Raw genomic sequence first — 184,853 nt, 5'->3', positions numbered from 1 at the left:
CGGATAATTCAACCGCCCCACAGCATTCTTCGACTTCGACACCACCCACACACCACCATCATTCAAATCCACCTCAGTGGTCCTGAACCCCGGATGGATGACAGCGCCAACGACCAGGGCGCCGAGCGCCAGCGACACGACGGAAGTGCTGAAAAAAGGGGACTGGAGGAACGGCTGACGGCGGGCCCCACCCTGTGCGGCGGCTTTTGCGCGCACGCGTCCGCGAAAGTTCATTGAAACGGTTCCCCCCGTTGGATCCGGCGATGGCCGGCGTCCGGCCTCCAGCAGCCGGGCACAACAAATATAGCCTGTCTAGCTATCAAATGGACAAAACCCCCGAATGACGCCAGGGTTGCTGTGCCTCAGTCCAGGACCAGGCCCTTGCCCAGGCCGCGGGTCAGCCGCACGGGCTTGATTTCGCCGAAGCCGCGGACGTTCTCAGGCGGCTGCGGAATCATGACGAACCGCTCGTCGTGCTCCAATGCGGAGGCGGTCATCGAGTCAACCAGCACGGTTCCGGGGTCGGCGAGCGTGGTCAGCCGCGCGGCCAGGTTGACCGTGGGGCCGTAGATGTCACCAAGCCTGGAGAGGATCCGGCCCCAGACCATCGCCACCCTGGCTTCGGGCAGGATCTCGTCCTCCGTGAATGCCTGGGCGAGGGCCAGGGAAATCTCCGCCCCCGCGGCCGGAGTCTCGGCGATGTAGAGGACTTCGTCGCCCACGGTCTTGACCAGCCGGCCGCCGCCCACCGAGATGATCTCCGCGCACTTGTTCTCAAACCGCTGCACCAGCCGCGCGAGGGTCTTTTCGTTCATGCGGCGGGAGAGGCTCGTGTAGGAGACAAGGTCTGCGAATCCGACCGCGCGGGCCAACGGCAGCGGGGCGTCATCCTCGTCGCCTTCGCGGCCTTCCTCGCTCGCCTGCAGCCCGGCTTCCGCCCGGACGGCCAACCGCTGGACTCCCGCGTTCAGCTGGCGCCGCCAGGAGTACACCAGCACTTCCTCCATCGCGTCCACCAAAGCCGGCAACTCGTTGACCAGCCGTTTGCGGGCCACGGCGTCGGTGACGCCCTGCTCGTGGACCATGTCCTCCACCAGGGCTTCGATTTGCCAGACCACCATGCGGTCCGTCATCTGGCCGATGGCCCGGGTCACGGAAATGGCTGCTTCCTCGGTCAGCTTTCCGGTGCGGACCAGGTCCACGACGGTGGACAGCGCCGACTGGTCGCGTTCGGTGAAGGCGACGTCCTCGTCGCCGAAGTTCGGGAAGCCGAGGGCGCGCCACAGCTTTCGGGCAGACAGCAGGGACAGCCCTGCGCCGGCGGCCACTTCACGACGGCGGAGCTTGCGTTCTCCGCCCAGGAGGCGCGCCTCGAGCGCCTTCATGGCGAGGCGCTCGGCGGACATGGCACCGGTAGGCGGGTGCGGGTCGGTGACCGGCGGCGGCGCGATGGGGTCCACGCGCTCCTGCTGGTCCTCATCGTTCATTCCGTCCACCTTCTTTCATATCCATCAGCGCTGCCCCGGGCAGGGTCGAACCCTGCGGCGCCCGGCGGGGCGGGGTCTTCCGGCAGTTCCCCGATCGCATCGAGGATGAAATCCCGGAACCTGGCGACCTCCGGCACATCCCGGAAGGTCACCACGCCGTCATGTCCGGTTTCCAAGGATATATTCCCGGAGCGCAGGAGCCGTTGCAGCACTGTCTCACGGACGGACAGGTTGCGGACCGATGCCAGCGCAACCTGCTGGTCGTGCCGCTTCATAAGTCCGGACCGGGCCACGATCCGGCGGCTGGTCAGGGTGTAGCGCGTTGCGTGCCAGCGCAACAGCCGGGGCAGGCAGTAGCCCAGCCACACCCAGGCCACGGCCGCGGCGCAGGCCGTGACCAGCCATGGAGTCCAGCGGGCTTCCAGCGCGGGAACCAGCCGCCGGGCTTCGCCCCGCACAATCCAGGCGGACGCGAAGGCGCCGATGGCAGGGGCGACGATGAAGGCGGCGGCGGGTCCGGCAAGCTTCCGGGGCTGGGGGCGGGTGGTGACAATGACCTGCTCGCCGGGAACGAGGTCCTTACGCATAACCGCCGTGGCCGGAATCCTTCGCCGCGGCAGCATCCGTGGAAGCACCCTGTTCCCCGGGGGCGGTCCACGGCCTGAGGTGGACCACGTCACCGGCGGTGACGACATGTTCCCGGGAGTCCTTGTCCACCACCAGCAGCGAGCCGTACTCGTCCAGCCGGGATGCATGGCCAATGATTTCGTGGTCCCCGGGCAGCTGGGCGCGCACCTGGCGGCCAAGGGTCACCATCGCGGCTTCGACGCGCTTGTGGAGGGAGGGGCCGCCAGCCATGCCCGCCGCGGGATCGCCGTCGGCGTTGCAGAAGCTCCGGTAGAGCGTGGCGAACTGGGAGAGGTAGCTCTTCAGGAGCACCGTCCGGTCGGCAGTGAGTGCGCCTTCGAGGAAGACGGACGTCGCGGTGGGAACCGGCAGCTCGTCCTCATGGAGGGTGACGTTCAGCCCGGTCCCCAGGACCACCGGCGGCACCGCCCCATCGGTCATGGGGCCCAGCTGCGCCAGTATGCCGGCAATCTTGCGTCCGCGGACCAGGACGTCGTTGGGCCACTTCAGGTCGGCCGGAATGCCGGCCGTTACGCGAAGGGTTTCGCGCAGCGCCAGCGCGGCAATCAGGGAGAGCCAGGAGTAGCTCTGCGTCGGCAGGGGCCGCCCTTCGGCATTGACGGGCCTGAGGACCAGCGAAACGGAGACCGAACTCAACGGCGGCGCCTCCCAGTGCCGGTCCAGCCGGCCCCGGGCGGCAGTCTGGTATTCGGCGGTCAGCACGGAAAGGTCCGGCCACGATTTGGGGTCCACGGTGACGGCGCGGAGGAGGTCCGCGTTCGTGGAGCCGGTGGAGTCCACCACGTCGAGCCGGGAAATGCCGGCAGCGGAGAGGAAACGCTGGTCTCCCAGCTCCGCCTTGTTCAACGGGGTTCCGGGGGTGTGCGCGTCAGCCATACCTAGATCCTACCGAGCCGCGCAGGGCCCGGCCGGTCCGGCGCCCGGGGCGTGCGCCGGAGGCACCGCTCCCTAGAGGAAGATGTCCGGAACCAGCCGGTGCTCGGGCGCGCCCAGGCTGTAGGGGCGGAAGTCGGCCACGCCGGCGGCGGCCAGCACCTGCTCATCGGTGTAGAAGTTACCGCTGGAGGATCCGCCTCCGGTCAGGTTCCCGCCGGTCAGGATGGCGTGGGCTGCGTCGGCCATGATCTGCGGACCGCGGGCAGCCTGGACCATGGCATCTCCGTGCGGCATGTTCCTGATGGCAGCGGTGTCGATCAGCGTGCACGGCCACAGGGAGTTGACGCTCACGCCGTCGTCCTTGAGTTCGTCGGCCAGCCCCAGGGTGGTCAGGCTCATGCCGTACTTGGCCATGGTGTACGCCAGGTGCTTTCCTGCCCAGCGGGGATCGAGGTTCAGGGGCGGCGACAGGGTGAGGATGTGGCCGCGCCCTGAAGCGCGGAGGGCGGGCAGTGCAAGTTTGGAGAGCAGGAACGTGCCGCGGACGTTGATGTCCTGCATCAGGTCGTACCGCTTCATGTCGATGTCCGCGGTGCTGGACAGATCGATCGCGGAGGCGTTGTTGATGACGACGTCGATGCCTCCGAAGCGGTCCACGGCAGCTTCCACGGCGCGGGCCACATCATCGTCATTGCGGACGTCCCCCACGAGGGGCAGCGCCGCTCCGCCGGCCTGGACGAGTTGCTCTGCCGCCGTGTGGACGGTGCCGGCAAGCTTGGGGTGCGGTTCCCCGGTCTTGGCCATCAGGACGATGTTGGCCCCGTCCGCTGCGGCCCGGCGTGCTATGGCGAGCCCGATTCCGCGGCTGCCGCCCGACATGAGGATGGTCCGGCCGGCGAGGGACCCGGTGGCTCTGTACGGGCCGGCAGCAGCAGTGGAAGCATCGTTGCTCGAAGTCATGGAAAACACTGTAACCCAGATAAGTTACTGATGAGTAACATTGCGGTTGCGGTGGTAGCAGCGCAGAAAATTGTAGGTTTTCTACAGCTGCTGGCGCCCAAACCGTCACTAGACTTGCCAGCAGGGTTCGTTTTTTGTGTGGAAGCTACTTAAGCGCCTCCAGAGCACAGCCCGTGAGCACAGTCAGCGACACTGACCCAATCTGCAACAGAGCCGGAGAAACTTGATGAGCCACGATCTGACAACGACAGCGGGAAAGATTGCCGATTTCCGCGACCGCCAGGCGCGCGCCGAACAGCCCTCCGGCCCCGAAGCCGTTGAAAAGCAGCACGCCCGCGGCAAGAACACCGCCCGCGAACGCATCACCATGCTCCTCGACGAGGACTCCTTCGTCGAGTTCGACGCCCTGGCCGTACACCGGTCCACCGCCTTCGGCATGGAGAAGAAGAAGCCCCTGGGCGACGGCCTGGTCTCAGGCTACGGAACCGTGGACGGCCGCCCCGTGGCCGTCTATAGCCAGGACTTCACTGTCTACGGCGGATCCCTGAGCCAGGTCAACGGCGAAAAGATCGTCAAGGTCCAGGAGTTCGCGCTGCGCAACGGCTGCCCCGTGGTGGGCATCCTGGACGGCGGCGGCGCACGCATCCAGGAGGGCGTGGCCTCACTGGCCATGTTTGCGGACATCTTCCGCAACAACGTGCACGCGTCCGGTGTTGTCCCGCAGATTTCCCTGATCATGGGCCCCTCCGCCGGCGGTGCCGCCTACTCCCCCGCCCTCACCGACTTCGTGGTGATGGTGGACAAGACGTCGCACATGTTCATTACCGGACCGGACGTCATCAAGACCGTCACCGGTGAGGATGTGGACATGGAAACCCTGGGCGGGGCCCGGCAGCACAACGCCACCACCGGTACCTCCACCTACCTTGCCTCGGACGAGGCCGACGCGATCGAGTTCGTCCGCGAACTCCTCGATTTCCTCCCCTCGAACAATTTGTCCGAGGCGCCTGTGCTGGACCACGGACAGGACCCCGAAATCAACGAGGACGACCTCGCCCTGGACGCCCTGATCCCCGACTCCGCCAACCAGCCGTACGACATGCGCGGCGTCATCGAGCAGATCGTCGATGACGGGCACTTCCTCGAAATGCAGGCACTGTACGCGCCCAACGTCATGATCGGTTACGGCCGCGTTGAGGGGCACACCGTGGGTATCGTGGCCAACCAGCCGCTGCAGTTCGCCGGCACGCTGGACATCGCCGCCTCCGAGAAGGCCGCACGCTTCGTGCGGCACTGCGACGCCTTCAACATCCCCATCATCACCCTGGTGGACGTCCCCGGCTTCCTGCCCGGCAAGGACCAGGAATTCCAGGGCATCATCCGCCGCGGCGCCAAGCTGCTGTACGCCTACGCCGAAGCAACGGTCCCCAAACTGACCGTCATCACCCGCAAGGCCTACGGCGGGGCGTACATCGTGATGGGCTCCAAGAAGCTGGGCGCAGACCTCAACCTGGCATGGCCCACCGCCCAGATCGGCGTGATGGGCGCCCAGGGTGCGGTCAACATCCTCTACCGCCGCGACCTTGCCGCCGTGGCCGAGGAAGGCGGCGACGTCGAGGCCCGCCGCGCGGAGGTCATCAGGCAATACGAGGAAGAACTCCTCAACCCGTACCAGGCCGCCGAACTCGGCTACGTCGACGCCGTCATCGCGCCGTCCGACACCCGGCTCAAGATTGTCCGCGGACTGCGCGCCCTGCGCGACAAGCGGGCCAGCCTGCCCGCCAAGAAGCATGGAAACATCCCGCTGTGAGTGACCAAGGAGGCCCCGTGGACCAGGCCGGCGAACCCGCACAGGAACCCCTGCTCTCCGTGGTTAAGGGCCAGCCCAGCGACGAGGAACTCGCCGCGCTGTCCGCCGTCGTCCTTTCCCTGGGCGGCCCGGAGCCGGCCAAGGCCGCCGCGCTGCCGGTCCGCCACTGGGTGCGGCGGCAGCGGCTGGGACTGGCGCCGGTTCCCGGGCCGGGCGCCTGGAAACGCAGCAAGGGCTGATCCCACGCATCCTTTGCGGGCGTGGCCGCGCGGGCTAGTCTCTGATGGTGACCAACGAGACTTCTCCCGCTGCACGCCCGCACACCCGGATCGACGCCGTCGCGGATGCCTACACCGACACCCTCGTCCGCTTGAACCCGTCCTTGGCCACCACGCTGGGACTGCCCGGGGCCGAGACGGAGTTCCAGGACTTCTCCCCCGCGGGCATCGCGGGGTTTGCTGAGGCCGCCCGCCATGCCCTGGCCGGGCTTCAGGGCCTGGAACCGGAGGACGACGTCGACGCCGTCACCCTGGACGCCATGCAGGAGAGGCTGGGGCTGCAGCTGCTGATCCACGCCTCCGGCTGGGAATACGCAGACCTGAACAACATTGCCTCGCCCGCGCAGGACATCCGCGCCATCTTCGACCTCATGCCAACCGCCACCAGCCAGGACTGGGAGCACATCGCAGGGCGCGCCCACAACGTCCCCGCCGCCTTGTCCGGGTATATCGAATCCCTTCGCCTGGCACGCGACTCAGGCCGGGTCGCGGCGGCCCGGCAGGTAAAGATCGTCATTGAGCAGACCACGAAGTACGCCGCCGAGGACGGCTTCTTCGCCAAGCTGGCAGCAGGTGCCGCCACCGCTGACGGCGCCCTTCCCGGCCCGGTGCAGGAGAAGCTCGACGCCGGTGCTGCCGCCGCCCGTGCCGCCTACGCGGACTTCGCCGGATTCCTGCGAACCGAGCTCTTGCCCGCGGCGCCGGAGAAGGACGCGGTGGGCAAGGCACGCTACGCCCTGGCGTCACGTTCGTTCCTGGGTGCTGCCGTGGACCTGGAAGAAACCTACGCATGGGGCGTCCAGGAACTGGACCGGTTGATCGCCGAACAGGAGAAGGTGGCCGGCACCATCAAGCCGGGCGCCACCATCGCCGAGGCGAAGGACATCCTGGACAACGACCCCGCACGCCGCATCAAGGGCACCGATTCCCTCAAAGCCTGGATGCAGGAACTGTCCGACAAAGCCATTGCAGACCTCGCCGGGGTGCACTTTGACATCCCGGACCCCATGAAGAAACTCGAATGCCTGATTGCCCCCACGGACGAGGGCGGCATCTACTACACCGGGCCGTCCGACGACTTCGCCCGCCCCGGACGTATGTGGTGGTCCGTGCCCGCCGGCGAAGACTCGTTCACCACGTGGGCCGAAACAACCACCGTCTATCATGAAGGCGTTCCGGGCCACCACCTCCAGGTGGCCACCGCCACCTACCGCCGCGAGCTGCTCAACAAATGGCGGCGGAACATCTGCTGGACGTCCGGCCACGGCGAAGGCTGGGCCCTGTACGCGGAAAAACTGATGCAGGAACTCGGCTACCTCGACGACCCGGGCGACCACATGGGCATGCTGGACATGCAGCGGATGCGTGCCGCCAGGGTGGTCTTCGACATCGGCGTCCACCTGGAGCTTGAGATGCCCGGCCGGTGGGGCTCCGGAACCTGGACCCCGGAGAAGGGCTACGGCTTCCTCCGGGAAAACCTGCCCATCAGCGAGGGGCAGCTGAACTTCGAGTTCACCCGCTACCTCGGCTGGCCCGGCCAGGCGCCCTCCTACAAAGTGGGGCAGCGGCTTTGGGAACAGATCCGCGCCGAACTTGAGTCACGGCCCGGGTTCGACCTCAAGGAGTTCCACACCAAGGCCCTCAACATCGGCTCGGTTGGACTCGATACCCTTCGGCGGGCGCTGCTGTCCTAGCTCGCCCCCGCTGGGCGGGCGGGCAACATCCTCGGCGTGCTGCTCGTTCCTCGCTTTGACGCACGCTGCCGGATGCCGCCCGCCCGCCCACTTTCGCGAGATGTTAAGCACACCGCCGCTGGGAATAAGTAACAAAAGCCTCATTCAGCCTTGCTTTTCCAGGGTTTTCAAGTTTCGGAAGCGTTGGTGGCCGCGTAATATTTCTCAATGTTCATTTCACGTGATATGGACTGCGGTCCTAGCGTATTCGGGTGAGCACTCAGACAAGCACCCCCTCCTCCGCAGGGAAGTCCGGCTTCCAGCTGCCCAAGTGGGCTGGATCGTTCGGCTTCCAGATTATCGCCGCCCTTATCGTGGGCCTTGGACTCGGCCTGCTGGCCAAGTACACCGGCAGCACCAAGACCAACCCGAACGGGCTCGGCGCAACGCTGCAGACCATCGGCTCGAGCTACGTCTCCCTGCTGCAGACCGCCGTCGTGCCGTTGATCTTCACCGCCGTAGTGAGCTCGATCTCCAACCTCCGGCAGGTCTCCAACGCCGCCAAGCTCGCGTGGAACACGCTGCTCTGGTTCGCCATCACGTCCCTGATAGCCGTGCTGATCGGCATCGGCCTGGGCGTCCTGCTCCAGCCCGGCGCCAACACCGGCATCACCGAGGAAGCCAAGTACTCCGGCAAGTCCGGCGACTGGTGGTCCTTCCTCATCGGCCTCTTCCCCAAGAACTTCCTTGGCCTGGGCGCCAGCTCCACGGTGGCCGATTCCGGCGCCGTCACCACGTCCGTCAGCTTCAACGTGCTGCAGATCCTGGTGATCGCCATCGCCGTCGGCGTCGCCGCCCTCAAGGTGGGCAAGGCCGCTGAGCCGTTCCTGAACCTCAACGCCTCCGCCCTCGCCGTGATCCAGAAGGTCCTCTGGTGGATCATCCGCATCGCTCCCCTGGGCACTGTGGGCCTGATCGGTAACGCCGTGGCCGTCTACGGCTGGGACACCATCGGATCATTGGGCAAGTTCACCGTGGCCATCTACGCCGGCCTGGTCCTGGTGCTGTTCGTGGTCTACCCCATCCTGGTCCGCACCCACGGGCTGTCCGTCAAGCAGTACTTCTCCGGCGTCTGGCCGGCAGTCCAGCTGGCCTTCGTCTCCCGCTCCTCAGTGGGCACCCTGCCCCTGACCCAGCGTGTGACCGAACGCAGCCTGGGCGTCCCCCGCGCCTACGCCTCCTTCGCCGTGCCGCTGGGCGCCACCACCAAGATGGACGGCTGCGCCGCGATCTACCCGGCCATCTCCGCCATCTTCGTGGCCCAGTTCTTCGGCATCCAGCTCGACTTCAGCCAGTACCTGCTGATCGCACTCGTCTCCGTTCTGGGGTCGGCCGCCACAGCCGGCACCACCGGCGCCGTGGTGATGCTCACCCTGACGCTCTCCACCCTGGGACTGCCGCTGGCCGGCGTCGGACTCCTGCTGGCCATCGACCCGATCCTGGACATGGGCCGCACCGCGGTGAACGTGGCCGGACAGGCGCTGGTTCCCACCCTTGTGGCCAAGCGCCAGGGCATCCTCGATGAGTCGCTGTACAACGCGCCACGCAACGGCACCCCGTTCGTTGACGAGGACACCGAGGTCAGCGGGTCCGCCACGGACGGCACAGCCGCAAGCACGGCTTCCCCCGAGCTGCAGGACGCCAAGGCCTGATCCACGGCCGGCCGCACCGCCGGCGGCACTGCGCCGACAGAGTGTCACACAGGAAGTCCCCGGGAAAGGTTTCCCGGGGACTTCCGTGGTTAAAGGCGCCACCCCGGTGCGGGCTGGCCCGTTCGGCAGCGGCGCGTCAGTGGCCGCCGCCTCCGATGACGCCGTTCTGCACCGCCTTGGTGACGGCGTCCGCCTCGGCCTGGGTGAGCTTCCCATCCGCAACGGCCTGGTCAAGCCTGGATTTCAGCCCGGCCGCGCGTTCAGCCTGTTCCTCGGTGCGGAGCTCCTCCAGCGCCGCCGTCACCTTTGCCTCGTCGATGCCCAAGGAGTCGGCGAGCGACTTCGCCAGCGCAGCGTCACGGGCTGATGAGTCCGGCTTCTGTCCGTCGGCGGGCGGCCCGCTGGGCTTGTTCGCGTCACGGAAAGCCTTGAGCGCATCGGCCACCTTCGACTCATCGATCCCCAGCTTCTCCGCCAGCGCCGACGCCTGAACACCTCCACGGGCACCGTGGCGTCCCATGCCGTCATGGCCCGTACCCGAGCCGGCGTCCGTGCCGGCGCTCGAACTGGGTGAGGGTGCAGGGGTTGTGGTGGTGGCAGACGCCATGCCGGCGACTCCGATGGCCGCACTGGCCGCGAGCGCTGCGGCCGAGAGGCCCAGCGCAACTCTTTTTCTGCGTGACATTTTCTTCTCCTGGCTTGTGTCCTGCTGCGCCGTCGGCGACGGCCGGTTCATGCACCCTCGAGGGGTATTGCCAAGCATTCACGCGCAGCTTCAGTAAGGGCTGTTGGGAAGCTTTCATTCTCCTGTGAAAATAACTTGCCCGGAGTGCAAAGTTGCACGTAGTGTAAGAGTGTGAATGTTCCACCGTCCCCGGCCTCGCCGACGTCCGCGCCGGCCCCGTCACGGCGTGAGCTTAATAAGGCGGCCACCCGCCAGGCCATCACGGACGCCGCCCTGTCGCTTCTTCGCTCCAAGGGGCCAGGCGGATTTACGGCCGAGGACATCGCGGAGGCTGCCGGCATTTCCCGGCGCACCTTCTTCAACTACTTCAGCAGTACCGACGCAGCCCTGGCCTCGGTCACGCACGGCTTCCTGGACATCGTCATCCGCCAGCTTGAGCTTCGGCCGGCGGAGGAGCCCCTGCTGGAGGCGGCGCAGGCGGCGCTGATGGCGCTGGCCGATCCGAAGACCGTGGAACCACTCGCTGAGCTGTTCGCCCTGACGCAGCACAGCCAGCTCATGGCGCACACCGACCTTGAGGCCTGGGACCACTGCCGGACGCAGGTGTTCGCTGTGGCACGGGACCGGGTGGCGCGGGCTCCGGACGGAGCTGACGAACTATACGTCCACGCCCTCGCGGGTTCGGTGATCTCCTGCGGCAAGGCCGCCATGGAAGTGTGGTTCAGCCGCCGCGGGACCGACCTCTCCCCCGAATCGCTTGCCGAGCTCCGGCAACTGCTCATCGACGCCATGGCCCTGCTGGGCTCCGGTTTCAGCCCGCCGGCAGCGGCCACCGCCGCGCCGGCACCATCAGCTCCCCGTTCCTCCTGATCAGATCGGTTCTTCCATGGCACTGCTGCTCTACCGTCTCGGCAAGTTCTCCTACCGCCGGCGCTGGCTGGTGATCTCCCTCTGGCTCGTGGCGCTCGTCGCCGTGGGCGGCTCCGCCGCGGCGTTCCACGGCACGCTGTCCAACAACTTCCAGATCCCGGGAACGGAAACCCAGCGGATCGCGGACAAGTTGAAGGAAGACCTCCCCTCGGCCTCGGGCGGAACGGCCACGATTGTCTTCGAAGCCCCGGACGGCGGTTTTACCGACACCAGCCGTGCTGCCGTCACCGACGCCCTCAAGAAGCTCGAAACGCTGCCGGATGTCCGGGGCACCGTGGATCCCTTCGCCACCCAGGCACAGGTAGACCAGGCGGGGCGGTCCATCACCACAGGCGAGCAGCAGCTGGCCGCGGGACAGGCCCAGCTGGAGGCATCCAAAGCCCAGCTGGACGCCGGCAAGGCCCAGCTGGACGCCGCAGAGCAGCAGCTCACTGCCGCCGGCGCCCCGGCCGCTGTCATCGAGGCGCAGCTCGGCCAGCAAAAGGCCGCCCTCGCCGAAGGACAGGCCAAGCTGGAGGCCGGCACCAAGGAACTGGAGGCCAACAAGGCCAAGCTCGAACTGGGCAAGCGGCAGGCCGAGGCCTCGTCCGCGATCCGCTTCGTGTCCGAGGACGGCCGGGCCGCCGTGGCCCAGGTCCAGTTCAACACCTCCATCAACGGCCTCAGCCCCGAGGTGCGCCAGCAGGTCCAGGACATCGCCCACGGGACGTCCTCCGCCGGGGTCACCGCCCTGGCCAGCAAGGAAATCACCGAGGACATCTCCGAACTGTTCGGCATCGCCGAAATTGTGGGCATCGCCGTCGCGGCCCTCGTCCTGATCACCATGCTCGGCACGCTGGTGGCCGCCGGACTTCCGCTCCTGATGGCCGTCATCGGCGTCGGCGTCGGCGTTGGAACCACCTTCGCCCTGTCCGGACTGTTCGACATGAGCTCCATTTCCCCCATGCTGGCGCTCATGCTCGGCCTGGCCGTCGGCATCGACTACTCCCTGTTCATCGTCAACCGCCACCGTACCCAGCTCCTGGCGGGCATGGACCCCGAGGAATCCGTGGCCCGTGCCACCGGCACCTCCGGCAACGCCGTGGTGTTCGCCGGCCTCACGGTGATTATCGCCCTCGCCGCCCTGGTGGTTCCCGGCCTGCCCTTCCTCGCCGTGATGGGCCTGGCCGCAGCCGGGACGGTGGCAGTGGCCGTCCTCGTGGCCATCACGCTCACGCCCGCCATGCTGTCCCTGATCGGCCGCCGCATCATCTCCCGGCGCGCCTGGGCGAAGGCCGAGGCCCACAACGCCCAGCCCGGCCACGAGGCGGCGGACGACGCCAAGGACAAGGAGCGCAGCACCCATGGCTGGGGCGGCCTCGTGACACGCCACCCCGTCCTGGCCATGCTCGCCGGCGTGGTCCTGCTGGGGACCCTTGCCCTGCCCGCCACCCAGCTGCAGCTCGCCCTTCCTGACGGCGGCTCCGAACCGGTGGAGTCCGAGGCCTACCAGGCCTACGACGTCACGGCCCGCAGCTTCGGCGAAGGCGTGACCGGTCCCATCGTGGCCGTCGGTGAATTCCCCGCCGGACTGGACGAGGCCGCAGCGGCCAACCTGCAGTACGACATCGCGGACAAGCTCCGCTCGGTGGACAACGTGGTGGCCGCCGTGCCTGTCGCCATCAGCGAAGACCGCCGCACCGCCGTCTTCCAGGTCATCCCCAAGGAGGGGCCCGCCAGCGCCAGCACCGTCAAGGTGGTCTCGGAACTCCGCGGCCTGAACGCAGAGATCAAGTCCGACTACGACGTCACCATGGGCCTGACCGGCCAAACCGCAGGCAACATCGACGTCTCCACGAAGCTTGGCGACGCCCTGCCGCCCTACCTGGCGATCGTCGTCGGACTTTCCCTGATCCTGCTGCTGCTGGTGTTCCGCTCCATCGTGGTGCCGCTGCTGGCCACCGGCGGCTTCCTGCTCTCGCTCGCGGCAGCGTTCGGCGCCGTGGTTGCCGTGTACCAGTGGGGCTGGCTGGGCACCGTGTTCGATGTCGCCAACCCGGGAGCCGTCCTCAGCTTCCTGCCCATCATCCTGATCGGCGTCCTGTTCGGCCTGGCCATGGACTACCAGGTGTTCATCGCCTCGGGAATGCGCGAGGCGTACATGCACGGTTCCTCCGCCAAGGAGGCCGTCCGTGTGGGCTTCCGGCACGCGGCAGCTGTGGTCACCGCAGCAGCCATCATCATGGTCAGCGTCTTTGCAGGCTTCATCTTCAGCCACCTGACCATGGTCCGCCCGCTGGGCTTCGCGATGGCGTTCGGTGTGCTGCTGGACGCTTTCGTGGTCCGCATGACGATCGTCCCCGCCGTGATGTACCTGCTGGGTGAAAAGTCGTGGTGGCTGCCGCGCTGGCTGGACCGCGTCCTGCCTGACGTGGACGTCGAGGGCGCCAAGCTCAGCCGGCCGGAAGCTGCGAAGGCATCCGCGGAGTTGGTCCACTAGGCTGAATCCGTGGTCCGCCTGATACTTGCCTCCCAGTCCCCCGCCCGCACCAAGCTCTTGGCCGAAGCCGGCATCCGGCACACGGTCCTCGTCTCCGACGTGGACGAGGACGCCGTGCAGGCACGCTACGGTGTCACGGACCCGCACGACACCGCCCTGCTCCTGGCCCGCGCCAAGGCCGAGGCCGTCGCTTCACTGCCGGAAGCGGAGGGTGCACTGGTGCTTGGCTGCGACTCGGTGTTCGAATTCGACGGCCAGGCGCACGGCAAGCCCTACACCGCCGAGGTGGCGCGGGAGCGCATGCTCCGGATGAGCGGAAACGCCGGAGTGCTGCACACGGGACACTGGCTGGTGGACTGCCGGGATACGGACACGGACGACGCCGGCACGGACGGTGCAGGATCCGGCGCCACCCTCGGCGCAGTTGCCTCAGCCGAGGTCGCCTTCCTGGACATGGAGGCTGAGGAAATCGACGCGTACATCGCCACCGGCGAGCCGTTGCACTGCGCCGGGTCCTTCACCATCGACGGTCTGGGCGGGGCCTTCATCCGGAAGGTCGACGGCGACCCGCATGCCGTCGTCGGCCTGTCCGTGTCCACGCTTCGGGGACTGCTGGCCGCCGCGAACGTGCGCATCACCGATCTCTGGCCCCGGGCCTGAAGCGGCGCGAATTCACCCGGTCTTGTAGGGTCCCTACAAAGCATGGCCGGTTTACACGCGGATTCCGCAAGTAATATCGGCGGAACCTCCAAAACCGCGCTAGGCTCCCTGAAGGAAAGAAGGAGACGCCTTGTCAGCAAATTTGGAGCAGTCCGCCGGTCCCATGCAGAAGAACCTCACCAAGGTGCTGATCGCAAACCGCGGTGAAATCGCTGTGCGCATCATCCGCGCCGCCCGCGACGAAGGCATCGCCTCCGTCGCCGTGTACGCCAACGCAGACCGCGACGCGCTGCACGTCCGCCTGGCTGACGAAGCATACGCCCTGGGCGGCAACACTGCCGCAGAGTCGTACCTGGTCATGGACAAGATCATCGACGCCGCGCTCCGGTCCGGCGCCGACGCCATCCACCCCGGTTACGGCTTCCTGGCCGAGAACGCCCAGTTCGCTGCCCGGGTCATCGAGGCCGGCATCACCTGGATCGGCCCCTCCCCCGAAGCCATCTCCGCCCTGGGCGACAAGGTCCAGGCCCGCCACATCGCCGAAAAGGTCGGTGCACCCCTGGTACCGGGCACCGCGGACCCGGTGGGTTCAGCGGACGAGGTCCTGGACTTCGTTGACCGCCACGGCCTCCCCGTAGCCATCAAGGCGGCCTTCGGCGGCGGCGGCCGCGGCATCAAGGTGGCCCGCACCCGCGAGGAAATCCCCGAACTCTACGAGTCCGCCGTCCGCGAAGCCACCGCAGCGTTCGGGCGGGGCGAATGCTTCATCGAGCGGTTCCTGGATGCCCCCCGGCACGTTGAAACCCAGTGCCTGGCGGACGCGTACGGCAACGTGGTGGTGGTATCCACCCGCGACTGCTCGCTGCAGCGCCGCAACCAGAAACTCGTGGAGGAAGCGCCCGCACCGTACCTCACCGAAGAACAGAACACGCGCCTCTACGAATCCTCCAAGGCCATCCTGAAGGAAGCCGGCTACCTGGGCGCCGGCACCTGCGAGTTCCTCGTGGGCCAGGACGGGACCATCTCCTTCCTTGAGGTGAACACCCGCCTCCAGGTGGAGCACTGCGTCTCCGAGGAAGTCACCGGCATCGACCTGGTCCGGGAACAGTTCCGGCTGGCCCGCGGCGAGGAGCTTGGCTACGGCGACCCGGAAGTCCGCGGACACTCCTTCGAATTCCGCATCACCGGCGAGGACCCGGGCCGCAACTTCATGCCCGCCCCCGGCACCATCCGCGTCCTGAAGAACCCCACCGGCCCCGGCGTCCGCGTCGACTCCGGTGTTGAGCAGGGCGATGTCATCAGCGGCAACTTCGACTCCATGCTTTCCAAGCTGGTGGTCACGGGCGCTACGCGGCAGCAGGCCCTGCAGCGGTCCAGGCGCGCCCTCGAGGAGATGGTGGTGGAAGGCATCCCCACCGTTATCCCGTTCGACCTGGCCGTTGTTTCCGACCCCGCGTTCGCCCCCGCCGAAGGCCCGTTCACGGTCCACACCCGCTGGATCGAAACCGAGTTCACCAACAACCTTGCCCCATGGACGCCCGACGGCGGCCTGGACGCCGCGGAGACGGAGGAACGCCAGCGCGTCGTGGTTGAGGTGGGCGGCAAGCGGCTTGAAGTGGTCCTGCCCGCATCGCTGGGTTCAGTGGGAACCGCAGCTGCCCCGGCCGCGAAATCCGGCAAGTCCAAGAAGCGCGCACGCTCCGGTGGAACTGCTGCAGCCACCGGCAACGCGCTGGCGTCCCCCATGCAGGGCACCATCGTGAAGGTGGCCGTGGCCGAAGGCGACGTCGTGGCCGAAGGCGACCTGGTGGTGGTCCTTGAGGCCATGAAGATGGAGCAGCCGCTCACGGCGCACCGTGCGGGAACCATCACTGGCCTGACCGCTGCCGCCGGCGAGACCGTGTCTGCCGGCGCCATCATCGCCACGATCGAAGACTGACCCGCCCGGAGGCACCCATGCTTGCTCCCAGCTTCCAGGAAGAAGTGGACCGCTACCATGAAGCGGTTCCGGAAATCACCCGCGGCAACACCGGGCCCATCAAGGACTTGTACTCCCGGCTCGACGACGTCACGCTTGCAAACCCGTTTGGCGGTGTCGCCAGGGGCTGGGCGCAGGTCGAGGCCCGCCTGGACCAGGCAGCCCGCCAGTTCCAGGACGGTGAGATGCTCGGTTTCGACACCATCACCTCGTACACGGCACGGGATACCGCCTACCTGGTGGAGACCGAGCATTTCCGCGCCCGGCTGGATGGGGCTGCTGCCACCGAGGAGTTCGCGCTCCGTGTAACCAGCATCTTCCGGCGGGAAGAGGGTTACTGGAAGCTGGTGCACCGGCATGCCGACCCGGCGGCCCGTCCGCAGTCACGTCGGTCCCTGTCGCAGGCCGCGGGCTGACCGCCGCCTGGCACCGCGACTGCAGCAGCCCGGAGCCACAGGCTCCGGGCTGCTGGCACATCACGGGCAACAACAGGCAGACTTAGCAGGTGCTGCCTTTCCTGCTCCTGGCATCCCGTGCCGAAGACGCCGCCGCCGATGACGAGTACGCCGCGTACCTGAGGTACGGGGGCTTGGAGGAGCGGGAGCTGCGGCGGATCCGGCTTGAAGCCGCTCCCCTGCCCGAGCTCGACCTGTCCCGTTACTCCGGCGTCATTGTGGGCGGCAGCCCGTTCACCTCCAGCGACCCCGAGGAAGGGAAAAGCCCCGTCCAGCACCGGGTGGAACGGGAGTTGTCAGGCCTGCTGGACCAGCTGGTTGCCCGGGATTTCCCGTTCCTCGGCGCCTGCTACGGGGTGGGGACGCTGGGCAGGCATCAGGGCGCGGTGATCGACCGGACGTTTGGCGAGCCGCTTGCTGCCGTGGAGATCAGCCTGACCGGCGCCGGCCTGCAGGACCCGCTGCTGCAGGGAATGCCGCCGGCGTTCACGGCTTTCGCCGGCCACAAGGAGGCGTGCAGCACCCTCCCTGGCCACGCCGTCCTGCTGGCGCGGTCCGCCGCCTGCCCGGTGCAGATGTTCAGGATCCGCAACAACCTCTACGCCACCCAGTTCCATCCTGAGCTGGATGCGGAGGGCCTGGTGACCCGAATCGATATCTACCGCCATGTCGGCTACTTTCCGCCGGAGTCCGCCGAGGAGCTGATGGCCGACGCCCGGAAGTTCACCGTGACCGAACCGATGAACATCCTGCGCAACTTCGTGGCCCGTTACGCTGCCTGAACCCGCGTACCTGGACCATCCGGCCCCAACTGGCCGCCCGCCGTCGTGCGCTCCCGCCCGGTTACCAGTGACCTGGAACGGCGAAGGCCCGGCGCCCGCCCCTGTACTGCGGGGCGCGCGCCGGGCCTTCCGGCAGTAACCGGGCGGGACCGTACGGGAGAGGTCAGGCGACGTTGTTCTCGTAGTCGAGGTCGCGGGTTTCCCGGCTCACGAAGAGGGCAACGAGGGTGAGCACGGCCATGGCGGTCAGGTAGATGCCCACCAGCACCGGGCTGCCGTCGGCAGCTTCCCAGAGGGCCACGGCGATGAACGGCGCAACGGCCGCACCCAGGATGCTGGAGAAGTTGTAGCTGACAGCCGAACCCGTGTAGCGCACGTTCGTGGGGAACAGCTCCGGCAGCAGCGCACCCATGGGGCCGAAGGTCAGGCCCATCAGTGAGAACCCGATGATCAGCAGGGCCATGGTGCCCACGAAGCCGCCGCTGAACAGCGGGACGAAAAGCAGGCCGAACACGAAGATCCCGGCCGTGACAGCGATGAGCATCTTGCGGCGGCCGTACTTTTCGGCCAAGGGTCCGGAGACCAGGGTGAAGATGCCGAAGAAGACGACGCCGGCAATCAGCATCCAGAGGAAGTCGTTGCGGGTGTAGCCCAGCCCCGGTACGAAGGCAGCCGCAGCCGCCTCGCTCATCGGTTTGCCTGCCTTCTCGGCGGCGGCCTTGGCGGCGTCCAGGCTGGCCGGACGGGTGCCGAATGTCAGGGTGAAGGTGGTCATCAGGTAGAACAGCACATAGGTGGCAAGCATGATGAACGTGCCCAGGATCAGCTGGCGCCAGCTGGTCTTGAAGACTCGGCCCAGGGGCAGCTTGGCCACCTCGTTGGACTCGATGACCTTGGTGAAGGCCGGCGTTTCAATCAGCTTGAGCCGGACCCACAGGCCGATGATCACCATGACGGCGCTGAGCAGGAACGGAACCCTCCAGCCCCAGGCGGTGAAGGCTGCCGGGGAGAGCGTGTAGCTGGCCACCAGGAAGATGACGTTGGCGATGATGAAGCCGATGGGTGCGCCCAGCTGCGGGAACGTGCCGTAGATGGCGCGTTTGTTGGCCGGGGCGTTTTCGGTGGCCAGCAGGGCTGCGCCGCTCCACTCGCCGCCCAGCGCCAGGCCCTGGGCGAAGCGCATCACGACCAGCAGCGCGGGCGCCCAGAATTCCCAGCCGGGAACCAGGGCCGTGGGCAGGCAGCCGATCAGGAAGGTGGCGATGCCCATGGTGAGCAGCGATGCCACCAGGGTGCCCTTGCGGCCGAACTTGTCGCCGAAGTGCCCGAAGACGATGGAGCCGAGGGGCCGGGCGATGAAGGCCACGCCAAAGACAGCGAAGGAGCTGAGCAGCTGCGTGGTCTCGTTGGCGCTCGGGAAGAAAAGCTGGGGGAAGACGAGCACGGCCGCTGTGGCGTAGACGTAGAAGTCGTAGAACTCAACCGTGGTGCCGATCAGGCTGGCGACGATCACGCGGCCGCGGGAGTTCACCGGCTTGGGCGAACCGGGCAGCGTGGAGGTGTCGGTGGAAGACATGTGCAAACGCTTTCGTGTGGAACCGGCCGGACACAGCGGGCTGCCCCGGCGCGAATTAGTTAGAGTTCAATATTAGTTCCCGCGGTCCAGTCAATGGACAAAAGGTCCACCATTTGGACCTGTGGCGTGTGTCTCACCCAGTGGGCGCCCTCCCAGCCTAACGGCCCCCGCAGGCGGCCGATAGGCAAATGTCACAGCGCGTTAACATCAGGCGTCGGTCCGCGAAACGCGCCATCCCTACCTTGGAGGAACAACATCCCCCCAAAGGAGGTAACCCGTGACTGTCGACCGCACCGCAGATGCCGGCACCGGCAATTCCCTGGACCTGGACGACGCATCGCCCCTGGGATCCGAAGCCGCATCCGCCAGCGCACAGCCCGGCACTGCCCGCACCGCCACAGCTCCCGCCCTCGAGTTCCGCCCCGGCCGCTGGATCGCCAACTGGGATGCGGAGAACAAGGAACAGTGGGAATCCGCAGGCCGCTCCATCGCCCGCCGCAACCTGAACTGGTCCATTTTTGCCGAATTCCTCGGCTTCGTCGTATGGCAGCTCTGGTCCATCGTGGTGGTCCAGCTGCCGGCCGCCGGCTTCACCTTCTCCACGTCCGAGATCTTCTGGCTGATCTCCATGCCCAGCCTGGTGGGCGCCACCCTCCGCATCCCCTACACGTTCATGGTTCCCCGCTTCGGCGGCAGGAACTGGACCATCGTGTCCGCCCTGCTGCTCCTGATCCCCTCCATCGGCCTGGCGCTGTGCGTCTCCAACCCGGAAACGCCGTTCGGCGTGATGCTCCTGGTGGCAGCCCTGGCAGGCTTCGGCGGTGGCAACTTCGCCAGCTCCATGGCCAACATCACCTTCTTCTACCCGGCCCGGGAAAAAGGCTGGGCGCTGGGGCTGAACGCCGCCGGCGGGAACCTGGGTGCCGCCGTCGCGCAGCTCGCCGTCCCCATTGTCATCACCCTCCTGGCCGCCGGCACCGTGAACCTGCCCATGGCCGGCCTGATGTGGGTCCCGTTCATCCTGCTCGCCGCCTTCGGCGCCTGGAAGTACATGAACAACCTCACCAACGCCAAGGGCGACGTGGCCGGCTCCGTGGCCGCCCTCAAGGAACCGCACCTGTGGATCATGGCCCTGCTGTACATCGGAACGTTCGGTTCCTTCATCGGCTTCGCCGGCGTGTTCCCCAAGCTCATCAAGGACTACTTCCCCGAATTCTCCACCATCGGGGTGGGAACCGTGGCGCTCTCCCTCGCCTTCCTGGGCCCGCTGGTGGGCTCGCTGGCCCGCCCTTACGGCGGCCGGATGGCAGACCGCATGGGCGGCGCCCGGATGACCGTCTCGGCCTTTGCATCCATGGCAGTGATCACGCTGACCATGATCTGGACGCTGCCGCTGAAGAACTTCTGGCTCTTCCTGGCGCTGTTCCTGATGCTGTTCACCGCCAGCGGTTTCGGCAACGGCGCAACGTACCGGATGATCCCGGTCATCTTCGCCACCAACAGCCGGGCAGCACGCAAGGGCGCCAGCTCCGTGGCCACCCAGCGCCTGGCATCCTCGGCACTGGGCCTGATCTCCGCGATCGGTGCTTACGGCGGCTTCCTCATCCCCCAGGTCCTGAACGCCTCCAACACCGCCAGCGGCTCCTACACACCGGCCTTCTACGGTTTCGTCGCCGCCTACGCCCTGATGCTGCTGGTCTGCTGGGCCTGCTACATCCGCAACGCCAACCGAAACGCGATGGGACACGTCTGACCATGACCTCAAGCGCCGACACGCACTGCCCCTACTGCGCCCTGCAGTGCGCCATGACGCTCACGTCCCCCACAGGACCGGCCCCGGCTGCACAGCCGGGGCCGGTCCCGGTGGCACTTTCCACCGCCCCGGGCGTTCCCCTCGACGTACAGGGCCGGGAGTTCCCCACCAACCGCGGCGGCCTCTGCCGCAAGGGCTGGACATCCGCCAGCCTCCTCAACCACCCGGGCAGGATCAACGAGCCCCTGCTCCGTGGCCCGGACGGGATCCACCGACCCATCGGCTGGGACCAGGCCCTGGACCTCGCCGCCACGGCCGTCCGCGACGCCCGTGCACGGTACGGCGCGGACGCGGTGGGCGTCTTCGGCGGCGGCGGGCTGACCAATGAGAAGGCCTACATGCTGGGCAAGTTCGCCCGGCTGGCCCTGGGAACCTCGCGGATCGACTACAACGGTCGGTTCTGCATGTCATCGGCGGCAGCCGCCGGGATGCGGGCCTTCGGTGTCGACCGCGGCCTGCCGTTCCCCGTCGAGGCCCTGGACTCGGCCGCCACCATCCTGATGCTCGGATCCAACGTGGCGGAGACCATGCCGCCGTTTGTCCAGCACCTCAAGGGCGCACGCGACGCCGGCGGGCTTGTCGTGGTGGACCCGCGCCGCTCCGCCACGGCAGCCTTCACGGCCGACGGCGGCGGCCTCCACCTCCAGCCGCTGCCGGGCACTGACCTCGCCCTGCTGCTGGGCATCTCCCACGTGGTCATCCACGAAAACCTGGTGGACACCGCCTACATCGAGGAGCGCACGTCGGGCTACGGCGCCGTGGTGCGCAGCGTCAACGCCTTCTGGCCCGAACGCGTCCAGACGATCACCGGCGTCCCGGCAGAGCTGATCCGGGAAACCGCCCGCAGGCTGGCCGCCGGGGCACGCGAGGGCGGCAGCTACATCCTCACCGGCCGCGGCGTGGAACAGCACGTGGACGGAACGGACACTGCCACCGCTGCGATCAACCTCAGCCTGCTCCTGGGCCTCCCCGGCTCCGCGCACAGCGGCTACGGCACCCTCACCGGCCAGGGCAATGGCCAGGGCGGCCGCGAGCACGGCCAGAAGGCGGACCAGCTGCCCGGCTACCGCAAGATCACAGACCCCGCCGCGCGCGCCCACGTGGCCGGCGTGTGGGGCGTCCCCGAGGAACTCATCCCGGGTCCCGGGCTGCCGGCCGTCCAGCTGTTGAAATCGCTGGGAAAGGACGACGGCGTGAGGTGCCTCTTCGTCCACGCCTCCAACATCGTGGTCGCCTCGCCGGACGCCACCGCCGTCATTGAGGGCCTGCGCAGCCTGGACTTCCTGGTGGTCTGCGACTTCTTCATGTCCGAGACGGCGGCCGAAGCGGACCTGATCCTTCCGGTGCTCCAATGGGCCGAGGAGGACGGAACCCTGACCAACCTTGAGGGTCGAGTCCTGCGCCGGCGCCCGGCGCTGACCCCGCCGCCCGGCGCCCGCAGCGAGCTGTGGATCATGGCCCGCCTGGCCGAACGGCTGGGGGCACCGTCCACGTACAGCGAGGACCCGGAAACGGTCTTCAACGAACTGCGCCGGGCTTCCGCCGGCGGCCTGGCGGACTACTCCGGCATCGACTACGCCATACTGGACCGCGGCGAGGCTGCGCACTGGCCCTTCCCCGCGGGCGGCACCGGAACGCCCCGGCTGTTCCGCGACCGCTTCGCCCACCCCGACGGCAAGGCCGTGCTCACCCCCGTGGTTCCCGGCCGCCGTCGCGCTTCCTCCGGTGCCCTGCCCGCTGCCGGTACCGCAGCGGAGGCACGGCCGTTCACGCTCATCACCGGTCGCCTCCTGGAGCACTACCAGTCCGGCTCCCAGACCCGCCGCGTCGCCGAGCTCCTGGCCGCCCGGCCGGAGGCGCGCCTGCAGATCCACCCGGCGGCAGCAGCCGCAATGGACATCACCGACGGCGCCCCGGTATCCGTGGCCAACGAACGCGGCGAGGTGGTGTGCCGGGCCGAACTGAGCACTGCCATCCGCGCCGAAACGGTGTTCCTGCCGTTCCACTTCCCCGAACTCGAAAGCGCCAACCGGCTCACCGAGGCGTCCACGGATCCCATCTCCGGGATGCCCGAGTTCAAGTCCAACAAGGTGTGGGTCCGGCCGGTGGCCGTGGCCCCCGCCGGCACCGTGCTTCAGACGATGGAGGCCTCATGAGCGAGCAGATTGTCATTGTGGGATTCGGCCCGGTGGCCGCCCGGCTGGTGGACGAGCTGCTGCCCGCCGTCCGCGCCGGCCATGCATCGCTGACCGTGGTGGGCCAGGAAACCGAGGCCGCCTACAACCGTGTCCTCGTGGCGGATCTCGGCGTGGGCCGCACCACCGCCGACGCCCTGGTCCTGTCCGACGCCGGCGCGCTGGCCGCGGACGGGGTGGATGTCCGGCTGGGAACCCGCGTCCGCCGCGTGGACCGCGCCCGCCAGCAGGTCCTCCTCTCCGAAGGCCCCCCGGTGCCTTACGACCGGCTGGTGTTCGCCACCGGTTCCCGTCCGGTGATCCCCAACCTCACCGGCATCAACCCGGATCCCGCCTCTCCTGTCCTGCCGGCGGGAGTGACGGCCCTCCGGGACCTGCGCGACGCCGACATCCTGCGGAAGGCAGTCGACGGCGGCAAGCGGGTGGTGGTCCTGGGCGGCGGCGTGCTGGGCCTGGAAACCGCGCTGGCCGCGGCGGAAGAGGGCGCCACCGTCACCGTGGTCCACAACGGCCCGCACCCGCTGGGCCGCAGCATCGACCGGGGTGGCGGAGCCGTCCTGGCGGCAGGGCTGCGGCGCTGCGGCGTCCGGATGGCCGGCAACGCCCGGTCCACGGGCGTGGAGCACAACGCGCCCGACGGCGGTTTCTCGGCGCTGCTGCTCGACGACGGTTCGGCGATTGACGGCGACCTCCTGGTCATCTCGTGCGGCGTCCGTCCCCGCACCGAACTTGCCGAAGGCTGTGGGCTCTCCACGGCCGCGGGCATCCTGGTGGACCACCGGCTGCGGGCACACCACGAGCCGCACATCTTCGCCATCGGTGACTGCGCCGAGGTGCGCTGCCCGGACCCCGGCTGCGCGGTGTGCCGCACGGCCTCCGGCCCCTCCGGCCTGGTGGGCCCGGGCTGGCGGCAGGCGGAATGGCTGGCCGAATACCTGGCCCTACTAGCGGCCGGCGCGGTTGAGGAAGCGGACCTGCTGCCGGACCTGCAGGCCGAACAGCCCGGCGTGATCGTCCTCAAGGCGCGCGGCCTGACCCTGGCCGTCGCCGGGGACAACGGCGCGGACCCGTGGGATGAGGAAGCCCTCACCGCCGGCGCCGTCAACGGCCGGCCCCGGCTCCAGGTGGCGCAGTGGGCCGACCCGGAACACGGCCGCTACGTCAAAATGACCACCCGCGGCGGAGTGCTGGAGGGGTTGGTGGCCGTGGGCATGCCACGCACGGCGGCCGAACTGGTGGGCCTCTTCGAGCGGAGGGCGGAGCTTCCGGCGGACCGGTCGCTCCTGCTGCGCCTCGACGGTCCGGACCAGCTGCCCGGCAGCGCCGCGGCTGATCCGGCCGGGACCGTGTGCCGCTGCGCCGGCGTCAGCGGCACGGCGATCAGGGGCGCCGTGGAAGACGGCTGCTCAACCGTCACCGAAGTATCCAAGGCCACCCGGGCCGGGACCGGCTGCGGGGGCTGCCATGAGGACATCAGGGGCCTGATCGAGCAGCATTTCTCCCCTGCCGTTCCCTGAACCGCGGGCAGGCTCCTACGCCGGGGCCTTCGGGATGATGATCCACAGGGCGATGTAGACCAGCTCGCCAATGCCCACCAGGCCGAAGACCACGAACCCCAGCCGCACCAGGAACGTGGGAAGTCCAAAACGGGCGGCGAGTGCTGCGCAGACACCGCCGATCAGTTTGCCGCGGCGCGGACGGACCAGCGCGCCGGACATCACTGCGGCGTCCCGTCCGGCCGGTCCCCGCCGTCCGCGGAAAGCTCCCCGCCTGCCACGGCCTCGGCGTACCGGGTCAGGTCGGGTCCGGGCTGGAAGTCCACGAACTGCGGCTGCAGCTTCTCGTAGAGGAATTTGTACACCTCGTCCTTGCCCGCTCCCGGCAGGGATGAGGCCGCCTCACGCACCGCGTCCCGAAGTGCGTTGTCGGCATCGAGCAGGATCTTCTCCCGCGCCTGCTCGTTCCACGTGACATCCTGCAGTTCCATGGTGTCTCCTCGCGTTCTCGCACGGATAAAGTCCGGTTGAAGCAGGGACGGCCGGGAAATCAATGGACAGAATTCCCGGCCGGGCCTTTGAGGAGTCTATGCAGGAGCCGGCGGCGGGGTCCAGAAGTTCCTTCCCCCGCCGCGGACCCTACATGTGCACGTGCAGGCGCCGGGCGGCCTCGGAGATGGAGCCGGTCAGGGACGGGTACACCGTGAAGGTGCTCGCGACGTCGTCCACGTGCAGCTTCTGCTTGACCGCAATGGCGATGGGGAAGATCAGCTCGGAGGCGTTGGGGCCGACCACCACGCCGCCGATCACCGTGCCGGAGCCCTTCCGCGCGAAGATCTTAACGAAGCCGTCCTTGGCGCTGCGCATCTTGGCCCGGGCGTTGCTGCGCATCGAGAGCTTGACGACGTCGCCCTGGTACTTTCCGGAGTCGATGTCGGCTTCCGAGACACCCACGTTGGCGATTTCCGGGGACGTGAAGATGTTGGAGGCCACCTGGTGCAGCTTCAGCGGGGTCACGACGTCGCCCATGAAGTGAGCCACGGCGATCCGGCCCTGCATGGCGGCCACGGAGGCCAGCGGCAGGACGCCGGTGCAGTCACCGGCGGCGTAGATGTTGGGTGCGCTGGTGCGGGACACGCCGTCCACCTTGATGTGGCCGCTTTCGCTGACGGCGACGCCGGCTTCCTCCAGGCCGATGCCGGCGGTGTTGGGAATGGAGCCAAGGCACAGCAGGCAGTGGCTGCCGGTGACCTGTGTGCCGTCGCTGAGGGTGACCACCACGCCGTTGTCCGTCCGCTCCACCGACTCGGCGCGGGACCGGGACAGCACGCGCACGCCGCGGCGTTCAAAGACTTCCTCCAGGACGACGGCGGCGTCCACATCGGATCCGGGCAGGACCCGGTCGCGGCTGGACACCAGGGTCACCCTGGAACCGAGGCCGTTGTAGGCGGAGGCGAACTCGGCGCCGGTGACGCCGGAGCCCACCACGATCAGTTCCTCCGGCAGCTCGTCCAGGTTGTAGAGCTGGGTCCAGTTCAAGATTCGTTCGCCGTCAGGGCGGGCGGTGGGCAGTTCGCGCGGGTGCGCGCCGACTGCCAGCAGGATGGTGTCGGCCTCCACCGTTTCGGTGCCGTCCGCGGTCAGGACCTCGATGGTGTGGTTGTCAACGAGCCGGCCGGACCCCGCAAGGATCCGCACGTTCTGGCTGGCCAGGGCGTCGTGGATGTCCTTGGACTGGCTGCGGGCCAGGTTGAGGAGCCGGTCGTTGATGTGCTTGAGGTCAGCCCGCATGACCGGGACGAAATCGCCGCCGTCGACGTCGAACTTCACGCCCAGCTCCCCCGCCTCGGCGACGCGGGTCATCAGGTCCGCCGTGGCGATCAGGGTCTTGGACGGCACGACGTCGGTCAGCACCGCAGATCCGCCCAGGCCGGCGCGCTCGATGATGGTGACCTGCGCTCCCAGCGAGGCAGCCACCATGGCGGCTTCGTATCCGCCCGGACCACCTCCCAGGATCGCGATCCGGGGTGAACTGAAATCAGGGTGCGTAGTCACAAACGACTATTCTCCCGCATCCGCGCCTGACCACCAAAGAAACCGCTCTCCGGGCGCCCGGCCGCCGGGGGTGGGCCCGGCGGAACCGGCAGGATACCTTGTACCAGTGAGTACAACAGACTTCCTGAACACGGATCCCTTCGCCGCCGCCCGCGCCGCGGCCGACTACATCGCCGAAGAGACAGGGGTGGACCGGCACGACGTCGCCCTGGTGCTCGGGTCCGGCTGGGGCGGCGCGGCCGACCTGATCGGCGAAACCACCGCGACGCTCTCCGCGGAGGAGGTGCCGGGCTTCCACGCCCCCGCCGTCGAAGGGCATGTGGGCACCATCCGCTCCATCCTGACGAAGGAGGGCAAGCGAGCCTTGGTTCTGGGCGCCCGCACGCACTATTACGAAGGTAAAGGCGTCCGTGCCGTGGTCCACGGGATCCGCACGGCCGCCGCAGCAGGCTGCGGGACCCTGGTCCTCACCAACGGCTGCGGCGGGCTCAACGAAGACTGGGCGCCCGGCACGCCGGTGCTCATCAAGGACCACATCAACCTCACCGCCGCGTCTCCCTTGGAGGGCGCCACGTTCGTGGACCTGACCGACCTCTACTCGGCCCGCATCCGCGGACTGGCCCGTGAAGTGGACCCCAGCCTGGACGAGGGCGTTTACGCCCAGTTCCCCGGCCCGCACTACGAGACCCCCGCGGAGGTCCAGTACGCCAAGCGCATCGGCGCGGACCTGATCGGCATGTCCACCGCACTGGAGGCCATCGCCGGGCGCCACGCCGGGATGGAGGTGTTCGGCATTTCGCTGGTCACCAACCTGGCCGCGGGCATCAGCCCCGAACCCCTCAGCCACCAGGAGGTCCTGGAGTCCGGGCAGGCGGCGGGTCCGAGGATTTCGGCCCTGCTGGCAGGCATCATCGCCCGGCTCTGACCCCCGCCGGGGCCCCTGCGGCGCACCGCCTTGCGGCACCGCAGGGGCCAATGACGATAGCGTTATGCCCATGACGTCTTCCGATGCCGATCTTCGCCTGTTCAACGACGCCCGCGCATGGGCAGCCCAAGACCCGGACCCGGCAACGGCCGCCGTCCTCCTTGAGCTCGTGGCTGCAGCCGAAAAGGGAGACGCCGCCGCCGGCCATGAACTGCAGGACAGCTTCCGCGGGACCCTCCAGTTCGGCACCGCAGGGCTCCGCGCGGCACTGGGCCCGGGACCGAACCGGATGAACCGCGTGGTGGTCCGCCGCGCCGCCGGCGGCCTCGCGGACTTCCTCACCGACACCGTAGGCAGGGCCGCCCCCGGAACCCGGCCGCGCGCCGTCGTCGGCTACGACGCCCGGCACAACTCGGACGTGTTTGCCGAAGATACCGCGGCCATCTTCACCGCCGCCGGCATCGAAACCTTCCTCATGCCCTCAGCGCTGCCCACCCCGCTGCTCGCGTATGCGGTCCGGGCCTTGGAATGCGACGGCGGCGTGATGGTCACGGCCAGCCACAACCCCCCGCAGGACAACGGCTACAAGGTGTACCTGGGCCGCCACGCCGTGGCGCCCAGCGGAAACGGCGCGCAGATCGTGGCGCCGTACGACGCCGACATCGCGGCGCGGATCAGTGCAGCCGCCGACAGGGCCATTGAGCTGGCGCCGGACGGCTGGACCGTGCTGGACGGCTCCCTCGCTGCCGGCTACCAGGCGGCCACCGCGGCCTTGGCCCTGCCGGACCACTTCCCGGCCCGCGACCTGAAGATCGTACTGACGCCCATGCACGGCGTTGGCGGGGACACCGCGGTGGGCGTGCTGAACGCCGCAGGTTTCCGGGATGTCACCCTGGTCCGGGAACAGGCATTGCCGGACCCCGACTTTCCCACCGTCAGCTTTCCCAATCCGGAGGAACCCGGCGCCCTGGACCTGGCACTGGAAACGGCGGACCGGCTGGACGCGGACATCGTCCTGGCCAACGATCCGGATGCCGACCGCGCGGCGGTCGCCGCCAAGGACCCCGACACCGGAACCTGGCGGATGCTCCGCGGCGACGAGGTGGGTGCCCTCCTGGGAGCCCACGTCGCTGCCCGGCACGCGGCCACGGCCGCCGGATCCGGGGACGCCGGAACGGCGGGGGTCTTCGCCAACTCGATAGTCTCCTCACGGCTCCTCGCCCGGATCGCCGCGGCGGCCGGGTTCGCGCACGAGGAGACCCTCACCGGATTCAAGTGGATTTCCCGCGTGCCGGGACTGGTCTACGGCTACGAGGAAGCGCTGGGCTACTGCGTCGCTCCGGACCTCGTCAGGGACAAGGACGGCATCTCCGCCGCGGTCCTCATCGCTGAACTCGCCGCTGCAGCCAAGGCCGACGGCAAGACCATCTTTGACACCCTGGACGAGCTGTACCTGCAGCACGGCCTGCACGCCAGCGACCAGCTGAGCATCAGGGTCGCGGACCTGGGCCTGCTGGACGCCATGATGAACCGGCTGCGGGTATCACCGCCCGAGTCCTTCGGAGCGTCCGGCGTGGAAGTGTTCACTGACTTGGCCGAGGGGTCCGGGCACCTGCCACCCACCGAAGGCCTGCTGTATGTCACCCGGGACCTGACCCGTGTGATCATCCGGCCCAGCGGGACCGAGCCCAAACTCAAGTGCTACCTCGAAGTGATCCACCAGGCAGGCTCAGCGGCCGAACTTCCGGCGGCGAGGCAGGCCGCCCGGGTCTCCCTGGACGAGGTCCTCCGCGACGTCAGCGAAGCCCTGGGGCTCTGACCCGCCCGGCCCTAACGGCAAAAGAGGGGCGCCTTGCGGCGCCCCTCTTTTGCGCGGTGTCCGCGGTGCAGCGGGCTAAAGCTGGACTTCGACGAACCCGTCGCTGACGCGGGTCCCGTAGGCGGCGATCCGCAGGCCGGGCGTGCTGAAGCACTCGCCGGTGACAAGGTCGTAGACCTCCTTGTGCAGGGGCGAGGAGATCGTGGGCCGGGCACCCCTGGACCCAAGGATTCCGCGGGCCATGACGTGGGAGCCGGTCGCCGGGTCCTGGTGTGCCACCGCGAAGACCTCCCCGGCGCCCGTGCGGAACAGCGCAACCTGGCGGCCGGCCACGAGCGCCGCTTCGCCCCAGGACGGTTCCAGGTCATCCAGCCTGCAGACCCGGTGCCAGCCCGCGGCCGTGTCCGCTGCTGCGTCGAGTGTTCCGGTTTCCAGTGTTGCCGTCATGTCCGGCTCCTCTCCCTGCGCTGATGTTCGGTGGTGCGGGTGGCGTGGCCGGAGGCTTCCCGGCCGTGTTCCACGCTAGGCGCGGGGTGTTTCGGCCGGGTGCAGCGAATGTGTCCGGGGCGTAAAAGAGACCTAACCCGGCCTGAAATGTGGCCGTGATGCAGAAGTTAAGTTGACGAAACAATTGGGAAACTGAGGCGAAACTGCCCCTCCCTAGTCTGGATGGACTGCTCGACAGAGAAAGCCGCGGAGCTCCGTCTGCGGCCCATGCGAAAGGCCCACAGTGACCGAACAGACTTCAACCCCTGAGACTCCGCGCCGCATCGTCGTCGCCGGCGGCGGCCCTGCGGCCCACCGTTTTGCGGACGCCATGCATGCCCGCGGCCTCGACGGCTGGCACGTCACGGTCCTGACCGAGGAGGCCCACCTCCCCTACGACCGGGTGGCCTTGTCCAAGGCCCTCACGGACAGCACCGTGGACCTGACGCTGGGCGCCGCTGCCATGTGGGACCACGATTCCCTGGACCTGCGGACCGGCGAGCGCGTGGTCCGCATCGATGCCGGCACGAAGACTGTCGAAACCGCCGCAGGACACTCCTACGCCTACGACGAACTGGTGGTTGCCACCGGCTCGGACGCGGCACGGCTGCCGCTGCCCGGAGCTGAACACGTGCACGTCTACCGCACGCTGGAGGACGTCTGGGCCATCAACAAGGCCATTGCGGGGCTGACCGAAAAGCTGGGCCGCCGGATCAACGCGGTGACCATCGGGGGCGGCCTCCTGGGCCTCGAATCCGCGGCGGGCACGGAGCAGCTCGGCGCCAACCCCGTGGTCATCAACGGAGCGCCGTGGCTGATGAACACCCAGCTGGACGAGGGCGCAGGGCAGGCGCTGGGCCGCCTGATCGAAGCGAAGGGCTTCGAGGTGCACGGCGGAGTCTTCCCCTCGGAGATCCTGGCGGACGACGACGGCCAGGTCACCGGGGTGCTGATGGCTGACGGACGCATCATCGCCGCAGACATCGTGATCGTCGCCATCGGCGTGCGGCCGCGGGACGAACTCTTCCGCGCCGCCGAGGGGGAGGAACAGGTGTTCAGCCTGGGCCCCCGCGGCGGCGTGGTCATCAACGACTACTGCGCCACCGAGGTCCCCGGCATCTGGGCCATCGGCGAAGTGGCCAACTTCGAAGGCATGTGCCTGGGCCTGGTGGCCCCCGCCAACACCATGGCGGAGATCGTGGCCGACCGGCTGCACGGCGGGGACGCCACCTTCCCGGGCTTTGACACCGCCACCAAGCTGAAGCTCTCCGGCGTGGACGTTGCCAGCTTCGGTGATGCCTTCGCCAAGACCGAGCACGCGCTCGAGATCGTCTACGCGGACCCGGCCCGCGGCGTGTACCAGAAGATCGTCACCACCGACGACGCCAAGACCCTCCTGGGCGGCATCTTCGTCGGCGACGCCTCACCGTACATGAGCCTGCGCCCCCTGCTGGGCCGCGAACTTCCCGCCGAGCCCGGCGCTTTCCTCAGTGCCGCTGGCGGCGGTGAGGCCCCCGAGACCGAACTGCCGGACGACGCCACCCTCTGCTCCTGCAACAACGTCACCGCCGGAACCATCCGGGATACGATCAACGGCTGCGGCGCCTGTGAAGGCAACGCGCCGGTCCAGGAACTGGGCGAGCTGAAGGGGTGCACCCGCGCCGGGACCCAGTGCGGTTCCTGCGTGCCGATGCTGAAGAAACTGCTGGAAACCGAACTGACAAAGTCCGGCGTCGAGGTCTCCAAGGCCCTCTGCGAGCACATCGAACTGTCCCGCCAGGAACTGTTCGACGCCATCCGCGTCCTGGAACTGACCTCCTTCGAAGAGATCATGGCCAAGTACGGCACCGGCGCCGGCTGCGACATCTGCAAGCCCACCATCGCCAACATCCTGGCCAGCCAGAACAGCGCCTACGTGCTCGACGCCGGCCGCGGCACCCTGCAGGACACCAACGACCGTGCCCTGGCCAACATGCAGAAGGACGGCACCTACTCGGTGGTCCCCCGCATCGCCGGCGGCGAGATCACCCCCAGGAAGCTGGGTGTCATCGCCGCGGTGGCCGAAAAGTACAACCTTTACACCAAGATCACCGGCGGCCAGCGGATCGACATGTTCGGTGCCCGCCTGGAGCAGCTGCCCGAGATCTGGAAGGAACTGGTGGACGCCGGCTTCGAATCGGGACAGGCCTACGGCAAGAGCCTGCGCACGGTGAAGTCCTGCGTCGGTTCCACCTGGTGCCGGTTCGGCGTACAGGACTCGGTGGCCATGGCCATCAAGCTGGAACTGCGCTACCGGGGCCTGCGCAGCCCGCACAAGCTGAAGATGGGTGTCTCCGGCTGCGCCCGCGAATGCGCTGAGGCCCGCGGCAAGGACGTCGGCGTGATCGCCACCGCTGACGGCTGGAACCTGTACGTCGGCGGCAACGGCGGCGCCACCCCGGCCCACGCCCAGCTGCTCGCCAAGGACCTCGACGACGAGACCCTGATCAAGTACATCGACCGCTACTTCATGTACTACATCCGGACCGCGGACCGGCTGCAGCGCACGGCCCGCTGGCAGGAAGAGCTCGACGGCGGCATCAAGCACGTCGAGGACGTGGTGGTCAAGGACACCCTGGGCATCGCCGAAGACCTCGAAGCCGCCATGGCCAAGCACGTGGACACCTACGTGGACGAATGGGCCGACACCCTGAAGGACCCGGAGCGGCTGCGCCGGTTCCGCTCCTTCGTCAACGCCCCCGACCAGAAGGACGACTCCATCACCTTCGTCCCGGACGAGCGCGGCCAGATGCGCCCCGCCACCCCCGAGGAGAAGGAAGCGGCCCGCCAGCCGGTCCTGTTGGGGTCCTCCATCGCAGTCCGGCCGGGCAGCCCGGCCCCCATCGGAAACGAGGCCTGACATGCAGCTGGACATCGACCTCACCGGACGCGACGTCCTGGTGACCGGAACGGACACCGCAGCGCGGCAGGCCGTGCGCCGCTTCCAGGCCGCGGGCGCCGTCGTGCACCGCCTCGCTTCACCCCAGGCGGCGGACGCCGCGCTGCCGGCCAGGCCGTTCCTGGTGGCAGCGGTCGACGACGGGCAGCCAGGCTGGGAGCCCCTGCTTGCCGGGTACCGGGCTGCCGGCGTCCCGGTCGCCGCGGAGCCTGCGGCGGGCACCCCCGGACACGTGACCCTGGTGGGCGGCGGTCCCGGCTCCACGGACCTGCTCACCGTCGCCGCCGTCAAAGCCCTCCGGGACGCGGACGTGGTGTTCTACGACCGGCTCGCCCCGTACCAGGAACTTCCGTCGCTGACGTCCGCCGTCCTCGTTGACGTGGGCAAGAAGCCCGGGCACCACAAGGTGGGCCAGTCCGACATCGAAAAGCTCATGGTGGAGAGCGCTGTGGCAGGCAACAACGTGGTCCGCCTCAAGGGCGGGGATCCGTATGTTTTCGGCCGCGGCGGCGAAGAGGTGGCCGCCTGCGTCGCGGCTAGCCTCGAAGTCCAGGTGGTGTCCGGCGTCACCAGCGCCATCTCCGTCCCGGCCGCCGCCGGCATCCCCGTGACCCACCGCAACGTCAGCCATATGTTCACCGTGGTGTCCGGGCACGCTCCGCTCACCGACAAGGAGCACCACCACCTGGCGGGCCTGGGCGGCACCATCGTAGTGCTGATGGGCATCGGCACCCTGCACCACCTGGCCGCAGGGCTCCGCCGCGCCGGAATGCGCGCTGACATGCCCATGGCGGTCGTTGAACGCGGCTACCGTCCCGGCCAGCGCACCACGATTGCCAATCTTGGCACCATTGCCGCTGCCGCGGCCGGCTGCAGCAACCCGGCGGTGCTGGTCATCGGCGAGGTGGTGCGGGTGGCTGAGGCCAACCGCGGGCACGCTGAGGCCGCTGCCGACCTCGACAGGCTGGCGGCGTCGCTGCTGGGTTCGTGAAAGGATTGACCCCCATGACTGCACTTGCATCCGCCGACGCGGCCCAGGCCGAAGCAGCGGCAGACGCCGCGGAAGCCCAGGCAGCGGAATCACCGCTGGAAGGTTTCCGCATCGGCGTCACCTCCCACAGGCGTTCCCAGGACCTGATCGACGCCCTGGAGCGCCGCGGGGCCGAAGTGATCCACGCCCCCGCCCTCAAGATCGCCCCGGTTCAGGAGGACCTGCGCCTGATCGAGGACACCCGGGCCATCATCGCCGCCAAACCCGACCTGTGCATCGCCACCACCGCCTACGGGATGCGGCGCTGGTGCGAAGCGGCGGACACGTTCGGGATCGGCGACCAGCTGCTCGAAACGCTGGGCGCCTGCCGGATGTTCGTGCGCGGCCCCAAGGCGCGCGGCGCCGTCCGTGCGGCGGGCCTTGCCGACGTCGGCATCAGCAGCGACGAAACCACGGCGACCCTGGTGGACATGCTGCTGGCCGAAGGCGTGCGGGGCAAGACGGTGGCGGTACAGCTGCACGGTTACACCGACGTCCGCCAGCTGGAACGGCTCCGCATGTCCGGCGCCATCGTGCTGACGGTGACGCCGTACCGCTGGGTCAAGCCCGACGGCGCGGACAGGCTCCCCCGCCTGATCGAGGCCGCCTGCACCGGAAACCTCGATGTCCTGACGTTCACCAGCGCGCCCGCCGTCGACGCGATGTGGAGCACCGCCCATGAAATGGGCGTTTACAAGCAGCTGATCGAGAGCCTGAAGACCAACGTGACCACCGCCGTGGTGGGCCCCGTGACCGCGCAGCCGCTCGTGGACGCCGGCATCAAACCGCTGATCCCGGAACGCTTCCGGATGGGCGCGCTGATCCGGCTGGTCTGCGAGCACCTGGCCCTCAACCACGTGCGCCGGCTGGACACCCGCTCCGGGAACATCGAGCTGCGCGGCCGCAGCCTGCGCATCGACGGACAGCCCGTGGAGCTGGCTCCCGCACCACTGCTGCTGCTCCGCGCACTGCTTGGCGCCGGTGGTGCGGTGCTGTCCCGCGAATCCCTGTCCGACCTGCTGGAACTGAGGGGGTCGGTGCACGCACTGGACATGACCGTGAGCCGGCTCCGCTCATCCCTGCCCGACGGCAAGCTCATCGAAACGGTGGTGAAGCGGGGCTACCGCATCCGGGTCTGACGCCCCGAATGTGTCCAATCGCCGCGCTTTGAGATGCAGGTCACCGGTTCTGTTACCGGCTGGTAAATACTGGCGAAAACGGGCGTGATGAACGGCAACTGCGGGGAAACACGCCGGAAAAGGCGCACGCCTACGCTGGGTTCCATCATGAACTTCCGGCCGCCCGCGGCCGCCAGCGAAAGGGCCAGCACATGTCCGCTCCGGCACCCACCACGACCACTACCGCCGCACCCCGTATCGTCATCGCAGGTGCAGGGCCAGCGGCCCAGGCCCTGGTCCGCCAGCTCGACCTGGCTCGGTTCGCCGGAACCATCACGGTGCTGAGCAGCCGCGACGACGCTCCGGAAGACCTCCTCGAGCTGGCGCTCCTCCCCCAGGTTTCGGTGCGCTTCGGTCAGCCTGCCAGCCACATCGACGCCGCGCACCGCACCGTCACCACCGCTGACGGCATGGAATTCGCCTACGACCACCTGGTCATTGCCACCGGCTCGGCCCCCGTGGCAGCTCCGGTGGAAGGCGCTGAGCAGTGCCTGAGCTACTCCACCATCGACGACGCCGCGCCCATCGCCGAAGCCGTCGGCGCGGTCACCCGGGAGCTGGGGCGCCGTCCGCTGGGCATCCTGGTAGGCACGGGTGCGGCCGCCGGCCAGGCCGAGGCCGTGCTGCGGGCCCGGGGTGTCCGGCCGGTGCGCACCACCGCGCGGCCTGCCGCCGTGGTGCCCGGCACGTCGGCGTTCGGGCTGGCGGCGTCGGCTGTCATTTTCGAGGACGGCAGCAGCATGAGCGGCGACCTGGTGGTCCTGGCCGAGGACCGGGTGGCCCTCGACGGCCTGGCCGCCGGGGCGGGCCTGCGCACGGCCGCCTCCGGCGGGATCGTCATCAGCCAGGACTTCCGGACCTCGGTCCCCGGAATCTGGGCCATCGGTGACGCTGCAGCGTTCGACGGCGTGCGGCTGGGGCTGCTGGTCGCTGCAGCTTCCGCGGCGGGCGCCTGCGCCACGCAGCTGCTCACGGCCGTCGCTGACGCAGCTCCGGCCGTGGCGGCCCCGGCCCTGCAGGCCGCCGCCTGACTGCCCGCGCCCCCTATGACAAGATGGTTCCCGATACGAGAGTCAAGGACGTGCCGGGCCCACAAGGGCCGGCCGCAAGGCCCCCGAGAGGACCATCATGAGCAACGAAGCCACCCCTTCCGTTGAGCCGGCTGCCACTGAGGCCGGAACCATCGCTTCCTACATCGACCACACCCTGCTCAAGCCGGAAGCCTCCGAGGCGGACGTCCTGAAGGTCTGCGCCGAAGCCGCCGAATACGGTTTCAAGTCGGTCTGCGTCAACCCCATCTGGGTCAAAACGGTCAAGCGGGCGCTGAAGGGCTCCGGCGTGTTGACCTGCTCCGTTGTGGGCTTCCCCCTCGGCGCAACGCCCACGGACGTCAAGGTGTTCGAAGCCCGCGGCGCCGTCCTGGACGGTGCCGACGAGGTGGACATGGTCATCAACATCGCTGCGGCCCGCGCCGAAGACAAGGGCGCGCTGACCGATGACATCACCGCCGTGGCGGAGGCAGTGCATGCCGGGGGCGCCATCCTCAAAGTCATCATCGAGACGTCGCTGCTGTCCGACGGGCAGAAGGCCCTTGCCTGCGGGGCCGCTGTGGAGGCCGGCGCCGACTTCGTGAAAACGTCCACGGGCTTCAACGGCGGCGGCGCGACGGTGGAGGATGTGGCGCTCATGCGTCGGACCGTGGGCCCGGACCTGGGTGTCAAGGCTTCCGGCGGTGTCCGTTCCCTGGCTGACGCTCAGGCTATGATTGCAGCAGGTGCAACACGTATAGGCGCCAGCTCCGGAATTGCCATCGTCAAGGGTGAACAGGGTTCGTCCGCGTACTGACGGGCGCCGGACGCTGCCACAGATTACGCCCCGCGGGGCCGAGGAGGAACGAATGTCCAGCAAGATCAACGCGTCCAACGAGGGCACAGCGACCCAGGGCTATGTCCGCACTCCCCAGAACGAGAACAAGCTCTCCGGCAGCATCGTGCTGTTCGTGATCATGATGGCACTGTTCCTCGGCGCCGTGTACTCGCTGTCCTTCCTGACGCTGGACAACCCCTGGCCGATGGCCGTCTGCCTGGGCCTGTTCGCCCTGGCCTTCTGGCTGCCGCAGACCATCCTCGGCCGCTCGGACTCCGCGGGCGAACACTGACCTGACCGCAAAAGACCCCCGGTTCACGTGGTGAACCGGGGGTCTTTTTGTATCCCCGCGGCTGTCCCCGCCTAGAACCAGGGCGCGATCCAGGCAGCTGCGGCCGCCGCCACCCTGGGCCACTGGTGCTGCGCGATGGCCCAGCCCGCCACGGTCATGCCCACCATGGCGTAGGCGCTGACCGGGATCAGCACCAGCCATTCACGCTTGGATCCTGCCCTGCCCAGCAGCGGCACGGACAGCGCCCCGTTGGCGCGCCACACGTTCCGCAGCAGCGGCACCTTCCGGAGCAGCTTGGGCGGCCGGATCACCAGCGGCCAGAGCAGCGGCACTCCGCCGGTGGTGATGAGGTCGCCCACGATGTGCACCACGACGCCGATCAGCATGGACATGGGCAGCCAGGTCCACTGGTGCGGGGCGTACACGGTGACCAGCCCGGCCATCAGCAGGGCGAAGATCCAGTTGGAGATGAATCCGGTTTTGGGGAACAGCTTCAGCGCCTTGGCGGCGATGTTGATCAGGAACATGCACAACAGACCCGCCCCCACCGACAACAGGCCCCACGGGGTTTGCATCTGCACCTGCGACGCCACCGCCGCCAACAGGACAAACACGGCCGCACCCAGGATGGAGTGGGTGCCCTGCCGGTGCCCGCCGCTGGCGGTCTCGATCCCCCGGGCTATCGCGTTGGACAGCGGCGGCAGTGAGTGGGCCACGGTGCTGGACCGGTGGTCCCAGTCGCAGACCAGCGCCGTTCCCGCGGTGGCCATGCCGCCGATGAGGATGCCGGTGGGATCCAGCGGATACCAGCCCAGGGTGTAGGGGCCGGTGGACGCAACAGCAACCCACGCCGCGGCTCCCGACGCGGCGTGGTGGCCTCCCATCATGCGCTAACCCGCGGAGGGTGCCACGGACAGCGGCGCGTCCGAGAAGATGTTGCGGACCACGCCGTTGGCCCATTCGAGGATCTCCGCATCCTGGAGGTCCCGGCCGCCGATCCTGGCCGTCTTGGGCTTGGGGATGAGCACCGCATCCAGGGCGGGCTTCGGCTGGGAGCCTGGATACATCCGGTTCAGGCGCATCACCTTGGACTCCGGCAGCGACGCCGGGGCGAACTTGATGAAGTTTCCCTGCAGCGCGACGTCGGACAGTCCGGCCTCGCGGGCGGCAACCCGGAAGCGCGCCACCTGCACCAGGTTCTGCGCAGGCAGCGGCAGCTCGCCGTAGCGGTCCACCAGCTCGGCCGTGACCTCGTCGATCGCCTCGTTGGTCAGGGCCGCTGCGAGCTTCCGGTATGCCTCCAGCCGGAGCCGCTCGCCCGGGACGTAGTCGTGCGGCAGGTGCGCGTTGACGGGCAGCTCGATCTTCATTTCGGCGGCCTTCTCTTCGGCTTCGCCGCGGAAGTCGGCCACGGCCTCGCCCACCAGCCGGATGTACAGGTCGAAGCCCACGCCCTGGATGTGGCCGGACTGTTCCCCGCCCAGCAGGTTGCCGGCGCCGCGGATTTCGAGGTCCTTCATGGCCAGCTGCATGCCGGCGCCCAATTCGTTGTGGGCTGCGACAGCCTTGAGCCGTTCCAGCGCCACCTCGCCCAGGGGCTTCTCCGACGGGTAGAGGAAGTACGCGTACGCGCGTTCCCGGCCGCGGCCCACGCGTCCGCGGAGCTGGTGCAGCTGGGACAGTCCGTATTTGTCCGCCCCGTCCACGATCAGGGTGTTGGCGTTGGAAATGTCCAGGCCGGTCTCGATGATGGTGGTGCAGACCAGGACGTCGAACCGCCGCTCCCAGAAGTCCACGATGATCTGTTCCAGCCGGCTCTCGGACATCTTGCCGTGGGCCACTTCAACCCTGGCTTCGGGGACCAGTTCGCGGATCTTGGCCGCGGTCCGCTCAATGGTGGACACCCGGTTGTGGACCAGGAACACCTGCCCCTCGCGCATCAGCTCACGGCGGATCGCGGCGGAGGTCTGTTTGTCCGTGTACGGGCCAACGTAGGTCAGCACCGGGTGCCGTTCCTCCGGCGGGGTGGCCAATGTGGAGGTTTCCCGGATGCCGGTGAGGGACATCTCCAGGGTGCGGGGAATCGGGGTGGCACTCATGGCCAGGACGTCCACGTTGGTGCGCATCTTCTTCAGCGCTTCCTTGTGCTCCACGCCGAACCGCTGTTCCTCGTCCACGATCACCAGGCCAAGGTCCTTGAACTCGAAGTCCTTGGCCAGCAGCCGGTGGGTGCCGATGACCACGTCCACGGCCCCGCTCTTGACGCCTTCCGCCGTTTCCTTGGCTTCCTTGGCGGTCTGGAAACGGGACAGCGGCTTCACCCGGAGCGGGAAGCCGGAGAACCGTTCGGTGAAGGTTTCGTAGTGCTGCTGCGCCAGCAGTGTGGTGGGCACCAGCACCGCCACCTGCTTGCCGTCCTGCACAGCCTTGAACGCCGCACGGACCGCGATCTCGGTCTTGCCGTAGCCCACGTCGCCGGAGACGAGCCGGTCCATGGGGATTTCCCGTTCCATGTCCGCCTTGACCTCGTTGATGGTGGTCAGCTGGTCCGGCGTCTCCACATAGGGGAAGGCTTCCTCAAGCTCCCGCTGCCACGGGGTGTCCGGAGCGAAGGCGTGGCCGCGGGAGGCCATCCGGGCCGAGTACAGGCGGATCAGCTCGCCGGCGATCTCCTTGACGGCCTTGCGTGCCTTGGACTTGGTGCTGGCCCAGTCCGCGCCGCCCATCTTGCTCAGCACGGGGGTGTCGCCGCCGACGTACCGGGTGACCTGGTCCAGCTGGTCCGTGGGCACGAAAAGCCGGTCGCCGGGAGCGCCGCGCTTGGCCGGTGCGTATTCCAGCACCAGGTACTCGCGGACGCCGTCCCCGCCGCCGGCGACCTTGCGCTGGATCAGCTCGACGAACCTGCCGATGCCGTGCTGTTCGTGGACCACATGGTCCCCGGCCACCAGCTGGAGGGGATCGACGGCGTTGCGCCGCTTCGAGGGCATCTTCCGCATGTCCTTGGTGGACCCGGCGGAGGTGCGGCCCAGCAGGTCGGCTTCGGTCAGCAGCCCGAGCTTCAGGCCGTCCAGGACAAAACCGCGTCCGACGGCGGCCGTGGTCACCTCGATGATGCCTGCCTGGGGCTCGTGGTCCAGATTGTCGACGCGGGCGCACGGGATGTCGTTTTCGTGGAACAGTTCGGCCAGGCGCTGGGCGGGCCCCGGGCCTTCCGTGGCGACGACAATCCGCCACTGGTCGCGCACATGCGAGCCAATGAAGTCCATCATCTCGGCGACGTCGCCCTGGTAGCCCCGGGGTTCGCGGGCGTGCAGGTTCAGGACATCGATCTCCGGCAGCAGTTCCGCGTCCTGGGCCAAGGACGTGATGGACCACCAGGAGACCCCATGCTCCAGGGCGGACCCGCGGGTTTCGGCCAGGGAGCGGAAGCTTGCCGAATGCAGCGCGGCGGAAGCCTGGGAGCTGAGGTCCAGGGGCGCGGCGCCCCCGTCGGAGGCGGTGGACCAGGCGGCCTCGAGGAATTCCTCGTTGGTGGCCGCGAGGTCGTGGGCACGGGTACGCACCTTCTCCGGTTCGACCACGACCGCGATGGACCCGGCCGGCAGCTGGTCCACGAACGGGACCATGGAGTCCACCAGCACCGGAGCCAGCGATTCCATGCCTTCGACGGCGATGCCGCCGGCGATCTTTTCCAGCATGTCCGCCGCGGCCGGGAGCTGGGACTTGAGGGTGGCGGCACGGGACATGACGGACGGTGTGATGAGGATTTCCCGGCACGGCGGGGCGTGCAGTTCCGTGGGGTGGTGGATGCCGGGCGCGGACAGCGAGCGCTGGTCGGCGACGGCGAACCAGCGCATCTGGTCCACCTCGTCGCCGAAGAACTCCACGCGGATGGGGTGGTCCTCGGTGGGCGGGAAGACGTCGATGATGCCGCCGCGGACGGCGAACTCACCCCGGTGGGTGACCATGTCCACGCGGGCGTACGCGGCGTCGGCAAGGTTCTTCACCACTTCGGAGAACGGGACGTCCTGGCCGACCTTCAGCGTGACGGGGACCAGGTCCCCCAACCCGGCCACGACGGGCTGGACCACGGCGCGGACGGGAGCGACGACGACGCGCAGCCCGGCCGGCGTCGAACTTTCCGGATGTGCCAGCCGGCGCAGCACGGACAGCCTGCGCCCCACCGTGTCCGAGCGCGGCGAGAGGCGCTCGTGCGGCAGGGTTTCCCAGCTGGGGAATTCGGCCACGGCCTCCGCGGGCAGGTACGCGCGGAGGGCGGCGGCCAGGTCCTCCGCTTCCCGGCCCGTGGCGGTGACCGCCAGCACCACGCCCGGCTGCTCCCCGCCTGCCTGCCCGGCGGCGGCGTCGGCCAACCCGTCCACCATCTCCGCCAGCAGGACCGGCCGCAGGCCTGCCGGTGCGCTGATCTGGTAGTCCTGGCCCCGCACCGCGAAACCCCGGCCCGCTTCTGCCCGGACGCGCGCGAAAGTCTGGTCGTGCCCCAGCACGCGGCGCAGCCCGTCCAGGGTGGGGCCCGGGCCGGACGTGCCGGTGCTGGATGTGCCGGGAAGGCTCATGGCGGAAGCTCCTGTGGTGTTCAGCGAAGGATCGCAGGCAACGCGAAAACCCGAAATTCGCTGCGAATCCCGGGTAACCCCAGCCTACCGCGCGGCTGCGACATTGCGGGCTGCCGTGGCGGCAGGGAACTCCCCGTCCCTCGCGGGGTCCCTGCGCCGCGGCTAGGCTGGCAAGGCATGGACCTTTACCGGGCGGCCGTCCGCACCGGCAGCCGCTCCGAATCCATCACAAAAGCACCGCTGAGGACGAACAGGAGCCAGCATGACCGGAAGCAGCACTGACAGGACGCCCGGCGCGGGTCCGGACGGCGCAACCCCCGCACCGGAAGGGCAGCGGAAGACCGTCCTGGTCACCGGCGCCACCGGGTACATCGGCGGGCGCCTGGTGCCCCGGCTGCTGGAGGCCGGGCACACCGTAAAAGTGCTGGTGCGCTCCCCCGGCAAGATCGCGGGCGTCCCGTGGCGCAACCGGGTGGAAGTGGTGGAAAGCAGCCTGGACGACGGCGACGCGCTCCGCAAAGCCCTGGCCGGCGTCGACGTTTTCTACTACCTGGTCCATTCCATGGCGGCGGGCGCCGGGTTTGAAGCCAAGGAAAAAGCGATGGCCCGGACGGCCGCCGAAGCTGCGGCCGCGGCCGGCGTGCACAGGATCGTCTACCTGGGCGGACTGCATCCCAAGGGCGTGCAGCTGTCCACCCACATGCGGTCCCGGGAAGCGGTGGGCCAGGTGTTCCTGGACAGCCCCGTGGATTCCATCGTGTTCCAGGCGGGGGTGGTCATTGGGTCGGGCTCGGCCTCCTTCGAAATGATCCGGCACCTGTCCGAGACGCTGCCCCTGATGCCCGCGCCCAGCTGGGTGCGGAACCGGATCGAAGCCATCGCCGTGCGGGACGTCCTGTACTACCTGGTGGCGGCCGCCGCGCTGACGGGCCCGGTCAACCGCACGTTCGACATCGGCTGCCGGCAGGTGCTGACGTACGCGGGGATGATGAAGGAATACTCAGCAGAGGCGGGCCTGCCCTACCGCGTGGTCCTCGCCCTCCCGGTCCCCGCACCCAAGCTGGCGGGCATGTGGGTGGCCCTGACCACCCCCATTCCGCTGTCCATGAGCGTGCCCCTGGTGCAGTCCCTGCAGCATGATGCCGTATCCGACGAGCATGACATCGACCGCTACATTCCCCAGCCGGAGGGCGGCCTGACCCCGTACCGGACCGCCGTTGCCCTGGCCTTGGGCAAGGAGCGCGACGGCCAGGTGGAGACCACCTGGGCAAACGCGGGAGCCGACTCCGATCCGCTGCCCAGCGATCCCGACTGGGCCGGGCACAAGGTCTACATCGACGAACGGACGTTCCATGGGGACGTCGACCCGGACCGGGTGTGGCAGGTCATCGAAGGGATCGGCGGGCGGAACGGCTGGTATTCGCTTCCGCTGGCCTGGCAGGTGCGGGGCTGGCTGGACAAACTGACCGGCGGCGCGGGACTCCTGCGCGGGCGCCGCCACCCGCACACCCTGGCTACCGGAGAAGTGGTGGACTGGTGGCGGGTGGAACGCATCGACAGGGGCAGCCTGCTGCGGCTGCGGGCCGAGATGAGGGCGCCCGGGAGGGCCTGGCTGGAGCTGGCAGTGGAGCCCGACGGCGGCGGCAGCCGGTACCGGCAGCGGGCCATTTTCTTCCCCAAGGGCCTCAGCGGCAGGCTGTACTGGCTCGCGGTGCTGCCGTTCCACAGCGTCATCTTTCCGGCCATGGCGCGCAACATTACGGCCGCGGCGCGTGAACTGGCCGATGCGGAGCGGCCAGCCGGGACACCGTAGGATGTTTTGAGCCAAATCCGAACGCGACGTCCCAGGAGGACACATGGCCCTGAGCGCCACCACCACCCTTCCGCACTCCGTTGACAGCGTTGCCGCTGTCCTGGTGAACGAGGATTTCCAGCGTCACGTCAGCCAGCTGGTCGGCGGGAACCTCGAGTCGTTCACCGTGGACGGCGACGTTGCCGGGGCCTTCAGCGCCACGTCCGTGCGGACCCTGCCCACCACCCGCCTTCCCGAGATCGCCCGGAAGTTCGTCGGCGAGCACCTGAAGGTGACCCAGGTGGAAAACTGGGGTGCCCCCGAGGCCGACGGCTCCCGCCAGAGCAACATCTCCCTGAAGATCGCCGGCGCGCCGGTCGACGTGACGGCCGTCCAGCGGCTGGTGGCCGACGCCGGCAGCACCCGCGTGGAGCTCGAGGGCGAGGTCAAATCCTCGGTACCGTTCCTGGGCGGCAAGATCGCCGACGCTGCAGAGCCCATGGTGGCCAAGGCGCTGAACCTGCAGGCCGCCCAGGCCCAGGCCTGGCTGGAAAGCCACTGATCCGGTGCAGCTGCCTGTTGTAGCCGCACTGGTCCTGATCGTCGCCGGCATCTGGTCCCTGGTGGTCTGGCCGCAGTTCCTGCGCCGGGTCATGAAGGATCCGCGGGCCCGGGACTCGGCCGGCAAGGCCACGAAGTTCCTGACGGTCCACGTGGTGCTGGTCAGTATTTCGATGGTGCTGGGCGCGGCCACGGCAGTGATCGGCCTGCTCGGGCTGCTGGGGTGACACCCCGGCACCGCCACTTTTAACCCACGAGGTCCACTTCCCTGACGGAAGTGGACCTCGTGGGTTAACAAGGCCTGCGACGGAGGTCCCGCCGCAGGGCAGCCGGTCAGGAGGCCTGGTTCAGTGCGTCCTCGGCCGCCACCCAGGAGATCATGGCGCACTTGACGCGGGCGGCGTACCGGGCAACGCCTTCAAACGCCGCGGCGTCTCCGAGCAGTTCGGGATCCGCGTGGACCTTGCCCCGGGACCGCAGCACCTCGCGGAAGCTGTCGATCACCCCGTGCAGTTCGTCCACTGTCATGCCCTCGGCAAGTTCGCTGAACACGGAGGCCGAGGCCATGGAAATGGAGCAGCCGGCACCGTCCCAGGAAACCTGGGCGACTTTCCCGTCCGAGACGGCCAGCCGCAGGGTCACCTCGTCGCCGCAGACAGGGTTGAGCTGGTGGGACTGCCCGGTGGACGCACCCTCCGGTGCCTCGGTTTGGGACAGCCCGCTGCCGTGGCGGGCCTTCGAATGGTCAAGGATGATCTGCTGGTACAGCTGGTCAAGGCTCATGGCTACCCTCTGGAATCGGCGGCTACGCGCGGAAGTAGTCCCGCACGCCGGATACGGCATCCAGGAAACGGTCCACGTCGTCGGTGGTGTTGTACAGGTACGCGCTGGCCCGGGTGGTGGCGGTCAGCCCCAGGCGGCGGTGCAGCGGCTGGGCGCAGTGGTGGCCGACGCGGACGGCGATACCCTTCGAATCAAGGAACTGTCCGACGTCGTGGGCGTGCACTCCTTCGACGTCGAACGCCGCGAGGCCGATCCGCTCCTGGCCCGCCCCTGGGCCCAGCACCCGGATCCCCGGAAGCGCTTCGAGGCCGGTGACCATCCGCTGGCCAAGCTCCGCCTCCCAGCGGTGGATCCGGTCCAGCCCGGTCTCCGTCAGGTAGTTCGCGGCGGCGGCCAGGGCCACGGCCTGCGAGATGCGCTGGGTTCCCGCCTCGAAGCGCTGCGGCGCGGGGAGATATTCTGCCCGCTCCATGGTGACCGTGGTGATCATGGAACCGCCGGTCAGGAACGGCGGGAGGATGTCCAGCAGTTCCTGCTTGCCGTAGAGGACGCCGATTCCCGTGGGGGCGAGCATCTTGTGGCCCGAGAAGACGGCGAAGTCCACGTCCAGGGCCTTGACGTCCAGGGGCATGTGCGGAGCGGACTGGCAGGCGTCCAGGACGACGAGGGCACCGGCTGCCCTGCCCAGGGCCACCAGCTCGCGGACGGGGTTGATGGTTCCCAGCACGTTGGAGGCGTGGGTGAAGGCCAGCAGCCTGGTCCGGCTCCCGATGATGCCTGCAGCGTGCTCCAGGTCCAGGCGTCCGGCGTCGTCAACGGGAAGGTATCGGAGCGTCGCCCCTGTACGGAACGCCAGTTCCTGCCATGGGATGAGGTTGGCGTGGTGTTCCATCTCGGTGACGACGATTTCGTCTCCCGGCTGCAGAGCCAGGTCCTTCAGGCCTGCGTCTCCCCTGCCCTGCGCTGCCCACAGGGCCGCGTTGGACAGCGCGTAGGAGACCAGGTTGAGGCCTTCAGTGGCATTGGATGTCCACACCGTCTCGGCATAGTCGGCGCCGATGAAGTCCGCCACGGTCTGGCGGGCGTCCTCGAAAGCCTCGGTGGCCTCGACAGCAAGATGGTGGGCGCCCCGGTGCACGGCGGCGTTGCGCTGCTCGTAGAACTCCTGCTCGGCCTCGATGACGCTGAGCGGGTTCTGGGAGGTGGCGCCGGAGTCCAGGTAGACCAGGGGCTGGCCGTTGACCAGCTGGTTGAGGACGGGGAAGTCGTTGCGGATGCGGAGGACCTCGGCGTTGTCCATGACCGGAACGGCACGTTCCAGCGTGGCGGGCGTTGATACTACGGCCAAGACGTGCTCCTTGAGATGCCATTGGTTGACACCCAATTGTCCCACAGCACGGCTGTGGCGGCCGCCCCGGAGGGTCAGCCGCCACAGTCGCTCCGGGCTTCAGCCCGCGGAGCGGAGGGCCGGCGACGGCTGGGGGGAGAGTCTCGGTCTCAGAAGACTCTGACGTCGCCGGCCCCGTCTGGGTCCGGCCGGTGGGGCCGGAAAATCGATGAGGCCTTGGTGCTTTGGGGCAGCATCCGCGGCGTCCTGACCGGCGGTTGCTTTGCCTCCTTAAGTAAATCCCGCGGCGCCGTTCCGCACACGAGTAGGGTGTACTCGAATTCCGGAGGGGCGCACTACGGGGATACCGGCTGCCGATACCCGCCGGGCCGCACCACAGCGGGAACAGCAGCGCCCCCGCGTTAACGCGGGGGCGCTGAGGTGTGCCGTGGCAGCGGGGCCGAGGCCGCTAGCGCGGCAGGGCCGACTCCAGTTCGTCCCGGCTCCGGACCCCCAGCTTGACGTAGGTTCGGTACAGGTGGCCCTCGACGGTCCGGACGGACACCATGAGCCGCTGCGCTATTTCGCGGTCGGTGAGGCCCTGCACCGCCAGCTCCACGATGTCCTGTTCCCGGCGCGTCAGATGCACCGCAGGCGCTGCCGCGATGAACCGGCCCTCGCGGAACCGTTCGCCCAGTTCGTGGTCGCATTTTTCGCGCTGCGCCACAGCCTGCCGCGACCGGCGGCGTTCGCCGGACTGCTCCAACACTGAACTTGCCCGGGCGTACGCCTCCCTGGCCAGGTTGACGAAGCCGGATTCCTCGAGCCCGGCGGCGGTGGCCATCAGCGCATCGCCGTCGGCGGCCTCCCAACCGGTGGCCAGCGTGAGCATTGCCGCCGCCCACCGGCCCTGGAGTCCGCGGGCAGCGTCCTGGACCATGGGAATGACGGACGGGTCACCGAGGTCCCAGCAAATCGCCAGGAGTTCCAGCAGGTGCCCTGCCCTGCCGGACGCCTCCGTGGTGGTCATCAGCGTGTGCAGCGCCGCCAGGCCCTTGCCGTCCCGGGCCAGGTATTCACCGGCAGCCAGGGAGTAGCCCCGGGCCAGGAGGTCGTGCGCCGGACCGCCCGCCACGGCATCGGCATAGTCCTGCTCTAGGCGTTTGGCCTGCACGGTGTCCCCCAGCCGTGCGGCAACGTAGAACCCCAGCGCCGATCCGAAACGGAACAGTTGCAGGGGGTCGTTGAGCCGCAGCGCCTCCACCGCAGGGAGCAGCACCTGGTACGCGCGCTCCATCCGGCCCTGGCGCAGCAGCGAATATCCGCGCAGCACCTGCAGGCTGCCGTTGAACGTGGCCGCTCCTGCCGCGTGGGCCGAGGCGTAGCTGTTGATCTCCCGCTCCGCGGATTCCCATTCGCCCATGGCGATGTAGCAGGCCACCAGCCTGCCCAGGACGAACTCGCGGAAAAAGTAGAGGCTGTCCTCCAGGGGTGCCAGCTCGGAGGACGCGCGCAGCCCGGCATCCAGCCCGTCGGCGGGGCGGCCCGCCGCCACCAGGGCGTGGGCCAGCAACGCCTCCCCCAGCGCCGCCATCGGTTCGCCCTTGGTTTCGGACAGGCCGGATTCCCGGATGGCTGCCACCTCGTCCGCGAGCGCCTGCCAGTCCGCCTCCGAACCGGCCTGCAGCAGGCGCAGCAGCTGGTTCTGCCAGGCGGGAACAGCGTCGAGGACCTGCGCCGACCGTTCGCGCAGGTCCTCGGCCACGCCATCCAGCGGGTGCCCGGCAGCCTGGTGCGCGGAGACCCGCAGGAGCAGGACGGCCGGTCCCTGGGGATGGTCGGCCAGCTTGTCCCAGCACCCGTCGAGCAGGGCCGCGGCGTCGGAGTAGGCGGCGTCGTTGTACAGGGCCCTGGCCTGGATGGCCTGGGCGAGGGGAAGGCCGGCGGGCGCCTGGACCCGTGCGGCCACGGACTTTGCGCTGTCATTGCGGAACCGCAGCAGCGCCTCCCGTGCCGCCTCCAGCATGTCGGCGTCGGCCACCTTGAGCCCGCATTCAAGGGCCCACTCCACGGAGCGGAGCAGCCCTTCGCCCCGGAGCACCGTGCCGTTGCGGTGGGCTCGGATCTTTTCCTGGAGCTGGAGGCTGCGGGAAACCGAAATGGTGTTCCGGATGGCGCCGGCGAAGAGCCCGTTCCAGAGGGAAAGCTCGGCGGGGACTCCCGACGTTTCAACGGCCACCTGCTGGTCCAGCAGGGAACGGACCACCGGGGCGCCGCAGATGTCTTCGATGACCTTGCGTCCCACCGGGGCGGCGAGCGCAATGAGCTTGAGGGCTTCCTGTTCCTCCGGTTGGCGCCGCAGGTGGTCCTTGGCCACCACGGTGCCCAGCCGCGGCCCGTCTGCCGGCAGGGTACCCAGCAGGATCCAGATCCCGTTGCGCTTGGACAGGATTCCTGCCTCGGCGGCGTCGTGGAGCAAGGCATCGAGCAGGCGGGGGTTTCCGCCCGAGGCGGCCCAGACGGAGTCCACGGTGGCGGCAGGAACGGTGCCGTCCAGGACGTGGTCCAGGACTTCCTCGATCTGTTCCCGGTTCAACGGACGGAGGTCCACGCGCTCGGCCAGGCCGTCGTACCATAACTGGTCCAGCGGCTGCGGGAGCCCCGGCCGCGGCCGTGCCGCCGCCACCACCGTGGCCCAGCCGGCGGAAATCAGGTCCGCCACCACGCCGGCGGACGCTTCATCAAGGTAATGGGCGTCATCGACCACCATCAGCACCGGCGCGCCGTTACCGGCCCTGAGCTTCTCGAAGTAGGACCACATGGACCTCAGCACCGCCACGGGCGAGACGGACTCCTCAGCCGTGAGGTCGCCGGTGTAGGGCGTGAGGACACCGAAGGGCACCGCGGCCAGGGCGGAGCTGCCGTGGATCCGCAGGACATTCAGCTCACCGGCGAGGCGTTCGGAGATGGCTTCCGCCAGGGACGACTTGCCGATGCCGGGCCCGGCCATGACGAAGACCGCCTGGCTGGTGCGGTTCCGGACAATGTTGCAGATCCGGTCCAGCGGCTCCCGACGGCCCGTGAGGACCCTGTTCGCTGCTGCCTTGTGGCCGTTAGACGAGTCCAGTCAGATCACCCCTGGAGGTTACGCCGAGCTTGGTGAAGACCTGGTACAGGTGGCCTTCAACAGTCCGGACTGACACGCCCATTTCCAGGGCTATGTCACGGTTGGATGCACCCCGGCCCGCAAGCCGTGCAATCTGGCGCTCCCGGCTGGTCAGCAGGGGGCTTCCGCTGCTGGGCACGATGGGAAGGTTTGCCACGGTCGCCGCGAGGATATCCAGCCGCGCCTGGGCGGTACGGGCGGATATCGAGTCCCCGTCCTGACGGGCGAAGTCCACTGCCAGGGCCATGCAGCGTGCCTCGACGGCGTCCAGTTCCAGGGTGGCTGCGAGTTCGCCGCCTGCCAGCAGGGTTTTCGCGTCCTTGGTCCGGGTGCCCAGTGCGATGAGCCGGGATATCTCGGCGAGCGGCCCCTGCCGGTGGCCGGCGATGTCCTCCAGGAGGCGGAAGTCGGCGTCGCTGCCGTTGACCGTGGCGGCGAGCAGCTCCACCCCTGCCAGGGTGTGGCGGCCGGCTGCCATGTGGCCGCGGGCGGACTCCTTGAGGCGGGCGACGGCGTCGGCGTCGTTGAGCCAGCGGCCGGCCACCAGGGCGCAGAAGCGGATGATGCTCTCATCCGCGAAGCTGGAGGTGGCGGTGGTGCGTTGCAGCTTGGCCAGGTATTTGCGGGACTGGGCGGCATTGCCGGTCTGGGCGTACGCCAGCGCAGTGGCGGCATAGGTGAAGCGGAGGGCGGTCTGCACCGGCTGGAGTTCCAGCTGCGCTCCGGCCGAGATCAGCAGATCCAGCGCCGCCGCGCCCCGGCCGGAGAAGACGTAGGCAATGCCGGCGCCCAGCTCGCTGGACGCGTTGCCGTACGGCAGGCGGTAGGGTTCGTCGGCGCTCTGCGGGCCCAGGAAGTCCAGGCATCTCCGCCACTGCCCTGCCAGCAGCAGAACTGTGTAGGACTCCTTGGTGTACCGCTCGCGCAGGCCGACCACGTGCGACGCGTCGCTGATCTGGCCGCCGAGCTGGCGCATCAGGCCCAGCGCGTCCATTTCCCGGCCGGTGAACACCAGCGAGGTCATGAGCAGGATGGCGGCGTGCATCCGGTACCCGGTGTCCGGGTTGGCGGGATCGGCTGCGGCCTCGAGCTCCGGGATCAGCGCGGCGTAGTCCCCGGTGAAGGCCCGGTATTCGAAACCGCTCAGGGCCACCCGGTTGGCTGCGGCGGCGGCCGGTTCCGGCCAGGCCGGGAGTGTGCCGTCCGCCGGGGTGCCGGCCGCCAGCCGCTCCCGGGCCTCGTCCAGGAGGGCCGGGACGTTGTCCCTGTATTCGGGGAGCCTCATCATGACGCGGGCCTTGGCCGCGACCACCAGCGCGTATTCCCCGACGTCAAGGGCGTCCAGCTCGGGCGCAGTGATGTCGTCGAGCGCCGCGAGCGCCTGGTCCGGCATGTCCAGCTGCAGGTACGCAGCGGCCTTCTGCCGCTGGGCGGGCACCCATTCGGGGCCGCCGCGGTGCAGCAGGTCGGCGTAGGTGAGGGCGAAGCGGGGATCGAACAGCTGGACGGCCGCCTCAGCCGCGGAGAGGGCAAGCGCGGGGCTCAGTTCCGCTTCGCATTCATGCGTCCATGCCGCGAAGGCCATCAGTTCCTCGACCGTCATGCCTGCGGGATCGGGCTCGACGCCGCCGAGCAGCAGGGCCCGCAGCTCGCGGCGCCGGGCGATGCTCAGCCAGGTCCGCACGACGTCGCCGATGTACTTTTCGCGCAGTGACACCCAGCGGTGGTCGGAGTCGTCGATCTCCAGGAGGCCGCCGTCCTCCATGTCCGCCACGACGTCGGCGCTGTAGATGGCAGTCAGCCGGGACAGTTCCACGCGGCGGGCGCAGGACAGCATTTCGATCACTTCCCGGCTCTCCGGGGTCTCGCGGGACCAGCGGGAGCGGACAATGTCGTCCAGGCTGGCGGCACCTTCCAAGACCACCTTGTCCCTCAGGGTCCAGACGGAGTCGGACAGGACCAGGTTGCCGGAGAGCTGCTGTTCGGTGACCAGGGCCTTGAGCAGCAGCGGGTTGCCGCCCACCATCCGGTGGTAGGTAGTGACAAGTGAGGCGGAAACGCGGTGCCCCAGCAGGGAGAGGAGGACCTGCCGGGTCTGGAGCTCGTTGAGGTTGCTGAGCCGTACCTCGGTCAGCCTCCGCTCCGTGAGCAGCCAGTGGAAGTCTGCGGGCAGGTCGCTGATCCTGGGCGCCACCGCCATGATTTTGGCGGTCCCGGTCAGGAGGACGTTGAGCAGCACTCCCGCGCTCAACTCGTCGATGGGTCCGGACGTGTCCAGGGTGATCACGCACGGCCGGCCGGCGGCGTCGCTGCGGATCAGGGAGGTGATGCCGCGCAGGATGGCGGTGGGTGATCCCATGTAGGCCTGCGGGAGGCGTGCCAGCAGGAAGGACAGGCAGCCGTAGGGAGTGGTGGATCCGGAGGGCCCGCTGCGCAGTTGCAGGGACCAGACCTCCGGTCCCAGGTCCGTGACGGCGGCCCGGGCCAGGGAGGACTTTCCGACGCCGCGGCCGCCGGTGATGACCACACCCAGTGAGTTTTCCGCCGTCAGGGCGGTGCGGACTGTCTCGAGGTTGGCGCTGCGGGCGGGCGCAGACCATTGCGGCCCCGGTGTCCCCAAGGCCGGAGTACCCAACCCGACATCCTGGGAGGCTGACCCGCGCCCCCAGCTGAGCGGCTCGATTGACATGAACGTTCCCCTACATCCAGCTGTAGCGGGATGTAGCCCCTTTGCTCCCCCGCATAGCAAGAAGAGTACCCTGCCCGGCGGACAACGAGACAGGTCAACGCCCGTTTAAGTTTTTGCCGCGGCGCCTGTTACTTGTCCTGCTTGGCCGGGTGGAACTTCTGCTGGGCGGCCGTCAGCCCTTCACGGAGCAGGAGTTCGACGGCGTCTGCTGCCTCGTCCAGCAGGAACGGCAGTTCTTTGAGCTCCGCCGTCCCGAAGTCGCGGAGGACGTAGTCTGCGGTGTCCATCCTGCCCGGCGGACGCCCCACGCCCACCCGGACCCTGAGGTAGTCCTTGGTGGCCAGGGCCTTGGAGATGTCGCGCAGCCCGTTGTGGCCGCCTTCGCCGCCGCCGGTCTTGAGTTTCACCGTATTAAAGGGAATGTCGATCTCGTCGTGGACCGCCACCACCCGGTCCGGCGAAATTCCGTAAAAGTTGGCCAGGTCAGAGACGGGCCCGCCGGATACGTTCATGTACGTCATCGGCTTGGCCAGCACCACGCGGGGGCCGCCGATACCCAGCCTGCCTTCCACCACCTGGGCGCGCGCCTTGTGGGTCTTGAACCCGGCGCCCATCCTCCCCGCGAGCTCGTCGAGCACCATCTGGCCGACGTTGTGCCTGTTCCCTTGGTACTGGGCGCCGGGGTTTCCGAGGCCGATAATCAGCCAGGTATCAGTCATCGATCAATCCTAAAGTGGTGGCCTGCACGGGGCGGGGGGCTCGGGCACGGCAATGGCCGGACCCCGGCGGGATCCGGCCATTGGCGAAACGGTGGAAAGACTACTCTGCGGCAGCTTCCTCAGCGGCTTCGGGAGCTTCCTCGGCGGCTTCTGCCTGCTCGCCTTCTTCTTCGGCAACCACGGTGGCTTCGGAGACGTTCACCACGAGGGCCTCGGCGTCGGTCAGCAGGGTGACGCCCTTGGGCAGTGCGAGGTCGGAGGCGTGGATGTGCTCGCCGGCGGCGCGGCCTTCGATGCTGACGGAGAGCGTCTCGGGCAGGTGGGTTGCCTCGGCTTCAACGGACACGGTGGTCAGTTCGAGGTTGTGCACGGTGCCCGGAGCGGACTCGCCCTCAACGTGGACAGGAACCTCGACGGTGACCTTCTCGCCCTGGCGGACGTTCAGGAGGTCGATGTGCTCGATGATCTGCTTAATGGGGTCGCGCTGGATGTCCTTGACCAGGGCCAGGCGTGCTTCGCCGTTGATGTCCAGGGACAGCAGGGCGTTGGGGGTGCGGACGGCCAGGGTGGTGGCCTTGGCCGGCAGGGTGATGTGGACCGGGGCTTCGCCGTGGCCGTAGATGACGGCGGGGATCAGGTTGGCCATCCGGGCGCGGCGGGCGTAGCCCTTGCCGAATTCGGTGCGCAGTTCTGCTGCGAGCTTCTGCTCAGACATGGAAATCTCCTTGAAGACTAAACGGTGTTCAGCAAGGGCGGAGGTCTGGTTGGACCTTCAACGCCGGGCGGCTTGGAGCCGGCCCATCAAGAAGGCGGTCCCGCGAAGGGACCTGCAGACCCAGTCGATAACGGAGGCTATGCCCTCCCTCGCCAAGGTATAGCCCAACAATACCAGTGCGGGGACCATTTCCTTAAAACGAAGCCCGCCGGCTCCTGCCGGCGGGCTTCGTTTCGTACCGTTTTAGGCCTTGCCGTCGAAGAGGCTGGTGACCGAACCGTCGTCGAACACTTCACGGACTGCCCTGGCAATCAGCGGAGCGATGGACAGCACGGTCAACTGCGGGAACCGCTGGGCCGAGCTGAGCGGCAGGGTGTTGGTGACCACCACTTCCCGGGCGCCGGATTCGGAGAGCCTGCGGGCGGCGGGATCGGAGAACACGGCGTGGGTGGCCGCGATGATGACATCTTTCGCACCGGCGTTCTTCAGGACCGTCACGGCACCGGAGATGGTTCCGCCAGTGTCGATCATGTCGTCGATCAGGACACAGGTGCGTCCCTCGATCTGGCCCACCACGGTCTTGGAGACGGCCTGGTTGGGGACCGTGAGGTCGCGGCTCTTGTGGACGAAGGCCAGCGGCGCGCCGCCCAGGCGTTCGGCCCACTGCTCGGCAACGCGGACACGGCCGGTGTCCGGGGAGACCACGGTGATGTTGTCGGCGTCCACCCGGGTGCGGATGTAGTCAGCGAGCAGCGGGATGGCCATCAGGTGGTCCACCGGGCCGTCGAAGAAGCCCTGGATCTGCGAGGTGTGCAGGTCGACGCTCATGATGCGGTCGGCACCGGCGGTCTTGTAGAGGTCCGCGACCAGCCGTGCGGAGATGGGCTCGCGGCCGCGGCCCTTCTTGTCCTGGCGGGCGTAGGGGTAGAACGGCGAGACGACGGTGATCCGCTTGGCCGAGGCCCGCTTCAACGAATCGATCATGATCAGCTGTTCCATGAGGTGGTTGTTCAGCGGGGCGGGGTGCGCCTGGATCACGAAGGCGTCCGTGCCGCGGACGCTCTCGCCCGCGCGGACGTAGATCTCGCCGTTGGCGAAGTCGTAGGCATCCACCGGGAGGAGGTCGGTGCCGAGCTCCTTGGCGATTTCCCGGGCCAGCTCAGGGTGTGCCCGCCCGGTGGCGAGCACCAGCTTCTTCTCGCCGTGCGCCGTAATTTCGCTCATTCTTACTTGCCCTCTTCTGTAGATGCCGGGGTACTTGAGGAGTTGGTGATGGCCGCCTGGGCCAGTTCGGCGGATCGGCTTCCCGGGCGGTTGGCCGGGACCCATCCTTCGGTGTTGCGCTGGGCTGCGATGCTCAGCGCAAGCGCACCTGCCGGGACGTCCTTCCGGATCACCGCGCCGGCGCCGCTGTAGGCGCCGTCCCCCACGGTGACCGGAGCGACGAAGACGGTGTTGGAACCGGTCCTGACGCCGGAGCCGATGACGGTCCGGTGCTTCTTCTCGCCGTCGTAATTGGCCGTGATGTTGCCGCAGCCGATGTTGGTGTCCTCGCCGATTTCGGCGTCGCCTGCGTAGCCCAGGTGCGAGAGCTTGGAACCGCGGCCGATGGTGACGTTCTTGGTTTCGTAGAACGCACCGATCTTCCCTTTTTCGCCCAGGACGGTGCCGGGCCGCAGGTAGGTGAAGGGGCCGACGGCGGCGCGCGGGCCGATCACGGAACCGGAACCATGGGTGCGGATCACCGCGGCCCCCTCGCCCACTTCGACGTCGGTCAGGGTGGTGTCCGGGCCGACGACGGCGTCCCGGGCCACCGTGGTGGAGCCGTGCAGCTGGGTGTTGGGCAGCAGCCGCACGTCCTCGTCGAGGGTGACGGAAGAGTCGATCCACGTGGTGGACGGGTCCACGACGGTGACGCCGGCCCGCATCCAGGCTTCGACGGTACGGCGGTTCAGTTCGGCGCCGAGTGCCGCGAGCTGGACGCGGTCATTGGCGCCCTCGACCTGCCAGCGGTCGGCGGTGACGACGGCGGCGACGCGGCCCCCTGCCTCGCGGGCCAGTCCCAGCACGTCCGTCAGGTACTTTTCGCCCTGGACGTTCTCCGTGGTGACCTTGCCGAGGGCCTCGCGCAGCACCGCTGCGTCGAAAGCGTAGATGCCCGAGTTGACCTCGCGGATCAGCCGCTCTTCGTCGGTGGAATCCTTGTGCTCGCGGATGCCGGTGACGGTGCCGTCGGCGCCGCGGAGGATGCGGCCGTAGCCGGTGGCGTCGTCCAGCACGGCGGTGAGGACGGTGACGGCGTTGCCTTCGCGCTCGTGGGTGGCGACCAGGTCTGCGAGGAGTCCGCCGGAGAGCAGGGGGACGTCGCCGTAGGTGACCACCACGGTTCCGGCGATTTTTTCCTTGGCGTCCAGCGCCGCGAGGGCCACTTCCACGGCACGGCCGGTGCCGGGGACCTCGTCCTGGTCCACGATCAGGGCTGAGGGGTCAAGGTCGGCAAGATGGCCGGCCACGAGGTCGCGTTCATGGCGCACTACGACGGCCAGCTGCTGCGGCGCGATGCTCCGGGCGGCGAGGAGGGCGTGGCCCACCATCGACCGGCCGCCGATTTCGTGGAGGATCTTCGGGGTACGTGACTTCATCCGGGTACCGGCACCTGCTGCCAGTACGATGACGGCGGCCGGACCGGTGTTTTCAGGGATCACGTACGGGTTCTCCTCGCTTGTTGCGCTGGCGCTGATGGTGTCCGGCCAACCTCCGCCGGCCCGGCACCGGAGTCATCTGCTGAACTCCCCGCACAGCAGTTCCGCCCATAGGATTCGAACCTATACTCCACGGCTCCAAAGGCCGGGGTGCTGCCGTTACACCAGAGCGGACCATGCCACCGGCACAAGGCCCGGGCACAAGTCCCTATTTTGCCACGGGTTCGGGGCGCCGCGCGACACAGGCGGGTGTGACCGGGCCCCGGCCGGCTGCCGGCGGGCTTGCACCGTCGTCCGCAGGGGCCGGAAAGGGGGCCAGTGCGGGGTAGGGCATGATGGAAATGTGAGCAACAACCTCCCGCGGACGCGGATGACCGGCCTTCAGCGGCGGAACCAGCTGATCGACGTCGGCCGCGGCCTCTTTGCCGTCCGCGGGCTGGATGGCACCACCATCGAGGAGATCGCTGCGTGCGCAGGCGTGTCGAAGCCGGTGATCTACGAACACTTCGGTTCCAAGGAGGGCCTCTACACCCAGGTGGTGGACTTCGAGTTCCACATCCTGCTCGACGCCATCAGCTCCGCTTTGGCCGAAGAGGCGAAGCCGCGGGTGCTGGTGGAACGCGCCGCGCTGGCCCTGCTCACCTACATTGAGGACCGCACCGAGGGCTTCCGGATCCTCATGCGCGACGCTCCCCCGTCCCAGCCGGAGGGTGCTTTTTCCACACTGCTCTCGCACGTCACCGCCCGGGTGGAGCACATCCTGTCCGATGAATTCTCCCGCCGCGGCTTCAGCGGCGAGGACGGCGCCATGTACGCCCAGATGCTCGTGGGCATGGTGGCCATGACCGGACAGTGGTGGCAGGACAGCCGCCAGCCGGACAAGAACACGGTCGCAGCGCACCTGGTCAACCTCGCCTGGAACGGCCTGACCGGGCTCAAAAAGGAACCTGAGCTGCAGTCCGAGGGGTAAGCGCCTTCGGGAGCGGGGCACCTGTCCTCTGCGTGCTGCTCCTTCGTCGCTTTGACGCACGCTGCCGGACAGCCACCCCACTCCCGTGTGCCGCCGCCTTTGTCAGCCGCCCAGGAGTTCCGAGGACTCCAGCCACTCCATTTCCAGGGCGTCCTTTTCGTCCGTGAGGTCCTTGAGCTGCCTGTTCTGGTCGGCGAGCTTGTCGAAGTCGCCGGCCTCGGTGGTTTTCAGCATCAGGTCGTGAAGCTTCTTTTCCTCCTGGTCCAGCTTCTTGAGCTGCCGCTCGATCCGGTTGAGGGTCTTGCGGGCCTCGCGCTTCTCGGCCTCGGAGGGACCGGACGCTGCGGCTGCCGTGGCGGCCGCCTGGCCGCCGCCGGTGACGGGGTTTCCGCCGCCGGCCACGGTGGATCCGGCGAGTGCGGCCTCGCGCAGCTCGAGGTACTGGTCCACGCCGCCGGGCAGGCCGCGGAGCTTGCCGTCGCCCAGCAGCGCCATCTGGTGGTCCGTGACGCGTTCCAGCAGGTAGCGGTCGTGGCTCACCACCACCAGGGTGCCGGGCCAGCCGTCCAGGACGTCCTCCACCGCAGCCAGGGTGTCGGTGTCCAGGTCGTTGGTGGGTTCGTCAAGCATCAGGACGTTGGGCTCGCCCACCAGCAGGCGCAGCAGCTGCAGGCGGCGCCTCTCACCACCGGAAAGGTCCCGGACCGGGGTCCACTGCTTCTGGTTGGTGAAGCCGAGCTGCTCCACCAACTGGCCCGCCGTGAACTCGCGGCCGCCCACGTTGAAGGACCGCTTTTCCCTCTCGATCACCTCGATGACGCGCAGGTCCGCGACGTCGTCGAGCTCCTTGACCTCCTGGGTGAGCACGGCGGTCACCACCGTCTTGCCCTGCTTGCGCTTGCCGGCGTCGGGGGTGATTTCGCCGTTGAGGAGTTTCAGCAAAGTGGTCTTGCCGGCGCCGTTGACGCCCACCAAACCGAGCCGCTCTCCGGGGGCGAGGCGCAGCGTGATGTTGTCGAAGAGCTTCCGTCCGCCGTCGCCGCCCTGGAAGTTGAGCGACACGTGCTCCAGGTCCAGGACGTCCTTGCCCAGGCGCGCCGTGGCCATCTTGTTCAGGGCCATGGAATCCCGGGGCGCCGGTACGTCCTCGATCAGGGCGTTGGCCGCCTCGATCCTGAACTTCGGCTTGGACGTCCGGGCGGGCGCACCGCGCCGCAGCCAGGCCAGTTCCTTCTTGACCAGTTGCTGGCGTTTGCTCTCCACCACCGAGGCCATCCGGTCGCGTTCGGCGCGGGCCAGGACGTACGCTGCGTACCCGCCTTCGAAGGGGTCCACGATCCCGTCGTGGACTTCCCAGGTTTTGGTGCAGATTTCGTCGAGGAACCAGCGGTCGTGGGTCACCACCAGGAAGGCGCCCTGGTTGGCCCGCCAGCGGGACTTCAGGTGCCGCGCAAGCCATGCCACCCCCTCAACATCGAGGTGGTTGGTGGGCTCGTCGAGCATGATGACGTCGTGGTCCTCGATCAGCAGCTTGGCCAGGGCCACGCGCCGCTTCTGGCCGCCGGAAAGCGCATGGACGTTGGCGTGCCAGTCGACGTCGGACACGAGTCCACCCATGATCTCGCGGATGCGGGGGTTCCTGGCCCATTCGTAGTCCGCCTGGTCGCCGACGATCGCAACACCCACGGTGAGGTCGCCGTCCAGCACGTCGCTCTGGTCGAGGTAGCCGATGTTGACGTCGCCGCGCTTGGTCACGCGGCCGGAGTCGGGGGTGGAGCGGAGCGCGAGCAGGCGCATCAGGGTTGATTTGCCGTCACCGTTGCGGCCCACCATGCCGATCCGGTCGCCCTCTTCGATCCCCAGCGTGACGCCGTCCAGGACGGTTCGGGTCGCGAAGGAGACCGAGAGGTTTTCGCCGCCAAGAAGGTGTGCCAAGGGAACTGCTTTCTGCTGCCCGTGCGGGCATTGCGCTGCTAGAGGAGGGTGTCGGAGATGATGCGGGCGCCGGGAACGGGGCCGTGGACGGCGAGTGCGGACAGGCCTTGGTGACCCAGGTCCTCCGCGAGGGCCGCGGCAGCCACGGAATCCTCGGCCAGCAGGGCCACGGTGGGACCTGATCCGGAGACGATGCCCGCGATGGCGCCGTGCGCTTCACCGATGCCCAGCGTATCGCGCAACGACGGGGCCAGCTCAATGGAGGCCCGCTGGAGGTCGTTGACCAGGACACGGCTGAGGGCTTCGGCGTCTCCCCCGCGCAGGGCGGCGAGGATTTGGGGGTCGACGGCGGTGGGCTCGTCCGCTGCCACGCCCTCGGCGTCGCGGAGCCTGTCCAGGGTCCGGAAAACCTCGGGGGTGGAGAGCCCGAAATCGGCAGTGACCAGCACCCAGTGGGTCTGTGCCTTGGCCAGCGCCGGGGACAGCTTGTCACCCACGCCCAGGCCCACGGCGGTCCCGCCGAGCAGTGAGAAGGGGACGTCGGCGCCGAGTTCGGCGGCGAGGTGCGCCAGTTCCTCACGTGAGAGTCCGCTGTCCCACAGTGCGTCGCAGGCCAGGAGGGTGGCTGCGGCGTCCGCGGATCCGCCGCCCATTCCGCCGGCCACCGGGACGCGCTTGGTGATGTCCAGGTGCACTCCGGTGGGGTGCTCGGAAACGTCAGCCATGATGGCTGCGGCCTTGTAGGCAAGGTTGCTGCTGTCCAGCGGGATGTCGACGGCGTCCAGGTCCAGGGTGCTGCCCGGGGCCAGGCTGATGGTGATGCCGGGAGTCTCCGTGCTGGTGGCAGCCACTTCCTCGTACAGGGAAACGGCGAGGTAGACGCTGGCCACGGAGTGGTAGCCGTCCGGCCGGAGCGGGCCGACGTCGAGTGAGACGTTGATTTTTCCGGGCGCCTTGACGCGGACGGTCCGGGCGGCCGACCGGTTGGCGGCGAAACTCACGCTTGGGCCTCTTTGGCTTCCGCGATCCGGGCGAACGCTGCAATGTCGATGACCTCGCCGCGCGCCGTGGGGTCCACTCCTGCGGCCACCAGGCAGCGTTCCGCTTCCGCCCCTCCCCCGGCCCAGCCGCTGAGCGCTGCGCGGAGTGTCTTGCGGCGCTGGGCGAAGGCTGCGTCGACGACGGCGAAGACCTGTTCCCGGGTGGCTTTCGTGGCCGGGGGTTCATGGCGGGTGAACGCCACAAGGCCGCTGTGGATCTTGGGCGCAGGCCAGAACACGTTCATGCCAATGACCCCGGCCTTGCGCATGTGGCTGTACCAGGCGGCCTTTACGGACGGCACGCCGTAGATTTTCGAGCCGGGGGTGGCGGCGAGCCGGTCGGCCACTTCGTCCTGCACCATGACGAGCCCGTGCTGCAGGCTGGGAAAGTGCTCCAGGAGGTGCAGGACCACGGGGACGGCCACGTTGTACGGCAGGTTGGCCACGAGCGCCGTCGGTGCCACGGGAAGTTCGGTGACCCTCATGGCGTCGGCTTCCACCAAGTGGAAGGTGTCGACGGCGGCGGGGCGCCACTCCGCCACGGTGGCCGGGAGCCGGGCGGCCAGGACCGGGTCGATTTCGACGGCGACAACCTGGGCTGCTGCATCGAGGAGTCCGAGGGTCAGCGAACCGAGGCCGGGCCCCACTTCAAGGACCGTCTCGTCGGCACCCACGCCGGCGGCCGCCACAATCCTGCGGATCGTATTGCCGTCGATTACGAAGTTCTGGCCGAGTGTCTTGGTGGGCCTGATACCCATTTCCCCTGCCAGCCGGCGAATGTCGGAGGCCCCGAACAGAGGGGCGGGCGCGGCGGCGTTGGGTTCAGTCACCTAGGTATCCTATCCCGCGGCGCCGGCCCGTCCCCGCCTGACCGGCGGGTTAACGGCCGAAGCCGGGCCCGGATATCCGGGCCCGGCTTCGTGACGGGGTGGCGTGGCCGGCAGATGCGCGGGTCAGCTGCTGGCCGCCCAGCCGCAGCCCCACGGCTGCAGGCCGCGCTGGGCGTACACGCGGTTGGCGATGTCGATCTGCTGCGCCTTGCTGGCAAGGCTGGCGTTGGGGGCGTACGCGCCGCCGCCCGAGCCGATCCAGGTCTGGATGTCGAACTGGAGGCCGCCGTAGTAGCCGTTGCCGGTGTTGATGCTCCAGTTGCCGCCTGATTCGCACTGGGCGATCTTGTCCCACATGGCTTCGTTCATCATGGCCGGGGCAGCGGCGCCGGTGTTGGTGCCGGCGGGGGCAGCGGCGGCCTGGGCCACGGGCTTGGGCTTGGTGCCGACGGTGACCTTCTCCGTGACGGGCTGGACGGAGACGGCTTCGGAGACCAGGGTGCGGGACGCTTCGCGGCCGTCCACGAGGACCAGTTTGAAGGTCTTCTCGAGCTTTCCGGCGGCGCCCGCCTGGGTCACTTCCTTTTCACCCTTGAGCAGGTCGGCGCTTTCGGTGGTTTCGGTCTTGAAGGGGACTTCCTCGGTGGTGACGGCGGTCTTGCCGTTCTCCACCCGGGACACCTTGATCACCATGTTGTTGACCACGTGGGCGTTGGCCGGCTGGGAGGTACGGTCGTTGGCACCGATGCTCACGCCGGCGTCCTTCAGGACATCACCCACCGTGGCGGCCGTTGTGGTGGTGGTGTTGACCTTGCCGTCGGCGACGACGCTGACCGACTTCGGCGTGGAGATGGAGACGTAGGAGCCTTCCACGGCGAGCTGGGCGTCCTTGGGAACGGACAGCGACGAGGTGCTGGCCACACCGAGTTCCGTGACCAGGCCGGCGACATCCTGGGCCGTGGTGTTCACGGTCTTCTCCGCGCCGTCCAGGCTGACCTTGACTTCCTTGGCCTGGTTGACGTTGATGACGGTGCCGTCCTGGACCGATGCGTCAATGGCCGGCGAAACCCTGTCAGCGGGCTTGAGTTCGATGTTGGCGCCCTTGACCACCTGGCCCACGGTGCCGCCAAAGGTCTGGACGGAGGAGACCTTGCCATCAACATTCAGCGTGATGGTTTTGTTATTGCCGACGAAGGCAACCAGCCCGACTACCAGGGTGCACAACACCAGCAGCTGGGCGCCGACCTTGAGGAAACTGATCTTGCCGTCCGATGTGAAGAACTTGACCACGATTGCCCGTAACTTTAGTTCCATCCGGGCACGGGGATCTGCGCAATAAAATGCCCGGTACTGCATCGAATCGGCAGTCCGGGCACCGTTGCGCCGCCACACTCCCGCCCGCGCCCAGGGCGGGACAAGGCCCCGGCACGTGGTGCTGACATGGAAGTAAATTACCCGCTGGCCTTCCCCGACCCCGGCTAATAGTTGTCCACTGTAACCGTAGCGTTATAAACCGACCAACAAATTTGCATACCAGGTATGTCCCTGGGCTGTCCGGAAACGGTGCCGCTCAGTCCCAGGATCCGTATGCCCGCACCGTATTCGCGCTGATCTGCGTGCACATCGCGGCGAGGTCGGTTCCTGTCAATTCGGCCATCGCCCGGACCGTGTACGGCACCATGTAGCTGGCATTGGGCTTGCCCCTGTGCGGATGCGGAGTCAGGAAAGGGGCGTCCGTTTCCACCAGCACGAGTTGCGGGTCCGCGACGGCGAGCGCCGAGCGCAGGTTCGCTGCATTCCGGAAGGTGAGGGTGCCTGCGAAGGACATGAACCAGCCCTCCCGGTTGCAAATGGCGGCGAGGTCCTCGTCGCCGGAGAAGCAGTGGAAGACGACCCGTTCGGGGGCGCCCTCCTCCTCCAGGACCTGGACGACGTCGTCGTGTGCGTCGCGGTCGTGGATCTGCAGCGCCAGGCCCAGCCGCTTGGCAATGTCGATGTGCCGGCGGAAGGAATACCGTTGATGGGCCAGGCCCTCGCCCTGGGTGCGGAAGAAGTCCAGCCCGGTCTCGCCTATGGCCCGGACCCGCGGGTGCGCCGCCAACTGTTCGATCTCCGCCAGCGCATCTTCGAGTTCCCCGCGTCCGGCGTAAAGCGGGGCATCGTTAGGGTGCAGCGCCACAGCGCCCAGCAGCCGGCTGTCCTGCTGCACGGCCGCCACGGTAAAGCGCGAGGACTCAAGGTCGCAGCCCACCTGGACCGCGCCCTGGACGCCCACAGCGGCTGCGGCATCCAATGCAGCGGCGATACCAACCGGCCCTTTCCCGTCCGGGAAATCCAGGTGGGTGTGGTTGTCCATTACCGGTACGGGCAGCGGCTCCGGTGCGGGTGCGTAGTGCCGTTTTGCGGCCGCACCGTCATCCGGGGAACCTGCTGCTTCGGGGGCGCGGTAGGCGTCGGGGATCTGCGGATTGCACATCACTCCAGCCTAGCCGCGCGGAAGCATCCGTTTTTGTGCGGAACTCTCTGTCAGCCGAAGCAGTTGTGTTAGTAGTCTGGTGGAAGCACATGCGAACGCCCACTGGCGGGCGAAGGCAGGGCTTGCTGTTTCGTCCAGGTAAAACCCGGACTGAAAGGTTGCCGATGGAATCGTACCGACGCACTGCCAACGATGTGAGCGCTGCGAACCGCAATCTGGCGGGTGTCGCAGACCCCGTCAGCCACCTGAACGGGCACCGTGCCGCGCCCATGGATCCGGAATCGTTCCACGACGCCAGCCAGCGGATCCTCGCAACGGTCAATACGGTGATTGACGGCAAGTCGGACGCGGCGGAGCTCGCGCTGACCGTCCTGCTGGCGCAGGGGCACCTGCTGCTGGAGGACGTTCCCGGCGTCGGCAAGACCCTCCTGGCCAAGACGCTCGCGCGGACCATTGACTGCACGGTCAACCGCATCCAGTTCACCCCGGACCTGCTCCCGTCGGATGTGACAGGCGTTTCCATCTACAACCAGTCCTCCCGGCTGTTCGAATTCAGGCCGGGTGCCGTTTTTGCCAACATCGTCATCGGCGACGAAATCAACAGGGCCTCGGCGAAAACCCAGTCCGCCCTGCTTGAGTGCATGGAGGAGCACCAGGTCACGGTGGACGGCAAGTCCTACCGGCTGAATGAACCGTTCATGGTGGTGGCCACGCAGAACCCCATAGAAATGGAGGGCACCTACCCGCTTCCGGAAGCCCAGCGGGACCGGTTCATGGCCCGGATCTCCATGGGATACCCGGACCGGGACGCGGAGATCGAGATGCTGGAAACCCATCAGGCTGTCTCCCCGCTGGCCAAGGTCACAGCCGTGGTCAGCGCGGCGGACGTCGCGGCGATGATCACCACGGTCCAGCAGGTGTTTGTTTCCCAGGCCGTCAAGGAGTACACCGTGTCCGTGGGCAGGGCCACCCGGGACAGTGCGCTGCTCCGGTTGGGTGCCAGCCCCCGGTCCATGCTCCAGCTGCTGCGCGCCGCCAAGGCAACCGCCGCGCTGGACGGCCGCGACTTCGTCCTGCCGGACGACGTGCTCCGGGTAGCCGAGGCCGTACTGGCCCACCGCATCATCCTGGACCGCAAGGCAGCCGGAGCCGGGGAGACGCCGCACACCGTACTGCAGGGCATCCTGCAACGGCTCCCGGTCCCGCAGGCTGCCGCGGACGCCGGCACCCGGCGCGGGACTTCGGTGGCGGGGCTGGGCACCCAGCGATAGGCAGCCGGACATGGCCCTCCTCGACAGATTGCCCCAGCATCTCTTCACAGCCCGGGGATGGGGCATGCTTGCCGCGGGCGTGTTCACCCTGGCAGCAGCCCAGGTGATGGGCCGCAGGGACCTCCTGACGCTCAGTATCCTGCTGCTGGTCCTGCCGCTTGTGTCACTGGCCGGGATCCGGCTGGTCAAGCCGCGCTTCCGGGTATACCGGGAATTCCATCCCTCACCGGTGGAAACCTCCTCCCCCACCACGGTCCGCCTTGCCGTGGCCCGCACGGGGGCGGGCGGCGGAAGGGCCAACATGGAGGAACGCCTGCCGCCCCGGTTCGGCGCCTCGCCGGCGTTCCGGTTCCCGTCCCGCTCCGCCGCCGGCGGCACCAGCAGGTACGAGTACCACTTGCGTTCGGCCCAGCGCGGACAGTTCCGGATCGGGCCGGTCACGGCGGAGTTCACCGATCCCTTCGGGCTTTCCCTGCACCGTCAGGCCATCGACGGCGGCGACACCCTCACCGTGACGCCGGCCGCCGTCGTCCTTCCTGCCACCGGGCTTGCCGGGGCACGGGGCAACGATGGCGTGACCGCAACGCGGACCCGGGCCAATCCCAGCGATGACGATGTCATGACCCGTGAATACCGGCACGGGGACCCCATGCGGCGTGTCCACTGGGCAGCGACGGCACGGCACGGCTCGCTGATGGTCCGTCAGGAGGAGTCGGTCACCACCCCCGAGGCCACCATCATCCTGGACCACAGGTTCGGGGCCTTTGCCGGCGGTTCCAGCGCCGTGCCGTCCAGGCAGGCAGGGCAGGCGGCCGCGGACGGTTACTCCATGGTGACCAGTGACACTTTTGAATGGTCAGTGGTCGCTGCCATGTCCATCAGCGCCCACCTTGGCGAACGGAATTACGGCCTGCGCTTCCTGGATGCCCGCGGCGGGCCGGCGTTCCTGCAGTCGCCTTCGGCGCCCGAACCGGAGTCAGAAGAGTACGGCGGCACGTCAGGGCTGCAGTCCATCGCCGAAAGCCTCGCGGCCATCCAGCTCTCCGGCCCGCACCATGGGCGGCGTGAGGCCGCGGCGGGGACGCTGCCCGGGAGCCGCGCCGCCTTTGTCCGCCCCCGCAGCCTGGCCGGCCAGGACAATGCGCCGGCCGCGTTCGATGACGGGCTGATGGACAAGTTGTCGGCCCACCGCATGCGCGGGCCGGTGATCGCATTGCTGGGCCGGTTGTCGGCTGAGGAGGCGCACGCCCTGGCACCCGCAGCCGGGTACGGTACCAACGCCTTCGCGGTCCTGGTGGCCGACAAGCCTGCCGAGCTCGCCCCGGTCCTTGAAACCCTGCGCCAGGGCGGGTGGCGGGCCGTGGCCGTCCCGCCTTCCGCTGGGATCGCGGCGGCCTGGGCAGCCTTCGATGAGGACGTCCCGCTGCCCCCTCCGGCAGCGGACGTCCGCCCCGGAGCGGGGGTGGCGCCATGACCGTGGCACCTGCCCGGTCCCCGGGAACCGGCACTGCGGGGACGCCGCCTGCCGGCAGGCCGGCGCGGGCACGCGCGGGCGCCTACCCCTGGGTGATGGCAGCCGCGATCACCTTGGCCGTCTGCGGTGCCGCGCTGTCCCTCAACGGGGTCCTCCGCGGATGGGGCTGGTACTGGCCGGTGGCTACCACGGTGGTAGTGGTGGCCTTCACGCTGGCAGGCCTGCGGGCACTCCGGGCGCAGCCCCTGCTGGTCACGGCCGGCGGGCTGCTGGCGCTGGGTGCGGTCCTGACGCTGACCTTCTTCCGGGGATCGAGCATCCTCGGCGTGATCCCCGGTCCGGGCACTGCGGCCGAACTGGACCGGCTGATCCGCCGCGCCAGCGAGACGGTCCTGTCCGAAACCGCCCCGGTGGCTCCCAACGTGGGGATCGTCATGGTGATCTGCGCGGTCCTCGGCCTCGCCGTCATCCTGGTGGACGCCCTCGCTGTCCCGCTGGGCATGCCGGCCGCAACCGGGGTGGGCCTGCTGGCCCTCCTGGTGGTGCCGGCCATGATCAAGCCGCAAAGCGTCGGTGTCTGGGGCTTCACGGTGACGGCGGCCGGGTATTTGACGATCCTGGCGTGCAGCCAGTGGTTCGCCCCTGATGTGCGCAGCCAGGCCGGTCCGGTCCGGAACCCGGGCCAGCTCCGGCGGGCAGCACTGACGGGAGCCGCCGCGCTGACGGCTACGCTGCTGGTGCCGCTGGCTGTGCCCGGCTTCGACCAGGGCACCTTTCCGCAGGGCTCACGCGTCAACCCGTGGGGAACCGGTACGGGGCTGAATCCCATGATCACGTTGGGCAACAGCCTGCGGACACCGGACGGCAGCGGGCGGATCACCTACGCCACCAGCGCCTCCACGCCCCTCTACCTGCGGTCCGTCACCGTGGACCACTTCGACGGCGAATCCTGGGGCCCGGACGACCGCACCGCGTCCCGGCTTCCCCTGGGCGGCCAGATCGACCCCGGCTACGCTGTGCTGACGGACGAACAGCAGCAGGTGACGGCCATCGACACCGGGACGTTCAGCAGCCCCTACCTGCCGGTCCCCTACGCCCCGGAATCCGTGCGTGGCCTGAACGGGCGCTGGACCTGGGATCCTGCGACCTTAAGCATCAAGGGTTCCGACGCCACCGCCTCACGCCGGCAGGAGTACCTTGTCACGTCGTCCGTGCCGAAACTTTCGGCCACGCTCCTGGAGCAGTCCTCTGCGCCGGTGCGGGATGTCCCGGACGACTTCACCAGGATCCCCGGCAATGTGCCGGAGATCGTGCGCTCCACCGCGGCCCGGGTCGCGGGAGCCAGCGCCACGCCCTACGGCAAGGCCATGGCCATCCAGCGCTACCTGCGCTCCGCGGAATTCACCTATTCCCTGCAGTCACCGGTGCAGGGTGGCTATGACGGAAACGGATTGTCGGTGCTGGCGGATTTCCTGCAGCAAAAGAGCGGATACTGCATCCACTACGCATCCGCGATGGCCGTGATGGCACGGCTGGAAGGGATCCCCAGCCGGATCGCCGTCGGCTACGCTCCCGGCCGGCTCACGGGCGGCACTGTGACGGTGGCCGGCCAGGGTGAATTGTCCGAGTATGAGGTGGACGCACGTGACGCCCATGCGTGGCCCGAGCTGTATTTCCAGGGACTGGGCTGGGTTCCGTTCGAGCCCACCCCCTCGCGGGGCGTGGTGCCGGATTACGCCAGCGAGGCATCGACACCGGCGGCGCCGGGCGCGGTGGAGAACAACGATGACCTGGTGCCTGATCCGGCCCCGGCGCCGACAGCCACTCCCAGCGCCACGCCGGCTCCTGCTCCCGGCGGGGGCGGCGGCGGCACGGATTCCGGCGCGCAGCTGCTGCCCTGGCTGCTGGGCACCGGCAGTGTCCTCGGTGTCCTCCTGCTGGCGGCCTCACCGCGGCTGGTGCGCGTGGGCCTGCGCTCCCGGCGCATTCGACCCAGGGACCCGGTGGAGGCGGTGCCCCAGGCCTGGAACGAGATCCTGGACCTTGGCGAAGACTACGGCCTGCCCCGGGACCCCCACGAAACCCCGCGGGGGTACGCCGCGCGGCTTCGGCAGTCACTGCTCGGTGAACCGGGCGGCATGGACGAAGCTGCCCATGCCGCTGTGGCGTCCGTGACCGCGGCGTTTGAACGGCACCGGTTCGGGCGGCCGTCCGCCGCGCCGGTGGGCTCCGCTGTCGTGGACTCCGCTGTCAAGGACGACGCCGGACGCTCACGGGACGCCGGACACTCACGGACCGCCGGGGGCCGGGACGGAGGTAATGCGCCCTTCGCCGCCGGTCTTGGGGCGCTTGAAGGGTCGCTGCGTGCGAACGCCGGGGCAGCCCGCCGATTCCGGGCCGCCTGGCTTCCGCCGTCGGTCATGGGCCGGCTGGGCAGGCTCGCCGCCGCACCGTTCCGGCTGGTTGGCCGGGCTGTGGCCCGCAGCGCGAAGGCCGCCGGGCGTGCCTGGACCGGGAAGTCCCGGCGGAGCACGCACGACGGCCTGCGCGGGCAGGGCGGCGGCTGATTTAAGCCGTACGCCTGCTTGCCTGCGGAGCGGGGTTACCCGGCGTAGGGGTCGGCGATGCCGATGTACTGGGTGTAGAGGTACTCTTCGATGCCTTCGAGCCCGCCTTCACGGCCCAGTCCGGACTGCTTGACCCCGCCGAAGGGAGCCGCTGCGTTGGAGATCACGCCGGCGTTCAGGCCGAGCATGCCGGTTTCGAGGCGTTCGCCCATCCTGATGCCGCGGTTCAGGTCCTTGGTGAAGACGTAGGCCACCAGCCCGTACTCAGTGTTGTTGGCCAGCCGGACCGCCTCATCCTCGCTGCTGAAGGTGATGATCGGGGCCACCGGTCCGAAGATTTCCTCGGCGAGGATGCGGGTGCCTTCGGTGACGCCGGACAGGATGGTGGGCTGGTAGAAATAGCCCGGACCGTCCACCGGGGCTCCACCCAGGACTGCCGTGGCGCCGGAGGACAGCGCGTCGGTGACCAGCTCGTGGACCTTGTCCCGGCTCTTGGCGTCGATCAGCGGGCCCACCTTGGACTCGGGTTCGGTGCCGCGGGCGGTGGTCATCTCCTTCATTTTCGCGGCAAATTTCTCCGCGAATTCAGTGGCGACGGACTCGTGGACAATGAACCGGTTGGCGGCGGTGCAGGCCTCGCCCATGTTCCGCAGCTTGGCGGCCATGGCGCCGGTCACGGCCGCGTCCAGGTCTGCGTCCTCGAACACCACGAACGGGGCGTTGCCGCCAAGTTCCATGGAGGTCCGCAGCACCGTTTCCGAGGCGTCGGCCAGCAGCCGGCGGCCAACCTCGGTGGATCCGGTAAAGGAGAGCTTGCGCAGCCGGGAGTCCTTGATCAGCGGGCCGGTGGTGGCGCCCGCGGTGGAGGTGGGGATGACGTTCAGGACGCCGGAGGGCAGTCCGGCCTCCTGCATCACCGCGGCAAACAGCTGCGACGTCAGCGGCGTCAGGTTCGCGGACTTGAGCACCATGGTGCAGCCTGCTGCGACAGCCGGGGCGATCTTGCGGGTGGCCATGGCCAGGGGGAAGTTCCACGGAGTGATCAGCAGGCAGGGACCCACCGGCTTCTTGGTGACCAGCAGGCGGGACTTGCCGTCCGGGGCTACCGAGTAGCGGCCGAACGCACGGACGGCTTCTTCGGAGAACCAGCGAAGGAACTCGGAACCGTAGGTGACCTCGCCGCGGGCCTCGGCCAGGGGCTTGCCCATTTCCAGCGTCATGAGCAACGCGAAGTCCTCGGCACGCTCAGTCACCAGGTCAAAGGCCCGGCGCAGGATCTCCCCGCGTTCGCGCGGCGGAACCTTGGCCCACGATTCCTGTGCCGCCACGGCAGCGTCCAGGGCAGCGGCCGCGTCTTCAGCTCCGGCGTCGGCGATGCTGACCAGAACCTTGCCGGTGGCCGGATCCTCGACGTCGAACGTCTTGCCGGACGCGGCATCACGCCATTCACCATTGATCAGCAGGCCGGTGGGAACAGAGGCCAGAAGCCGGCTTTCACGGTCGGCGGTTACAGCGGGCTGTGCAGTGACAGTCACGGTGACTCCCTCGTCAGTAGGGTTGCGGCGGCCTTGGCGTCCGGCCGGTACGGCGGGGCTTCAAAGGCCAATTAACTGTCAGACTACTGCGGCCCTCGTGAGGGGGTCTACGCCTTCACGCACTGCGGAAAAGGACTTTTCCTGTGCAGCTGCACAGCCCCCCGGAATGGCTTGCCGGCGCGGTCAGCGCGCCGCCAGGACAGCCGAATAGAGCTCCCGCTTGCTGACGCGGACATCCTCCGCCACCGCGGCAACCGCTTCCTTCAGCCGGATGCCCTGTGCCACGAGTTCATTGACCGCCGCCACGTGGTCCTCGGGTGTTCCTGCCGCCTGCTCCGGGGCGCCGGCGACGACTACTGCGATCTCGCCGCGCACCTCGGTCGATTCGGCCCACTGCAGGAGCTCATCGAGCGGGCCGCGGAGCACTTCCTCGTACGTCTTGGTCAACTCCCGGCACACGGCTGCGCGGCGGCCGGCGCCGAACCGCTCCCGCAGGGCACGCAGCATGGCCTCAAGCCGGTGCGGCGCCTCGAAGAAGACCATGGTCCGCCGCTCGCCGGCAAGGTCCGCCAGCCGGCCCGCCCGTTCACCCGCCTTGCGCGGCAGGAACCCCTCGAAGCAGAACCTGTCGGTCGGAAGGCCGGAGAGGGCCAGGGCAGTCAGCACGGCCGACGGGCCGGGGACGGCGGTAACAGTCACTCCCGCGGCGATGGCACCTTCCACCAGCCGGAAGCCGGGATCCGATACCGACGGCATCCCCGCGTCGGTGACCATCACCAGGGTGTTTCCCTCCCTGACCTGGTCCAGCAGCTCGGCGGTGCGTGTGGCCTCGTTGTGCTCGTGGTAGCTGATGATCCGCCCGGCCACAGTGACGCCCAGCTGCTGGACCAGGCGGTGCAGGCGGCGGGTGTCCTCCGCAGCAACAATGTCCGCCGTCTCCAGCAGGTCCACCAGGCGTGCCGACGCATCCCCCATGTTGCCAATGGGTGTGGCGGCAAGGACGATGCGGCCGGCGGCTGCGGGGCTGGAGGCTGGCAGGGAGCTGGGGGAAGATTCCACGCCACCAGCCTACTGCCGCGAGGGTCCTGCCAGCTCCGAAAGGTAGCATGGGGCTCGTGACGCAGACCTCGACGTGGCCGGACGCCGGACAATCCGGGCCCGGACATTCCGCTCCCGCCGGGCCTGCAGGGACGGCACCTTCCGCCGCAGGGAAAGCTGCGTCGTCCGGCACCCCGGCACGTCCTTGGGTGGCCCGCCCCGCGGAGGCGTTCACTGACGAGGCCCTCCGGGCACGCCTGCTGGGCAGTGTCCGTTCATGGCGCGACTATCCACCCACGCTGCGCATCTGGTTCCTGCTGGTACCGCTCCTGACGGCGGCGGTGGCGGGAATCCTCCGGTTCGTCAGGCTGGGCGATCCGCACAAGCTGGTGTTCGACGAGACCTACTACGTCAAGGACGCCTACTCCTACCTTGTCAGCGGGTATGAGCGCAGCTGGCCGGACAAGGCCAACGACTCGTTCAACGCGGGGAACCCGGGCGTCCTGCTCAACTCGCCCGAGTATGTGGTCCATCCGCCGGTCGGCAAATGGATGATTGCCGCCGGAATGTGGCTTTTCGGACCGGACAACCCGTTTGGCTGGCGCTTCGCTGCCGCCCTGACCGGGACGCTCTCCGTCCTGCTGGTTTCCTTGATTGCCTTGAAGCTGTTCAGGTCGCTGCCGCTGGCAGGTGCGGCCGGCCTGCTGCTGGCGGTGGACGGGCACCACCTGGTGATGTCCCGGACGTCCCTGCTGGACATTTTCCTGATGTTCTGGGTGCTGGCCGCGTTTGGCGCGCTGCTGATGGACCGCGATGACGGCAGGGCAAGGCTGGCGTCCCGGCTGGCCCGCGCCGCCGCGGACCACGGCGGCAACCCGCCGCTGGCGGCGTTGCTGTCAGGCCCGTGGCTGGGTGTCCGCTGGTGGCGGATCACCGCCGGGGTGTGCCTTGGCCTGGCGGTGGGCACCAAGTGGTCCGGCCTGTTCTTCGTGGCGGTTTTCGGGCTGCTCACCGTGCTGTGGGACATGAATGCCCGCCGGGTGGCCGGTGTCAGGGGCTGGATCAGCGGCGGCATCATCAAGGACGGCGTTCCGGCGTTCATCAGTACCGTCCCGGTCGCCGCGGTGGTGTACACGCTGTCCTGGACCGGATGGTTCCGGTCCGACAACGCCTACTTCCGGCACTGGGCGGAGGCCAACCCCTCCCCCGCCTGGGGCTGGCTGCCGGACGCGGTGCGCTCGCTCGCCCACTACCACCAGGAGGCCTACACCTTCCATCAGGGCCTGAGCTCCGAACACCCCTACGAGGCGAGCGCCTGGAGCTGGCTGGTGATGGGGCGGCCGACGTCGTTCTTCTACGAATCCCCGCAGCAGGGCACCCCGGGGTGCGACGTCGCCAAATGCACCTCCGCCATCCTTTCCGTGGGCAACCCGCTGATCTGGTGGACAGCCGCCGTCTGCCTGGTGGTCCTGCTGTTCTGGTGGGCAGGCCGCCGTGACTGGCGTGCCGGAGCCGTGTTGGCGGGGGTGGCGGCCGGATACCTGCCGTGGTTCATGTATCCCGAGCGGACCATGTTCTACTTCTACGCCGTCTCCTTTGAACCGTTCCTCATCCTGGCCCTGGCCTACTGCCTGGGCCTGGTCCTGGGCCGCGCGTCCGATCCGCCGTGGCGGCGCCGCTCAGGCCTGTACGTGGTGGTCCTGTTCGTGGCGGCCGCCATCGTCCTCTCCGCCTTCTTCTACCCTGTCTGGGCCGCGGAGGTTATTCCGTACGACGCCTGGAAGGTCCGCATGTGGATGCCGTCATGGATCTAGGGCAGGATGGCATCAGACCCCCGAAGGACGCCGCTGCCGCGGCCTGGCAGCGGAACGGAGACCTGCTGTGAGAGAAGCAAGCACTGAACTGTTGGTCGAACTGGATCCCGCGAGCAACGTGACAGACCTGCTGCTGGACCGGCACGCCGCCAATCCCGCCCACGCCCTTTACCGGCGGAAGGGACCCAACGGCTGGGTTGACGTTCCCGCCGGAAAGTTCCTGCAGGACGTCAGTGCCTTGGCCAAGGGACTGATCGCCGGCGGCCTCGAACCCGGCGACACCGTCGCCGTCATATCCGCCACTTCCTTTGAATGGACCCTGGTGGACTTTGCCATCTGGTTCGCCGGAGGCGTCACCGTCCCCATTTACGAAACGTCGTCAGCCAGCCAGGTGGAATGGATACTCCAGGACTCCGGTGCCCGGCGGGTCTTCGTGCAGGACCGTGGCACGGCCGCCCTGGTGAACGGCGTAGTCGCCGGCGCGCCGGCCCTGCGGGACCGCCTGGTACACGTCGTCCGGATGGATTACGACGGCGAAGCGCCCCACCTTGCCAGCCTCTCCGCCGCCGGCGCCGGCGTGAGTGATGCTGAGCTGGAACGCCACCGCAGCAAGGCGGGCCTGGATGACGTCGCCTCGCTGGTTTACACCTCAGGAACCACTGGGAAACCCAAGGGATGCGAAATCACGCACGGCAATTTCGCTGCGGTGGCACGGAACATCGTGGCGTTCCTGCCCGAGCTCCTGGTGCAGGACCAGGCCAGGACCCTGATGTTCCTGCCGCTGGCGCATGTGCTGGCGCGCGCCGTGCAGGTGGTCTGCCTGGCAGGCGGGGCGACCCTGGGGCATACGCCTGGAGCGGCGCAGCTGCTGGAGGACCTGGGCAGCTTCCGGCCGACGTTCCTGCTGGTGGTTCCCCGGATCTTCGAAAAAGTCAGGGCCGGTGCAGCGCACAAGGCGGCGCTGGCCGGGAAGGGCAGGCTGTTCCAGCAGGCAGCGTCGGCGGCCATCGCCTACTCCACCGCCCAGGACCGGGCGGCCCGGGGCGATGGTTCCGGCCCCGGGCTGGTGCTGCGGTTGCGCCACGGCCTCTTCGACAAGCTGCTGTACCCCCGCCTGCGCCAGGCGCTGGGGGGCCAGGTTGGGTACACGGTGTCCGGTGCCAGCCACCTGTCCCTCGAAGACGCGCACTTCTTCCGCGGCGCAGGCATCCCCGTGCTGGAGGGATACGGCCTGACCGAAACCACGGCTCCGTGCACCGCCAACACCCCCACCCGGACAAGGGTGGGGTCCGTGGGCATTCCCGTCCCGGGAACCACCATCAGGGTGGCCGGGGACGGCGAGATCCTGGTCAAGGGCATCGGCGTGTTCAAGGGCTACCACAACAACCCGCAGGCCAACGCCGAAGCGTTCGTGGACGGCTTCTTCCGTACCGGCGACCTGGGCGAGCTGGACGCCGACGGCTTCCTGACGGTCACCGGCAGGAAGAAGGACCTGCTGGTGACAGCCGGCGGCAAGAACGTGGCGCCGGGTCCGCTCGAGGAAACCATCCGGGCACACCAGCTGGTGGGTCACGCCGTGGTGGTGGGCGACGGCCGGAAGTACGTCTCAGCCCTCATCACGCTGGATCCGGAGGGGCTGGAGAACTGGCGGTCCGAACGGGGCCTGCAGCCCCTCGACCGGCGGAGCGCCATCACCGACGCCGACGTGCTTGCGGCCGTGCAGGAAGCCGTGGACCAGGCCAACCTGTCCGTGTCCAAGGCCGAATCCATCCGCAGGTTCTCCCTGCTGGACACGGAGTTCACGGTGGAGTCGGGCCACCTGACACCGTCGCTCAAACTGAAGCGGGCCGCCGTCGTGCAGGACTTTGACGCCGAGGTTGCCAGGCTTTACACCTGAGCCGGCGGTCTCCGGCGGCTGCCCGCCGGAGACCTACGCCTCCGCCTTGTCCTTCGTGCCTTCCACCGCGGGCTTCAGGCCGCGGCGGCGGCGGGTGGGCCATGTGAAGATGAGCGTCAGCACTGCGGCCAGCAGTACCAGGCCGGCGATCACGATGCCGGCGTCCACCCAGAACTGGCCCGGGAACAGGCGGATCAGCGTGTCATCGAGGCTGAACGTCCACGAACCGTCCGCGAAGAAGATCCGGTGGAATTCGGTAAAGAACTGCTGCCAGCCCAGGAAGGCGAGCGTGCCAAGGCCCAGGATGAGGACCAGGGTAACGATGGAGCCCGCGAACAGGCCCCGCCGCACTCCCCCGTCGCTCCGCTTGCGGAGGTACAGGACGGCGATGATGCCCAGGACGAGCAGCAGCGCACCGGCGCCGAAGGTGGACAGGATGACGGTCTTGACGTCGGCCATATGGCTGACCTCGCCGTCCTTGAACAGCTTGTCGCCGCTGCGGTGGACCAGGTCGCCGAGGTAGCGCGGTCCCGCCCAGTTGCTGAGGTAGTCAACGGCGTAGGAGCCGTAGGTCATCCTGTCGTCCGTGCTGAAGCCATACCCGTCTCCGGGGAACCCGGGTCGGTTATATTCCACCCACAGGAACAGCGGACTGGTGACTGCGCGGACCGCCAGTACCAGGAGGACTACCGGGTAGATGACGGCAAGGACCACCTGCATGACCCGCGGTGCCACCGGCCTGGCGTTGGCGGCACTGTCGCGCTCGGCCTTCCGCCGCTCCACTTCCTCTTCGGACGGCCGCACGGACAGCGCGGACGTGGGAAGGGGTTCGCGGAAGGTCTGCCCGGCCGTGCCGGGCCCGCCCCTGCCGGAGGCGGGGGTCTGCCCGGCCGTGCCGGGCCCGCCCCTGCCGGAGGCGGCCACAGCAGCCACCTTGTCGTCCGTGGCCGGCTTGCCGGTGGCGGCTGCAGGTAGCCTGCCCGCGGCGTCCGCTTTATCAGCCGTATCCACCTTGTCGACGGCGGCGCGGCGGCCGGGCCTGCTGTCCGGCCGGGCGCCTGCGGACGCACCGCTGTCGGTGTCCTGGTCCGCGCCGGCGCGGACCGGCGTCGGGCCCGCGCTGCCGGTCCCGGCAGGATCGCCTGCGGCCGGCGTGCCGGCGCGTCCGTCCTGTGGTGCGGGAGCATCGGCAGCGTCGGCGGCGGGGGAATCCGCTCCGCCGGGCGTCATCCAGGAGAAGGCGGGCTCGTCCGAGTCCCCTGACGTATCCAGGAAAGGTTCGGGCTGCGGCTGGGCGCTGGTGGCGCGGGCCGGTGTCTCGTCTTTCACAACAGCGTCACTTCCGTTGGGTTTTCGGCGCGGCGCGGGGTAGGCCGGCACATATCGTCTGGTGTCGAGCCTACCGTCCGGTCCTCGGGACGGGCGAGGAACCACCCCGGAGCAATTACAACGATTCAGGCAGCGATTTCCGCATACCCCGCGTCGCCGCGCCGGAGGTCCCCGCGCTCCCCCGCCTTGTAGGCCCGGCGGCCCCATACCAGGGCGTAAGCCCAGTAGCTGCCCAGGACTGCCGCTCCGATGCTGATTTTGGCCCAGACCGGCAGGGCACTGGGGGTGACGAAACCTTCCACCAGTCCGGAGACGAACAGCACCAGGACCAGCCCCAGCGCCACGGTGACCAGTGAACGGCCTTCCTCCGCCACGGCACGGGCCCGCGTCCTGGGACCGGGCGAAACCATGGCCCAAAAAATCCTCAGGCCGGCGGCGCAGGCGATGAACACGGCCGTCAGCTCCATCAGGCCGTGGGGCAGGATGTAGCTGAAGAAGACATCCGATTTTCCGGCGGCCGCGAAAATTCCGGCCGCCACGCCCACCGCCTGGGCGTTGCTGAACAGGATTATGGGAACCCAGACGCCGGTGATCCCCAGGGCGACCGCCTGGGCGCTGATCCACGCGTTGTTGGTCCACACAGCACCGGCGAAGGACGCGGCAGGATTCTCGGAGTAGTACTCGATGAAGTCCTCTTCAACGTACTTTTGGGCGGCGGCCTCGGATGCCACCGCCCGCAGGGCCTCCGGCGACGTCCCGATCCACAGGGCGTAAAGCGCCCCGATGATGATGAAGGCGGCTCCGCAGGCCAGGGTCAGCCACGTCAGGCGGTAGAAGGCGGACGGCAGTGCTGCCGTGAAGAACCGCTTGAGGTCCGCCGCGGGGTTGGACCGGGCCCCGGTGAACCGTGTCCGTGCCTGCGCCAAGGTGGCGGACAGTGACGCCGACAAGCCACTCTCGGGCGCCACGGAACGGATCAGGGACAGGTGCGCCGACGTGGACTGGTAGAGGGCCAGCAGCTCGTCGGCCTCACGGCCGCTGAGCCGGCCCTGGTGGGCGAGGTCATGCAGCCGTGACCACTTGTCCGCATTGACGGCGGAGAAGGCGTCCATATCCACGGCACCAGCCTAGCCCCACAGCACTAGACTGTGACCGACTGCAGCATCAGCCACGGGGGAACGGGTAAAGACGTGAGTTCAATCATCACCGGCGAGGCGGTGGTCCTGGAGCTGCGGCCCGCGTCCTTTGCGGCCCGCGCCCTGGGCCTGTTCCTTGATGTCCTCTTCAACGGTGTCCTGCTGGCGGCGGTCCTGATCGGCCTGTCAGCCGCCGGAGAAGACCTCGACGAAGCGGCCATGCGCGCCTTGGTGCTGGTCGGCGTCGTCTTCTGCCTGGTCATTGTCCCGGTGGGGCTGGAAACCCTGAGCCGGGGACTCTCCCTGGGCAAGCTGGCCGTCGGCCTCCGTGTGGTCCGCGACGACGGCGGGGCCATCCGTTTCCGGCACGCCCTGATCCGCGGGCTGGCCGGTTTCCTCGAGGTCTACCTGACGTTCGGGGGCCTGGCGCTGGCGGTGGCGCTTTTCAACGACAAGTCGCGGCGCCTGGGGGACCTCATGGCCGGCACCTATGCCGTCCGTACGCGGATTGCCGCGGAACCCCCGGTTCCGGTCGCCGTCCCGCCGTACCTTCGGGCATGGGCGCAGACGGCCGATATCGGCCGGATACCGGACGGCACCGCGCGTCGGGCGTCCCGCTACATCCGCCAGGCGGGCCGGATGGCACCGCTGTCACGGGCCGGGATGGCTGCCTCGATCGCCACGGAACTTGCCGCCCATGTGGCGCCGGCCCCGCCGCCCGGAACCGGCCCGGACGACTATCTTGCCGCCGTCGTCTCCGAACGCCGGAACCGGGAGTTTGCCAGGCTGTCGGCGCAGCGCCGGCGCAACACGGAGGTTGGCGACAGGCTGCAGCGGCTGCCGTTCAGCAGCTGACCCTGGTTGACGGGCCTAGTTGTCGTACTCGGCCCAGGGGATGTTCCAGTCGCCGTAGCCGTCGTCGTGGGCGGCATAGTCGCCCTCGGTGTTGATGATGTTGACCACGTCACCGGTGCCCATGTTGTCGAAGACCCAGGCAGCGCCGTCGGGCAGGAATCCGATGCAGCCGTGCGAGACGTTGGCGTTGCCGATGTACGGGAAGGCGGAATCCAGCGCCTGGTGGATGTAGGCCCCGCTCAGCGTCAGGCGGATGGTGTACTCGACGTCCACGTCGCCGTAATAGGCGGGATCATCGGGTTTCAGACCGATGCTCGAGGCGCGGAAGTGGTCGAAGCGGTTTTTCTCCATCAGGACGCCGTACCCGCGTGCGGAGGGGAACCGCTTGTCGCCCATGCTGACCGGCAGGGTCTTGACCGGCTGGTCGTTGACGCTCAGCGTGAAGGTGTGGGCGGCGGCATCGGCCACCGCGACCTTTTTGTCGCCGATGGAAACGTTCACCTTCTTATTGAAGTTGGCGATCTGGCCGTTGCCCAGGTCCACGCCGAACAGTTGCATGTCCATGGTGACGGTGGAGTTCGCAGCCCAGAAGTCCTGCGCCCGGTAGCGGACCATCTTGTCGCTGTACCAGTGGAAGGCCCCCGCCTGGCCGGCGCTGCTGGTGATCTTGATGGCCTTCTCGACGGCGTCGCGGTTCAGCACGGGTTCGCTGAAGATGATCTGCAGCGGCTGGCCCACCCCGACCTTCATGCCGTCCAGCGGGTAAACGGCGGCATCGGCCTCGTGCGAGCTCGACACAGTGCTGAAGGACTGCGTGGTGCTGGTTTCCCGGCCGGCGCCATCCTTGACCACGAAGGTGTAGCTGTAGTCAGTATTGAATTTCAGGGGCGCGGCGGCAGCCCAGCCGGTTCCCGCGGCGTCGATGATGCCGTCCACGGTGTCGCCGCCCGTGCTGGTCAGGGTGACCCGTTCGATGGTGCCGTTGTTCACCTTGAGGGTGACCGGCGCTGCAGGGTTGACCTGCTTGGCACCGTTGGCCGGCGCGGACTCGGACGTTACAGGCGCCACCACCGGCGCCGCGATGCCGGGCGAGGTCCGGACGGCGGAGCCCGCTTCGGATTCCATCACACCGCCCGCAAGGCCGGGCGCGACGGCGGCGAATACACCGCCGGCGGCCGCCAGGATGCACACCACGGCGATGATGAGAATCTTCTTGATCGGCCGTGGGCGGCGGGGTTGGACTTCTGGCTCCATGTTCAGATCCTAGGCGCTGGAAGTAACAGCCCGGGCGCGTGGGGCGCCCGGGCACCTTACTTCTTGGTAACGGCTTCCGGCGGCGGTCTCTAGTACCGGTAGTGCGCGGGCTTGTACGGCCCGGCTGCGTCGATGTCCAGGTATTCGGCCTGGTCCTTGGTCAGCTCGGTCAGTTCGACGCCGAGGGCGTCCAGGTGCAGCCGGGCGACCTTCTCGTCGAGGACCTTGGGAAGGACGTAGACCTGGTTCTGGTACTCGCGGTGGCCGTCGGCCTGGTCCTTCTTGGTCCACAGTTCGATCTGCGCGATGGTCTGGTTGGCGAAGGAGTTGCTCATGACGAACGACGGGTGGCCGGTGGCGTTGCCCAGGTTCAGCAGGCGGCCCTCGGAGAGGACAATGATGGAGCGCTCGGCGTCCGTGCCGCGGTCAAAGACCCACTCGTGCACCTGAGGCTTGATTTCCACCTTTTCGATGCCCGGGATCCTGGCCAGGCCGGCGATGTCGATCTCGTTGTCGAAGTGGCCGATGTTGCCCACGATGGCCTTGTTCTTCATGCCCGCCATGTGCTCGGCCATGATGACGTCCTTGTTGCCCGTGGTGGTAATGAAGATGTCACCCTGGGCGAGCACCGACTCGAGCTTCGCCACCTGGTAGCCGTCCATGGCCGCCTGCAGGGCGCAGATGGGGTCGATCTCAGTGACGATCACCCGTGAGCCCTGGCCCCGGAGTGCTTCCGCGGCGCCCTTTCCGACGTCGCCGTAACCGCAGACCACCGCAACCTTGCCGCCCATCAGGACGTCGGTGGCGCGGTTGATGCCGTCGGGCAGGGAGTGGCGGATGCCGTACTTGTTGTCGAACTTGCTCTTGGTGACGGAGTCGTTGACGTTGATGGCCGGGAAGAGCAGCTTGCCCTGCTCCGCCAGCTGGTACAGGCGGTGGACGCCCGTGGTGGTCTCCTCGGTAACGCCCTTGATGGTGGCGGCGGTGCGGGTCCACTTTTTGGGATCGGCCTCAAGCGAGCGGCGCAGGACATCGAGGAAGATGCCGTATTCCTCGGAGTCGGTGGGATCAGCGGAGGGCACGTTGCCGGCAGCTTCGAACTCCACGCCCTTGTGCACCAGCATGGTGGCGTCGCCGCCGTCGTCCAGGATCATGTTCGGGCCCAGCTCGGGATCGGACTCGGCACCGGGCCAGGTGAGGATCTGCTCGGCGGTCCACCAGTACTCTTCGAGGGTTTCGCCCTTCCAGGCGAACACCGGAACACCCTGCGGATCCTCCACGGTGCCCTTGCCCACCACGACGGCGGCGGCGGCTTCGTCCTGGGTGGAGAAGATGTTGCAGGAAGCCCAGCGCACTTCCGCGCCCAGGGCGGTGAGGGTTTCGATCAGCACGGCGGTCTGCACCGTCATGTGCAGGGACCCGGCGATCCGCGCACCCTTCAGCGGCTGGCTTTCGCCGAACTCCTCGCGGAGGGACATCAGGCCGGGCATTTCGTGCTCGGCGAGGCGGATCTGGTGCCGGCCGGCCTCGGCCAGGGAGATGTCGGCAACCTTGTAATCGAATGTCATCGTGGTCCTTTGCTCAGTGCAGGAAATCTCAGTGCAGGAAATCTCAATGGTGAGCATCCCAGGGCGGGAATCCCGGTCCGGGGACGCAGGTGCTGTGGTGCTAGCCGGCGGTGCCCGCAGCAGGTTTGGAATCGTGCTGGTCCGAGCCGGCGGCGGTCGCTGCGGCCAGCAGCTGCGGCGGGAGGAGGAGGGGGATTCCGTCCTCGATGGTGTAGCGCGGGGTGGCGCCGTCCTGCCCTGCAGCTGTGGCGACCAGCTCTTCGCCTTCCTGGACCAGGGGCGAGCCCGTCACGGGGCAGCGCAGGACAGACAACAGTTCAGGACTGATTTTTGGCATTTGGTTCATGCTCCCTGGCGGGCGCGCTCGCGCCGGTGGCTGAAAAGTGTGCAGGTTCCAGCGTACCGCCAGAAGCCGGTCAGGACGGCTCGCGCAGGATCCGGAGGTGTCCCCTGCGGGTGCCTTCGGTGGCGGCGGGCGCTTCCAGGGCCGTATGCGGTCCCCGTTGGGCGGGTTGCGGCGGCGTCTGGCCGGGCAGCGCCGCAGCGTCCCGCACGGCGTTGGCCAGGGCCAGGAGGTCGTCCGGCCCGGGCTGCTGCGGGGTTGAGGGCATTGCCAGGCGCAGGACTTCCCAGCCGCGGGGGACGGTCAGCGAATCGGCGTGCTGTTCGCAGAGGTCGTAGCAGTGCGGTTCGGCGTACGTTGCGAGCGGGCCCAGCACCGCGGTGGACTCCGCGTAGACGTACGTCAGGGTGGCCACAGCCGACTGGCGGCAGGCGGATCTTGAACACTGACGGATAGCTCCCACGACATCCCAGACTACCCCTTGCCGCCGGGAACACCGCGCATTGGCGCGGGCAGGTGAGGACGCGCCTTCGCTGCGGGGGGAATCTGTCGCGGAAACCCCGGCCCGGGTTTACAGTCGTTGTATGCAGTCATCGAACCATAAATCAGGCTTCACGGTCCGGTTGGCTGATCCGGATGTCCAAGCCACTTCGGCAGCGGCAGGTGCCGGCCGCAGCTTCCTGCGGCGCCGGCGGAACCGCCATGGACGAGGGCTGCGCGGCGAAGTCATGCTGCCCACCCACCCGGGGTACCGGACGCGCGGCGACCGCTTTGATGACATGGTGCTGGATTCCGCCCAGCGGCTTCACGATATTTGGGGCAAGACCCTGGATGGAGTCCGTTTCGGGGTGGATGACATCCCGCCGGACCTGGAAGCACTTGCTGCTGCCGGCACGCCGGCGCCCATGGGCGCCTACACGCCGGCTGCCGGCGACGATGGCCCGATGATCACCGTCTACCGGCGCGTGGTGGAGCAGGCCTGCCCGGTCATCGAGGAGCTCCAGGATTTGGTCCACGACGTGGTGGTTGAGCACACGGCGGAGATGCTGGGCGTGGCCCCGGAGACGCTGGATCCGGTGTACCGGCGCCGCTACTGATTCCTTCCGGTTCAGAAGCCCAGGGCCACCGGGACGGTTTCCTGGCCCGCCGCCGGCGGCTGGAACGCCATGGTGGCGACGTCGCTGCGGCCTTCCTGCCCCACCAGGACGGCGCCGTAGGCGGGGTCCCCGGCAGCGGAGACCACGTACCCCACGACGTCGGCGCCGTCGGCCTTTTCCGGTACGGCGATGGAGGCCGTGGTGCCCCCGGCGATGTCGGCGGTGGCCGGCGTCCGCACCTTGCCGTCCGCCGTGATGGCCGAATAGGTGATGGTGGCGCGGCCGTCCAACGCGCCAAACACGAGTTCGCGGCCGCCTCCCTGCGGCACGGCTACCACGTGCTGGCTGCCGAGGCGTATCCCTGACGCCGCCCACGCGACGTCGGACGGCTGGTTGGCCTGCAGACCGCGGCTGACGCGGGTGGCTGCAACGAAGGAGACGTCGGAGGACGCCGCCACCGTGTAGTGGCCTGCGGGAACACCGGCCAGCGACACTTCCGTCACGGACCCGGCCTTTGCGGTGACCACGCCGCCGGCAGGAAGCGCCTTTTGGCCATCCCGGCCGTACAGTTTGATTTCGACGACGGCGTCGGAAGGCCCCGGAACGGTGATCTGCAGCGCGGGTGCTGCGTCCTTGTAACCGGATTTTGCCGTGAGCGCGGCGATGCCGGCGGCGTCCTGGATGTCCACTCCGGTCATGACCTGGCGCGTCGCCGGCGCAGCACCCGGGGTGATGAAGTCCACTCCCCCGGGCGTCAGGCCGCGCAGGACGCTTTGCTGGATGACCGCGGCCACCGGCCCGCCGGAACTCCGGACCCGGAGCCCGAGCTGTTCCTCTCCGGGAGCCAGCCCTGCCAGCACCACGGAGCGGGTGGTGCCCGGTGCCACCAGGAGGCCACGGCTGCCCGGCGCCTGGATTTGCCCCTTTGCGCCGTACAGTTCCAGGTTGACGGTTGCGGGGCTGCTGGAGGCGTTGCTGAGCACCAGCACGGAGGTTCTGCCCACCGTGGTGCTGGCTCCGGCAATCCACTGGTCGTTGGACGGCTGCTGGCAGTTGGCCGCCGCAGTGCCCTGCAGGTCCCCGTCAGTGGCGGTGAACTTCATCGCAGCCGCAGCAGATGCCTTCTGGTTGGCGACGGCGTCGGCGCTGAGGACCGTTACCTGGTCCACCGTCCGGCCGGCCAGTGCACCGGCCAGCAGTTCCTGCCGCGGCCCTTCGGGCGCAGGGGCCCCGGAGTCCTTGGCGATCTCTGCGGCGGAGCTTCCGTCCAGGCGGGACAGCCTGCTGCCGGGCAGGACGCCGGCCGTTCCCAGGACGGCGGCCGTCACGCTGGTTGCCGCGGTGTCCGATTCGGGTTTGAACTGGGGATCGGTCCCGGCCTCGGTTCCTTCAAGGAGCCGGGCAGGACCTGGACACACACCTGTGCTCGTTCCGGCGGGTACGGCCGCGGCCGGGGCTTCCAGGCTCCGGCTGGATGCCGCGACGGGCATCAGCGAGCCGGCCGCGACGACGCCGCCGGCGCAGGCCAGGACGAGGACTGCGCCCGCCGCGCCGGCAAGGGCACCAGTCCGGCGCTTCCCTGCCGCTGCGGGGCGGGCCGTTGACCCCGGGGGGCGGTGGCCGGCAGCGGCGTCTGTGCGGGTTTCGAGTCCGGTGCCTGGCCCGTCACTGGAGCCTGTGCCGGTTCCGGAGGGTCCACGGGTGGGCTCATGCATTCTGCTTTTCCTTACGCAAGGTGCCTTCATCCCGCGACAGCCCGGTCCTGGGCCGGTTGGCGGGCATCGGGAGGGCGAGCATGACGGTGAGACCGATGATGACGACCTGGGCCGCGCCCGACCACCATGACCAAGGGTTCTCGTAGCGGACGGTCAGCTGTCCCCCGGACGCCGGCAGGGTGAATGCCTGCTCCCACCCGGACGTCGTCGACGTCAGCCTGCGACCGTCAAGCCATGCGGTCCAGCCCGGGTCTGCCCGTTCGGCGAGGACAACCAGCCGCCCTTCGGGCCCGGCGGGGACAGCGGAGTCGACGTCGTTGGCGCCTGAAGGGACCAGGGACAGGGTGGCGCCGTTTCCGTCGATGACCCTGACGCGGTGGGCGACATCGGCGGCCTGGGTTGCGGGCTGGTTGCGTGGCGTGATGCGCCACAGCCAGCCGACGTCCGTCTGGCCGACCGCGACGAGGCCGGGAACGGAGTCCATCCGGCTGGCAGTCAACTGCGCGGCAGTGTCGGCTGACCGCAGCACCACGAATCCGGCACCGAGCTGTTCCAGGTCCTCCCGGGGGTCCACCCCCTGCCCTGCAACCAAGGTAGCGACAACCCTGCGGACCGAGGCGGTGACGTCGTCGTCGTCGCGGACTGTCTCGGCCCCGGGGGCTCCGATGATGCTTCGCGCTGACGCAATTGCCGAAAGGCTGTCCAGGGTGGTGCCGGCGCCACGCATCAGGGACGCGTCGTAGGTGCCGTCCTCGCGGGTGCCGATCAGCAGGGTCCGGGTCTGTTCAGCGCCCGTCCCCCGGTCGATGGCCGTGGCTGGCAACGTGCGGCTGCCTGTGCCCTCCACGAGCCTGGGAACGCCAAGGCCGCGCGTTTCCGTGTCCGAGGCAGGAGCGGAAGCCCCGGGTGCGGGCCGCAGGAGGTTCTGGGCGCTCCAGGTTGCCATACCCGCCAGGGGACCGGCGAGGAGCAGGACCATGCCCGCGGCGACGGCCGTGTTGGCGGCAGCTGCGCGGCGAGGGCTCCTGGCTGCCGCACGTCCGGCTGCGGCGAGGAGGTGTTCCGCCCCCAGCATGGCTGCGGCGAGGAAGGCAAAGGCGGCTGTGGAGACGGCCGGCCCGCTGAAGGGTGTCACGAGGGTATCGGCGGTGGCACCGGTGGCTACCCTGGAGGCCAGCCAGCCGCATGCCAGGGCAGCAAGGCCGGCGGCCCAGAAGACCCTGGCCCTGGCAGCGCGGCTTCCGGATGCGAAGAGCGCGGCCACTGCCAGTACCAGGACCGGCCCGGCGAGCAGGAACGCCAGCAGCGTTGCCCAGGGCAGGAAGCCGTCGTTGAACGGGGCAAGTCCTTCCAATCCCTTGCCGGGATCGAAGGAGAGTGGCTGGCCCAGGAACTGCTGCCACAGCGGTGCGGCGTCAAAGCCGAGGGGCATCCCGGGGTCCGCCAGGAGCGCCCGGGGCCGGTCGAGCACGGACAGGCCAAACGGGACGAACAGTGCGGCACTGGGCAGGAGCGCCCACCAGACGGTCCTCCCCCGCCTGCCCATCAGCACGCCGCAGAGCACGACCACCAGCACGGCGGGAAGCAGCAGGGACGGCGCGGACGCGACGGCCACCGCCAGGGCCAGCCCGGCGGCCGCTGCCGCTGTCCAGGACGGTGTTCCGTTGATGCCGGGCTTGACCGGAGGCTTCTCGGCCGGGCGCGTACCCGGCTGGGGCCACGCATGCCGCCCGTGCCCCACCGCGGAACCCGTGGCCCGCAGCAGTGCCAGCGCGACCAGGGGAATCATCAGATGCGCCAGGAGTGCGCCCGCGCGGCCCTGGTTCAGGGCGACCTGCAGGGCCGGCGCCGCAGCCCAGAACAGGGCAGCCGCCAACCGGAGCCGGCGCCGGCCGGTCAGGCCTCCTGCCGCGAACCAGGCCGTCAGCGCGGACAGCGGAGTGCTGAGCAGCAGCAGCCAGGCCATGGCCGCATTGGCGTCGCCGCCGCCCACCACGCCCAGGATCCACAGGACGTAGTCGAAAGGGTCACCGCGGCCGGGAAGCCCGGCACCGAGGTTGATCCACCAGCTCGAGGCGTGGTGCCAGATATCACCCAGCCCGGTGGAGAGCGGAATCAGGGCGCCGCCCGCAACGGCGTCGGCACGGACCAGGCCGGCCAGGCCAAGGAGCGAGGCGATGGAAGCGATAATGAAGGCTGCCAGGGCGCCGTTCCCCACCCACCCGCGCTTGCGCGTGGCCAGCGCGGCGAAATCATCCGAGGTATCGCCGCTGGGCTGGTGCGCCAGGGGATCCTGTTCGAGCTCATCGGCGGGGTTGGTGTCCGGGCCGAGGGCTTCCATGAGCGAACGGCGGTGGCTCCAGACTTCCCTTCGGGGCGTCTGGAGCTTGCGGATAACGGACCGCCGGATCCGGCGGGTTTGCCGCGCCGAGGCCCGGGACTTGGCCACTGCCCGGGGCCTGCCCAGGGCGGCGAAGGTGGCCAGGAGTTGGGTGAGGCCGTGTCCGGGTTCCTTGACGAGGATGCTCAGGACCAGCCGGAACAGGCTGCCGAGCAGGGCACCGACGGCGTGGACGGGCACCATCCACAGTGGTGAGTGCTTAAGCCGCAGGTGCACCTGCGCTTTCCTGGCCGCGGCAGGGTTACCCAGGGCGTGCGGGCGATGGGCCACGTGGAACATCCGGGCCGCCGGGACCACCACGACGCGGTGGCCGGCGAGCCTGTTGCGCCAGCAGAAGTCGACGTCGTCGCCGCTGCCCGGAAGGGCGGGGTCGAATCCACCCAGCTGGTCCCACACGTCCCGGCGGACCAGCATGCCCGCCGAGTTGACGGCGAACGTGTCGCTGCGGCCGTCGTACTGGCCCTGGTCCAGTTCGTCGGCGTCGATGAGGGTCAAACGCTCCGCCCAGCGGCTCGTGGACAAGCCGACGTCGATCAGCTTCCGGTCCTCATGCCAGTCCAGCTGCTTGCAGCCGGCCACGGTGACGGATGGGGCACGTTCCACGGCGCCCAGCAGTTCCGCCAGGGCTTCGGGTGCCGGGGCGGCGTCGTCGTGCAGCAGCCAGATCCACTCCGGCCTGCCGTCCGCCCGGCCGCCCGTGCGCGGAGCAAGCCCTGCGAGCCCGGCGGAAACGGCCGCGCCCATACCTCCCCGGCGGTGGTCGTGGGAGACAACGTGTGCCGCGCCAAGGACTTCCTCAAGGAGGGAACGGGAATTGTCCGCCGAGCCGGCGTCGACGCCTATGGCGTAATCTACCGGGCGGGTCTGGTCCGCCAGCCCTGCAAGTGTTCTGGGCAGATAGGCACTGCCGTTGTGGGCAACCACAACGGCAGTGACATGGACATCCTGGTGAATCAGACCGCTCGTTTCCTCAGGCGTCGGCGTTCACGCTCGGAAAGGCCTCCCCAGATGCCAAACCGTTCGTCGTTGGCCAGCGCATACTCCAGGCACTGCGAGCGGACGTTGCAGGCACCGCAGACCTTTTTGGCGTCGCGGGTGGAGCCACCTTTTTCCGGAAAGAAAGCTTCGGGGTCGGTCTGGGCGCACAGGGCGTCCGTCTGCCAGCCCAACTCGCCTTCGTCCTCGAAGTCCTGCTGGAACGGCAGGCCAATCCATACGGGCTGCACGGTGCCGGGGGCAGCGAGTTCCATGGGCGGGTCAAGGTCGTCCTCAGGTTCTGCGCCACCGTCGAGGAGGGCTTCATGCGCGGCCAGGAACGCTGTGGCCTGGTCTTCAAGAGCGGTGCCGGAGTCCCGGTTATACCTCTCGGCGGCACCGGGGTCAGCGGGATCCACGTACCAGTCGCTGGGCACCCCCCGCGCACGGTACTTCGCCGTGGCCTGCCCGGCCACGACGGCATCTTCCTGGATACGCTCTGCTTGCCCCACGGCGACCCTCCTGATGTTGCAGCCCCTGCCTGGATACGGTGACACTCGGTTGTGTGCCGGTATTTACGCAGGTGCCTTTAGTTATCTAATTACACGTGTGTAACTAGGGCGAGTCAAGCCGCTGCCGGGATAATAATCAGTGAACTGTCCGGGCAATGTTTACGCCACGCCCGGGATTTTTCGGCCGCCGGGGCCTGAAGGGCCGGAGTTACGGTCCGGAGATGGTTCGGAAGGGCCCGAATCGCTGCATCCGCGCGAAAAATACCTAAAGTCCGGGCAAATAGCAAGCAGCCTTAGCATTCCATGTGATAAAGATCATATTCGTTGCGGCCCCGCTGAAAACGGCGCCGGGACGCAGGACATGACCTGCCGGTCCCCCGGTGGCAGGATGGGTCCATGACTACGCCCGCAGTGCAACTCATGAACAGCCTCCGCTCCGGAAACTCAACGGCCCCGCGGCTGACCTGGTACGGCCCGGACAGTGAGCGCGTGGAACTGTCCGGCCGCGTGCTGGACAACTGGGTGGCCAAGACCAGCAACCTGCTGCAGGACGAGCTGGACGCCTCCCCCGGCATGAGCATCAGGTTGGCCCTTCCAGCGCACTGGAAGGCCATGGTCTGGGCACTTGCATCCTGGCAACTGGGCCTTGAGACGGTGCTTGAAGGCGACCGCGCCGACTTCCTGGTCACGGCGGATCCCGCCCCGGCATCCGGCGGCGACGGTCCGGCCGGGGAGGCCCAGCCACACGGGCAGGGGAAGTACGACGCCGTCATCGCCGTTGCGCTGCCGGCGCTGGCCATGCGGTGGCCCGGTGAGCTGGCCGCCGGCTGCCTCGACTATGCGGCCGAGGTCAGGCTGCACGGAGACGTCTTCCTGGCCCACGCCGATCCGGATCCTCTGGCCCGTGCCATCGCCGGCGCGGACGGCAGCGAATACCTGCAGCAGGATCTGCTGGACGGATTCGCCGCGCGGCATGACGAAGGCGTACGCCTGCACATCCCGGCGCGCCACGGCCTCGAGCCGGCCCTGGCCAACGCCCTGGGTGCATGGAAGCAGGACGGCTCGGTGGTCCTGACCCATCCTGACGTCGAGCTGACGGAGAAACTGCTCTCAGCCGAGCGGATCCACGGACAGTGATCCGCCCGCCGGCGTGGGCGGCTCAGCCTAGGGCTTGGCCGGCCCCTCGGCGGACGGCTGGGGTTCGTTGCGGGCCGCTTCGCGGGCAGCATGGTGGTGATGGACCTCGATGAGCTCATGGTCATGCGAGAACTCCGGCTCCTGGTCCAGTTCCTTGTTGAACACGAGGAACCGGTAGGCGAAGAAACGCACGACGGTGGCCACGAGGATGCCCACGACGCCGGCGAAGAACAGCAGGTTCTTGTCCGTGACGCCCAGCCCGTACTTGGCCAGCGCGGTGAAACCCGTGGAGATCCCGATTCCGATGCCGTTGATGATGACGAACATGACGAACTCGCGCACCACGTTGTCCTGGCGGCGGTGGCGGAACGTCCAGAACCGGTTGGCGATCCAGGAGAACACTGTCGCCACCGTGGCTCCGACGAAGCGGGCCTTGGCCTCGCTGTCCGTCATGGGACCGTGCATGAGGTAGTACGTCAGGCCGTTGTCGATAACGAACGCAACACCGCCCACTGCCCCGAATTTGGCCACCTCGCGCCAAAAAAGCGACGCGAGGCCCCGGATGCGGTCTGCCAGTGCTGAAATCATGACCCTCCAAGGCCTTCAAGAGTGTGGGCCGTTCGGCCAGAGGTCCATTTTAGCCCCTCGAACCTTGGAGGAAGCTTCGGGCCGGCGTGCCCGGGGCAGCCAGGTTACTGCGAATATCACTGCGCCCCGCGGCCGGAAGCCCGGTTATCCGGCTGTTTTCGGTAGGCTGGCAGATGTGACTTTTCCAGTAATAGGTGTGGTTGGCGGCGGCCAGCTTGCCCGAATGATGGCCCCTGCCGCGACTGCCCTCGGCTTCGAACTACGTGTCCTGGCGGAGGGGGACGACGTCTCGGCCGTGTCCGCGGTGTCCACCTCCCCCGTGGGCGACTACAAGGACCTGCAGACGCTCCTGGACTTCTCCAAAGGCCTGGACGTCATGACGTTCGACCACGAGCACGTCCCCACCACCCACCTCCGGGCCCTCCAGGACGCCGGCGTCAACATCCAGCCCGGCCCGGACGCCCTGGTCCACGCGCAGGACAAGCTGGTGATGCGCGCCGCCATCGACCGGCTGGAACTGCCCAACCCGGCCTGGGCGTCCGTGGACGATGTGCAGGCCCTGGTCCGCTTCGGCGACGAGACCGGCTGGCCGGTGGTCCTGAAGACGCCCCGCGGCGGTTACGACGGCAAGGGCGTCCGGATCGTCGCGTCGGCGGAGGAAGCGGCGGATACCGCCGACTGGTTTGCGTCGATGAGTCCGCTGCTGGCCGAGGCAAAGGTGGAGTTCTCCCGTGAGCTCTCGGCGCTGGTGGCAAGGACCCCGGACGGCGAAGCCCGGGCCTGGCCGGTAGTGCATACCATCCAGGTGGACGGGGTCTGTGACGAGGTCATCGCCCCCGCCCAGGACATCCCCGTGGAGGTTGCCGCTGCCGCTGAGGACGCCGCCCTGCGGATCGCCGCGGAGCTCGGCGTCACCGGCGTCCTGGCGGTGGAAATGTTCGAAACTCCCGGCTCCGGAGCCGGCTTCCTGATCAACGAGCTGGCCATGCGGCCGCACAACACCGGGCACTGGACCCAGGACGGGGCGGTGACCAGCCAGTTCGAGCAGCATCTCCGCGCCGTCCTCAACCTGCCGCTGGGCGCCACCGACGCCCTGGCTCCCGTGACCGTCATGAAGAACTTCCTGGGCGGCGACAACCAGGACCTCTACGCAGCCTTCCCCCAGGCACTGGCCAGCGAACCGGCCGCCAAGGTGCACTGCTACGGCAAATCAGTGCGTCCGGGCCGCAAGATCGGCCACGTCAACCTGGTGGGCTCCTCCGCCGTGGACGTCGACTCCGTGCGCCGCAGGGCCGGGATCGTGGCCGGGATCATCCGTGACGGGCGGGCCCCGGCAGAAGAGGCACCCCTGACTTTCGAGGAGAACGCATGAGCGCGAACGCAACCGACGGCGGAACCGGAGCAAAGCCCCTGGTGGGCCTGGTCATGGGTTCCGATTCCGACTGGCCCGTCATGGAGGCCGCCGCCGAAGCCCTGGCCGAGTTCGGCATCCCGTTCGAGGCCGACGTCGTTTCGGCCCACCGCATGCCCACGGAAATGATCAGCTACGGGCAGTCCGCCCATGAGCGCGGCCTTCGGGTGATCATTGCCGGCGCCGGCGGCGCGGCGCACCTGCCCGGCATGCTCGCCAGCGTCACTCCCCTGCCCGTGATCGGCGTCCCGGTTCCACTCAAGACCCTGGACGGCATGGACTCCCTGCTCTCCATCGTCCAGATGCCCGCCGGCGTCCCGGTGGCCACCGTCTCCATTGCCGGCGCGCGTAACGCCGGGCTGCTGGCGGTCAGGATGCTGGCGTCGGGCACCGATGAGCTTGCAGCATCGCTGCGCGGAGAACTTATCGAGTTCGCCGCCGACCTCAACGCCGTTGCCTCCCGCAAGGGGGCCAACCTCCGGCAGAAGGTCAGCGAGGTCTTTGCCGACGGCAGCGGGGCACTGCGGGGCAACCGTTAGGACGGCCGGGATGACCAGCAGCAAAGTCCCGCTGAACGGGTCCGACACGTCCCTCACCGATCCTGTCCGCTATCCGGTGAGCGCGTCGTCGCCCGTGCGGACCAAGCGCGCCTTCGTCCTGATCCTGCTGACGCTGTTCATTCCCGGCAGCGCCCAGCTGGTGGCGGGCGACCGCAGGCTCGGCCGTGCTGCGCTGAGGGTGACAATGTCGGCCTGGGCGGTTGTCGTCGCCGCGCTTCTCCTGCTGCTGTTCAACCGGTCGCTGCTGATCAGCATCATCACCAACCAGTTCGCCTCACTGCTGATCATCCTGGTCCTCGTGGCGCTGGCTGTGGGATGGGCCGTGCTCTTCGTCAACACCCTGCGGCTGATCCGCCCGGTGCTGCTGGTGCCCAAGGCGCGTCCCGCCGTCGTCATTGCCCTGGTCCTGGGCCTGGTCGTCAGCAGCGGGTCGCTGGGGTATGCGGCCTACCTGCTCAACGTTGGCCGCAACGCCATCGGCAGCATCTTCTCTTCCGGACCTGCCATCGACCCGGTCGACGGCCGCTACAACTTCCTGATGATGGGCGGGGACGCCGGCGATGACCGCACCGGCAGGCGTCCCGACAGCCTGTCCGTCCTGAGCGTCGACGCCGAGACCGGCCAGACCGCCATCATCTCCATCCCCCGGAACTTCCAGAACGCCCAGTTCACCGAAGACTCCCCCATGCACGCCATCTACCCGGACGGCTATAACTGCGGCGACGAATGCCTCATCAATGCCATCAACACCGAGGTCACCAACCAGCACACGGACCTCTACCCCGGCGTAGCCGATCCCGGCGCCCAGGCCACGATGGAAGCAGTGTCCGGAACCTTGGGCATGCCCATCCAGGCGTACGTCCTGGTGGACATGGAAGGCTTCTCCACCCTGATCGACGCGATGGGCGGCATCCGGATCAAGGCCGGCGGCTGGGTGCCCATGAGCGGCTACTTCGATGAGGCCACCAAGACCCACGGCATGCCGCTGGGCTGGATTCCGGCGGGCGAGCAGACCCTGAACGGCGAGCAGGCGCTCTGGTACGGCCGGTCCCGCGAGTACGTTGACGACTACGCGAGGATCCAGCGCCAGCAGTGCGTGCAGCAGGCAATGCTCAAGCAGCTGGACCCCGCCACCCTGCTGTCCAAGTTCGAGGACATCGCCAACGCCGGCACCAAGGTGGTGGAATCCAACATCTCCTCCTCGCAGCTGGGCAGCTTTGTGGACCTCGCCATGAAGGCCAAGGGCAAGGACGTCAAGCGGCTCACCCTGGGCCCGCCCGACTTCGACGCGTCCTTCTCCACGGTGCCGGACTTCGACCAGATCCACCAGCGCGTGGACGAGCTGCTCGCCGCAGCGTCCGGCGCCCAGTCCGCGGGAGTGTCCGACGACGTCATGGCGGTCCCTGCCGCAGGCGGCGGCCGGGTGCAGGCATCCGGCAGCCACTCCCCCGCGGTGCTCCGTCCCGCCGGCAGCGTGGCTGCCCAGCCGACGCCGTCGGACTTCACCCCGGTGACCACCACGCCCGACGGCGAGCCCATCACCGCCAGGATGCTGAACCAGCTCAAGAGCGAAGGCAACGAGGAAGCCATCCGGCAGCTCGTTGCCACCAATGGACAGTGCCGGCCGCTCTGACGGCCTTGCCGCAGCGGCTTTGAGCGCCCTACCAAGAAACGGAACGGTTGTGTACGAGATCGAGAACGTCCTGCGGGACTACGCCTGGGGTTCCACCACCGCCATCGCCGCCCTCCTGGGCCGGCCGGAATCCGGCGGCCCTGAGGCGGAACTGTGGATCGGCGCCCACCCCGATTCGCCGTCCACCGCCCATGTTCCGGAGGACGGAAGCAGGACGGCCCTGGATGCCCTGATCGAATCAGACCCCGAACATTTCCTTGGGGCGGACTCGGTGGCACGGTTCGGGCCGCGGCTGCCGTTCCTGGCCAAGATCCTGGCCGCGGCCCAGCCGCTCTCCCTCCAGGTCCATCCCAGCCTGGAACAGGCCAGGGCCGGGTTTGCCCGTGAGAACGCGGAAGGCACGGCCCCGGACTCCCCGCAGCGCAACTACCGCGACGACAACCACAAGCCGGAGATGATCCTGGCCCTGACTCCCTTTGAGGCCCTGTGCGGGTTCCGGCCGGCAGCAGCCACCAAGGACATCCTCCGGCAGGTCCAGGACGCCGTGCAGGACGCCGGGACCCCGTCCGGAGATGCCCGCACCGGGGATACTTCCGGGACTGAAGGCGCCACGCTGGTGGCCGCACTCATCGACGACCTCGACGGGGACGAAGGGGCCGCCCTGCGCCGCGCGTTCGAACGGCTCATCTCCGGAGGCGACGAGGTGGCGGCAGCCACGTCCCAGGTGGTGGCGGCGCTGATTGGCCGCGGCAGCCTCGAGCCCTACGCCGCGGAACTGGGGACCGTCATCAGTCTCAACGAAAAGTATCCGGGGGATCCCGGTGTGCTGATCTCGCTGCTGCTGAACCGCATCTCGCTGCAGCCCGGAGAGTCGGTCTACCTGCCGGCCGGCAACGTCCACGCATACCTGCACGGCCTGGGCGTGGAGGTGATGGCGTCCTCGGACAACGTCCTGCGCGGCGGTCTGACCCCCAAGCACATCGACGTTCCGGAACTGCTCCGCACCATCGATTTCCGGCCCGTGGCCGTACCGATGCTCAGCGCCGAAAAGACGGTGCTGGACCAGGAGATTTTCCGGCCGCCGTTCTCGGAGTTCCAGCTCCAGCGGATCGAGCTGGCCCACGGCGGCGGCCCGGTGCCGCTGGCGCAGTCCGGCGCCGCCGTCGTGGTGGTGGTGGCGGGGAGCATCTACCTGGATTCACCCAAGGGCGACCTCCGCCTGGACCGCGGCGGCAGCGCCTTCCTGGCAGCTGCCGAGGCTCCGGTGAACGTGCACCTGGCCTCGGACAGCACCGGTCCGGCGCTGGCCTTCGCGGTGACGACCGGTCTTTAGCCGCGGCGGAGCAGGCCGCGGGCACGGCCGGCAGCGGACTTTGCCAGGCGGCGAGCCGTCTGGAGTCCCTTGCGTGCCAGCGGCATGGCCCTGGCGTAGGCAGGGTAGAGCGGTGACAGCGGCTTCTCCCAGGTTCCCAGCAGCATGTCCTCGTGCTTGGCGAACTGCTTCTTGAAATCGGAGATTCCGTCATTGAGCAGGCCGTTGAAGTCGTAGCGGGAGCAGCCGTCTTCGCGCATGGACTGCAGGGCAGCCCACTTAACGCCGTAGTTCACCCGCTGCTTCTGCCCCTCGGCGGACACTCCGCCGTACAGTTCGAAGGCCGTGGTGCCGCTGCGGGCAAGCCAGACGAAGGCCAGCATCTGCTCACCGTCGAAGGCCCCGATCACCGGTGAGCCGTCGCCCAGGTTCCGGAAGATGTCCCGGTAGTACTGGTCCTCGTGGATGCCGAAGCCGGCACGGTCAGCCGTCTCGTGGTAGATGGCCAGGACCTGTTCGAGTTCGGAGTCGGTCTTGACTTTGCGGAACTCGATGTCGCTGCGCATTGCCTTGCGGATGTTGGCGCGGGTCGACTTGGACATGTCCGCCATGAGCTCGTCATCGGTCCTGGTGAGGTCCAGGATCAGCGTCCGGGGAATGAGCACCGTGTTGGCGGATTCGCGGAAGCCTGCCCCTGCGACGGCGCCCGCGTAGGCTGAATCGCGGTCCCAGTCGGGTTCGATGCTGAGGGCCACTCCGTGGTGGCGCGAGGCAGCGTGGCCGGCCAGGCTGTTGAGCACGGCCTGGGTGTGCTCGACGGCGCACAGGGGACCCCGGGGGATGTAGACGAGCGCGCGGAACGGGAACGGCAGCTGCCTGATGAGCAGCTGCGCGCCGCCGATGGTGGTGTCACCGTCTTTGAGCAGCACGCGGTCCACTGACCAGCCGTGCATGGCTTTGGTCTCCCCCCAGCCCCACAGCTGCTGCGGATGCCCTTTGAACATGTCGACGGATTCGTCCCAGAGGGCGCGGTCAGTACAGGGCACAACAGCAGGAATCATGGCTTAAACCCTATACCAGCCTTAAAGACCGGAGCCCCGGAACGCGCACGGCGGGGGCCGTCAGCGTTCCGGGGCTCCGGGGTGGCAGGGGGTCAGCTCTTGCGGGCGTAGCCTTCCCACTTGCTGGCCTGGTGCTCGCCGTCCACGAAGCGGATGGTGCCGGACTTGGAGCGCATGACGATGGACTGGGTGAGGACCTTGTCCTTGGAGTAGCGCACACCGCGCAGGAGGTCGCCGTCGGTGATGCCGGTCGCCGCGAAGTAGCAGTTGTCGCTGGAGACCAGGTCATTGGTGGACAGGACCCGCTCGAGGTCGTGGCCGGCGTCGAGCGCCTTCTGCTTCTCTTCGTCGCTGGTGGGCCACAGCCGGCCCTGGATCACGCCGCCGAGGGACTTGATGGCGCATGCGGCCACAATGCCTTCGGGGGTGCCGCCGATGCCCATCAGGGCGTCGACGCCGGTGCCGGAACGGGCGGCGGCGATGGCCCCGGCGACGTCGCCGTCCATGATGAACTTGGTGCGGGCGCCGGCTTCACGGATTTCCTCGACCAGCGGGCGGTGGCGGTCGCGGTCAAGGATCATGACGTTGAGCTGGTTGACCTTTACGCCCTTGGCTTTGGCGATCAGGTGCAGGTTCTGCTTGACGGGCAGGCGCAGGTCCACCATGTCCGCAGCTTCCGGGCCGGTGACCAGCTTCTCCATGTAGAACACCGCGGAGGGGTCGAACATGGACCCGCGCTCGGCCACGGCCAGGACGGCCAGGGCATTGTTGATGCCCAGCGCGGTCAGCCGGGTGCCGTCGATGGGGTCGACGGCGACGTCCACCTCGGGGCCGGTGCCGTCGCCCACGCGTTCGCCGTTGAACAGCATGGGTGCTTCGTCCTTCTCGCCTTCGCCGATGACCACGACGCCGTTGAAGTGGACGGTCTGCAGGAAGGAGCGCATGGCGTCGACGGCCGCGCCGTCGGCGGTGTTCTTGTCGCCGAAGCCCACCCAGTGGCCGCCGGCGATGGCGGCCGCCTCGGTGACGCGGACCAGTTCGAGGGCAAGGTTGCGGTCCGGCTCGTCATTGCCCACGGCAAGGGACGGTGAGATCGTGGAGTACTTCTGGGTCATGGACGCTGGTGACACGTTAACCTCTTCTTCGAGTGGCGATCATTGAACCCGCCCGCCGGAGCGGCTGGGCGGTGATTCCTCTGTTTCCGATCATAGTCGCGGCGGACGTCGCTGGACGGCGGATGACGCGGGCGCGCAATGTGCGGGACGTTGCGCAGGATCCGTCGAATGGAAGTCCCGTGCCGGCATGGGCGACTATGGAGGGGTGAACGAGATGCAGGAAAAGACCAGCCCCAGCCCCGACCCCGCCGGATCCGCAGGCGGCGGCACCCCGGGCTCCGACGGGTCCGGCACCCCCATAAAGCCTGTCATTCCGGCGGCCGCGGCCAAGCGGGCCAACGCGTCGGTGATTGGCATGGTGATTGCCCTGGTGGTCAGCATCGCCGCCTTCCTGCCGGTCATCCTGATGAACCCGTTGCCCAAGAGCGACGGCTACCGGCCGGACATCGATGTTGCCGGCATCGCGCAGCGGGCAGCGGATGTGGCGGGATTCACACCCGTTGCACCGGACACCGGCAACGCCTTCCGCGCCAACTACGCGCGGTGGGAAGCCGGCACCGGAAACGGGGTGCCCACCTGGGAAGTGGGATTCCTGACGCCCAAGGAGTCGTTCATCGGCCTGGTGCAGACCAGCAAGGCCAATCCCACCTGGCTGCTGCAGCAGACCAAAAACGCCCCCGTCACCGGGTCCCGCAACGCCGGCGGCCAGGACTGGGAACTGCGGGACACCGGCAAGGGCGAGAAATCCATGGTGCTGGACTACCGCGGCACCACCGTCGTCCTGTCCGGAGCGGCCCAACTGGACGAATTCGCCGCCCTCGCCGACGCCGTCGTGGCATCGATGGACAGCAACCCTGCCGTCACAGTTTCTCCATCGGCCACTGCCGCACCTTAATGTAGTAAGCGTGGCTACTAATCTGACTCCTGCACTGGCCTGGCGCCGCCTGCGCGAAGGCAACGAACGGTTCGTCAACGGCGAATCCTCGCACCCGAACCAAAACGCCGACCACCGGTCGTCCCTGGTGGAGACGCAGCACCCGTTTGCTGTGATCTTCGGCTGCTCCGACTCGCGCCTCGCCGCCGAAATCATCTTCGACGTCGGCCTGGGCGACGTCTTCGTGGTCCGCACCGCCGGCCAGGTCATTGACGACGCCGTTCTGGGCTCGCTCGAATACAGCGTCGGCGTGCTGGGGGTGCCGTTGATCGTGATCCTCGGCCATGACAGCTGCGGCGCCGTCACCGCCACGAAGTCAGCGGTGGAAACAGGCGAGATGCCCTCCGGCTTCATCCGCGACCTCGTGGAACGCATCACTCCGTCGGTCCTGACCTCGCTGCGCAATGACCAGCCTGAGGTCAACGACATGGTGGTGGAGCACGTCAAGCAGACCTCCCAGCGCCTGGCGGACAGCTCCCGTGTGATTTCGGACGCAATCGAGGAAGGCCGCACGGCCGTCATCGGCCTGTCCTACCGGCTGGCCGAAGGGCGCGCGGACCTGGTTTCCGGCATCGGCGAGGTGTAGTCCCCCTCGCACCGCCGTGAAGCGGGTGCGGGACGGCCGCGTCAGGCCGCCCTGCGCCCGCTTCACGGTTTTCGAAGGGGTACCCGGGAGCCATAAGCTAGCCCCATGACTTCCACTGAAGAGTTCCGCATTGAACATGACACGATGGGCGAAGTCCGCGTCCCCGTGAACGCACTGTACCGCGCACAGACGCAGCGGGCAGTGGAGAATTTCCCCATCTCCGGCAAGACCCTCGAGCGCACCCACATCGAGGCGCTGGCCCGGGTGAAGAAGGCCGCAGCCCAGGCCAACGCAGAACTGGGCGTGCTCGACGGCGAGCTGGCCAAGGCGATTGCAGACGCAGCCGATGAAGTGGCCGCCGGCAAGTACGACGGCGACTTCCCCATCGACGTCTTCCAGACCGGTTCCGGCACCTCGTCGAACATGAACACCAACGAGGTCCTGGCCGAGCTGGCCACCCGCGCCCTGAAGGCCGCCGGCAGCGACAAGGTGGTCCACCCGAACGACCACGTCAACGCCTCGCAGTCCTCCAACGACGTCTTCCCCACGTCCGTGCACGTGGCCGCCACCTCCGCGCTGATCAACGACCTGATCCCCGCCCTGGGCTACCTGGCCGAGTCGCTGGAGCGCAAGGCCGTTGAGTTCAAGGACGTCGTCAAGTCCGGCCGAACCCACCTCATGGACGCCACTCCGGTCACCCTGGGCCAGGAGTTCGGCGGCTACGCAGCCCAGGTCCGCTACGGCATCGAGCGCATCAACGCCTCCCTCCCCCGCGTCGCAGAGGTTCCGCTGGGCGGCACCGCGGTGGGCACCGGCATCAACACCCCGGCCGGTTTCCCGGAGCGCGTCATCGAACTGCTCGCCACGGACACCGGCCTGCCGCTGACCGAGGCACGCGACCACTTCGAGGCACAGGCCAACCGCGACGGCCTGATCGAGGCGTCCAGCCAGCTGCGCAATATCGCCATTTCCTTCATGAAGATCAACAACGATCTCCGCTGGATGGGTTCGGGCCCCAACACCGGCCTCGGCGAAATCGCCATCCCGGACCTGCAGCCCGGCTCATCGATCATGCCCGGCAAGGTCAACCCGGTCATCTGCGAAGCCTCCATCATGGTGGCCGCCCAGGTCATCGGCAATGACACCGCCATCGCCTGGTCCGGCACCAACGGCGCCTTCGAGCTCAACGTCGGCATCCCGGTCATGGCCGCGAACCTGCTCGAATCCATCCGCCTGCTGGCCAACACCAGCCGCGTCATGGCGGACAAGATGATTGACGGCATCACCGCCAACGTGGAGCGCGCCCGCTTCCTGGCCGAGGCGTCCCCCTCGATCGTGACGCCGCTGAACAAGTACATCGGCTACGAGAACGCCGCCAAGATCGCCAAGACCGCCGTCAAGGAGGGCCTGACCATCCGCCAGGCAACCGAGAAGCTCGGCTTCGTCGGCGAGGGCGAGGGCAAGGTTTCCGAGGCCGACCTCGACAAGGCACTGGACGTCACCACCATGACGGCCCCGGCACACAAGGCCTAGCCACTCCCCTTTTCGCAAGGCCCGACGGCGGCCGGCACCTTTCGCACGAAAGGCGCCGGCCGCCGTCGTTCTTTAACGCAATGGCGATCCGCCCTAATTTTGCACTATGAATGATTGAGTGCAAAACTTTACTTTGTGACTGATAGTGCAACTTCCGATGGCCTGCGCGAGCGCAAGCGGAGGGCCACCCGCACCGCCATAACCTCCGCCGCCCGTGCCCTCACCTCCGAGAAGGGCCTCAACGGCTACACCGTGGAGGAAGTCTGTGAGGCGGCCGGGATCTCCCGCCGGACCTTCTTCAACTACTTTCCCGCCAAGGAAGACGCCATCATCGGGCACGCCGAGGACGATGTGCCGGCGGAGGTTATCGATGAGTTCGTGGCCGGAGGTGCCGACTCTCCCGCCGGAGACATCTCCCCTACCCTGTTCAGCGACCTGGTCCGGCTCTCGCTCCGCCTCGCCGAAGACATGACGGCCTCCGAGGAGGAAACCCGGCAGCTGATCGCCGTGGTCAAGAAGGAACCCCAGCTGATCCTGCGCATTATCGGCGTCACCGAGCAAAGGGAAGCCCAGTTTGCCCGGGACGTGGCCCGCCGTGAAGGCGTCACCCCGGACCACCCCGTAGTGCAGATGGCAGTGGTCCTGCTCAGCACCATCGCCCGCAAGAGCAGCATGGCCTACTTCTCCGACGGCAATACCCGCAGCTACCGTGACCTGCTGCTGGAGAACATCACCGCGGCCAGCCTCCTGTTTTCACAACCATTCGATATCCCGGCCACCGCCGCAGAAGGAAGACCATGAGTACGCAAACCGCCAAGCCGCCCGCAGGGCCACTCCTGCTGACCCAAAAACGCATCTGGATCATCTTCTCGGCCCTGATCGCCGGGATGCTGCTGTCCAGCCTGGACCAGACCATCGTTTCCACGGCGATGCCCACCATCGTGGGCAAGCTCGGCGGCGTAGAACACCAGGCCTGGATCACCACCGCCTACCTGCTGGCCACCACCATCGTCATGCCCATCTACGGGAAGTTCGGTGACATCCTGGGGCGGCGCAACCTGTTCCTGGTGGCCATCGCCCTGTTCACCCTCGCATCGGTTGGCTGCGCCCTGGCCACCGACTTCTGGGGTTTCGTCATCTTCCGCGCCATCCAGGGCCTGGGCGGCGGCGGCCTGATGATCCTGTCGCAGGCGATCATCGCCGACATCGTTCCCGCCAACGAGCGCGGCAAGTACATGGGCCCGCTGGGTGCCATCTTCGGTTTGTCCGCTGTCGCCGGTCCGCTGCTGGGCGGTTTCTTCGTGGACCACCTCACCTGGGAATGGGCCTTCTACATCAACATCCCTGTCGGCATCGCCGCGTTCGCGATCGCCTGGTTCGCCCTCACGCTGCCGAACAAGAAAGCCGAAAAGCGGATCGACGTCCTGGGCGTCGTCCTGCTCTCCGCCGCCACCACCTGCCTGATCTTCTTCACCGACTTCGGCGGCAAGAAGGATGAGGGCTGGGATTCACCGCTGACCTGGGCGTTCGGCGCCGGGCTGCTGGTTTCCGCCGGCGCGTTCGTGATGGTGGAGCGGCGGGCGGAGGACCCCATCATTCCGCTCAGCCTGTTCCGCAACCGCATCTTCATCAACGCCACGGCGATTGGCTTTACCCTGGGCCTGGGCATGTTCTCTGCCATCGCCTTCGTTCCCACGTTCCTGCAGATGTCGTCCGGGACCTCCGCAGCAGAGTCCGGGCTGCTGATGCTGCCGATGATGGCCGGGCTCATGGGCACCTCCATCTACTCGGGCATCCGGATCTCCAAGACCGGCAAGTACAAGGCGTTCCCCATCCTCGGCGCCGCGCTGACCATGGCGGCCATGCTGTGGATGACAACCCTTGCCGCCAGCACCCCCATCTGGGTCATCTGCGTCCAGTTGTTCGTCTTCGGTGCGGGCCTGGGCCTGATCATGCAGGTGGTGGTCCTGGTGGTCCAGAACTCGGTCCCGGCGGACCAGATCGGCACCGCCACCAGCACCAACAACTACTTCCGCGAGGTGGGTGCCGCCATGGGCGTGGCCATCTTCGGTTCCCTTTTCACCACCCGGCTGTCCGAATCGCTCACCACCGCCTTCACCGGCGCCGGAGCCTCGGCCGAGCAGGCCTCGCAGTCCACCAGCACGCTGGACCCGCAGGCCCTCAACCAGCTTCCGGAACAGCTCCGGGATGCCATCGTGAACGCCTACGCGGACTCCCTGGCCCCGGTGTTCTGGTACCTGCTGCCGTTCATCGCCGTGGCACTGCTGCTGGCCATCACCCTCAAGCAGATCCCGTTGTCGGACACGGCGGGTATGGTGGCCCGCGGTGAGGCAGTGGGCGGGGAAGAAGCGGAGCGGCTGGCGGCGGGAACATCCCTCCCCGGCGCTGCCACGGCCCAGGACTTTGACGCCGCGGAATCCGGCACCTTGCCGGAGCCCGGGGTCAGGGACGACGACGGCGAGCTGGTTTCACCCGGCCGCTGACCGACCCGGCAGGGCAACGCAGTCCATGCCCGCCCGGGCACGCACAGGCCGCAGGGACGCCGCAATCTTGGGGGTTGCGGCGTCCCTGCCCTGTCGGCCACCTGTCAGGGCTCGTAGTGCACTGATCCTCCCGGCTGGAGCGCCTGGTGGATGCTTTCCCGGTCCTTGGGCCTGATGTCGGGCAGCCCGTCGGGCGGGAACCAACCCACGGCGAGTGATTCGTCGTCGTTGACACGGGGTTCTCCGGAAACGTGGCGGCAGCGGAACACGATGTCCAGGAAGTCGCACACGTCGCCGTTGGGAAAGGTGACAGGTCCTGAGACACCCACGGACACCATGCGCTCCGTTTCCGCCACCACCGCGGTCTCCTCGAAGATTTCCCGGACCAGTCCGGGGCCGGGGTGTTCCCCGGGCTCGAGGAGGCCTGAAATCAGGGCCCACCGGCCGTTGTCTGAGCGCTGGCCCAGGAGGATGTGGCCCGCGGCGTTGACCACCACGCCGCGCACTGCAGGGATCCACAGGGGGTCGTGGCCGATCTTTTCACGGAGTTTGAGGATGAAGTCGGGTGCCGCCATCCCTTCAGCCTAGCCGCCGGCGAAACGCCCCCGCGGCAACCCCTACCCTGCCGGCACCAGCACCATTGCCACGGCCGCGCCTGCCAGCATGAATGGTCCGAACGGGATGTTTGAGCGCAGCGTGCCGCGGCGGCTGGCGAGCAGACCCAGGCTCCAGAGGCCGCCCAGCAGGAAGGCACCGAAGGTTCCCGCAAACACATGCCCCCAGCCGAGGTAGCCGAGGTACATGCCCAGGACCCCGGCAAGCTTGACGTCGCCGAAGCCCATGCCGGGCGGATAGGCGAGGCGCAGGACAAAATAGAAGAGCCACAGGGCTGCTCCCCCGGCAAGGATGCGGCCGCCGGGGACCCCGAAAAGCCCGGCGACGGCGTCGGGGACGTCAGCCCCGGTCAGCAGGACCGCGGACGCCGCCGCAAGCAACAGCACCCCGGCCACGGCGTAGGACGGGAAAACGATGCGGTTGGGCAGCAGGTGGTGCCGGACGTCTATGACGGTGAGCCGCACGGCCATTACCGCAAAGTAGAGGCAGGCGGCCAGCACCAGCCAGAACGCCAGGGGGGTGCCCTGCCACAGGTCGCCAAGTCGTCCGATCACCCTCCGGATGCTACTGGAATTCCCCTGCCTGCCGGAGCGTGTCCGCGTAAACTGTGGATATGTCGACCTGGGACGCCCGGCACCGGCCGGACCCCGCCGGCGGAGGATCCCCCGCAGATCCCGCCACCTTCCGCAATCTGTGCCGGTCATCGCCGTGGAAATGGCAGTCTTTGAGGTTCGAGTACTGGGACGAACCTTTTCCGGAAGCACCGGCGCCTGCAGCGCCCCTGGTCAGGTGCTGGCTGCGGCGGCCGGAGGCCCTGAGGCTGGAGAGCCCGGACGGCCTGGTCCTGCACAGCACTACGGGAATCAACGATTCCCGGGACGGCCTGTACGTGAGTTCCACCCGGAAATCATGGCTACTCCCGCCGCACCTGGTCTCACCCGTCTACGACGGGTCAGGGCTGGTGAAACGCCGGCCGGAGGCCGCCTATGGCGAGCCCGGGTTCGGCAACGGCCGCTTCTCGGCTGCCCTGGATCCTGTGGAACTTGCAGGCAACGCCCCGGTTCCGCTCGAATTTCCGGGAAGCAACGCGGTCCAGGTGGAGGGTCCCGGCGTGGTGGAACACGAAGGCAGGCCGGCGCTTGAAGCGGTGGTGGTTCCAACGCCTGCCTATCACCCCGGCGATCCGGCCGCTCCCCTGTGCCTGCCCGGCCGCACCCTGGTCCGCATCGACCGCGGAACCGGTGTCTGCGTGGCCAGCCGCTCCCTGGAGCCGGAAACGGAAGGGTACGGCCACTGGTTGCGGATCCTGGGCGTGGACGAGTACATGCTCGATGACCTGTTCGTCGCCGAGCCGGCGAACCTGACGGATGTCCGCCGGCATATCAGCTGGGACATTCCAGCCTGATGTGACAGCGCGCGGGGGGGCCACATCGGCTAGGCTTCGCGGATGATCCCGATGAGCTCCCTGTGGCCGCTGTACGACCTCCACCTCACCACTCCGCGGCTCGAGCTCCGTCCCGTCCAGGACCAGGACCTTCCGGCGGCCGTCGAAGCCGCGCTGGCGGGGATCCACCCTCCCGGCAAAAGCCCGTTCAGCACGCCCTGGACCGAGGCGCCGCGCGATGAGATCGGCGCCAACATGGCCCGCTGGCATTGGAAGTGCCGGTCCGAATTCACCCCGGAGGCGTGGAGCCTGCTGTTCGGCATCTGGCATGAGGGCCGGTTCGTCGGTTGCCAGGACGTCGGGGCAAGGAACTTCGCTGCGCTGAAGACCGTCACCACAGGGTCCTGGCTGACGCAGTCGGTCCAGGGCCGCGGCCTGGGCGCTGAGATGCGTGCCGCCGTCGTGCTCTGGGCCTTCGACTGGCTGGGCGCCGACGTGGCCGAATCCGAAGCCGCGGTGTGGAACAGTGCTTCCCTCGGAGTCTCCCGTTCCCTCGGCTACGAACTGAACGGCATCACCCGCAAAGCCTGGGGCACCAAGGTCGAAACCCTCCAGCACGTCCGCCTCACCCCGGAGACCTTGAAGCGCCCGGAGTGGAAGCTAAAGGTAGAAGGCCACGAGCCCGCGGCCAAGTTCCTGCATGTCACGTAAGTGCGGGCCAGTGGTCAGGTTCGTCCGCCTCTAGCCCTTCGCCGTCGCTTAGCGCGTAGGTCCCTTCCCAACGCGGCGCTCCGGTCGGCGATGCGCTCCTACACGAAGCACTGGGACCGGACTCGTGCGTGGGGCAGCCTTCCGGCAGCGTGCGTCAAAGGCGACGAAGGAGCCAGCACGCAGAGGAAGGGTGCCCCACGCACCCCCGTTAGCCCTCCAGCAGCTCCGTGACGAGCGCTGCGATCGGCGAGCGTTCCGAGCGGGTCAGGGTGACGTGGCCGAAGAGCGGGTGTCCTTTCAGGGTTTCGACGACGGCGGCGATTCCGTCGTGCCGCCCCACGCGCAGGTTGTCCCGCTGGGCGACGTCATGGGTGAGGACGATCTTGGAGTTCTGGCCGATGCGGCTCATCACGGTCAGCAGGACGTTCTTTTCAAGGGACTGCGCTTCATCCACGATCACGAAGGCATCGTGCAGGGAGCGGCCGCGGATGTGCGTGAGCGGCATGACCTCGAGCATGCCCCGGTCCATGACTTCCTCCACCACTTCCTGGCTGACCAGGGCCCCGAGGGTGTCGAAAACCGCCTGCGCCCAAGGGTTCATCTTCTCGGACTCCGAGCCCGGAAGGTAACCGAGTTCCTGGCCGCCCACGGCGTACAGCGGACGGAACACGATGACCTTGCGGTGTTCCCGGCGTTCCAGCACGGCTTCCAGGCCGGCGCAGAGAGCGAGCGCTGATTTGCCTGTTCCGGCGCGGCCGCCGATGGACACGATGCCCACCGACGGGTCCATCAGCATGTCGATGGCCAGCCGCTGTTCGGCGGAGCGTCCGTGAAGCCCGAAGACGTCCCGGTCGCCCTTGACCAACCGCACCTGCTTGTCCGCCCCCACCCGGCCCAGGGCAGAGCCGCGGTTGGACAGCAGCACCAGCCCGGTATTGACCGGCAGTTCGGCGGCAGCGGGGATGAAGACCGGTTCGTGGCCGTACAGGGTGGAGATCTCCTCCTCGTTGGCTTCCACCTCGGCCACCCCGGTCCAGCCGGAATCCTTGACCAGTTCATTGCGGTATTCATCGGCGGTGAGGCCCATGGCGGACGCCTTGACGCGCATCGGCAGGTCCTTGGAGACCACGGTGACGTCTTTGCCTTCGTTGGCCAGGTTCTTGGCGACAGCGAGGATACGGCTGTCGTTGTCGCCGCTGCGGAACCCGAGTGGAAGCACCTCGGCGGAAATGTGGTTGAGCTCCACCATGAGCGTGCCGCCGTCGTCACCGATGGGGATGGGCTGGTTCAGTCCGCCGTGTTTGACCCGGAGGTCGTCGAGCAGCCGCAGGGCCTTCCGGGCGAAGTAGCCGAGTTCGGGGTCGTGCCGTTTGGCTTCGAGTTCGGTGATGACCACCACGGGGACAATGACTTCGTGCTCGGCGAAGCGCAGCAGCGCCCGGGGGTCCGACAGGAGGACCGAGGTGTCGATCACGAAGGTGTGGATCAGGGATTCCCTTCCGGAGACGGCAAAACCGGCCGCAGCATCGGTTGCTGCGCCGGCTTGTTCAGTGGCTCGCTCGGCGCGAGAGGTAGCTGTTCCTGCCTGGTCTGAGAGGACCGTGTGCAGTTTTTCAGAAGTAGCCACATCGACTCCAGCCCCGGGCCCCAGCCCGGCTTTGTTATTGGTGAGGCGGCTCGGCCACGAGGCCGGGTCCGGCCTCCCATACAATCGGTGCGATGTTTCGCTCCATGTACTGGCCTCCCCGATCAGCCGGCGGTTTTGCCTGCTGATGGATATAACGTAAATCCAGCCCCGGGCATTTCCGCAACCATTACGCGGCGATTCCTGTTGCGGCCGTGTGAACTCCCCGTGAACCGGAAGTGTCAGGTGCCGAAGCGCCGCTGCCGGCCGGCGTAGTCACGCAGCGCCCTGAGGAAGTCCACCTTGCGGAACGCGGGCCACAGGGCTTCACAGAAGTAGAACTCGCTGTAGGCGCTTTGCCACATGAGGAACCCGGACAGCCGCTGCTCGCCGGAGGTCCGGATCACCAGGTCGGGGTCCGGCTGGCCGCGCGTATAGAGGAACCGGGAGATGTCGTCGACGCTGAGCTCGTCGGCGAGCGTCGGGATGTCCTTCCCTTTGGCCACGGCGTCGTGCAGCAGTTCCCGCACGGCGTCCACGATCTCGCGCCTCCCGCCGTATCCCACAGCCACGTTGACGTGGATTTTTTCGTGGACCGGGGTCCTCGCGGTCAGCTTGTTCAGCCGCTCGGCGAGGTAGCCGGGAAGCAGTTCGGGGGCGCCCATGGCGTGGACGGAGATGTTGGCGTCCTCATCCAGCCGGTCCAGGGTGTTGGCAATGATGCCCATCAGGAGGTCGAGTTCCTCGCTGGACCTGTTCATGTTGTCCGTGGACAGCATGTACAGGGTGACAACCTTGACCCCGAGTTCCTGGCACCAGCCCAGGAACTCGTGGATCTTATCGGCACCGGCCTGGTGGCCTTGGCTGGTGGGGGCGTTGAACTGCTTGGCCCAGCGGCGGTTGCCGTCCACCATGACACCGATATGGCGGGGTATGCGGTCACGGGACAGGTCCCGGAGCAGCCGCCGTTCGTAAAAGCCGTAGAGGAACCCGGGCAACTCCACGCGTCCACTCACCTGACTTTCTCGCTCTACGTACTTGCACATCCTAGGCTACCGCCCGCGCGCGGCAGCCCCAGCCGGCAGCCTCCCACTGCTGCCCGGCGCAACGCTACCCGTCAGTAACTTACTAGAACGTAAGTTATTCTGGAGCCATGAACAGCGACGCCCCCGGGGCTCCGACTCCCCCGCGGGAAGGGGACAGCACCACACCTGCCGGACCGGACAAAAGCCCGGTTGACGAGGCGGCTGTCCGCCTGGCCGAGCTGCTGATGATCAAGCCGAAGTGGCGCGGCTGGATCCACACGGTCGCTGCCCCCTTTGCCCTCGCGGCGGGCATCATCCTGGTGGTCCTGGCACCGACCGCGGACCGCAAGGTGACCTCCGCCATCTATGCCGCCACAGGCGTCCTGCTGTTCGGCGTCAGCGCGGTCTACCACCGCGGAAACTGGTCGCCCCGGGTGAAGCGGGTACTGAAGCGGCTGGACCACACCAACATCATGCTGGTCATAGCAGGCAGCTATACCCCCTTGGCGTGGTCGCTGCTGGAGCGGCAGCAGGCCGTGCTCCTGCTGTGGATCATCTGGTCCGGCGCCATTCTGGGAGTCCTGTTCCGCCTGTTGTGGACCGACGCTCCGCGCTGGCTGTATGTCCCGATCTATATCGCTTTGGGCTGCGGCGCGCTGTTCTACCTGCCTCAGTTCTTCCAGGCCAGCATCCCGGCGGCAATCCTGATCTGCGCCGGCGGGATCCTCTACATTGCCGGCGCCGTTTTCTACGCCTTGAAAAAGCCGAACTTCAGCTACCATCACTTCGGCTTCCACGAACTGTTCCACGCGTTTACCGTGCTGGCCTTCGCCGCCCACTTCACCGCGATTGCCATCGCCGTGCTGGGCTGACGGGGGTCCCGGCGGCCGGGCCCCTGACTAGTCCCGGGCCTTGCCTAGTCCCGGGGCCTGGGGCTCCCGGGCGCCAGGCCGTTCCCGCCGGCGTCGGGGGCATCCCCCGGAGTGCCCGGCTCTTCGCGGGCTTCCTCGGCCGCCACGTCGGCTGCGGCAGCAGCGGCGATGCGCTCTTCCTCCACCTGCGCCCGGTACCGCACCCGCCGGATCCTGCGCACCATGTCCACGATCAGCAGCGCCGTGGCCACCACGAAGAATGCCGTCATGATGAAGCCCAGCAGCCCCGGGGTCACCTGGTCCTCGGATATTCCCTCACGCAGGGTGGGGGTGGGCAGCGGTGTGGGAGTGGTGGCCAGGCGGAGGAGCAGACTTTGCACGTGTATACCTTCGAGGGGGTCGGATTGCGGCAGGACCTGCGCCGTGCGTGAAGCGCCCGGGGCTATCTTCTACGCGGCATAGAAATCGCTGCGGGTTCTATCTTAGCCCGGCGAACAAGTCCGTTTCGGGCAGTTCTGAGTGGACCCGCGACTTGATCAGCGAGTAGTCCTCCCAGGGCCAGACGCGCCGCTGCATGTCCGCGGACACGGCAAAGAAGAACCCCAAGGGGTCCACCTGCGTGCGGTGGGCACGGAGCGCGTCGTCCCGTACCTCGAAAAAGTCTCCGCAGTCCACCTGGGTTGTGGTGGGGTGGGCCGCAGGCGGCGGAGTGTGGCCCTCGGCGTCGGACTCCAGCCAGGCCGCCAGCCGCTCGGCATACGGTGACTGGAGCCCCGCCTCCTCGAGGGCGAAGTGCAGCGCGCGAAAGCGTTCCGGGCTGAAGGCACGGTCGTAATAGAGCTTGCGCGGCTCCCACGGTTCGCCCGCACCGGGGTAGCGGTCCGGGTCGCCGGCGGCCTCGAAGGCTTCCACGGCGACCTTGTGCGCCATGATGTGGTCCGGGTGCGGGTAGCCGCCGTTCTCGTCGTAGGAGAGGATGACGTGCGGCCTGAAGGACCTGACCAGCCGGACCAGTGGCGCCGCGGCGTGGTGCAGCGGCAGCGTCGCGAACGAGCCGCCCGGCAGCGGAGGCAGGGGGTCACCCTCGGGGAGGCCGGAGTCCACGAAGCCCAGCCAGCGCTGGCTGATGCCGAGGATCTTCGCGGCGCGGTCCATTTCGAGGCGCCGCGCACCGGCCATGTCCCGCTGGGGATGGGGCTCGCCTTCGACTGCAGGGTTCTGGATGTCCCCGCGTGAACCGTCGGTGCAGGTGGCCACCATGACTTCCACCCCCGCCGCAGCGTACTTGGCCATGGTCGCAGCACCCTTGCTGGATTCGTCGTCCGGGTGGGCATGCACTGCGAGCAGCCGGAGCGGTGCCGTGGAGGTGCTGGACGCTGTCATGGAAGGACGGCTCCTCATTCATCTGGGTTGCTGTTGGCGGTGCTGGCGGATGGACAACGCTGCGGGAGCCCGGGCGGTTGGCCATCTCCGGAAGGGCACTAAACTGGTCTGGTGACTTCCCCGGACCGGCCGGCCCCATCCGCGCCTGCAGACACTAGCCTAGCCAATCGGTATGGCGGCCAAAAGCGCCGGCTGCCCCGCGGAGCCAAGCGCGCCATTGTGGGCGGCGCCCTCGCCGTCGGAATCGGTTTCCTGGCCTGGGTTTCCACCTCGAATTCCCTGTCCTCGGTGACGTTCAAGGACATCGGCTACAGCACCCCGGATGCCACGGTGGCGGAGGTGGACTTCCAGGTCACCCGTGAGCCCGGCACTCCGGTGAAATGCGCGGTCAAGGCGCTGGATTCAAAGTATGCGGTGGTTGGCTGGAAGGTGGTCGATGTTCCGTTCACTGCACCGGAGGGTGCGGAGGACACGGTCGACGGCGGCAGGACAGTTTCGCAGCGCGTGACGGTCCGGACGGAATCGCTGTCCGTGTCCGGCGTCGTGGACAGCTGCTGGGCCACCGATGGCAGTAGCCCGAAGATGTGACCCGCACCGCTTGCTTATTGGGTTAAGTCCATGGGATTGACTACAATGGATCAATACCTTCACCCCGCTGAGCTGGTTGCTGTTCCACAAGTGGCCACCGTGGCGGGGTCTTTTGCATGTAGGACCACTAGAGGAGAAGTCCGTGTCTACCACCAACAGCGCAGCTGCAGCCTGGCTTACCCAGGAAGCTTTTGACCGCCTGAAGGCAGAGCTGGACCACCTTTCCGGCCCTGGCCGGGCGGAAATTGTCCAGAAGATCGATGCTGCCCGCCAGGAGGGTGACCTCAAGGAGAACGGCGGCTACCACGCTGCCAAGGAGGAGCAGGGCAAGATTGAGGCCCGCATCCGCCAGCTGACCGTGCTGCTCCGCGATGCGCACGTGGGCGAGGCTCCGGCAGACGACGGAATCGTGGAGCCCGGCATGATCGTCGTGGCCCGGATCGCCGGGGACGAAGAGACCTTCCTTCTGGGCTCGCGTGAGATCGCGGGCGACTCGGACCTGGACGTGTTCAGTGAAAAGTCGCCGCTTGGCTCGGCCATCCTCGGCCACAAGGAGGGCGAGACCCTCAGCTACACTGCCCCCAACGGCAAGGACATCACCGTGGAGATCCTTTCCGCCAAGCCGTACGCCGCGTAGTTTCCGGCACCAGGCACAGCGCCTGCCATCCTTCGGGTGGCAGGCGCTGTGCTGTTTCGGCTGTACCCCGGCAGTCAGCGCGCAGGCTACCGGGGGATGGCGCGGTCGCGCTGCCTTTCCGGGCCCGAGCGCGGGCGCAGGATGAGCGCGGCCAGCACTCCCCCGGCGGCACCGCCCAGGTGGGCCTGCCAGGAGACAAACCCGGACACGATGGGAAGCATGCCCAGCAGGATGCTGCCGTAGCCCATGAAGAGGACCACGGCCAGGAGGATCTGCTTCCAGCTGCGGTTGAAGAACCCGCGGACTAGGAGGAAGGCAAACAGGCCAAACACCAGGCCGCTGGAGCCGATGGTGATTCCGCCGTCGCCGATCAGCCAGACGGTGATGCCGGATCCCAGCCAGCTGAAGGCGAGGGCCGTGAGGAACACCCTGAGCCCGGAGAGGAACACCAGGAAGCCGAAGATGATCAGCGGCAGGCTGTTGGAGAGCAGATGGTTCAGGTTGGCGTGCAGCAGCGGGAACGTGAAGATGTCCAGGAGCCCGTCCGCGCTCCGGGGCCGCAGCCCGAAAGTCCGGGTCAGCGATCCCAGCGTCAGGGTGTTGAAAAGCTCGATGATGAAGAGCAGGACCACGAAGCCACCCAGGACCAGCAACCCGCCCTTGGCGCGCGAGGCAGTGGTTTGCGGCTCCCGGAACCCCCCATTGCGCATCAAGCCGGCCATGCCTGCCCCTAGTGCACCACGATGGGCTGGAAGCCTTCGGCGCGCAGTGCGCTGAGGACCTGTTCGCCGTGCTGGTGGCCCTTGGTTTCCAGGTTGACCGTGATGGAGACGTCGCCCATGCTGATCGATCCGCCCACCCGGGTGTGGTCCAGGCCGGTGACGTTGGCGTCGTTCTCGGCGATGATCCGGGCGATCGTGGCCAGCGAGCCCGGCCGGTCGTCCAGCATCATCCGCACGGTCATGTACCGTCCGGCCGCGGAAAGGCCCCGCTGGATGACTTTCAGCATCAGCATGGGATCGATGTTGCCGCCGGAGAGGACGACGGCGGTGTTCCCCGGGTTTTCGATTTTGCCATCCATCAGGGCCGCGACCCCCACGGCGCCGGCGGGCTCCACCACCATCTTGGCCCGCTCCAGCAGGAAGATCAGTGCGCGTGCCAGCGAGTCTTCGCTGACGGTGACGACGTCGTCGACGAGCTCGCGGATGATGCTGAATGGCAGCTGCCCCGGCCGTCCTACGGCGATGCCGTCGGCCATGGTGGATACCTTCTTCAGCGGTACCAGGGCGTCGGCAGCGAGGGAGGGCGGATAGGCGGCGGCGTTCTCCGCCTGCACGCCGATGATCCGGATCTCCCGGCCGAGTTCCCGGGCACGGGCCTTGATGGCGACGGCGACACCGGCCAGGAGCCCGCCCCCGCCAACGCCCATCAAGACGGTGTCCACGTTGGGCACCTGCTCCAGGATTTCCAGGCCCACCGTGCCCTGGCCTGCCACGACGTCAACGTTGTCGAAGGGGTGCACGAAGACCATGCCCGTTTCGTTGCTGTAGCGCTGTGCCTCGGCCAGCGCCTCATCCACGTTGTGCCCGTGCAGGACCACTTCGGCGCCGTGGCTGCGGGTGGCGGCCAGCTTGGGCAGGGCAACGCCCAGGGGCATGTAGATGCGGGCTTTGATTCCCAGGCTCTTCGCGGCCACCGCAACGCCCTGTGCGTGGTTGCCGGCGGAGGCGGCGACGACGCCGCGCTTCTTTTCCTCGGGCGAGAGGCGGGCCATCCGGACGTAGGCGCCGCGGACCTTGAAGGAGCCGGCGCGCTGGAGGTTCTCGCACTTGAAATAGACCTCGCCGCCCACCTGGGTGCCCAGCGCCCGGGAGGATTCCACCGGAGTGCGCGCAATAATCCCGTCAAGCAGCTTCTGCGCCTCCAGGACATCGTCCAGCGTGACGGGAAGGGTTTGCAGGATGTTCACGGACTACTCTCCTCTGGGTTCGTCCCCGGCGCCCCGTTGGGAGGTGGAGCGGGCACCGCGGTGTTCAGCTGTGGTGCCGGCCGGGGATCCGTTGCCGCCCACCGTTTCCGGCGGTTCAACGTCCTCGATGGTGTTGTCCCCGCCAGCGGGGGCTGTCAGGGGCTTCCCGGCTACTACCGGCACCTGTTCATGTTCCCACGTTCTGGCGGCGATGTAGCGAACGGCCGAGTTTGCTACGGCCAGGATGGGCACTGAGAACAGCGCGCCGGGGATGCCGGCAAGGTAGGAACCGGCCGCGACGCTGAGGATGACGGCCACCGGGTGGAGGGACACCGCCTTGCCCATGACCAAGGGCTGGAGGATGTGGCCTTCGAGCTGCTGGACCAGCAGGACGATGGCCAGCATGATCAGGGCGTTGACCGGTCCGTTGGCCACGAGGGCCAGCAGGACGGCAATGGCCCCGGTGACCAGCGCGCCGACCACGGGGATGAAGGAGCCGAGGAACACCAGCACGCCCAGCGGGAGTGCCAAGGGTACCCCGATGATGGCGGCACCCGCGCCGATGCCCACGGCGTCCACTGCCGCCACGAACATCTGGATGCGTGCGTAACTGACCATCGAGGCCCAGCCCTTGCGCCCGGCCCCAAAGGTGGCGGCCCGGGCCTTGCGCGGCAGCAGGCGGACCAGGAAGGCCCAGATCCTGTCGCCTTCGAGGAGGAAGAAGATCAGGATGAACAGTGCCAGCAGCAGGCCGGCGGCAAAGTGCCCGGCCGTGCTGCCGAAGGACAGTGCGCCGCTGAGGATGCTGCTGCTGTTGTTCTGCAGTGCATCGCTGGCTTCCTTGACATACTCGTCGATTTGGGCGGCGGTAAGGTGGAGCGGCCCGTCGGAGAGCCACGTCTGGACCTGCCGCACGCCCTCCAGCGCCTGCTGCCACAACTCGCCGAAGCCGATGACCAGCTGCCGTCCCACCAGGGCCAGCGCACCGGAGATGACGGCAATGAAGCCGAGGACTGTCACGGCGACGGCCAGCCCCGCCGGCAGGCCGCGGCGCTTCAGCCACGCCGTGACCGGGCTGAGCAGGCCGGCAAGGAGCGCTGCGACCATAACCGGGATGATGAGGAACGTGATGTGGCTGAGCAGCCAGATCAGCGTTCCTGCCATCAGGAGGATCAGGCCGAGCCGCCAGGACCAGGCCGCAGCGATCCGCACTCCGTACGGTATGTCCCGGTCCAATTCCCGGTCGGCCAGGACCCGCAGCGGCGCAGCCTTGGCCTGCGCAGCGGAGGGCCCGGCGGCGGCTGCGGGCCGGGTAACGTCGTCCTCGTTGGGCGTCATAGACCCCATACTTCCGCAGCAGCCCGCCAATGGGAAACTTCAGGCCTCCGTGGCGGGATCGTAGTCGATGCCCCATTGCATGCTGAAGGATTCGCCGGCGGCGAGCCAGCGCAGCCCGTCGCCGGAGTTGAACGCATTCGCCGGCCCGGTCATTGGTTCGACGGCGAGCGCCCGGCTGCGGCCGGGGTAGACGGTGCTGACGAAGACGTGGACGTAGCCGCAGGCCTCGTCCTGCCAGAGGCTGACGCTGCCGGCCCCCGGTGCGGAGAGCACGTGGCGTGCCCGTCCGCCGTCGAACGCCAGTCCCGTCAAGGCGACGTCCACGCTGAGGTCACCGATGTGCCGGCCGTCCCGGAAGTCGGTGTCCCCCTCAACCGGGGCGGCGCTCCGTGGAATGAGCCGCTCGTCTGCCAGCAACCGGGTGTCCGCCTTGACTGTCAGCACCAGGTCCTCCACAGGGGTGTCCCCCAGGCGCAGGTACGGGTGGGCGCCGATAACGAAGGGGGCAGGCGCGGCGGAGTGGTTGGTGAGTGTCTGTCGCACCGCCAGGCCCAGGCCGGCGGTCAGCTCGTAGCGCACTGTGTGCCGGGCCAGGAACGGGTAGCCGTGCTGGGGAAAGATGGTCGCTTCCAGCGTGACCGAGTGCGGGGATTCGTCCACCAGCGCGTACCCGGTGTTGCGGAGCAGGCCGTGGCTGGCGTTGTTCCGGGACACTTCGGTGATGTCCAGCTGCTGTTTCCTGCCGTCCAGCTGCCAGGCGCCGTCCTCCACCCTGTTGGCCCAAGGGGCGAGGGTGATGCCTGCGCCGCCGGGCGGGATCTGGTCATCGCCGTAGGTTTCCGTCAGGAGCACTCCTCCCCGGCTGAACGAACGCAGCCCTGCCGCAAGCTCGGTGACCACGGCGGCCGCGTCGCCTCGCTGCAGCTCGTACTGCCGTCCGGTGGCGAAGGAGCGGAGCTGGCCGGCAACGGGTTCCTGGGAAGAAGAGGGTGTCATGGGCATTACCGTACCGTGCCCGCCCTGCTCTCCACAGCAGCGAGGTGTTGTTTTTTGTTCATAACTATTCACTTTTGGTAGAAACGTGCGAAAATTCTTCCATGACATCGATCACCAGCACCACGCTCTCCGACGGCCGGGAGCTGATCTACTTCGACGACGCCGGGTCCACGGCGGACCGCGCCGCAGGACCTGCCGACCTGCGCGGGCTGCCGCCCCGCGGTGAACCCGGTGAGGTGCGGTTCGATGCCCTGACCGGTGAGTGGGTGGCGATCGCCGCGCACCGCCAGACACGCACGCACCTGCCGCCTGCAGACCAGTGCCCCATCTGCCCCACCACCCCGAACAACCCGTCCGAGATCCCGGCGGCGGATTACGACGTGGTGGTCTTCGAAAACCGGTTCCCTTCCCTTGGCCCTGCGCTTGGCTCCATCCCGGACCACGGCACGTGGGGCACCAAGGGCCCGGCGTATGGCCGGTGCGAGGTGGTGTCCTTTACGCCGGAGCACACCGGATCCTTCAGCAACCTCAGCGAAACGCGGTCCCGGACGGTCATTGAGGCCTGGGCGCAGCGCACCGCAGCCCTTAGCGCGCTCCCCGGCATCAAGCAGGTGTTCCCTTTTGAAAACCGGGGAGCGGACATTGGCGTAACCCTCCACCACCCGCACGGGCAGATCTACGCCTACCCGTACGTCACTCCCCGGGCGGCCGTGCTGGGCGCGGCGGCCAGCTCTTTCCACGAATCCAGCGGGGGCCGCGAGACCCTGACGGGTTCGCTGTTGCGCGCCGAACGGCAGGACGGCAGCCGGATGGTCATGGAAGGTGAGAACTTCAGCGCCTATGTCCCCTTTGCCGCCCGCTGGCCGCTGGAGATCCATCTGGTTCCCCACCGGCATGTGCCGGACCTTGCCGCGCTCAGCGGCGGGGAAAAGGACGAGCTCGCCCATGTCTACCTGGACCTGCTGAAGCGCGTGGATGCCCTCTACCCCACCCCCACGCCCTACATCTCCGCGTGGCACCAGGCGCCGCTGGACCCCGCGTTGCGCGCCTCGGGGTACCTGCACCTCCAGCTGACCTCTCCCCGGCGCGCCGCCGATAAGCTGAAGTATCTGGCCGGTTCGGAAGCTGCGATGGGCGCATTCATCAACGACACCACTCCGGAGAGCGTGGCTGCGCGCCTGCGTGACGTTGTGGTTCCGCCTGCCAGTTCCGCCACCCGAGCATCCACTGCCGAAGGAGTCCCCGCTTGAGCGCCGCACCTGATCCCGCAGCCTTCCAGGCCGAGCCGGCCGCCAAGGCCCTCGCAGACCGTTTCGCCCGGGAATTCGGCACCTCGCTGGCGGGCGTCTGGCAGGCGCCCGGCCGGGTCAACCTGATCGGCGAACACACGGACTACAACGAGGGGTTCGTGCTTCCCTTCGCCATTGACCGGGCAGCCCGGGTGGCCGTGGGTCCACGTGCGGACTCCACGGTCCGGCTGCTCTCGACCTACGGCGACCAGGGCACGGTGACCGCATCGCTGGACTCCCTGGAGCCCGGTTCGGCAAAGGGCTGGACCAAGTATCCCCTGGGTGTCATTTGGGCGCTGCGCGAGCGCGGCATCGACGTCCCCGGCATCGACCTGCTCCTGGACTCGGATGTTCCGCTTGGTGCAGGCCTGTCATCGTCGCACGCGATTGAGTGCGCCGTAGTCACCGCCCTGAACGACCTTACGGGCGCGGGCCTCGCCGCCGAGGACATGGTCCTGGCAACCCAGCGCGCCGAGAACGATTTCGTCGGCGCACCCACCGGAATCATGGACCAGTCCGCGTCCCTGCGCGGGGCCAAGGGCCATGCCGTCTTCCTTGATTGCCGCGACCAGAACGCCAGCCTGGTCCCGTTCGAAACCGAACCTGCCGCCCTGGTGCTCCTGGTGATCGACACGAAGGTGCAGCACTCCCATGCCGACGGCGGTTATGCCTCGCGCCGGGCTTCCTGCGAACTCGGCGCCGAGGTGATGGGGGTCAAGGCCCTGCGCGACCTGCAGGTGGGAGACCTGGAGGAGGCCAGTGGGCTGCTGGACGCTGTGACCTTCCGCCGCGTCCGCCACGTCGTCACCGAAAACGACCGTGTCCTGCAGACGGTGGAACGCCTGTCGGCCGAAGGCCCGGGCGCCATCGGTGCGCTGCTGGACGCCAGCCACGCGTCCATGCGGGATGACTTCGAAATCTCATGCCCGGAGCTCGACCTGGCCGTGGACACGGCCCGGGCCAACGGCGCCATCGGAGCCCGGATGACGGGCGGCGGCTTTGGCGGGGCTGCGATCGCCCTGACCCCGGTGGCGGCCGAGCAGGCGGTGCGTGCCGCCGTCGTCCAGGCCTTTGCCGGGGCCGGCTTCACCGCGCCGGACATTTTCACGGTGTCCCCGGCGGCGGGCGCCCGCCGCGTCGGGTAATCGGCGGCACCGCCACTGCACCTTAAACGGAACAGGCCCACCGGTTGGTGGGCCTGTTCCGTTGATGCAGGAGTGACGACGGCGGCAGCCGCCGTTGCGGTCAGTCGTCGCCGCGGAGGATGGCCAGCAGCCGGATGATTTCCACGTAGAGCCAGACCAGGGTCACGGTCAGGCCGAACGCCGCGGTCCAGGAGAAGCGCTGCGGGGCGCCGTTGCGGACGCCTTCCTCGATGCTGGTGAAGTCCATGATCAGCGAGAACGCTGCCAAGCCGATGGCCAGCAGGCCGATGACGACGCCCACCACGCCGCTCCGGAGCCCGAACGGCTCCTGCGTCACGCCCGTCAGCATCAGGACGAGGTTGACGATGGAGAACAGCGCGTAGCCGCCCAGCGCGATCATGAAGAAGCGCATGGCCTTGGGAGTCGCCCGCACCTTGCCGCTCTTGAACAGCAACAGGGTCACGGCAAACACGGAGAGGGTACCGACGACGGCCTGCAGCCCGACGCCGGGGTACTGGGTGTCGAGGATGCGGGTGAGGCCGCCAAGGAAGAGTCCCTCAAGGCCGGCGTACGCGAGGATCAGCGCCGGGGACGGCTGCTTCTTGAAGGTGTTGACCAGGGCAAGGACGAAACCGCCCAGCGCGCCCACGATCATCAGCATCGACGCCAGGCCCAGCCCGACGGTGAGGGTGACGGCAGCGCCGAGGACCACGAAGCCGAGGCAGGCGGCGGTCTTGACGATGACGTCGTCGAAGGTCATCCGGCCGGTGTCTGCCGGGCCTGCGGAGGGCTGGTTGTACATGTCCTGCAGCTGGGCGTCCGTCATGCCCTGCTGGCCGGCGTTCCAGCCCTGCTGGCCGTAGGGGGCCTGGCCGTACGGCTGGTTCCCATACGCCTGCTGGCCGTAGGGGGCGCCGAACGCCTGCGGGGCGGGCGGGGCCTGGGTGGCGCCACGGAAGCTCTTTCCGTTGAAGATCGGGTTTCCGCCAAGTGCCATTGCGGGGTTCCTCCATGCTTGATGTGTTACGGACCTTATGGTTTACGCTACCAATTTCCACGTGGCCGGCCCTCCTAAAGTTCCCGGGCAGGGGCAACGCAATACAACCGTGACCTGGGCGCTCCCGGCTGGACTGCCGGCGCCTGGTTTCCGCGGACCGGCACCGCGGCCGGAGGAGACACCGCCACTCAACAAAGGTTGCTTCCCGCGATCCGCGCTGCCGGGCGCCGGGAGCGCAGCAGTTGTTATCCGATCGCTACCAATATGGCCTGGACCACGGCTTTCACCGGTTCTGTTGGGCTGTAGCATAAGCCAAGCAGGGTGACGGAACTCACACTTGTGGCTGCCGGGCGTCATGGCATGTTCCCAGCCCTGCGACCGTTCGCAGCGGCTGCAATGGCGCGGCCTGGACCGCCCCCAAGTGGAGGTTATCAATTTGAGAAGTACACCCCAAGGCCAACGGGCCGGGAAACGCCGCGGTTTGCTGAGACTGTTGGGAGCCGTCAGCGCTTCCGTCGTCGCACTCCTGCTCGTGGCGGCACCGGCAACCCAGGCCGCTTCCCCGTCACCGACACCATCCCCGTTGAACCAGACCTTCCAGAACAACATCAGCGGCTTCCTTCGTGACGACACCCGCGCACCCCTGGCGGATGTCACCATCACGGCCAAGAAGGGCGACTTCACCGGAACGGCCAAGTCCTCGGCCAACGGGTCCTGGAATATCGGGGTCCCCGAGCAGGGCACGTACACCGTGGAACTGGACGAGTCCACGCTGCCCGAGGGCATCAAACTGGCAGACGGCCAGGAGAATCCCCGCGACGTGACGTTCAGCCAGACCTCCAACCTTTCGGTGATCTTCGCCTTCGGCAAAGGCATCGTGGTGCAGCAGCAGGACTTTGGCCAGAACCTCCTGAACAGGCTGGTGGCAGGCCTGAGTTTCGGCCTCCTCCTCGCCCTGGCCTCGGTGGGACTCTCACTGATCTTCGGCACTACCGGCCTGACCAACTTCGCACACGGCGAGATGGTGACCCTGGGTGCCGTGCTGGTGTTCGGCTTCAACGCGCTGGGGCTTCCGTTCTGGCTGGCGCTGATCCTGTCAGTAGCGGGCGGCGGCCTGTTCGGCTACGCCCAGGACCGCGGCCTGTGGCGTCCGCTGCGGCGCCGGGGCACGGGCCTGGTTCCCATGATGATCGTCAGCATCGGCCTGGCCCTCGCCGTCCGGTACGTCATCCAGTTCTACTTCGGCGGAGCCACCCAGCAGCTGCCGTACGCCCAGAGCCCCGAGGTCCAGATCGGCCCGGTTTCGATCTCCCCGAACAACCTGTGGTCGCTGGGCATCAGTGCCGTGGTGATCGCGCTGATCGGCATCGTGCTGCTCAAGACCAGGCTGGGCAAGGCAACCCGCGCAGTCGCAGACAACCCTGCGCTGGCGGCGGCGTCCGGCATCGATGTGGACGCCGTCATCCGGCTGGTCTGGATCACCGGCGGCATGCTCGCCGCCCTCGGCGGCATCCTCTGGGCCTACTATCGGCCCGGCGTCACGTTCGACATGGGCTCGGCCATCCTGCTGCTGATCTTCGCCGGCGTGACCCTGGGAGGGCTGGGAACCGTCTTCGGCGCCCTCATCGGCTCCATCATCGTGGGCATCTTCGTTGAGCTGACCACCGTGTTCGGGCTTGCCGCAGACCTCAAATACGTGGGAGCCCTCTTCATCATGATCGTTGTCCTTTTGTTCCGGCCGCAGGGCATCCTGGGCCGGCGCGAGCGTGTGGGTTAGGAAACAGCCATGGACTTTGGATTCATTCTTGCCAGCGCCGCGGGCGAAATCTTCAGCCCCACCACGGCCGCCTACGCCCTGGCCGCACTGGGACTAGCCGTCCACTTCGGCTACTCGGGCCTGCTGAACTTCGGCCAGGCCGGATTCATGGCGGTCGGGGCGTACGGCTTTGCCATCTCCACCCTGACGTTCGGTGTCCCGTTCTTCGTGGGGCTGCTGATCGCAGTCGCGGCCGCCGCCGTGTTTGCCCTGCTGCTGGGTATCCCCACCCTCCGGCTGCGGGCCGACTACCTGGCCATCGTGACCATCGCCGCCGCCGAGATCGTGCGTTACATCGTCACCACCAACCAGCTCACCAAGGTCACCGGCTCGGCCAACGGCCTGGCGGCGTTCGAGGGCGGCTTTTACGCCATGAACCCCTTCCCTGAGGGCTCGTACTTCGGGATGAACAACCGCGACTTCTTCATCCGTGTGGTGGGCTGGGTCCTGGTGGCCATCTGCTGCACCCTGGTGTGGCTGCTGATGCGCAGCCCCTGGGGGCGTGTGCTGAAGGGCATCCGCGAGGACGAGAACGCCGTACGGTCCCTGGGAAAGAACGTCTACGCCTACAAGATGCAGGCGCTGATCATCGGCGGCGTCCTGGGCGCCCTGGCGGGCATGATCTTCACGCTCCCCCGCGGCGCCGTGCAGCCGGCCAACTACGGCACGGAACTGACGTTCTTCCTCTACACCTGCCTCCTGCTGGGCGGGCTGGGCACTGTCCTGGGACCTGTCATCGGCGCCATGATCTTCTGGGTGGTCCTCTCACTCACGCAAGGTGTCCTATACGGCCTGATTGAATCAGGCGCCATCACGTGGCTGAACACCGTCCAGGCCGGCCAGCTGCGCTACATCCTGGTGGGAGTTGCCCTCATGCTGCTGATGATCTTCAGGCCACAGGGCGTCTTCGGAAACAAGAAGGAGCTGGCGTTCGCGTGAGCACGAACAACGAAAACACCGAAACCACCGGCAGCACGGAGCCGGACTACATGAACGACACCCGTCCCATCCCGGCGGGCGAAACCGCGCCCGGCTGCAAAAAGCGGGACCCCATCGTGGTGGCGGAGAACGTCACCCGCAGCTTCGGCGGCATCAACGCCGTGGACGTGGAGTACCTCGAAATCCCGCGGCACAAAATCACGGCTTTGATCGGCCCCAACGGCGCAGGCAAAACCACACTCTTCAACCTGCTCACCGGCTTTGACACACCCAACACCGGAAAGTGGCAGTTCGAGGGCCAGAGCCTTGCCGGCGTGTCCCCGTACAAGGTGGCCAGGATGGGCATGGTCCGCACGTTCCAGCTCACCAAGGTGATGGGCAAGCTGACCGTCATGGAAAACATGCGGCTCGGTGCGTCCAAACAGCCCGGCGAAAGCCTGGCCAAGGCACTCTTCAAGGGCATCTGGGGCGGCCGGGAAAAGGAAATCACGGACCAGGCCAACGTGCTGCTGGAGAAATTCAAGCTCGACGCCAAGAAGGACGACTACGCGGCGTCACTGTCAGGCGGCCAGCGCAAGCTGCTGGAAATGGCCCGCTCCCTGATGGTGCAGCCCAAGCTGGTGATGCTCGACGAACCCATGGCAGGGGTCAACCCTGCGCTGACGCAGTCGCTGCTGGACCACATCAAGAACCTGAAGGCCGAAGGCATGACCGTCCTGTTCGTTGAGCACGACATGCACATGGTCAGGCACATCGCGGACTGGGTGGTGGTGATGGCCGAGGGCAAGGTGGTAGCCGAAGGCCCGCCCGGGGAAGTGATGAAGAATCCCGCCGTCATCGACGCCTACCTTGGCGCCCACCACGACGTCGACCTCGGTGACTCGGAAGGCATCAGGGAGCTCGCCGCCGAACTCGTGGCGGACGACGAATCCATCGTCGGAACCGAGAACGCAGGCATCATCTCCCTGGACACCGTCGCGGAGGAAACCGACGGCGCAGCCCGCCAGGGTGAACAGCCGCCGGGTGGCGGGACCCGGGGCCGCAGGGCCAGCCGGGAAGCCGAACCCGGGAACAATGACCGGACAGAGAAGGACAGCCAATGAGCAGCACGAGCGCGGCACCTGCCGCCCAGCCCGTCAGCGGCGGCGAGGCCGTCGTCAAAGTCACCGACCTTGTGGCCGGGTACCTCCCCGGCGTCAATATCCTCAACGGCTGCAGCATCGAGGCACGCCCCGGGGAGCTGATCGGCATCATCGGGCCCAACGGCGCCGGCAAGTCGACGCTGCTGAAGGCCATGTTCGGACTGGTAAAGGTCCATTCGGGCAGCGTGGTAGTGCGCGGCCAGGACATCACGGGACTGAAGGCGAACAAACTGGTAACCCGCGGGGTCGGCTTCGTCCCGCAGACCAACAACGTGTTTGCCACCCTGACCATCGAGGAAAACCTGCAGATGGGCATGTTCCAGCGGCCCAAGGACTTCAACGAGAGGTTCGACTTCGTCACCGGCCTGTTCCCGGAACTCGGCAAGCGCCGCGGGCAGCGGGCGGGCTCGCTGTCCGGCGGTGAACGCCAGATGGTGGCCATGGGGCGGGCGCTGATGATGGATCCGGCCGTCCTGCTGTTGGATGAGCCCTCCGCCGGCCTCTCCCCCGTCAAGCAGGATGAGACCTTCCTTCGCGTCCATGAGATCAACAGGGCGGGAGTCTCCGTGATCATGGTGGAACAGAACGCCCGCCGCTGCCTGCAGATCTGCGACCGCGGCTACGTGCTGGACCAGGGCCGGGACGCCTACACCGGCACCGGGCGCGAACTGATGAATGATCCCAAGGTGATCCAGCTCTACCTGGGCACCCTGGCAGACACCGTCGAATAACCGCCGGCACCGCCAACGCAAAGGAGCCCCCGTCCAGTGGACGGGGGCTCCTTCGTGCCTGAGGATCAGAGCTTGCCGAACTCTTCCTTGACGGCGGTGTACTTGTTGTCATCACCGTACTGGTAGATGCCGATGTACGCCTCGGTGGGGTCACCGGCGTCGGAGAAGGTCACCGGACCGGACTGGCCGTCGTAGTCGATGTCCTTGCCCTCGCGGAGGAGGGTGACGCAGGCGGCGTAGGAGGTGCACTTCTCCCCGCCTTCAGAAACTTCCTTCAGCTTCGCGGCGATGTCCGTTCCCTTGGTGCTCTTGGCGGCTTCCGCAGCCAGCGAGATCAGGTTCACGGCGTCGTAGGATTCACCGGCGTAGCTGTAGTCCTTCAGCGCGGGATCGATTTCAAGAAGCTTCTTCTTGAACGTGTCCTGGGCGAAGGTGCCGGGGATGGTTCCCTGCGCACCCTTCAGGGTGCCCGCCTGGAAGTCCTTGCTGTAGTCGGAGGTGTTGCCGTCCACCATGAACAGCTGCGTGGGCTTGACGCCCTTGCCGGTCATCAGCGGGACGATGCTCTTCGCCTGGTCGAAAGTGATCAGGGCGATCGCATCCGGCTTGGCGGCGAGGACCTTGTCCACCTGGCTGCTGAACTGGGTGTCACCTTCGTTGAAGAGTTCCTCCGCGACAACCTGGCCGCCGGCGGACTGGAAGGATTCCTTGATGTTCTTGGCCAGGCCGGTGCCGTAGGCGTCATTGAGGACGATCAGGCCAACGGTCTGCGCGCCACAGGTTGCCATGTAGTTGCCCAGCACCTTGCCCTGCAGGACGTCGGACGGGGCGGTACGCCAGTACAGGCCCTTGTCATCCCAGGTGGTGAAATCCGGGGAGGTGTTGGCGGGCGAGAACTGGATGACACCGGCGCCGGTGATCTGGTTGATGACCGTCTTTGAGACACCGGAGGAGGCTGCACCGATGATGGCGCTGACCCCCTGGCCCAGCAGTGCGGACGTGGACTGGGTGGCAATGTCCGTCTTGGTGTCACCGGAGTCGCGGTGGATCACCTCAACCGGCTTGCCGAGAACGCCGCCGGCATCATTGACTTCCTTGATGCCCAAATTCACACCGGCGATTTCGGGCGGACCGAGGAAGGCCAGGGAGCCGGTGGTGGGCAGCAGCGAGCCGATCTTCAGCGGGGTGTCGGTGCTGCCGGTGGACGGCGGAATGGACGCCGGCGCCGCGCTCTGGGTGGCTGCGGCACCCCCTCCGGCCTCAGGCGCGGGGCAGGCGATGCCTCCAGCCGAAGCGCTGGAAGCGGACTCGGACGTCGTGGGTGTGGACGAACCGCCGCACGCGGTCACCATGAAGGCGACACCGATGCCAAGCGCTGTCAGCTTGGCAGCGCGGGTTCCCGCCTGGGGGAATAAAGTCATACGAGCTCCTCGATCTAAAGGTGCGAACGGCCTTTGACACGAAAAATCAGGTGTTCCTGATTTAGGTTCAAGCTAATCGAAATCCCAGGCGAAGATAAGTGACTGAGGTCACATCCTTATAACAGTCGTTGCATATGCGGAATTAAACGGAGGAAGCCGTCCGCAGCGCGGACGGCTTCCTTTCCCGGGCACCGCATCAAGGCGTCCCGGCGCTCTGTACCCCAGGTGGGACTCGAACCCACAACACGCGGATTTTAAGTCCGATGCCTCTGCCAATTGGGCTACTGGGGCGCCGGGACAATGGTATCCCGTCAGAAGCGCCTGAATGGTGCCGCATACCGGAAGGTCCCGTGCACGCCTCCGGGCCACAGGGCCAGCGGCAGCACCTGGAAATGGTCCCCCCAGGCCTCATCCGGTGCCAGCACGCCCAGCGACGCCGCCGGCACGAACCCGAATTTGGGGTAGTACTCCGTGCTGCCCAGCAGGGCGATCCCGCTCTCCCCCGCAGCGTTGGCCCGGGCGATCGTCTCGTGCATCAGTGCCGACCCGATGCCTTGGCGCTGGTACCGGGGTTCCACGCCGATAGGGCCGAGGCCCAGCAGTTCCTTGCCGTCCACCCATCCGCGGGTACTGATGACGTGGCCCACCACCTCCCCGCCGAGGACGGCCACGACGCTGAGCTCCGGCAGGTAGGCGTCGTCGTCGAACAGCGCCCGGAGGATCTTGACTTCGACGGGCTCGCCTTCGGCCGGTAGCCCGGTGGCAGGGGAAACAGCGAACGCAGCGGCGGTCAGGGCGAGGATGGCGTCACGGTCTTCCGGGGTCTCGGAGCGCAGCACCAGCCCGGGCCGGGGCTTGTCCCGGCTCTCCGCGGACAGGTCCGCAAGCACCTGCAGTGCCCGCGGGCCGTCATCCACGGGTACCAGCAGGTGGTCGTGGTGGAAGCCCGCCAGCACGTTGCAGCTGATCCCGGCATCTGTAAGGGCCTTCCCGATCGCAGCCGTCAGCCCCACGGCTTCGAGCGCCGAATGGACTTCGAGGGTGATCCAGGCGGCCACGAAGTCGTAGGAAAGGCCCAGCCGGTCGGCCTCGGCCCGCGGAAGGACAACGGTCAGGCCTTCCGCTTCCCGCACGGCGGCCTCGATCCGGCCTTCGAGTGGCCGGCCGTGCGGCCAGAGGACGTAGACGTACTCGCCGTCGCGCTGCATGGGCCGCATTCCGGCCAGCAGGGCCTGGAGGTTCTTTTCACCGGTCATGAGGCAAGTCTAGGAGGCACCCACGCCGGGCCGCCCTCCGCAGCCCGGCTGTAAAACGCACGACGGCGGCCGCCCCCGCAAGGGGACAGCCGCCGTCGTGCGTTGCCGGCAAAGTCCGGTTACTTGGCCCGGGCCGAAACCTTTTCCTTTTCCTCCACCACGGTGGAGCCGGAGGCTGCAGGCGCCGGGGCAGCCGCAGCAGGCTTGGGTGCGGGCGTGGCCGCCGCGACGAAAGCGCCGCGCGGGTTGTCCAGGTCCAGCAGCTGGGTGGTGTCGCGGCCGGCGAAGAAGGCAATGATCCAGTTGAAGATCACGCGGAACTTGCGCTCGAACGTGGGCATGGCCATGCCGTGGTAGCCGCGGTGCGCCAGCCAGGCCAGCGGGCCCTTGAGGCCGATGCGGCCCAGCAGGTTGATGTTCGCGACACCCTTCCATTCGCCGAAGCCGGCCACAGCGCCAAGGTTCTTGTGCTTGTAGTCCTTGAGCTGCTTGTCCCAGCGGGAAGCCCACAGGTTCTTGGCGAGGCGCTTGGCCTGGCGGAGCGCGTGCTGGGCGTTGGGGACGCAGGTGCCGTCCGGCAGGCCCTTGCCGGTGAGGTCCGGAACAGCGGCGATGTCACCGGCAGCCCATGCGTTCTCGACGATGCCTTCGTCGCCGCCGATGCGCAGGTCCGGAAGGACGCGGACGCGTCCGCGGGGCTCCAGCGGGAAGTCGGTGGAGCGGACCATGGGGTTGGCCTGGACGCCTGCGGTCCAGACGAGGGTGTCGGCTTCGAATTCCTGGGCCGGCGTCTTGTCCGGCAGGTTGATGAGCTTCAGGGCGCCTTCTGCACTGTCCAGCGAGGTGTTGAGCAGGACCTCGATGCCGCGGCTGCGCAGGTGCTCCACAACCCATTCGGCCTGCGGTGCGGTGACCTCGGGCATGATGCGGCCCATGGCTTCGACCAGGACGAAGCGGACTTCCTCCTGCTTGACGCGGGGGTTGTTGCGGACGGCGGCGCGGGCCATGTCCTCCATCTCGGTGATGCATTCGATGCCGGCGAAGCCGCCGCCGACCACCACGAACGTGAGGGCCTTGGCGCGGGCTGCAGGATCGGTCATGGTGGAACCGAGTTCGATGCGCTCGAGGACCTTGTTGCGCAGCGCAACGGCTTCCTCGATGGTCTTCAGTCCGATGCCCTTGTCCGCCAGGCCCTTGATGGGGAAGGTGCGGGTGATGGCGCCGGCAGCCAGGACGACGTCGAAGTAGGGAACCTCGAAGGTGCCGCCACCGTCGGAGGGAGCCACCACGGCGGTGCGGTTGGCGTGGTCGATCGAGGTGACGCGGCCCTGGATCAGTTCGGTCTGCTTGAGGTGCTTGCGGTGGGACACCACGGCATGGCGGGCCTCGATGTTGCCGCCTGCCACCTCGGGAAGGAACGGCTGGTAGGTCATGTAGGGCAGTGGATCGACGACGGTGACGATGCCACCGGCGTTCGCGATCTTCTTCTGCAGTTTGAGTGCTACGTAGAGGCCGACGTACCCGCCGCCGACGACGAGCACCCTGGGACGGTCCTGGAGCTGTGGGGTGGTTGCCATGCTGTTAAGGATAGCCCAGTTTGTGAAAATCTTCACTAACTTCGGCGGAGGCCCGTAATGCTACGGCGACCGCCGCGCTTCCACCTTGTCCACGGCACCTGTTTCGGCCTCATCCCGTGCCAGGGCAGGGTTCCTGGCCGCCCGGGTCAGCTGCACCGCGGCGGCCGCGATGATGGCGACGAACAGCACTGCGAAACCGATGACGACGGCGGCGCTGATCGCACTGTCACGCTGGGAGGGCGCCTTGGCTGCGGGCACGGTCGCTTCGGGAAGCGTGGGAACGGCACTGGGCACGTCTGCGGTGGGCAGCGGGGACGGCGTGGCCGGGTTGCCGCGGCGGTGGACCCGGATCCACTCGGCCATCGAACCCAGCGGGTTTGCGGTGGCTTCGGGGACGTCGTCCTTCAGCGCGGCTTCGGCGTTGAGGATGCCGTAACCGTACAGCGGGTCTTTGCCGGGGACGCCGGCGTCCTTGGCGGTGGAGACAATCCGGTTAATGACCTGTTCGGCGCTCATGGTGGGCCACTTGGACCGGATCAGGGCCGCCACGCCGGAGACGATGGGCGTGGACCCGGACGTACCGGCCCACTCGGCATAGCTGCCGCCGGGCAGGCCGCCCAGGAGGTCCTCAGCCGGGGCGGCCACACCGATGCTGATGCCCTGCGAGGAGGCGTCCACGCTGGCGGTGTTCTTGCGGTCCAGTCCGGCGACGGTCAGGACGCCGGGGATGGTTGCCGGGGCGCCCACCTGGATGTTGCCGCCCACGCGGTTACCTGCCGCGGCAACGATCACCACGTCCTTCTGTTCGGCGTACAGGAAGGCTGCGTCCCAGCTCTGCGGCCACTGCGGAGTGGTGCTGCCGAGGGAAATATTGATGACCTTCGCACCGTTGTCCACCGCCCAGCGGACCGCTTCCGGGATCTGGTCCTGGTCGCTCTTGCCGGACGGGTTGGTGGATCCCAGCCAGGTGGAGACGGACAGGATTTCGGCTTCCGGCGCCACTCCCACGATCCCGTCAGGGCCTTGGCCTGCGGGGCCGGGGCTGGCGCTGGGCTTGGCGTCCGCGGGCTGGTGGCCTCGTCCCGCGAGCATGGTGGCCACCAGGGTGCCGTGTTCGGGTTTGGAGCCAACGCTCTTCTGCCCGTCGGGCTGCCCGGCTCCGGACGCATCGTAGCCTCCCACCACGGCGCCCTTGAGGTCAGGGTGGCCGGCGTCCACGCCACTGTCGATGACGGCCACCTTGACGCCGGCGCCCTTGGAGACTTCCCAGGCTTTGGTGATGCCGGACTCCGACAGCCAGTATTGCTTGTCCCGCCACTCGTCGGCATGGGCGGCGGGAGCGGCCACGAGTCCGGCGCAAAGGCAGCAGGCAAGGAGGACCAGGGCCAGCACTGCTGACCCCGCCCTCCGCAGTGCGGATGCAGGTGTGAAGACCATGGATCAGCCGATGCTCAGGGCAATGCCGTCGAGGATGTCGTGTTCGCTGGCCGTCGCAGTAGCGACGCGGCCGCCGGAGAGGCGGTTCATGTGGCCCAGGATCCGGCGCCACACCAGCCCGCCGGCACCGATGACGTCCACGCGGCCCGGGTGCATGTACGGCAGCGCCGCCCGCTCGGCGCGCGGCATGGCCAGCAGGTCCGTCGAGGCGTCCCTGACGGTCTCCAGGGGCAGCTCGGCGCCGTGGATGGCGTCGGGGGCGTATTCCGTGAGGCGAAGGGCGTGGGCGGTGATAGTGGTGATGGAACCGGCAACGCCGACGACGGCGGTGGCACGTTCCAGCGGCACGTCGCGTCCGGCCAGGGCGATGGCCCGGTCCACGTCGGCTTCGGCGGCAGCCACCTGTTCGGGCGTCGGCGGGTCATCACGCAAATGGCGCTCCGTGAGCCGGACGCAGCCGATGTCCACGGACCGCGCGGCGGTGACGCCGGCAGCGGTTCCCAGCACGAATTCGGTGCTGCCGCCGCCCAGGTCCACTACCAGGACCTCGTGGCCGTCCAGGATGGGCAGGACGCTGCTGGCCCCGGCGAAGGACAGTGCGGCTTCCTCGTCACCGGTGATGACTTCGGGTTCAACGCCGAGAAGGTCACGGATTCCGTCCACGAAGACCTGCCGGTTCCGGGCGTCCCGGCTGGCGGACGTTGCCACAAACCGGACCTTCGCGGCGCCGTGTTCGCGGATCAGGCCGGCGTAGTCGGCCGCGGCGGCGAAGGTGCGTTCCAGCGCAGCGGGGGCGAGCTCGCCCGTGGCGTCGACGCCTTCGCCGAGGCGGACCACGCGCATTTCCCGCACAACATCGGTCAGCCTGGTGCTGCCCTCCGAACGGTCGATGTCCGCAATCAGCAGGCGGATGGAGTTGGTGCCGCAGTCGATGGCGGCCACCCGGGTCATTGCGGCGCCTCCGCCTGGTTGGCGGTTTTCCGCACCGGAGCCGGCCGGCCCACGATGCCCGGCAGGCCCTGGGGTCCGTGCCGGCTCAGGTCCCTGGAGGGAGCCTCGCCGGAGGTGTCCCACGCTCCGTCGCAGTAGCAGCGGTCCGCGGTCCACCATTCGCTGATACGCTCCAGCGCCTCGTCGCCCAGCGGATTGACACCGGGGCCGGCGGCCAGCGAGTGCCCCACGAGCACGTGCAGGCACTTGACGCGGGTGGGCATGCCTCCGGCGGAGACACCGTCGATTTCGGGTACTGCGCCGATCCCGGCGCGCTGGCCGATGGCGTCACGGGCGGCAAGGTAGGCCTCGTGCGCCGAACGGTAGGCGGCGGACAGGCCGGTGTCCGCGGCAAGGTGGTCGTTCATCTCGTTCATCACGCCGGCAGCTTCCAGCCGGGACACAGCGGAGGTGATCACCGGGTGCGTCAGGTAGAAGGTGGTGGGGAACGGCGTGCCGTTTCCCAGGCGCGGCGCGGTGGCGGCCACCAGCGGATTGCCGCAGACGCAGCGGGCGGGGATTTCCACCACGTCCCGGACCGGGCGGCCCAGCTGCCGGCTCAGTACGTCCAGGTCCTGCGGGGTTGGTTGGCGGGAGTTTTCCCGGGCGGCTGCCGTGTTGTTGTCCACTGTCGCGGGCCGTCCTTCCTGTTGCGGTTCATTCTGTGGCCGCGCGCGTGATGGACTCCCACAGGGAGTCCACCCACGGCAGATCGGCGGGGTCTTGGGCCGCTGCGGCACCGGGCTGGCCGCCGGTGTCTTCGGCCGGCAGATCGCTGCCGAAGACCCAGTAGCCGGTTTCGCCCGGCATAACCATGTTAATGCGGTCGCGGGCCTGCTGTTTGACGTAGTTGGGGTCCTGCCAGCGGGAAACCTGCTGGCGGAGGGCGTCGCCCTCGGCCTGGCGTGCGGCGATATCCGCATTGAGGGCGTCTATTTCGGCTTTCTTGTCGAAGAAAACCTTCACGGTGGGCGCGAGCATGATGGTGATGGCCACCATCACCACGGCGAGGGCCAGCATACGGCCGGAGAAGGCTTTCGCCGGTACCGGCTGCTGGCCGTCGTCGCCCGCGGGCCGGGTGCCCGGCTCCGCCTTGCCGCCGGCCCCGCTCCCGGAACGGCCGGCTCCGGGTGCCCGGTCCCGGGGTTGGGCCGCCCCGTCCCGGTGCCCGGCACTGCCGGCACTGCCGGCAGCGGACCCTGCGGCGTGTCCCGCACTGTCCTTGCCCGGGCCGAAGTGTGCCCTGATGACGTCGGCACCCTGTGCGTGCCCGGCGTCGGACGCTTCCTTGGCTGGACGGCTCGGGGCGACCTTGGGAACTTTGGGACGGCGGGTGGCCATGACACTCCTGAACGCGGCCTGCCTGCGGCCGCCACTGTCTGTGGTGAGGATTCCCTGTCCGCGGTGCGTGGACAACCGCGGAGCAAGGACCGGGCGGGGACGGGCTGCTGCCACAAACAGCAGCGGTGGCTATGGTCTTTCAACCATAGCCACCGCCTGCCGGATGATGCGGCTATTAGCCCTTGAAACGCGGGAACGCGCTGCGGCCGGCGTAGCGTGCGGCGTCGTCGAGTTCCTCTTCGATGCGCAGCAGCTGGTTGTACTTGGCCACGCGCTCGGAGCGGGCCGGGGCGCCGGTCTTGATCTGGCCGGCGTTGGTGGCCACCGAGATGTCGGCGATGGTGGTGTCCTCGGTTTCGCCGGAGCGGTGCGAGGTGATGGTGGTGTAGCCGGAACGCTGGGCCAGGCTGACGGCGTCCAGGGTCTCGGTCAGGGAACCGATCTGGTTGACCTTGACCAGCAGGGAGTTGGCGGTCCTGGTGTCGATGCCGCGCTGCAGGATGGAGGGGTTGGTGACGAAGAGGTCGTCGCCCACCAGCTGGACCTTGTCGCCGATGGTGTCGGTGAGGGTCTTCCAGCCGTCCCAGTCGTTCTCGTCCAGCGGGTCCTCGATGGAGACCAGCGGGTAGGCGTCGACGAGTTCGGCGTAGTAGGCGCTCATCTCGGTGGCGGACAGTGCCTTGCCCTCGAACTGGTAGGCACCATCCTTGTAGAACTCGGAGGAGGCGACGTCCAGGGCCAGGGCGATGTCCTTGCCCGGGGTGTAGCCGGCGTTCTTGATGGCTTCCTGGATCAGGTCCAGGGCGGCGCGGTTGGACGGCAGGTTGGGGGCGAAGCCGCCCTCGTCGCCCAGGCCGGTGGACAGCCCCTTTTCCTTCAGGACGGACTTGAGGTTGTGGTAGACCTCAACACCCCAGCGCAGGCCCTCGGAGAAGGTCTCGGCGCCGATGGGGGCGATCATGAATTCCTGGATGTCGACGTCGGAGTCGGCGTGCGAGCCACCGTTGAGGATGTTCATCAGCGGCACGGGCAGGACGTGCGCGTTGGGGCCGCCGAGGTACTTGTAGAGCGGCAGGTCAGCGGAGGCTGCTGCTGCGTTGGCGACGGCCAGGGAGACGCCGAGGATGGCGTTGGCGCCCAGCTTGCCCTTGTTGGGGGTGCCGTCCAGGTCCAGCATGGCCTGGTCGATGCTGCGCTGGTCGGTGGCGTCGAAGCCGGTCAGGGCCGGTGCGATCTGGTCGATGACGGCGTCGACGGCCTTCTGGACGCCCTTGCCGAGGTAGCGGCCCTTGTCGCCGTCGCGGAGTTCGACTGCCTCGTGCTCGCCGGTGGAAGCGCCGGAGGGGACTGCTGCGCGGCCGATCTGGCCGTCCGAAAGCAGGACCTCGACTTCAACGGTCGGGTTGCCGCGGGAATCCAGGATTTCGCGGGCGTGGATGGCATCGATAAGCGCCATGAATTTGCTCCTTATGGGCGATTAACGGGGGGATGTGGCAGAAAAACTCGACGTCCTCGTCAGGGAACAGCGTAGTCGAGAGTGGTGGAGGTTACGGAAACCTCACCACCGGTGGACGTCATGATGGTGCAGTGTCGGGCCCGGCCTGGTCCGGCCGGATGCCCTGCTGGTAGTGCCGGACTGCCCCGCGAAGGGCGCGTTCGGCGTCGAACCCGGCCGCGTGCGCGGAACGGACGACGGCGAGGAGCAGCTCCCCGAGCTTCTCTTCCGTTTCGGGGGCGGTTTCCGCCGGAGGCAGCTCCACCCCGGCCCGCGCGGCACGGTCGAGGGACTTCTGTGCCTTGGCCAGGGCGGGCATGGCGTCGGGGATGCCTTCGAACGGGTCCTGCCGCTCCGGCCGCTCGTCGCGCTTGACGGCGTCCCACTTCCGGACGATCTCCTCCACGGTGGCCGGGAAGGCCTCCTGCAGCGAACCGTCGGGGCGGAAAACGTGCGGGTTGCGGCGGACCATCTTCGCCGCCAGGCCGCGTGCCACGTCGTCGAACGTGAACGCCCCGCGCTCCTCCGCCAGGCGTGCGTGCAGGACCACCTGGAGGAGGACGTCGCCGAGTTCACCCAGGAGCTCGCTGTCCGGGTGGCCGGCTTCGATGGTCTCGGCCACCTCGTAGGACTCTTCGAGGAGGTACTCCACCAGCGAGGAGTGGGTCAGCGCACCCATCCAGGGGCAGTGTTCGCGCAGCTGCGCGATCTCCGTCAGGAGCCGTTCGATGGGGGCCTGGTCAGCCAAGGTTGGCGTAGGCGTCGTTGATGTACTCCACCAGCGCTTCTTTTTCCTCGAGGGGCAGGAAGGACGCCTCGGCGGCGTTGAGGGTGAGCTCCAGCAGGTCATCGAGGTCGTAGTCGAAGGTCTCCACCAGGAGCTCGAACTCGTCGGTCAGGGTGACGCCGCTCATGAGCCGGTTGTCGGTATTGATGGTGACGTTGAAGCCCAGCTGGTAGAGCATGTCCACGGGGTGGCTCTCGATCCCTTCGCCGAAGCCGGCTACGGCACCGGTCTGCAGGTTGGAGGACGGGCAGATTTCCAGGGCGATGCCGCGGTCGCGGATCCAGCTGGACAGGTCGCCGAGCGTGACCAGGCCTACCGTGCCTTCAGCGTCGGCGTCGTCGTCGAATTCCACCATGATGTCTTCGGCGACCCGGACGCCGTGGCCCAGCCGCAGCGCGCGGCCGTCCACCAGTGCGGACTGGATGCTGTCCAGTCCGGCGGCTTCGCCGGCGTGCACCGTGGCGGGGAAGTTCTGCTGTGCCAGGTAGGTGAAGGCGTCCCGGAAGCGTGAGGGCAGGAAGCCGTCTTCGGCGCCGGCGATGTCAAACCCGACGGCGCCCTTGTGCCGGTGGCGGACGGCCAGTTCGGCGATCTCCTGGCCCCGGTCAGCGTGGCGCATGGCGGTGATCAGCTGCCCTACCTGGATTTCGCGGCCGCTGTCGCTGACGGCTTCCACCCCGGCCTCAAGGCCTTCCTGGACGGCTTCGACGACCTCGTCGAGCGTGAGCCCCTTCTGCAGGTGCTGCTCCGGTGCCCACCGCACTTCGCCGTACACGACGCCGTCGTCCGCCAGGTCCTCGACGAACTCCTTGGCCACCCGGACCAGGCCTTCGTGCGTCTGCATCACGGCGATGGTGTGGTCGAACGTTTCGAGGTAGCGCACCAGGGAGCCGGAGTCGGCGGACTCGCGGAACCACTCCCCCAGGGCGACGGGGTCGGTTGACGGAAGCTGGTGGCCAACGGCCTCGGCCAGTTCGATGATGGTGGCCGGACGGAGTCCCCCGTCCAGGTGATCGTGAAGTGAAACCTTGGGCAGGCTCTTCAGGTCAAAATCGATGGCAGGGGCAGCGTCAACAATAGGCTCAGTCACGTTCCCACCTTAGGGTGGGCAGCACGGCAATGCCAGCCGCTACTTGGCCGCCGGGCCGCCGTCCACCGAGGGTGCCAGGAAGTTGGGGCCGCCCTGCGCACCGGACGGGCCGCCGTCAAGCCACTCATCCACTTCCTTGGCGTCCTTGCGTGCCAGGTGCTTGTGCCACCAGCGGAGCGCATGGTCCAGCAGGACGCCCAGCACGATGGCGAACACGACGGCGATCCCGGCGCTGAGCAGCGGGTTGTGGTGCAGCCAGGGGAAAGAACTGGCCAGCAGGCCGATGCCGATGGAGTAGCCCACCCAGGTGAAGCAGGCGAAGGCGTCCAGCACGAAGAACCGGCGGTGCCCGAACCCGGTGCTGCCGGCCACGTAGTTCACCGCCACCCTGCCCCACGGGATGTAGCGCGCGGTGAAGATCAGGACGGCCCCGCGCTTGTCCAGTTCGTAGCGCGCCCAGCTGAAGACCTTCCGCACCTTGGGCCTGCGCATCCACTTCCACCGGTCCAGGCCGATCTTGCGGCCGAGCATGAAAGCCATGTTGTCACCGGCGATGGCGCCGATCAGGGCGGTGGTGCCGAGGATCCACAGGTTGGGTTCGCCGCTGTGCCGGGAGAAGGCCGCAAGGGCGACAATGAGGGTCTCGCTGGGGACCACCATCGCGAAGCCGTCCACGAAGAAGAACACCAAGAGGACCGGGTAGATCCACCACTGGCCCGCTGCATGGAGCACGGCCTCATTAATAAACTCCACGCAGTCTTGCTCCTACACAAAGAAGCCGCTGCCACAGCGGCGCGGCCTAAGCGGAAATCGTTCCTAAGTGTCCCACGGCCGGGGCGTCGTTCGCTACGCCCCGGCCCCGGGAACACCGGTTTAAAACTATCCCGGCGGCCCGGGCCGGATCGTCGTCCCTGCGGCTGATCTTGGCGCCGGCCCGGCCTCCTCCCGCGGGTGGAGGAAGCGCCGTTGCGGGAGCAGGCTGGCGGACGGCAGAGGGGTCCGGTTCAGGCGTCCGGTTCGCGGATGCGGTCCACCACGTTGGGCTTGCCGCGGAGTTTGTTGATGGCCAGGTCCACCACGATGCCCAAGGCCACGGCGCAGACAATGGCGATTGCGGCGCCGAGCAGGTGGTTTTCCTCGAACCACTGGCCGAAGAACAGTCCGATGCCCACCGAATACGCCGCCCAGAGGAGGGCGGACAGGCAGGTGAGGCCGACGAACCGGAGGTGGTGGTAGTGCGTGACCCCCGCGGTCAGGTTGACGGCGACGCGGCCGATCGGGACGAAGCGGGCCACGAGGATCAGCGAGGCCGGACGCTTCCGCAGTTCCGCTCCGGCCCAGCGGAAGGCGCCCTGCATGCGCTGCCCGCGCATCCACGCCCACCTGTTGGTGCCCACCTTGCGTCCGATGAGGTAGGCGATGTTGTCGCCGCTGAACGCTCCCAGCGCCGCCACCAGGCCCAGGACGAACGGGTTGGGCACCTCGGCGGTGGCGGCGACAGCGGCGAGGCCCACCACTACGGACTCGCTGGGGATGGGGGGAAAGAAACCGTCGATGACGCAGCAGGCCAGCACCAGCAGCAGCACCCAGGGTTGTCCGGCTGCTGCGAGGATGAAGTCATTGATGGCCTGCATTGGTCTCTATGCTATTCGGTCAATGATGAGCCGCTGCGCGGGCCGGGAGCCCTCGGGGGCGATCACCGCCGCATGCTCAAGAGCCTCCTTGGCCCGGTCGAACCGCTCCGGGGTGTCCGTCAGCAGGGTCATCAGCGGTTCCCCGGCACGGACCACGGCGCCGGGCTTGGCGTGCATGCGCACCCCGGCGCCGGCCTGCACCGCGTCCTCCTTGCGGGCGCGTCCGGCTCCGAGCCGCCACGCGGCCACGCCGACGGACAGGGCATCGAGTTCCACCAGCACCCCGTCGGCCGGTGCGTAGACAACTTCCGATTCCCTGGCGACCGGGAGCTTCGCTGCGGGGTCCCCGCCCTGGGCGCGGATCATCCGGTTCCAGACGTCCATGGCACGTCCGTCCTTGAGCGCGGCTGCCGGATCGGCGTCGCGGACCCCGGCGCAGGCGAGCATTTCCTCGGCGAGCCGGACGGTGAGTTCCACGACGTCGGCCGGGCCGCCGCCGGCCAGCACCTCCACCGATTCCTCGACCTCGATGGCGTTGCCTGCCGTCAGGCCCAGCGGAGTGCCCATATTGGTCAGCAGGGCAACGGTGTTCACGCCGGCGTCCTGGCCCAGTGCCACCATGGTTTCGGCCAGTTCGCGGGCTTTCGCCTCGTCCTTCATGAAGGCACCGCTGCCCACTTTCACGTCCAGGACCAGGGAGCCGGTGCCTTCGGCGATCTTCTTGCTCATGATGGAGGAGGCAATCAGCGGGATCGCTTCCACCGTTCCGGTGACGTCCCGCAGGGCGTAGAGCTTCTTGTCTGCCGGGGCCAGCCCGGCGCCGGCGGCGCAAATGACGGCCCCCACGTCCTGGAGCTGCGCGAGGATTTCGTCGTTGGACAGCGAGGCGCGCCAGCCGGGAATGGACTCGAGTTTGTCCAGCGTCCCGCCGGTGTGCCCGAGGCCGCGGCCGGACAGCTGCGGGACGGCGACGCCGAACACCGCTACGAGCGGAGCCAGCGGCAGGGTGATTTTGTCGCCCACACCGCCGGTGGAGTGCTTGTCCGAGGTGTATTTCAGCCCGCCGTCGGGGCGGCGGAGGCTGGAGAAGTCCATCCGCTCCCCTGAGGCGATCATGGCCGCCGTCCAGCGGGCTATCTCGGTCCGGTCCATGCCGTTGAGCAGGATGGCCATGTTCAGCGCCGCCATCTGCTCATCGGCGATGGCGCCGCGGGTGTAGGCGTCGATGGTCCAGTCGATCTGTTCAGGGCTGAGCGCGCCTTTGTCCCGCTTGGTGCGGATGATGTCGACGGCGTCGAACGGTTCAGCGGTATTGTCCGCTGCGTGGGTCTCTGTCACCGGGTCTCCTCCAGGTGTTCGGGACCGAAGGCGTCGGGCAGCACCTGGTCCATGGTCTTGATGCCCCGGGTGGTCATGAGTTCCATGTCCGGGGCGCGGAATTCGTAGAGCAGCTGCCGGCAGCGGCCGCAGGGCATCAGGACGTTGCCGTCCCGGTCCACGCAGTAGAACGCCCGCAGCCGTCCGCCGCCTGTCATCTGCAGGTTGCCCACGAGGGTGCATTCGGCGCAGAGGGTCAGGCCGTAGCTGGCGTTCTCCACGTTGCAGCCGCTGACGATCCGGCCGTCCCCGGTGAGGGCTGCTGCCCCCACCGGGAACCTGGAGTAGGGCGAGTAGGCGTTGCGCATGGCGGCGACGGCGGCGGCCTCCAGGGCAGCCCAGTCGACGGCGGTCCCCACCTGGTCAGCCCTTGACGTACGGTATGCCGCTGGCGGCCGGCCCGCGGGACTTGCCTACCAGGCCGGCGACGGCGAGGACGGTGACCAGGTACGGCAGCATGGCCATGAACTGGCTGGGGACGGGAGTCCCGATGATGGTGACGATGCTCTGCAGGTTGTCCGCGAAGCCAAACAGCAGGGCGGCGAAGAACGCGCCGATCGGGTTCCACCGGCCGAAGATCAACGCTGCCAGGGCGATGAAGCCGCGGCCGCCGGAGATTTCCTTGGTGAAGCTGTCGATGGCAACCAGGGTGAAGAAGGACCCGCCGATGCCGGCCACGGCACCGCCCAGGGTGACGTTCCAGAAGCGGGTGGCGTTGACGTTGATGCCCAGGGTGTCGGCGGCCTGGGGATGCTCGCCGACGGCGCGGACGCGCAGGCCCCAGCGGGTCTTGAACAGGCCCACCCAGACCACCAGGACGGCGATGTACATCAGGTAGCCCACCAAGGACTGGCGGAACAGGATGGGTCCGATGATGGGGACGTCGGACAAAACGGGGATCTCGATGATGTCCAGTCCCGGAGGCGAATTGAAGCGGGCCTTGTCCTCCTGCATGACGGTGCTGAACAGGAACCCGGTGACACCGGAAACCAGCACGTTCAGCACCACGCCCACGATGATCTGGTTGACCAGGTACTTGATGCTGAACAGCGCCAGGACCATGGACACCATGGCACCTGCCACGGCGGCAGCGGCCAGGCCGATAAAGGGATTCTGCGTCATGGTGGCAACGATGGCGGCGGTGAAGGCTCCTCCAAGCAGCTGGCCTTCGATGGCGATGTTCACCACGCCGACACGTTCGCAGAGGACGCCGGAGAGCGAACCGAACACCAGCGGCACGGCCAGGGTAACGGACCCGGCGATCAGGCCTGCCAGGGAGATGCTGGGGGTGCGGGCGCCGCCGACCACCCAGAGGAGGAACGCTGCCACGAACAGGACGATGAACGTGACGGTCAGCCAGCCGGGTGCCGGCCTGTCCTTGGTCTTGAGGAAGACGGCGTAGGCGGCGAGCCCCAACAGCAGCACGGACAGCACGGTGCCGCCGGCGAAGGCGTTGATGTCGAGGGCGGGCAGCTGGAAGAAGTCCTCACCGGTGGAGATCCCGAAGCTGGCTGTTTTGTTCGGGGCCAGCAGTCCGAAGAAGACCAGGGCGATGAGCCCGAAGGCCGCCAGCAGGACGGGGGTCTTCCACGTGACGGGCTTGGCCGTGACGGCGGCGGCCCCGGTATCCGGGGCGCTGTTGTCCGGCCTGGGGTTGCCGGGCCGGGGTGACGAAACTGTTGTGCTCATGCTGCACCTCCGGTGGTGGCTGCCTTGGTATTCTTTGCGGCGCGGGCGGGCTTCTTCCGCCGCGGGTTGAGCCCGAAGACGGCCCGGACGAGCGGCGGCGCCGCGATGAACAGGACGATCAGGGACTGGACCACCAGGACGATGTCAATGGGGGTGCCGGTCTGGATCTGCATTTGGACGGCTCCGGCGCGGAAGGCGCCGAACAGCAGGCCGGCGGCGAAGGTGCCCCACGGCGTCGAGCGTCCCAGCAGCGCCACGGTGATGGCGTCGAAGCCGTACGTGGCCGCCACGCCGTCCGTGAGGACCTTCTCGGTGCCGGCCACCTGCGCCACACCGGACATGCCGGCGAGGCCGCCCGCGATGGCCATGACCAGGATGGTGGACCGGGAGACGTTGATGCCGGCGGTCTGGGCGGCCTTGGGGTTGGCGCCCACGGCGCGGAATTCGAAACCGACCGTTGACCGGTTCAGCAGCCACCAGACGAGGAAGGTGGCGCCGATGGCCAGGATGAAGCCGAGGTGGAGCCGGTACTGCGTCCCGAAGATCTGGGGGTACACGGCGCTGGGGTCCAGGATCGGGGAAATCGGGTTCGACTCCCCCGGCCGCTGGAAGGCCGGGGTGTTCAGCAGGTACCGCAGGAAGTACAGCGCGATGTAGTTGAACATGATGGTGAGGATCACCTCATGGGCGCCGGTACGGGCCTTGAGCACGCCGACGAGCCCACCCCAGAGCGCGCCGCCGATGATGCCGGCCACCAGGACCAGCAGCAGGTGCAGTCCGAGCGGCAGGTGCAGTGCGAAGCCCACCCAGGCGGCGAGGATGCCGGCCACGATGATCTGGCCCTGGGCGCCGATGTTGAAGAGCCCGGCGCGGAAGGCCAGGGCAACGCCGAGGCCGGCGGTGATCAGCGGCGTGGCGATGGTCAGGGTTTCCATCAGCGGCGCGAACTGCGCCGCCAGTCCATTGCCCCGTGGATTGAACACCGATCCCTGGAACAGTGCGATGTAGGAGCGCGTGGCTGCGTTCCACAGGGCGGCAAGGAAGTCGGTGGGACGGGCGAAGAAGTAACCGGCGGTGGTGGCCACGCGGGTGTCCGTGCTGGCAATGAGCAGCCCGCCGATGACCAGTGCCAGGAAGACCGCCAGGACCGAAACCATGCCGCTTCCGGTGAAGATCCTTCGCAGCAGTGTGTCGGGACCGCCGGGCAACTTGCCGGACTGTGCGCTGGCCGGCACGGCCGAGGGCTCCATGGCGCCGCCGGCGGTGTCAACGGAGACGACGGCGGCTGTCTCCTCGGCCGCCGGGCCGGTTTCGTGGTGGTGCTTTGCGTGGCTCTGGCCGGCCTGCTGCCCGCCCGGCGTGTCGTTGGGGCGATGCTGCTCAGTCATGGTCGACTCCCTCGGCGTGGTCGGAGGTTGCGGCCGGGCGGCTGCCGGCCGGCTGGGAGTGGGCGTGTTCGTCTGGGTGGATTCCGGCCATCATCAGGCCCAGGACGTCACGGCTGGTTCCGGCAGGAACGATGCCCACCAGCTTGCCCTTGTAGAGGACGGCAATCCGGTCGGCGAGCTCCATCACCTCGTCGAGTTCGGTGGAGATGATCATGACGGGGGTACCCTGGTCACGTTCGGCCACGATCCGGCGGTGCAGGAATTCGATGGAGCCGACGTCCACTCCGCGGGTGGGCTGGGATGCGATGAACAGCCGCAGCGGGCGGGACAGTTCGCGGGCCATCACGACTTTTTGCTGGTTGCCGCCGGACAGTGTTCCCGCGGCCGCGGCCGCGGACGGAGTGCGGACATCGAACTCGTCGATCCGTGCCTTGGCGTTTTCCAGGATTTTGGCGGGGCTCATGCTGATGCCCTTGGCGTACGGCGGTTTGTCGTACAGGTCAAGGACCAGGTTCTCGGCCACCGAGAATGTTCCCACCAGGCCGTCAACCTTGCGGTCCTCCGGAACGAAGCCCACGCCGGCCTTCAGGACGTCCTTGACGGACCTGCCCAGGAGCTCCTTGCCGTCCAGCGTGACGGACCCGGAGACGCGTTCCTGCAGGCCCAGGATGGCTTCGGTGAGTTCGGTCTGGCCGTTGCCCTGGACCCCGGCGATGGCCAGGATCTCGCCGCGGGCGATGTCGAAGCTGAGCCCGTCCACCACGTGCTGGCCGTTGGGCGCTATGACGGTAAGGTCCCGCACTTCGAACGTCTTCTCCTGTGGCGTGGCGGGTGCCTTGTCCAGGTTCAGGCTGACGGCGCGGCCCACCATCATGGAGGCGAGCTCGGTGGTGGAGGCCGTTGGTTCGGCGCTGCCCACCACTTTTCCGCGCCGGATGACCGTGATGGTGTCCGAGACTTCCTTCACCTCGCGCAGCTTGTGGGAGATGAACACGATGGAGGTGCCGCCGGCCTTCAGCTGGCGCATGATGTCCAGTAGTTCGTCGGTTTCCTGGGGGGTGAGCACGGCGGTGGGCTCGTCCAGGATGAGGACCTTGGCGTTCCGTACCAGGGCCTTGATGATTTCCACCCGCTGCTGGACGCCGACGGGAAGGTCCTCGACCATGGCGTCGGGGTCGACGTCGAAGCCGTACTGGTCCGAGATTTCCCGGATGCGGCGGCGCGTCTCGTCGAGGTTGAGGAATCCGGCCGCCTTGGTGGGTTCGGCGCCGAGTGCGACGTTCTCGGCGACGGTGAAGACGGGCACCAGCATGAAGTGCTGGTGCACCATGCCGATGCCGGCGGCCATGGCATCGCCCGGTCCGCGGAAGGAGACGGCCTTGCCGTCGATGAGGATGTCGCCCTCGGTGGGTTCGTACAGCCCGTACAGGACGTTCATCAGGGTGGACTTGCCGGCCCCGTTCTCGCCCAGGAGGCAGTGGATCTGGCCGGATTCGACCACCACGTCAATGTGGTCGTTGGCAAGCAGGGTCCCAAAGCGTTTGGTGATGCCTCTGAGTTCAAGTTTCAAAACTCTGACCAATCTCGAAGCGTCCGGTGATCGGACCGGACGGGATATGTGGCTGCAGCACCAGCCTAGTGGGTGCAGCCTCTGGAGGACCGGGCGGTGGCCCGAAAAAGAGCCCCAGCAAAAAGCGCCACCGCCGGCCGGTCAGGGACCGGCCGGCGGTGGCGCCGATGCGTGGTCAGGCCTTGGGGCTGGCGGCCGATTCGACCTTCAGCTTGCCGTCCACGATGTCCTTCTTGATCTGGTCGAGCTCGGACTTCAGGTCCGCCGGGACCTGGGAGTCGAAGTCGTGGAAGGGTGCCAGCTGCACGCCGTCGTTGGCGAGGGTGCCAACGTAGGGGGTGTTGCTGAACTTGCCTTCCTTGTCCTCCTTCACCACGGTTTCCACGGCCTCGCCCATCTGCTTCATGACCGAGGACAGCATGATGTCCTTGTAGTCCGGGGCGGTGAGGAAGCCGTCGGAGTCAACCCAGATCAGCTTGACGTCCTTTCCTGCGTCCTTGGCTTCCTTCAGGGCAGCGCCCGCACCCTTGCCGACGGGGCCTGCCACGGGCATGACGATGTCCGCGCCCTGGTCCAGGAAGTTCTGCGTGAGCTGCTTTCCAACGTCCTGCTTTTCGAAGTCGCCGGTGAAGCTGCCGTCCTGGGCGTCCTTGTTCCAACCGAGTAGCTTGACGTTCTTGCCCTTCTTCTCGTTGTAGTACTTGACGCCGTCGGCGTAGCCGTCCATGAAGATGGTCACGGTGGGGATCTTGATGCCGCCGAAGGTGGCCACGGTGCCGGTCTTGGTGCTGCCTGCGGCAAGGTAGCCTGCAAGGAATGCTGCCTGGGCCGTGTCGTAGATGATGGGCTTGACGTTGCTGATCGGGGTGTCGTAGCCGAAGTCGATGATGGCGAAGTGGCTGTCCGGGTTGGCTGCCGCCTGGGCCTTGGTGGCGTCGCCCAGCAGGAATCCCACGGTGACGGTGAGGTTGCAGCCGGCGGTGACCATGGCGCGGAGGTTGGGTTCGAAGTCGTTGTTCGTCTTGGACTCCACCTGGTTGACCTTGATGCCCAGGTCCTTTTCAGCCTTCTTCAGGCCCTCGTAGGAGGACTGGTTGAAGGACTGGTCATCGAATCCGCCGGAGTCGGAGACGATGCAGCCGGTGTAGTCGCTGGCGCCGGCGGTGGAGCCGCCGCCGCTCTCGGGAGCTGCGCCGCAGGCTGTCAAAAGTAGTGCTGAGGCACTGACGGTAGCCAGGCCGGCCATTGAACCGCGCTTAATGCGTGCACGCAGTGATGTCATCAAGATTCCTCCAGGATGCGAGAGTGGCGCTACGGCACGAATTCAATGAGTGTCCGTTTCTGCACTGAAATTCTGTTGTCACTGATGGCCCGCAGCATGCGCCGGAGCGCACTGATGCCATCACTTTAGTGGCCTGCGCCACGTGCCCATAGCACGCCGGCGCCCCTTCCCGGAGATTGTTTACAAGTTGTTACCAAGCAGTAGGGGTGCCGCGGAACCGCGGCACCCCTGGTGGTGCTGATGGTGGAACGGGACTACAGCCGGACCAGCATCTTGCCCGTGTTGGCCCCGTCCAGCAGGTCCATGAACGCCTGCGGCGCGTTCTCCAGGCCATCCACGACGGTTTCGTCGTAGCGGACCGTACCGCTGGCCAGCCAGCCGGCCATCTTTTCGGCGAACTCCGCCGAGTGCTGCCGCTGGCCGCCCACCAGGAAGCCGCGCAGCGTCAACTGCTTGCCGATGGCCAGCATGAGGTTGTGCGGGGCCGGCGTAGGTTCGGTGGAGTTGTACTGGGCAATGGCGCCGCACATGGCAACGCGTCCCCCAACGTTCATGACGGACAGTGCTGCCTCGAGGTGCTCACCGCCGACGTTGTCGAAGTAGACGTCGATCCCCCGGTCCCCGGCGGCCTTCTCCAGCTGCTCCCGGACAGGACCGTCGTGGTAGTCGAAGGCGGCGTCGAAACCAAGCTCCAGGAGCCGCGCCACCTTGGCCGGTGAACCGGCGGATCCGATGACACGCGCAGCGCCCATGGCCTTGGCGATCTGCCCCACGAGGGAACCGACGGCTCCCGCGGCGCCGGAAACGAAGACCACGTCCCCTTCCTTGAATTCGGCGACCTTCAGCAGGCCTGCGTAGGCAGTGAGGCCAGTCATTCCGAGGGCGCCCAGGAAGGCGGAAGCCGGGGCCAGGTCCGTACGGGCAGGGGTCCCCGCGTTGCCGTCCACGACGGCGTACTCACGCCAGCCAAGGGCATGGACGACGACGTCCCCTTCCCTGTGCGCGTCCGAACGGGAAGCGATGACCTCGCCCACCGCGCCGCCGTCGAGCGCTTCGTCCAGCGCGAACGGGGCCGAGTAGGACTTGGTGTCGTTCATGCGGCCGCGCATGTAGGGGTCAACGGAGATGAACAGGTTCCGCACCAGGATCTGGCCCTCGCCCAGTTCCGGCAGCGGTGACTCGGCCAGGCGGAAGTTTTCCGGGACGGGCCGGCCTACCGGGCGGGAGGCAAGCTGGATTTCACGGGTGGCTGCGGGCAGGACTGTGGTGCTCATGCTGCGTACTCCAGGATCTTGAGGTCTACGGTGATGTTGCCGCGGGTGGCGTTGGAATAGGGGCAGACCTGGTGCGCCTTTGCCACGAGGGCTTCGGCGGTGGCCAAGTCCAGCGCGGGGAGCGCGATTTCCAACTCGGCGGAGAGTCCAAAGCCGGCGCCGCCGTCCAGCTGGCCGAGGTGGACCTTCGCGGCGACCGCGGAATCGGTCAGGTCGGCGCGTTCCTTGCGGCCCACCAGGCGGAGGGCGGAGTGGAAGCAGGCCGCGTAGCCGGCGGCGAAGAGCTGCTCCGGATTCGTGCCCTGGCCGCTTCCGCCGAGCTCGACGGGACTGGCGAGGCCCACGTCGAGTTTGCCGTCGTTGGTGCGTGCGTTGCCGTCGCGGCCCTCGCCGGTGGCAAGGGCTTCAGCGGTGTAAAGGGTCTTCACGGGGAGGACCTTTCTTTCGGGGTGGATGGGGGTCGTGGGCGCCCCGACGTCAGACGGCGTCATGGAGGGCGGCGGTGAGTTTGCTGAGGGTGCCGCGCAGCTGTTCGAGTTCGGCGGGAGTGAGTCCCGCGGCATCGGCCAGGCGTTGGGGAATGGCGGCGGCCTTGCTGCTGAGGCCCTGCCCGGCGGGCGTCAGGTGGATGGCCACGCGGCGCTCGTCGTCGCCGGAGCGCCGGCGTTCCACCAGGCCCAGGGCTTCGAGGCGTTTGAGCAGCGGCGAGAGCGTGCCCGAATCGAGCCCGAGTTCGCGGCCAAGCTCCTTGACCCCGCGCGGCTGGTCCTCCCAGAGCACCAGCATCACCAGATACTGCGGATAGGTCAGGCCCAGGTCCTCCAGCACGGGCCGGTACACGGCCGTGGCGGCACGGGATGCGGAGTAGAGCGCGAAACACACTTGCCGGTCGAGGCGGGGAGCATCGGTCATGGCTACAAAGATAGCGAACAATTCAATTGTGCACAACTTATATGGCTGGCGCGCGTGTGTCCTGTAAAGGGAAAAGGCGCGACGCCGGCACCTGGACGGGTGCCGTCGTCGCGCCTTGTCCCGGGCCGGGCCGGCCGCGGAAAGTGCGGAGCCGTGGACCTACAGGTCGCGGATGGTGCGCAGCGCGGCGCCGGTGAGCACCCGGATGCCCAGGCCCAGTGCCCGCTCATCCAGGATGTAGTCGCCGCGGTGCAGGTCGAAGTCCTCCCCGCCCGGCGTCTTGGTGCCAAGCCGCATCATCGCCCCGGGAAGTTCCGCCAGGAACCAGGCGAAATCCTCGCCGCCCATGGACTGCGGCGTCAGGACCACGGCGCTTTCACCGATCTCCGCTCGCGCGGCGGCCTCGATCAACGCGGTTTCATGCTCGGAGTTCACCACCGGCGGCACACCCCTGGTGTGCTCCAGGTGGACGTCCACGCCGTAGGGTGCCGCCACCTGGTGGACCACCTCGTCCAGCAGTTCGCCGGCGGCATGCCAGGCGTCCCGGTCCAGGCAGCGCATGGTCCCTGCCATGTAGCCGGTGCCGGGGATGGCATTGGGGGCCGACCCTGCGGAAATCTGGCCCCAGACCACGGACACGCCGCTGCGGACGTCGACGCGCCGGGACAGCACGGCCGGGACGTTGACGGCGATCTGGGCCAGGGCGAAAACCAGGTCCTCGGTCAGGTGCGGCCGGGACGTGTGGCCGCCGCGGCCGGACAGCTCGATCCGGATGGTGTCCGATGCGGACGTGATGGCGCCGATGCGCGTGCCGATTTTCCCCACTTCGATCCGGGGGTCGCAGTGCAGTGCCAGGATCCGCGGAACGCCCTCCAGCACGCCCTGCTCGATGCAGGCGTGGGCGCCGCCGGGCATGGTCTCCTCGGCGGGCTGGAAGATGATCCGGATGGTGGCGCCCAGCGGCGTTTCCTGGTGCATGCGGTGCAGGACCAGGGCGATGCCCAGCATGGTGGTGGTGTGGACGTCGTGGCCGCAGGCGTGCGTCACGCCATGGTTCTTCGAGGCGAACGGCAGGCCGGTTTCCTCGATGATGGGCAGGGCGTCAATGTCCCCGCGAAGGGCGGTGGCGATGGGACCCTCCCCCACGTCCACGGTGAGTCCGGTGCCTTCGAGGCGGCGCGGCGAGAGGCCTGCCGCCTCCAGCCGTTCGGCCAGTTTGTCCGTGGTGCGGAATTCCTTGAACGACAGTTCGGGATGCGCGTGGAGGTCCCTGCGGAATTCGATCAGTTCCGGCAGCAGCGGCTCGAGCCATGGAGCCACCAGCGCGGTGGGCTCGGCTTCAGTAGTGTAATTGCGCACTGCTTCACTCTAGCGATCACGGCACCAATAGCGCCCATCACGGTCGCCGCGTTACATCCCGGGCCCAAGGCCGGGGCCCGGGATGAGGCGCCGGTCCGCCCTAGAGGACGTCGGTGTCGCCGCTGGCCTTGAGCGCGTCCACGGCTGCCTTGACCCGCTGGGAGTTGGCCATGGTGGTCACCAGCAGGGCATCCGGGGTATCCACGATGACCACGTCTTCGATGCCAATCAGGGCGATGACGCGTTTGGTGTCCGTGACCACCACGCCGCTGGAGTTCTCCGTGAACACCCGCGCGCCCTCACCGAGCACTGTGACGGCGTCGACTTCCTTGGCGGAATTGAGCCGGCCCACGGAGGCGAAGTCGCCAACGTCGTCCCACCGGAAGGTCCCGGGCACGACGGCGACGTCCCCGGCTTCGGCGGCAGGCTCGGCCACCGCGTAGTCGATGGCGATCTTGGGCAGGGTGGGCCACACCCGCGCAGTGACCTCATCCCGCTCCGGGGTGTCCCAGGCGCGGGCGATCTCCTGCAGCCCCTGGAACAGCTCGGGCTGGTTGGCTTCCAAGTGCTTGAGCAGCAGGGCCACCGGGGCGACGAACATGCCGGCGTTCCAGACATAGTTGCCGCTGTCCACATACTGCTGGGCCACGACCTCGTCCGGCTTCTCGACGAACTCCACCACGTCCTGCGCACTGGGTGCGCCCTCGACGCGCAGTTGCTGGCCGGAGCGGATGTAGCCGAAGCCGGTGGACGGGTGGGTCGGTTTGATCCCGATGGTCACGATCTTGCCGGCGGCCGCCGTGTGGATCGCCTCGCGGACAGCCTCCTGGAAGAGCCGGTCCGGGCTGATCACCTGGTCCGCGGCGAAGGAGCCCATGATGGTCCCCGGATCACGTTCGTGCAGGATGGCAGCGGCCAGTCCGATGGCGGCGGCGGAATCCTTCGGCTCGGACTCGAGGACCAGGTCCGCGTCCTGCACTTCGGGCAGCTGCCGGCAGACCGCGTCGCGGTGTGCCTTGCCGGTGACCACCAGCATGCGGGTGCCCGCCAGCGGCTGCAGCCGGTCATAGGTGGCGCGCAGCAGCGTGCTGCCCGAACCGGTGAGGTCGTGAAGGAACTTGGGAGCTGCGGCTCGTGACAGGGGCCAGAGGCGGGTCCCCACTCCGCCGGCCGGAATCACCGCATAGAAGCGGTCCAGGGGTGATGCCGGGCTTGTCACTTTGTCTGTACTCATCACCGCTAACTTTAGCCGACGGGGTGCCTCCGGCCGTGTCCCGGGCGGCGCTGCCGTACCCTCCGCACGAGCAGGATGGCCGCTCCGGAGGCAAGGCTTTGTGGGGTTTGTCTCAAAAAATCGGAAAATCCGCGCCACTGCTGGCAAGCAAAGAGCCCCGAAATTGAATAAGCTGTGAGCGAAGCCTAGATTTAGGCCTGAGCTAAGAGTGCTCTCGCAGCAGGCGTTCCCCCCGCGTGGATCTCATGCCAGCGCCGCTGTGTCGCAGGGAGGTTTATCAGTGCCGACAAAACCAGCTGGCACCTTGTACCGCGGCCGTGAAGGCATGTGGTCCTGGGTAGGACACCGCATTACCGGTGTAGTGATCTTTTTCTTCTTGTTGGTCCACGTGCTGGACACCAGCCTGGTGCGCGTGTCCCCGGAGGCCTACACCGCCGTCATCGGCGCGTACAAGAATCCGCTGATGGCACTGGGTGAGACCGGCCTCGTTGCCGCGATCGTTTTCCACGCCTTCAATGGCCTGCGCATCATCGCGGTGGACTTCTGGAAGAAGGGCGCCAAGTACCAGCGGCAGATGCTGTGGGCCGTCCTTGGCCTGTGGCTCGTCACCATGGTTGCCTTCTCCATCCGCCACCTGTCCCTCGCCCTCGGAGGTCACTAAGCCATGACTGCAACCATCGAGAGCCCGCGCAGCGGCCGGATCGCTCCGCAGTACCGCCGCAGCGGCGGCAGCCGGGGCAACTTCGAGATGATCGCCTGGCTGTTCATGCGCCTTTCCGGCGTGGTGCTGGTGGTCCTTATCTTCGGACACCTCTTCGTTAACCTGATGGTGGGCGAGGGCATCCACGCCATCGATTTCGGCTTCGTGGCCGGCAAGTGGGCTGACCCGTTCTGGCAGTTCTGGGACCTGGCCATGCTGTGGCTGGCCATGCTGCACGGAACCAACGGCGTGCGCACCATCATCAACGACTACGCCGAGAAGGACTCCACCCGCCGCTGGCTGAAGACGGTCCTCTACTCGGCCGCCGCGGTCATCATCATCCTGGGCACCCTGGTGATCTTCACCTTCGATCCGTGCCCCGTGGTGGACGGCGTTCCGCTGCCTGGCGGATTCTGCCCTGCCTAGCACCAGCACCATCCCGGGCCCGCGGGCATAGACCGCGGGCCCTGCTGTGCGGGGACAGCATCAGGCCCCGATTGTTTTATTGCGAATTTTGAGAGAAAGAGCGTCTGGTATGCAGGTCCATAAGTACGACGTCGTCATCGTCGGTGCCGGTGGCGCTGGCATGCGCGCCGCGATCGAATCCGGTCAGCGTGCGCGCACAGCAGTACTGACCAAGCTCTACCCCACCCGCTCGCACACCGGTGCGGCGCAGGGTGGCATGTGTGCAGCACTTGCCAATGTCGAGGAAGACAACTGGGAGTGGCACACGTTCGACACCGTCAAGGGCGGCGACTACCTGGTGGACCAGGACGCCGCGGAGGTCATGGCCAAGGAAGCCATCGACGCCGTACTTGACCTGGAAAAGATGGGCCTGCCGTTCAACCGCACGCCCGAAGGCCGCATCGACCAGCGCCGCTTCGGCGGCCACACCCGCGACCACGGCAAGGCACCCGTCCGCCGCGCCTGCTACGCGGCGGACCGCACCGGCCACATGATCCTGCAGACGCTGTACCAAAACTGCGTCAAGCACAACGTTGAGTTCTACAACGAGTACTACGTCCTGGACCTGCTGACGGTCGAGGAGGACGCTGTCCGCGAGGACGGCACGTCCTACAAGCAGAAGCGTGTTGCCGGCGTGGTCTCCTACGACCTCGCCACCGGTGAACTGCATGTCTTCCAGGCCAAGTCCGTGGTGTTCGCCTCGGGCGGCGCCGGCAAGGTCTTTAAGACCACCTCCAACGCCCATACGCTGACCGGCGACGGCATGGGCATCGCGTTCCGCCGCGGCATCCCCCTGGAGGACATGGAATTCTTCCAGTTCCACCCGACCGGCCTGGCCGGCCTGGGCATCCTCCTCTCCGAGGCGGCCCGTGGCGAAGGCGCGATCCTGCGCAACTCCGAGGGCGAGCGTTTCATGGAGCGCTACGCCCCCACCATCAAGGACCTCGCTCCCCGCGACATCGTGGCCCGCTCCATGGCCAACGAAGTCCGTGAAGGCCGCGGCTGCGGCCCGAACAAGGACTACGTCCTGCTGGACCTGACGCACCTGGAACCGGCCCACATCGATGCCAAGCTTCCGGACATCACCGAGTTCGCCCGCACCTACCTCGGTGTTGAGCCCTACACCGAACCGGTCCCCGTGTTCCCCACCGCCCACTACGCCATGGGCGGCATCCCCACGAACATCGAAACCGAAGTCCTGCAGGACAACGAGACCGTCATCCCCGGCCTGTTCGCCGCCGGTGAGGTGGCCTGCGTCTCGGTCCACGGCTCCAACCGCCTTGGCACCAACTCGCTGCTGGACATCAACGTGTTCGGCAAGCGTGCCGGCGTCGCCGCTGCGGAGTACGCCAAGACCGCCCAGTTCGTGGAACTGCCGGAAAACCCCACGGCGTACACCACCGACCTGCTGGACATTGCCCGCAACGGCACCGGCGAGGAGAAGGTGGCCCAGATCCGCAAGGAACTGCAGGACACCATGGACGCCAACATGCAGGTGTTCCGCACCGCCGACACCCTGAACCAGGTGCTGCGCGACATCGCCTCCTTCGAGGAGCGGTACAAGCGCATCAGCGTCCAGGACAAGGGCAAGCGCTTCAACCTGGACCTGCTGGAGGCCGTGGAACTCGGCTTCCTGCTGGAACTGGCCAAGGTGATGACCGTGGCAGCCCTGCACCGTGAAGAATCCCGCGGCGGACACTTCCGCGAGGACTTCCCGGACCGCGACGACGAGAAATTCATGAAGCACTCCATGGCGTACAAGGACGACCACGCGCCGGCAGACGGAACGGCGGAGTCAATCGCCGGCATCCGCCTGGCCACCAAGCCGGTTGTCTTTACCCGCTACGAGCCGATGGTGAGGAAGTACTAAGATGACCGCTGAAATCGCTGAGCCAGCCTCAAAGATTGAACTGCCTGCCGGCGTCGGCGGTGGCGGCGAAATCCCCACGTTCGATGTCCACCTGCGCGTGCGCCGGTACAACCCGGAGGTCTCCGGGGAAGCGACCTGGGATGACTTCCACCTGACCATGTACGGCACGGACCGTGTCCTGGACGCCCTGCACAAGGTCAAGTGGGAGATGGACGGCAGCCTGTCCTTCCGCCGCTCCTGCGCCCACGGCGTGTGCGGTTCCGACGCCATGCGCATCAACGGCCGGAACCGGCTCGCCTGCAAGACCCTGCTGAAGGACCTGGACACGTCCAAGCCCATCACCGTGGAACCCATCAAGGGCCTGCCGGTGGAGAAGGACCTCATCGTGGACATGGAACCGTTCTTCCAGTCCTACCGCGAGGTCATGCCGTTCCTGATCAACAAGGGCCACGAGCCCACCCGGGAACGCCTGCAGTCCGCCGAGGACCGGGAGCGCTTCGACGACACCACCAAGTGCATCCTGTGCGCCGCGTGCACGTCCTCCTGCCCCGTGTTCTGGACCGACGGCCAGTACTTCGGCCCGGCAGCGATCGTGAACGCACACCGCTTCATCTTCGATTCCCGCGATGACGCCGGTGACATGCGCCTGGAGATCCTTAACGACAAGGAAGGCGTGTGGCGCTGCCGCACCACCTTCAACTGCTCCGAGGCCTGCCCCCGCGGCATCCAGGTTACGCAGGCCATCGCCGAGGTCAAGCAGGCGATCCTGTCCCGCCGGATCTGACGCAGGACACCCCCGACGACGGCGCCGTCCCCACCCAAGGGGCCGGCGCCGTCGTCGTCTCACCACCAAAACGCCCGTTGCCCTATCAGATGGAGTCCCTAAAACCGGGTTTTAGGGCCCTTATCTGATAGGGCAACGGCAGGATCAGAAAGGGGATTCCGTGTCCCGCTCCGAAAAGGTCAGCTTTGAAGGTTCCACCGGCGAGATGCTCTCCGGCATCATCGACATCCCCGAAGGTCCCGTCAAAGGATGGGGCGTGTTCTCGCACGGTTTCACCCTGGGCAAGGACAGCCCCTCAGCATCGCGGATGTGCAAGGCCCTGGCCGACAGCGGTGTGGGCATGCTGCGGTTCGACAACCTGGGCCTGGGAGGCTCCGCCGGCGAGTGGTCCGCGGGTTCCTTCAGCCACAAGGTGGCGGACACCGTCAAGGCGGCCGAATTCATGCGCAGCCAGGGCAAGGAAATCTCACTGCTGGTGGGCCATTCCTTCGGCGGGGCCGCGGTGCTCGCAGCGGCACGGGAGATTCCGGAGCTCGACGCCGTTGCCACCGTGGGTGCCCCGTTCTCCCCTAAGCACGTGGCCCACGTCTTTGACGCCGCACTGGACAAGATCCTCAGCGAGGGTGCCGCCGAAGTGGACCTGGGCGGCAAGCGGGTGGAGATCCGGAAACACTTTGTGGAGGACCTTGAAAACGCCGACCTGACCGTCTGCATCCGGACGTTGCACAAGCCGCTTATGGTGCTCCACTCCCCCACGGACAACACCGTGGGGATCGAAAACGCGAGCACCATCTTCCAGACCGCACGCCACCCCCGGAACTTCGTTTCCCTGGAAGGCAGCGACCACCTGCTGACCGGTAAGGGGCAGGCTGCCCGTGCCGGCAAGATCATTGCCGCCTGGGCCGACCAGTACCTCGACGCCGGGAACGCATCCTGACACTGGCCGGCCCGGCGCCGGCCTACTTGCCGATTGCGGCCTTGCTTTCGTTGAGCCACTGCTCTGCAGCCTTTTCCGGGGTCAGCCGTTTGAACAGGACATCGGCGTTGATGCGGGCGGTTATCTCGGAGACTGCGGTTGACCCGGTGGGTCCGATGAACGTGGGCGCAAACTCCATTTTGCCGATCCCGTCAATATAACCGGCTTCAACTTTTCCCTGCGGGGTCAGCAGGTCCTGGATGGCCGTGCGCATGGCCGGGTTGCTGGGAACGCCGCGGTCGCTCTGGATGATCTTCGCCGCTGCCTCGTTGTTCACCAGGAAGTTGACGAGTTTCGCAGCGGCTTCAGTGTGCTTGCTGCGCGCTGAGATGGTGTAGAACTGCGAGGATTGCAGCCAGATGCCTGCTTGCGGGGTTTCGCCAGGCAGCTTCATCAGTTGAAGCTCCGCACCGGAGGCCTTGCTCAGGGCCGTCAGGGAGTTGCTCCAGGTGAGCATCATGCCGGCCTGTCCCATCCCCATCAGGGTCTGTTCGGTGCTGACGTTGAGTTTCTCCACTGTCTCCGAAGCATTGGGGGCGGCACCCGTTTCGCTGAGCTTCAGCGAGAAGTCGAAGTATTCTTGCACCGTCTCCTTGCCGAGGCCGAGTTCTCCGTCCTGGGTGTAGAGCGCTTCTCCGCGCTGGCGAGCGAAGGCATCCAGGGAGTCGTGGGTGAGGACCGTTGCCGTTCCGTACGTCCCCTTTAGGCTCTTTGCTGTAATGTCCGCGGCAGTCTGTGCGAAATCGTCCCAGCTCCAGGTGCCATCGTGCGGCAGCGGGACACCCGCCGCCTCGAACACCTTGGGATTGACGACGATTGCAAGGGCATTGGCTCCGGTGGACACACCGTACTGAGTGCCCTGCACCTGGCCGTTCTCCAATGCGCCCTGGTCCAGCTGCGACAGGTCAAGCTGGCCCTCAACCTTTGACAGGTCCAGCAGCGCACCCCGGTTTGCGTACTCAGCCGGGTAGGCGCCGCCAAGGGTAATGACGTCCGGCGCATCGTTGGCTGCTACCTGTGTTGCGAGCTTGTCGAAGTAACCACTAATGTCGCCGAATTCGGGTTTCACCTTGATGTCGGGATTCGCTGCCTCAAATTCGGCGATGGCTTTGGTGGTCAGCTCGGCCCGGCCGGCGTTGCCCCACCAGGAAAACCGGATTTCGACCGGGCCGCCCTGTTGGCCGTCCGTGACAGGGCTGGAGCACGCCGCCGTTAACGCCACCAGGGCTGCGGCGCTGGCCAGTGAGACAGATTTCCGGAACGTGCGGAGCAGGCGACTCGCCATCGGGTACGCTTCTTCCTCATGGGAAAACGGTTTCGTGAAACGTATCACACCGGCAGGGCGCGGGAACAGGGCCACTGCGTGCGCTACACGCAAGCGAGGTCCCGGGCCGTGATGGGGATGGAATGCTCCGGAACCGGTACTCCGGCGTCAGCGGGTCAGGTCTGCGGTGTGGGCCGGCGCGCGCCCAGGACGGTCTTCCGCGGTGCCTCGCCGGACTTCAGGTCTGCTTCGCGGACGGCTGCCCAGCCGGCGGACACCAGGTAAACCTGGCTGACGAAGTTGAACCAGATCAGCAGGCCGATGATGATGGCGAACGGAGCGAGGATGGGGTTCCGGCCCGCGCCGGCCAACAGTTCGGTGCTGAAGATCTGCAGGATGGTGGTGCCCACGGCGGCCAGGATGGTCCCTTCGAGGAGGGCGCGGCGGGAGAGCTTCAGGCCACCGGCCAGCCGGAACATGATCAGCGCCGTCACCCAGCCCAGGACCAGCGGCACTGCGATTTTGATCGAGGTGGTCAACGGCCCGGCCACGGCATCATTGAGGTTGAGGAAATCCGTCACCCAGCCGGCGGCGGTTCCGAACACCAGCGAGGCGCCCGCACTGATGACCAGGGCGACGCCCAGCAGCAGCAGGGTCCCGGCGTCGCGGAGCTTCATCAGGACCGGGTTGAGCATGAGCGGCGGCAGTTCCATGACGCCGCGCAGTCCGTCCCTGAGTCCGGCGATCCACCCCAGGGACGTGATGACGGTGACGATCGCGGCGATGAGCGCGGTGAGGCCCAGGCCCTGGGGGTCCAGGAGGTCCTGGGGATCAACCAGCCCGGTGCCGCCGTTGACCTTCAGCAGGCCGGGCGCGCTGGAGGCCACGCTGGTGACGATGCTGTCCAGCAGCGCCGGCTGTCCGCGCAGCACCAGTCCGGCCACCGAGAATCCGGTGGCCAGCAGGCCGGTGATGGAGAAGAACATGTTGAAGCCGATCCCGGCGCTCATCAGCGGGCCATGCTGGAGCGTGTAGTGCCTGAATGCCCGCATGGGACGGAAGGCGTTCAACCGGGCCACGATCCACTGCACCATGGCAAGGATCGACGCGAAAGGACCGCCGCCGGACCGCCTGGCTTTGCTCCAGTCCATCCGCTTCTGGATGACGGCGAGCTGCAGTTTGGCGCGTTCAGTGGGAAGAGGCTGCCCCGCCTGCCTGGGCTGCTGCTTCCGCAGCGGCGATCGCGTATCGGGTGCCGGCGTCGTTGTCAGTTTCGGTCCCAAAGTCCAGCTCTTCCCGTAGCTGCCAGATGCCGTCTGCATCATGCTCGTAGAGTCCCATGCTAACCACGGGGAAGCTGGCCCTGTAGCCTTTGAGCACCGTTTCGGCCTCATCGAGGGCTTCGGGGGCGACGTCGTGGGCGATCGTGACATGCGGATGGTAGGCAAACGGGAGTTCGCGTGCCAGCGGGCCCTGCTGGAGCTTTTCGTGCAGCTCGACGCACTGCTCGAAACCCTCCTCCACCCTGATGAACACCACCGGCGAGACCGGCCGGAAGCTTCCGGTGCCGGCAATGGTCACCATGAAGGGGCTTTGGCCGCGGGCCACCTCGCGGACGTGGTCCAGGGTGGCCTGCCAGTCGTGCGTGGGGGTGGTGGTCACCAGCGTGATGTGCGCCGGCACAACATCCGCCAGCGGATCCCCGAAGGACGCACGCCAGCGCTGCAGCTCCGCTGCGATGTCAGGCGGGAACCCGAGGATTACCCCTACGCTGGAAGACATGGTGCTAGCGGACTCCTGCGAGGCTGTGGGAGGGCAGGAAGCCCATTCGCTCGTAGACGGTCGCCAGCGTGGCCGAGGCGATCTCGCGCGCCCGGTCGGCACCGGAGGCCAGCAGCCTGTCCAGCTCGGCGGGATCGGCCATGAGTTCGTTGGTGCGGTTGCGCAGCGGGGTGACGAAATCCACCACCACCTCGGCCAGGTCCACCTTGAGGTGCCCGTACATCCTGCCCTGGTACTCGGCTTCCAGGTCCGCCACGGACTTGCCGGTGAGGGACGAGTAGATGGTCAGCAGGTTCGAGACGCCCGGCTTTTCCTCCGGATCGAACCGGATCTCCGTGCCGGCGTCGGTCACGGCTGACTTGATGCGCTTGGCCGCGATCTTGGGGTCCTCCAGGAGCTGGATGGCACCGTTGGGCGATTCCCCGGTCTTGGACATCTTGGCGCTGGGGTTCTGGAGATCGTAGATCTTGGCCCGCTCCTTGACGATCGTGGCCTCGGGAACGGTGAACGTGGGACCAAACTTCGTGTTGAAGCGCTGCGCCAGGTTGCGGGTCAGCTCCAGGTGCTGCCGCTGGTCCTCCCCTACCGGGACCAGGTCCGTCTGGTAGAGCAGGATGTCCGCCGCCATGAGCGTGGGGTAGGCGAAGAGGCCCAGCGTGGCTGAGTCCGCGCCGGACTTCTGCGTCTTGTCCTTGAATTGGGTCATCCGCGAGGCTTCGCCGAAACCGGTGATGCAGTTCAGGGCCCAGGCGAGCTGGGCATGCTCGGGGACGTGGGACTGGACAAAGAAGATGCTCTTGTCCGGGTCAATGCCCGCTGCGATGTACTGGGCAGCGACGGTCCGCGTGCGCTTGGCGAGCTCGGTGGGATCGAAATCCACCGTGATGGCGTGCAGGTCCGGGATGAAGAACACGGCATCGTATTCAGCCTGCATGTCCACCCAGTTGCGGACCGCACCGATGTAGTTGCCCAGGTGCAGGGAGTCGGCCGTGGGCTTGGCACCCGACAGGATGCGCTTCTTGGCTGCCGGGGTTGGCTGGTGAGTCATTCAGTAAAACCTTTGTGCTTAGAGCCGGTAGTCCACTACCAGCGGGGCATGGTCGGAGAAGCGGGTGTCGTACGTGGCCGCGCGGTCCACGACGGCGGAAACCGCCGAGGCGGCAAGCACCGGGGTGGCCATGTGGTAGTCGATGCGCCAGCCGGCGTCGTTGTCGAACGCCTTGCCGCGCCACGACCACCAGGTGTACGGCCCATCCATTTCGCCGGACATGGTGCGGTGGACATCGTGCCAGCCGATGTCCTCGCCGAAGAAGCGGTCAAAGTAGGCGCGTTCCTCCGGGAGGAAGCCGGCCTTCTTCAGGTTGCCCTTCCAGTTCCGGATGTCCAGGGGAGTGTGGGCCACGTTGAGGTCGCCCACCACCAGGGCATGGTCGCTGTGCTTGGACAGTTCGGGCAGGCGGGTGCCCATGGCGTCAAGGAACCGGTACTTGTCATCCTGCTTGGGCGTGCCGGCCTCGCCGGAGTGGACGTAGGCGCTGGCAACGGTGAGCTGCACCCGTTCCCCCGCGGAGTTGGTGAGCCGGAAGTCGGCTTCCACCCAGCGCCCGGCGGTTGCGAAGTAGTCGTCCCCGATGCCGTTGCGGGTGGCGAGCGGCTCTTCCCGGGATGCGATGGCCACACCGGCGCGGCCCTTGGCTTCGGCTTCGGCGTGCAGGATGTGCCAGCCGTCCCCGAGCAGTTCCCGGACGACAGCGTCAGGGGCACGGACTTCCTGGAGGCAGAGAATGTCCACGTCGCGCGGCTCCAGCCAGGCAGCCATTCCGTTCCGGTAAGCAGCCCGGAGGCCGTTGACGTTGACGGATGCGATGCGAAGGTGGTCCTTCTTCAATGCCGAGCTCACCCGTTCCACTCTAGTCGATGATGGTTCCGGTCACCGGTTCCCCGTTGCCGGAGGACTTGATCATGTCCCGGGCATTGGTGGCCGTGATCTCGATGGTCTCGAGCGCCCGGTTGATGGTGTCCTGGTTGGCTGCGGCGCCCTTGGCCCGTTCCTCTTCCACTACCCGGATCTGGACCTGCACGATCTTGAAGGAATGGTCCAGCTTGAGGTCGCGGACCTCGTCGGCTTCGTTGCGCTCGTACACTACCTGGGTGCCGCCGTGGTCTGCGGCGGACGACGACGGCCCGCGGCCGGCGGCGGACGTGAACGCGCTCTGGGCTTCACTGAGCTTGGCGCCGGCTTTGCGGGCGGCCTTGCGGATGCTGAACACCACGAAGCAGGCCAGCGCCAGCCAGAAGAAGGCGATGACGGCAACAACCCAGCCCACGACGTCGTTCTGGTTCGCGGCGAAGATGACGGCCACAACGAACGCCGTCAGCAGGACCATCAGTCCGGGTCCGCTGATGCGGAACATCGAGAACCCGCCCCTGGCGGCCTTGGCGGAAGAATTGGGGTTGCCCAGAGATTGCATGCATCCATTCTCTCAAACGGCACGGAGTGCTCCTGCCGCCTTCCACCTCCGGCGAACACGCGGCTACTTCAGGAAGAGGCTCCGCAAGCGCAGGGTGGTCAGCAGCATGCCCGCGGCGGTCATCACCAGGTAGTAGGCAATGTGCAGCGGAGTGGCTGCGGTGAAGACGCCGACGCTGATCTGCCGGAGCAGCTCAACCCCGTGCCACAGCGGCATGGCCTGGATGAACCACTGGACCGGCACGGGGTAGACGCTGAGGGGGTAGAAGGTGGCGCTGAACAGGAACATGGGCAGCAGGATGAAGTTGATCCAGTCCATCTGCTGGAACGTCTTCAGGAAGCTGGTGATGCCCATGCCCAGGCTCGCGAAGCCGAACGCAATCAGCACCGAGGCCGGGACCATCAGCAGGGCCCAGGGCGTGGTGATCAGCCCCATGACGCCCATGACGGCCGTGAATCCGGTGGCGTAGAGCATGCCGCGCAGCAGCGCCAGGAAGATCTCGCCCAGGGCCACGTCCAGCGGACCCAGCGACGTGTAGAGCATGCCCTGGTACAGCTTGGCGAAGTTCATCTTGAAGAACACGTTCCAGGTGGAGTCGTACACGGCCCCGTTCATGGCGGAGACGGCCAGCAGGGCGGGGGCAATGTAGGCCGCGTAGCTGATGGGGGTGCCGTCCGGACCTTCAACGGTGCCGACGATGGCGCCGAGCCCCACGCCCATGGATACGAGGAAAAGCACCGGTTCGAAGAAGCCGGACAGCATGACCAGCCAGTTGGTGCTGCGCGTGGCCATCAGCCCCCGGGCGATCACGGCCCTGGCATTTCGTGAGTAGAGCGGGCCGAACGTCCGGTTCCGGGCTGCCTCTGTTTCCGCCCCGGCCGTGGGGACCGGATCTGCCGGGCCGGACGCTGTGCGGGCGCTCATTGCCCCATCCTCAGGGCGAATCTGCGCCGGGCCAGGACCCAGCCGAGCACTGCCAGGCCGGCCAGGACGGCGAGGTGCAGGAGCGTCAGCAGCGGCGGCTCCTGGTAGCCGTAGCCCAGGACGCGGCCCAGTTCGGTGCCGTGCCAGACGGGTGAAATCCACCCGATCCAGCGCACGGCCAGCGGCAGGCTGTCCAGCGGGAAGAACGTGCCGGAGAAGAGGAACAGCGGCATGACGATGAAGCGCATCACCAGGGCGAACTGGCCCTTGTCCTCGGTGATGGCCGCCGAGTACGCCATCAGCGGCAGCCCGAACGACAGCCCGGCCAGCGTGGCCAGCGGAATAAGGGCCCAGGCAGAGCCGGCCGGGGCCGCCCCGAAAAGCGCCACGGCGATGAAGTAGATGGCGGACTGGAGCAGCAGCCTCAACGTGACGGCCATAATGTGGCCCGCCGCGATCTGGCCCGGCGTCAGGGGCGATGCGTGCGGCCCGTAGTACGTGCGGCGCCATTTGAAACCGTCCATCACGGGGAAAGTGAACTCGTTGGCCGCAGTCATCACGGCGGCCGAGACCAGCAGGGCCGGGGCGATGAACGCCAGGTAGCTCACTCCCCCGAAGGCGGTTCCGCCCTGGCTGTCCACGAGGGTGGCCAGGCCGACCCCCATGGCGAACAGGTAGGCCACCGGAACGCCCACGCTGTACATGACGATGGACCAGCTGTAGCCCTTCATCACCCGCAGCACCTGTTCCGCGTAATAGAAGGCTCCCCACCGCCGTGCCCTCTGCGCGGACACGGCGGGACTGTGGGCCCGCAGCGCCGCGGTTCCCGGCACCGGCCGTGCGTCAGTCAACGAGGCTCCGTCCCGTCAGCCGGAGGAAGACATCCTCCAGCGAGGACCGGCGCACCAGGGAGGTCAGCGGCCGCAGGCCGCGGGACGCAACCTGCTCAAGGGCTGACTCGCCGTCGTCCGCGTAGATCAGCACCCGGTCCGGCAGCACTTCAAGGCGTTCGCCGATCCCGTCCAGCTCGGCCGCGATGGTGGTGTTCCGTTCGGAACCGAACCTCAGTTCCACCACCTCCCGGGTGGAGTGTTCGCGGATCAGCCGGGCCGGTGAGCCCTCAGCCATGATCCGCCCCTTGTCCACCACGATCAGCCGGTCGCACAGCTGCTCGGCCTCGTCCATGTAGTGCGTGGTGAGGACAAGGGTGACGCCCTGTTCCTTGAGCCGGAACAGGCGGTCCCACAGGATGTGCCGGGCCTGCGGGTCGAGCCCGGTGGTGGGCTCGTCCAGCAGCAGGATGCGCGGTTCATTGATCAGCGAGCGGGCGATGGTGAGACGCCGCTTCATGCCGCCGGAGAGCGCATCCACCTTGGATTTTGCCTTGTCCGTCAGCTGGGCGAACTCCAGCAGTTCGTCGGCCTTGGGCTTGAGGTAGCTCATGGGCAGCCCGAAGTAGCGGCCGTAGACCAGGAGGTTGTCCCGGACCCGCAGTTCCTCGTCCAGGTTGTCCTGCTGCGGCACCACGCCCAGGTGGGCGCGCACCTCGGGGCCGTGCGTGTCCGGGTCCAGGCCCATGATGTCCAGGCGGCCCGAGGTTCGCCGGGTGACCCCGCCGATCATCTTCATGGCGGTGGACTTTCCTGCACCGTTGGGGCCCAGCAGCCCGAAGGACTGCCCCGCCGGCACCGAAAAGGAGATGCCGTTGACGGCGGCCAGGTCGCCGTACTTCTTGGTCAGGTTCTCCGCTGCGATGACAATGGGGCGCGACGGCGGGCTGCCGGACCGGGTGCCGGACGGCAGGATGGCTTCGTTGTGCACCCTCCGCACACTAGTTCAGGCGTCGGGGATGTGGAAGGGCACTTGCAGTTTGGTACTTAGCGGCCGACGGCGGCGCGGAACCTTTCGCTCGAAAAGTTCCGCGCCGCCGTCGTGGGTTGCGTCCGGTGGCTAGCCAGCCTGCTCCGCGGCGCGTTCCGCAGCTTCGACAACGTTGGTCATCAGCAGCGCGACAGTCATGGGACCGACCCCGCCCGGGTTGGGCGAGATCCAGCCGGCCACCTCGGCGGCAGCCGGTTCGATGTCGCCGTGCACCCGGCTCTTGCCGGTCTCCGGATCGGTTTCGCGGGTCACGCCGACGTCCAGCAGCGCCGCACCCGGTTTCACGTCCGCGGCTTTGACGATGTGCTTGACGCCCGCGGCGCCGACAATCACGTCCGCCTGCTTCAGCAGTTCCGACAGGTTCCTGGTGCCGGTGTGGGTCAGGGTCACCGTGGCGTTGACGGCACGCCGCGTGAGCAGCAGGCCGATCGACCGGCCGATGGTGACGCCGCGGCCCACCACCACCACGTGCTTGCCGGCCAGGCTGTACCCGTTGCGTTCGAGGAGTTCGATGACGCCGCGGGGCGTGCACGGCAGCGGTGTGGTGATCTCTCCGTTGACGTTGAGCACCAGGCGGCCAAGGTTGGTCGGGTGGAGCCCGTCGGCGTCCTTGGCGGGATCGATCCGCTCCAGGATGGCGTCGGTGTCCAGGTGCTTGGGCAACGGGAGCTGCACGATGTAGCCGTGGCAGGCGGGGTCCGCATTGAGTTCGTCAATGAGGTCCTCGACGTCGGCCTGGGTGGCGTCCGCCGGCAGCTCGCGCCGGATCGAGTTCATGCCGATCTGCACGGACTGCTTGTGCTTCATGGAGACGTACAGCTGCGAGGCCGGGTCCGCGCCCACCAGCACAGTGGCGATGCCGGGGGTGACGCCCTTGGCCTTGAGTGCGGCCACGCGTTCTGTCAGCTCTTCCTTGATGGCAGCGGCGGTGGCCTTGCCGTCCAGGATCTGTGCGGTGGTGGTTTCAGTCATGGGTTACCACTGCTCGTGCTGGGGGTAGAGCGGGAAGTCGGCGGCGAGCTTGTCGACGCGGGCCTGCAGGGCCTCGACGTCGGCGCCGTGGCCGGCCTTGAGCGCAGTGGCGATGATCTCGGCAACCTCGGTGAACTCGGCGGCGCCGAATCCGCGGGTGGCCAGGGCCGGGGTGCCGATGCGCAGGCCGGAGGTGACCATCGGCGGGCGGGGATCGAACGGAACGGCGTTGCGGTTCACGGTGATGCCTACGGAGTGCAGGAGGTCCTCGGCCTGCTGGCCGTCCAGCTGGGAGTTGCGCAGGTCCACCAGGACCAGGTGCACGTCGGTGCCGCCGGTCAGGACGGAGACGCCGGCTTCGGCGACGTCGGCCTGGTTCAGGCGGTCGGCGATGATCCTGGCGCCTTCGAGGACGCGTTCCTGGCGTTCCTTGAATTCCTGGCTGCCGGCGATCTTGAAGGCCACGGCCTTGGCGGCGATGACGTGCATGAGCGGGCCGCCCTGCTGGCCGGGGAACACGTTGGAGTTGAGCTTCTTGCCGTACTGTTCCTTGGCCAGGATCACGCCGGACCGCGGTCCGGCGAGGGTCTTGTGCACGGTGGAGGTGACGACGTCGGAGTGCGGCACCGGGCTCGGGTGCAGTCCGGCTGCCACCAGGCCGGCGAAGTGGGCCATGTCGGTCCAGAGCAGTGCGCCGACCTCATCGGCGATGGAGCGGAAGGCAGCGAAGTCCAGGTGCCGCGGGTAGGCGGACCAGCCGGCGATGATGACCTGCGGCTTCTCTTTGATGGCCTGCTCACGCAGCTTGTCCATGTCCACCCGGAAGGTGTCCTCTTCCACCTGGTAGGCGGCAACCTCGTACAGCTTGCCGGAGAAGTTCAGCTTCATCCCGTGGGTCAGGTGGCCGCCGTGGGCCAGGGACAGGCCGAGGATCTTGTCGCCGGGGGTGATCATGGCGGAGAGGGCGGCGGCGTTGGCCTGCGCTCCGGAGTGCGGCTGGACGTTGGCGAACTCGGCGCCGAACAGGGCCTTGACCCGGTCGATGGCCAGCTGCTCTGCAACGTCGACGTATTCGCAGCCGCCGTAGTAGCGGCGGCCCGGGTAGCCCTCGGCGTACTTGTTGGTCAGGACGGAACCCTGGGCTTCCATCACGGCGCGGGGCGCGAAGTTCTCGGAAGCGATCATTTCCAGGGTGCCGCGCTGGCGCCCAAGCTCCTGCTCGAGGACTTTGGCGATTTCGGGATCAAGCTCGGCCAGCGGCTGGTTGCTGACGTGGGTTGTTGAGGTGGCTGTACTAGTCACGGGGAACTCCTGGCTAGGGATACGGGCACTGCTTAGGTCAGGCTACCGGCTGGTGCACTCCCGCGCTGCCTTGATGACAGTGCGCGGAAGCGTTGGCATGGCGCTGCTGTGCTGACGAGGGCGCAGCCCCATTTCCGGCAAAACATGACCCTCGGCCCAGGCGTACGATCCGTGGTCTTCGTGATTGCCGCTCCCTGGTGGTTAGCCACCCAACGCCAGTTGCGACCACACCAGACTACCAAAACCGGCACCGGCTGCGCGGGTAGGCTATGACGCGTGAATGAAGAGCAGCTGAACCAAGCGTATGTCGTAACCCTGTCCTGCCCGGACCGCCCCGGAATCGTCCACGCCGTGGCCGGCGCCCTGCTGGTGGCAGGAAGCAACATCGTGGATTCGCAGCAGTACGGCAGCCCTGCCACCGGCAACTTCTTCATGCGGGTGGAAGTGACCACCGCCGCGCCTGCCTCGGAACTGCGGGCGGCCCTGGAGCCTGTGGCGGACGCCTTCGCCATGCAGTGGAGCCTCAACACGGTCGGCGAGAAGGTCCGCACCCTGGTGATGGCCAGCACCTCGGCCCACTGCCTTAATGACCTGCTGTTCCAGCAGCGCTCCGGAACCCTGCCCATCGAGATCCCGGCCATCGTGTCCAACCACCAGGACCTGGCCGGGCTGGCCGGGTTCTACGGCATCCCGTTCCACCACATTCCGGTGACAAAGGACACCAAGGGGCAGGCCGAGGACAAGCTGCGGGCGCTCATCGCCGAGCATGAGATCGAACTGACCGTGCTGGCGCGTTACATGCAGGTCCTTTCCGATGAACTGTGCACCGACCTGGCCGGCAAGGCGATCAACATCCACCACTCGTTCCTCCCGTCCTTCAAGGGGGCCAAGCCCTACCACCAGGCGCATGCCCGCGGCGTGAAGCTGATCGGCGCCACGGCCCACTACGTGACGGCCGCCCTCGACGAGGGGCCGATCATCGAACAGGAAGTCATCCGGGTGGACCACGCCCGCACCGCGGAGCAGTTCGTCCAGATGGGCCGCGACGTGGAAGGCCGGACCCTGGTCCAGGCCGTGCAGTGGCACGCCGAGCACCGGGTGCTGCTGGACGGCAACCGGACGGTGGTCTTCAACTAGGTAGCAGTAAGTGCCGTTTTGGGGCCCCAGAACGGCACTTGGCGCTACTCAGTTGGGTGCGCCGGTGGCCTAGTCTGAAGTCATGCAGGGCATCCCGGACTCCGCGGACCACGAGGCCGATCTTGCCGTGTTTTACGACCGGCACTCGGCAGTGCCGACCACCCGGGCCAGCACCCGGCACCGCGTCGAATGCCGCGAGTGGTTCATCCGCCTGCTCAAGGCCGAACACCGGCACTCGGTCTTCGAACTTGGCTGCGGGACCGGCATCGAGGGCCGCGAGTTCATCCGCGCCGGCCTCCACTACTGCGGTGTGGACTGTCCGGGGAAAGCGTCCGGCTGGCCCGCGCCAAAGGCCTTGAGGCCAGCGTGGCCAGTGGACGGAACCTGCCGTTTCCGGATAACTCCTTCTCCGCTGCCTGGTCAATGAGCACCCTGCTGCACGTGCCCAACAGCCGCATCCACGACGTCGTCCATGAGCTGGTACGGGTGAGCGCACCCGGCGCGCCCATCGCCGTCGGACTCTGGTCCGGCGAGGATGTCGAAGTCCTGAACCCGGAGGACGACGAAGAGCCGCGGCGGTTCTTCAGCCGGCGCAGCGACGACGCCGCCCGGGAGATATTCGGCGCCCACGGCGACGTAGAGCATTTCCGGACCTGGCCTGAAGGCGTGGGGGACGAGTCCGGCCCCGGGAACGGTGCCTGGAACCAGCACTATCAGTTCTTGGTCCTCCGCACCCCTTCCTCCCCCAACCAGGTAGCGCCAAGTGCCGTTTTGGGGCCCCAAAACGGCACTTAGCGCTACTCAGTTGGGTGTAGGGGTGGCTTAGGGTGAAGCCATGGCACCTCTCTACCCTTTCGGCGGCAACTCCCCGGCCGTCCACGAAACAGCCTTCATCGCCCCCTCGGCCTCGATCATCGGCAATGCCACCCTTGGCCAGGACGCCAGCGCTTTCTACGGCGTCTCGGTCCGGGCTGACACCGCCGCCATCACCGTGGGCGCCGGCAGCAACCTGCAGGACAACGTGGTGCTGCACGCCGACCCCGGCTTTCCCTGCACGGTGGGCGAACGCGTCAGTGTGGGGCACGCCGCCGTCGTGCACGGCTGCACCGTTGAGGACGACTGCCTCATCGGCATGGGCGCCACCGTCCTCAACGGGGCGGTCATCGGCACCGGCTCGCTGGTGGCGGCCGGTGCCGTGGTGCTGGAGGGAACCGTCGTTCCGCCGCGCTCACTGGTGGCCGGGGTGCCCGCCAAGGTGCGCCGCGAACTGACCGATGAGGAGTTCGACGGCGTCCGCGCCAACGCGACGCGTTACGTAGAGCTCGCGGCGAAACACCGCGAACTGCACGCACAAGGGCACTGAGGGGCTAATCCAGGCTTATCGGGCCGATCTCGTCGAGAAGGTCGCCCGGTCCCGGGTTGCCCGGTGCGGAGGAGCCGCCCAGGTGCTTCACCACGCCCCACACCGCGTTCAGCCCGGTGGTGACGGCGCCCTCGGCCCACCCTGCGGTGAAGGAGACGTCGTCGCCGGCCAGGAAGATGCCGCGCTGGGATTCCGGCAGCTTGTCCTGCTTGAAATGCGTGAACAGCCGCTGCTGGTAGCGGTAGTGGCCCGGCAGGTTGGCCTTGAAGGCGCCCATGAAGTTGGGGTCGGCTTCCCAGGACACGGTGATGGGCTGGCCCACGATGTGGCCGGCGATATCCACCCCGGGATAGATCTGCTCCAGTGAATGCAGCATCAGCTCCACCCGTTCGTCGGCGTCCAGCGCCAGCCACTTCAGGGCGTCGTCGTTCCACGTGTACGAGAGCAGGATGACGGCCGGCTGGTCCGGGCCGTTGTCCAGCAGGTAGGTGGCCCGGTTCAGCCTGTCAGTCAGGGTCATGGACAGGACCTCGCGCCCGGTCTCCGGGTCGATATCCTTCCAGAACGGCCGGTCCACCATCACGAACGTCTTGGACGACTGCATGTAGTGCGATTTCTCCATGGCGGTCCAAAGCTCTGCCGGGAACAAGGCCTCCTCGGTGTGGATCCGGGTGGACAGCAGCCAGGACTGGCAGGTGGTCACGACGGCCGGGTAGCTCGCCTCGCGCCCCCAACGCTCACGGACGCGGAGGTTCCCATCAGCGTCGCGGCTGATCTTTCCGACGGCGCCGCGGGGCGAGCCGGAGTGCAGCGACGCCAGCGAGGTGCCGGCTGGCCAGTGCACCAGGTCCGACGGCGCGTGCTGCCACAGTGCCTCGGGGAGCCGCTGCGCTCCCCCGCGGATAAGCCGGTGCCGGTCGTCGGCGTCCGTGTAGACCACCCGCAGGATTTCCAGGATCGAATTGGGGAAGTCGGTGTCCCAGCCGCCGGTGCCGAAGCCCACCTGGCCGAAGGCTTCCCGGTGTGCGAACCCGGCTTTCTTAAAGGACTCGCTGGCAGCGATGAAGCCGTAGAAGGTCTGCTCGTCCATCAGCGGCAGCATCTCGTTCCACAGTTCCTTGATCCGTGCGGTGTCGCGGGCCCGGATGGCGTCCTGCATGTCACCGAACTTCGCGCCGTCGTTGACCGCCGCCTTCCAGGCGTCCGCCACCTCCCGGAAGAACGGCGGGAGCTCGTCCGGCTTTTCGGCGTAGTGCTTCCGGCCAGCCAGTTCTATGACCGTGCTGGACGTTGCCTCGGCGAGCGGGTTGGGGAAGTCCTGCGTTTCCAGGCCCAGCAGGTCAACGTAGTGGTAGAACGCCTTGCCCGAGACAGGGAATCTCATGCCACCAAGGTCCGCCACCACGCCCGGGGCCGCCGGGAAGGCTGCGGTGCGGAGCCGTCCACCGATCCGGTCAGCCTCGTACACCACCGGGCGCAGGCCCAGTTTCATCAGTTCATAGGCGGTAACCAGGCCGGACAGTCCTGCTCCGATCACTGCCACTTCGGTGCCCAGCAGTTCCTCCGGGACGGAGCCCAGCCCGTCAGGGTGGTTGAGGTAGTGGTCGTAACTGAACGGAAAGTCCGGGTTCAGCATGGTGATGGGGGCGGCCTGGCCGTCCTGCCCGCGGGGCGGGCCGTCCGGCAGGCTGGAGGTGCTGGACGGGTGGGAGGCGGGAAGCTCGGTGGCGGTGGTCATGGATTGCCTGCCTTTGCGTTGGCTGCTTGGGGGTGTGAAGGTTCGACGGTGGCGTCAGGGGGCTGCGGTCGTTGACGGGCGGGGCGCGGCGGCGAGTTCACGGTATTCCGTCTCGTCCAGGGCTGCCACCTTGGAATTCCGCCGGCCGTAGCCGAAGTACGCGGCGGTCCCCACCAGCATCCAGGCCGCAAAGGTGATCCAGGTTTCGGCGCCGAGGTTGGCCATGAGGTAGATGCACATGATGGCGCCGAGGATGGGGGTGAACGGGAAGAACGGCACCCGGAAGGTCCGCTCCAGTTCGGGCCGCGCCTTGCGGAGGTAGATAACGGCTGCGTTGACCAAGGCAAAGGCGAACAGGGTGCCGATGCTGGTGGCGTCGGCCAGGGCGCCCAGCGGCACCAGCCCTGCGGTGAGGGCGACGGCGACGCCCACGATCAGGGTCCCGGCAGCGGGCGTCCCGGTGCGGCGGGAGACGCGGCTGAAAATGGCGGGAACCAGTCCGTCGCGGGACATGGACAGCAGGATCCGCGTCTGCCCGTAGAGCACGGTCAGGACGATGCTGGCGATGGCCAGGACGGCCCCGACGGCGAAGACGAGGGCGATCCAGGGCTGCCCGGTGATTTCCTCGAGGATCTTCACCAGCGCGGCCTCGGTTCCGTCAAACCAGCCCCATGGCCGGGCGCCGATGGCCGCGACGGCCACCAGGACGTAGATGGTGGTGACGATCAGCATGGAGAGCATGATGGCGCGGGGCAGGTCGCGCTTGGGGTTGCGGGCTTCCTCGCCGGCCGTGGAGGCGGCGTCGAAGCCGATGTAGGAGAAGAAAACGCGCGACGCCGCGGCGGAGACTCCGGCGGCGCCCATGGGCAGCAGCGGGTCGAAATTGCCGGCGCTGAACGCGGTGAAGGCGATGGCGCAGAAGAGGAGGAGGATGCCCACCTTGACTGCCACGATGGCGGTGTTGATCCAGGCGCTTTCCCGCGCGCCGCGCACCAGCAGGACGGTGGCGAGGACCACGATCACCATGGCCGGGATGTTGACCATGCCGCCGTCGCCGGGCGGCTGGGAGAACGCATCCGGCAGGACCGTGTCGAAGACCGCGAGGGTTTCGTTGACGTACTGGCCGGCGCCGACGGCGACGGCTGCCACGGACACGGCGTATTCCAGCACCAGGCACCAGCCGCAGATCCAGGCCATGCCCTCACCCATGGTGGCGTACGTGTAGGAGTAGCTGGATCCGGAGGCGGGCACCAGGCCGGCCATCTCGGCGTAGGACACCGCGGACAGGAGCGCCGCCAGGCCGGCGATCGCGAAGGAGATCCAGATCGCAGGGCCTGCCAGCGGCACGGACTCGCCCAGGATCACCAGGATGCCGGTGCCCAGTGTGGCGCCGACGGAGATCATGGTCAGCTGCAGCACGCCAAAGCTGCGGACCAGCCGCGGTGCGCCGTTTCCGGCGTCCGGTTCGGCTGCCAGCAGCGCCATCGGCTTGCGCCGGAGCAGTTGCTTGCCCAGCGCGGGACGGCTGCCCTGGCGGCCGGACACGTGGCCCGGAAGTGTAGGCACAGTCATCGTCGACGTCCCTTCGTCTTGGTGGATGGTTGGATTCCCCACCCCAGCGTAGGGGTGTGAGCGGCATCTCAAAGGTGTGCAAACTGACCTATAGTGATCACCCATGAGACACAATGCACCACCAGCCCAGGAGCTTCAGGACACACTTCCGGACCAGGGTGCGGTGACACTGGGACGCTTCCTGGCCGCCCTTCCCGAGGGAATCGCGCTGGTGCACGACGCCGGCAACAGCCAGGTGCCCCTGCGCTGGGTGGAGCCCAGTGAACTTGAAGACCCTACCCCCTACCTCATTGACGGCGAATTCGTCCTCACGGCCGGACTTCCGTTCCTGCAGCCCGGCCCGGGCAGCGGTCATGGCGGAACAGGAGGCAACGCCCTCCGCGCGGGAGACACCGCAGTGGACCCTGATTTGGCGGACGAGTATGTGGCACGGCTGGTGGATGCCGGAGTGGCCGCCCTGGGCTTCGGGCTGGAGCCGTACTTCGAGGCCGTACCTGAAGGGCTGGCCACGGCCTGCCGGCGCCGGGGCCTGACACTGGTGGAAATCCCGGCCAGCATCCCGTTCGCGGCGCTGGGCCTGGAATTCTCCAAGCTGCTGGAATCCGGCAACGCCCAGGCGTTCCGGCAACTGGCGGAAACCAACCGCCACCTGATGCGGGCAGTCCTTTCGCCGCGGCCGGAACACGAACTGCTGGCGGCGCTGGTTCAGAAGGTCCCGGCCTGGGCCGCCTTGTTCGGTCCGGACGGCAAGGTGCGTGCCAAGTCGGGCGCCGTCGTCGAACTCTCCGCACTGCAGCCCCTGGTGGGAAAGCTGCTGGCCGGCAGCGGTCCCCGGGTGGAGACCGAGGCGCTGCCGGAACCCGGCCAGGGCCTTGCGGTGGGGCATCCCCTTCGCAGCAGCAGGGACGCCACCCTCGGTGCCCTGGTGCTCGGGGCGGACCAGCCGCTGACTCCGGCGCAGAACAGCGTGGTGTCCTCGGTGGTGGGACTGCTGGAGCTCCTTGTCCGGCAGAGGACCAGCGGCTCGCTGGCTCCGAGCCAATTGGCCACCGCCGTGCTGCTGCACCCGGAGAGCCTGGCGGGCGGCAGCACCCGGGAGCTGAACGGCATCCGGGACCTGCTGGCCCAGAGTATCTCCGGCACGCGGACCGGATCAGTGCGGGTGGTCCAGGGAGTCCGGCTGGAGGCAGCCGGGGCGGACGGGCCGGTCCGTGAACTGCTTCAATGGCGGCGGATCTTCGACACGAAGCTGGTGGAACTCACCGAGTACGGCTTCGCTGCCATCACGCGCCTGAAGGTTGACGAGCAGCTGGCGGCGGAGATGAAGCAGCTGGGCTGGGGCATGGTGGTGGGCAGACCGGCCGAACTCCCTGCCCTGCCGTCCGCCTACCGCCAGGCAAGCGCCCTTCGCCCCCGCGTGCTGGCCACCGGCGGGACCGTGCGGGAGGAAGACCAGGCCTGGACCGTCGCCGGGTTGCTCGGCGGCGGCGCCGGAACCCTGCTGGCCGAGAGGCTCCTGGGACCGGTCATGGCCATGGAACCCGACCGCCGGGACAGCCAGCTGCGGCTGCTGCGGTCGTGGCTGGGAGCCAACGGCAACTGGGACGCAACGGCCAAGGACCTGGGACTGCACCGCAACAGCGTCCGCCGCCAGGTCAATGCCCTGGCCGGGCTGCTGGACCTGGACCTCGGCGAGGCAGCCAACAGGGCTGAACTGTGGATTGCCCTGCAGTTCGTGGGCGCCGGGACGTGACCGCTCAGGCTTCCCAGCGGCGGTAGAGGTCCGGCCGCCGCTCCGCAAGGTAGGGCACCCCGGCACGCTCCCGGCGCGGAGCATCAGGATCCACGTCCGCAAAGACCAGGGACGGCTCTTCCGCCGCCTCCGCCAGCAGCTTGCCGTCCGGACCTGCGACGACGCTGCCGCCCAAGAACCGGCACCCATCCTCCACGCCGCAGTGGTTGGCGTAGGCAATGGCCAACTGGCTTTCAAGGGCGCGGGCACGGACCAGGAGCCGGGGTACGTCGTCGAACCCGTGGGCCAGCGCCGTAGGCACCAGGAGGAGTTCGGCGCCGCCGGCCGCTGACGCGCGGACAGCCTCAGGGAATTCCACGTCGTAGCAAATGACCATGGAGGTTCGGATTCCCTGGAAGTTCACGACGGCAGGTGCTTCGGCTGCGGGGGTGAAGGCGGCGCGCTCATCCGGGCCGAAGAGGTGCACCTTGCCGTACTCGAGCAACGCTTTGCCCTCCGCGTCCAGCAGTGTGGCACTGATCTGCCACTCCCCTTCCGCTGTGACGCGGGGGACGCTGTAGACCAGGCCGATGCCGTGGCGGCGGGCGATGCCGGCCAGCCGCCGGTGAAGTGCGGGCAGCGCCGCGGGATCCAGGCCGGACCGTACCCGCCGCGGGGCGTACCCCACGGGGAAGAGCTCAGGGGTGACAAGGACGGCCGCGCCGGCGGCTGCCGCGTCACGGGCCGCCGCCTCCACCACGGCGCAATTGGCGTCTAGATCAAGGACCGCAGCGTTCGCCTGCAGGAGTGCCAGCAGCACTGCTACCACCTTTGTTGTCCGGACGGGCCCCCGGGCGGGGACCTTGCTTCCAGCCTAGCCACCCGGCCGGTCCGCCCGGCGGGACCTTTTGCACCACCACCGGCGTCCGCCGCACCAAAGCGCCCTACCCACTCCGTGGCGCCGCTAAACGACTCATGCGTTAACTTCTTGACTACAAGAGAGGTGATAGGGCAATCTTCTTAGCATGTCCGCCACCCCGCGCTCAACGAGGAGCAAGCCCAAAAATCCCGGCTCTCAGTCCGCCCTGCGGCAACTGAACCAGCAGCGGATCATCGAAAGCCTCATGGGCGGCCCCTCCACCCAGGCCGAACTGGCCCGGCAGACCGGCCTGTCCACGGCCACAGTCTCCAACATCGTCAAGATCATGCTCGATTCCGGCCTGGCGTCCACCGAACCCATCACCAGTTCCGGGCGCAGGGCACTGAACGTGCGGCTCAACAGCAACGGCGCGGTAGCGGTGGGAATCGACTTCGGCCGGCGGCACCTGCGCGTCGTGCTGGCATCCCTGAGCTACCACGTGATTGCGGAGGAATCGGTCATGCTTCCGCTCGGCCACCAGGCGGAGGAGGGCATCCGGGCTGCGGTGGCCCTGCTGGACAAACTGCTGGCGGAGAGCGGGACGGAACGGGCCTCGGTGGTGGGTGCCGGCGTCGGAATTCCCGGCCCCATCGACCGGCGCTCCGGGACGGTGGCGCAGGGTGCCATCCTCCCCGAATGGGTGGGCATCAACATCCTCCAGCATCTTGAGGAAACCTTGAGAATCCCCGTGTTTATTGACAACGACGCCAACCTCGGGGCGTGGTCGGAGGTCACCTGGGGACAGCACACGGGGGTCAGCAACCTCCTGTTCATGAAGATCGGTTCGGGCATCGGTGCGGGCCTGATCCTCAACGGCGCGCCCTACTACGGCAACGTGGGAATCACCGGCGAAATCGGTCATGCAACCATCCACGAGCAGGGCCTTGTCTGCCGCTGCGGCAACCGCGGATGCCTGGAAACGATCGCCTCGACCACCACCATGATCGAACTCCTCAGCCGCGGCGAGGACCGCCCACTCACGCCCGCGGACATCGTCCGCAAGGCCCTCAGCCGGGACCCGGCCACGCTGCGGGTGGTGGATGACGCCGGCCTGGCCGTGGGCCGGGCGCTGGGCAACGTGGCCAACCTGATCAACCCCGAAGTGATTGTGGTGGGCGGTCCCCTGGCAGGGTTGGGCGACCTCCTCCTGGACCCCATCCGGCGTGGACTGATCCGCCATGCCGTCCCCGTGATTGGCGAAACAACCACCCTGACCATGTCCTCACTCGGCGACCGCGCCGAGGCGCTGGGGGCGGCGGCGCTGGTGTTCCAGCACGCCGGGATCCGCAAAACGTAGACCGTTTCGTTATCCAGCAATTGCGTTCAAGACTTGACGACAATAGCTGTGATCCAGTTTACTTTTGGATCAGACGGCCCTGCGCTTTGCCGGCCGGACAAAGAAGTCATTGCATTGGAGGGTTAGGGCACATGACGTCCCAGACCACGCAGACGGAGCCGATCATCCTCGAGATGCGGTCCATCACCAAAGAATTCCCCGGCGTTAAAGCCTTGGCCAATGTGAACCTCCGGGTGAAGGCCGGCGAAATCCACGCCATCTGCGGCGAAAACGGGGCCGGGAAGTCCACCCTGATGAAGGTCCTCTCGGGCGTGTACCCCTACGGCAGCTACGACGGCGAGATCGTTTACCAGGGCGAGGTCCAGCAGTTCAAGGACATCCGGGCCAGCGAGCACGCCGGGATCGTGATCATCCACCAGGAACTGGCGCTGATCCCGGAACTGTCCATCATGGAGAACATCTTCCTGGGCAACGAACCCACCAAGCGGGGGATCATCGACTGGTCCGAGGCGCGCCTGCGGTCCCTGGACCTGCTGGCCCGCGTTGGCCTCCGCGAGGACCCGGACACCCCCGTCAAGGAGATCGGCGTCGGCAAGCAGCAGCTGGTGGAAATCGCCAAGGCCCTGAACAAGTCCGTGAAGATCCTCATCCTGGACGAACCCACCGCCGCGCTCAACGAATCCGATTCCCAGCACCTGCTGGACCTGATGCTGGGCCTGAAGGCCAAGGGCATCACGTCGATCATCATTTCGCACAAGCTCAACGAGATCGAGCAGATTGCCGACTCGATCACCATCATCCGTGACGGCAAGTCCATCGAGACCCTGAACGTCAAAGCGGACGGCGTGGACGAGGACCGGATCATCAAGGGCATGGTGGGCCGGACCCTGGAGTCCCGCTTCCCGGACCACACACCCAAGATCGGGGAAGTCTTCTTCGAGGTGAAGGACTGGACGGTGGGGCACCCCAACGTCCAGGACCGCCTGGTCTGCAAGAACTCCAGCTTCTTCGTCCGCCGCGGCGAGATCGTCGGCTTCGCCGGGTTGATGGGCGCGGGCCGCACCGAACTGGCCCGGTCCGTCTTTGGCCGCTCCTACGGCCGCTTCATTGACGGACACATATATAAGGACGGCAAGGAAGTGACCCTGAAGTCGGTCCGCCAGGCCATTGACGCGGGGCTGGGCTACGTCACGGAGGACCGCAAGAGCCTGGGCCTGAACCTGCTGGATGACATCAAGACCACCACGGTGGCCGCGAACCTCCGCAAGATCAGCCGGCACTCGGTGGTGGACCCCAACCAGGAGTTCACCGTCGCCGAGCAATACCGCAAGTCCCTGCGCACCAAGACCCCGTCGGTGGAGGAAGGCGTGGCCAAGCTGTCCGGCGGCAACCAGCAGAAAGTGGTCTTGGCCAAGTGGATGTTCACGGACCCCGACCTGCTGATCCTGGATGAGCCCACCCGCGGCATCGACGTCGGGGCCAAGTACGAGATCTACGGCATCATCCAGCAACTGGCCAACCAGGGCAAGGGAGTGATTGTCATTTCCTCTGAGCTTCCCGAACTCCTGGGCCTGTCCGACCGCATCTACACCATCTTCGAAGGCACCGTCACCGGTGTCCTCGACAAGGATGAGGCCAGCCAGGAAAACCTGATGAAACTGATGACCTCCAACCCCAACCGCAAAGCCGCCTGACCCCTGGACCACCTCCAGAACTTCCGGACCCAAGGACTGACACCATGAACGCCCTCAAAAAGCTGTTTGGCGGCAACACCCGCCAATTCGGCATGATCTTCGCCCTGGTGGCACTGATCATCTTCTTCCAGGTCGCCACCGAAGGCCGGACGCTGACGCCCGGCAACGTCATCAACCTCTTCAACGGCAACTCCTACATCCTGATCCTGGCCATCGGCATGGTCCTGGTCATCATCGCCGGGCACATCGACCTTTCCGTCGGTTCGGTCGCCGCATTCGTTGGCGTCACGGTTGCCCTGGCCATCCGCGACTGGGGCATTCCCTGGTGGGCCGGCGTCCTGCTGGGCCTCGCACTGGGTGCTGTCATCGGCGCCTGGCAAGGCTGGTGGACTGCCTACGTCGGCATTCCGGCCTTCATCGTCACCCTGGCCGGCATGCTCCTGTTCCGCGGGTTCAACCAGTTTGTGGGCAAGTCCAACACCATCCCGGTGCCCAACGACTTCCAGTACCTTGGCTCCGGCTACCTGCCCGAGGTGGGACCGAACACCGGCTTCAACAACCTCACCCTGCTCCTCGGCATCGCCGCCGCAGCCTTCGTCGTGTGGGGCGAGCTCCGCACCCGCTCCCGCGCCAAAGCCCTCGGCGCCGAGGTTCCGGAGACCTGGGTGACCATCCTGAAGCTGGTCCTGGTGTGCGGCGCCATCCTCTACGCCACGTACCTTTTCGCCACCGGCCGCCCCGGAACCTCGTTCCCCATCCCCGGCCTCATCCTCGCCGTCCTGGTGCTGCTGTACGGGTTCATCTCCTCCCGCACCATCCTGGGCCGGCACGTCTACGCAGTGGGCGGCAACCGGCACGCCGCCGAACTCTCCGGCGTCCAGTCCAAGAAGGTCAACTTCCTGGTGATGATGAACATGTCCATCCTGGCCGGCCTGGCGGGCATGATCTTCGTGGGCCGGTCCACGGCCTCGGGCCCGTTCGACGGCGTCGGCTGGGAACTCGACGCCATCGCCGCAGTCTTCATTGGCGGCGCGGCGGTCACCGGCGGTGTAGGCACCGTGGTCGGCTCCATCATCGGTGGCCTCGTCATGGCAGTGCTGAACAACGGCCTGCAGCTGCTCGGCGTCGGCGCCGACCTCACCCAGATCATCAAGGGCCTGGTGCTCCTGATCGCCGTAGCCTTCGACGTTTACAACAAGAGCCAGGGCAAGAAGTCGATCATCGGCCTCCTGACCCGGAACATGGGACGCTCCGGCGGCGGTCCCAGCAGCCCCATCCAGCCCGACGAAACTACCTCCACCAAGGAAGCGATCGCCAGGGAAGCCTGAGCCTTGCAGCCTGAACAGCGGTAACCACCACAAAGAAAGAGAAAACCAACTATGCGAATGTTTGGTAAAGCAGGAAAGGCCGCAGCGGTAGCTGCCATCGCAGCACTGGCGCTGACGGGCTGCGGCCGCTCGGAAAGCCCGTCCGGCGGCGCAAGCGGCGGTGCAGGAGGATTCGAACAGAACTCCTCCATCGGCGTCGCGCTTCCGCAGAAGACCAGTGAGAACTGGGTCCTGGCGGAGAAGCTGTTCAACGACGGCCTCAACGGTGCCGGCTTCAAGGCCGACGTCCAGTTCGCCAACGGCGGCGTGTCCGAGCAGCAGAACCAGATCAGCGCCATGGTCACCAAGGGCGCCAAGGTCATCATCGTGGGCGCCATTGACGGCTCGCAGCTGGGCACCCAGCTCAAGCAGGCCAAGGACGCCGGCGCCACCATCATCGCCTACGACCGGCTGCTGCTGAACACCGAGAACGTGGACTACTACGTGGCCTACGACAACTTCAAGGTCGGTGAACTCCAGGGCCAGGCGCTGCTGGACGGACTCAAGGCCAAGAAGCCCAACGGCCCCTACAACGTCGAGCTGTTCGCAGGCTCCCCTGACGATGCCAACGCAAAGGTCTTCTTCGACGGCGCCATGAGCGTCCTGAAGCCGAAGATCGACGACGGCACCCTCAAGGTGGTCTCCGGCCAGACCAACTTCGAACAGGCAGTGACCCAGGGCTGGAAGGCTGAGAACGCCCAGCGCCGCATGGACACCCTGCTCACCGGCAGCTACACCAGCGCCAACCTGGACGGCGTCCTCTCCCCCAACGACACCCTGGCCCGCGCTGTCCTGACCTCCGTCAAGGCCGCCGGCAAGCCGCTTCCGGTTGTCACCGGCCAGGACTCCGAGGTTGAGTCGGTCAAGTCCATCATGGCGGGCGAGCAGTACTCCACCATCAACAAGGACACCCGCAAGCTCGTCGAGCACGCCATCACCATGGTGAAGGACCTCCAGGCCGGAAAGACCCCGGAGATCAACGACGACAAGTCCTACAACAACGGCACCAAGACCGTTCCGGCCTACCTGCTGGAGCCGGTCATCGTCACCGCCGCCAACGTGAAGACCGCCTACACGGACGATCCGGTCCTCGGCCCGATCACCAAGTAGCACATCAACAACGGAAACAGCCCGGTCCCCTCACGGGGGCCGGGCTGTTTTCCTTCGTCCGGATTCCTGCAGCTGTTGAGGCCGGGGCTCCGCTACTGCTTCACCGTGAGCACGCCAGGGCCGGTGAACCGGAGGGCGTGGTTCCGGACGGCCTGCGGTGTGCTGAAGGCCTTGTAGCTGTAGATGTCGGCAGGGTTCCAGCCGACATCCGTGGTGAAGTCCCAGCCGGTCCAGTCCGGCGCGGCAGTGCCCGCGGCCTCCGCCTCGGCGATGGCCTCGGCCCGGTTCCCCTCAAACGACGATTTGGCGATGGCGTTGAGGTCGGCGGACTGTCCGTTGTACCAGGAGCCCGTATCGCTGAAGCGGTGGCCGTTGTAGCTGCTGACCATGATGGACGGATCGGCGCCCGGTCCGGTGAAGTCGAAGGCGTTGTGCTCGGAGAATATCCGGGACTCGTACCCCGCGCCCAGGAAGTAGCTGCTGCCACCCTGGGCTTCACTGACCAGCGGGTAATGGGGATCATCCGTGCTGCCGGTGAAGTAGTTGTTGACCACGTGCACCTGGCCGAATCGCACCCGTGGTGCCCGCTGCTGCAGGTTTTCGAAGTAGTTGCCGATGTAGCTGACGCGCAGCTTTCCGCCGTCCTTGTCCACGTGTTCGTCGCCGGAGCCCAGCAGCATGGTCTTGTCGTGGTTGGAGAGCCTGCTGTTGGAAATGGTCACGTAATCCGTGCCGTCCTTGAGGTCCAGCAGGCCGTCGTGCCGGTTCGCCGGCTTGCCGTTGGGTCCACGCGGCGCTTCGCTGTCGGGGAAGCGGCCATCGGACAGCCGCACGTGGTCGATCCAGAGATGGTCGGAGGTGACCGAGGAAACGGCATCGAACCGGGCGTTCCAGGCACCGTTTCCATCATCGGGCGACCAGGTGGTGAAGTAATCGACCGGGGCCTCCACGCTCAGGTTCCGCAGCACCACGTTGGTGGCACTCAGGATCACGATATTGGCGCCCACGAAGCCGGCGTCCGGGCCCAGTCCCACCACCGTGGTGTTGCTGGGGATGCTGACCTCGATCTGGCGTTTCATCTTGTTGCTTCCGGTCTGCCGGAGCTGGCGCTGCTTCTTGCAGTACTCGAAGGTCTGGTCGCTCCACACTTTGCCGTCAGGGCCGAAGCAGGAGACGTACTTGGCAATGTCGTAGCCCGGCGCGTAGTCCTGCTCGCCGAGGATGCGTCCGTCCGGCGCCTGGTTGCCGTCGACCGTCCCCTTGATATAGACGATCTTGGGCGCCATGGGCTTGCCGTTGTTGGCCAGGGCAGCTTTCAGTTCGCTGAGCGTGCCCACCTCGTACCGGCTTTCGGCCGGCGCACCGGCACCGCCGTTGGTGCCGCGTCCGACGGCGGCCCAGCCCGTGGGTGCAGCATCATCGGCTTTGATCACCCCGCCGCCGGTCGGCGCGGGCCTCGCCGTTGCGGGTGCCGCCACGGCGAGGCCCGCCGCCAGTGCCACGGCAGCGGCCGATGCTGCGATGGCGGCAGGGCGTCGGAGCCGGCGGGGAGTGGAGGGACGTGGGGTATCGCGTTTCAGGGACGTCATTGGCCTTGTTTCCGGCATGCCAAACAGACCACATGCCTTGATGGGTGCGGATAAAAAAGGAACCGGAGACGCTCAAGAAATCGGTTTCTCAGCGGTGTTTCATTTCTACGTTGATCTGACGCACGCCGTCAAGGGGTCTTCACAGCCCAAACACAGCTTCGGCCGGATTCCTGCACAGGATGGACCGCGAGTGTGGTTCCGACGCCGGCCTTCCGGGCCGGCACCTGAACCATAGGAGTAACGTGAGCGTCCTTGCCCGGAGTGTAGGCAACGCCTTCAGAAACAAGGTCCGCACGGCAGCCGTCGTTGCCGTGCTGGCCGTCGCGATCGGCCTGGCACTGGCCATGCTGGTGGCCAACCAGGCCGTCGGCGCGAAAGTCCAGGAGCTCAACGCTTCCGTGGGCACCGTCTTGACCGTCAATCCCGCTGGCGGGCAGGGCTTCGAAGGAGGCGGCGAGCCCCTCAGCACCGAACAGGCAGCCACCGCGGCATCCGTCCCCAACGTCAGTGCCGTCGTCGGAACCTCCTCGCTCCGGCTGCGAAACGCCACTGAAGCTGCCGCGCAGGCTGCGTCCGGAACCCCGGCAGGCGCAGGAGGCCAAGGCGGTCCGGGCGGCCAGGCGGCAGCCACCCTGACCACCAGCCTCACCGCCGCGGTGGACGCCGGGACACTCGGCAACCGCAACCAGGCCAGCGGCACCACCGGCTCCACAGGAACCACCGCCACCCAGCCGGCACGGTCCCTGCCCATCACTGCAACAGGCATCGGCGCCGAAGTGGACACCACCGGCAAGGCGCTGACTATCACCGAAGGCACAGGCTTGGGCGACTACACCGCCGAGTCCACGAACGCCCTCCTGGGCACCACCCTCGCGGAGAAGAACAACCTCAGCGTGGGTTCCAGCTTCACCATCAACGACCAGGCGTACACCGTCGCCGGCCTGTTCGACGCCGGCACCGCCTTCGGCAATAACGCCGTCTACGTCACGCTTCCCACCGCGCAGACCCTTGCCGGGCTCCCTGATGAGCTGTCCAGCATGATCGTCACGGTGAATTCGCTGGAGAACGTCGATTCCACCAAGACGGCGCTGCAGGACGCCCTCGGCGCTGACAAGGCGGACGTCACCCAGGGGCAGAACCTCGAGACCGCCGTCAGCTCCCTGGGCAGCGTCAAGAACATCTCCTTCACCGCGTTCATCGCGGCGCTGGGCACAGCCGGGCTGATCATCCTGCTGATCATGGTCATGCTGGTCCGCGAGCGCCGGCGCGAAATCGGCGTCCTTAAGGCCATCGGCGCCCCCAACCGCACCATTGGCCTGCAGTTCGTCCTCGAGGCCCTGGTACTGGCGGCCCTCGGCAGCGCCGTGGGCGCCGTGATCGCCGCCTTTGCCAGCAGCGGCATCGCTTCTGCCCTGATCAGCACCAACAGCACCAGCACGACGGCGGCCGGCACCGCCGGCCGCGGCATGCCCGGGGCGATGCCCGGCGGCGGAGCCGGCTTCCCCGGCGGACAGGGCGGCCCTTTTGGCGGCGCGTCCCAGCTGCTGACCTCGGTCACCGCCAGCGCCTCCCCCGGGATCATCGCAGCCGGTATCGCGGCGGTATTCGGTGTAGCCATCATCGGCGCCCTGGTCCCCGCGCTGCTCACCGCGCGCATCCGTCCCATCGAAGTCCTGCGAGGAGAATAGCCATGATTGAAGTCAAGAACCTGGTCCGAACGTTCAACTCGGGCGACCGCACCATCAAGCCGGTCAACGATGTCAGTTTCGTCCTCGGGCAGGGCACCCTGGCCTCGATCGTCGGCAAAAGCGGCAGCGGCAAGAGCACCCTGCTGTCTCTGCTCGGTGCGCTGGACAAACCCACCAGCGGAGACGTCGTCGTGAACGGCGTGAGCCTGGCGGGCATGCCGGACGCCAAACTGACCCAGTACCGCCGAAGGGACATCGGGTTCGTGTTCCAGCAGTTCAATCTGATCCCGAACCTCTCCGCCGTGGACAACGTTATGCTGCCCATGGAATTTGCCGGCATACGCAAGGCGGCCCGGAAGCAGCGCGCCAAAGACCTGCTGGAACAGGTGCAGCTGGCGGCGGACAAGCACGACCGCCGCATCAACCGGCTTTCAGGCGGTGAGCAGCAGCGGGTGGCGATTGCCCGGGCCTTGGCCAATGAACCCAAGCTCATCCTCGCCGATGAGCCCACCGGGAACCTCGACGAGCAGACCGGTGACCACATCATCTCGCTGCTGAGCGCTTTGAGCCAGGACCACAACACCACCATCCTGGTGGTCACCCACGACCGTGCCCTGGCCAATAAGACAGACCGCAGGTTCCGGCTGCAGCAGGGCAAGCTGACCGAGGAACAGGTCCACCGGGCAGCGGTGCCGGCCACCGCCTGACATGAGGCAGGCAGCCGGGCGGGGCCGGCGTCGTGCTCTCCCCCGGCGCCTCCCCGAGGGTGGCGGGCCATCCCGCAACATGCGGACACGGCTGTGACAGGATGGCTCCCATGAGTGCGCCCATTGCTACGCCGTGGCTGTCCAGCCAGTCCGACACCGACCCCCGCTCTGCCACCGGCAGGACCCTCAGGTGGGGCATCATCGCCACCGGCGGCATCGCACGGTCCGTGGCGCAGGACCTGGCCTTGCTGGCCGACGCCGAACTCCACGCCGTCAGCTCCCGTGGGCAGGCCACCGCCGAGGCCTTCGCCGCCGAATACGGCGTCATCAAGGCGTACGGGGACGACGACGGCGTGCACGGCTACGAGCGCCTGCTCGCCGATGAGTCCGTGGACGTGGTCTACGTCGCCACGCCGCACGCGCAGCACCACCGGATTGTCCTGGCGGCGCTGAAGGCCGGGAAGCACGTCCTGTGCGAGAAGGCTTTCACCATCAACGCGCGGGAGGCGGAGGAACTGATCCGGGTTGCCCGGTCCGGGAACTTGTTCCTGATGGAAGCGGTGTGGAGCCGGTTCCTCCCGGGAATGCAACGGGCCTTCGAGATTGCCGCGTCCGGGGAGCTCGGCGACATCCACTGGGTCACTGCCGACCTTGGCTTCCCCGCCCCGTACTCACCCACCTCCCGGCTGTGGGCACGCCAGGACGGCGGTGGGGCGCTGCTGGACATCAGCGTGTACCCGCTGCTGTGGGCACTGGGAACGCTCGGGTTCCCGCAGACCGTCAGCGCTGCCGGTTTCGTGAATGACGACGGCGTGGACAGCCAGAACGCGCTCACATTGGGCTACCACCACGGAGCCCAGGCGCAGCTGACGTCCTCGCTGCTGGCCCACGGTCCGCGCACTGCCACCGTCGCCGGCAGCCTCGGCTTCCTGCAGAGCGTCGGCTCCATCAACAATCCGCGCGAACTGGTGGTGGCCCAAGGGTGGAACGAACGCCGGACCGAGCGTTTCGACGTCGTGGGCAAAGGCTATGCATATGAGCTGCGGGAGGTCACCCGGTGCATCCAGCAGGGGCTTCCGGAGAGCCCTGTCATGCCCTTGGAGGACTCCCTGAACACCATGCGCCTGTTCGACGGCGTGCGGGCGCAGCTGGGTGTCAGCTACCCGAACGACAGCCACGGCTAAGCCGGAGAGCAGACAGGGCCGGCCGTCCGGAGTCCTTCCCGGGCCCGCAGTGCACATTTGTCACTTTGTTTTCATCTGCCTCTGGACTTCCGGCGATAAGCAGCCTTAGGATTTTGTGCAAAGTCTTTTGGACCGGCACTGGGGGTGGTACACATGGCTAACGCTCGTTCGCCGTGGCGCGCCCTGCGACCTGTCCTTCTTGCCGGAGCCGCTGCCGTTGGATGGTTGACACTTTCCTCAACAGCCGCCTCGGCAGACACCCTGTCCGAGACATCGTCGGTGCTGGGCGGAGTGACCAGTTCTGTGTCCTCCTCTGTCGCTTCCGTGACTGACAAGCTTTCGGGCCCTGCCCCTGCTGAGCGCCCATCCAGCACGCCGGCCCCTCCGGCCGGGCTGCTGCAGCCCGTGGTAAGCCAGGTTTCTGCCGGCGCGGACAGTCTTGTTGCATCGCTGCCCGTGGTCAACCAAGTCGTTCCCGGCGGGACTGTCTCCACCGTCACGGCACCGGTTGTAGAAGCCGTTGACGGCACCGCGGCCACCGTGGTGGAGAGCGTCGTTCCGCCGGCAACAGCGGCCCTTCCCGTTCTTGAGCCAATTCTGGAACCGGTCTCGGATGTGGTGACCGGCTCCGCACCGCTCCCGGTCCAACTCCCGGAAATTCCTGCTGAGCCGGGTCCGGAAACCCTGCCGGTTGTGGATGTGGTGGCCCCTGCTGCTTCAACCGCTGATGGCCCGGATGCGGAGCCAACTACCGCCGATAAGGCTTCGGTTGCAGCTGAAACGGGTGCCGCGGATGACACCGCGGCCTCGGTAATCGCGTCAGCGGCAGGCCCGGTTGCCCCGGCAGTTGACCTTGCCAGTACATCCTTCGCTGCATCACAGGCTTCGGCCGCCGAGGATGCGGCTGCCGAAACCACCAATCCCTCCGAGCCTGCGCCGGCCCCGGCCGCGCCCGGGTCCGCCAGCGGCGGCAGCAGCCAGTCCTCCGGTGCCGCCGGATCAGCGGCATGGTTGAGCTGCGAAAACTTCGAACACTTCCTCCAGGGCGTTCTCCTGCCCTGGAGCTTCTCCGCGCATGTCCCCTCGCCGGTGTCATTCGACCCCGGCTCTTCGCCTGACTAGTTGAATGCCGGCTGCCTTTCTGTGGCAGCACGTGGCCTTATGGGCAGCTGAACCAGCGCCCTACTTCAACTTCAGGAGAAACCATCATGAGTTCCACCCTTCGCAGGGGGCTGCTTGGCACCCTCTTTGCCGGCGGGCTGCTGGCCTTTGGCTGCACGTCAGCCAATGCCGCAGACACCACCACTACCTCCGGACCGGACCTTTCCGTGTCCGCCCTGATCTCGGCGGCGGCGTCCGCTGATACGGCGTCGTTGGGCCTGCTGGGTGACCCAACGCCGTCGGATTCAGCGGGCGTCGCAGCCGTAGTCGATGCCAACGTCAACCTCGGCACCGGCACCGGCACCGCAGCAGACGGCACCACCGCACCCGACCTCGCAGTCGCCGCGGACGCCGTCGTAGACCTCGGC

The 184,853-nt window shown here is 67.6% G+C and carries 160 protein-coding genes, 2 tRNA genes, 1 pseudogene and 1 riboswitch; of the genes and pseudogenes, 72 read left to right on the top strand and 91 right to left on the bottom strand.

Going from position 1 to position 184,853, the window contains the following annotated elements; genetic code table 11:
- The 5 genes from AS031_RS20200 to AS031_RS13915 form a co-directional block, all read right to left on the bottom strand.
- A partial coding sequence (locus tag AS031_RS20200) for a hypothetical protein (protein WP_218918363.1) occupies window positions 1-234 on the bottom strand: 234 nt, incomplete at its 3' end.
- A gap of 128 nt (window positions 235-362) precedes the next feature.
- Window positions 363-1,487: an adenylate/guanylate cyclase domain-containing protein gene (locus AS031_RS13930; RefSeq protein ID WP_058268750.1), complete on the bottom strand. Its 1,125-nt coding sequence runs from the start codon at window positions 1,485-1,487 to the stop codon at window positions 363-365.
- A complete protein-coding gene (locus AS031_RS13925) occupies window positions 1,484-2,074 on the bottom strand; it encodes a PH domain-containing protein (protein ID WP_228379634.1) in 591 nt (196 codons plus the stop codon). Before AS031_RS13925 ends, AS031_RS13930 begins: the two co-directional genes overlap by 4 nt.
- A complete protein-coding gene (locus tag AS031_RS13920) occupies window positions 2,067-3,011 on the bottom strand; it encodes a biotin--[acetyl-CoA-carboxylase] ligase (RefSeq protein ID WP_058268749.1) in 945 nt (314 codons plus the stop codon). The genes AS031_RS13925 and AS031_RS13920 overlap by 8 nt, the downstream gene beginning before the upstream one ends.
- A gap of 72 nt (window positions 3,012-3,083) precedes the next feature.
- Entirely contained in the window at window positions 3,084-3,971 is an 888-nt protein-coding gene (locus AS031_RS13915; protein ID WP_058268748.1) for an SDR family oxidoreductase, read from the bottom strand.
- Between the two features lie 226 nt (window positions 3,972-4,197).
- Here AS031_RS13915 and AS031_RS13910 point away from each other — a divergent pair, with 226 nt between their 5' ends.
- The 4 genes from AS031_RS13910 to AS031_RS13895 all read left to right on the top strand — a co-directional run bounded on the left by AS031_RS13910 (window position 4,198) and on the right by AS031_RS13895 (window position 9,444).
- Window positions 4,198-5,781, top strand: a complete 1,584-nt coding sequence (locus tag AS031_RS13910) for an acyl-CoA carboxylase subunit beta (RefSeq protein WP_058268747.1) — start codon at window positions 4,198-4,200, stop codon at window positions 5,779-5,781.
- Window positions 5,778-6,020, top strand: coding sequence for an acyl-CoA carboxylase subunit epsilon (locus AS031_RS13905; protein ID WP_058268746.1), 243 nt, complete (start codon window positions 5,778-5,780; stop codon window positions 6,018-6,020). The genes AS031_RS13910 and AS031_RS13905 overlap by 4 nt, the downstream gene beginning before the upstream one ends.
- Window positions 6,021-6,064: 44 nt before the next feature.
- A complete protein-coding gene (locus tag AS031_RS13900) occupies window positions 6,065-7,753 on the top strand; it encodes a DUF885 domain-containing protein (RefSeq protein ID WP_371325990.1) in 1,689 nt (562 codons plus the stop codon).
- Between the two features lie 251 nt (window positions 7,754-8,004).
- Window positions 8,005-9,444 carry a dicarboxylate/amino acid:cation symporter gene (locus tag AS031_RS13895; protein ID WP_058268745.1) on the top strand — a complete coding sequence of 480 codons (1,440 nt, stop codon included), beginning with the start codon at window positions 8,005-8,007 and terminating at the stop codon, window positions 9,442-9,444.
- Window positions 9,445-9,580: 136 nt separating this feature from the next.
- On the opposite strand, the gene AS031_RS13890 is transcribed toward AS031_RS13895, so the two are convergent.
- A complete protein-coding gene (locus tag AS031_RS13890) occupies window positions 9,581-10,129 on the bottom strand; it encodes a hypothetical protein (RefSeq protein WP_058268744.1) in 549 nt (182 codons plus the stop codon).
- 171 nt (window positions 10,130-10,300) lie between these two features.
- On the opposite strand from AS031_RS13890, the gene AS031_RS13885 reads away from it, so the two are divergent.
- The 6 genes from AS031_RS13885 (at window position 10,301) to AS031_RS13860 (ending at window position 17,413) form a co-directional block, all read left to right on the top strand.
- Window positions 10,301-10,999 (top strand): TetR/AcrR family transcriptional regulator, encoded by a 699-nt coding sequence (locus AS031_RS13885; RefSeq protein WP_058268743.1) that lies wholly within the window; start codon window positions 10,301-10,303, stop codon window positions 10,997-10,999.
- 16 nt (window positions 11,000-11,015) lie between these two features.
- Window positions 11,016-13,538: an MMPL family transporter gene (locus AS031_RS13880; protein WP_058268742.1), complete on the top strand. Its 2,523-nt coding sequence runs from the start codon at window positions 11,016-11,018 to the stop codon at window positions 13,536-13,538.
- A gap of 9 nt (window positions 13,539-13,547) precedes the next feature.
- Complete coding sequence (locus AS031_RS13875) at window positions 13,548-14,198, top strand: Maf family protein (protein WP_058268741.1); 651 nt, start codon at window positions 13,548-13,550, stop codon at window positions 14,196-14,198.
- A 163-nt stretch (window positions 14,199-14,361) separates the two neighbouring features.
- A complete protein-coding gene (locus AS031_RS13870) occupies window positions 14,362-16,137 on the top strand; it encodes an acetyl/propionyl/methylcrotonyl-CoA carboxylase subunit alpha (RefSeq protein ID WP_141688843.1) in 1,776 nt (591 codons plus the stop codon).
- A 17-nt stretch (window positions 16,138-16,154) separates the two neighbouring features.
- Window positions 16,155-16,592 carry a YybH family protein gene (locus AS031_RS13865; protein WP_058268739.1) on the top strand — a complete coding sequence of 146 codons (438 nt, stop codon included), beginning with the start codon at window positions 16,155-16,157 and terminating at the stop codon, window positions 16,590-16,592.
- An 89-nt stretch (window positions 16,593-16,681) separates the two neighbouring features.
- Window positions 16,682-17,413 (top strand): glutamine amidotransferase, encoded by a 732-nt coding sequence (locus AS031_RS13860; protein WP_058268738.1) that lies wholly within the window; start codon window positions 16,682-16,684, stop codon window positions 17,411-17,413.
- A 163-nt stretch (window positions 17,414-17,576) separates the two neighbouring features.
- Here AS031_RS13860 and AS031_RS13855 read toward each other — a convergent pair whose 3' ends face one another.
- The gene (locus AS031_RS13855; protein WP_058268737.1) at window positions 17,577-18,989 is read right to left on the bottom strand and encodes an MFS transporter; all 1,413 of its coding nucleotides are present in this window, start codon (window positions 18,987-18,989) and stop codon (window positions 17,577-17,579) included.
- 277 nt (window positions 18,990-19,266) lie between these two features.
- Between AS031_RS13855 and AS031_RS13850 the strand changes: the two genes are divergently transcribed.
- From AS031_RS13850 to AS031_RS13840, 3 genes are read left to right on the top strand one after another with little or no spacing between them, the layout of a single operon-like run.
- Window positions 19,267-20,742 carry an MFS transporter gene (locus tag AS031_RS13850; RefSeq protein ID WP_058268736.1) on the top strand — a complete coding sequence of 492 codons (1,476 nt, stop codon included), beginning with the start codon at window positions 19,267-19,269 and terminating at the stop codon, window positions 20,740-20,742.
- A gap of 2 nt (window positions 20,743-20,744) precedes the next feature.
- Window positions 20,745-22,958, top strand: a complete 2,214-nt coding sequence (locus AS031_RS13845; protein WP_058268735.1) for a molybdopterin oxidoreductase family protein — start codon at window positions 20,745-20,747, stop codon at window positions 22,956-22,958.
- Entirely contained in the window at window positions 22,955-24,514 is a 1,560-nt protein-coding gene (locus AS031_RS13840; RefSeq protein WP_058268734.1) for an FAD-dependent oxidoreductase, read from the top strand. Before AS031_RS13845 ends, AS031_RS13840 begins: the two co-directional genes overlap by 4 nt.
- 15 nt (window positions 24,515-24,529) lie before the next feature.
- Here the strand turns inward: AS031_RS13840 and AS031_RS13835 are convergent, their stop codons facing one another.
- The 3 genes from AS031_RS13835 to AS031_RS13825 all read right to left on the bottom strand — a co-directional run bounded on the left by AS031_RS13835 (window position 24,530) and on the right by AS031_RS13825 (window position 26,548).
- Window positions 24,530-24,715: a PspC domain-containing protein gene (locus AS031_RS13835; protein ID WP_058268733.1), complete on the bottom strand. Its 186-nt coding sequence runs from the start codon at window positions 24,713-24,715 to the stop codon at window positions 24,530-24,532.
- A complete protein-coding gene (locus tag AS031_RS13830; RefSeq protein ID WP_058268732.1) occupies window positions 24,715-24,984 on the bottom strand; it encodes a hypothetical protein in 270 nt (89 codons plus the stop codon). The genes AS031_RS13835 and AS031_RS13830 overlap by 1 nt, the downstream gene beginning before the upstream one ends.
- A 148-nt stretch (window positions 24,985-25,132) precedes the next feature.
- Window positions 25,133-26,548 carry an NAD(P)H-quinone dehydrogenase gene (locus AS031_RS13825; protein WP_058268731.1) on the bottom strand — a complete coding sequence of 472 codons (1,416 nt, stop codon included), beginning with the start codon at window positions 26,546-26,548 and terminating at the stop codon, window positions 25,133-25,135.
- A 106-nt stretch (window positions 26,549-26,654) separates the two neighbouring features.
- Between AS031_RS13825 and AS031_RS13820 the strand changes: the two genes are divergently transcribed.
- Both AS031_RS13820 and AS031_RS13815 read left to right on the top strand, forming a co-directional pair.
- A complete protein-coding gene (locus AS031_RS13820; protein ID WP_058268730.1) occupies window positions 26,655-27,473 on the top strand; it encodes a purine-nucleoside phosphorylase in 819 nt (272 codons plus the stop codon).
- Between the two features lie 70 nt (window positions 27,474-27,543).
- Entirely contained in the window at window positions 27,544-29,292 is a 1,749-nt protein-coding gene (locus AS031_RS13815) for a phospho-sugar mutase (RefSeq protein ID WP_176716549.1), read from the top strand.
- 75 nt (window positions 29,293-29,367) lie between these two features.
- Here the strand turns inward: AS031_RS13815 and nirD are convergent, their stop codons facing one another.
- Window positions 29,368-29,739, bottom strand: coding sequence for a nitrite reductase small subunit NirD (nirD, locus tag AS031_RS13810; RefSeq protein WP_058268728.1), 372 nt, complete (start codon window positions 29,737-29,739; stop codon window positions 29,368-29,370).
- 283 nt (window positions 29,740-30,022) lie between these two features.
- On the opposite strand from nirD, the gene nirB reads away from it, so the two are divergent.
- The 6 genes from nirB to AS031_RS13775 all read left to right on the top strand — a co-directional run bounded on the left by nirB (window position 30,023) and on the right by AS031_RS13775 (window position 37,082).
- Entirely contained in the window at window positions 30,023-32,677 is a 2,655-nt protein-coding gene (gene nirB, locus AS031_RS13805; protein ID WP_058268727.1) for a nitrite reductase large subunit NirB, read from the top strand.
- Window position 32,678: 1 nt separating this feature from the next.
- Complete coding sequence (gene cobA, locus AS031_RS13800) at window positions 32,679-33,707, top strand: uroporphyrinogen-III C-methyltransferase (protein ID WP_058268726.1); 1,029 nt, start codon at window positions 32,679-32,681, stop codon at window positions 33,705-33,707.
- A gap of 14 nt (window positions 33,708-33,721) precedes the next feature.
- Window positions 33,722-34,885: a uroporphyrinogen-III synthase gene (locus AS031_RS13795; protein ID WP_058268725.1), complete on the top strand. Its 1,164-nt coding sequence runs from the start codon at window positions 33,722-33,724 to the stop codon at window positions 34,883-34,885.
- Between the two features lie 191 nt (window positions 34,886-35,076).
- Complete coding sequence (locus tag AS031_RS13785) at window positions 35,077-35,955, top strand: FAD-dependent oxidoreductase (RefSeq protein WP_058268723.1); 879 nt, start codon at window positions 35,077-35,079, stop codon at window positions 35,953-35,955.
- Window positions 35,956-36,052: 97 nt separating this feature from the next.
- The gene (gene deoC, locus AS031_RS13780) at window positions 36,053-36,769 is read left to right on the top strand and encodes a deoxyribose-phosphate aldolase (protein WP_058268722.1); all 717 of its coding nucleotides are present in this window, start codon (window positions 36,053-36,055) and stop codon (window positions 36,767-36,769) included.
- 52 nt (window positions 36,770-36,821) lie between these two features.
- Entirely contained in the window at window positions 36,822-37,082 is a 261-nt protein-coding gene (locus AS031_RS13775; protein WP_058268721.1) for a hypothetical protein, read from the top strand.
- Window positions 37,083-37,153: 71 nt separating this feature from the next.
- Here AS031_RS13775 and AS031_RS13770 read toward each other — a convergent pair whose 3' ends face one another.
- On the bottom strand, window positions 37,154-37,969 hold the full coding sequence (locus AS031_RS13770) for a metal-dependent hydrolase (RefSeq protein WP_176716548.1): 816 nt from the start codon (window positions 37,967-37,969) through the stop codon (window positions 37,154-37,156).
- Window positions 37,970-37,972: 3 nt separating this feature from the next.
- Complete coding sequence (gene mfd, locus AS031_RS13765; protein ID WP_058268720.1) at window positions 37,973-41,662, bottom strand: transcription-repair coupling factor; 3,690 nt, start codon at window positions 41,660-41,662, stop codon at window positions 37,973-37,975.
- 262 nt (window positions 41,663-41,924) lie between these two features.
- Between mfd and AS031_RS13760 the strand changes: the two genes are divergently transcribed.
- The 3 genes from AS031_RS13760 to AS031_RS13750 are packed head-to-tail and all read left to right on the top strand — an operon-like array spanning window position 41,925 to window position 44,242.
- Window positions 41,925-43,475 carry an SDR family oxidoreductase gene (locus AS031_RS13760; protein ID WP_058268719.1) on the top strand — a complete coding sequence of 517 codons (1,551 nt, stop codon included), beginning with the start codon at window positions 41,925-41,927 and terminating at the stop codon, window positions 43,473-43,475.
- A gap of 43 nt (window positions 43,476-43,518) precedes the next feature.
- Window positions 43,519-44,016, top strand: a complete 498-nt coding sequence (locus AS031_RS13755; protein ID WP_058268718.1) for a DUF2505 domain-containing protein — start codon at window positions 43,519-43,521, stop codon at window positions 44,014-44,016.
- 4 nt (window positions 44,017-44,020) lie between these two features.
- The gene (locus AS031_RS13750) at window positions 44,021-44,242 is read left to right on the top strand and encodes an SCO4848 family membrane protein (protein ID WP_058268717.1); all 222 of its coding nucleotides are present in this window, start codon (window positions 44,021-44,023) and stop codon (window positions 44,240-44,242) included.
- Between the two features lie 106 nt (window positions 44,243-44,348).
- Here the strand turns inward: AS031_RS13750 and sufU are convergent, their stop codons facing one another.
- The 9 genes from sufU to AS031_RS13705 form a co-directional block, all read right to left on the bottom strand.
- Window positions 44,349-44,798 (bottom strand): Fe-S cluster assembly sulfur transfer protein SufU, encoded by a 450-nt coding sequence (gene sufU / locus AS031_RS13745; protein ID WP_058268716.1) that lies wholly within the window; start codon window positions 44,796-44,798, stop codon window positions 44,349-44,351.
- A 22-nt stretch (window positions 44,799-44,820) separates the two neighbouring features.
- Window positions 44,821-46,146 (bottom strand): SufS family cysteine desulfurase, encoded by a 1,326-nt coding sequence (locus AS031_RS13740; protein WP_058268715.1) that lies wholly within the window; start codon window positions 46,144-46,146, stop codon window positions 44,821-44,823.
- Between the two features lie 448 nt (window positions 46,147-46,594).
- Complete coding sequence (locus tag AS031_RS13735; protein ID WP_323338545.1) at window positions 46,595-49,252, bottom strand: LuxR C-terminal-related transcriptional regulator; 2,658 nt, start codon at window positions 49,250-49,252, stop codon at window positions 46,595-46,597.
- Window positions 49,239-51,980, bottom strand: coding sequence for a helix-turn-helix transcriptional regulator (locus AS031_RS13730; protein WP_058268713.1), 2,742 nt, complete (start codon window positions 51,978-51,980; stop codon window positions 49,239-49,241). Before AS031_RS13730 ends, AS031_RS13735 begins: the two co-directional genes overlap by 14 nt.
- 128 nt (window positions 51,981-52,108) lie before the next feature.
- Entirely contained in the window at window positions 52,109-52,699 is a 591-nt protein-coding gene (gene pth, locus AS031_RS13725; RefSeq protein ID WP_058268712.1) for an aminoacyl-tRNA hydrolase, read from the bottom strand.
- Between the two features lie 100 nt (window positions 52,700-52,799).
- Window positions 52,800-53,414 carry a 50S ribosomal protein L25/general stress protein Ctc gene (locus AS031_RS13720; RefSeq protein WP_058268711.1) on the bottom strand — a complete coding sequence of 205 codons (615 nt, stop codon included), beginning with the start codon at window positions 53,412-53,414 and terminating at the stop codon, window positions 52,800-52,802.
- Window positions 53,415-53,657: 243 nt separating this feature from the next.
- Window positions 53,658-54,638, bottom strand: a complete 981-nt coding sequence (locus AS031_RS13715; protein ID WP_058268710.1) for a ribose-phosphate diphosphokinase — start codon at window positions 54,636-54,638, stop codon at window positions 53,658-53,660.
- Window positions 54,639-54,640: 2 nt separating this feature from the next.
- The gene (gene glmU / locus AS031_RS13710; protein ID WP_058268709.1) at window positions 54,641-56,119 is read right to left on the bottom strand and encodes a bifunctional UDP-N-acetylglucosamine diphosphorylase/glucosamine-1-phosphate N-acetyltransferase GlmU; all 1,479 of its coding nucleotides are present in this window, start codon (window positions 56,117-56,119) and stop codon (window positions 54,641-54,643) included.
- Window positions 56,120-56,218: 99 nt separating this feature from the next.
- Window positions 56,219-56,290, bottom strand: a tRNA-Gln gene (locus AS031_RS13705).
- Between the two features lie 169 nt (window positions 56,291-56,459).
- Here AS031_RS13705 and AS031_RS13700 point away from each other — a divergent pair.
- Entirely contained in the window at window positions 56,460-57,086 is a 627-nt protein-coding gene (locus AS031_RS13700) for a TetR/AcrR family transcriptional regulator (protein ID WP_058268708.1), read from the top strand.
- Between the two features lie 102 nt (window positions 57,087-57,188).
- Here AS031_RS13700 and AS031_RS13695 read toward each other — a convergent pair whose 3' ends face one another.
- From AS031_RS13695 to AS031_RS13675, 5 genes are all read right to left on the bottom strand, one after another.
- Window positions 57,189-59,021, bottom strand: coding sequence for an ABC-F family ATP-binding cassette domain-containing protein (locus tag AS031_RS13695; protein WP_058268707.1), 1,833 nt, complete (start codon window positions 59,019-59,021; stop codon window positions 57,189-57,191).
- A gap of 38 nt (window positions 59,022-59,059) precedes the next feature.
- The gene (locus AS031_RS13690; protein WP_058268706.1) at window positions 59,060-60,022 is read right to left on the bottom strand and encodes a 4-(cytidine 5'-diphospho)-2-C-methyl-D-erythritol kinase; all 963 of its coding nucleotides are present in this window, start codon (window positions 60,020-60,022) and stop codon (window positions 59,060-59,062) included.
- A complete protein-coding gene (rsmA, locus tag AS031_RS13685) occupies window positions 60,019-60,891 on the bottom strand; it encodes a 16S rRNA (adenine(1518)-N(6)/adenine(1519)-N(6))-dimethyltransferase RsmA (RefSeq protein WP_058268705.1) in 873 nt (290 codons plus the stop codon). The genes AS031_RS13690 and rsmA overlap by 4 nt, the downstream gene beginning before the upstream one ends.
- A 123-nt stretch (window positions 60,892-61,014) precedes the next feature.
- Complete coding sequence (locus tag AS031_RS13680; RefSeq protein ID WP_058268704.1) at window positions 61,015-62,181, bottom strand: resuscitation-promoting factor; 1,167 nt, start codon at window positions 62,179-62,181, stop codon at window positions 61,015-61,017.
- Window positions 62,182-62,461: 280 nt separating this feature from the next.
- Complete coding sequence (locus AS031_RS13675; protein WP_058268703.1) at window positions 62,462-63,367, bottom strand: TatD family hydrolase; 906 nt, start codon at window positions 63,365-63,367, stop codon at window positions 62,462-62,464.
- A 164-nt stretch (window positions 63,368-63,531) separates the two neighbouring features.
- Between AS031_RS13675 and AS031_RS13670 the strand changes: the two genes are divergently transcribed.
- The 3 genes from AS031_RS13670 to AS031_RS13660 are packed head-to-tail and all read left to right on the top strand — an operon-like array spanning window position 63,532 to window position 68,679.
- A complete protein-coding gene (locus AS031_RS13670; RefSeq protein ID WP_058268702.1) occupies window positions 63,532-64,638 on the top strand; it encodes an AAA family ATPase in 1,107 nt (368 codons plus the stop codon).
- Between the two features lie 10 nt (window positions 64,639-64,648).
- A complete protein-coding gene (locus AS031_RS13665; RefSeq protein ID WP_058268701.1) occupies window positions 64,649-66,112 on the top strand; it encodes a DUF58 domain-containing protein in 1,464 nt (487 codons plus the stop codon).
- Window positions 66,109-68,679, top strand: a complete 2,571-nt coding sequence (locus AS031_RS13660; RefSeq protein ID WP_058268700.1) for a transglutaminase TgpA family protein — start codon at window positions 66,109-66,111, stop codon at window positions 68,677-68,679. The genes AS031_RS13665 and AS031_RS13660 overlap by 4 nt, the downstream gene beginning before the upstream one ends.
- A gap of 35 nt (window positions 68,680-68,714) precedes the next feature.
- Here the strand turns inward: AS031_RS13660 and AS031_RS13655 are convergent, their stop codons facing one another.
- Both AS031_RS13655 and rsmI read right to left on the bottom strand, forming a co-directional pair.
- Window positions 68,715-70,214 carry an NAD-dependent succinate-semialdehyde dehydrogenase gene (locus tag AS031_RS13655; protein ID WP_058268699.1) on the bottom strand — a complete coding sequence of 500 codons (1,500 nt, stop codon included), beginning with the start codon at window positions 70,212-70,214 and terminating at the stop codon, window positions 68,715-68,717.
- Between the two features lie 183 nt (window positions 70,215-70,397).
- Complete coding sequence (gene rsmI, locus AS031_RS13650; protein ID WP_058268698.1) at window positions 70,398-71,273, bottom strand: 16S rRNA (cytidine(1402)-2'-O)-methyltransferase; 876 nt, start codon at window positions 71,271-71,273, stop codon at window positions 70,398-70,400.
- A 47-nt stretch (window positions 71,274-71,320) separates the two neighbouring features.
- On the opposite strand from rsmI, the gene AS031_RS13645 reads away from it, so the two are divergent.
- Together AS031_RS13645 and AS031_RS13640 are read left to right on the top strand one after the other, a co-directional pair.
- Window positions 71,321-73,066: a dolichyl-phosphate-mannose--protein mannosyltransferase gene (locus tag AS031_RS13645; RefSeq protein ID WP_058268697.1), complete on the top strand. Its 1,746-nt coding sequence runs from the start codon at window positions 71,321-71,323 to the stop codon at window positions 73,064-73,066.
- A gap of 67 nt (window positions 73,067-73,133) precedes the next feature.
- On the top strand, window positions 73,134-74,963 hold the full coding sequence (locus AS031_RS13640) for an AMP-dependent synthetase/ligase (protein WP_058268696.1): 1,830 nt from the start codon (window positions 73,134-73,136) through the stop codon (window positions 74,961-74,963).
- Window positions 74,964-74,996: 33 nt separating this feature from the next.
- On the opposite strand, the gene AS031_RS13635 is transcribed toward AS031_RS13640, so the two are convergent.
- On the bottom strand, window positions 74,997-76,292 hold the full coding sequence (locus tag AS031_RS13635) for a TIGR01906 family membrane protein (RefSeq protein ID WP_058268695.1): 1,296 nt from the start codon (window positions 76,290-76,292) through the stop codon (window positions 74,997-74,999).
- 125 nt (window positions 76,293-76,417) lie between these two features.
- Window positions 76,418-77,410, bottom strand: a complete 993-nt coding sequence (locus tag AS031_RS13630; RefSeq protein WP_179945005.1) for a stage II sporulation protein M — start codon at window positions 77,408-77,410, stop codon at window positions 76,418-76,420.
- A 72-nt stretch (window positions 77,411-77,482) separates the two neighbouring features.
- Here AS031_RS13630 and AS031_RS13625 point away from each other — a divergent pair, with 72 nt between their 5' ends.
- The gene (locus tag AS031_RS13625) at window positions 77,483-78,283 is read left to right on the top strand and encodes an RDD family protein (RefSeq protein WP_058268770.1); all 801 of its coding nucleotides are present in this window, start codon (window positions 77,483-77,485) and stop codon (window positions 78,281-78,283) included.
- A gap of 15 nt (window positions 78,284-78,298) precedes the next feature.
- Here AS031_RS13625 and AS031_RS13620 read toward each other — a convergent pair whose 3' ends face one another.
- The 4 genes from AS031_RS13620 to AS031_RS13605 all read right to left on the bottom strand — a co-directional run bounded on the left by AS031_RS13620 (window position 78,299) and on the right by AS031_RS13605 (window position 81,911).
- On the bottom strand, window positions 78,299-79,537 hold the full coding sequence (locus tag AS031_RS13620; protein ID WP_058268693.1) for a L,D-transpeptidase: 1,239 nt from the start codon (window positions 79,535-79,537) through the stop codon (window positions 78,299-78,301).
- Between the two features lie 89 nt (window positions 79,538-79,626).
- The gene (gene ahcY, locus AS031_RS13615; RefSeq protein ID WP_058268692.1) at window positions 79,627-81,105 is read right to left on the bottom strand and encodes an adenosylhomocysteinase; all 1,479 of its coding nucleotides are present in this window, start codon (window positions 81,103-81,105) and stop codon (window positions 79,627-79,629) included.
- Between the two features lie 100 nt (window positions 81,106-81,205).
- The gene (locus AS031_RS13610) at window positions 81,206-81,442 is read right to left on the bottom strand and encodes a Trm112 family protein (RefSeq protein WP_058268691.1); all 237 of its coding nucleotides are present in this window, start codon (window positions 81,440-81,442) and stop codon (window positions 81,206-81,208) included.
- Between the two features lie 79 nt (window positions 81,443-81,521).
- A complete protein-coding gene (locus tag AS031_RS13605) occupies window positions 81,522-81,911 on the bottom strand; it encodes a DUF3499 domain-containing protein (RefSeq protein ID WP_058268690.1) in 390 nt (129 codons plus the stop codon).
- Between the two features lie 121 nt (window positions 81,912-82,032).
- On the opposite strand from AS031_RS13605, the gene AS031_RS13600 reads away from it, so the two are divergent.
- Window positions 82,033-82,545 (top strand): metallopeptidase family protein, encoded by a 513-nt coding sequence (locus AS031_RS13600; RefSeq protein ID WP_058268689.1) that lies wholly within the window; start codon window positions 82,033-82,035, stop codon window positions 82,543-82,545.
- An 11-nt stretch (window positions 82,546-82,556) separates the two neighbouring features.
- On the opposite strand, the gene AS031_RS13595 is transcribed toward AS031_RS13600, so the two are convergent.
- Genes AS031_RS13595 through AS031_RS20260 form a run of 3 tightly spaced genes read right to left on the bottom strand, consistent with a single transcriptional unit; the run spans window position 82,557 to window position 88,148 of the window.
- Window positions 82,557-84,260, bottom strand: coding sequence for a DUF5719 family protein (locus AS031_RS13595; RefSeq protein ID WP_058268688.1), 1,704 nt, complete (start codon window positions 84,258-84,260; stop codon window positions 82,557-82,559).
- Window positions 84,253-87,585: a glycosyltransferase family 2 protein gene (locus AS031_RS13590; protein WP_058268687.1), complete on the bottom strand. Its 3,333-nt coding sequence runs from the start codon at window positions 87,583-87,585 to the stop codon at window positions 84,253-84,255. Before AS031_RS13590 ends, AS031_RS13595 begins: the two co-directional genes overlap by 8 nt.
- Window positions 87,586-87,614: 29 nt before the next feature.
- Window positions 87,615-88,148, bottom strand: a complete 534-nt coding sequence (locus AS031_RS20260; RefSeq protein WP_074446985.1) for a WhiB family transcriptional regulator — start codon at window positions 88,146-88,148, stop codon at window positions 87,615-87,617.
- Between the two features lie 396 nt (window positions 88,149-88,544).
- On the opposite strand from AS031_RS20260, the gene AS031_RS13580 reads away from it, so the two are divergent.
- Window positions 88,545-89,285, top strand: a complete 741-nt coding sequence (locus tag AS031_RS13580; RefSeq protein ID WP_058268686.1) for a TIGR03089 family protein — start codon at window positions 88,545-88,547, stop codon at window positions 89,283-89,285.
- Window positions 89,286-89,312: 27 nt separating this feature from the next.
- Here AS031_RS13580 and AS031_RS13575 read toward each other — a convergent pair whose 3' ends face one another.
- On the bottom strand, window positions 89,313-89,873 hold the full coding sequence (locus tag AS031_RS13575; protein WP_058268685.1) for a GtrA family protein: 561 nt from the start codon (window positions 89,871-89,873) through the stop codon (window positions 89,313-89,315).
- A gap of 175 nt (window positions 89,874-90,048) precedes the next feature.
- Here AS031_RS13575 and AS031_RS13570 point away from each other — a divergent pair, with 175 nt between their 5' ends.
- Genes AS031_RS13570 through manA form a run of 4 tightly spaced genes read left to right on the top strand, consistent with a single transcriptional unit; the run spans window position 90,049 to window position 94,810 of the window.
- On the top strand, window positions 90,049-91,245 hold the full coding sequence (locus AS031_RS13570) for a 5-(carboxyamino)imidazole ribonucleotide synthase (protein WP_074446984.1): 1,197 nt from the start codon (window positions 90,049-90,051) through the stop codon (window positions 91,243-91,245).
- Window positions 91,242-91,823, top strand: coding sequence for a 5-(carboxyamino)imidazole ribonucleotide mutase (purE, locus tag AS031_RS13565; protein WP_058268683.1), 582 nt, complete (start codon window positions 91,242-91,244; stop codon window positions 91,821-91,823). Before AS031_RS13570 ends, purE begins: the two co-directional genes overlap by 4 nt.
- Before the next feature lie 10 nt (window positions 91,824-91,833).
- On the top strand, window positions 91,834-93,477 hold the full coding sequence (locus AS031_RS13560) for an LCP family protein (protein ID WP_058268682.1): 1,644 nt from the start codon (window positions 91,834-91,836) through the stop codon (window positions 93,475-93,477).
- Window positions 93,478-93,526: 49 nt separating this feature from the next.
- A complete protein-coding gene (manA, locus tag AS031_RS13555) occupies window positions 93,527-94,810 on the top strand; it encodes a mannose-6-phosphate isomerase, class I (protein WP_058268681.1) in 1,284 nt (427 codons plus the stop codon).
- On the opposite strand, the gene AS031_RS13550 is transcribed toward manA, so the two are convergent.
- Together AS031_RS13550 and glpX are read right to left on the bottom strand one after the other, a co-directional pair.
- On the bottom strand, window positions 94,807-95,850 hold the full coding sequence (locus AS031_RS13550; protein ID WP_058268680.1) for a lipid II:glycine glycyltransferase FemX: 1,044 nt from the start codon (window positions 95,848-95,850) through the stop codon (window positions 94,807-94,809). The two genes, manA and AS031_RS13550, sit on opposite strands and share 4 nt — an antisense overlap.
- Window positions 95,851-95,942: 92 nt before the next feature.
- Entirely contained in the window at window positions 95,943-96,965 is a 1,023-nt protein-coding gene (gene glpX, locus AS031_RS13545; RefSeq protein ID WP_176716550.1) for a class II fructose-bisphosphatase, read from the bottom strand.
- Between the two features lie 214 nt (window positions 96,966-97,179).
- On the opposite strand from glpX, the gene AS031_RS13540 reads away from it, so the two are divergent.
- The 5 genes from AS031_RS13540 (at window position 97,180) to AS031_RS13520 (ending at window position 102,522) form a co-directional block, all read left to right on the top strand.
- Entirely contained in the window at window positions 97,180-97,860 is a 681-nt protein-coding gene (locus tag AS031_RS13540; RefSeq protein ID WP_228379637.1) for a DUF4245 domain-containing protein, read from the top strand.
- A gap of 10 nt (window positions 97,861-97,870) precedes the next feature.
- On the top strand, window positions 97,871-98,485 hold the full coding sequence (locus AS031_RS13535; RefSeq protein ID WP_058268677.1) for a carbonic anhydrase: 615 nt from the start codon (window positions 97,871-97,873) through the stop codon (window positions 98,483-98,485).
- A gap of 105 nt (window positions 98,486-98,590) precedes the next feature.
- Window positions 98,591-100,018 carry a class II fumarate hydratase gene (locus AS031_RS13530; protein WP_058268676.1) on the top strand — a complete coding sequence of 476 codons (1,428 nt, stop codon included), beginning with the start codon at window positions 98,591-98,593 and terminating at the stop codon, window positions 100,016-100,018.
- Window positions 100,019-100,153: 135 nt separating this feature from the next.
- Window positions 100,154-100,819, top strand: coding sequence for a TetR/AcrR family transcriptional regulator (locus tag AS031_RS13525; protein ID WP_058268675.1), 666 nt, complete (start codon window positions 100,154-100,156; stop codon window positions 100,817-100,819).
- Complete coding sequence (locus AS031_RS13520) at window positions 100,816-102,522, top strand: MDR family MFS transporter (RefSeq protein WP_058268674.1); 1,707 nt, start codon at window positions 100,816-100,818, stop codon at window positions 102,520-102,522. Before AS031_RS13525 ends, AS031_RS13520 begins: the two co-directional genes overlap by 4 nt.
- A gap of 104 nt (window positions 102,523-102,626) precedes the next feature.
- Here the strand turns inward: AS031_RS13520 and AS031_RS13515 are convergent, their stop codons facing one another.
- Window positions 102,627-103,097 (bottom strand): NUDIX hydrolase, encoded by a 471-nt coding sequence (locus AS031_RS13515; protein ID WP_058268673.1) that lies wholly within the window; start codon window positions 103,095-103,097, stop codon window positions 102,627-102,629.
- 42 nt (window positions 103,098-103,139) lie between these two features.
- Window positions 103,140-103,691 (bottom strand): prepilin peptidase, encoded by a 552-nt coding sequence (locus AS031_RS13510; RefSeq protein WP_058268672.1) that lies wholly within the window; start codon window positions 103,689-103,691, stop codon window positions 103,140-103,142.
- 59 nt (window positions 103,692-103,750) lie between these two features.
- On the opposite strand from AS031_RS13510, the gene AS031_RS13505 reads away from it, so the two are divergent.
- Window positions 103,751-104,542, top strand: coding sequence for a hypothetical protein (locus AS031_RS13505; RefSeq protein ID WP_176716546.1), 792 nt, complete (start codon window positions 103,751-103,753; stop codon window positions 104,540-104,542).
- Window positions 104,543-104,584: 42 nt separating this feature from the next.
- Window positions 104,585-105,232 (top strand): GNAT family N-acetyltransferase, encoded by a 648-nt coding sequence (locus AS031_RS13500; RefSeq protein ID WP_058268671.1) that lies wholly within the window; start codon window positions 104,585-104,587, stop codon window positions 105,230-105,232.
- Window positions 105,233-105,440: 208 nt separating this feature from the next.
- Here the strand turns inward: AS031_RS13500 and AS031_RS13495 are convergent, their stop codons facing one another.
- Both AS031_RS13495 and AS031_RS13490 read right to left on the bottom strand, forming a co-directional pair.
- The gene (locus AS031_RS13495; protein WP_058268670.1) at window positions 105,441-106,859 is read right to left on the bottom strand and encodes a PhoH family protein; all 1,419 of its coding nucleotides are present in this window, start codon (window positions 106,857-106,859) and stop codon (window positions 105,441-105,443) included.
- A 239-nt stretch (window positions 106,860-107,098) separates the two neighbouring features.
- A complete protein-coding gene (locus AS031_RS13490) occupies window positions 107,099-107,860 on the bottom strand; it encodes an isoprenyl transferase (protein ID WP_141688841.1) in 762 nt (253 codons plus the stop codon).
- A gap of 251 nt (window positions 107,861-108,111) precedes the next feature.
- Here AS031_RS13490 and trhA point away from each other — a divergent pair, with 251 nt between their 5' ends.
- The gene (gene trhA, locus AS031_RS13485) at window positions 108,112-108,753 is read left to right on the top strand and encodes a PAQR family membrane homeostasis protein TrhA (protein ID WP_058268767.1); all 642 of its coding nucleotides are present in this window, start codon (window positions 108,112-108,114) and stop codon (window positions 108,751-108,753) included.
- Between the two features lie 44 nt (window positions 108,754-108,797).
- On the opposite strand, the gene AS031_RS13480 is transcribed toward trhA, so the two are convergent.
- Both AS031_RS13480 and mca read right to left on the bottom strand, forming a co-directional pair.
- On the bottom strand, window positions 108,798-109,133 hold the full coding sequence (locus AS031_RS13480; protein ID WP_058268668.1) for a hypothetical protein: 336 nt from the start codon (window positions 109,131-109,133) through the stop codon (window positions 108,798-108,800).
- 97 nt (window positions 109,134-109,230) lie between these two features.
- Entirely contained in the window at window positions 109,231-110,136 is a 906-nt protein-coding gene (gene mca, locus AS031_RS13475) for a mycothiol conjugate amidase Mca (protein WP_058268667.1), read from the bottom strand.
- Window positions 110,137-110,247: 111 nt separating this feature from the next.
- Here mca and AS031_RS13470 point away from each other — a divergent pair, with 111 nt between their 5' ends.
- Together AS031_RS13470 and greA are read left to right on the top strand one after the other, a co-directional pair.
- Window positions 110,248-110,724, top strand: a complete 477-nt coding sequence (locus tag AS031_RS13470) for a DUF4307 domain-containing protein (protein ID WP_058268666.1) — start codon at window positions 110,248-110,250, stop codon at window positions 110,722-110,724.
- Window positions 110,725-110,866: 142 nt separating this feature from the next.
- On the top strand, window positions 110,867-111,361 hold the full coding sequence (gene greA / locus AS031_RS13465) for a transcription elongation factor GreA (protein WP_058268665.1): 495 nt from the start codon (window positions 110,867-110,869) through the stop codon (window positions 111,359-111,361).
- Between the two features lie 86 nt (window positions 111,362-111,447).
- Here greA and AS031_RS13460 read toward each other — a convergent pair whose 3' ends face one another.
- Genes AS031_RS13460 through AS031_RS13445 form a run of 4 tightly spaced genes read right to left on the bottom strand, consistent with a single transcriptional unit; the run spans window position 111,448 to window position 115,664 of the window.
- Window positions 111,448-112,083, bottom strand: coding sequence for a rhomboid family intramembrane serine protease (locus tag AS031_RS13460; protein ID WP_058268664.1), 636 nt, complete (start codon window positions 112,081-112,083; stop codon window positions 111,448-111,450).
- 8 nt (window positions 112,084-112,091) lie between these two features.
- Window positions 112,092-113,330, bottom strand: a complete 1,239-nt coding sequence (gene ilvA, locus AS031_RS13455; RefSeq protein ID WP_058268663.1) for a threonine ammonia-lyase — start codon at window positions 113,328-113,330, stop codon at window positions 112,092-112,094.
- Window positions 113,331-113,333: 3 nt separating this feature from the next.
- Window positions 113,334-114,668 (bottom strand): AI-2E family transporter, encoded by a 1,335-nt coding sequence (locus tag AS031_RS13450; RefSeq protein WP_176716545.1) that lies wholly within the window; start codon window positions 114,666-114,668, stop codon window positions 113,334-113,336.
- 39 nt (window positions 114,669-114,707) lie between these two features.
- Complete coding sequence (locus AS031_RS13445; RefSeq protein WP_058268662.1) at window positions 114,708-115,664, bottom strand: aldose 1-epimerase family protein; 957 nt, start codon at window positions 115,662-115,664, stop codon at window positions 114,708-114,710.
- A gap of 101 nt (window positions 115,665-115,765) precedes the next feature.
- On the opposite strand from AS031_RS13445, the gene galT reads away from it, so the two are divergent.
- Window positions 115,766-116,914 (top strand): galactose-1-phosphate uridylyltransferase, encoded by a 1,149-nt coding sequence (gene galT, locus AS031_RS13440; protein WP_058268661.1) that lies wholly within the window; start codon window positions 115,766-115,768, stop codon window positions 116,912-116,914.
- On the top strand, window positions 116,911-118,098 hold the full coding sequence (gene galK, locus AS031_RS13435; protein WP_058268660.1) for a galactokinase: 1,188 nt from the start codon (window positions 116,911-116,913) through the stop codon (window positions 118,096-118,098). Before galT ends, galK begins: the two co-directional genes overlap by 4 nt.
- A gap of 100 nt (window positions 118,099-118,198) precedes the next feature.
- Here galK and AS031_RS13430 read toward each other — a convergent pair whose 3' ends face one another.
- Entirely contained in the window at window positions 118,199-119,095 is an 897-nt protein-coding gene (locus AS031_RS13430) for a Bax inhibitor-1/YccA family protein (RefSeq protein ID WP_058268659.1), read from the bottom strand.
- Window positions 119,096-119,588: 493 nt separating this feature from the next.
- Here AS031_RS13430 and AS031_RS13425 point away from each other — a divergent pair, with 493 nt between their 5' ends.
- The 4 genes from AS031_RS13425 to AS031_RS13410 are packed head-to-tail and all read left to right on the top strand — an operon-like array spanning window position 119,589 to window position 123,723.
- Window positions 119,589-120,872 (top strand): branched-chain amino acid ABC transporter permease, encoded by a 1,284-nt coding sequence (locus AS031_RS13425; protein WP_176716544.1) that lies wholly within the window; start codon window positions 119,589-119,591, stop codon window positions 120,870-120,872.
- A gap of 9 nt (window positions 120,873-120,881) precedes the next feature.
- The gene (locus AS031_RS13420; protein WP_058268658.1) at window positions 120,882-121,850 is read left to right on the top strand and encodes a branched-chain amino acid ABC transporter permease; all 969 of its coding nucleotides are present in this window, start codon (window positions 120,882-120,884) and stop codon (window positions 121,848-121,850) included.
- Between the two features lie 50 nt (window positions 121,851-121,900).
- Window positions 121,901-122,953 carry an ABC transporter ATP-binding protein gene (locus tag AS031_RS13415; RefSeq protein WP_058268764.1) on the top strand — a complete coding sequence of 351 codons (1,053 nt, stop codon included), beginning with the start codon at window positions 121,901-121,903 and terminating at the stop codon, window positions 122,951-122,953.
- Window positions 122,950-123,723 carry an ABC transporter ATP-binding protein gene (locus AS031_RS13410; protein WP_058268657.1) on the top strand — a complete coding sequence of 258 codons (774 nt, stop codon included), beginning with the start codon at window positions 122,950-122,952 and terminating at the stop codon, window positions 123,721-123,723. Before AS031_RS13415 ends, AS031_RS13410 begins: the two co-directional genes overlap by 4 nt.
- Before the next feature lie 65 nt (window positions 123,724-123,788).
- Here AS031_RS13410 and AS031_RS13405 read toward each other — a convergent pair whose 3' ends face one another.
- The 24 genes from AS031_RS13405 to AS031_RS13290 form a co-directional block, all read right to left on the bottom strand.
- The gene (locus AS031_RS13405) at window positions 123,789-125,144 is read right to left on the bottom strand and encodes an ABC transporter substrate-binding protein (protein ID WP_058268656.1); all 1,356 of its coding nucleotides are present in this window, start codon (window positions 125,142-125,144) and stop codon (window positions 123,789-123,791) included.
- A gap of 217 nt (window positions 125,145-125,361) precedes the next feature.
- Window positions 125,362-125,435, bottom strand: a tRNA-Leu gene (locus AS031_RS13400).
- Window positions 125,436-125,455: 20 nt separating this feature from the next.
- The gene (locus tag AS031_RS13395) at window positions 125,456-126,400 is read right to left on the bottom strand and encodes an N-acetyltransferase (protein WP_058268655.1); all 945 of its coding nucleotides are present in this window, start codon (window positions 126,398-126,400) and stop codon (window positions 125,456-125,458) included.
- Window positions 126,401-126,519: 119 nt separating this feature from the next.
- A complete protein-coding gene (locus AS031_RS13390; protein WP_058268654.1) occupies window positions 126,520-127,977 on the bottom strand; it encodes an NAD(P)/FAD-dependent oxidoreductase in 1,458 nt (485 codons plus the stop codon).
- Between the two features lie 60 nt (window positions 127,978-128,037).
- The gene (locus AS031_RS13385) at window positions 128,038-129,414 is read right to left on the bottom strand and encodes a S8 family serine peptidase (RefSeq protein ID WP_058268653.1); all 1,377 of its coding nucleotides are present in this window, start codon (window positions 129,412-129,414) and stop codon (window positions 128,038-128,040) included.
- Between the two features lie 3 nt (window positions 129,415-129,417).
- The gene (locus AS031_RS13380) at window positions 129,418-130,365 is read right to left on the bottom strand and encodes a Ppx/GppA phosphatase family protein (RefSeq protein WP_058268652.1); all 948 of its coding nucleotides are present in this window, start codon (window positions 130,363-130,365) and stop codon (window positions 129,418-129,420) included.
- Window positions 130,362-131,033 carry a DUF501 domain-containing protein gene (locus tag AS031_RS13375; RefSeq protein WP_058268651.1) on the bottom strand — a complete coding sequence of 224 codons (672 nt, stop codon included), beginning with the start codon at window positions 131,031-131,033 and terminating at the stop codon, window positions 130,362-130,364. Before AS031_RS13375 ends, AS031_RS13380 begins: the two co-directional genes overlap by 4 nt.
- Before the next feature lie 28 nt (window positions 131,034-131,061).
- Complete coding sequence (locus AS031_RS13370; protein WP_058268650.1) at window positions 131,062-131,745, bottom strand: FtsB family cell division protein; 684 nt, start codon at window positions 131,743-131,745, stop codon at window positions 131,062-131,064.
- 175 nt (window positions 131,746-131,920) lie between these two features.
- Entirely contained in the window at window positions 131,921-133,201 is a 1,281-nt protein-coding gene (gene eno / locus AS031_RS13365; RefSeq protein WP_058268649.1) for a phosphopyruvate hydratase, read from the bottom strand.
- Between the two features lie 118 nt (window positions 133,202-133,319).
- On the bottom strand, window positions 133,320-133,919 hold the full coding sequence (locus AS031_RS13360; protein WP_082642019.1) for a MazG nucleotide pyrophosphohydrolase domain-containing protein: 600 nt from the start codon (window positions 133,917-133,919) through the stop codon (window positions 133,320-133,322).
- A 61-nt stretch (window positions 133,920-133,980) separates the two neighbouring features.
- Window positions 133,981-135,117 carry an adenosine deaminase gene (locus AS031_RS13355; RefSeq protein WP_058268647.1) on the bottom strand — a complete coding sequence of 379 codons (1,137 nt, stop codon included), beginning with the start codon at window positions 135,115-135,117 and terminating at the stop codon, window positions 133,981-133,983.
- 39 nt (window positions 135,118-135,156) lie between these two features.
- A complete protein-coding gene (locus AS031_RS13350) occupies window positions 135,157-135,870 on the bottom strand; it encodes a DedA family protein (protein WP_058268646.1) in 714 nt (237 codons plus the stop codon).
- A 251-nt stretch (window positions 135,871-136,121) separates the two neighbouring features.
- The gene (locus tag AS031_RS13345; RefSeq protein WP_058268645.1) at window positions 136,122-136,751 is read right to left on the bottom strand and encodes a DedA family protein; all 630 of its coding nucleotides are present in this window, start codon (window positions 136,749-136,751) and stop codon (window positions 136,122-136,124) included.
- Between the two features lie 6 nt (window positions 136,752-136,757).
- The gene (locus tag AS031_RS13340; RefSeq protein WP_058268644.1) at window positions 136,758-138,089 is read right to left on the bottom strand and encodes a thymidine phosphorylase; all 1,332 of its coding nucleotides are present in this window, start codon (window positions 138,087-138,089) and stop codon (window positions 136,758-136,760) included.
- Entirely contained in the window at window positions 138,086-138,487 is a 402-nt protein-coding gene (locus AS031_RS13335) for a cytidine deaminase (protein ID WP_074446983.1), read from the bottom strand. The genes AS031_RS13340 and AS031_RS13335 overlap by 4 nt, the downstream gene beginning before the upstream one ends.
- Window positions 138,488-138,491: 4 nt before the next feature.
- Window positions 138,492-139,817, bottom strand: coding sequence for an ABC transporter permease (locus tag AS031_RS13330; protein ID WP_058268643.1), 1,326 nt, complete (start codon window positions 139,815-139,817; stop codon window positions 138,492-138,494).
- On the bottom strand, window positions 139,814-141,205 hold the full coding sequence (locus AS031_RS13325) for an ABC transporter permease (protein ID WP_058268642.1): 1,392 nt from the start codon (window positions 141,203-141,205) through the stop codon (window positions 139,814-139,816). Before AS031_RS13325 ends, AS031_RS13330 begins: the two co-directional genes overlap by 4 nt.
- Window positions 141,198-142,775 (bottom strand): ABC transporter ATP-binding protein, encoded by a 1,578-nt coding sequence (locus AS031_RS13320; RefSeq protein ID WP_058268641.1) that lies wholly within the window; start codon window positions 142,773-142,775, stop codon window positions 141,198-141,200. The genes AS031_RS13325 and AS031_RS13320 overlap by 8 nt, the downstream gene beginning before the upstream one ends.
- Window positions 142,776-142,950: 175 nt before the next feature.
- Window positions 142,951-144,057, bottom strand: coding sequence for a BMP family lipoprotein (locus AS031_RS13315; RefSeq protein ID WP_058268640.1), 1,107 nt, complete (start codon window positions 144,055-144,057; stop codon window positions 142,951-142,953).
- A 254-nt stretch (window positions 144,058-144,311) separates the two neighbouring features.
- Entirely contained in the window at window positions 144,312-145,331 is a 1,020-nt protein-coding gene (locus AS031_RS13310) for an NADP-dependent oxidoreductase (RefSeq protein ID WP_058268639.1), read from the bottom strand.
- Window positions 145,328-145,759: an organic hydroperoxide resistance protein gene (locus AS031_RS13305; protein ID WP_058268638.1), complete on the bottom strand. Its 432-nt coding sequence runs from the start codon at window positions 145,757-145,759 to the stop codon at window positions 145,328-145,330. Before AS031_RS13305 ends, AS031_RS13310 begins: the two co-directional genes overlap by 4 nt.
- Window positions 145,760-145,808: 49 nt before the next feature.
- Window positions 145,809-146,243, bottom strand: a complete 435-nt coding sequence (locus AS031_RS13300) for a MarR family winged helix-turn-helix transcriptional regulator (protein WP_058268637.1) — start codon at window positions 146,241-146,243, stop codon at window positions 145,809-145,811.
- 159 nt (window positions 146,244-146,402) lie between these two features.
- Window positions 146,403-147,602: an amidohydrolase gene (locus AS031_RS13295; protein ID WP_058268636.1), complete on the bottom strand. Its 1,200-nt coding sequence runs from the start codon at window positions 147,600-147,602 to the stop codon at window positions 146,403-146,405.
- A gap of 100 nt (window positions 147,603-147,702) precedes the next feature.
- Complete coding sequence (locus AS031_RS13290) at window positions 147,703-148,836, bottom strand: mannose-1-phosphate guanylyltransferase (protein ID WP_058268635.1); 1,134 nt, start codon at window positions 148,834-148,836, stop codon at window positions 147,703-147,705.
- Between the two features lie 280 nt (window positions 148,837-149,116).
- Between AS031_RS13290 and sdhC the strand changes: the two genes are divergently transcribed.
- From sdhC to AS031_RS13265, 5 genes are all read left to right on the top strand, one after another.
- Window positions 149,117-149,497 carry a succinate dehydrogenase, cytochrome b556 subunit gene (gene sdhC / locus AS031_RS13285; protein WP_074446982.1) on the top strand — a complete coding sequence of 127 codons (381 nt, stop codon included), beginning with the start codon at window positions 149,117-149,119 and terminating at the stop codon, window positions 149,495-149,497.
- A gap of 3 nt (window positions 149,498-149,500) precedes the next feature.
- A complete protein-coding gene (locus tag AS031_RS13280) occupies window positions 149,501-149,962 on the top strand; it encodes a succinate dehydrogenase hydrophobic membrane anchor subunit (RefSeq protein ID WP_058268634.1) in 462 nt (153 codons plus the stop codon).
- Between the two features lie 109 nt (window positions 149,963-150,071).
- Window positions 150,072-151,871 carry a succinate dehydrogenase flavoprotein subunit gene (sdhA, locus tag AS031_RS13275; RefSeq protein WP_058268633.1) on the top strand — a complete coding sequence of 600 codons (1,800 nt, stop codon included), beginning with the start codon at window positions 150,072-150,074 and terminating at the stop codon, window positions 151,869-151,871.
- 1 nt (window position 151,872) lies between these two features.
- The gene (locus AS031_RS13270; RefSeq protein WP_058268632.1) at window positions 151,873-152,655 is read left to right on the top strand and encodes a succinate dehydrogenase iron-sulfur subunit; all 783 of its coding nucleotides are present in this window, start codon (window positions 151,873-151,875) and stop codon (window positions 152,653-152,655) included.
- Between the two features lie 160 nt (window positions 152,656-152,815).
- On the top strand, window positions 152,816-153,592 hold the full coding sequence (locus AS031_RS13265) for an alpha/beta hydrolase family protein (protein ID WP_058268631.1): 777 nt from the start codon (window positions 152,816-152,818) through the stop codon (window positions 153,590-153,592).
- A gap of 22 nt (window positions 153,593-153,614) precedes the next feature.
- On the opposite strand, the gene AS031_RS13260 is transcribed toward AS031_RS13265, so the two are convergent.
- From AS031_RS13260 to glyA, 11 genes are all read right to left on the bottom strand, one after another.
- The gene (locus AS031_RS13260) at window positions 153,615-154,916 is read right to left on the bottom strand and encodes an ABC transporter substrate-binding protein (protein ID WP_058268630.1); all 1,302 of its coding nucleotides are present in this window, start codon (window positions 154,914-154,916) and stop codon (window positions 153,615-153,617) included.
- A gap of 155 nt (window positions 154,917-155,071) precedes the next feature.
- Window positions 155,072-156,046 (bottom strand): YihY/virulence factor BrkB family protein, encoded by a 975-nt coding sequence (locus AS031_RS13255; protein WP_082642012.1) that lies wholly within the window; start codon window positions 156,044-156,046, stop codon window positions 155,072-155,074.
- A 37-nt stretch (window positions 156,047-156,083) separates the two neighbouring features.
- Complete coding sequence (locus AS031_RS13250; protein WP_058268629.1) at window positions 156,084-156,677, bottom strand: 2'-5' RNA ligase family protein; 594 nt, start codon at window positions 156,675-156,677, stop codon at window positions 156,084-156,086.
- A gap of 4 nt (window positions 156,678-156,681) precedes the next feature.
- Window positions 156,682-157,725 (bottom strand): tryptophan--tRNA ligase, encoded by a 1,044-nt coding sequence (trpS, locus tag AS031_RS13245; protein ID WP_058268628.1) that lies wholly within the window; start codon window positions 157,723-157,725, stop codon window positions 156,682-156,684.
- 18 nt (window positions 157,726-157,743) lie between these two features.
- Window positions 157,744-158,577, bottom strand: coding sequence for an exodeoxyribonuclease III (locus AS031_RS13240; RefSeq protein WP_058268761.1), 834 nt, complete (start codon window positions 158,575-158,577; stop codon window positions 157,744-157,746).
- A gap of 10 nt (window positions 158,578-158,587) precedes the next feature.
- Complete coding sequence (locus tag AS031_RS13235; RefSeq protein ID WP_058268627.1) at window positions 158,588-159,148, bottom strand: hypothetical protein; 561 nt, start codon at window positions 159,146-159,148, stop codon at window positions 158,588-158,590.
- 63 nt (window positions 159,149-159,211) lie between these two features.
- Complete coding sequence (locus tag AS031_RS13230) at window positions 159,212-160,072, bottom strand: ABC transporter permease (RefSeq protein WP_058268626.1); 861 nt, start codon at window positions 160,070-160,072, stop codon at window positions 159,212-159,214.
- Complete coding sequence (locus AS031_RS13225) at window positions 160,069-160,923, bottom strand: ABC transporter permease (protein WP_058268625.1); 855 nt, start codon at window positions 160,921-160,923, stop codon at window positions 160,069-160,071. Before AS031_RS13225 ends, AS031_RS13230 begins: the two co-directional genes overlap by 4 nt.
- A complete protein-coding gene (locus AS031_RS13220) occupies window positions 160,916-161,893 on the bottom strand; it encodes an ABC transporter ATP-binding protein (protein ID WP_058268624.1) in 978 nt (325 codons plus the stop codon). The genes AS031_RS13225 and AS031_RS13220 overlap by 8 nt, the downstream gene beginning before the upstream one ends.
- Before the next feature lie 129 nt (window positions 161,894-162,022).
- Window positions 162,023-162,925 (bottom strand): bifunctional methylenetetrahydrofolate dehydrogenase/methenyltetrahydrofolate cyclohydrolase, encoded by a 903-nt coding sequence (locus AS031_RS13215; RefSeq protein ID WP_058268623.1) that lies wholly within the window; start codon window positions 162,923-162,925, stop codon window positions 162,023-162,025.
- Window positions 162,926-162,928: 3 nt separating this feature from the next.
- Window positions 162,929-164,227, bottom strand: coding sequence for a serine hydroxymethyltransferase (glyA, locus tag AS031_RS13210; RefSeq protein ID WP_058268622.1), 1,299 nt, complete (start codon window positions 164,225-164,227; stop codon window positions 162,929-162,931).
- A 147-nt stretch (window positions 164,228-164,374) separates the two neighbouring features.
- Window positions 164,375-164,460, bottom strand: a riboswitch (ZMP/ZTP riboswitch).
- Between the two features lie 43 nt (window positions 164,461-164,503).
- Here glyA and purU point away from each other — a divergent pair.
- The 4 genes from purU (at window position 164,504) to AS031_RS13195 (ending at window position 166,727) form a co-directional block, all read left to right on the top strand.
- Window positions 164,504-165,364 carry a formyltetrahydrofolate deformylase gene (gene purU / locus AS031_RS13205; RefSeq protein WP_058268621.1) on the top strand — a complete coding sequence of 287 codons (861 nt, stop codon included), beginning with the start codon at window positions 164,504-164,506 and terminating at the stop codon, window positions 165,362-165,364.
- Window positions 165,365-165,446: 82 nt separating this feature from the next.
- Entirely contained in the window at window positions 165,447-165,791 is a 345-nt protein-coding gene (locus tag AS031_RS20190) for a class I SAM-dependent methyltransferase (protein WP_228379639.1), read from the top strand.
- Window positions 165,731-166,159, top strand: a complete 429-nt coding sequence (locus AS031_RS13200) for a methyltransferase domain-containing protein (protein WP_257122388.1) — start codon at window positions 165,731-165,733, stop codon at window positions 166,157-166,159. The genes AS031_RS20190 and AS031_RS13200 overlap by 61 nt, the downstream gene beginning before the upstream one ends.
- Before the next feature lie 40 nt (window positions 166,160-166,199).
- Entirely contained in the window at window positions 166,200-166,727 is a 528-nt protein-coding gene (locus AS031_RS13195; RefSeq protein WP_058268620.1) for a gamma carbonic anhydrase family protein, read from the top strand.
- Between the two features lie 4 nt (window positions 166,728-166,731).
- On the opposite strand, the gene AS031_RS13190 is transcribed toward AS031_RS13195, so the two are convergent.
- Window positions 166,732-168,465: a flavin monoamine oxidase family protein gene (locus AS031_RS13190; protein WP_176716543.1), complete on the bottom strand. Its 1,734-nt coding sequence runs from the start codon at window positions 168,463-168,465 to the stop codon at window positions 166,732-166,734.
- A gap of 54 nt (window positions 168,466-168,519) precedes the next feature.
- Window positions 168,520-170,037 carry an amino acid permease gene (locus AS031_RS13185; protein ID WP_058268619.1) on the bottom strand — a complete coding sequence of 506 codons (1,518 nt, stop codon included), beginning with the start codon at window positions 170,035-170,037 and terminating at the stop codon, window positions 168,520-168,522.
- Between the two features lie 103 nt (window positions 170,038-170,140).
- Here AS031_RS13185 and AS031_RS13180 point away from each other — a divergent pair, with 103 nt between their 5' ends.
- Window positions 170,141-171,790, top strand: a complete 1,650-nt coding sequence (locus tag AS031_RS13180) for a PucR family transcriptional regulator (RefSeq protein ID WP_058268618.1) — start codon at window positions 170,141-170,143, stop codon at window positions 171,788-171,790.
- A gap of 4 nt (window positions 171,791-171,794) precedes the next feature.
- On the opposite strand, the gene AS031_RS13175 is transcribed toward AS031_RS13180, so the two are convergent.
- A complete protein-coding gene (locus AS031_RS13175) occupies window positions 171,795-172,589 on the bottom strand; it encodes a nitrilase-related carbon-nitrogen hydrolase (RefSeq protein WP_058268617.1) in 795 nt (264 codons plus the stop codon).
- 205 nt (window positions 172,590-172,794) lie between these two features.
- Here AS031_RS13175 and AS031_RS13170 point away from each other — a divergent pair, with 205 nt between their 5' ends.
- The 4 genes from AS031_RS13170 (at window position 172,795) to AS031_RS13155 (ending at window position 178,156) form a co-directional block, all read left to right on the top strand.
- Window positions 172,795-173,985: an ROK family transcriptional regulator gene (locus AS031_RS13170; RefSeq protein ID WP_058268616.1), complete on the top strand. Its 1,191-nt coding sequence runs from the start codon at window positions 172,795-172,797 to the stop codon at window positions 173,983-173,985.
- A 131-nt stretch (window positions 173,986-174,116) separates the two neighbouring features.
- On the top strand, window positions 174,117-175,679 hold the full coding sequence (gene mmsA / locus AS031_RS13165; protein WP_058268615.1) for a multiple monosaccharide ABC transporter ATP-binding protein: 1,563 nt from the start codon (window positions 174,117-174,119) through the stop codon (window positions 175,677-175,679).
- A 44-nt stretch (window positions 175,680-175,723) separates the two neighbouring features.
- Entirely contained in the window at window positions 175,724-177,007 is a 1,284-nt protein-coding gene (mmsB, locus tag AS031_RS13160; RefSeq protein ID WP_058268614.1) for a multiple monosaccharide ABC transporter permease, read from the top strand.
- A 51-nt stretch (window positions 177,008-177,058) separates the two neighbouring features.
- The gene (locus tag AS031_RS13155; RefSeq protein WP_058268613.1) at window positions 177,059-178,156 is read left to right on the top strand and encodes a substrate-binding domain-containing protein; all 1,098 of its coding nucleotides are present in this window, start codon (window positions 177,059-177,061) and stop codon (window positions 178,154-178,156) included.
- Between the two features lie 92 nt (window positions 178,157-178,248).
- Here the strand turns inward: AS031_RS13155 and AS031_RS13150 are convergent, their stop codons facing one another.
- On the bottom strand, window positions 178,249-179,745 hold the full coding sequence (locus AS031_RS13150) for a pectate lyase family protein (protein WP_058268612.1): 1,497 nt from the start codon (window positions 179,743-179,745) through the stop codon (window positions 178,249-178,251).
- Between the two features lie 242 nt (window positions 179,746-179,987).
- On the opposite strand from AS031_RS13150, the gene AS031_RS13145 reads away from it, so the two are divergent.
- From AS031_RS13145 to AS031_RS19960, 5 genes and pseudogenes are all read left to right on the top strand, one after another.
- A complete protein-coding gene (locus AS031_RS13145) occupies window positions 179,988-181,433 on the top strand; it encodes an ABC transporter permease (protein WP_058268611.1) in 1,446 nt (481 codons plus the stop codon).
- A 2-nt stretch (window positions 181,434-181,435) separates the two neighbouring features.
- Complete coding sequence (locus AS031_RS13140) at window positions 181,436-182,140, top strand: ABC transporter ATP-binding protein (protein WP_058268610.1); 705 nt, start codon at window positions 181,436-181,438, stop codon at window positions 182,138-182,140.
- Window positions 182,141-182,250: 110 nt separating this feature from the next.
- Entirely contained in the window at window positions 182,251-183,324 is a 1,074-nt protein-coding gene (locus AS031_RS13135; RefSeq protein ID WP_058268609.1) for a Gfo/Idh/MocA family protein, read from the top strand.
- A 456-nt stretch (window positions 183,325-183,780) separates the two neighbouring features.
- A complete protein-coding gene (locus tag AS031_RS13130; protein WP_228379632.1) occupies window positions 183,781-184,446 on the top strand; it encodes a hypothetical protein in 666 nt (221 codons plus the stop codon).
- Between the two features lie 86 nt (window positions 184,447-184,532).
- A pseudogene (locus tag AS031_RS19960) lies at window positions 184,533-184,853 on the top strand (hypothetical protein); the annotation flags it as partial.

The sequence above is a fragment of the Pseudarthrobacter enclensis genome, assembly GCF_001457025.1.
GTDB classification, from domain to species: domain Bacteria; phylum Actinomycetota; class Actinomycetes; order Actinomycetales; family Micrococcaceae; genus Arthrobacter; species Arthrobacter enclensis.
The sequence above is the reverse complement of the archived record's forward strand: the minus strand, read 5'-3'. Positions and strand labels throughout refer to the sequence as shown.

Coding starts and splice junctions, on each gene's coding strand:
- AS031_RS13530 (WP_058268676.1), top strand. CDS start 98,591: ATGACTTCCACTGAAGAGTTCCGCATTGAACATGACACGATGGGCGAA.
- AS031_RS13195 (WP_058268620.1), top strand. CDS start 166,200: ATGGCACCTCTCTACCCTTTCGGCGGCAACTCCCCGGCCGTCCACGAA.
- eno (WP_058268649.1), bottom strand. CDS start 133,201: ATGGCGCTTATCGATGCCATCCACGCCCGCGAAATCCTGGATTCCCGC.
- AS031_RS13460 (WP_058268664.1), bottom strand. CDS start 112,083: ATGGCCGGCTTGATGCGCAATGGGGGGTTCCGGGAGCCGCAAACCACT.
- AS031_RS13920 (WP_058268749.1), bottom strand. CDS start 3,011: ATGGCTGACGCGCACACCCCCGGAACCCCGTTGAACAAGGCGGAGCTG.
- AS031_RS13845 (WP_058268735.1), top strand. CDS start 20,745: ATGACCTCAAGCGCCGACACGCACTGCCCCTACTGCGCCCTGCAGTGC.
- nirD (WP_058268728.1), bottom strand. CDS start 29,739: ATGACGGCAACACTGGAAACCGGAACACTCGACGCAGCAGCGGACACG.
- AS031_RS13915 (WP_058268748.1), bottom strand. CDS start 3,971: ATGACTTCGAGCAACGATGCTTCCACTGCTGCTGCCGGCCCGTACAGA.
- AS031_RS13395 (WP_058268655.1), bottom strand. CDS start 126,400: ATGACCGGTGAAAAGAACCTCCAGGCCCTGCTGGCCGGAATGCGGCCC.
- AS031_RS13190 (WP_176716543.1), bottom strand. CDS start 168,465: ATGACCACCGCCACCGAGCTTCCCGCCTCCCACCCGTCCAGCACCTCC.
- AS031_RS13910 (WP_058268747.1), top strand. CDS start 4,198: ATGAGCCACGATCTGACAACGACAGCGGGAAAGATTGCCGATTTCCGC.
- AS031_RS13235 (WP_058268627.1), bottom strand. CDS start 159,148: ATGCAATCTCTGGGCAACCCCAATTCTTCCGCCAAGGCCGCCAGGGGC.
- purE (WP_058268683.1), top strand. CDS start 91,242: ATGAGCGCGAACGCAACCGACGGCGGAACCGGAGCAAAGCCCCTGGTG.
- trpS (WP_058268628.1), bottom strand. CDS start 157,725: ATGACTCACCAGCCAACCCCGGCAGCCAAGAAGCGCATCCTGTCGGGT.
- AS031_RS13185 (WP_058268619.1), bottom strand. CDS start 170,037: ATGACTGTGCCTACACTTCCGGGCCACGTGTCCGGCCGCCAGGGCAGC.
- AS031_RS13360 (WP_082642019.1), bottom strand. CDS start 133,919: ATGGGTGCGCTGACCCACTCCTCGCTGGTGGAGTACCTCCTCGAAGAG.
- pth (WP_058268712.1), bottom strand. CDS start 52,699: ATGACTGATACCTGGCTGATTATCGGCCTCGGAAACCCCGGCGCCCAG.
- AS031_RS13140 (WP_058268610.1), top strand. CDS start 181,436: ATGATTGAAGTCAAGAACCTGGTCCGAACGTTCAACTCGGGCGACCGC.
- AS031_RS13575 (WP_058268685.1), bottom strand. CDS start 89,873: ATGATTTCAGCACTGGCAGACCGCATCCGGGGCCTCGCGTCGCTTTTT.
- AS031_RS13405 (WP_058268656.1), bottom strand. CDS start 125,144: ATGACTTTATTCCCCCAGGCGGGAACCCGCGCTGCCAAGCTGACAGCG.
- AS031_RS13410 (WP_058268657.1), top strand. CDS start 122,950: ATGAGCAGCACGAGCGCGGCACCTGCCGCCCAGCCCGTCAGCGGCGGC.
- AS031_RS13255 (WP_082642012.1), bottom strand. CDS start 156,046: ATGGACTGGAGCAAAGCCAGGCGGTCCGGCGGCGGTCCTTTCGCGTCG.
- AS031_RS13135 (WP_058268609.1), top strand. CDS start 182,251: ATGAGTGCGCCCATTGCTACGCCGTGGCTGTCCAGCCAGTCCGACACC.
- AS031_RS13865 (WP_058268739.1), top strand. CDS start 16,155: ATGCTTGCTCCCAGCTTCCAGGAAGAAGTGGACCGCTACCATGAAGCG.
- AS031_RS13430 (WP_058268659.1), bottom strand. CDS start 119,095: ATGGCACTTGGCGGAAACCCGATCTTCAACGGAAAGAGCTTCCGTGGC.
- AS031_RS13880 (WP_058268742.1), top strand. CDS start 11,016: ATGGCACTGCTGCTCTACCGTCTCGGCAAGTTCTCCTACCGCCGGCGC.
- AS031_RS13215 (WP_058268623.1), bottom strand. CDS start 162,925: ATGACTGAAACCACCACCGCACAGATCCTGGACGGCAAGGCCACCGCC.
- AS031_RS13300 (WP_058268637.1), bottom strand. CDS start 146,243: ATGACCGATGCTCCCCGCCTCGACCGGCAAGTGTGTTTCGCGCTCTAC.
- AS031_RS13925 (WP_228379634.1), bottom strand. CDS start 2,074: ATGCGTAAGGACCTCGTTCCCGGCGAGCAGGTCATTGTCACCACCCGC.
- AS031_RS13675 (WP_058268703.1), bottom strand. CDS start 63,367: ATGTGCAATCCGCAGATCCCCGACGCCTACCGCGCCCCCGAAGCAGCA.
- AS031_RS13730 (WP_058268713.1), bottom strand. CDS start 51,980: ATGTCAATCGAGCCGCTCAGCTGGGGGCGCGGGTCAGCCTCCCAGGAT.
- AS031_RS13180 (WP_058268618.1), top strand. CDS start 170,141: ATGAGACACAATGCACCACCAGCCCAGGAGCTTCAGGACACACTTCCG.
- AS031_RS13620 (WP_058268693.1), bottom strand. CDS start 79,537: ATGGAGCCAGAAGTCCAACCCCGCCGCCCACGGCCGATCAAGAAGATT.
- AS031_RS13520 (WP_058268674.1), top strand. CDS start 100,816: ATGAGTACGCAAACCGCCAAGCCGCCCGCAGGGCCACTCCTGCTGACC.
- AS031_RS13665 (WP_058268701.1), top strand. CDS start 64,649: ATGGCCCTCCTCGACAGATTGCCCCAGCATCTCTTCACAGCCCGGGGA.
- AS031_RS13315 (WP_058268640.1), bottom strand. CDS start 144,057: ATGACATCACTGCGTGCACGCATTAAGCGCGGTTCAATGGCCGGCCTG.
- AS031_RS13720 (WP_058268711.1), bottom strand. CDS start 53,414: ATGTCTGAGCAGAAGCTCGCAGCAGAACTGCGCACCGAATTCGGCAAG.
- AS031_RS13310 (WP_058268639.1), bottom strand. CDS start 145,331: ATGAGCACCACAGTCCTGCCCGCAGCCACCCGTGAAATCCAGCTTGCC.
- AS031_RS13610 (WP_058268691.1), bottom strand. CDS start 81,442: ATGCCAAAAATCAGTCCTGAACTGTTGTCTGTCCTGCGCTGCCCCGTG.
- AS031_RS20190 (WP_228379639.1), top strand. CDS start 165,447: ATGCAGGGCATCCCGGACTCCGCGGACCACGAGGCCGATCTTGCCGTG.
- AS031_RS13760 (WP_058268719.1), top strand. CDS start 41,925: ATGACCGGAAGCAGCACTGACAGGACGCCCGGCGCGGGTCCGGACGGC.
- AS031_RS13515 (WP_058268673.1), bottom strand. CDS start 103,097: ATGGCGGCACCCGACTTCATCCTCAAACTCCGTGAAAAGATCGGCCAC.
- AS031_RS13260 (WP_058268630.1), bottom strand. CDS start 154,916: ATGGCGAGTCGCCTGCTCCGCACGTTCCGGAAATCTGTCTCACTGGCC.
- AS031_RS13930 (WP_058268750.1), bottom strand. CDS start 1,487: ATGAACGATGAGGACCAGCAGGAGCGCGTGGACCCCATCGCGCCGCCG.
- galT (WP_058268661.1), top strand. CDS start 115,766: ATGACATCGATCACCAGCACCACGCTCTCCGACGGCCGGGAGCTGATC.
- AS031_RS13595 (WP_058268688.1), bottom strand. CDS start 84,260: ATGCATGAGCCCACCCGTGGACCCTCCGGAACCGGCACAGGCTCCAGT.
- AS031_RS13155 (WP_058268613.1), top strand. CDS start 177,059: ATGCGAATGTTTGGTAAAGCAGGAAAGGCCGCAGCGGTAGCTGCCATC.
- deoC (WP_058268722.1), top strand. CDS start 36,053: ATGAGCAACGAAGCCACCCCTTCCGTTGAGCCGGCTGCCACTGAGGCC.
- AS031_RS13290 (WP_058268635.1), bottom strand. CDS start 148,836: ATGAGTACAGACAAAGTGACAAGCCCGGCATCACCCCTGGACCGCTTC.
- AS031_RS13250 (WP_058268629.1), bottom strand. CDS start 156,677: ATGTCTTCCAGCGTAGGGGTAATCCTCGGGTTCCCGCCTGACATCGCA.
- AS031_RS13150 (WP_058268612.1), bottom strand. CDS start 179,745: ATGACGTCCCTGAAACGCGATACCCCACGTCCCTCCACTCCCCGCCGG.
- AS031_RS13600 (WP_058268689.1), top strand. CDS start 82,033: ATGCAGTCATCGAACCATAAATCAGGCTTCACGGTCCGGTTGGCTGAT.
- AS031_RS13580 (WP_058268686.1), top strand. CDS start 88,545: ATGACTACGCCCGCAGTGCAACTCATGAACAGCCTCCGCTCCGGAAAC.
- AS031_RS13280 (WP_058268634.1), top strand. CDS start 149,501: ATGACTGCAACCATCGAGAGCCCGCGCAGCGGCCGGATCGCTCCGCAG.
- AS031_RS13170 (WP_058268616.1), top strand. CDS start 172,795: ATGTCCGCCACCCCGCGCTCAACGAGGAGCAAGCCCAAAAATCCCGGC.
- AS031_RS13445 (WP_058268662.1), bottom strand. CDS start 115,664: ATGACACCCTCTTCTTCCCAGGAACCCGTTGCCGGCCAGCTCCGCTCC.
- AS031_RS13325 (WP_058268642.1), bottom strand. CDS start 141,205: ATGACTGAGCAGCATCGCCCCAACGACACGCCGGGCGGGCAGCAGGCC.
- AS031_RS13505 (WP_176716546.1), top strand. CDS start 103,751: ATGTCGACCTGGGACGCCCGGCACCGGCCGGACCCCGCCGGCGGAGGA.
- AS031_RS13385 (WP_058268653.1), bottom strand. CDS start 129,414: ATGGTCTTCACACCTGCATCCGCACTGCGGAGGGCGGGGTCAGCAGTG.
- AS031_RS13830 (WP_058268732.1), bottom strand. CDS start 24,984: ATGGAACTGCAGGATGTCACGTGGAACGAGCAGGCGCGGGAGAAGATC.
- AS031_RS13540 (WP_228379637.1), top strand. CDS start 97,180: ATGCAGGAAAAGACCAGCCCCAGCCCCGACCCCGCCGGATCCGCAGGC.
- AS031_RS13890 (WP_058268744.1), bottom strand. CDS start 10,129: ATGTCACGCAGAAAAAGAGTTGCGCTGGGCCTCTCGGCCGCAGCGCTC.
- AS031_RS13670 (WP_058268702.1), top strand. CDS start 63,532: ATGGAATCGTACCGACGCACTGCCAACGATGTGAGCGCTGCGAACCGC.
- AS031_RS13660 (WP_058268700.1), top strand. CDS start 66,109: ATGACCGTGGCACCTGCCCGGTCCCCGGGAACCGGCACTGCGGGGACG.
- AS031_RS13415 (WP_058268764.1), top strand. CDS start 121,901: ATGAACGACACCCGTCCCATCCCGGCGGGCGAAACCGCGCCCGGCTGC.
- AS031_RS13870 (WP_141688843.1), top strand. CDS start 14,362: ATGCAGAAGAACCTCACCAAGGTGCTGATCGCAAACCGCGGTGAAATC.
- AS031_RS13450 (WP_176716545.1), bottom strand. CDS start 114,668: ATGACGCCCAACGAGGACGACGTTACCCGGCCCGCAGCCGCCGCCGGG.
- AS031_RS13645 (WP_058268697.1), top strand. CDS start 71,321: ATGGGGCTCGTGACGCAGACCTCGACGTGGCCGGACGCCGGACAATCC.
- AS031_RS13835 (WP_058268733.1), bottom strand. CDS start 24,715: ATGTCCGGCGCGCTGGTCCGTCCGCGCCGCGGCAAACTGATCGGCGGT.
- mmsB (WP_058268614.1), top strand. CDS start 175,724: ATGAACGCCCTCAAAAAGCTGTTTGGCGGCAACACCCGCCAATTCGGC.
- AS031_RS13370 (WP_058268650.1), bottom strand. CDS start 131,745: ATGGCCACCCGCCGTCCCAAAGTTCCCAAGGTCGCCCCGAGCCGTCCA.
- AS031_RS13230 (WP_058268626.1), bottom strand. CDS start 160,072: ATGAGCGCCCGCACAGCGTCCGGCCCGGCAGATCCGGTCCCCACGGCC.
- AS031_RS13775 (WP_058268721.1), top strand. CDS start 36,822: ATGTCCAGCAAGATCAACGCGTCCAACGAGGGCACAGCGACCCAGGGC.
- mfd (WP_058268720.1), bottom strand. CDS start 41,662: ATGAGCCTTCCCGGCACATCCAGCACCGGCACGTCCGGCCCGGGCCCC.
- AS031_RS13785 (WP_058268723.1), top strand. CDS start 35,077: ATGTCCGCTCCGGCACCCACCACGACCACTACCGCCGCACCCCGTATC.
- AS031_RS13795 (WP_058268725.1), top strand. CDS start 33,722: ATGACTGCACTTGCATCCGCCGACGCGGCCCAGGCCGAAGCAGCGGCA.
- mmsA (WP_058268615.1), top strand. CDS start 174,117: ATGACGTCCCAGACCACGCAGACGGAGCCGATCATCCTCGAGATGCGG.
- AS031_RS13330 (WP_058268643.1), bottom strand. CDS start 139,817: ATGAGCACAACAGTTTCGTCACCCCGGCCCGGCAACCCCAGGCCGGAC.
- AS031_RS13550 (WP_058268680.1), bottom strand. CDS start 95,850: ATGATTCCTGCTGTTGTGCCCTGTACTGACCGCGCCCTCTGGGACGAA.
- AS031_RS13855 (WP_058268737.1), bottom strand. CDS start 18,989: ATGTCTTCCACCGACACCTCCACGCTGCCCGGTTCGCCCAAGCCGGTG.
- AS031_RS13815 (WP_176716549.1), top strand. CDS start 27,544: ATGACGTCTTCCGATGCCGATCTTCGCCTGTTCAACGACGCCCGCGCA.
- AS031_RS13840 (WP_058268734.1), top strand. CDS start 22,955: ATGAGCGAGCAGATTGTCATTGTGGGATTCGGCCCGGTGGCCGCCCGG.
- AS031_RS13770 (WP_176716548.1), bottom strand. CDS start 37,969: ATGATGGGAGGCCACCACGCCGCGTCGGGAGCCGCGGCGTGGGTTGCT.
- AS031_RS13380 (WP_058268652.1), bottom strand. CDS start 130,365: ATGACCCGGGTGGCCGCCATCGACTGCGGCACCAACTCCATCCGCCTG.
- AS031_RS13270 (WP_058268632.1), top strand. CDS start 151,873: ATGACCGCTGAAATCGCTGAGCCAGCCTCAAAGATTGAACTGCCTGCC.
- sdhA (WP_058268633.1), top strand. CDS start 150,072: ATGCAGGTCCATAAGTACGACGTCGTCATCGTCGGTGCCGGTGGCGCT.
- AS031_RS13500 (WP_058268671.1), top strand. CDS start 104,585: ATGATCCCGATGAGCTCCCTGTGGCCGCTGTACGACCTCCACCTCACC.
- AS031_RS13560 (WP_058268682.1), top strand. CDS start 91,834: ATGACCAGCAGCAAAGTCCCGCTGAACGGGTCCGACACGTCCCTCACC.
- AS031_RS13420 (WP_058268658.1), top strand. CDS start 120,882: ATGGACTTTGGATTCATTCTTGCCAGCGCCGCGGGCGAAATCTTCAGC.
- cobA (WP_058268726.1), top strand. CDS start 32,679: ATGCAGCTGGACATCGACCTCACCGGACGCGACGTCCTGGTGACCGGA.
- ahcY (WP_058268692.1), bottom strand. CDS start 81,105: ATGACATTCGATTACAAGGTTGCCGACATCTCCCTGGCCGAGGCCGGC.
- AS031_RS13900 (WP_371325990.1), top strand. CDS start 6,065: ATGGTGACCAACGAGACTTCTCCCGCTGCACGCCCGCACACCCGGATC.
- AS031_RS13755 (WP_058268718.1), top strand. CDS start 43,519: ATGGCCCTGAGCGCCACCACCACCCTTCCGCACTCCGTTGACAGCGTT.
- AS031_RS13715 (WP_058268710.1), bottom strand. CDS start 54,638: ATGAGCGAAATTACGGCGCACGGCGAGAAGAAGCTGGTGCTCGCCACC.
- mca (WP_058268667.1), bottom strand. CDS start 110,136: ATGACAGCGTCCAGCACCTCCACGGCACCGCTCCGGCTGCTCGCAGTG.
- sufU (WP_058268716.1), bottom strand. CDS start 44,798: ATGAGCCTTGACCAGCTGTACCAGCAGATCATCCTTGACCATTCGAAG.
- glpX (WP_176716550.1), bottom strand. CDS start 96,965: ATGACCCAGAAGTACTCCACGATCTCACCGTCCCTTGCCGTGGGCAAT.
- AS031_RS13390 (WP_058268654.1), bottom strand. CDS start 127,977: ATGGCAACCACCCCACAGCTCCAGGACCGTCCCAGGGTGCTCGTCGTC.
- AS031_RS13345 (WP_058268645.1), bottom strand. CDS start 136,751: ATGCAGGCCATCAATGACTTCATCCTCGCAGCAGCCGGACAACCCTGG.